At 45.2% G+C, this 230,686-nt stretch carries 199 protein-coding genes, 15 tRNA genes, 3 rRNA genes and 3 pseudogenes (1 of these 220 running past the window's edge); 39 read left to right on the forward strand and 181 right to left on the reverse strand.

What is annotated here, in order from left to right; translation table 11 throughout:
• The 12 genes from AB3489_RS09190 to AB3489_RS09245 all read right to left on the reverse strand — a co-directional run.
• A protein-coding gene (locus AB3489_RS09190; protein ID WP_019226689.1) for a TIGR00282 family metallophosphoesterase crosses the window boundary here: on the reverse strand, positions 1-326 show its start. Its footprint begins 445 nt before the window's first position; 326 of the gene's 771 nt are visible here — the first part of the coding sequence; its start codon is at positions 324-326; the stop codon falls past the left edge of the window.
• A gap of 33 nt (positions 327-359) precedes the next feature.
• Entirely contained in the window at positions 360-872 is a 513-nt protein-coding gene (locus AB3489_RS09195; RefSeq protein WP_368292651.1) for a hypothetical protein, read from the reverse strand.
• Between the two features lie 286 nt (positions 873-1,158).
• The gene (gene rny, locus AB3489_RS09200; RefSeq protein ID WP_193352143.1) at positions 1,159-2,727 is read right to left on the reverse strand and encodes a ribonuclease Y; all 1,569 of its coding nucleotides are present in this window, start codon (positions 2,725-2,727) and stop codon (positions 1,159-1,161) included.
• Positions 2,728-2,976: 249 nt separating this feature from the next.
• Positions 2,977-3,507: a regulatory protein RecX gene (locus tag AB3489_RS09205; protein WP_019226691.1), complete on the reverse strand. Its 531-nt coding sequence runs from the start codon at positions 3,505-3,507 to the stop codon at positions 2,977-2,979.
• The gene (gene recA, locus AB3489_RS09210) at positions 3,497-4,537 is read right to left on the reverse strand and encodes a recombinase RecA (RefSeq protein ID WP_368292652.1); all 1,041 of its coding nucleotides are present in this window, start codon (positions 4,535-4,537) and stop codon (positions 3,497-3,499) included. The genes AB3489_RS09205 and recA overlap by 11 nt, the downstream gene beginning before the upstream one ends.
• A gap of 133 nt (positions 4,538-4,670) precedes the next feature.
• Complete coding sequence (locus AB3489_RS09215) at positions 4,671-5,915, reverse strand: competence/damage-inducible protein A (protein WP_368292653.1); 1,245 nt, start codon at positions 5,913-5,915, stop codon at positions 4,671-4,673.
• Between the two features lie 195 nt (positions 5,916-6,110).
• Positions 6,111-6,674 carry a CDP-diacylglycerol--glycerol-3-phosphate 3-phosphatidyltransferase gene (gene pgsA, locus AB3489_RS09220; protein ID WP_368292654.1) on the reverse strand — a complete coding sequence of 188 codons (564 nt, stop codon included), beginning with the start codon at positions 6,672-6,674 and terminating at the stop codon, positions 6,111-6,113.
• Positions 6,671-7,996 carry a 30S ribosomal protein S12 methylthiotransferase RimO gene (gene rimO, locus AB3489_RS09225; RefSeq protein WP_368292655.1) on the reverse strand — a complete coding sequence of 442 codons (1,326 nt, stop codon included), beginning with the start codon at positions 7,994-7,996 and terminating at the stop codon, positions 6,671-6,673. Before rimO ends, pgsA begins: the two co-directional genes overlap by 4 nt.
• Positions 7,997-8,056: 60 nt before the next feature.
• Positions 8,057-10,228, reverse strand: coding sequence for a YgiQ family radical SAM protein (locus AB3489_RS09230; RefSeq protein WP_368292656.1), 2,172 nt, complete (start codon positions 10,226-10,228; stop codon positions 8,057-8,059).
• 229 nt (positions 10,229-10,457) lie between these two features.
• Entirely contained in the window at positions 10,458-11,258 is an 801-nt protein-coding gene (locus tag AB3489_RS09235; protein WP_368292657.1) for a RodZ domain-containing protein, read from the reverse strand.
• Between the two features lie 32 nt (positions 11,259-11,290).
• A complete protein-coding gene (gene mnmH, locus AB3489_RS09240) occupies positions 11,291-12,334 on the reverse strand; it encodes a tRNA 2-selenouridine(34) synthase MnmH (protein ID WP_368292658.1) in 1,044 nt (347 codons plus the stop codon).
• Positions 12,335-12,421: 87 nt separating this feature from the next.
• Positions 12,422-14,839, reverse strand: coding sequence for a DNA translocase FtsK (locus AB3489_RS09245; RefSeq protein WP_368292659.1), 2,418 nt, complete (start codon positions 14,837-14,839; stop codon positions 12,422-12,424).
• 346 nt (positions 14,840-15,185) lie between these two features.
• Here AB3489_RS09245 and AB3489_RS09250 point away from each other — a divergent pair, with 346 nt between their 5' ends.
• The 10 genes from AB3489_RS09250 to AB3489_RS09295 all read left to right on the forward strand — a co-directional run bounded on the left by AB3489_RS09250 (position 15,186) and on the right by AB3489_RS09295 (position 23,681).
• The gene (locus tag AB3489_RS09250) at positions 15,186-15,371 is read left to right on the forward strand and encodes a Flp family type IVb pilin (RefSeq protein WP_019226767.1); all 186 of its coding nucleotides are present in this window, start codon (positions 15,186-15,188) and stop codon (positions 15,369-15,371) included.
• A 188-nt stretch (positions 15,372-15,559) separates the two neighbouring features.
• The gene (locus AB3489_RS09255; protein ID WP_019226768.1) at positions 15,560-15,955 is read left to right on the forward strand and encodes a TadE/TadG family type IV pilus assembly protein; all 396 of its coding nucleotides are present in this window, start codon (positions 15,560-15,562) and stop codon (positions 15,953-15,955) included.
• A 13-nt stretch (positions 15,956-15,968) separates the two neighbouring features.
• Positions 15,969-16,913, forward strand: a complete 945-nt coding sequence (locus AB3489_RS09260; protein WP_368292660.1) for a pilus assembly protein TadG-related protein — start codon at positions 15,969-15,971, stop codon at positions 16,911-16,913.
• 10 nt (positions 16,914-16,923) lie between these two features.
• Positions 16,924-17,670 carry a Flp pilus assembly protein CpaB gene (cpaB, locus tag AB3489_RS09265; protein ID WP_019226770.1) on the forward strand — a complete coding sequence of 249 codons (747 nt, stop codon included), beginning with the start codon at positions 16,924-16,926 and terminating at the stop codon, positions 17,668-17,670.
• A gap of 16 nt (positions 17,671-17,686) precedes the next feature.
• Positions 17,687-18,907, forward strand: coding sequence for a response regulator (locus AB3489_RS09270; RefSeq protein WP_019226771.1), 1,221 nt, complete (start codon positions 17,687-17,689; stop codon positions 18,905-18,907).
• A gap of 4 nt (positions 18,908-18,911) precedes the next feature.
• A complete protein-coding gene (locus AB3489_RS09275) occupies positions 18,912-20,282 on the forward strand; it encodes a CpaF family protein (protein WP_368292661.1) in 1,371 nt (456 codons plus the stop codon).
• A gap of 31 nt (positions 20,283-20,313) precedes the next feature.
• A complete protein-coding gene (locus AB3489_RS09280) occupies positions 20,314-21,261 on the forward strand; it encodes a type II secretion system F family protein (RefSeq protein WP_368292662.1) in 948 nt (315 codons plus the stop codon).
• Positions 21,262-21,272: 11 nt separating this feature from the next.
• Positions 21,273-22,214, forward strand: a complete 942-nt coding sequence (locus AB3489_RS09285; RefSeq protein ID WP_368292663.1) for a type II secretion system F family protein — start codon at positions 21,273-21,275, stop codon at positions 22,212-22,214.
• A 74-nt stretch (positions 22,215-22,288) separates the two neighbouring features.
• Positions 22,289-22,639, forward strand: a complete 351-nt coding sequence (locus tag AB3489_RS09290; RefSeq protein ID WP_019226774.1) for a DUF192 domain-containing protein — start codon at positions 22,289-22,291, stop codon at positions 22,637-22,639.
• Between the two features lie 277 nt (positions 22,640-22,916).
• The gene (locus tag AB3489_RS09295) at positions 22,917-23,681 is read left to right on the forward strand and encodes a hypothetical protein (RefSeq protein ID WP_368292664.1); all 765 of its coding nucleotides are present in this window, start codon (positions 22,917-22,919) and stop codon (positions 23,679-23,681) included.
• A 115-nt stretch (positions 23,682-23,796) separates the two neighbouring features.
• On the opposite strand, the gene AB3489_RS09300 is transcribed toward AB3489_RS09295, so the two are convergent.
• The 6 genes from AB3489_RS09300 to AB3489_RS09325 all read right to left on the reverse strand — a co-directional run bounded on the left by AB3489_RS09300 (position 23,797) and on the right by AB3489_RS09325 (position 31,946).
• The gene (locus AB3489_RS09300; RefSeq protein WP_368292665.1) at positions 23,797-25,086 is read right to left on the reverse strand and encodes a methyl-accepting chemotaxis protein; all 1,290 of its coding nucleotides are present in this window, start codon (positions 25,084-25,086) and stop codon (positions 23,797-23,799) included.
• A 329-nt stretch (positions 25,087-25,415) separates the two neighbouring features.
• A 5S ribosomal RNA gene (gene rrf / locus AB3489_RS09305) occupies positions 25,416-25,520 on the reverse strand.
• A gap of 153 nt (positions 25,521-25,673) precedes the next feature.
• A 23S ribosomal RNA gene (locus tag AB3489_RS09310) occupies positions 25,674-28,800 on the reverse strand.
• Between the two features lie 420 nt (positions 28,801-29,220).
• Positions 29,221-29,296 (reverse strand) — tRNA-Ala (locus AB3489_RS09315).
• A gap of 137 nt (positions 29,297-29,433) precedes the next feature.
• A 16S ribosomal RNA gene (locus AB3489_RS09320) occupies positions 29,434-30,999 on the reverse strand.
• Together the 16S, 23S and 5S rRNA genes with 1 tRNA gene alongside form the textbook arrangement of a ribosomal RNA operon.
• A 281-nt stretch (positions 31,000-31,280) precedes the next feature.
• Entirely contained in the window at positions 31,281-31,946 is a 666-nt protein-coding gene (locus AB3489_RS09325; protein ID WP_019226761.1) for an A24 family peptidase, read from the reverse strand.
• Positions 31,947-32,093: 147 nt separating this feature from the next.
• Here AB3489_RS09325 and AB3489_RS09330 point away from each other — a divergent pair.
• Together AB3489_RS09330 and AB3489_RS09335 are read left to right on the forward strand one after the other, a co-directional pair.
• Positions 32,094-33,534 (forward strand): annotated as a pseudogene (locus tag AB3489_RS09330) (GspE/PulE family protein).
• A 34-nt stretch (positions 33,535-33,568) separates the two neighbouring features.
• Positions 33,569-34,645 (forward strand): type IV pilus twitching motility protein PilT, encoded by a 1,077-nt coding sequence (locus tag AB3489_RS09335; RefSeq protein ID WP_368292666.1) that lies wholly within the window; start codon positions 33,569-33,571, stop codon positions 34,643-34,645.
• A gap of 231 nt (positions 34,646-34,876) precedes the next feature.
• On the opposite strand, the gene AB3489_RS09340 is transcribed toward AB3489_RS09335, so the two are convergent.
• The 24 genes from AB3489_RS09340 to AB3489_RS09455 all read right to left on the reverse strand — a co-directional run bounded on the left by AB3489_RS09340 (position 34,877) and on the right by AB3489_RS09455 (position 45,290).
• On the reverse strand, positions 34,877-35,116 hold the full coding sequence (locus AB3489_RS09340) for a hypothetical protein (protein ID WP_368292667.1): 240 nt from the start codon (positions 35,114-35,116) through the stop codon (positions 34,877-34,879).
• A 149-nt stretch (positions 35,117-35,265) separates the two neighbouring features.
• A tRNA-Gly gene (locus AB3489_RS09345) sits at positions 35,266-35,339 on the reverse strand.
• 5 nt (positions 35,340-35,344) lie between these two features.
• A tRNA-Ile gene (locus AB3489_RS09350) sits at positions 35,345-35,421 on the reverse strand.
• A 1-nt stretch (position 35,422) separates the two neighbouring features.
• Positions 35,423-35,497 (reverse strand) — tRNA-Asn (locus AB3489_RS09355).
• A gap of 6 nt (positions 35,498-35,503) precedes the next feature.
• Positions 35,504-35,594: transfer RNA gene (locus AB3489_RS09360), tRNA-Ser, on the reverse strand.
• Between the two features lie 13 nt (positions 35,595-35,607).
• A tRNA-Leu gene (locus AB3489_RS09365) sits at positions 35,608-35,692 on the reverse strand.
• A gap of 7 nt (positions 35,693-35,699) precedes the next feature.
• A tRNA-Thr gene (locus AB3489_RS09370) sits at positions 35,700-35,775 on the reverse strand.
• Positions 35,776-35,793: 18 nt separating this feature from the next.
• A tRNA-Arg gene (locus AB3489_RS09375) sits at positions 35,794-35,870 on the reverse strand.
• 8 nt (positions 35,871-35,878) lie between these two features.
• Positions 35,879-35,953 (reverse strand) — tRNA-Gly (locus AB3489_RS09380).
• An 8-nt stretch (positions 35,954-35,961) separates the two neighbouring features.
• A tRNA-Lys gene (locus tag AB3489_RS09385) sits at positions 35,962-36,037 on the reverse strand.
• 19 nt (positions 36,038-36,056) lie between these two features.
• Positions 36,057-36,132: transfer RNA gene (locus AB3489_RS09390), tRNA-Lys, on the reverse strand.
• A 3-nt stretch (positions 36,133-36,135) separates the two neighbouring features.
• A tRNA-Gln gene (locus tag AB3489_RS09395) sits at positions 36,136-36,210 on the reverse strand.
• 35 nt (positions 36,211-36,245) lie between these two features.
• Positions 36,246-36,322, reverse strand: a tRNA-Asp gene (locus tag AB3489_RS09400).
• Positions 36,323-36,473: 151 nt separating this feature from the next.
• Positions 36,474-36,549: transfer RNA gene (locus tag AB3489_RS09405), tRNA-Val, on the reverse strand.
• Positions 36,550-36,592: 43 nt separating this feature from the next.
• Positions 36,593-36,668, reverse strand: a tRNA-Glu gene (locus AB3489_RS09410).
• A gap of 84 nt (positions 36,669-36,752) precedes the next feature.
• Positions 36,753-38,417 (reverse strand): ribonuclease J, encoded by a 1,665-nt coding sequence (locus tag AB3489_RS09415; protein WP_019226756.1) that lies wholly within the window; start codon positions 38,415-38,417, stop codon positions 36,753-36,755.
• Positions 38,418-38,795: 378 nt separating this feature from the next.
• Positions 38,796-39,680 carry a 4-hydroxy-tetrahydrodipicolinate synthase gene (gene dapA / locus AB3489_RS09420; protein ID WP_368292668.1) on the reverse strand — a complete coding sequence of 295 codons (885 nt, stop codon included), beginning with the start codon at positions 39,678-39,680 and terminating at the stop codon, positions 38,796-38,798.
• A gap of 36 nt (positions 39,681-39,716) precedes the next feature.
• Complete coding sequence (dapG, locus tag AB3489_RS09425; protein WP_019226754.1) at positions 39,717-40,943, reverse strand: aspartate kinase; 1,227 nt, start codon at positions 40,941-40,943, stop codon at positions 39,717-39,719.
• 111 nt (positions 40,944-41,054) lie between these two features.
• Positions 41,055-42,047: an aspartate-semialdehyde dehydrogenase gene (locus AB3489_RS09430; RefSeq protein WP_368292669.1), complete on the reverse strand. Its 993-nt coding sequence runs from the start codon at positions 42,045-42,047 to the stop codon at positions 41,055-41,057.
• A gap of 107 nt (positions 42,048-42,154) precedes the next feature.
• Entirely contained in the window at positions 42,155-42,751 is a 597-nt protein-coding gene (locus AB3489_RS09435) for a dipicolinate synthase subunit B (RefSeq protein ID WP_368292670.1), read from the reverse strand.
• Positions 42,741-43,688, reverse strand: coding sequence for a dipicolinate synthase subunit DpsA (dpsA, locus tag AB3489_RS09440; RefSeq protein ID WP_019226751.1), 948 nt, complete (start codon positions 43,686-43,688; stop codon positions 42,741-42,743). The genes AB3489_RS09435 and dpsA overlap by 11 nt, the downstream gene beginning before the upstream one ends.
• A gap of 77 nt (positions 43,689-43,765) precedes the next feature.
• Entirely contained in the window at positions 43,766-44,569 is an 804-nt protein-coding gene (gene dapB, locus AB3489_RS09445; protein ID WP_368292671.1) for a 4-hydroxy-tetrahydrodipicolinate reductase, read from the reverse strand.
• 153 nt (positions 44,570-44,722) lie between these two features.
• Positions 44,723-44,974 (reverse strand): YlmC/YmxH family sporulation protein, encoded by a 252-nt coding sequence (locus AB3489_RS09450; protein ID WP_019226749.1) that lies wholly within the window; start codon positions 44,972-44,974, stop codon positions 44,723-44,725.
• Between the two features lies 1 nt (position 44,975).
• Positions 44,976-45,290: a hypothetical protein gene (locus AB3489_RS09455; protein WP_368292672.1), complete on the reverse strand. Its 315-nt coding sequence runs from the start codon at positions 45,288-45,290 to the stop codon at positions 44,976-44,978.
• Positions 45,291-45,523: 233 nt separating this feature from the next.
• Between AB3489_RS09455 and AB3489_RS09460 the strand changes: the two genes are divergently transcribed.
• Positions 45,524-46,726, forward strand: a complete 1,203-nt coding sequence (locus AB3489_RS09460) for an OFA family MFS transporter (RefSeq protein ID WP_368294612.1) — start codon at positions 45,524-45,526, stop codon at positions 46,724-46,726.
• A gap of 390 nt (positions 46,727-47,116) precedes the next feature.
• Here the strand turns inward: AB3489_RS09460 and AB3489_RS09465 are convergent, their stop codons facing one another.
• The 44 genes from AB3489_RS09465 to AB3489_RS09680 form a co-directional block, all read right to left on the reverse strand.
• Complete coding sequence (locus AB3489_RS09465; protein ID WP_368292673.1) at positions 47,117-47,479, reverse strand: hypothetical protein; 363 nt, start codon at positions 47,477-47,479, stop codon at positions 47,117-47,119.
• A gap of 1 nt (position 47,480) precedes the next feature.
• The gene (locus AB3489_RS09470; protein WP_368292674.1) at positions 47,481-47,927 is read right to left on the reverse strand and encodes a hypothetical protein; all 447 of its coding nucleotides are present in this window, start codon (positions 47,925-47,927) and stop codon (positions 47,481-47,483) included.
• A 106-nt stretch (positions 47,928-48,033) separates the two neighbouring features.
• A complete protein-coding gene (locus AB3489_RS09475; protein ID WP_368292675.1) occupies positions 48,034-48,165 on the reverse strand; it encodes a cyclic lactone autoinducer peptide in 132 nt (43 codons plus the stop codon).
• Between the two features lie 118 nt (positions 48,166-48,283).
• Entirely contained in the window at positions 48,284-48,736 is a 453-nt protein-coding gene (locus tag AB3489_RS09480; RefSeq protein WP_368292676.1) for an accessory gene regulator B family protein, read from the reverse strand.
• A gap of 4 nt (positions 48,737-48,740) precedes the next feature.
• The gene (locus tag AB3489_RS09485) at positions 48,741-49,604 is read right to left on the reverse strand and encodes a sensor histidine kinase (protein WP_368292677.1); all 864 of its coding nucleotides are present in this window, start codon (positions 49,602-49,604) and stop codon (positions 48,741-48,743) included.
• Positions 49,585-50,085, reverse strand: coding sequence for a hypothetical protein (locus tag AB3489_RS09490; RefSeq protein WP_368292678.1), 501 nt, complete (start codon positions 50,083-50,085; stop codon positions 49,585-49,587). Before AB3489_RS09490 ends, AB3489_RS09485 begins: the two co-directional genes overlap by 20 nt.
• Positions 50,082-50,849, reverse strand: a complete 768-nt coding sequence (locus AB3489_RS09495; protein ID WP_368292679.1) for a LytR/AlgR family response regulator transcription factor — start codon at positions 50,847-50,849, stop codon at positions 50,082-50,084. Before AB3489_RS09495 ends, AB3489_RS09490 begins: the two co-directional genes overlap by 4 nt.
• 140 nt (positions 50,850-50,989) lie before the next feature.
• Positions 50,990-51,451: a dUTP diphosphatase gene (gene dut / locus AB3489_RS09500; protein ID WP_368292681.1), complete on the reverse strand. Its 462-nt coding sequence runs from the start codon at positions 51,449-51,451 to the stop codon at positions 50,990-50,992.
• Between the two features lie 77 nt (positions 51,452-51,528).
• Positions 51,529-52,791 (reverse strand): M16 family metallopeptidase, encoded by a 1,263-nt coding sequence (locus AB3489_RS09505; protein ID WP_368292682.1) that lies wholly within the window; start codon positions 52,789-52,791, stop codon positions 51,529-51,531.
• Positions 52,792-52,832: 41 nt separating this feature from the next.
• Positions 52,833-54,041, reverse strand: coding sequence for a D-alanyl-D-alanine carboxypeptidase family protein (locus tag AB3489_RS09510; protein ID WP_368292683.1), 1,209 nt, complete (start codon positions 54,039-54,041; stop codon positions 52,833-52,835).
• 13 nt (positions 54,042-54,054) lie between these two features.
• Positions 54,055-54,810 (reverse strand): polysaccharide deacetylase family protein, encoded by a 756-nt coding sequence (locus tag AB3489_RS09515; protein WP_368292684.1) that lies wholly within the window; start codon positions 54,808-54,810, stop codon positions 54,055-54,057.
• Positions 54,811-55,059: 249 nt separating this feature from the next.
• Positions 55,060-57,198, reverse strand: a complete 2,139-nt coding sequence (locus AB3489_RS09520; RefSeq protein WP_368292685.1) for a polyribonucleotide nucleotidyltransferase — start codon at positions 57,196-57,198, stop codon at positions 55,060-55,062.
• A 219-nt stretch (positions 57,199-57,417) separates the two neighbouring features.
• On the reverse strand, positions 57,418-57,684 hold the full coding sequence (rpsO, locus tag AB3489_RS09525) for a 30S ribosomal protein S15 (RefSeq protein ID WP_015044114.1): 267 nt from the start codon (positions 57,682-57,684) through the stop codon (positions 57,418-57,420).
• Between the two features lie 95 nt (positions 57,685-57,779).
• Positions 57,780-58,724, reverse strand: a complete 945-nt coding sequence (locus tag AB3489_RS09530) for a bifunctional riboflavin kinase/FAD synthetase (protein WP_368292686.1) — start codon at positions 58,722-58,724, stop codon at positions 57,780-57,782.
• A gap of 34 nt (positions 58,725-58,758) precedes the next feature.
• Positions 58,759-59,643: a tRNA pseudouridine(55) synthase TruB gene (truB, locus tag AB3489_RS09535; protein ID WP_368292687.1), complete on the reverse strand. Its 885-nt coding sequence runs from the start codon at positions 59,641-59,643 to the stop codon at positions 58,759-58,761.
• The gene (locus AB3489_RS09540; RefSeq protein WP_368292688.1) at positions 59,627-60,622 is read right to left on the reverse strand and encodes a bifunctional oligoribonuclease/PAP phosphatase NrnA; all 996 of its coding nucleotides are present in this window, start codon (positions 60,620-60,622) and stop codon (positions 59,627-59,629) included. Before AB3489_RS09540 ends, truB begins: the two co-directional genes overlap by 17 nt.
• Complete coding sequence (gene rbfA / locus AB3489_RS09545) at positions 60,603-60,977, reverse strand: 30S ribosome-binding factor RbfA (RefSeq protein ID WP_015044118.1); 375 nt, start codon at positions 60,975-60,977, stop codon at positions 60,603-60,605. Before rbfA ends, AB3489_RS09540 begins: the two co-directional genes overlap by 20 nt.
• Positions 60,978-60,999: 22 nt before the next feature.
• Positions 61,000-64,107 carry a translation initiation factor IF-2 gene (infB, locus tag AB3489_RS09550; RefSeq protein ID WP_368292689.1) on the reverse strand — a complete coding sequence of 1,036 codons (3,108 nt, stop codon included), beginning with the start codon at positions 64,105-64,107 and terminating at the stop codon, positions 61,000-61,002.
• Positions 64,108-64,182: 75 nt separating this feature from the next.
• Positions 64,183-64,500 (reverse strand): L7Ae/L30e/S12e/Gadd45 family ribosomal protein, encoded by a 318-nt coding sequence (locus AB3489_RS09555; protein WP_368292690.1) that lies wholly within the window; start codon positions 64,498-64,500, stop codon positions 64,183-64,185.
• Positions 64,497-64,763, reverse strand: a complete 267-nt coding sequence (locus AB3489_RS09560; RefSeq protein ID WP_015044123.1) for an RNase P modulator RnpM — start codon at positions 64,761-64,763, stop codon at positions 64,497-64,499. Before AB3489_RS09560 ends, AB3489_RS09555 begins: the two co-directional genes overlap by 4 nt.
• A gap of 38 nt (positions 64,764-64,801) precedes the next feature.
• On the reverse strand, positions 64,802-66,274 hold the full coding sequence (nusA, locus tag AB3489_RS09565) for a transcription termination factor NusA (RefSeq protein WP_368292691.1): 1,473 nt from the start codon (positions 66,272-66,274) through the stop codon (positions 64,802-64,804).
• A gap of 27 nt (positions 66,275-66,301) precedes the next feature.
• The gene (rimP, locus tag AB3489_RS09570; protein ID WP_025205410.1) at positions 66,302-66,760 is read right to left on the reverse strand and encodes a ribosome maturation factor RimP; all 459 of its coding nucleotides are present in this window, start codon (positions 66,758-66,760) and stop codon (positions 66,302-66,304) included.
• 158 nt (positions 66,761-66,918) lie between these two features.
• A complete protein-coding gene (locus AB3489_RS09575; RefSeq protein WP_368292692.1) occupies positions 66,919-70,632 on the reverse strand; it encodes a PolC-type DNA polymerase III in 3,714 nt (1,237 codons plus the stop codon).
• 648 nt (positions 70,633-71,280) lie between these two features.
• Positions 71,281-73,005, reverse strand: coding sequence for a proline--tRNA ligase (locus AB3489_RS09580; protein ID WP_368292693.1), 1,725 nt, complete (start codon positions 73,003-73,005; stop codon positions 71,281-71,283).
• A 128-nt stretch (positions 73,006-73,133) separates the two neighbouring features.
• Positions 73,134-74,243: a flavodoxin-dependent (E)-4-hydroxy-3-methylbut-2-enyl-diphosphate synthase gene (gene ispG, locus AB3489_RS09585; protein WP_368294613.1), complete on the reverse strand. Its 1,110-nt coding sequence runs from the start codon at positions 74,241-74,243 to the stop codon at positions 73,134-73,136.
• A 655-nt stretch (positions 74,244-74,898) separates the two neighbouring features.
• Complete coding sequence (gene rseP, locus AB3489_RS09590; RefSeq protein WP_368292694.1) at positions 74,899-75,978, reverse strand: RIP metalloprotease RseP; 1,080 nt, start codon at positions 75,976-75,978, stop codon at positions 74,899-74,901.
• A 1-nt stretch (position 75,979) separates the two neighbouring features.
• The gene (locus tag AB3489_RS09595; protein WP_368292695.1) at positions 75,980-77,128 is read right to left on the reverse strand and encodes a 1-deoxy-D-xylulose-5-phosphate reductoisomerase; all 1,149 of its coding nucleotides are present in this window, start codon (positions 77,126-77,128) and stop codon (positions 75,980-75,982) included.
• A gap of 115 nt (positions 77,129-77,243) precedes the next feature.
• Entirely contained in the window at positions 77,244-78,347 is a 1,104-nt protein-coding gene (gene ytvI, locus AB3489_RS09600; protein ID WP_368292697.1) for a sporulation integral membrane protein YtvI, read from the reverse strand.
• A gap of 2 nt (positions 78,348-78,349) precedes the next feature.
• The gene (locus AB3489_RS09605; RefSeq protein WP_025205402.1) at positions 78,350-79,132 is read right to left on the reverse strand and encodes a phosphatidate cytidylyltransferase; all 783 of its coding nucleotides are present in this window, start codon (positions 79,130-79,132) and stop codon (positions 78,350-78,352) included.
• 10 nt (positions 79,133-79,142) lie between these two features.
• Positions 79,143-79,904, reverse strand: a complete 762-nt coding sequence (locus AB3489_RS09610; protein WP_368292698.1) for an isoprenyl transferase — start codon at positions 79,902-79,904, stop codon at positions 79,143-79,145.
• Between the two features lie 305 nt (positions 79,905-80,209).
• Positions 80,210-80,767 (reverse strand): ribosome recycling factor, encoded by a 558-nt coding sequence (gene frr / locus AB3489_RS09615; protein ID WP_368292699.1) that lies wholly within the window; start codon positions 80,765-80,767, stop codon positions 80,210-80,212.
• Positions 80,768-80,773: 6 nt separating this feature from the next.
• On the reverse strand, positions 80,774-81,490 hold the full coding sequence (gene pyrH, locus AB3489_RS09620) for a UMP kinase (RefSeq protein ID WP_025205397.1): 717 nt from the start codon (positions 81,488-81,490) through the stop codon (positions 80,774-80,776).
• Positions 81,491-81,619: 129 nt separating this feature from the next.
• The gene (gene tsf, locus AB3489_RS09625; RefSeq protein ID WP_025205395.1) at positions 81,620-82,273 is read right to left on the reverse strand and encodes a translation elongation factor Ts; all 654 of its coding nucleotides are present in this window, start codon (positions 82,271-82,273) and stop codon (positions 81,620-81,622) included.
• A gap of 92 nt (positions 82,274-82,365) precedes the next feature.
• Positions 82,366-83,103, reverse strand: coding sequence for a 30S ribosomal protein S2 (rpsB, locus tag AB3489_RS09630; RefSeq protein WP_015044137.1), 738 nt, complete (start codon positions 83,101-83,103; stop codon positions 82,366-82,368).
• A gap of 159 nt (positions 83,104-83,262) precedes the next feature.
• Positions 83,263-83,727 carry a hypothetical protein gene (locus AB3489_RS09635; RefSeq protein WP_368292700.1) on the reverse strand — a complete coding sequence of 155 codons (465 nt, stop codon included), beginning with the start codon at positions 83,725-83,727 and terminating at the stop codon, positions 83,263-83,265.
• A 12-nt stretch (positions 83,728-83,739) separates the two neighbouring features.
• A complete protein-coding gene (gene codY, locus AB3489_RS09640) occupies positions 83,740-84,531 on the reverse strand; it encodes a GTP-sensing pleiotropic transcriptional regulator CodY (RefSeq protein ID WP_368292701.1) in 792 nt (263 codons plus the stop codon).
• Positions 84,532-84,608: 77 nt separating this feature from the next.
• A complete protein-coding gene (gene hslU, locus AB3489_RS09645) occupies positions 84,609-85,991 on the reverse strand; it encodes an ATP-dependent protease ATPase subunit HslU (protein WP_368292702.1) in 1,383 nt (460 codons plus the stop codon).
• Complete coding sequence (gene hslV / locus AB3489_RS09650) at positions 85,991-86,533, reverse strand: ATP-dependent protease subunit HslV (RefSeq protein ID WP_368292703.1); 543 nt, start codon at positions 86,531-86,533, stop codon at positions 85,991-85,993. The genes hslU and hslV overlap by 1 nt, the downstream gene beginning before the upstream one ends.
• 102 nt (positions 86,534-86,635) lie before the next feature.
• The gene (xerA, locus tag AB3489_RS09655; protein WP_368292704.1) at positions 86,636-87,526 is read right to left on the reverse strand and encodes a site-specific tyrosine recombinase/integron integrase; all 891 of its coding nucleotides are present in this window, start codon (positions 87,524-87,526) and stop codon (positions 86,636-86,638) included.
• A gap of 253 nt (positions 87,527-87,779) precedes the next feature.
• On the reverse strand, positions 87,780-89,090 hold the full coding sequence (trmFO, locus tag AB3489_RS09660) for a methylenetetrahydrofolate--tRNA-(uracil(54)-C(5))-methyltransferase (FADH(2)-oxidizing) TrmFO (protein WP_368292705.1): 1,311 nt from the start codon (positions 89,088-89,090) through the stop codon (positions 87,780-87,782).
• A gap of 44 nt (positions 89,091-89,134) precedes the next feature.
• Positions 89,135-91,228 carry a type I DNA topoisomerase gene (gene topA, locus AB3489_RS09665; protein WP_368292706.1) on the reverse strand — a complete coding sequence of 698 codons (2,094 nt, stop codon included), beginning with the start codon at positions 91,226-91,228 and terminating at the stop codon, positions 89,135-89,137.
• 199 nt (positions 91,229-91,427) lie between these two features.
• Entirely contained in the window at positions 91,428-92,555 is a 1,128-nt protein-coding gene (dprA, locus tag AB3489_RS09670) for a DNA-processing protein DprA (RefSeq protein WP_368292707.1), read from the reverse strand.
• Between the two features lie 215 nt (positions 92,556-92,770).
• Complete coding sequence (locus AB3489_RS09675) at positions 92,771-93,019, reverse strand: DUF2922 domain-containing protein (RefSeq protein ID WP_019225613.1); 249 nt, start codon at positions 93,017-93,019, stop codon at positions 92,771-92,773.
• Positions 93,020-93,097: 78 nt separating this feature from the next.
• Positions 93,098-93,322 carry a DUF1659 domain-containing protein gene (locus AB3489_RS09680; protein ID WP_368292708.1) on the reverse strand — a complete coding sequence of 75 codons (225 nt, stop codon included), beginning with the start codon at positions 93,320-93,322 and terminating at the stop codon, positions 93,098-93,100.
• A 207-nt stretch (positions 93,323-93,529) separates the two neighbouring features.
• On the opposite strand from AB3489_RS09680, the gene AB3489_RS09685 reads away from it, so the two are divergent.
• Positions 93,530-94,435, forward strand: a complete 906-nt coding sequence (locus tag AB3489_RS09685; protein WP_368292709.1) for a DUF3102 domain-containing protein — start codon at positions 93,530-93,532, stop codon at positions 94,433-94,435.
• A 10-nt stretch (positions 94,436-94,445) separates the two neighbouring features.
• Entirely contained in the window at positions 94,446-94,913 is a 468-nt protein-coding gene (locus AB3489_RS09690; protein WP_368292710.1) for a type II toxin-antitoxin system HicB family antitoxin, read from the forward strand.
• A gap of 131 nt (positions 94,914-95,044) precedes the next feature.
• Here AB3489_RS09690 and AB3489_RS09695 read toward each other — a convergent pair whose 3' ends face one another.
• Together AB3489_RS09695 and AB3489_RS09700 are read right to left on the reverse strand one after the other, a co-directional pair.
• Positions 95,045-95,521 carry a DUF6773 family protein gene (locus AB3489_RS09695; protein WP_368292711.1) on the reverse strand — a complete coding sequence of 159 codons (477 nt, stop codon included), beginning with the start codon at positions 95,519-95,521 and terminating at the stop codon, positions 95,045-95,047.
• Positions 95,514-95,723, reverse strand: coding sequence for a helix-turn-helix transcriptional regulator (locus AB3489_RS09700; protein WP_019225618.1), 210 nt, complete (start codon positions 95,721-95,723; stop codon positions 95,514-95,516). Before AB3489_RS09700 ends, AB3489_RS09695 begins: the two co-directional genes overlap by 8 nt.
• A gap of 411 nt (positions 95,724-96,134) precedes the next feature.
• Here AB3489_RS09700 and AB3489_RS09705 point away from each other — a divergent pair, with 411 nt between their 5' ends.
• Complete coding sequence (locus AB3489_RS09705; protein ID WP_368292712.1) at positions 96,135-96,509, forward strand: HNH/ENDO VII family nuclease; 375 nt, start codon at positions 96,135-96,137, stop codon at positions 96,507-96,509.
• 186 nt (positions 96,510-96,695) lie between these two features.
• On the opposite strand, the gene AB3489_RS09710 is transcribed toward AB3489_RS09705, so the two are convergent.
• The 3 genes from AB3489_RS09710 to AB3489_RS09720 all read right to left on the reverse strand — a co-directional run bounded on the left by AB3489_RS09710 (position 96,696) and on the right by AB3489_RS09720 (position 98,209).
• Positions 96,696-97,043 carry a DUF2185 domain-containing protein gene (locus AB3489_RS09710; protein WP_368292713.1) on the reverse strand — a complete coding sequence of 116 codons (348 nt, stop codon included), beginning with the start codon at positions 97,041-97,043 and terminating at the stop codon, positions 96,696-96,698.
• Positions 97,030-97,548, reverse strand: coding sequence for an HNH/ENDO VII family nuclease (locus AB3489_RS09715; RefSeq protein WP_368292714.1), 519 nt, complete (start codon positions 97,546-97,548; stop codon positions 97,030-97,032). Before AB3489_RS09715 ends, AB3489_RS09710 begins: the two co-directional genes overlap by 14 nt.
• A 169-nt stretch (positions 97,549-97,717) precedes the next feature.
• Positions 97,718-98,209: a GRAM domain-containing protein gene (locus AB3489_RS09720; RefSeq protein WP_368292715.1), complete on the reverse strand. Its 492-nt coding sequence runs from the start codon at positions 98,207-98,209 to the stop codon at positions 97,718-97,720.
• A 258-nt stretch (positions 98,210-98,467) separates the two neighbouring features.
• On the opposite strand from AB3489_RS09720, the gene tnpB reads away from it, so the two are divergent.
• Both tnpB and AB3489_RS09730 read left to right on the forward strand, forming a co-directional pair.
• Positions 98,468-98,824, forward strand: coding sequence for an IS66 family insertion sequence element accessory protein TnpB (gene tnpB, locus AB3489_RS09725; RefSeq protein ID WP_368292716.1), 357 nt, complete (start codon positions 98,468-98,470; stop codon positions 98,822-98,824).
• A gap of 60 nt (positions 98,825-98,884) precedes the next feature.
• Positions 98,885-100,480 (forward strand): IS66 family transposase, encoded by a 1,596-nt coding sequence (locus AB3489_RS09730; RefSeq protein WP_368292717.1) that lies wholly within the window; start codon positions 98,885-98,887, stop codon positions 100,478-100,480.
• Positions 100,481-100,665: 185 nt separating this feature from the next.
• Here AB3489_RS09730 and AB3489_RS09735 read toward each other — a convergent pair whose 3' ends face one another.
• The 6 genes from AB3489_RS09735 to AB3489_RS09760 all read right to left on the reverse strand — a co-directional run bounded on the left by AB3489_RS09735 (position 100,666) and on the right by AB3489_RS09760 (position 120,398).
• A complete protein-coding gene (locus tag AB3489_RS09735) occupies positions 100,666-101,316 on the reverse strand; it encodes a hypothetical protein (RefSeq protein WP_368292718.1) in 651 nt (216 codons plus the stop codon).
• Between the two features lie 39 nt (positions 101,317-101,355).
• A complete protein-coding gene (locus AB3489_RS09740) occupies positions 101,356-115,965 on the reverse strand; it encodes a kelch repeat-containing protein (protein WP_368292719.1) in 14,610 nt (4,869 codons plus the stop codon).
• Between the two features lie 434 nt (positions 115,966-116,399).
• A complete protein-coding gene (locus tag AB3489_RS09745; protein WP_368292721.1) occupies positions 116,400-116,960 on the reverse strand; it encodes a recombinase family protein in 561 nt (186 codons plus the stop codon).
• A gap of 153 nt (positions 116,961-117,113) precedes the next feature.
• A complete protein-coding gene (locus AB3489_RS09750) occupies positions 117,114-117,947 on the reverse strand; it encodes a TIM barrel protein (RefSeq protein ID WP_368292722.1) in 834 nt (277 codons plus the stop codon).
• A gap of 12 nt (positions 117,948-117,959) precedes the next feature.
• Positions 117,960-119,552, reverse strand: coding sequence for a phosphoglycerate dehydrogenase (serA, locus tag AB3489_RS09755; RefSeq protein ID WP_019225622.1), 1,593 nt, complete (start codon positions 119,550-119,552; stop codon positions 117,960-117,962).
• A gap of 183 nt (positions 119,553-119,735) precedes the next feature.
• Positions 119,736-120,398, reverse strand: coding sequence for a C40 family peptidase (locus AB3489_RS09760; RefSeq protein WP_019225623.1), 663 nt, complete (start codon positions 120,396-120,398; stop codon positions 119,736-119,738).
• Positions 120,399-120,726: 328 nt separating this feature from the next.
• Between AB3489_RS09760 and AB3489_RS09765 the strand changes: the two genes are divergently transcribed.
• Positions 120,727-120,993 (forward strand): alpha/beta-type small acid-soluble spore protein, encoded by a 267-nt coding sequence (locus tag AB3489_RS09765; protein ID WP_368292723.1) that lies wholly within the window; start codon positions 120,727-120,729, stop codon positions 120,991-120,993.
• A gap of 41 nt (positions 120,994-121,034) precedes the next feature.
• Here AB3489_RS09765 and AB3489_RS09770 read toward each other — a convergent pair whose 3' ends face one another.
• Positions 121,035-121,988 (reverse strand): nitronate monooxygenase family protein, encoded by a 954-nt coding sequence (locus tag AB3489_RS09770; protein ID WP_019225626.1) that lies wholly within the window; start codon positions 121,986-121,988, stop codon positions 121,035-121,037.
• Between the two features lie 283 nt (positions 121,989-122,271).
• On the opposite strand from AB3489_RS09770, the gene AB3489_RS09775 reads away from it, so the two are divergent.
• From AB3489_RS09775 to ligD (AB3489_RS09785), 3 genes are all read left to right on the forward strand, one after another.
• Positions 122,272-123,129 carry a Ku protein gene (locus AB3489_RS09775; RefSeq protein ID WP_019225627.1) on the forward strand — a complete coding sequence of 286 codons (858 nt, stop codon included), beginning with the start codon at positions 122,272-122,274 and terminating at the stop codon, positions 123,127-123,129.
• A gap of 72 nt (positions 123,130-123,201) precedes the next feature.
• On the forward strand, positions 123,202-124,143 hold the full coding sequence (gene ligD, locus AB3489_RS09780) for a non-homologous end-joining DNA ligase (protein ID WP_368292724.1): 942 nt from the start codon (positions 123,202-123,204) through the stop codon (positions 124,141-124,143).
• On the forward strand, positions 124,140-125,030 hold the full coding sequence (gene ligD, locus AB3489_RS09785) for a non-homologous end-joining DNA ligase (RefSeq protein WP_368292725.1): 891 nt from the start codon (positions 124,140-124,142) through the stop codon (positions 125,028-125,030). The genes ligD (AB3489_RS09780) and ligD (AB3489_RS09785) overlap by 4 nt, the downstream gene beginning before the upstream one ends.
• 147 nt (positions 125,031-125,177) lie before the next feature.
• On the opposite strand, the gene AB3489_RS09790 is transcribed toward ligD (AB3489_RS09785), so the two are convergent.
• The 6 genes from AB3489_RS09790 to AB3489_RS09815 all read right to left on the reverse strand — a co-directional run bounded on the left by AB3489_RS09790 (position 125,178) and on the right by AB3489_RS09815 (position 132,654).
• Positions 125,178-126,764, reverse strand: coding sequence for a peptide chain release factor 3 (locus AB3489_RS09790; protein ID WP_368292726.1), 1,587 nt, complete (start codon positions 126,762-126,764; stop codon positions 125,178-125,180).
• 36 nt (positions 126,765-126,800) lie between these two features.
• Positions 126,801-129,050, reverse strand: a complete 2,250-nt coding sequence (locus AB3489_RS09795; protein WP_368292727.1) for a heavy metal translocating P-type ATPase — start codon at positions 129,048-129,050, stop codon at positions 126,801-126,803.
• 2 nt (positions 129,051-129,052) lie between these two features.
• Positions 129,053-129,418 (reverse strand): ArsR/SmtB family transcription factor, encoded by a 366-nt coding sequence (locus tag AB3489_RS09800; protein WP_368294614.1) that lies wholly within the window; start codon positions 129,416-129,418, stop codon positions 129,053-129,055.
• 200 nt (positions 129,419-129,618) lie between these two features.
• The gene (locus AB3489_RS09805) at positions 129,619-130,191 is read right to left on the reverse strand and encodes a cytochrome b/b6 domain-containing protein (protein WP_368292728.1); all 573 of its coding nucleotides are present in this window, start codon (positions 130,189-130,191) and stop codon (positions 129,619-129,621) included.
• Positions 130,188-131,591 carry a nickel-dependent hydrogenase large subunit gene (locus AB3489_RS09810; RefSeq protein WP_368292729.1) on the reverse strand — a complete coding sequence of 468 codons (1,404 nt, stop codon included), beginning with the start codon at positions 131,589-131,591 and terminating at the stop codon, positions 130,188-130,190. Before AB3489_RS09810 ends, AB3489_RS09805 begins: the two co-directional genes overlap by 4 nt.
• Before the next feature lie 121 nt (positions 131,592-131,712).
• Positions 131,713-132,654, reverse strand: a complete 942-nt coding sequence (locus AB3489_RS09815; protein ID WP_368292730.1) for a hydrogenase small subunit — start codon at positions 132,652-132,654, stop codon at positions 131,713-131,715.
• A gap of 186 nt (positions 132,655-132,840) precedes the next feature.
• On the opposite strand from AB3489_RS09815, the gene AB3489_RS09820 reads away from it, so the two are divergent.
• The 3 genes from AB3489_RS09820 (at position 132,841) to AB3489_RS09830 (ending at position 136,010) form a co-directional block, all read left to right on the forward strand.
• The gene (locus AB3489_RS09820; RefSeq protein ID WP_368292731.1) at positions 132,841-133,791 is read left to right on the forward strand and encodes a M15 family metallopeptidase; all 951 of its coding nucleotides are present in this window, start codon (positions 132,841-132,843) and stop codon (positions 133,789-133,791) included.
• Positions 133,792-134,000: 209 nt separating this feature from the next.
• The gene (locus tag AB3489_RS09825) at positions 134,001-134,354 is read left to right on the forward strand and encodes a YraN family protein (protein WP_368292732.1); all 354 of its coding nucleotides are present in this window, start codon (positions 134,001-134,003) and stop codon (positions 134,352-134,354) included.
• A gap of 132 nt (positions 134,355-134,486) precedes the next feature.
• On the forward strand, positions 134,487-136,010 hold the full coding sequence (locus AB3489_RS09830; RefSeq protein ID WP_368294615.1) for a YifB family Mg chelatase-like AAA ATPase: 1,524 nt from the start codon (positions 134,487-134,489) through the stop codon (positions 136,008-136,010).
• 233 nt (positions 136,011-136,243) lie between these two features.
• Here AB3489_RS09830 and AB3489_RS09835 read toward each other — a convergent pair.
• The 5 genes and pseudogenes from AB3489_RS09835 to AB3489_RS09855 form a co-directional block, all read right to left on the reverse strand.
• Positions 136,244-136,437, reverse strand: a pseudogene (locus AB3489_RS09835) (transposase); the annotation flags it as partial.
• 180 nt (positions 136,438-136,617) lie between these two features.
• Entirely contained in the window at positions 136,618-136,737 is a 120-nt protein-coding gene (locus AB3489_RS09840; RefSeq protein ID WP_368292733.1) for a helix-turn-helix domain-containing protein, read from the reverse strand.
• A gap of 323 nt (positions 136,738-137,060) precedes the next feature.
• A complete protein-coding gene (locus AB3489_RS09845; RefSeq protein WP_368292734.1) occupies positions 137,061-137,786 on the reverse strand; it encodes a hypothetical protein in 726 nt (241 codons plus the stop codon).
• 636 nt (positions 137,787-138,422) lie between these two features.
• Positions 138,423-139,031 (reverse strand): hypothetical protein, encoded by a 609-nt coding sequence (locus AB3489_RS09850; RefSeq protein WP_368292735.1) that lies wholly within the window; start codon positions 139,029-139,031, stop codon positions 138,423-138,425.
• A 15-nt stretch (positions 139,032-139,046) separates the two neighbouring features.
• On the reverse strand, positions 139,047-140,102 hold the full coding sequence (locus tag AB3489_RS09855) for a hypothetical protein (RefSeq protein WP_368292736.1): 1,056 nt from the start codon (positions 140,100-140,102) through the stop codon (positions 139,047-139,049).
• 439 nt (positions 140,103-140,541) lie between these two features.
• Here AB3489_RS09855 and AB3489_RS09860 point away from each other — a divergent pair.
• Together AB3489_RS09860 and AB3489_RS09865 are read left to right on the forward strand one after the other, a co-directional pair.
• Positions 140,542-140,801 (forward strand): annotated as a pseudogene (locus tag AB3489_RS09860) (hypothetical protein).
• Between the two features lie 124 nt (positions 140,802-140,925).
• Positions 140,926-141,081 carry a LysM domain-containing protein gene (locus AB3489_RS09865; protein ID WP_256364967.1) on the forward strand — a complete coding sequence of 52 codons (156 nt, stop codon included), beginning with the start codon at positions 140,926-140,928 and terminating at the stop codon, positions 141,079-141,081.
• 155 nt (positions 141,082-141,236) lie between these two features.
• Here AB3489_RS09865 and AB3489_RS09870 read toward each other — a convergent pair whose 3' ends face one another.
• The 11 genes from AB3489_RS09870 to ylxM all read right to left on the reverse strand — a co-directional run bounded on the left by AB3489_RS09870 (position 141,237) and on the right by ylxM (position 149,418).
• Positions 141,237-141,884 carry a ribonuclease HII gene (locus tag AB3489_RS09870; RefSeq protein WP_368292737.1) on the reverse strand — a complete coding sequence of 216 codons (648 nt, stop codon included), beginning with the start codon at positions 141,882-141,884 and terminating at the stop codon, positions 141,237-141,239.
• A gap of 79 nt (positions 141,885-141,963) precedes the next feature.
• Positions 141,964-142,785 carry a ribosome biogenesis GTPase YlqF gene (gene ylqF / locus AB3489_RS09875; protein ID WP_368292738.1) on the reverse strand — a complete coding sequence of 274 codons (822 nt, stop codon included), beginning with the start codon at positions 142,783-142,785 and terminating at the stop codon, positions 141,964-141,966.
• Positions 142,786-142,845: 60 nt separating this feature from the next.
• Positions 142,846-143,187, reverse strand: a complete 342-nt coding sequence (gene rplS / locus AB3489_RS09880) for a 50S ribosomal protein L19 (protein ID WP_015044180.1) — start codon at positions 143,185-143,187, stop codon at positions 142,846-142,848.
• Positions 143,188-143,571: 384 nt separating this feature from the next.
• Positions 143,572-144,567, reverse strand: coding sequence for an NAD(P)/FAD-dependent oxidoreductase (locus AB3489_RS09885; RefSeq protein ID WP_368292739.1), 996 nt, complete (start codon positions 144,565-144,567; stop codon positions 143,572-143,574).
• A 75-nt stretch (positions 144,568-144,642) separates the two neighbouring features.
• Positions 144,643-145,203 carry an RNA methyltransferase gene (locus AB3489_RS09890; protein ID WP_019225642.1) on the reverse strand — a complete coding sequence of 187 codons (561 nt, stop codon included), beginning with the start codon at positions 145,201-145,203 and terminating at the stop codon, positions 144,643-144,645.
• 305 nt (positions 145,204-145,508) lie between these two features.
• On the reverse strand, positions 145,509-146,312 hold the full coding sequence (gene trmD / locus AB3489_RS09895) for a tRNA (guanosine(37)-N1)-methyltransferase TrmD (RefSeq protein ID WP_368292740.1): 804 nt from the start codon (positions 146,310-146,312) through the stop codon (positions 145,509-145,511).
• Positions 146,313-146,330: 18 nt separating this feature from the next.
• Positions 146,331-146,840 (reverse strand): ribosome maturation factor RimM, encoded by a 510-nt coding sequence (gene rimM, locus AB3489_RS09900; RefSeq protein ID WP_019225644.1) that lies wholly within the window; start codon positions 146,838-146,840, stop codon positions 146,331-146,333.
• A 157-nt stretch (positions 146,841-146,997) separates the two neighbouring features.
• Positions 146,998-147,228 (reverse strand): KH domain-containing protein, encoded by a 231-nt coding sequence (locus AB3489_RS09905; protein ID WP_015044186.1) that lies wholly within the window; start codon positions 147,226-147,228, stop codon positions 146,998-147,000.
• Between the two features lie 17 nt (positions 147,229-147,245).
• Positions 147,246-147,509 (reverse strand): 30S ribosomal protein S16, encoded by a 264-nt coding sequence (rpsP, locus tag AB3489_RS09910; protein WP_015044187.1) that lies wholly within the window; start codon positions 147,507-147,509, stop codon positions 147,246-147,248.
• A gap of 117 nt (positions 147,510-147,626) precedes the next feature.
• Positions 147,627-149,009 carry a signal recognition particle protein gene (gene ffh / locus AB3489_RS09915; RefSeq protein WP_368294616.1) on the reverse strand — a complete coding sequence of 461 codons (1,383 nt, stop codon included), beginning with the start codon at positions 149,007-149,009 and terminating at the stop codon, positions 147,627-147,629.
• 43 nt (positions 149,010-149,052) lie between these two features.
• Positions 149,053-149,418, reverse strand: coding sequence for a YlxM family DNA-binding protein (gene ylxM, locus AB3489_RS09920; RefSeq protein ID WP_368292742.1), 366 nt, complete (start codon positions 149,416-149,418; stop codon positions 149,053-149,055).
• A 368-nt stretch (positions 149,419-149,786) separates the two neighbouring features.
• Here ylxM and AB3489_RS09925 point away from each other — a divergent pair, with 368 nt between their 5' ends.
• A complete protein-coding gene (locus AB3489_RS09925; RefSeq protein ID WP_368292743.1) occupies positions 149,787-152,198 on the forward strand; it encodes an EAL domain-containing protein in 2,412 nt (803 codons plus the stop codon).
• A 51-nt stretch (positions 152,199-152,249) separates the two neighbouring features.
• On the opposite strand, the gene AB3489_RS09930 is transcribed toward AB3489_RS09925, so the two are convergent.
• The 11 genes from AB3489_RS09930 to AB3489_RS09980 form a co-directional block, all read right to left on the reverse strand.
• A complete protein-coding gene (locus AB3489_RS09930; RefSeq protein ID WP_019225648.1) occupies positions 152,250-153,548 on the reverse strand; it encodes an amidohydrolase in 1,299 nt (432 codons plus the stop codon).
• Positions 153,549-153,662: 114 nt separating this feature from the next.
• Complete coding sequence (gene mtnA, locus AB3489_RS09935) at positions 153,663-154,697, reverse strand: S-methyl-5-thioribose-1-phosphate isomerase (protein ID WP_368292744.1); 1,035 nt, start codon at positions 154,695-154,697, stop codon at positions 153,663-153,665.
• A 43-nt stretch (positions 154,698-154,740) separates the two neighbouring features.
• Complete coding sequence (gene mtnP / locus AB3489_RS09940; RefSeq protein ID WP_368292745.1) at positions 154,741-155,523, reverse strand: S-methyl-5'-thioadenosine phosphorylase; 783 nt, start codon at positions 155,521-155,523, stop codon at positions 154,741-154,743.
• Positions 155,524-155,525: 2 nt separating this feature from the next.
• On the reverse strand, positions 155,526-156,452 hold the full coding sequence (gene ftsY / locus AB3489_RS09945; protein ID WP_368292746.1) for a signal recognition particle-docking protein FtsY: 927 nt from the start codon (positions 156,450-156,452) through the stop codon (positions 155,526-155,528).
• A gap of 539 nt (positions 156,453-156,991) precedes the next feature.
• Positions 156,992-160,585 (reverse strand): chromosome segregation protein SMC, encoded by a 3,594-nt coding sequence (gene smc / locus AB3489_RS09950; RefSeq protein WP_368294617.1) that lies wholly within the window; start codon positions 160,583-160,585, stop codon positions 156,992-156,994.
• Positions 160,586-160,589: 4 nt separating this feature from the next.
• Positions 160,590-161,336: a ribonuclease III gene (rnc, locus tag AB3489_RS09955; RefSeq protein WP_015044196.1), complete on the reverse strand. Its 747-nt coding sequence runs from the start codon at positions 161,334-161,336 to the stop codon at positions 160,590-160,592.
• Between the two features lie 71 nt (positions 161,337-161,407).
• On the reverse strand, positions 161,408-161,635 hold the full coding sequence (acpP, locus tag AB3489_RS09960) for an acyl carrier protein (RefSeq protein WP_015044197.1): 228 nt from the start codon (positions 161,633-161,635) through the stop codon (positions 161,408-161,410).
• Positions 161,636-161,755: 120 nt separating this feature from the next.
• Positions 161,756-162,751 carry a phosphate acyltransferase PlsX gene (gene plsX, locus AB3489_RS09965; protein ID WP_368292747.1) on the reverse strand — a complete coding sequence of 332 codons (996 nt, stop codon included), beginning with the start codon at positions 162,749-162,751 and terminating at the stop codon, positions 161,756-161,758.
• Positions 162,752-162,838: 87 nt separating this feature from the next.
• Positions 162,839-163,018, reverse strand: a complete 180-nt coding sequence (gene rpmF, locus AB3489_RS09970) for a 50S ribosomal protein L32 (RefSeq protein WP_015044199.1) — start codon at positions 163,016-163,018, stop codon at positions 162,839-162,841.
• 5 nt (positions 163,019-163,023) lie between these two features.
• Positions 163,024-163,536: a DUF177 domain-containing protein gene (locus tag AB3489_RS09975; RefSeq protein WP_368292748.1), complete on the reverse strand. Its 513-nt coding sequence runs from the start codon at positions 163,534-163,536 to the stop codon at positions 163,024-163,026.
• Between the two features lie 66 nt (positions 163,537-163,602).
• On the reverse strand, positions 163,603-164,805 hold the full coding sequence (locus AB3489_RS09980) for an acetate/propionate family kinase (protein ID WP_368292749.1): 1,203 nt from the start codon (positions 164,803-164,805) through the stop codon (positions 163,603-163,605).
• 229 nt (positions 164,806-165,034) lie between these two features.
• On the opposite strand from AB3489_RS09980, the gene ylbJ reads away from it, so the two are divergent.
• Complete coding sequence (gene ylbJ / locus AB3489_RS09985) at positions 165,035-166,213, forward strand: sporulation integral membrane protein YlbJ (protein ID WP_019225656.1); 1,179 nt, start codon at positions 165,035-165,037, stop codon at positions 166,211-166,213.
• A gap of 11 nt (positions 166,214-166,224) precedes the next feature.
• Here ylbJ and AB3489_RS09990 read toward each other — a convergent pair whose 3' ends face one another.
• Both AB3489_RS09990 and rsmD read right to left on the reverse strand, forming a co-directional pair.
• Positions 166,225-166,713, reverse strand: a complete 489-nt coding sequence (locus tag AB3489_RS09990) for an ATPase (RefSeq protein ID WP_015044203.1) — start codon at positions 166,711-166,713, stop codon at positions 166,225-166,227.
• A 5-nt stretch (positions 166,714-166,718) separates the two neighbouring features.
• Entirely contained in the window at positions 166,719-167,282 is a 564-nt protein-coding gene (gene rsmD, locus AB3489_RS09995; protein ID WP_019225657.1) for a 16S rRNA (guanine(966)-N(2))-methyltransferase RsmD, read from the reverse strand.
• Between the two features lie 308 nt (positions 167,283-167,590).
• Here rsmD and gpr point away from each other — a divergent pair, with 308 nt between their 5' ends.
• Complete coding sequence (gpr, locus tag AB3489_RS10000; protein WP_368292750.1) at positions 167,591-168,586, forward strand: GPR endopeptidase; 996 nt, start codon at positions 167,591-167,593, stop codon at positions 168,584-168,586.
• 193 nt (positions 168,587-168,779) lie between these two features.
• Here gpr and AB3489_RS10005 read toward each other — a convergent pair whose 3' ends face one another.
• The 6 genes from AB3489_RS10005 to AB3489_RS10030 all read right to left on the reverse strand — a co-directional run bounded on the left by AB3489_RS10005 (position 168,780) and on the right by AB3489_RS10030 (position 175,395).
• Complete coding sequence (locus AB3489_RS10005; protein WP_368292751.1) at positions 168,780-168,896, reverse strand: small, acid-soluble spore protein, alpha/beta type; 117 nt, start codon at positions 168,894-168,896, stop codon at positions 168,780-168,782.
• Positions 168,897-169,033: 137 nt separating this feature from the next.
• Positions 169,034-171,415, reverse strand: a complete 2,382-nt coding sequence (recG, locus tag AB3489_RS10010) for an ATP-dependent DNA helicase RecG (RefSeq protein ID WP_368294618.1) — start codon at positions 171,413-171,415, stop codon at positions 169,034-169,036.
• A 4-nt stretch (positions 171,416-171,419) separates the two neighbouring features.
• A complete protein-coding gene (gene sdaAA / locus AB3489_RS10015; RefSeq protein WP_019225661.1) occupies positions 171,420-172,286 on the reverse strand; it encodes an L-serine ammonia-lyase, iron-sulfur-dependent, subunit alpha in 867 nt (288 codons plus the stop codon).
• A 16-nt stretch (positions 172,287-172,302) separates the two neighbouring features.
• A complete protein-coding gene (gene sdaAB / locus AB3489_RS10020) occupies positions 172,303-172,980 on the reverse strand; it encodes an L-serine ammonia-lyase, iron-sulfur-dependent subunit beta (RefSeq protein WP_368294619.1) in 678 nt (225 codons plus the stop codon).
• Positions 172,981-173,267: 287 nt separating this feature from the next.
• Positions 173,268-174,935, reverse strand: a complete 1,668-nt coding sequence (locus tag AB3489_RS10025) for a DAK2 domain-containing protein (protein ID WP_368294620.1) — start codon at positions 174,933-174,935, stop codon at positions 173,268-173,270.
• 103 nt (positions 174,936-175,038) lie between these two features.
• Positions 175,039-175,395 (reverse strand): Asp23/Gls24 family envelope stress response protein, encoded by a 357-nt coding sequence (locus tag AB3489_RS10030; protein ID WP_025205365.1) that lies wholly within the window; start codon positions 175,393-175,395, stop codon positions 175,039-175,041.
• 342 nt (positions 175,396-175,737) lie between these two features.
• Here AB3489_RS10030 and rpmB point away from each other — a divergent pair, with 342 nt between their 5' ends.
• The gene (rpmB, locus tag AB3489_RS10035; RefSeq protein ID WP_015044215.1) at positions 175,738-175,929 is read left to right on the forward strand and encodes a 50S ribosomal protein L28; all 192 of its coding nucleotides are present in this window, start codon (positions 175,738-175,740) and stop codon (positions 175,927-175,929) included.
• Positions 175,930-176,025: 96 nt separating this feature from the next.
• Here rpmB and AB3489_RS10040 read toward each other — a convergent pair whose 3' ends face one another.
• The 29 genes from AB3489_RS10040 to AB3489_RS10180 form a co-directional block, all read right to left on the reverse strand.
• Entirely contained in the window at positions 176,026-176,685 is a 660-nt protein-coding gene (locus AB3489_RS10040; RefSeq protein ID WP_019226421.1) for a thiamine diphosphokinase, read from the reverse strand.
• Entirely contained in the window at positions 176,682-177,386 is a 705-nt protein-coding gene (gene rpe, locus AB3489_RS10045) for a ribulose-phosphate 3-epimerase (protein ID WP_368292752.1), read from the reverse strand. Before rpe ends, AB3489_RS10040 begins: the two co-directional genes overlap by 4 nt.
• 150 nt (positions 177,387-177,536) lie before the next feature.
• On the reverse strand, positions 177,537-178,406 hold the full coding sequence (rsgA, locus tag AB3489_RS10050) for a ribosome small subunit-dependent GTPase A (RefSeq protein ID WP_019226419.1): 870 nt from the start codon (positions 178,404-178,406) through the stop codon (positions 177,537-177,539).
• Between the two features lie 90 nt (positions 178,407-178,496).
• Entirely contained in the window at positions 178,497-180,173 is a 1,677-nt protein-coding gene (pknB, locus tag AB3489_RS10055) for a Stk1 family PASTA domain-containing Ser/Thr kinase (RefSeq protein ID WP_368292753.1), read from the reverse strand.
• Positions 180,173-181,588 (reverse strand): peptidoglycan D,D-transpeptidase FtsI family protein, encoded by a 1,416-nt coding sequence (locus AB3489_RS10060; protein ID WP_368292754.1) that lies wholly within the window; start codon positions 181,586-181,588, stop codon positions 180,173-180,175. The genes pknB and AB3489_RS10060 overlap by 1 nt, the downstream gene beginning before the upstream one ends.
• The gene (locus tag AB3489_RS10065; protein WP_368292755.1) at positions 181,585-182,871 is read right to left on the reverse strand and encodes an FtsW/RodA/SpoVE family cell cycle protein; all 1,287 of its coding nucleotides are present in this window, start codon (positions 182,869-182,871) and stop codon (positions 181,585-181,587) included. Before AB3489_RS10065 ends, AB3489_RS10060 begins: the two co-directional genes overlap by 4 nt.
• Positions 182,872-182,875: 4 nt before the next feature.
• Positions 182,876-183,598 (reverse strand): Stp1/IreP family PP2C-type Ser/Thr phosphatase, encoded by a 723-nt coding sequence (locus AB3489_RS10070; protein WP_368292756.1) that lies wholly within the window; start codon positions 183,596-183,598, stop codon positions 182,876-182,878.
• Positions 183,585-184,028: an FHA domain-containing protein gene (locus tag AB3489_RS10075; protein ID WP_019226414.1), complete on the reverse strand. Its 444-nt coding sequence runs from the start codon at positions 184,026-184,028 to the stop codon at positions 183,585-183,587. Before AB3489_RS10075 ends, AB3489_RS10070 begins: the two co-directional genes overlap by 14 nt.
• Before the next feature lie 13 nt (positions 184,029-184,041).
• Positions 184,042-184,827 (reverse strand): FhaA domain-containing protein, encoded by a 786-nt coding sequence (locus AB3489_RS10080; protein ID WP_368292757.1) that lies wholly within the window; start codon positions 184,825-184,827, stop codon positions 184,042-184,044.
• Entirely contained in the window at positions 184,805-185,896 is a 1,092-nt protein-coding gene (rlmN, locus tag AB3489_RS10085) for a 23S rRNA (adenine(2503)-C(2))-methyltransferase RlmN (RefSeq protein WP_368294621.1), read from the reverse strand. Before rlmN ends, AB3489_RS10080 begins: the two co-directional genes overlap by 23 nt.
• Positions 185,897-186,019: 123 nt before the next feature.
• The gene (gene rsmB, locus AB3489_RS10090) at positions 186,020-187,435 is read right to left on the reverse strand and encodes a 16S rRNA (cytosine(967)-C(5))-methyltransferase RsmB (protein ID WP_368292758.1); all 1,416 of its coding nucleotides are present in this window, start codon (positions 187,433-187,435) and stop codon (positions 186,020-186,022) included.
• Positions 187,436-187,473: 38 nt separating this feature from the next.
• Entirely contained in the window at positions 187,474-188,163 is a 690-nt protein-coding gene (locus tag AB3489_RS10095) for a zinc metallopeptidase (RefSeq protein WP_368292759.1), read from the reverse strand.
• 158 nt (positions 188,164-188,321) lie between these two features.
• Entirely contained in the window at positions 188,322-189,269 is a 948-nt protein-coding gene (fmt, locus tag AB3489_RS10100; protein ID WP_368292760.1) for a methionyl-tRNA formyltransferase, read from the reverse strand.
• 47 nt (positions 189,270-189,316) lie between these two features.
• Complete coding sequence (gene def, locus AB3489_RS10105) at positions 189,317-189,769, reverse strand: peptide deformylase (protein WP_368292761.1); 453 nt, start codon at positions 189,767-189,769, stop codon at positions 189,317-189,319.
• Between the two features lie 182 nt (positions 189,770-189,951).
• Complete coding sequence (priA, locus tag AB3489_RS10110; RefSeq protein ID WP_368292762.1) at positions 189,952-192,273, reverse strand: primosomal protein N'; 2,322 nt, start codon at positions 192,271-192,273, stop codon at positions 189,952-189,954.
• 70 nt (positions 192,274-192,343) lie between these two features.
• Positions 192,344-194,311, reverse strand: a complete 1,968-nt coding sequence (locus AB3489_RS10115; protein ID WP_368292763.1) for a TaqI-like C-terminal specificity domain-containing protein — start codon at positions 194,309-194,311, stop codon at positions 192,344-192,346.
• Between the two features lie 23 nt (positions 194,312-194,334).
• Entirely contained in the window at positions 194,335-195,243 is a 909-nt protein-coding gene (gene metF, locus AB3489_RS10120; protein WP_019226405.1) for a methylenetetrahydrofolate reductase [NAD(P)H], read from the reverse strand.
• Positions 195,244-195,319: 76 nt separating this feature from the next.
• A complete protein-coding gene (gene purD / locus AB3489_RS10125) occupies positions 195,320-196,606 on the reverse strand; it encodes a phosphoribosylamine--glycine ligase (RefSeq protein ID WP_019226404.1) in 1,287 nt (428 codons plus the stop codon).
• Positions 196,607-196,638: 32 nt separating this feature from the next.
• A complete protein-coding gene (gene purH, locus AB3489_RS10130; RefSeq protein ID WP_368294622.1) occupies positions 196,639-198,180 on the reverse strand; it encodes a bifunctional phosphoribosylaminoimidazolecarboxamide formyltransferase/IMP cyclohydrolase in 1,542 nt (513 codons plus the stop codon).
• Positions 198,181-198,374: 194 nt separating this feature from the next.
• Positions 198,375-198,983: a phosphoribosylglycinamide formyltransferase gene (gene purN / locus AB3489_RS10135; RefSeq protein ID WP_368292764.1), complete on the reverse strand. Its 609-nt coding sequence runs from the start codon at positions 198,981-198,983 to the stop codon at positions 198,375-198,377.
• Complete coding sequence (gene purM, locus AB3489_RS10140) at positions 198,980-199,996, reverse strand: phosphoribosylformylglycinamidine cyclo-ligase (RefSeq protein ID WP_368292765.1); 1,017 nt, start codon at positions 199,994-199,996, stop codon at positions 198,980-198,982. Before purM ends, purN begins: the two co-directional genes overlap by 4 nt.
• 23 nt (positions 199,997-200,019) lie before the next feature.
• The gene (gene purF, locus AB3489_RS10145; RefSeq protein ID WP_368292766.1) at positions 200,020-201,420 is read right to left on the reverse strand and encodes an amidophosphoribosyltransferase; all 1,401 of its coding nucleotides are present in this window, start codon (positions 201,418-201,420) and stop codon (positions 200,020-200,022) included.
• Positions 201,421-201,505: 85 nt separating this feature from the next.
• Positions 201,506-202,225: a phosphoribosylaminoimidazolesuccinocarboxamide synthase gene (gene purC, locus AB3489_RS10150; RefSeq protein ID WP_368292767.1), complete on the reverse strand. Its 720-nt coding sequence runs from the start codon at positions 202,223-202,225 to the stop codon at positions 201,506-201,508.
• Between the two features lie 138 nt (positions 202,226-202,363).
• Positions 202,364-203,662: an adenylosuccinate lyase gene (purB, locus tag AB3489_RS10155; RefSeq protein WP_368292768.1), complete on the reverse strand. Its 1,299-nt coding sequence runs from the start codon at positions 203,660-203,662 to the stop codon at positions 202,364-202,366.
• 27 nt (positions 203,663-203,689) lie between these two features.
• A complete protein-coding gene (gene purE, locus AB3489_RS10160; RefSeq protein WP_019226397.1) occupies positions 203,690-204,184 on the reverse strand; it encodes a 5-(carboxyamino)imidazole ribonucleotide mutase in 495 nt (164 codons plus the stop codon).
• A gap of 294 nt (positions 204,185-204,478) precedes the next feature.
• Positions 204,479-205,546 (reverse strand): HD-GYP domain-containing protein, encoded by a 1,068-nt coding sequence (locus AB3489_RS10165; RefSeq protein ID WP_287896379.1) that lies wholly within the window; start codon positions 205,544-205,546, stop codon positions 204,479-204,481.
• A 296-nt stretch (positions 205,547-205,842) separates the two neighbouring features.
• A complete protein-coding gene (locus AB3489_RS10170) occupies positions 205,843-206,628 on the reverse strand; it encodes an ABC transporter ATP-binding protein (protein ID WP_368292769.1) in 786 nt (261 codons plus the stop codon).
• A complete protein-coding gene (locus AB3489_RS10175) occupies positions 206,621-207,319 on the reverse strand; it encodes an ABC transporter ATP-binding protein (protein ID WP_368292770.1) in 699 nt (232 codons plus the stop codon). The genes AB3489_RS10170 and AB3489_RS10175 overlap by 8 nt, the downstream gene beginning before the upstream one ends.
• Positions 207,316-207,684, reverse strand: coding sequence for a GntR family transcriptional regulator (locus AB3489_RS10180; protein WP_015044245.1), 369 nt, complete (start codon positions 207,682-207,684; stop codon positions 207,316-207,318). Before AB3489_RS10180 ends, AB3489_RS10175 begins: the two co-directional genes overlap by 4 nt.
• Positions 207,685-208,061: 377 nt before the next feature.
• On the opposite strand from AB3489_RS10180, the gene AB3489_RS10185 reads away from it, so the two are divergent.
• The 4 genes from AB3489_RS10185 to AB3489_RS10200 all read left to right on the forward strand — a co-directional run bounded on the left by AB3489_RS10185 (position 208,062) and on the right by AB3489_RS10200 (position 212,221).
• On the forward strand, positions 208,062-208,754 hold the full coding sequence (locus AB3489_RS10185) for a Crp/Fnr family transcriptional regulator (RefSeq protein ID WP_368292771.1): 693 nt from the start codon (positions 208,062-208,064) through the stop codon (positions 208,752-208,754).
• 145 nt (positions 208,755-208,899) lie between these two features.
• Positions 208,900-209,208 (forward strand): hypothetical protein, encoded by a 309-nt coding sequence (locus AB3489_RS10190; protein WP_019226391.1) that lies wholly within the window; start codon positions 208,900-208,902, stop codon positions 209,206-209,208.
• Between the two features lie 14 nt (positions 209,209-209,222).
• A complete protein-coding gene (locus AB3489_RS10195) occupies positions 209,223-210,605 on the forward strand; it encodes a reductive dehalogenase (RefSeq protein WP_368292772.1) in 1,383 nt (460 codons plus the stop codon).
• 215 nt (positions 210,606-210,820) lie between these two features.
• On the forward strand, positions 210,821-212,221 hold the full coding sequence (locus tag AB3489_RS10200; RefSeq protein ID WP_368292773.1) for a Sapep family Mn(2+)-dependent dipeptidase: 1,401 nt from the start codon (positions 210,821-210,823) through the stop codon (positions 212,219-212,221).
• 34 nt (positions 212,222-212,255) lie between these two features.
• Here AB3489_RS10200 and AB3489_RS10205 read toward each other — a convergent pair whose 3' ends face one another.
• Together AB3489_RS10205 and AB3489_RS10210 are read right to left on the reverse strand one after the other, a co-directional pair.
• Positions 212,256-212,966, reverse strand: a complete 711-nt coding sequence (locus AB3489_RS10205) for an ATP-binding protein (RefSeq protein ID WP_368292774.1) — start codon at positions 212,964-212,966, stop codon at positions 212,256-212,258.
• A gap of 142 nt (positions 212,967-213,108) precedes the next feature.
• Entirely contained in the window at positions 213,109-213,537 is a 429-nt protein-coding gene (locus tag AB3489_RS10210) for an acyl-CoA thioesterase (RefSeq protein ID WP_368292775.1), read from the reverse strand.
• A 295-nt stretch (positions 213,538-213,832) separates the two neighbouring features.
• Between AB3489_RS10210 and AB3489_RS10215 the strand changes: the two genes are divergently transcribed.
• Positions 213,833-215,992, forward strand: a complete 2,160-nt coding sequence (locus AB3489_RS10215; RefSeq protein WP_368292776.1) for a PepSY domain-containing protein — start codon at positions 213,833-213,835, stop codon at positions 215,990-215,992.
• A 53-nt stretch (positions 215,993-216,045) separates the two neighbouring features.
• Here the strand turns inward: AB3489_RS10215 and AB3489_RS10220 are convergent, their stop codons facing one another.
• Complete coding sequence (locus tag AB3489_RS10220) at positions 216,046-216,318, reverse strand: hypothetical protein (RefSeq protein ID WP_368292777.1); 273 nt, start codon at positions 216,316-216,318, stop codon at positions 216,046-216,048.
• A gap of 244 nt (positions 216,319-216,562) precedes the next feature.
• On the opposite strand from AB3489_RS10220, the gene AB3489_RS10225 reads away from it, so the two are divergent.
• On the forward strand, positions 216,563-217,381 hold the full coding sequence (locus AB3489_RS10225) for a lytic transglycosylase domain-containing protein (RefSeq protein ID WP_368292778.1): 819 nt from the start codon (positions 216,563-216,565) through the stop codon (positions 217,379-217,381).
• A gap of 273 nt (positions 217,382-217,654) precedes the next feature.
• Here the strand turns inward: AB3489_RS10225 and AB3489_RS10230 are convergent, their stop codons facing one another.
• The 6 genes from AB3489_RS10230 to aroF all read right to left on the reverse strand — a co-directional run bounded on the left by AB3489_RS10230 (position 217,655) and on the right by aroF (position 223,615).
• Positions 217,655-218,002, reverse strand: a complete 348-nt coding sequence (locus tag AB3489_RS10230; protein ID WP_368292779.1) for a cupin domain-containing protein — start codon at positions 218,000-218,002, stop codon at positions 217,655-217,657.
• 150 nt (positions 218,003-218,152) lie between these two features.
• Complete coding sequence (pheA, locus tag AB3489_RS10235) at positions 218,153-219,340, reverse strand: prephenate dehydratase (RefSeq protein WP_368292780.1); 1,188 nt, start codon at positions 219,338-219,340, stop codon at positions 218,153-218,155.
• A complete protein-coding gene (gene aroC / locus AB3489_RS10240; protein WP_368292782.1) occupies positions 219,328-220,428 on the reverse strand; it encodes a chorismate synthase in 1,101 nt (366 codons plus the stop codon). Before aroC ends, pheA begins: the two co-directional genes overlap by 13 nt.
• Positions 220,409-221,704, reverse strand: coding sequence for a 3-phosphoshikimate 1-carboxyvinyltransferase (gene aroA / locus AB3489_RS10245; RefSeq protein WP_368292783.1), 1,296 nt, complete (start codon positions 221,702-221,704; stop codon positions 220,409-220,411). Before aroA ends, aroC begins: the two co-directional genes overlap by 20 nt.
• A gap of 12 nt (positions 221,705-221,716) precedes the next feature.
• Positions 221,717-222,580: a prephenate dehydrogenase gene (locus AB3489_RS10250; protein WP_368292784.1), complete on the reverse strand. Its 864-nt coding sequence runs from the start codon at positions 222,578-222,580 to the stop codon at positions 221,717-221,719.
• Between the two features lie 21 nt (positions 222,581-222,601).
• Positions 222,602-223,615 (reverse strand): 3-deoxy-7-phosphoheptulonate synthase, encoded by a 1,014-nt coding sequence (gene aroF / locus AB3489_RS10255; RefSeq protein WP_368292785.1) that lies wholly within the window; start codon positions 223,613-223,615, stop codon positions 222,602-222,604.
• Between the two features lie 652 nt (positions 223,616-224,267).
• Here aroF and AB3489_RS10260 point away from each other — a divergent pair.
• Together AB3489_RS10260 and AB3489_RS10265 are read left to right on the forward strand one after the other, a co-directional pair.
• A complete protein-coding gene (locus AB3489_RS10260; RefSeq protein WP_368292786.1) occupies positions 224,268-224,462 on the forward strand; it encodes a hypothetical protein in 195 nt (64 codons plus the stop codon).
• A 124-nt stretch (positions 224,463-224,586) separates the two neighbouring features.
• On the forward strand, positions 224,587-226,971 hold the full coding sequence (locus AB3489_RS10265) for a sensor histidine kinase (protein ID WP_368294623.1): 2,385 nt from the start codon (positions 224,587-224,589) through the stop codon (positions 226,969-226,971).
• A gap of 28 nt (positions 226,972-226,999) precedes the next feature.
• On the opposite strand, the gene AB3489_RS10270 is transcribed toward AB3489_RS10265, so the two are convergent.
• The 4 genes from AB3489_RS10270 to AB3489_RS10285 form a co-directional block, all read right to left on the reverse strand.
• The gene (locus AB3489_RS10270) at positions 227,000-227,611 is read right to left on the reverse strand and encodes an FmdE family protein (RefSeq protein ID WP_368292787.1); all 612 of its coding nucleotides are present in this window, start codon (positions 227,609-227,611) and stop codon (positions 227,000-227,002) included.
• A gap of 366 nt (positions 227,612-227,977) precedes the next feature.
• Complete coding sequence (locus AB3489_RS10275; RefSeq protein WP_019225500.1) at positions 227,978-228,820, reverse strand: metal ABC transporter permease; 843 nt, start codon at positions 228,818-228,820, stop codon at positions 227,978-227,980.
• Entirely contained in the window at positions 228,801-229,628 is an 828-nt protein-coding gene (locus tag AB3489_RS10280) for a metal ABC transporter ATP-binding protein (RefSeq protein ID WP_368292788.1), read from the reverse strand. The genes AB3489_RS10275 and AB3489_RS10280 overlap by 20 nt, the downstream gene beginning before the upstream one ends.
• Positions 229,625-230,530 carry a metal ABC transporter substrate-binding protein gene (locus AB3489_RS10285; protein WP_368292789.1) on the reverse strand — a complete coding sequence of 302 codons (906 nt, stop codon included), beginning with the start codon at positions 230,528-230,530 and terminating at the stop codon, positions 229,625-229,627. The genes AB3489_RS10280 and AB3489_RS10285 overlap by 4 nt, the downstream gene beginning before the upstream one ends.
• Between the last annotated feature and the right edge of the window lie 156 nt (positions 230,531-230,686).

Here is a 230,686-nt window from a genome sequence, read left to right on the forward strand (position 1 = left end):
TTTATTCCGTTGCGAATAACAAAACCATAGCCTTTTCCCGGTGCCCCTTTCGGGTAATTGGCAGGCCGGATCAGCTTGGTTTCATCATCGATAAATTTTATAATTTCCTTTTGGTCCCAGACATGGTTGCCCATCGTCAAAAAGTGGATTCCGTAATCATATAACTCATAGGCGACTTCTTTGGTAAGTCCCCGCCCGCCTGAGGCATTTTCAGCATTGGCAATCACCAGATCAAGTTTATGCTCTTTCTGGAGTTCGGGAAGAAAAGCAGCCACCGCTTCTCTTCCCGGTCTGCCGACGATATCACCGATAAAAAGAATCTGCATAAGGTACTCCTTTACTTGCACTAACCCCTTGGTTCAACCATTGAAAACAAGTACTCTGCCGTCTTCCCGTACCGCTGTAATGTTTTTTTCTGTTCCGTTAGAACGTACAGCTGCCATCATATGATTAATGATTTCTTCCTGCAGTATGATCTCTTCTTCAGGCAGGCTGCAATCATCAGTAATCAGCTTAGCGCCAAGCTCGCTTTTCATGATTTCTACTATGAGGTTGATTTCGGTGTGGGTAATACTGCTTAAATCTCTGCTGATCACAATCAGGTTCAGTTCCTGTTCAAATTTTTCAATACTTAAAAGCTGAATTTTCCGACCTTCAATCTGATGAAACAATTCCAAGGCCTGCCGAAGTTTATTCTGAAGCGCTTCAAAGCCGCACTCCTTGACGACCAGGAATTTAAGTATCATGGTCTGCTTCTCCTGATTGCAGCTGATCGTTACAACTTCCGGATAGCACAGCAAAATAGAAACAAGTAATCCCGTACTGTAATTCAGATAATTTGATTCAGCAGTTATGACTTCTGAAGCGGCCATCTTGATAATCCTTTCCCGAATGTGAAATAGTAGAGCTTTCTCCAAAACATATAGTAATTCTTCAAGGAGACGCAAAGTCCTTCCCGGGGTGCCCTAGCAATTATAACCTATTTTGTCCCAACATACCAATATAAAGAAAACTTGGCTGGTTCAGAAAGTACTTAACTTTCTGATACATAAACAAAGCAGGCCTAACACCTGCTTTGTTATACGTAACGTATCAAAATCTTAACATCATCATCATCTTATACGCATGGTATCTCTGTGGCACCGACGTTGCGACAGATTACTTCGCGTAATCTACTGCGCGGGTCTCCCGCATTACGACAACCTTGATCTGTCCGGGGTATTCCAGTTCTTCTTCAATTCTCTTTGCAATATCATGCGCGAACCTTGGTGCAAGTGCATCATCAATCTTCTCCGGATTCACAATAATGCGAATCTCTCTGCCGGCCTGAATCGCGTAGGATTTTTCAACGCCTTCAAATGTCTCGGCAATTTCCTCAAGCTTCTGAAGCCTTTTAATGTAGGATTCCAAAGTTTCGCGTCTGGCACCAGGTCTGGCAGCTGATACCGCATCTGCAGCGGCAACAAGTACTGCGACAATTGTCTTGGGTTCAGTGTCTCCGTGATGGGCCTCAATCGCGTGAATGATATCCCATGATTCCTTGTACTTTTTGCAGAGATCAACGCCAATCTCGACATGCGTGCCTTCGGTATCATGGTCAACGGCTTTGCCGATGTCATGCAAAAGTCCGGCGCGTTTTGCGGTCTGGACATCAACACCAAGTTCGGAAGCCATTAATCCGGCCAGATGGGATACCTCGATAGAGTGTCTCAAAACATTTTGTCCGTAACTGGTTCTGAAACGCAGCCGACCAAGCAGTCTAATCAGTTCTGGATGTATACCGTGAACCCCGGTTTCGAAGGTTGCCTGTTCCCCTTCTTCCCTGATTTTCTGGTCAACTTCCTTCTGCGCCTTTTCAACCATTTCTTCAATTCTGGCCGGATGAATACGTCCGTCCAAAATCAGTTTTTCCAGAGCGACTCTGGCAACTTCTCTTCTGATCGGATCAAATCCTGACAGAATAACGGCCTCAGGCGTATCGTCAATAATCAAATCAATGCCCGTTAAAGTCTCAAGAGCTCTGATATTCCGGCCCTCTCGGCCAATGATACGGCCTTTCATTTCATCGTTCGGCAGGGCAACCACTGAAACTGTGCTTTCAACGACATGGTCTGCCGCACAACGATGTATAGCCAAAGAAATAATATCTTTAGCGCGTTTTTCAGCTTCTTCTTTTGTCCGGGTCTCATATTCCTTAATCATGATTGCCGATTCGTAACGTACTTCTTCCTCGACACTTTTTAGCAGCAATTGTTTGGCTTCTTCAGGAGTCAGACCGGAAAGCCTCTCCAGCTCAGCTACCTGTTTAGCCAGGAGTTCATTTAAATCAAGTTTTTGTTTTTCAACGTCTGATTCTCTGCGATGTAAATTTTCTTCCTTACGTTCCAGAGCTTCGGTTTTTCTTTCAAGGGTTTCTTCCTTCTGAAGATTGCGTCTTTCCATACGTTGGATCTCGCTACGTCTTTCTCTGGTCTCTTTTTCAATATCATTGCGAAGCTGCATAACCTCTTCTTTAGCTGCAACGATTTTTTCCCTCTTTTTGGCTTCAGCCTCTGCCTCAGCATTCTTTAAAAGCCTTTTTGCTTCTATTTCAGCAGATCCAATCATTTTTTCCGCAGATGATTTGCGTATGAACCAGCCGATCAGACTGCCAATCGCCAATCCGGCGAGTACAATAACAACTGCAATTAAGCCTGATATTTCCAAAGCTTCACCTCCTTCAATTATAGTATTAAATATTTCGTAAAAATAACAAAAAACTGGTCAGACCAGTTCCGTAAAATCTATAACCCTCGTTCGATTATTTTTCCCTTAAATATAGCTACACCGATACCCGGTGCAGCTGAGATGTTCAGTTTAATATAAGAGAAAACCTTGAAAGGTTAAAAATTTACTAGAAACAGATCCATTTAATATTAGTTTAATGAAATGTGCAAATAATGTCAAGTTGGTGGGATAACAAAGTATACTAAATACTTACAGATTATCGAAAATAATAATCTCTCCAAGTACTTTTTTGACGATATCCAATTGATAGCCCTTCGCTAAAAGCTTGTCCCCGACCTTTTTCCTTAAGTATAACTCTTTTGGAGGGATACTTCTGTTTTGATCGTTTAGGGATTTTTTCTGGTATTTCCTATACTCCTGCTCAAACATTTTACGGCCAAGCAGCAGGCAGTTTTCAACCTCCTGCTGCTCGGGAAAGTATTCATCCATGACGCAAGAGATCATCCGATCGTCCAGACCAGCTTTTTGCAGTTCAATACATATTCTGGTCCGGGAAAACCTTGTTTCCTTACTTTTAATATAAGACAAGGCATATTGCCGGTCATCAATATATTTCCATTCTTCTAGCTTTCGGAGAGCTTCAGCATTTTCCTCTGCGGAATAGCCTTTAGCCTCCAGTCTGCCGGCAAGCTGGCTGGCAGACAGCCGCCTGCGGCTCAAGAAATCCAGCGCAGCACCTAGCACACTTTTTTTCGATGAGGCCTGCTTTCTACTCATCATTCATGCTGTCGTCCTGAGCGCCCTTTGTCTTGTCTTTCGAGACCAGAACCAGATTGCGCACTTTGCTCTCAATCTCTGCAGCAATATCTGGATGCTGACGCAGAAAGTCCTTGACATTCTCTCTTCCCTGTCCAAGCCTTTCGCCATTGTAGGAATACCAGGCGCCCGATTTCATAAGGACACCTGTTTCCGATCCCATATCGACAATACTGCCTTCCCTGGATATCCCTTCGCCATAAACCAGGTCGAAATCAGCAAAGTTAAACGGCGGTGCAACCTTGTTTTTGACGACCTTTACGCGGGTCCGGTTGCCGATGATTTCCTGCCCCTGCTTGATGACATCCTGCTTTTTGACTTCCAGCCGGACTGAAGCATAAAATTTCAGCGCTCGTCCCCCGGTCGTCGTCTCCGGGTTGCCGAACATCACGCCGACTTTCTCCCTGATCTGATTAATAAAGATGACACAGGTATGGCTTTTACTGATGCACCCGGTAAGTTTGCGCAATGCCTGGGACATCAGACGGGCATGCAGCCCCATATGGGAATCGCCCATCTCCCCTTCGATTTCAGCCCGTGGCACGAGTGCCGCCACCGAGTCAATAACAACGACATCAACCGCGCCGCTGCGGACAAGGGCTTCACAGATTTCCAGCGCCTGCTCGCCGGTGTCGGGCTGAGAAACCAGCAGATCGTCGACATTCACACCCAGCGCACGGGCATATACTGGGTCAAGGGCATGCTCTGCATCGATAAAAGCTGCAACGCCGCCTGTTTTTTGTGCTTCAGCAATAATATGCAGCGTTACGGTGGTTTTCCCCGAAGACTCCGGTCCATATACCTCTATTACCCGGCCTCTGGGAACTCCGCCAACGCCTAAAGCCAAATCCAGTGCCAATGAACCTGTTGAAATCGTCTCAACAGCCATTCTGTCCGAAGCTTCGCCGAGTTTCATAATCGCTCCCTTGCCAAACTGCTTTTCAATTTGGCTCAGCGCAATATCCAATGCTTTTAGTTTATCTGGAGTAGCCATTTTTTCGTGCCTCCTCTTGATTATACAAAACATATGTTCGGTTTCTATTATACTTTTTCTGACTGTCTATTGTCAATCCGTTTAAAAGTAAAATTTTTACATAGCGGTTAGTCTTGTCTCGTTTGGCAAGCATCTACTGCTTACATTTCCTAAGCAAATACAGCCGCAGCATATTCAAGGCAGTTTCTACGATCATATTTCTGACGGATTCCCTGCTCCCGACAAACTGGTTTTTAGTGATCTCGATACCTTCCGGATGAGCCAGGGCGATATAGACCAGACCGACGGGTTTTTCCGCAGTTCCGCCTCCGGGTCCTGCAACTCCGGTCGTCGCAATCCCAAGATCTGCGCCGAGAGCCTTCCTCGTCCCTTCGGCCATTTCCCCGGCTACAAGTTCACTGACTGCGCCTTCCTGCAGCAGACTGCTGCTTTTCACCCCGAGCAAAGTCTCTTTGGCTGAATTCGCATAACTCACAACGCCGCCAAGATAATACGCCGAGCTTCCGGCTTCGGCGGTGATTCTTCCGCCCAGAAGACCGCCGGTACAGGATTCAGCTGTTGCCAGCGTCAGGTTGTTTTTCAGAAGCAGTTTTCCAACAATACCGCCCTGGGTATCCGTACCGCTTCCGAATACCCCGTCCCCAAGCCTGCTGCGGATCTCTGCTTCCGTCTGATCCAGGAGCCGGACAGCCTGACTGACATCCCCGCTTCGGACCGTAAGCCTGACATCCATGTAGGTATGCCTGTCCAGCAAAGTGAGAGACGGGGATTTACGCTGCATCAGAACGGTTAGTTCCCGTTCCAGTTCCGGTTCCCCGAGTCCAAATATTTTTAGAATACGCACCTGCATCCGTCCGGAATCCTGAAGGATGATCTGCTCCAGTTTGGGCAGCAAATACTTTTGGAACATAACCTCCATTTCGGAAGGAGGTCCGGGAAGGATCGCGCAAAACTGGCCATTTTTGCAGATAAGGGCCCCCTGTGCAGTTCCTTTATCGTTCGGCAGCAGGATCGAACCTTCCGGAAAATAAGCCTGTTTTTCCGTACTTGGTGGCATCCGGTCATTGATATAAAACTGCGTCAGCGACTGCATGCTTTCAGGATCATAGCTCATTTTCAGGCCTAAGACTTCAGCAGCAATTTCTTTGGATAGGTCATCTACCGTCGGTCCAAGTCCTCCGCTGACAAGCACAAGCCCGGAACGCTGCAGCGCATTCTTTAGTGTTTCGGTCAGCCGTTCTTTGTTGTCTCCTACCGTCGTATGGTAGAGGACTTCTATCCCAAGATCCGAAAGTTGTCCTGTAAGATAATGGGCACTCGTATTCAGCGTTTTTCCGAGCAGTAATTCTGTTCCCGTGGAAATAATTTCGGCCTTCATTTTTTTCACACTCCCTCAGTCATTATCTCACCGCGGGCAGATTTATATCCCGGTACCGGTATCTTGTCACGCTAAAATTGATAAAGAAAACATGGCTGGCGCCAAGCCTTTGGCGGTCGCTTCAATTACTTATACTTCCTGATATACAGATAAAAAGATTTCCCCCTGAGTAAAAGGAAAATCCTTGAAGTCGTTTTATTTAGAATGCACAAACAGCTGTTTTGATTTCATGATATAATCCACGCCGGAGATGATGGTCATGATCAGCGCAAGATAGATCATAGGCTGGGCAATATGTATGTTAAGGGTTGATAATGGCCAATCTCTCAGAATCAACAGTGCTATGGCAATGATCTGAGTGACCGTCTTCAGTTTTCCAAGCTTGCTGGCACTGATCACTACGCCTTCGGCGGCAGCAATCGCTCTTAACCCTGTGACCGCAAACTCCCGGGCCAGGATAATCCAGACAATCCAGGCTGAAACGAGATTTAACTCAACCAGGGCAATCAGCGCGGCTGAAACCAGAAGCTTGTCGGCAAGCGGATCCAGAAATTTACCGAGATTGGTCACTTGTTTCAGCTTGCGTGCGAAATAACCGTCCAAACCGTCTGTCGCAGACGCCAGGATAAATATCCCCGCGGCTACAAAGTCCTGATAAGGAAAATAAGCAGTACCGTCAGGCATTTTTACCAATAAAAAGGCCATAAACAAAGGTATCATGGCAATTCGAATCAGAGTCAGCGTGTTAGGCAGATTCACTCGAGCTCCTCCCCTCCCATATCATAGCTGTCCGCTTCTGTAATTCTGATCTGTATGATTTCACCAGCCAAATGTTTCTTCTGAACCTTGAGGTAAATCTGACCGTCAATCTCCGGGGCATCCCCTTCGCTCCGTCCGACCCATTCATCGGGGGCAGTCTGTTCTTCGAGAATGACTCGGATGATTTGCCCGACCCTTTGCTGCTGGATCTGATCTGCAATTTCCGTTTGGGTTGCCATGACAGCATTTTTGCGGGCTTCTCGGATCTCAGGCCGCACCTGGTTCGCCATGTTCGCAGCAGGTGTATTTTCCTCCTGAGAATAAGCAAAAACCCCAATGCGGTCTAATTTCATTTTATTAACAAATAACAGTAAATGCTCGAACTGTTCTTCGGTTTCCCCAGGGAACCCGGTAATGAACGTTGAACGGATAAAAATACCCGGTACAGCCTCGCGGAGCTTTCCGATCAGCGTTTCTGCTTCTTCGGCTGTATTTCTGCGGTTCATTTTCGAAAGTATGGCGTTATCGGCATGCTGAAGGGGCAAATCGATATAATTGCATATCTTGGGTTCCGTCGCAATCAGGCCAATCAGTTCATCAGATACTGCCTCAGGGTAACAATACATCAGCCGAATCCATTGTATACCGTCTATTTCCACTAGTTCCCGCAGAAGATCCGACAGCCGGTAAGCGTGATACAGATCAATGCCGTAACGGGTTGTATCCTGGGCTACCAGTGCAATTTCCTTCACACCCTCGCTGGCGAGCTTCCTTACTTCTTGTACGATTGACTCCATTGTCCTGCTACGGTAGCTGCCTTTGATCTGCGGAATGACACAATAGCTGCAGCGGTTATCACAGCCTTCGGCTATTTTGACATAGGCAAAAAAAGAAGGGCTGAAACGGACTCTCGGTATCTCATTGTCATAAAGATAGTCCTGCTTTTCTTTTTTCCTGTATACTCTCTCGCTGCCGGAGCTTTCCAGGACCTCGGGGATTTTATCCAGATCCCCGTCCCCGAGCACACCATCAAGCTCAGGAAGTTCTTTAAACAGCTCTTCACCATAACGCTGAGCCAGACATCCCACAGCATAGACCTTCTTCTGAGCACCGCTATTTTTCAAATTGATCATTTCACAAAGGGTGTCAATCGATTCTGCTTTGGCATCTTCAATAAAACCGCAGGTATTTACAACAATCATATCGGCTTCAGACGGTTCGGCTGTTATCTCGAAGCCTTTCGCCAGCATGCCGGTTATTACTTCACTGTCAACCTGGTTCTTCGGGCACCCAAGGTTAATCACTGCAACTTTTTTCTTCAATTTCCAACCCTCTGAAATCGTTTTTTATCACTTTAGTATATATCAGGTTCCGACCTGCTGTCAAAACGAATGCTTTCCCTTTACCTTCCCTGATGGCTTCCCCGGAGACATCCTTTTGACTTTCCCTGTCACCTTGCCTGACGCCTCTGTGCGACTTCCCTGGTGCTTTTCTTTTTGATTTTCTTTGAGATTTCTTTTCTTATTCCCCAGGCTTCTTTGTTGTCTTTCTTTTTCCATCTTTTCGTTTTTTACGGTTCCCCGAGATTTTCCGCTGTCCTCTGTAATCTTTTTTTTATGTTCCTTATTTATTCGTGCCTTAGATAAAAGGTCTTTATTTACTTGATCTTTATTGAGCTTGCCTTTAACAATATTTTTCTGTTTATTTTGGTTATAACCGGAATCTTGTTCCTTGTTCTGATCGGAATAGGCGGTTTTGCCTTTGGGCCTGATCAGACATTTGGGACCGAACCCTATCAAATCCGTCCTATCTGCTTCAACAAGGGCAGCGTGGACCAGTGCATATTTTTTTGGTTCTCTGAATTGCAGCAACGCTCTCTGCATTGCTTTTTCCGTTTTGCTTTTTGGAACATAAACCTTCTGCATAGTCAGCGGATCGAGCCCTGTATAAAACATTGCCGTAGACAGCGTTCCCGGAGTCGGATAAAAGTCCTGGACCTGTTCCGGCTGATAATGAATGTCCCGCAAGTATTCGGCCAGTTCAACGGCTGCTTCCAGCGTACTCCCTGGGTGGCTGGACATAAAGTAAGGAACAATAAACTGCTTCTTGCCAAGACGCTCGTTAATTTTAAAGAATTTTTCCCTAAACTGTTCAAAGGTTTTCCCGGCCGGTTTACGCATATCGTGCAGGACCTTAGGTGAGATATGCTCCGGAGCTACCTTTAGTTGACCGCTGACATGGTGTTCGAGCAATTCTTTAAGAAAATGCTCGCTTTTATCCGCCATGATATAGTCATAGCGAATCCCCGAGCGCACAAATACTTTCTTGACTTTGGGCAGTTTTCTGAGTTTCCGTAAAATCCCGAGGTATTCCTGATGGTCAATATGCAGGCTTTTGCATGGCGAGGGATGCAGGCATTGTTTTTCCTTACATGCGCCAGTTTTCAATTGCTTAAGACAGGCTGGCTGACGAAAGTTTGCTGTCGGTCCGCCAACGTCATGAATATATCCTTTGAAGTCTTCCAAATTGGTGATTCCCACAGCTTCGTGTAAGATCGATTCCTCGCTCCTGCTCTGAACGATTCTGCCCTGATGAAAGGTCAGCGAGCAGAAAGCACAGCTTCCAAAACATCCCCGGGAGCTGACAATACTGAATTTAACTTCCTCCAGCGCGGGTATTCCCCTGTCTCTATCATACATTGGATGTGCGTTTTTCAGATAGGAAAGACCATAGACTTTATCCAGCTCCGCCTGAGACAAAGGCATCTCCGGTTTATTCTGCACCAGATATTTTATGCCGTGCTGCTGGACGATGGTTTTCCCTCTGACCGGGTCCTGCTCCTGATATTGGATCTTGAAAGCTTCCGCATACTTTGTTTTGTCTTCTGCCGTCTTTTTGAAGGAAGGTATCTCAATATAGCCGTTGCTTACCTCTTCCAGAGAATCCGCCATATAGCAGGTTCCGGGGATATGGCGGATATATTTCACTTCCAAACCGTCATTCAGATACGCGGCAATCTCCACAATCTGCTTTTCCGCCATGCCATAGACCAACAAGTCCGCACTGCTGTCAATCAGAATTGATTTTCTGACGGTATCGCTCCAATAGTCATAATGGGCAAATCTCCGCAAACTGGCTTCTACACCGCCAATGATGATCGGAACGTTCTTATAGGCTTCCCGGATTTTATTGCAATAGACAATCGTCGCCCGGTCCGGCCGTAAACCCATTTTGCAGCCGGGTGAATAGGAGTCTTTTTCGCGTATTTTTTTATTGACTGAATAATGATTGACCATAGAATCCATATTGCCTGCTGACACCAAAAATCCGAGCCGGGGACGCCCAAGTCTCTGAAAATCTTCTGTCTTTTTCCAGTCCGGCTGAGGAATAATTCCAACCTTGTATCCTGCGTCTTCAAGGACCCTGGAAATGATAGCCGGACCGAAACTGGGATGATCGACATAGGCATCCCCGCTGACCAGGACGAAGTCCACCTGGTCCCATCCCCGGCATTCCATATCTTCTCTGTTCACTGGCAGATAATTTACAGGCACTTGATTTTGCTCCTAACTATATCAGCATTAGCTTACTGCCATGCAGTTATCTAATATCAAACTGATTATTCAAATATTCTTTTGTCCTTCATTTAATCTATTGGATTCTAATCTTTGCAGCCGTATTTATTCTAAATCGATTTGACGTGATTCGCAAACATAGGAAGAGGGTATCCTGGTCTTCCGGTATACCCTCTTAACAATCTTATCTTATCAGCTTGGTGCAAAACTAACTTCCTGCAAGCTCTTTCACTTTATTCTCATCAATAATGTAGTTTTGAAGGACATCACCGGTCTTCCCGAGCGGCGGAATGGTATGTCCGTTCACTTTGAGTGACAGTCCACCGGCGTTGCCAATCGATACAAATTCAATTTGCTTGTCAGCCTGCAGCGTTTGCATTTTTCCTGAAGGGATTGTCCCGCTCAAAGCCTGCTTGCCGTCTACATTGACCACGACCCAGCAATCAGCGGTAAACGTAAGCTCAACGACAATACCCTCGTATTGTTCAGTTTGCGGCTGAGACGGCTGCCCGGCATTTTGTTCCTGCCCGACGGTGTTCGTATCCTGCCCCATACCGGAATCGGCAGTATTTTGATCGCTCGCCTTCGGTGCAGCCGGCAAAGGGGTGGGTGTATAATGAAAAGTACCGGATTTGTTGCCCAAGTTTGACACAAAGATAATCCCGACGACAATGATCACAGCCAGGATGGCCATTCCTGCAAGGACGACAGGTCTGAACCATACCTGATTGCTTGGAATCGGACTTAAGCGTGGCTCAATGTCAGGCTCAGCTTCTTTGACCAAAGAAGCATTATAGCTATCTATAATCTCCTGCGGATTAATGCCAAGATGTTTAGCATACGTCCGTAAAAAGCCTCTGGTATAGGTGGTTCCGGGTAGCACGCCATAGTTCTCATTCTCCAGAGCTTCCAGATACCTCACTCTAATCTTAATGCTGTCTTCAACCTCCTGATAACTTAAACCTTTTTCTTCTCTGGCCTTCTTAAGAACGGCCCCTTCACCAGCCATTTCTACACCACCCTATTAATATTTAATTTAAATCAATTACCATAAGCAAACCGGTCATTCAAAAATTGTTTCAGTATTTTCAGTGATAATAACATAGATTCCTGAGAAATACATAAGGCATAGTCTTCAGATTCCTGATTGGGATAACCATACAGCTGGTCATAGTATTCCATAATAAGATACCGGGCAAAGTCTTCGTAAGCCTGTTTCTGCAGAGAATTATAAAGCTGATCAATTTTCTTTCGTCCCAGTCTTTTCGTCAGTCTGTCCAGAGCCGTTTTAAGTTCTTCAGTTATTCCCGGGTTATCCGTATACTCGAGCATCAACCGTTTGGCTCTGTTGTCCAGCGAATCATAAACAAGAACGGAAGTTCCCTGCTGCATGGCCTTAAAAACTGCGTCAGGGAGTGTGATTTTGCCGATTCGCCGGCTTTCGCATTCCATCACCAAATACAGATCGTGATTATAGCGATGAATTTCCTCGTAAAGCAAAGATTCAAACGTTTTTTGAGTAGGCTGAGCACCAAGACCAATGCAGCCAAAAACTGAACCGCGGTTATTGGATAGCCCCTCAAGATCAATGACCGGATAACCCTCTTCCTTGAGTTTTTTCAGCAACTCTGTTTTTCCGGTTCCGGTATTCCCTTTCAGGACGACAACCTGATGATGAAATCCAGTCTCAAAAAAGGAAACAATCGAATGCCTATAGGCCTTGTATCCGCCAATCAGCCGAAATACCGGCAACCCCATCAGGTCGAGTACTGCAGCCAAAGACTTGCTTCTCATTCCTCCGCGCCAGCAAAAGAGCAGAATCGGTCTTTTCCCGGCAGCTTCTTCAACTTGCTTATATAAATCCGGCAGTTTTCGGCTGACAATCTCTAATCCGATATCTCTGGCTTTTTGGGGAGACTCTTTGGTATATATCGTTCCAATGACGGCTCTCTCTTCATTATTGAAGATTGGTATGTTTACCGCTCCGGGAATCGTTCCTTCCTCAAATTCATTTTCTGACCTCACATCTATATATAATGCATCTGATAGCTCAGAACATTCATCGATGGAAATTTCACGCAGCATAATCTTCCCCAATCTTTTTTATTCTACAGTATTTTAACTAATCCTTCCTGAAATTAACCAAAAAGCGCAAATATTTGGTAATCATGGCTAAGAATTTAAGTTTTTCCCGAATTTTTGTTCAAATTGGCCTTTGGTCATCAAAACTTCCCTGGGTTTCGAGCCTTCATGCTGGCCGACGACCCCTTTTTCCTCAAGCATATCAACGATTCTAGCCGCCCTGGAATAGCCAATCTTTAGTCTGCGCTGAAGCAGGGACACGGATGCCGTATTGCTCTCCATAAAGATATTTGCAGCCTTGTAGAAAAGTTCATCTTCCGGTTCCTCAGAATTTCCGGAACTCAAGCTCACCTCCGGAATTTCAAAATACTCCGGCTTGGCCTGTTCCAGCAGATAATCCACAATATTTTTGACTTCCTTGTCTGACAGGAAACAACCCTGGACCCGAATCGGCTTGCTGATCCCGATTGGATGATAGAGCATGTCCCCGCGGCCGAGCAGTTTTTCTGCACCGCCCATATCCAAAATAGTTCTGGAATCGATCTGGGAAGAAACCGCAAAAGCGATTCTGGAAGGAATATTGGCTTTGATCAGACCGGTGATGACATCAACCGAGGGTCTCTGCGTCGCAACAATCAGATGAATACCTGCTGCCCTGGCCATCTGGGCCAGCCGGCAGATAGACTCTTCAACCTCTCCCGGAGCAACCATCATCAAATCGGCTAACTCGTCGATGATGACGACAACATACGGCAGCGGCTTCGATTCAGTATCCTTTTTTTCACTAACCAGGAAATTATATCTGACGATATCGCGAACTCCGGAAGCTGCAAAAAGTTCATATCTTGTCTCCATTTCGGTAACAATCCACTTCAAAGCTCCGGCGGCTCTCTGTGGCTCTGTTACCACAGGAGAGATCAGATGCGGAATTCCATTGTAATTGGCCAGTTCAACAACTTTGGGATCAATCAGCAGCAGTTTTACTTCATCCGGTTTTGCTTTATAAACGATGCTTCCAATAATCGTATTGATGCAAACCGATTTTCCTGCTCCGGTCGCTCCGGCAATCAGCAGGTGCGGCATTTTCGTCAGATCACCGATGATCGGTGTGCCGGTAATATCCTTGCCGAGCGCCAAACTAAGCTTGCTTGGTGAGTCCTGAAAATCTTCCGTTTCCAGCACTTCCCGGAAATGAACAATGGCAATCTCCTTATTCGGGACCTCTATCCCAACTGCAGACTTTCCCGGAATTGGCGCTTCCATCCGCACATCGGAGGCTGCCAGACTCAGTGCAATATCATCTGAGAGGCTGGTAATTTTACTGACTTTGACACCAGGTGCAGGCTGAACCTCATAGCGGGTAATCGTCGGCCCCTGTGTGACTCTTGTGACTTTGACCCTGACCCCGAAACTGGCCAGCGTATCTTCCAGCAGACGGACATTATCGGCAATGTCCTTGCCGCTTTTTTGGCCTTTTTTCATTGATTTATGGACAAGATTCAAAGGTGGCAGCCTGTAATGTTCGTTCTTCTCGGTCTGTCTGGAAATAGGCGTCCCGGTAAGCTTGCCCGGCGGTGCCGCTGCAGTCTCCATGCCTCCTGCATAATCTCCTATATTTCCAGCCTTTCTTTCGGCTAAATCGTCCATCCTTGTGTTAATCAGGTAATGATCCGTTTCCGACTGCGGAACCTGCTTGTTTTTTTTATTCCGTTCTTCTCCTCGATTCCGTTCTTCCCCAAAAATTTCGATCACCGGGCTACTCTGCTTTGAATCGAAATAATCACCCGGGGTTGGGGACTTTACAGGCTCACCTTTCTTTGCTGCGGCAAACATGCTGTTCCGGTCATCCTCTTTGCGCTTCTGTCTTTCTTGGCGTCCGTCCGCCAGTACTTGCAGAAAATCCCTGATGTGACGATCGACCATCTGTGCGAAACTTGCTGTGAGGGACAACAGGTCTTTGATCGTCCCGACCAGAGAGCGGTTCATTACCAGGATGGCGCCGATCAAGGCCAGCACTGCCAGAATCACATAACCACCTGTCACGCCGACCAGCATGACCAGCATGATACTGATCACCGCGCCAAGAAGGCCACCTCCTAATCCTGCTTTGCCAAGCTCAAGCAGCCCTGCAGTATCATACGCAGCAGATGACCCGAGATGCAGGAATCCTTCCGCTACGAGCCATAATAAAACCGCACCGATTATCCTGGATTTCATACTTCTCCGGTTGTTGCTCATCAGGCTGATCCCGATAACTCCGAGGATGATAAAAATCCCGACACTGCCATCGCCTGCCGCAATCCTGAGTGCTTTAATCATCAGCGTGACAATAGCACCCTTACTGTTGGAATAGAGCATGACGAATCCCAGACAGGCCAAGCCCATCACCAGGATTCCAATAATCTCATTTCGAATCGTATCATGAACGGACTGTCTTTTTTTACGTGACCCCCGTCGGTTCTTTTTTGTCGTCTTCGTCGCCAACGTTCCAAACCCCCAGCTTTTCATTACAACAGTAATATTTCCACAATTCTAAGCTAATTCCTTTAATTATTCAACATATAAGGCCTTTGAATAATTCCTTGTTGAGTCCTCGATATCATTTTTACCTATATATGATGGTTATATGATGGTATATATAATGTAAAGTATTTATCACCCAAAAACAAGAAATTCTCAGGACAATCAACCATTATTTGATAAGATTCTTAAAAAGCACAGGATATTAATAAGTCTTTAGTCCTATCACATCGTGACTTACGGTGAATTGTTTCAATTGTCAAACTGTTGTAAATTTGTAATACAAACCAGAACACTAAAAAACGAAAATATATTATTAAAGGGAGAGATTATCATGATGTTATACCTTGTTCAATTCCTTCAAAGATTCCAGAAAGATGAAAAGGGTCAGGCACTTACAGAGTACGGTCTTATTATCGCTTTAATTGCAATTGTTGTAATTGGCGCGGTCACCGTTATCGGTACAAACTTGGATAGTATTTTGGATTCAATTGGCACTGCTCTCAAACCAGCATCATAATCTTTTGGGTTCTCAGAGAAAGCTCTACTGTCAGAGAACAGTAGGGCTTTCTTAAACTAAGAAAGGTTACCTCTCTTATCAGGTATTCAAACAGTCTTTGAATTGTTAATTTTCCCATATCTGCTCAGTGATATTTGGGTTGATGGGGCGAACGTTTATTAGAATCTGCATTGGGAGGGTATTGAAAAATGCTAAAAAAATTAATAAAATCCTCCAATGGCCAGTCTCTTGTCGAATTTGCGCTGGTCCTGCCCATCTTTCTGCTCCTTGTCTTTGGCGTGGTTGAGTTTGGGCGGCTCGGCTATTCCTACGTGACTCTCAATAACGCTGTCCGAAGCGGTGCCCGGACAGCCAGCTTAAGCGGATTGGATAGCGCTATCCAGGCTTCAGTGGCTGATTCCGCCCCCTTGTTAGACCGCAACCTGCTGACCATTCAGATCACTCCAATTGAGTCCAGCAGACACTCCGGCTCAAATGTTACCGTATCTGCCTCTTATCCTGTGTCTCTTACGACCCCGGTATTAAATCATATTCTTCCGGATCCGGTTGTGATCCATGCGAGCCTGTCCATGCGCATTGAATAGGAGTGCATTCATTATGAAAAATAACCCACTAAAAAATGAAAAAGGCAGTATTGCCGTTCTTACGGCAGTACTTTTAGTCGTTCTTTTGGGCTTTGGTGCCCTATGTACAGATATGGCCGTTCTCTACGTGGAAAAAGCAAAGTTACAGAATGCGGTAGATGCAGCAGCTTTAGCGGGTGCTCAAGAATTACCGGACAGTCCACAGGACGCTTATCTAACTGCTGCAGAATATGCTGCCAATAATCATGTCTCCCTCCCCTCAATTTCGATATCCAATAATAACCGGGAAATTGAGGTATCTGCTTCTGAAGAACATTCCATGTTTTTGGCCAAAGTACTTGGCATTACCAAAGGAAAAGTCAGTGCACGTTCCAAGGCAGGTGTTCACCCTGTTCGCAGTATCGCCGGCGCCGCTCCTTTAAGTGTTACGATACAGAACTTTGTCTATGGCCAGGAATATACGTTGAAGAATGCTCCGCCGGAAGGTCAAACCGGCTGGTATGGTCCTGTCAGGTTGGATGGATCAGGTGCTAGCACCTACGAAAATGCGCTCGCCTATGGGAATAACACCCCGCTAGCCGTCGGCCAGACCCTGCAGATAGAAACCGGTAATATGAGCGGTCCGACACGAAAAGGTCTTGATACCCGGCTTGCTTCCGATACGCGTGTCCCTGGGAATACTTTTACTGATCATGACAGCAATGCTCCCGAGATTGTCTTTATCCCTATCGTAGAAGTCCTCACTCGATCAGGTGAATCCATCCAGGAAGTCAAGATTCTTGGATTTGCAGCCTTTTTTATTGAAAATGTGACCCGAAATGGCAATGACTGTTTTATCACGGGGCGTTTTTTAAAGACCTGTTCCACACTCGGCAAAGAAACAAGTTCAATTATTGATGACGGAAATAACCCCGTACAGGATTACGGTTTATATTCTATAAAACTGCTAATGAATTGAGGGATGACTAGTGAAAAGAAAATTCTATGTTTTTATGGCGATTATCTCAGGACTGATTTTTAGCTTGGCTGTCTTTTTCTACCTAAACTATGGTTCGGGAGCATCAAGCCAAGACTTAAAACCACTGGTTGTTGCAGCAGCTGATATTTCCTCCCGAAGTATCCTAAAGGCTGATCAGCTCCAAATCAAACAAGTTCCGCTTTCAGCCTATCCTCAGGGGGGGGCCTCTACCGTGAAAGAATTGACAGGCCGGGTACTCCTGGTTGACGTCAGTCAGGGTGATGTACTGCTGAGTCCTATGCTTGGAGATCCGTACCAAACCGGCAGCAGTTCAGGTGCCTCAGCCGACAGCTTTTCACTGACTGTTCCTTCAGGTAAAAGAGCCGTTGCTATTCCTGTCGATCTGGTGGGCAGTGTCAGCTATAAGGTAAAGCCCGGTGACCATGTGGATATCCTGATTACCATGGATATTAAGGATAGCCAGGGAAATCAAAGAACAATTACTTCTTTAGCTGCCCAGGATGTTTTGGTCTTAAACACGGGTGATACCATTCTCAAAGAAGGAGAAACTGCCGAAAATCCTGGCTCTTATGTCCTTGCTATGAGTGTTTCCCAGTCTATGGCCGTAACACTGGGCAGTGAAAAAGGTTCCATCCGCTTACTGCTGAGAAACCCCGCCAATAAAGAAACTTACACCGAAGCACCCATTGATCCTAATGTCTATACAAACGCCGATTATTTCAGTCATTATAAATAAAAAGGAGGTATAGCGCATGCAAGGTATACGGATTCTCATTGTTGATGATATCAGAAATACCCGCGAAAACATTCGCCGGATCCTTGCTCTTGATTCCGGCTTTGAAGTCATCGGCGAAGCAGGCTGCGGTTCTGAAGCAATCCGTCTGGCAGAATTGTTGAAACCGGAAATTATTTTAATGGATATCAGCATGCCCGACATTGACGGGATAAAAACAACAGAACTGCTTTCTTTCCGCATTCCAAATACCTCCATTATTATGATGTCCGTTGAAAACGACCCCGACCATATGACCAAAGCCATGATGGCCGGAGCCAAATCTTATATCGTCAAACCGTTTACCGGCAAAGAACTTACCAGTACAATCCTGAACGTGTATCACAAGGAAAGCCGCAAAAGAGAAATGATCAATTCCCCTCTGTCCCCCGATTCCGCTGTAAAAACATCCGACACTGCAGCAAAAGTAATCAGTATTTTCAGCGCCAAGGGAGGGGTAGGCAAAACGACGACCGCTGTGAACCTCGGTGTTGAATTGGCGAAGTCATCCAAAGTCCTTTTATTAGACTTGAGCCTGCAATTTGGGGACATCGCCTCCTTCTTAAATCTTGTTCCGAAAAGAACCATTACCGATCTGGTCCAGGCCGGTTCGATCAAAGAAGAAGATATCCGGCTTCATACCCTTAGCCATTCTTCCGGACTGGAAATCCTGGCGGCTACGAATCGCCCTGAATATGCAGAAAAAGTAACCACAGAACATATTGAGCAAATCCTGGAAGAAATTAAACCCCATTATGATTTTGTAATTCTTGACAATACCAGCCGTTTTGATGATATCAGCCTTGCCGGCTTAGAGGCCGCAGACGAGATCTGGGTTGTGGCCGGCATGGACATTCCGTCAATCAAAAATACCAAGCTGGCGCTGGAAATCATGCACACGCTTGAGTATTCCCCAAAAATCAAGTTAATTCTAAATAAATTTGAAAAGAAAATCGGTATCAGCATGAAGGATATTGAAAGCAGTCTCGGCCTCAATGTAACCTATCTTATTCCTTATGAAGAGCAGCTCACATCTGTGCTTAATAAAGGTGTACCGTTTGTTGAGGCTTTAGCCCGTTCGGCTCCCGCTCTGGAAATTAAAAAAATGGTGAGTACGCTAGGTGTTAATTCGGAAATTACTAAAAAAGGTCAGGACAGCAAAGAAACCAGCCGTCTTTCCTTTTTAAGATTTGGAGGTTGATCGCATGTCGCTCCTTAGCCGTTTAGAACAGGAAAGAGGTAAAGAACGCGAAAGAACCGGATCAGAGAAACAAAGCCTGATTGAAATCAGACAAGCCTTTACCTCTTCTCCTTCCTCTCAGCCCGTTGATCCCTGGAGGGAGCTCAAAAGCATTATCCATAAGGAAACCATCAAAAATATTCAACTCAATGATGTTGATCCTCAAGAAGTCGAGCCGATCGTTCAAAAAGTCATAGACCAGTATGTTGAAGCCAACGGTGCCCTTCTGCCCCGGAATGAAAGGCAAAGAATCGTTCAGGAAGTGGTAGATGAGATCCTTGGTTTTGGCCCCATTTCCCCGCTATTAAATGACGACAGTATTTCAGAGATTATGGTCAACGGACCAAGTCAGGTCTACGTAGAACGTCATGGGATTGTCGAACTATCCAATGTAACTTTTAATGATGACCAGCATGTTCAGCATATTATTGAAAAAATTGTCGCGCCGATTGGCCGAAGAATTGATGAAAGTCAGCCAATGGTAGATGCCCGTCTGCCGGATGGTTCCAGGGTAAATGCAATTATCCCGCCTTTGGCTCTTAAAGGGCCCACCATCACGATCCGAAAATTTTCACGTGACCCCTATCGTGTCGAAGATCTGATTAATTTTGGCACAATGACCAGAGATATGGCACTTGTCTTGGAAGCCTGCGTCAAGGCCAGACTGAATATTGTCGTTTCCGGCGGTACCGGGTCAGGTAAGACCACAACCTTAAACGTCCTATCTTCCTTTATTCCGGACCACGAGCGGATCATTACCATTGAAGATGCTGCTGAACTGCAGCTTGATCAAAGCCACTTGGTAACGCTTGAAACCCGGTCGCCAAACATAGAAGGAAAAGGTGCCATCACCATTCGTGACTTGGTCAGAAACACGCTGCGTATGAGGCCTGACCGGATCATCGTCGGTGAAGTCCGCGGCGGAGAAGCCTTGGATATGTTGCAGGCCATGAATACTGGACACGATGGTTCCCTGACCACAGGTCATGCTAACACCCCGAGGGACATGCTCTCCCGTCTCGAAACCATGGTTTTAATGGCAGGCATGGATTTGCCGATCCGGGCCATCCGTGAGCAAATTTCCAGTGCGATTGACTTAGTTGTTCAGCAAAGCCGGCTCAGGGACGGCACCCGGAAAATTACTCATATCACTGAGGTCCTTGGTATGGAAGGAGACACCATTGTCACCCAGGATATCTACAAATTTGAACAAAAAGGTGTTGATTCCAATGTCCACGTCCTCGGTGGCTTTAAGGCTACCGGTGTCCGCCCCCGCTTTATGGATACGCTGGCTGCCACGGGCCAAATCCTGCCGGACAATATTTTTGTTAGTTGATTAGCCATCTATGGCCGTCGGAGGTATTTATATGACAAAGGTCATCGTCGTGGCCTCGATTATGGGATTTATCCTAATATACTCACTGATCATGGCCCTGAAACCAAAAAATGAAAGCGTTGAAGATAAAGTTAAGCGACTGGTGGCAGAAAAAGAAGATACCCCGGTTAAAGCCAAAAAGGCTGCTTCCTGGAAAGAGTATCTGACTTCCCTGTCCAAATATACACCTCGGAAATGGGGCAAACAACTTGATAAAGATCTTTACAGCGGTGACATTGGGTTAACTGGCAGAGAATTCATCGTAATGCAAATTTTCTTGTTCATTCTTACTTTCCTTATCGCCTTAATTCTCCTGCCTTTGAGTGCTGTTTTTATTGTTCTGCCACTGTTAAGTTTGATCTTTCCCAGGCTGTATATCAGCAGTGCTAAAAATAAAAAAATTAAAAAATTCAATAACCAGCTGCCGGATATACTTCTGACCCTTGCCAATTCCTTAAAAGCCGGTTTTAGTTTATTTCAGGCCATGGAAATGGCCGCCCAGGAAATGCCAGACCCGCTCTCCTCCGAAATCAAAATGACCCTGAAAGAAATGGCCTATGGGGAATCTACCGAAAATGCTTTGTTAAATCTCTCGCAGCGGGTTGAAAGCAAAGACCTGGAATTAATGGTAACTGCCATCCTGATTCAACGGCAAATTGGTGGTAATCTAGCCGAAATTTTAATCAATATTCACGATACGATTCAGGAACGTTTACAGATTCAAGGCGAGATCAAAACACTTACTGCTCAAGGCAGATTGTCGGGATATATTATTGGTGCTTTGCCTATCTTAATTGGCCTGGTTATCACGATGATGCAACCTTCATTTATGATGCCGCTGTTCCAGGATCCACTCGGAATTGTGTTATTATGCTGTGGAGCTGTTCTGGAAATCATCGGTTTTATCGCCATCAGAAAGATTGTTAATATTAAATTCTAGGGGAGATTGTCATGGAGTCAATCTTGATTTTCAGTGGTTTTTGTCTTATTTTCTTCTTAGTTCTGGCGATTCTGTCTATGAAACAGCCTTCTCTTTCCCAGAGCAGGATTATGCGTTCCCTTGGAAGATCTTCAGTGCTAACAGAAAATGAAGAAAATCAAAAAGAAAAATCCAAAAAAGACAAAAGCAAGCAAGATAAAAACAAGCAAGAAAAATCCGAGAACGGTTTTTTTCGCAGATTAATTACTGCCTTCTCAAAGAATAACAAAGAAACGGATCAGAACGACCAGGAATTAATTGCAGCCGGATTAAAAGGGTGGTCATCAGCTGAATGGAAAGCGCTTAGGTTCATCCTTGGTCTATGCTTTGCAATAATAGCTGCTGCTTTAAGCTTTATATTAAGCTTTCCAATCCTGACAAAAATTGAATTTCCATTATTTTGTTTTATTATTGGAAATATTGCTCCCAATTTCTGGCTTAAATCAAAGATCAAACAACGTAAAAGTGAGATTCTTCGCACGCTTCCTGACATTCTCGATCTCGTTATGGTCAGTGTCGAAGCCGGACTTGGCTTTGATGCAGCCATGATGAAAGTCGTAGAGAAACAAAAAGGCATTCTTGCTGAAGAGTTCAACCTGGTTCTCCAGGAAATCAAAATCGGCAAACCACGCCGGGAAGCTTTGAGAGACATGGCCAAAAAAAATGACGTAGAAGATTTAAGCAATGTAATTGCCTCATTGGTTCAAGCTGACCAGCTCGGTATCTCTATGGGAAATGTCCTCAGGAATCAGTCGGCACAAATCCGTCTGAGAAGAAAACAACGCATACAAGAAGCTGCGCAAAAAGCCCCCGTAAAGATGATGGTTCCACTTGTTTTCTTTGTTTTTCCAAGCCTTTTCATCGTGATACTTGGCCCGGCAATCATTAATATCATGGATATTTTGGGTAAATAATTTTTTGTCTGTGGACGAAGAATATTCAAAGAATAATCTAAGATTCTCTCTAAGAAAAACGAGGAAATCGACTAATGAAAGAGTTAACTGTTATCAACCAAAGAACACAAAAGAATCTTGGGACGGTTCTAGTGGCTGACACCTTTTTCACCAGACTGAGAGGTCTGCTGGGAACCAGGCAATTGGATGATTTTCATGGTATGTTGATTAATCCCTGCAACCAGGTCCACATGATCGGGATGCGCTATCCCCTCTCTGTCTGGTTTGTCAGCAAGGATCTGAAAATTGTCAAAATCATTGATGATCTCTCTCCGAAAAAGGTCTCCCCATGCATCAAGAATGCCGCTTTTGTGTTAGAGTTCCCACATAACTGGGCAGATTCCACTGGAAGCATGGAAGGTGACAAGCTTGAAATGCAGTTTTAATTCTCTCGTATTTCTCTCTTGTCTTATTGTCTTTAGGAATATATCGCTTTATCAAAAGAAATAAGTGTCTGCAAAAGTGTTATTAGTGTTATTAATGATAGCTCGTATTCAGAGCTTTTCCAGTTTCACTTGCCTTGCCGCAAAAGGACAGAGCAGCGTAATGCTCTGTCCTAACTATATGCAATTACAATTTATTCACTTGTTATTTCGCTCCAAAATCAATTTTACTATATAATAGAATTAATAAAAGCAATTCTTGGTACTAAAGGAGCTCTCAATGAAAAATACGATAATTTTAGCCTGCCTTTTCCTACTTTTATTATCTGGTTGTTCTAAAAACGCGCCGACAACAACTGCTCAACAGACTGATTCTTCAGCAGTGGCCAGTAGTTCCAGCTTATCTTCAAAAACTCAGCCATCAACGCCCAATAATGAAAACAGCCAGCAGCTGATATTATCAGCTAATCTCAAAGATATCTCAGCATCTGCAGACTTTCAGTACTTAAATTCTAAAAATCAAAGAAAAGTGAACATATCTGTTTCCAACTCTTCAGAGTATATATTCTCCGGAAAAGTGTATGTTACGTACCGGGACAGCGGCAACAAAATTCAAGGTACAGATACCCTTTTAATAAAAAGCTTATTACCGAGATCCAGTACCAGCTTGACATCATTGGCCATGTCCAATGCAAATCGTGCAGATTTTACGATTGACGGGGACTTTACAGTAAACTCTTCTGCAAAGCTTACTTACACTATCCTGTATACGCAGTCTGAAACGAACTCTCAGGTCTTATATATCCAGCCACCTTCTATTGATGAAAATGTTCTGACCGGTATTATTAGAGAACAGCGGGATCAGCTTTCAAACAGCAATCTTCGCAAGTTTAAAATTTTTTTCTACGATCCTTCGTATAAAGGACAGCAAGGTGCTCAGCCTGCGGAAACCGACAGTGTCAAAGCCAAAGCGGATATCAGTTATATCGATGGTATTTCCGAACTTTACTTTATTGATTCCGGTAAAGTCGTACTTATACAATAGGACTTCTCATTTTCTTCAAACAACAAGCTCACGATAATATAATCATAGGCGTACATGTACGCCTATGATTAGTTGGAACAGAGTATTTCTCTATAAATTTAGTAGAACTTACCAATTATTTGCGAAAGCGGGTAATTGCAGTTGTCAAAATTTCTGACTGTATTCTTAAATTATCTACAAGGGTTTCAACCTGATCGACGATTTCCGCCTGTTGCTTTGTAGCAATAGCAAGTTCCATTGCACTTTCTGAAGTTTTTTCTGCAATCTGGGCTACTTCGCGAGACTGATGTGCGCTTTTGTCAATGCCCTCCATTTGATGATCGACAAGTTTTGATATTTGTTCAACGCTACGTGCCACTTCAAGAATTGTTTTTGTCATTTTTTCTATTACTTCATTCGTCCTGGATCCTTTATGCGCTTCCATATCTGCATTCTGAACTTGTATTGTAATTTGATTCACAACATTTATCACTTCAGCCTGGATATTCTCAATAAGACTTGAAATTCCTTGAACGGCATTTGCGCTTTCATCGGCTAATTTTCGTACCTCTTCGGCAACGACCGCAAATCCTCTGCCATGTTGTCCTGCTCGAGCAGCTTCAATGGAAGCATTCAATGCAAGTAAATTTGTTTGTTCCCCAATGTCTCCTACTAACTGGATGATCTGACCAACTTTCTTAGCATTATCTTCGAGACTTTTAACAATTTCAAGTGATTGCTGGTTTCCTTTGGCTAGATTATTAATTCCCTCAACTAAAGAACGAATTACTTCTTTACTTTCTGTTAGTTCCATTAACATTTCTGCCGAGACTTTTTCAGAAGACTTGGCATAATTTTGTACTTCTTTGGCAATAAGAGTGACCTTTTCAACTGATTCTGCAGTTGATTGAATCGCAATCGAGGAAGTTTCTGCACCTGCAGATATTTCTGTGATGGTATGTACAATAGAGTCGGCTTGGTGAGAAGCAGCCGATGACGCTTTTAAAATTTCAAACATATTCTCATTGGTCTTCGCACAATTTGTTTCAATACTCTGGACAATTTCCCTAAGATTATAAAGCATATTGTTAAAAGCTATTCCTAATGAACGAATCTCATCATCAGTGTTTGATACTTCAACATCACAACCGATATCCCCTTCAGATGCCTGATTTGCAGCTTTTTCTAACTTCTGCAAAGGTTTAATGATAAAACTTGCCATAAAGAAGGAAAGTAAACCCGACCAGAAAACCCCTAGTACTAAAGTCGCAATCGTAAATATAACCTCATTAATATTCGGAACAAAATTGGGTTGAACAAAATAGATAAAAAATGCACTTGTAGAATAAGTAACAATTGCCAGAATAATAACAAATAAGGAAATCTTCTTTCTAATGCTAAATTGATGGTTCTTTGATTTTTTCATTAATCTGCGCTCCTCTTAAGCAAAAATCTTTGTCGCCAAAACTAGAAAATCTTGCTGCTTTTATTGTTATTTCGCAACAATCTCAATGAGCAGGCGATAGTTATATTTTCTATCAATTACATTATAATGTAAATATTACTTTTTTTGAAGTAATGTTTTGAATTAATTATGAAGAGACTACAATTATAGGATGTAGTCTCTAGTTTACCGTCGCAACGTCTTATCTTCCCTTGCAGCATCGTCGCCCCAGGAGGATACTCAAACTTCCTAATTGAACACCCTTTGCAAATAAGAAACAGAGCACCAAAATAGATGCTCTGTTCTTAATTACCTGGCAACGTGCTATTTTCCCTTGCAGTATCGTCGCCCCAGGAGGTCTTAACTTCCGTGTTCGGGATGGGAACGGGTGGTACCCCTCCGGTATAGTCACCAGATCTTTTCGAGGCTCGAGGTTCGAAGCTCAAGGTTCGATCTAGTTGGAATCGGCTTACCGATTCCTTCTTTAATCTTTCCGTGCTTCTAGCTCGTTCTCTCAAAACTGCACAACAAATCAGCTTCATGCATTCAATCATCAATCTAGGAATCTAAAGGTCAAGACCTCGACCTATTAGTACCGGTCCGCTCCACATGTCACCATGCTTCCACTCCCGGCCTATCAACCTGATCATCTTTCAGGGGTCTTACCAGATTAACTCTGTGGGAAATCTCATCTTGAAGCTGGTTTCGCACTTAGATGCTTTCAGCGCTTATCCATTCCGGATATAGCTACCCAGCTATGCCTCTGGCGAGACAACTGGTACACCAGTGATCCGTCCAACCCGGTCCTCTCGTACTAGGGTCAGATCTCCTCAAATTTCCTGCGCCTGCGACGGATAGGGACCGAACTGTCTCACGACGTTCTGAACCCAGCTCACGTACCGCTTTAATGGGCGAACAGCCCAACCCTTGGGACCTACTACAGCCCCAGGATGCGATGAGCCGACATCGAGGTGCCAAACCTCCCCGTCGATGTGAACTCTTGGGGGAGATAAGCCTGTTATCCCCAGGGTAGCTTTTATCCGTTGAGCGATGGCCCTTCCACTCGGAACCACCGGATCACTAAGCCCTACTTTCGTACCAGGTCGACTTGTTTGTCTCTCTGTTAAGCTCCCTTTTGCCTTTACACTCTTCGCGCGATTTCCATCCGCGCTGAGGGAACCTTTGGGCGCCTCCGTTACTCTTTAGGAGGCGACCGCCCCAGTCAAACCGCCCGCCTGACACTGTCCCCAACCCCGATTCAGGGGCCTAGGTTAGAACTTCAGTACAAAAAGAGTGGTATCCCACCGGCGGCTCCACCAATACTGGCGTACTGGCTTCCAAGCCTCCCACCTATCCTGTACATTTTATACCAAAATCCAATGTCAAGCTGCAGTAAAGCTCCATGGGGTCTTTCTGTCCTGTCGCAGGTAACCCGCATCTTCACGGGTATTACAATTTCGCCGAGTCCCTCGTTGAGACAGTGTCCAGATCGTTACGCCTTTCGTGCGGGTCGGAACTTACCCGACAAGGAATTTCGCTACCTTAGGACCGTTATAGTTACGGCCGCCGTTTACTGGGGCTTCAATTCAATGCTTCGATTGCTCTAACATCTCCTCTTAACCTTCCAGCACCGGGCAGGCGTCAGCCCCTATACTTCTCCTTACGGATTTGCAGGGACCTGTGTTTTTGTTAAACAGTCGCCTGGACTATTTCTCTGCGGCTCTGTTGCCAGAGCACCCCTTCTCCCGAAGTTACGGGGTCATTTTGCCGAGTTCCTTAACGAGGGTTTTCTCGCGCGCCTTAGGATTCTCTCCTCATCTACCTGTGTCGGTTTGCGGTACGGGCACCACATTTCTCACTAGAGGCTTTTCTTGACAGTATGAACTATCCCGCTTCGCTACTTATTTTCGCTCCCCATCACATCTCACGGTTTAGCGCTGCGGATTTGCCTACAGCACCCACTTGATGTTTGGACGTGCATAACCAACAGCACGCTCAGGTCATCCTCCTGTGTCACCCCATCGCTCAAACGATTTATGGTGGTATTGGAATTTCAACCAATTGTCCATCGCCTACGCCTTTCGGCCTCAGCTTAGGTCCCGACTTACCCTGGGCGGACGAGCCTTCCCCAGGAAACCTTAGATTTTCGGCGGGAAGGATTCTCACCTTCCTTTTCGCATACTCATACCGGCATTCTCTCTTGTCACCACTCCAGTAAACCTTACAGTTATCCTTCTACGCTGTGACAATGCTCCCCTACCCAACGATCTGATTCATTAAACCTTCAACCCTATCGCTTTGCGATAGTCTTGGCTAAGCTTCGCTTAGCTCTCAGCCCTTTGATACGTTTGTCTTACTCTAAGATTCCTTATTGTAAGCTTTTGTGCTACGTTTTAGCTGAAGTAATTTGGAAATTTTGTTTATATGCAGTCATCCTGATTGTAAACAAAATTTCTAAAATGTCTCTCGTTTGAAAATTTAATGAATCAGATCGATGCCGCGGCTTCGGTGCTACGCTTGAGCCCCGTTACATTTTCGGCGCAGAACCACTCGACCAGTGAGCTATTACGCACTCTTTAAATGGTGGCTGCTTCTAAGCCAACATCCTGGTTGTCCCTGCGGTTCCACATCCTTTTCCACTTAGCGTAGTCTCTGGGACCTTAGCCGTCGGTCTGGGCTGTTTCCCTCTCGACTATGAAGCTTATCCCCCACAGTCTGACTCCCAACTTCTAAAAATACGGTATTCGTAGTTTGATAGGGTTCAGTAACTTTTAAGCCCCTAGCCCATTCAGTGCTCTACCCCCGTATTTCATCCATTGAGGCTAGCCCTAAAGCTATTTCGGGGAGTACCAGCTATCTCCGTGTTCGATTGGCATTTCACCCCTACCCACAGTTCATCCCCTGCCTTTTCAACGACAGTGAGTTCGAGCCTCCAATGAGTTTTACCTCACCTTCACTCTGACCATGGGTAGATCACACGGTTTCGGGTCTGCAACATGCAACTAGTCGCCCTATTTAGACTCGCTTTCGCTTCGGCTCCGTATCTTAAATACTTAACCTCGCTGCATATCACAACTCGCCGGTTCATTCTACAAAAGGCACGCCATCACGCCTAAACGCTTTGACTGCTTGTAAGCATACGGTTTCAGGTTCTATTTCACTCCCCTCCCGGGGTGCTTTTCACCTTTCCCTCACGGTACTTGTTCACTATCGGTCGCCAAGTAGTATTTAGCCTTGGGGAGTGGTCTCCCCTGCTTCCCACGGGGTTTCTCGTGTCCCGCGGTACTCAGGATACTCTCTAAGTCAGTCTTCTTTTCGCTTACAGGGGTTTTACCTCCTATGCCGGAACTTTCCAGTTCGCTTCAGCTAAAAACACTGACCCGTTTTGAGAGTCCTACAACCCCGGCCTCCGAAGAGACCGGTTTGGGCTAGTCCCGTTTCGCTCGCCGCTACTCTGGGAATCGATTATTCTTTCTTTTCCTCCGGGTACTTAGATGTTTCAGTTCCCCGACTTGCCTTCGCTGTACCTATTTATTCAGTACAGGATATCCAAATATGACTCTGGATGGGTTGCCCCATTCGGACATCCACGGATCTATGCCTGCTTACGACTCCCCGTGGCATTTCGCTGTTAACCGCGTCCTTCTTCGGCTCTTGGCGCCAAGGCATCCACCGTATGCCCTTTATATCTTGACCTTCTGGTTCTTCCTCGACTTGTTATAGATGATTTGAATGTCTCCTATGCGCTTAGTAATTCTTACCTGACGGAGCATAGATGCTCCTAAGTTCAAATTTGCCACGCGCGAAAACCTTAAGTTTTTGCGCTTTAGAATTTGAACGCCATTTCGTTGTCTTTACTTTCGCATTTCGCATTCTGCTTTTCTCGTTGTGCAGTTTTCAAAGAACAAGGATGTTCAAGTGTCGCGATGCCATGGATGGCAAAGAGCGACAAAGAGCGACAAAGAACGTCTGCAGACTTTCTCTGCAGCAGGATCGTCAGTTTAACATTTCTGTTTCTACTTTGCAATCCTTATTTTTTTCCATACTTACCGTATTATAACGTTAAATATAGTCAAAAAAATTTTGAGTCACCTTTATCACTGAATGAAGCTTTAATGGTGGAGGTAGTCGGGATCGAACCGGCGACCTCTTGAATGCCATTCAAGCGCTCTCCCAGCTGAGCTATACCCCCAGGGTCACTCAAAACTAAACAACAAGAAATAAATTGCTAAACTCACCTTACTTGAGAGTCAGTCCAGTTTGCACTGCTTTACTCTAAGTACCGACCTTGGAGTAGATTGAAGTCTAGCTTCAATCGGTTCTCCTTAGAAAGGAGGTGATCCAGCCGCACCTTCCGATACGGCTACCTTGTTACGACTTCACCCCAATCATCTACCCCACCTTCGACGGCTGGCTCCTTACGGTTACCCCACCGGCTTCGGGTGTTGCAAACTTTCGTGGTGTGACGGGCGGTGTGTACAAGGCCCGGGAACGTATTCACCGCAGTGTGCTGACCTGCGATTACTAGCGATTCCGACTTCATGCAGGCGAGTTGCAGCCTGCAATCCGAACTGAGAACGGCTTTCTCGGATTTGCTTCACCTCGCGGCTTCGCTTCCGTCTGTACCGTCCATTGTAGCACGTGTGTAGCCCAAGACATAAGGGGCATGATGATTTGACGTCATCCCCACCTTCCTCCGGTTTGTCACCGGCAGTCTATCTAGAGTTCTCAGCTTTACCTGTTAGCAACTAAATATAGGGGTTGCGCTCGTTGCGGGACTTAACCCAACATCTCACGACACGAGCTGACGACAACCATGCACCACCTGTCTCAACTTTCCCCGAAGGGCACTCCCATATCTCTACGGGATTAGTTGGATGTCAAGCCTTGGTAAGGTTCTTCGCGTTGCGTCGAATTAAACCACATGCTCCACCGCTTGTGCGGGCCCCCGTCAATTCCTTTGAGTTTCAACCTTGCGGCCGTACTCCCCAGGCGGAATGCTTATTGTGTTAACTGCGGCACAGAAGGGGTCGATACCCTCTACACCTAGCATTCATCGTTTACGGCGTGGACTACCAGGGTATCTAATCCTGTTCGCTCCCCACGCTTTCGCGCCTCAGCGTCAGTTACAGTCCAGAAAGTCGCCTTCGCCACTGGTGTTCCTCCACATCTCTACGCATTTCACCGCTACACGTGGAATTCCACTTTCCTCTCCTGTCCTCAAGCCATACAGTTTCCAATGCTTTACGGAGTTAAGCTCCGCACTTTCACATCAGACTTATATAGCCGCCTACGCGCCCTTTACGCCCAATGATTCCGGACAACGCTTGCCCCCTACGTATTACCGCGGCTGCTGGCACGTAGTTAGCCGGGGCTTCCTCGTTAGGTACCGTCAATCACCTGCATTATTTACACAGATGCCGTTCTTCCCTAACAACAGTATTTTACAACCCGAAGGCCTTCTTCATACACGCGGCGTTGCTCCGTCAGACTTTCGTCCATTGCGGAAGATTCCCCACTGCTGCCTCCCGTAGGAGTCTGGGCCGTGTCTCAGTCCCAGTGTGGCCGTTTACCCTCTCAGGCCGGCTACTGATCGTCGCCTTGGTAGGCTTTTACCCCACCAACTAGCTAATCAGACGCGGGTCCATCCCTAAGCGCTAGCATTTTCAGAGGCCAGCTTTCTTCTCCAAGAGATGCCTCTCGGACAATACATCCGGTATTAGCAGCCGTTTCCAGCTGTTGTCCCGGTCTTAAGGGCAGGTTACCCACGCGTTACTCACCCGTTCGCCACTAAGATAGCTAAATCGCAAGCTTCATTAACTATCTCCGTTCGACTTGCATGTGTTAGGCACGCCGCCAGCGTTCGTCCTGAGCCAGGATCAAACTCTCCATAAAAACTATTTACGGAGCTTGATTCAGCTCGTTTGTTTACCAAAATTCATTGACGAGTCTAGCTTTTAATTCATTCTTGTTGTTCAGTTTTCAATGACCTTTGCGCTTCTTTCAGGCGTTCCCGCCCCGAGACGCTTTATTATAATATCACGCTGTTTTGACACTGTCAACAGCAAATCACATGATTCTTTCAAAAGAATTTATTGCCAGTTATTTTACGCATTTTCTTATTATTTGCGGCAAAAATACAACAATACATCTAATGTAAAAAATAATAAAACAATTTAGCGTATTAATAAACTCCAATACCACGAAATCATTTCGTTGCCAAAAAGAATGCTTCCTATGATACCTATCACTAAAAACGGTCCATATGGGATTGCAGTCTTTAATTGTCCTTTGCCGCTGACCAGGATAATCACCCCAAAGACTCCGCCGATGATTGAACCGACAAGCATTGCCCAAAACGTTAGTTTCCAGCCTAGGAAAAAGCCTGCTGCGGCCATCAGCTTGATATCTCCGCCGCCTATGCCGCCTCTCGAGAATATATAGATCAGCAGCAAACCCAATCCAGCTCCAAAGAAGCCAATCAGCCTCTCCAGCCAGGAGACATCCTGATTGAAGAAAGCAAACAAAATACCCAGAACCAGAATCAGGAGAACGCTCCAGTTTGGGATCAGCATGGTCTTAAAATCAATGAACGCAATGAGTAAAAGGATCGAGCCAAAAATCAGAAAACTCAATGTTTCTAGAGAAAAACCGTATTTCCAGAATAAAGCACAGTACAGCAGCGCATTCAGGATTTCCACGACCGGTTTGGATGGGAAATCTCTGTGCTCTTCTTCCATGTTTCTTCTAATTAATATTTTCAAAAATTTTCCGGCAGCAAGCCCGACAATAAATAATCCCAAATAGACCAGCCAAACATGTTCCATAAAAAACGTTTCCATCTCAAACACTCCTTTAATCTTTCTTCCCTTAGGGTATCTAAATTCGCAGGATTTGTAAATATTAGCAATTTTTCTTTATTTTTGATTTACACTATAATACAATAAATTAAAATAGACAAAATATAAACAGTTAATTGGAGAAAAAAAATGCCGGAAACGATGCGAAAACTGGGACAGCCTTTAGTTGAATCAGAGGTGATTACTGCCAAGCAGTTCGAAGATGCTTTGGAAATGTAGTCCAAAACTTCTAAAAAACTGGGCGAGATCCTGATTAAAATGAAATCCATTACGGAAAAACAGCTACTCAAAGTGCTGGAATTTCAATATCAACATTCCATACTATGACTTGGGAGAAACTCCGATTGACCCTCTTGCTACAGGACTGATTACGGAAGGAATGGTCAGAAAGCATTTCTTGATACCGATCAAGAAGGAAAATAATGTACTGATTGTTGCTATGGTCGATCCGCTGGACTTTTAAACTGGCCACCCGCCTTGACATCAAGCCAGCCATGGCTACCGCGTCAGATATCATGAATGCGATTGAGCGCTATTATGGCAAGGAAAGCGCCGAAAAAGCGATTGAAGAACTGAAACAAACCTATGAACCTGTTTCCGGAATTGACGATCAGTTTGGCGATGAGGTAACGAATGCCCCTGTCGTAAGACTGGTTAATTCCGTGATTCAGCATGCCATCAAGACAAATGCCAGTGACATCCATATTGAACCGTCTGACAATGAAATGCGGATCCGCTACCGGATAGACGGAGAACTTCAGGAAGCCATGAAAACATCTAAAGCGGCCCACCAGGCCATCGTCACCAGAATTAAGATCATGGGGCAAATGGGATCATTCTTGTTTCGGGCCCCACCGGTTCCGGAAAAACCACGACACTTTATGCAGTCATGCGGGAGTTGAATAAACCCACTGTCAATATCATCACCGTAGAAGATCCTGTTGAATAGCAGATGAATGGGATCAACCAGGTCCAGGTCAATACCAAAGCTGGCCTGACTTTTGCTTCGGGACTGCGGTCCATTTTGCGTCAGGACCTGGACATTATCATGATCGGAGAGATCCGGGACTCCGAAACAGCCCAGATTGCAATTCGTTCTGCCATCACTGGCCATCTGGTCTTAAGCACCATTCATACCAACGACGCAGCTTCCTCGATCCTCCGACTTGTCGTTATGGGAATTGAATCCTATCTCGTCTCTTCCGCGGTTGTCGGCCTGATGGCACAGAGACTTGTCCGTAAAATATGCACGAAATGCAAAACTTTATACCGGCCGGAATATGCCGAACTGATGCTGCTGAAACTGCGAGAACCCCAGCCGCTATACAAAGGGACAGGATGTCCTGCCTGTAATTACACAGGCTATCACGGCAGAACTGCCATCCATGAAATCATTCCGACCAATAAGGATATCTGCGAGATGGTTAATCGGGGAGTAACTCCTGATCAAATAAGACATATTGCTGGCCGTTTCGGCTATATTTCTCTGCGTGATACCTGTACCCGTCTGGTTCTGGACGGAACCACCACCACGGAGGAATTATTAAAAGTAACCTATAGTATTGAATAGACAGATCAAATCTACTTTGTTAAGGAGTGTTTGTATGAATCTAAATATCAGGGACTTACTTTTAATGTCATTGGAACTGAAAGCTTCTGACCTCCACATCACAACCGGTCTTCCCCCAATGTTCAGAATCAATGGTATCTTGACTCCGATGGCAAACGCCAAGTATTTGTCTCCGTTGGACACCAAAGAGCTTGTTGATGAACTGATGGATGAACCCGTGAAAAACCGTTTGCAGCAAAAGGGAGAAGTCGACTTTTCCTATACGATCCCTGGTATCAGCCGTTTCAGGGTTAACGTCTACAGCCAGCGAAAAAGCCTGGCGGCCGCGATCAGGGTCATTGTTCCGGATATTCCAAGCATTAACGAGCTGGGACTGCCAGATATCCTGAAAGACCTCGCAATGAAACCCAGAGGTCTGATCCTGGTCACGGGTCCGACCGGTTCCGGTAAATCCACTACCCTTGCTGCCATGGTGTGCCATATGAATACGCACCGCAACAGTCACGTCATTACCATCGAAGACCCGATCGAATATTTGCATGCCCATAATCAATGTATGATAAACCAGCGTGATATTGGCGACGATACCCATACCTTTGCAGATGCTTTACGGTCTGCACTGCGTGAAGACCCCGATGTTATCCTGGTCGGTGAAATGCGCGACCTTGAGACGATCAACACGGCCTTGATGGCTTCAGAAACAGGCCACCTGGTCTTGTCCACCCTCCATACTTCATCCGCAGCGACTACCATTGACCGGATTATCGATGTCTTTCCGCCGAATCAGCTGCAGCAAATTAAAGTTCAGTTGGCATCTGTTCTTCAGGGCATTATCTGCCAGCAGCTGCTGCCTACTATGGATGGTACTGGACGTGTTGCAGCGATGGAAGCTCTCATCGTCAATGACGCTGTCCGGAATATGATTCGCGAAGGCAAGACCCACCAGATTGATACGGTCATCCAGACTGGCATCAAAGCGGGTATGGCCCCGATGGATTATTCTCTGGCGAATCTGGTTAAGCGGAAGATGGTAACCCTTGAGGAAGCAAAATCGAGATGCGTGAATCCAGAACTGTTCTCGAAGTATCTTGATCAGCCGTATATTTTCTAAGTTAAAATAGGGGCTTACGGCATGGTGCTATCCGCTCTTCGACTGTTGCGCCATCCATAGCGCAAACAGTCGCGTTTCGCATCGTGCTTCACTTGGCCGCGAATAGCACCATTACCGTTAGTATTTTGTTATAAAGCAATAAAATAAAGCGCCCTGTTCGGAGTATAAGAAATATTCCGGGCAGGGCGTTTCTTTCACAATTAAGTATATCATCTATGGGGAGATCACCTATTAATAGATCTTTTCCCGAAAGTGGGATATCGCATACTTGAACTTGACCGGCCAGATCTCTTCGCCCCTGCGGAGCAGTTCCCCCATTAGCTCCACAACATATAGCTTACCGACTCCTGTAAGATTTAAAACCAGAATATCTGAACTTTTTTCTTCAGTGATAACGTCTCTGGCCTCGATATCTGTCTTCCTGTGAATCAAGCGAAGTTCTTCCCCTTTCTGCAGGGTTTCAAGCTCCATTTCCAGTGTTGGTTTTCCATCAACCAGGAATATTCGGCCATCTCTTTCAGATTTAAGATGCCGAATTGTCCAAAATCAAGAACCATGATTGCCTATTTGATCCGCTCCATAAAAAAATCCTGCGCGGTCGCGCAGGATTTTATTTTCTTTGGAGCGGGTGATGGGAATCGAACCCACGTAACCAGCTTGGAAGGCTGGCACTCTACCATTGAGTTACACCCGCATGTTTGGTAGCAGGGGGGGGATTTGAACCCTCGGATGAGCGGGTATGAACCGCTTGCCTTAGACCACTTGGCTACCCTGCCATGGCTCCCCGAGCTGGATTCGAACCAGCAACCTATCGGTTAACAGCCGATTGCTCTACCGTTGAGCTATCGAGGAATATGCTGGCGGAGAAGGAGGGATTTGAACCCTCGCAGCAGTTACCCACTCTAACGGTTTAGCAAACCGTCCTCTTCAGCCACTTGAGTACTTCTCCGTAAACTACTGATTGGTGCGGAAGGCGGGACTTGAACCCGCACGGTGTTAACCACACGCCCCTCAAACGTGCGCGTCTGCCAATTCCGCCACTCCCGCATAAAACTGGAGCCGTTAACCGGGATTGAACCGGTGACCTTATCCTTACCAAGGATACGCTCTACCTACTGAGCTATAACGGCGAATGCCTTCTGGAACAATGGTGCGCTCGGAGGGATTCGAACCCCCGGCCTTCTGATTCGTAGTCAGACGCTCTATCCAGCTGAGCTACGAGCGCATATTTTTTGGAGCGGGTGACGAGATTCGAACTCGCGACTTTCACCTTGGCAAGGTGACACTCTACCACTGAGTTACACCCGCATGATAGATGGTGAGCCATCCGCGACTCGAACGCGGGACACCCTGATTAAAAGTCAGATGCTCTACCGACTGAGCTAATGGCTCGGAAATAATATTGTTTTGATGGTGGGCCATCAGGGGCTCGAACCCTGGACACCCTGATTAAGAGTCAGGTGCTCTACCAGCTGAGCTAATGACCCGTCTGGCTGGGGTGGCTGGATTCGAACCAACGTATGCCAGAGTCAAAGTCTGGTGCCTTACCGCTTGGCGACACCCCATCGGTTTCAGGATGGATTCGTAATTTGATAAATTATGGCGACCCCGATCGGATTTGAACCGACGATCTCCTGCGTGACAGGCAGGCGCTTTAAACCACTAAGCTACGGGGCCAATTCGATATTTGAGGCACGACGTTCGATATTCGAACCTTCGTATTCCTCAGCAGTAAGTTTCCCGATGTTCAGTCCGTACCTTCCGCTCTTCAAGCAATATCTTAATATGCTTTTTCAAACTTCGCGCCTCGAACTTCGAACTTCGAGTTTGGTGGGCGATGACAGGATCGAACTGCCGACATCCTGCTTGTAAGGCAGGCGCTCTCCCAGCTGAGCTAATCGCCCTTATCTGATGTTCGGGGAAAAACCTCGAACGTCGGATTTTAAATGGTGACCCGTACGGGATTCGAACCCGTGTTACCGCCGTGAAAGGGCGGTGTCTTAGGCCGCTTGACCAACGGGCCAAAATTGCGAGAACATTTGATAGTATAGCTAAATGCGAAAACATTGTCAACCCGTTTAGGAAAAAATGTTCGAACTTGTTGAACTTATTTCACTTCCTGAATGATTGGCAGGATGACCGGTTTTCTTTTCGTTTTTTCATACAGATGCTTGCCTAGAACGTCTTTAATCTGATTTTTGAGTGTGACCCATTCAATAATACCGTTCTCGATGCAGCGTTCGGTGGTCTGTCTGATTTTCTCTTTGGCCTCATCCAGCATTGTCTCGGATTCTCTGACATAGACGAATCCCCTGGTCACAATATCAGGCCCGGCAACAATTTCATTGGTGGAACGGCTCAGCGCAATAACTACGATTAAAATACCGTCCTGAGACAGCTGTTTGCGGTCGCGCAGCACAATATTGCCGACGTCCCCTACACCAAGCCCGTCCACTAAAATTCTGCCGGATGGCACTTTCCCGGCGATACCTGCTCCATTTCTGGTGAACTCAATGACACTTCCATTTTCGGCAATAAAAATATTTTTATGCGAAATGCCAAGCTGTTCGGCAATCTGACCATGCTTAATCAGCATGCGGTACTCACCGTGCACAGGCACAAAATACTGCGGTCTTACCATATTCAGCATCATCTTTAATTCTTCCTGACTGCCATGACCGGAAACATGGACGCCTGATGCTTGTTCGTGGATCACATTGGCGCCGAGTTTAAACAACTGATCGATGGTTCGGGCCACCGATTTCTCATTTCCCGGAATCGGACTCGCGGAGATAATCACCGTATCACCGGGCAGGATCTCGACCTGTTTATGGTCGCTGGAAGCCATGCGGGAAAGTGCCGACATCGGTTCCCCCTGGCTCCCTGTTGTAATAATACAGACCTGATTCGGTGGCAGCTGGAGAACCTCTTCTACATCGACCAGCGTTCCTTCTGGAATGATCAGATAGCCATATTCAGCAGCAATTGAGGCGTAATTCTGCATGCTCCTGCCGACAATGGCAACCTTCCTGTTCGTTTTGAAAGCAGCGGTGATGACCTGCTGCACGCGATGGATATTCGAAGCAAAGCTGGCTAAAATGATCCTTTCCTTGGCGGTGCGGAATACATCGTCGAACATCTGTCCGACCACTCTCTCCGACATCGTAAAACCAGGCCTTTCTACATTCGTGCTGTCGGACATTAAGCAGAGTACGCCTTTTTCACCCAATTCGGAGAATTTATAAATATCTAGGATCTCCGAGGTAACGGGGGTATGATCCAGTTTAAAATCTCCGGTATGGACGATCACACCGAGGGGGGTATGGATAGCCAGACTCACAGAATCAGGTATGCTGTGGTTGACCCGGATAAAATCAATTTTAAAAACGCCAAGCTTGATACTCTCTCCAGGATTGACGACAGTCGATTTAAACCGGTTGACATTGCACTCCTTTAATTTGGCCTGGATCAGTCCCAAGGTAAGTTTTGGCGCAAATACAGGCGCGTCTATGTCCTTCAGAAGATAGGGGAATGTGCCGATATGATCTTCATGACCATGGGTCACCATAATCCCGAGCAGCATGTCCTTGTTTTCGATGACATAGGAATAGTCAGGGATGACCAGATCAATTCCAGGCATGTCATCTTCAGGGAAAGCCATACCGGCATCAATCATGATCATCTGGTTGTCATACTTTATCAGCGTCATGTTTTTCCCGATCTCACCCAACCCGCCTAAAGGGATAATTTGCAGTTTGTGTTCTTTTGGCAAAGGCAATACCTCCATCAATTTATATATATTTTACTTTATTAATTTCAATTTCAATCCTATTAATTTGTCAGCATAAGGAAACAATGAGATACCCCGAAGTATCTGAGCAGGATAAAAAAAGACTACAACAAAAAAACACAAACAAAAATAGAAACAGGTAAAAATACCTCTTGGTTTCTTTGATTCCGTTATTCGGTTAGCCGTACAACACCATTAGATTTATTATAGTACCTGAATATCAGATATGCAAGCTGGGTGAACAGCTTCCAACATTATTGTTGCCCATTCGCGAATAAAACTAAAACTTCGGCATAACCAAAGTTTTAATTTTTTGCTTTTACTTTTAGTTTTAGTTTTATCTGAAAGTAATTTCTAAGGTCAGACCTCTTCAGGCAGATTTCGGATATTCGTGAGCAATTCTTTTAAGAAAGCCTGTTCCGTCTGGGTCGGGCCAACGATAGGCAACCGGTAGCCCCCGGCTTTGATGCCGACTTCATTCAGCAGATACTTCACAGGCACTGGATTTGTTGCCACGAACATCCCTTTAAAGATTGGGAACAACAGCAGATGCCATTTTAAAGCTTTCTCCATATCGCCGGCCTTAAACGCAGCAACCATTTTTTGCATCTGGGTACCGATCAGATGAGAAGCGACACTTACGATCCCTGCCCCGCCTAGAGACAGCATCGGCAAGGTCAATGAATCATCGCCCGAATAAATCGCAAAGGTCGAAGGCAGTTCCTTTTTCAGTTCACTGACCTGGTCCATCGATCCTGCTGCTTCTTTAATGCAGACAATATTTGGGATTCCAGCTAGTTTGGCGACTGTAGAAGGAAGAAGGTTGATGACTGTCCTTCCTGGTATGTTATAAAGCATCACAGGCCGGTCTGTGGCCGCTGCGATGGCTTTAAAATGCTCATAAAGACCTTCCTGGGAAGGTTTGCTGTAATACGGAACCACTGCCATAATGCCATCGAGCTGGTTTGAGACTTTTTCGGCAAGTTCAACGCTTTCACGCGTGGAATAGGTACCCACGCCTGCAATGACTTTACACGTATCTCCAACTGCTTCTTTCACCGTCGTAAAAAGGTTAAGCTTTTCTTCACCGGTCAGATTAGGGCTCTCACCGGTTGTTCCGGCTACGACGATCCCTTCTGTGCCGTTTTCAACCAAATATCTGGCCAGTATTGCGGCCGCAGGATAATCGATCTCCAGCTTATCGTTAAATGGTGTCACCATAGCGGTTAAAACGCTGCCAAACATTTCTCTTTCCTCCATAAACTATTTTATGCCTGGCTGTCAAATACCAAGCTCAAATTTTTTGTGCAAAGACTGCACAGCCGGAACCATATGTTCTTTTTTGACAAGTACCCAGATCGTGGTATGAGAGTCAGCGGACTGAAGAATCTCAATGCCGCTCTCAGCAAGTGCTTCTGCCATATTGGCCATGACACCGGGCACATCGGCAATTCCCCCGCCGACGAGCGCAATTTTGGCGCATCCTGGCGCGGATTCAGGGTTGAAACCCAGATTCTTCAAAATATTGACGGCTTTCTTTGCCAGCTCATCACGAACTGTATACAGGACAGTTTCTGGCTGAACGCTGATGAAATCGACACTAATATCCGCTAAAGCCATCCCCTTGAATATTTTGGTGATCGCTTTGGGTTTATTTTCTTCTTCTTGAACGTGGATCTTGATCTGGGTGACATTCGGGGTATGTGCAATCCCTGTAATAATCCTGTCGCCGATCATGTCCGAACCCTCCGCGAGGTCGGGCTGAACATTGGTGACCAGCGTTCCTGGAGCATCGGAAAACGTACATTTTACCCGCAATGGGATATTCTTCTGCATCGCGATTTCCACGGCGCGCGGATGGATGACTTTGGCTCCCTGATGCGCCAGATGGCAGATATCATTATAGGTGATCACGTCAAGGATTTTGGCGTCCTGAACGATCCGGGGGTCTGCGGTCATAATACCTTCGACGTCCGTATAAATATCAATTGCTTCAGCATTTAGTGCGACACCAATCGAACAAGCCGTTGTGTCGCTTCCGCCTCTGCCCAGGGTTGTAATTTGTCCGTTTTCGGTCATACCTTGGAAGCCCGTAATGACGACAACCTTGCCTTCTTTCAGCTGCTCCAGGATATTTTCCGGTTCGATTCTGACAATTCTTGCATCGCCAAAACTGCTGTTGGTGATAATGCCGGCCTGTCCACCCGTTAAAAGAACAGCTTCCAACCCCAGACCCTGCAGCGTGCTAACCATAATGCTGCCGGAAATGATTTCCCCGCAACTTAAGAGTAAATCCATTTCTCTTTTGGGCACTTCGGAATAAATGCTTGAAACCATCTTAATCAGCGTATCGGTCGCATAGGGATCTCCCGAACGCCCGATTGCAGAAACAACAACCACAGGCGAAAACCCTTGATTAATAGCCTCGGAAACCTTAGCAGCGACCTGCGCTCTTCTTTCCGGATTGGCCAGGGAAGTTCCGCCAAATTTTTGAACCAATATACGCAAGGTAATTTCTCCTTCCTCTAATTTTCTTAACTTGTCTTGAATTTTGCTTTCCTTATTATTATAACGTCTATGTTTTCTTATCTTTTAATCTTATCCGTTATTTCCTATCTATTATAACAGCAATTCTGCAATCTGGACTGCATTTGTCGCTGCACCTTTGCGAATCTGATCACCTGCGATCCAGAGATTAATCCCCTGATCGATGGTTTGATCTTCCCGGATTCTTCCGACCAGAACTTCATCCCTGTTCGAGCTGTCGAGCGGCATCGGATAAATATCTTTCGCCGAATCGTCTTTTAAGATTACGCCGGGAGCCTGGGCAAGCGCAGCCTTGACCTGATCGATCGTGAGTTTTTTCTCAGTCTCAATATTGATGGATTCACAGTGAGAACGAAAGACCGGAACACGGACACAGGTAGCCGTAACACGCAAATCATCCCTATGGAAGATTTTTTGGGTTTCCTTGACCATTTTCCATTCTTCCTTTGTATAGTCACCCTCCTGGAATACATCAATTCTGGGTATCAGGTTAAAGGCGATCTGATATGGGAAAGTATCGATATCCGTGATCTTTTCCCCGTTGCTCCACGACTTCACCTGTTCCTCCAGTTCAATAATCCCTTCTTTGCCCGCGCCGGAAACTGCCTGATATGTGGATACCACAATACGTTTAATTCGCGAAAGCGCTTCGAGCGGTTTTAGTGCCACGACCATGATAATCGTGGAACAGTTCGGATTGGCAATAATCCCTTTATGCCATTTGACATCTTCGGGGTTGACTTCAGGCACAACTAGAGGAACATCCGGATTTAGCCGAAAAGCACTGCTGTTGTCAATGACGACTGCCCCACTCCGGACTGCGGCCGGCGCATACTCCGTACTGGCGGAACCGCCCGCAAATAAGGCGATATCAATGCCTTGAAAGCTCTGATTCGTTGTTTCTTGTACTTCTATTTCTTTTCCCTGCCAGCAAATCCGTGACCCGCTTGATCTTTTCGTCGCAAGCAAGCGAAGCTCATCCACCGGGAACTTCCGTTCAGCAAGAATTTTCAGAAATTCCTGACCAACGACACCCGTTGCCCCGACAATTGCAATATTCGGCATTGAGATCCTCCTTAAACATATTCAATAATTCTAACAATTCACTTTCAACAACTAAGTATTAATATAGTATAAATCATTATTCTCTCATAGGATACTAAATATTTTGGCTACTCAGAAGAAGTAATTTCTACCAGGAGCGGTTCAATTTGTTTTCCCTGGCAGGCCAGCAAGATTGTGTCCGGTATTTTATCCATCTGGGCAACGAGAGAATTGGTTTTTTTGAGTGGGCTGTCCTGACCAAAAGGCACCAGATAGATATTCTTAGCTGAGAGTAAAGCTCCAATATTTTTAGCGTTAACCCCTAACCCGTCATTTGTAGATATAGCAATTACCACGGGGCCTAAGTTGCGCAAGTGTGCTTTAGTAGCCATTAAGACGGGTGTATCAGTGATGCCGTTAGCGAGTTTGGCAAGTGTATTCCCGGTACAGGGCGCAATAACCATACAATCAAAAAGCTTGCCCGGACCGATCGGTTCTGCCTCCGGGATAGTTCCGATCGGGTCTTTTCCTGTAATCTCTTTCAGTCTAGCTTTCCAGTACGCTGCTTCCCCGAATCTCGTATCCACTGTATTAACGGACTCCGAAACAACCGGCGTTATATCTGCTCCTTCTTCGACAAGTTGTCTGATCACCCCCATGACCCGGCCAAGGGTACAATGGGAACCGGTCAGCGCAAAACCGATGTGCAGCTTTTCAAATCTCATTTTTGGGCACCCCCTTCCGGACTGCAGCAGCAGTGGCTGCATCTGCAGCAGGTACAAGGTGCTCAAGAATCAGAGGCGGATAAAGCTTCGCCAGCATTTTTCCGGCGGTCTTTGGCGCGACAATACCGGGCAGGCCAGGGGCAAGCTGAGCCTTAATCCCAAGCATCTGGGCATATTCAAAGTCAATACCTCCCGGAATAGAGGCAATATCAATAATGACGGTTTCCCGGGACATTTTGTTCAGCAGATCTCTGCCGAGAATCAGAGCTGGTACGGTATTGAAAACGATTTCCGCCCTGTTGATTTCCTTTTCAAGATCAGAAAAACCGATAGCACGCACACCCATCTCTACAGCCCGGGCCAGGTCTGAGGGCTTACGTGCAACACACGTAACCTTTGCTCCCATTCCCTTCAGTAGATTCACCAGTGTCATGCCGCAGCGGCCAAGACCCAAAACAAAGCTTTCACTGCTGTGAATGGTGATCGTGGTAGCCTCCATTGCCATCTGAACCGCCCCCTCGGCTGAAGGTATCGAATTCAAGATGACAATTTCATTACGGTTTGCTATTTCCACGAGGTCTATGTTCATCTTTTGGGCTGCGCTGATCAGGGCAGGACGGGCCCAGCCTATAAAAAGTGGAACACCGGGCGGAATCAATTCCAGAACTTCATTATTTAAGATGATCGGAGAATTAGAATACTTTGCTTTGATCAGGCCCCGCGCATCTGTGCCAAACATAGGTAAGATAAGCGCATCTGCTTTAGCGATAATCTCGGTAAAAGATTTGGCATGCTCAATGCTGTCTCCAAGCGGAGACTTTTCCAGACCGAGCCCGATGATCTTCGCACCACACTTTTGCAGCTCAGGGACAAGAAATATTTCTCTATCATCCCCGCCGATTACTGCCAGGCGAACTCCTTCAAGTACCGCATTCATGTTTATGCCTCCTTACTGGATAGTGTCCAGTTAACTACTATCCAGTATATGAGCAGCCGAGAAACGCGGTGCTTAACCTAATCCAGGAAATTCTCCAGTCCGACAACAAGTCCGGTCAGCTTATATGCTTTGTGAATGGCCAGTATCACCCCGGGCATGTAGGTTTCCCGTGTATACGCGTCATGACGGATCGTAAGCGTCTGTCCTGACCCTCCGAAAATGACTTCCTGATGGGCGATCAGTCCCGGTAAACGGATGGAATGGATGTGAATGCCATTCAGGTCTCCGCCCCGAGCACCGGGTATTTTCTCATATTCGTTCGGATGTCCCTGGATGATCGGTTCCCGGATCTCAGAGATCATATCCGCGGTTTTCAAAGCAGTGCCGGAAGGTGCATCCAGCTTCTGATCATGATGATATTCAATGATATCGACATGATGAAAGTATTTCGCGGTTTCTTTCGCAAACTTCATCATCAGGATTGCGCCAAGCGCAAAATTCGGTGCAATAAAAACCCCTGTGCCAGTCGCTTTGGACAAATCCTCCAATTCACTGATTTCGTGACCGTCCAACCCAGTCGCTCCAATAACAGGAACAACCCCCGCTTTAATTGCAGTTTTGGCATTGGAAAATACTGATTGGGGATTCGTAAAATCAACGAGAATATCTACTTGCAGTTCTTTTAATTTTTCTATTTCCATCTGGCCGGAAATCTGTAGGTCGAATGGCTGCTGTCCAAGGACTAATCCAATATCCTTTCCTTGATTCTGAATATCTGATACCCCTGCAAGCTCCATATCGTTCTGCAGACGTATTGTCCTGACTGTTTCCATGCCTACTTTGCCACATGCTCCGGCAACAAATACGCGTATTTTGTCCAAATATACCCCTCCTGAATACGATAACGTAAAACCCCGCGCCAGAAGCCTTTCGGGGTTTAATACACTTCTTATTCTATTATATCAATAGAAACCTGTCAAACGATGGCCACGGATGGCCTAATGCCGCGATGCCACGGACGGCAAGGAGTGGTCCTACATATCGATATCTACGATGATCACTTCACTGCCTACTTTTTTAATGGCTTTCCAGGGGACGACCACATACCCGCCTTCTTTTTCACTGTTCTTATTAAAGAATCTTCCGTATCCCGCTCTTGAATCGATGATGATTGCCTCGATTTTTCCTTCGGGGCTAATTTTAATATCACTCTCGCCAATTGAACCGAGCTTAGCGCCATCATGAAGATTAATAATTTCTTTTCCTGACAGTTCACTTAAAAGCATATTACACACTCCTGCCCTGGACCGTTTCCCATATTTTTTGACCATAGGGCTGCAGTATCGCAATGATTAGCGAAAAAACAGCCAGTGGCTTTATAAAATAAACCGATGAGGGATTCCAGATGTTTTCTGGTATTCCTAGAAAGGTCAGTAGCAGTTCCAAAGAAATATAAATTCCACCCGCAGTCCCGACCAGCTGGGTAATGGCTTTGGCCAAACGATTAGGTGCCTCAGGAGACCTCCACATCATGACTTTTACTCTGGTTCTCAATGATACAGCAATCCCGAGCGCCAGCAGAACACTATATAGAATACTCATAAACGCTTCAGGGCTTTCATTAGGAATCCCCCCTAAGCATATCTATGAGGGAGCAAACGGCATTATTCTTCCGTAAACGGGTTACGCTTTATTATCTTCCGTTGACGTGCGGAATACTGCTTTTGCAGTCAGAATCACAAACCTTCGATCTCTTTTCTGATAAGATACGTAAAAAGATAACGCTGGCCGGATTCTATCAGGATCGACGGACAGATAAAGAAAGGAAGATAATGATGAACAGAGCGAAACAAGGTTGGACAGTTACTTTGGCCGGAACCGGCATTAATTTGGCTCTTGGCGTTCTGTATACCTGGAGCGTTTTTGCAGCTGCCCTGATTGAGCAGGCTCACTGGACTAAAACTGCGGCTTCTGTTCCGTATATGGTCGCTTGCGCAGTGTTTGCCTTGATGATGGTTCCCGGCGGATATCTTCAAGACCGGTACGGCCCCCGCTGGATTGCTGCCTTTGGCGGAATCATGGCAGGCAGTGGTTTAATCCTGAGCAGCTTTACGCACTCACTGACCATGCTGATCGTTACTTTCGGTTTAATTGCCGGGATGGGGATCGGTCTCGGATACTCGGCTGCGACACCTGCCGCAGTCAAATGGTTTCCCCCAGAGAAAAAAGGTCTGATCTCGGGTGTCGTTGTTGCCGGCTTTGGTTTGGCTTCTCTTTATATCGCACCGTTAACCAATGCTTTGCTGAGAAAGTTTGGCATAGAGAGCACCTTCCGTATTGAAGGGATCCTGTTCTTACTAATTATTGTTTTGCTTGCCCAGGTACTGACTGTCCCTTCCACTCTAAGCGGCCAATCTCAGAGCAGTACGGCTTCCCCTTCAGCGGCTACTGCCTCGACAGGAGGCCTAAACTGGCAGCAAATGCTTATAAGACGGGAATTCTATCTGCTTTGGGTGATGTATGCGGCAGGAGCCAGCGCCGGACTGATGATCATCAGCCAGCTTTCTTCAATTGCCAAAACGCAGGCCGGTATTTCCTGGGGGTACGCGATGGTCGCTTTGCTGGCCGTTTTTAATGCCTCCGGCAGGGTTATTGCCGGCTGGCTCTCCGATAAAATCGGGCGTTCTTGGTCGATGCGTATTTTCTTCCTGATCCAGGCGCTCAACATGCTTGCTTTCAGCACTTACAATACTCCGGCATTAATTGCGTTGGGTGCAGCGATTGCAGGATTAGGCTACGGTTCTTTGCTTTCACTCTTCCCATCAGCAACCTATGACTATTTTGGTACAAAACATGCCGGAGTAAATTATGGTTTTGTCTTTACTGCCTGGGGTGTCGGGGGTGTCTTGGGCCCCCTGATGGCAGCCCGAATCGCCGATGCCACAAAAAGCTATTCACTTGCGTTTACCATTTCGTGTATCCTATGTTTGTTAGCAGTCTTTTTGACTTTCTTTTTGAAAAAGCCGAAAAAGGCTTAAGCAATAATTAACTTAACTTTCCCACGAGAATGTTTAGCGAAAAAACATTCTCGTGGGAAATCGGTTGACATCATGTGGTCTTCGTTTTATACGCTCAGGTTTGTCCCAAAGACGACGACGTCGAAAAATGCATATGCTTTCCTCCCAGATATGAAAAATATTGAAAGAATGAATTGAACTGGATACATAAGAAACAGCCTACTGCCTTAACCATTATCAGGCGTAAGCAGTAGACTAAAAGTAGTCATATAATTATTTTTTATCAGCTCCGAAATCTATACTTCTGTACTAGTTAAAAATATTAAAATTTTCTATAATGTTATTTTCCCTGTAATACAGCTTCAACTGTATCATATGTTTTCGTTTGAATGGTGTATTTCGTGGTATTCTCTACCAATTCTTAGTCGCATATGAATATTTAATTAATTCAGTGCCGTCATCAAGGCCTATTCCATGTTCCCCATAGCATTCCCAAACTTGAGTTCCTGGAATATTAAGTGCATTACATGAAGTAGATACAGACGTTCCAGTTAAATTACTATTGTCACTGCTATTCCGAAGTATGCCATCTTGATAAAAATCGTTCAAAACCCATTTCGCCCACGATTCACTTGTAGTGGTAGTTGATGTGCAGGTCATATTAATATATCCAGTTTGAATTGAAGAGCTACCTGACATTGTTACAGCGTAAGCTGCTACTGAAGAACATAAGATAATAGTTAAAGTTAATAAAGGAATTAGCTTCTTTTTCATCTTATTTCGCTGCCTCCTTTACCTTTTTATCGGTTTTTTCAGGTTTATCTTTCGATATGTCAAATTCGGTAAGAGTAATGCTATCATTCGGATGCAATACCCCTATAAATACTTTTTCTTTTCCGTCCAGGTAAAATATGGGCTTAAAGTCTCCTTGGGCAATCTCATTTTCTTGACGTAGTATTTCATAACATGAAATAAGCTTTGATCTAACTTCATCACTTTCTGTTGCAATGCTATCATCAAATAGATCTCTTAAATAAATTGGCTTTAGGCCTTGATTGTCCAAGTCAAAAGAGCTTTGAATTGATTCTTTGACGGAGTATTCTTTATCTAAATACTTGCTATTGCTATCGGAAAAAGCGCTTCCCGAATACCCCACAATCATTACGAGAGCTAATGCTCCAACACATAATCCAATCCTTAAAACTAGTTTCTTTTTATTCATGTTTACCACCTCTTTCCATTATTCAAAAACAGGATCTACTATTCAGATACTTTCTCCATAAATTGAACAAAACTTCTTTTGTATCAAGCGCCCTAGATTGTAGTGTTTACCTTAACTCTTTGGGTCTCTTCGGTTCATAGAACCATCCTAGGCAATTGGGCGTTATGATCCCGATAGCCCCGATAAACGCCAATACGGGTAAAATAATTGAAAATCTGAATTTCTTCGTAGTCCCCATACCTTTCAACTCCTTTGTATATTTTTGGATGCTGTAGTCATAGTTTATATGAAATATACAATGGATGGTTGATTTTGGAATGAAATTATCATTTGATGGAATGAAATGACATCTCAGATTAAATCTTCATTCTTTGCATGCCCCTATCACTGGCTGTTACAAACTTTTTACCGATGCCAGTCAACATAAATCCCTGAACGGCTATGCCGATAATCGCAGGGAATAAGAACATTTCAATTATTCCATTGAAAGGAGTATTGGCTGCAATTATTTTGGCAATTAATGATAAACCGACAAAAATTAGTATTGTAAACACAAGACAACGCCGGTAACTGGAGCAATGGGACCCGCCGGTAAACACCCTTAAAACTAAAGCTGAAAGCATTATTACGAGTGTATAAACAGTTGACCCAAAAAAAGCGGATATACCTACCGTCAAAACAAATTCGATCATCACGCCAAGTGTCAAGGATAATCCGTATTCTATTTTCGCTTTTTGAGCAGTATCCATCGTGCTGTCTTTAGTCATATTTGCAGTCAGATGATGAGCGATCTCCTCTAAACTGAACAATCTCTCACCCTTCCTCCAGGTTATGTTTTGGAATTTCTACCATGATTCTAAATTGATGATTGGCAGTGTCAATGTTTATACTGCCATCCAATCGCTCAACAAGCTTACTTACGATCGCTAAACCTTGTCCCCTGTCTTCTCCTTTGGTACTAAAACCTTCTTTTACAAAAAGTCTATCAGAGTTGGCGTTTGTCGCAGACATTGGATTAATGAATTGGAATGTGTATTCTAAGGGATCTTGGTAAAAAACAATACTGATTTTTCTGGAAGAAAAATCCAATTCCTGAACAGCTTCTATCCCATTGTTGAATAGATTTCCTAATATCCCTACAAGATCTAAAACATGCCTTTTACTACATGTGATTTTCGTTTTTAGGACTAAATTGACTTCAATATTTTTATGCTTTGCTTCTTGAATTTTAGAAGTAAGAAGGACATCCATTTCATCAACGCCTGTATCGACCTTCAATAAAACATCGTTTATAGAGTGAATGTAAGAATCCAGATATTCACTTAATTCAGTGTATTTTTCAAGACTCAGCAAGCCATGAATGACGGTGAGATGGTTTTTCAAATCATGATGATGCTGACGGTAAATACGATTTTGTTCAATCAAGTTGGCATATTTTATTTCCGTTGACTTCAGTTTCTCTTCCTCCAGCCCTTTCTCGTACAAAGATTTAACAACAACTACGGCAGCTAAGTTTAATAAAATAATGATGAAGCCAAAAATCAATTCCAGTAATTCTGCATGCACAGGCTGAAGGAAAGAATAACTCTTCATATAACTATTGTTCAGCAGAACCACTGTGAATAGAGCCTGTATAACGAAAACAAAAATAGATATTTTATAAATATTGATCTTCATGCCTGAATTCCTTTGACCTTTTTCGTTTTATCGTTCTTTTATTTCGGGTAAAATGCCCGATGAGCAACTGGAGTCCCAACATCACAAGGATTTGGGGGATGAACCAGACAACTTTAAGAAGTAAATCTTCTTCGATCAAATTTGGGCTGACACCTGAAAAAATCTGCCAGGTCTTCACATTGACAAATTCGATCGATAAATAGGATGAAATAGCTAATAAACCGCCGGCTGCCGCTTCAAAAACTGGGATTGAGGCCAAGGTCTTTAGAAGAAAAATAATCATTAACGCGGATATTACAATATTTAAGATAAAACTTCCCGTTATCCAACGTGAGATATACACAGCAACCCCGAGTACGGATCCCATTTCTATCATTTTAAGCATGTTAATTTTCTCACCCAATATACTAAAAGCTAAATAAAGGATCACAATAGATTCAGGAATCGAAAAAATAATAATCTCTATTAAACGCTGCGTCATTGACTCTGTCCACCTTCTCCTAAAAATAGTTTCAAACGTTCCCGGAATTCCGGATAGCGTTTCTTTTGAAGATAAGCGCTTTCTTTTATACCTTGAAAAGTAATTTGAAAAGTTGTTCTGGAGGTTGGTCTGACCGCATCAATCCATCGCAGATTGACTAAATAGGAGCGATTGCTTCTAAAGAACTGTCTTTTATCCAAACGTTCCTCTAATTCCCGTATCAGATGAAGACAGGTGAGGGTTTTTTTCATGGTATAAATGATACTCTTTTTCGCCATTGCTTCCACAAAACAAATCTCCTCCTGCCTTAATATCTCCACTGAATCAGTCGTTTTTAATTCAATCAATAAGCCTGGAATCAATGACTTTTTCATAATTCTGCTCATCGTTTGGTTCAGTCTTGCAATATCCAGTGGTTTGGTGATGAAGTCGGAGGCATAAAGGCGTACAGCCTCTTGGAGATAATGTTCATCCGCTGTGATCAGGATGATCTCCATGTACGGATAATCCTCCCTTACTGATTCTGCTACCTGTATTCCGGAGATTCCTGGCAAACCAATATCCAAAAACAGAATATCGGGATGCATTTTGTTGATTTGCATCAAGAACTCTTCCCCGCTGGAAAATGTGCAAACGACTTCTATATCTAATGTAGAGGAAATCACCGTTGCGAGTTCCTGCCGAAAAAATGTATCATCTTCTACAATAACGACTTTATACAACAAAATCACCTTTCCAATACCATAATTGTAAATTTTATACAACCTAGTTACATTCTACGCCAAAATGGCATATCCTTCTTGGTGACCTCTTATATCTCAGAAAACAAAAAAAACAACCCTCATACCACGAGGGTCGTTACCTAATCAATTTTTATTAAAGCTTCGTCTTGTTCACATAATTTTTAGATTCCCGTCGACCCAAAACCCCCTTCACCTCTGGCTGTATCCCCAAGGTCTTCTACTTCGTAAAAAGCAGCCCTGCAGACGGGTATAAATGCGATCTGGGCAATTCGATCGCCGTTGCTGATCGTAACGTCTTCCTGCCCGAGATTGACCATTAATACTTTGATTTCGCCCCGGAAATCAGAATCAATAACACCGACACCGTTACTCAAGGTAAGCCCTTTTTTATCCGCTAGGCCGCTGCGGGCAAATACAAAAGCTGCGATTTGCGGACCTGGCAGCTCTATAGCGATACCGGTCGGGACTCTCACTCTTTCCCCTGGTCGCACCACCATTTTCTGGTCCAGACAGGCATATAGATCTGCGCCGGCAGCCCCCGCGGTTGCATACAATGGTATTTCAGGCTTTTGGGTATCCCCGGCCGAAATTCGTTTAAATCTAACTTTAACCGTTTCTTCCATCCTAATTTTTCCTCTTCTTTATTCCTTTATCTGTTTTTATCTCTTTTATTTCTTCATTCTGTCTTTTCACCTAGTAATTAGGCAAAGGCTTCATCAACTAGTTTTTCAATATCCGAATGATAATCCTTCTGACCCAGCGTCAGAACACTGATTTTGTCTTTCTGCCAGAGACGCTCCATCACTCTCGTGACATCGCCCGTGGTGACCTTTTCCAGTTTTTCAACTGCCTCTTCCGGTGTTTTTACTTCGCCGAAAGACAGCTCTGTTTTGCCGAGTCTGCTCATTCTACTACTGACAGATTCCAGCCCCAAATAAAGGTTGCCCTTGATCTGGGCTTTCGTTTTCATGAGTTCCTCTTCAGTTAGTCCTTCTCTTTTTAATTTATTCAATTCATCGAGGATGCATTTGATGACTTCATCCGTATTCCCGGGGCTCGTGCCTGCATACACCGCAAACAGACCGGTGTCGACATAGGTGGAGTGATAGGAATAGACAGAATAAGCCAGACCTCTCTGTTCCCTGATTTCCTGAAAAAGGCGTGAACTAAGCCCTCCACCTAAGATGCTGTTGATCACATGCATCACATAGATATCCTCATGATCCTGCCCAAGACCCGGAACCCCGACAATCAGGTGCATCTGCTCGGTATCTTTGCCCATTGTTTTTAGGAAGGTCGTCCCCTGAGGGTCTACCTTGATGGAATCTGTTCTTTGTCTCTGAAAATCACCGAACATGGCTAGCTGGCGGATGATATCCTCATGCTTGATTTTTCCGGCTACCGCAATGACGACCTGATCAGGTGTATAGTGCGTCTCTAGATAATGCCTAACCTTCTCACTGCTTAAATCATGAATGGTTTCTTCAATACCGAGGATCGGTTTGCCCAGCGGGTCTTTATGCCAGACATACTGGGAAAAGAGATCATGGATCAGCTCATCCGGAGAATCCTGATACATTTTGATTTCTTCAATGACAACATTTTTCTCTTTATCCATCTCCTTCGGATCAAAGAGAGAGTTAAAAAACATATCACTTAAGACATCAATCGCCAGTGAGATGTCCTCATCGAGCACTTTGGCATAATAACAGGTAAGCTCCTTGGTCGTAAACGCATTAATCTGGCCGCCGACTGCTTCCAGAGATTCTGCAAGCTGACGTGCACTTCGTTTTACGGTTCCTTTGAAAAACATATGTTCAATGAAATGAGAAATACCTTCATACCCTTCCGTTTCATTGCGGGATCCTGTTCCGACCCAGATCCCAATCGCCACGGAACGGACATAATCAATCTCTTCGGTGATGATTCGGACCCCGTTAGGCAATACGTGTTTTCGATGCAATGATCTTCCTCCTTAAGCACTTTGATAACGCTCTATTTAGTTTATCCTTTCTTAGAAAAGAAATCCAGTAAATCGTCCACAAAGATTCGGACTTTTCCGGGAAGATTACCTGGGTTTTCCCCATCATGCTGTGCCAGGAGCGGTACTTCTTTAAGAAGCTTATCCTCTGCATAAATTTGATAATGACCCAAAATGTCTCCCTCTTTAATTGGATAGTCAATTTCCGTCCTTAGGTTTGTCTGCATTTTAAGGCCTTTGATCGTGTCTTTTTCAAGACAGAGCCGGATATCTTCGCTTAGAACCAGCGGAATTTCCGTATCTGAAATCGGAAAGTTGCCTGCAACGTCCCCTTTTTTCCCTATTTCAATGATTCCGGTATAATCAAATCCCCATTGCAGAAGTCTTTGGGCATCTCCGAAACGATCCGGGGCATTCAGTACAACGCAGATCAGTCTCCGCCCGTCTTTACTGGCTGACGCGACCAGGCATTTCCCGGCTGCATTGGTCGTTCCCGTTTTTACACCATCCGCCAAAGGGTAATTCCACAGAAGTTTATTGGTGTTTTTGGCATTTTGAGACTTACGGGGCTCCTCAAAGTTAATGACTGAGTATTTTTGGCTTACAATTTCGGCAAATTGAGGGGCATTCATCGCATATCTGGTGATGAGGGCCAGGTCAAACGCCGTGGAATAATGATTTGGATCGGGCAGACCGTTCGGATTGACAAAATTTGTGCGATAAGCGCCCAGTGAGGCTGCTTTCTGATTCATCAACCGGATGAACTCATCCTGGCTTCCCGCGGTCTTTTCAGCGAGCGCGACACACGCATCATTGCCGGAGCTTAAGAGCGCCCCTTCCAGCAACTCTCCAATCTTAATCTTGTCCCCCTTGTCCAGATAGATAGAAGATTCCCCAACACCGCCTGCTTTCTCACTGACCGTGGTTATCTCCTCAGGCTCTGTCAGCTCCAGAGCCAGGATTGCGGTCATAATCTTGGTGGTGCTGGCGGGTGGCCGTTGGACATTCCCGTCTCTGTCATATAGTAGCTCTCCTGTTTCCGCGTCAAGCAGCACTGCCGAATGCGCTGTTACATATGGAAGCGTCCATTTTCCGCTGGATAAACTGGACGTCTCGATCGTCATTTCTCCGGACAACCTGGTATTTTGGGCATATAGAGGACTGCCTGCTGTCAGCATCATGGTCAGCAAACTCAGAATTATGCCCAAGAATCTTTTTTTCAATTGTACCACCCCTTCATTTTGCTCAAGGAGTAGTATTTCCTGTTAATCCAGTTGTTATTAATTTTTCTATCGTTACGAAACTAAAACCTTCATTTTTTAAACCGGCTAAGATATCGGGCAACGCCTTGACGGTATTTTCCTTGGGATGCATCAGGACAATGGCACCTTTCTTCTCCGGTTTTACGCCATATCGTATTTTAGGATCCAGAATTCTCTGGGCTATCAGTTCCGGCGTGCTCTCCAGCTTCCAGTCAATCGTGTCCAGCGTCCAGAGGATGGTCGTATAGCCCAGTTCATCTGCTGCCTGAAGTCCGTTTTTCCCTTTTTCCCCATACGGAGGGGCATAGTATATTGTTTTGCACCCGGTTGCTTCTTTAATTATATTTTCCGTCTTGCTTAACTCTTCTTTATTTTGAACCACAGTCAGGTTGTCCGGATGCGGATGGGAATAGCTGTGATTGCCGAGCAAATGGCCTTTTGCTGCAATCTGCTGAATGAGTTCGGGATGTTTGGCGGCCCATTTCCCCGTCACAAAAAAAGTTGCCTTGGCCTGATAACGGTCGAGGATATCCAGTATTTCCGGGATATACGATTCCCCCCAGTCGACATTGATTGTCAGCGCAATGATTTTATTATCTGTCTGAACTTGATCGATCGGAACAGGCAAATTCTGGTTGCTGACTCCAACGACCCGGCTTTGCATCAAGGTAAGACCGATAAACACAACCAGCAGGGTAATTGCTTTAAATTTGATCTTAGTCAGAGGAAAAAATGACATCTGCATCCCCTCCCCTACATTAATATGACGATGAGAAGTAATACAGACGTCATTCTATATTGACTATTAAATACTTATTTGAGGCGGGTGCTCCGCTTGACGCTGGTTATGCATTACGGAGACACTAATTTCAGTACCATAACGCCCAGATAGAAAAAAGACGCCTCAATTATATGAGACGCCTTCTGTAAGCTGAAGTTAGTCAGCTTCGTTAATTAATGATTGCAGGCCTAAGCTCGCAAAAATTCCTTATTCTTTCTGGCCCTGGCTCTGTCCGAGAGCGTCTTTACGGGACAGGTTCAATCTGCCCTGCTTGTCGATGCCGGTAGCCTTGACGATGATCTCGTCGCCAAGTTTGACGACATCTTCTACTTTGTTCACGCGGTTCACATCGAGCTGGGAGATATGCACGAGACCGTCTTTTCCCGGAAGTCCAAGCACGCCTGGAATGACTTCGACAAAGGCGCCAAAATCCATGATCCGGACAACTTTGCCTTTGTAGATCTTCCCGACTTCAATGTCCTGCGTCAAAGAGCGAATAATCTCAGCTGCCTTGTCTCCGGCTTCACCGTCAACCGCAGCAATAAATACCTGTCCGTCATCTTCGATATCGATCTTGACCTTGGTTTCTTCTACGATCTTCTTAATGATCTTGCCGCCTGGTCCGATGACATCTCTGATTTTGTCAGGATGAATGGTAAAGGTAATAATTCGCGGTGCAAATGGCGAGAGATTCGGTCTGGGCTGCGGCAGGACCTGCAGCATTTTATCCAGGATGAACATCCTGCCGGCCTTGGCCTGAGCCAGAGCCTGAGCGAGGATTTCACGGTTGACACCTTTGATCTTGATATCCATCTGCAGTGCTGTAATGCCCTCGGCAGTACCGGCTACTTTAAAGTCCATATCACCGTCGTGGTCTTCTAAACCCTGAATATCGGTAAGAATCGCAAAATGGTCTTCTTCTTTGATCAATCCCATCGCAATCCCAGCTACCGGAGCCTTAATCGGAACCCCAGCATCCATTAGAGCGAGTGTGCTGCCGCAGACGGAAGCCATGGAGCTCGATCCGTTGGATTCTAATACTTCGGAAACCAGACGCAGCGTATACGGGAATTCACTTTCCGGAGGAATCATCGGCAGCAGGGCACGTTCAGCCAAAGCGCCGTGACCAATCTCACGTCTGCCCGGTCCCCTGTTCGGACGGACTTCGCCGACACTGAAGGCCGGGAAATTATAATGATGCATATAACGTTTGGAATCTTCCAATCCCAAACCGTCGATGATCTGCTCATCACCGGCAGCTCCTAATGTCGCAACCGTGAGTACCTGTGTCTGTCCGCGCGTAAACAGACCGGTGCCGTGTGTTCTCGGCAGACGTCCGACTTCAATCGTAATCGGTCTGATCTCATCCAAAGCACGGCCATCAGGTCTGATATGTTCGTGGGTAATCAGCTTGCGGATAATTTTATGGGTCAGGTCATCCAATATTCTCGTAACTAATTTTAAGTCCTCAGGAAATTCCTCGGCGAAAACTTCGAGCGCGTCTGCTTTGACCTTTTCAACAGCTTCCTGGCGGGCCAGTTTTTCTTCAATACGGATAGCCTGATCGAGCTTGTCATGACCCCACGCCAGGATCTTTTCGGATATTTCCGCAGGGATCTCGACCGGAGTGACTTCTCTTTTAGCCTTGGCAAGTCCTACTTCCAGGGCTGCCTCCCTGTATCTCTCAATGAATTCTGCTATCTTTTTAATTTCTTCGTGCGCAAACATGATCGCTTCGAGCATCTGATCCTCGGGAACTTCCTTGGCACCAGCCTCTACCATCATAATCGCATCTTTGGTTCCAGCAACAGTCAGCTGCATTTTGCTGATTTCCGCTTGGGCTACCGTCGGGTTAACGACAAACTCGCCGTCGACAAGCCCGACAACCACGGCGGCAATAGGACCCAGAAAAGGAATATCGGAAATCGTGAGCGCAGCCGAAACTGCGTTGATAGCCGTTACGTCCGGTGCACAGTCCTGATCGACGGACATGACCATCGCACTGATCTGTACATCGTTGCGGTAACCGTCCGGGAAAAGCGGACGGACCGGTCTGTCTATCAGTCTTGACGACAATATGGACCTCTCACTAGGTCTGCCTTCTCTTTTGATGAATCCACCGGGAATCTTTCCTACGGCATAAAAACGTTCTTCCAAATCAACAGTCAAAGGGAAAAAGTCGATCCCTTCTCGTGGTTTAGAACTGGTCGTTGCAAATGCAGATATGACTGTGTCTCCATATCTGGCATAAATTGCCCCACCGGCTTGACGACCTATGATACCGGTTTCAAACGACAGGTTTCTGCCTCCAACCTGTAGCGAGCGTTCCAAGACTTCTTGAGTCACTTTGGAAACCTCCTTAAATACGCTTCTTTTATTCACAATTTTTTATATCCGGAATGTGTTCGACATATTATTTATTATTTCCTGCACCCGAACAAAAAAAACAATCCGGACAATTTTTCTTAAGGATAAATACCCTAATACATAAATACAAAGAGCGCTGAACACGCTCCTGTAAATATCAACATATAAATTGAATGACCAAAATATTTTCGATGGCTTTTAGTGACGTAAGCCGAGTTCTGTGACTACTGTGCGGTAACGGTTAAAATCGGATTTCTTGAGGTAGTTCAGCATTGCACGGCGTTGTCCAATCAATTTAAAAAGACCCCGGCGGGAATGATGATCTTTCTTATGGGTCTTGAAGTGTTCTGTCAACTCACTGATTCTTGTAGTGAGAAGAGCGATCTGAACCTCGGGTGAACCTGTGTCTCCTTCATGCTGCTGAAACTTCGCAATGATATCCTTCTTTTTCTCCGGTGTAAGCATTGGTTCTGCACCTCCATATTTTTTAAGCGCCTGCTGCCAAGTAAGACGGTGGAGATTCGTCGAACCCAGTCAGCGGTTACCTTTGTCATTTTAACTTATTCCATAAATTTTGTAAAGTTTTGTTTTTGCAGCTTTTGTTTTGCCGCTTCCATGTCTTTGCCGAGTTGCTCTGTGATTTCCCTGACTCCGCTGAATTTCTTTTCAGCGCGCAGTCTGGCCTGAATATCTATAAATAAGTCCTTCCGATATAAATCTCCGTGAAAATCAAAAAAATGGATTTCAATGATCTTCTCCTGGCCGGTTTTAAAAGTCGGTACAATCCCGATATTCATCATCCCGCCGTAGATCCTGCCGTCAATTTCTGCAGTAACGGCATACACACCATTTTTCGGGATTAGCAAGTCCTCATGCGTCTCTATGTTGGCTGTCGGAAATCCAATATCTCTGCCCCGCCCGTCACCGTGAACCACCGTTCCGATAATCGTAGGTGCGCGTCCCATCATCGCCTTGGCCAGATCGATATCCCCATTCAGAAGCGCACGTCTGATTTCGGTCGAAGAAATCACTCTGTCGTCAAGCATCTGGGCTTGGACAACACTTACCCCAAAATTGTAAGCTTCACCAAACTTTTCGAGGTCACCGGGTTTTCCTTTGCCATGACAGCCGAAGGAGTAGTTGAAACCAACGGTAACATGAACGACCCCGATTTTCAGCAGAATATTTTCAACAAATTCCTGCGGCGTTGTCTCGGCAAATTCCGGAGAGAAAGGCAATAAGAACACTTTGTCTACGCCAAATTTCTCAAATAGCATAATTTTCTCATCCTTGCCGGTAATCAATTCCAGTTTTCTATCTGGATGAAGTACCTTCAGCGGATGGGGATCAAAAAGTAAAACTGAAAACAATGTCTTCAGTGAACGTGCTTTCTCCAAGCCGTCCTTCAACAGCTCCTGGTGTCCTAGGTGTATACCGTCAAAATTCCCCAGAGCAAGCACAGTCGGCTCAAATTTTTGTCCCGGAATCAAAGTGCAAACTTCCAAAAACCTTTACCCCCTAGTACCTTGTTAACCTTTGCTAACCCATGACCTTATTGGGGCATAAACATCCGTTTTCCCAATTCCCTACGCCAATAAAACGTCCCTCACAAAATACCTGAACAGGAAGCTGTTCCCCGTACACTTCAGCATTAACAAGATCCCCTCCGGTAGAAAGCCCGTTTCGGAAAGCGGCAAGCCGATAGGCCGGTATACTTGCCTTTGGCAGTGTGAGTCCCCATTCCGGAGCCAGGAGCATGTGTTCATCGCCGTCGGCAAGCGCCTGGTCAATCTCTTCCAGTGTGTAGGTGGAATCCAGCGTAAACTTGCCTGCGCTTAATCTGAGCAAAAAGGACATATGTGCACCGCAACCCAGGGCAGCGCCAATATCGTGACATAAAGTGCGTATATACGTTCCTTTGGAGCATTCCACATCGAATAGAACTCTTGGAAACTTCTCTTCATGCCATTCCACCAGATCCAGCCGCTTGATCTCAACCTGTCTTTTTTCTCTTGCAACATCGATCCCCTGGCGGGCATATTCGTACAGACGCCTGCCATTTTTTCTGACAGCGGAATACATCGGTGGTTCTTGTTCAATGACACCAAGAAAATTCTCCAGTGTATTTACAAATTGCTCTCGCGATACTATAGGCACAATCCTCGATAGTTCCTGTCCGAAAGCATCCTGCGTATCTGTCGTGATTCCGAGTGTAATCTCTGCTCTATAACTTTTTCCCTGGCCGCTGTGGTATTCTGCCAGCCGCGTTGCCTTGCCAAGGCAAATCGGAAGCACCCCGGCAGCTCCGGGATCCAGCGTCCCAATATGGCCTGCCTTGCCGGCTTTTGTTTTTCGAAGCAGCCACCTAACAACGTCTGTGGAGGTCATGCCAACAGGTTTTAAAACATTAATGATCCCGTCCAACGTTCAGGGCCTCCTCAAGTGCGGATACAATCATTTTCCTGGCTTGACCCATTGTTCCATTAATAGAACAGCCTGATGCCCGCCGGTGTCCGCCTCCGCCGAACCGGCTCGCAACTTGATTTACATCAAGCCAGGTATTGGATCGGAAACTGACTTTGATTTCATCCGGGGCAATTTCTTTTAACAGCGCAGCAGCTTCCACCTTTTCGATATTGCGTGCATAGTTCACCAAGCCTTCACTCAAGCTCTCATCTGCACCTGTTTCTTCAAAGTCTTCTCTGGTCAGAACAATGACAGCCATCGTTCCCTGCTGATGAAGTTCCAGGTTCGTCAGCGCTTTTTGCAGCAGTCTGGTCTGAGCCAAGCTTTTCTGTTCAAACAGTATATTGTTGATCTGAACAAGATCAAGGCCTGTTTTGAGCAATTCCGCAGCAATCCTGAAGCTTTCGACTGTGGTATTGCTGTAGCTGAACCTGCCTGTATCCGTGATAATCGCAGTATAGAGATTCTCTGCAATTTCTTTGGTCATGGAAACTCCCATTTCGCCCAGCAGGTGAAAAATCATTTCACCTGTGGCGGCTGCGCCGGCGTCAATCCAATTAACCGTACCAAAACCGTTATTGGAAATATGATGATCGATATTAATCACCGTTTTCCCCTGAAGAAACTCCGGGCAAAGACCGCTGTACGCCCTTTCCGCTTCAGCGCAGTCAATAAAAATAAGGGTTTCTGGAAACTCTTCCGGAGGCAGAACAGAACATATCTTGTCCACACCCGGAAGAAACTTCAAATTCACCGGCAGAAACCCAGGATTATAATAACATATTTTTTTGTTCAGACCTTCTAAGGCAATCCCCAAAGCAAGCATTGAACCAATGCAGTCCCCATCCGGGGATATATGCGTAAGCAGTGCAGCCTCGGAGATTGTATCCAATTTTTTAGCCAGTTCTGAGATCACCTTATTCGTCGTCTTGTCCATCGCTGGATTCACCTTTCGCGCCAACCTCACGAAGCAGCTTGGAAATATGGGCGCCATGTTCGATAGACTGATCATACTTGAAAGTGATCTCGGGAAAATAGCGCAGGCTGATGATTTTACCCAGTTCGCTGCGCAGATATCCGGATGCTTTATTTAAAACATCTAAACTACTTTTCATTTCTTCTTCTGTTCCCAATACGCTGACGAATATTTTGGCATGCCGTAAATCGTCAGCTACCTCCACATCCGTGACGGTCACGAATCCAAGCCGCGGGTCTTTGATATCCTCCCGGATCATTTGTGCCACTTCTGCTTTGATCGATTCTGCCAGGCGAAAAGCCCTGTGTTTAGCCATTCAGAAAACCTCCAATGTTGGTCTAGAGCTCTCTTTTAACTTCCTCCATCGTAAAGGCTTCCAAGATATCTCCTTCTTTAAGATCATTGAAGTTCTTTAAGCCAATCCCGCATTCGTATCCTTCCGCAACTTCCTTGGCATCATCCTTGAAACGTCTCAGAGATTCCAGGTCTCCCTCGTGAACGACTACTCCATCTCTGATTACCCTGATCTTATCCGACCGATGAATCTTGCCGTCGGTTATATAGCTTCCAGCGACAGTTCCAGCCTTTGGCACCTTGAAAATCTGACGGACTTCCGCTTTACCCTGTATGACTTCCTTGAAGGTAGGTTCGAGCAGGCCCTCCATCGCTGCCTTAATGTCATCAATCGCATCATAGATGACTCTGTACATCCTGATGTCCACACCCTGGAGTTCTGCTGTCGATTTTGTGTTGGAATCATGTCTGACATTAAAGCCAATAATGATCGCATTGGAAGCAGCAGCGAGCATCACGTCGGATTCACTGATCGCACCGACTCCGCCGTGAATGATGTTTACGCGTACTTCTGAGGTCGTCAGCTTGGCCAGAGACTGCTTAATAGCTTCGACAGAGCCCTGAACGTCAGCTTTAATAATGATATTCAAATCTTTGACTTCGCCTTCTTTGATCTTATCGAAAAGATCATCAAGGCTAATCCTGGATTTTTGTTTGACTTCTTCCGCTTTTTTCTCATCCATTCTGGCTTCGGTAACGCTGCGGGCGAGTTTCTCATCGTTAACAACGTTGAAGATTTCTCCCGCCGGCGGAACTTCAGACAATCCCTGAACCTCCACAGGCATGGAAGGTCCCGCTTTTTTTACTCTGCGGCCTTTGTCGTCAACCATCCCCCTGATTCGGCCAAAGGAATGCCCGGCAACAATAATATCACCGATATTCAGCGTACCTTTGGATACCAGGACAGTTGCTACAGGCCCCTTGCCTTTATCGAGCTTCGCTTCAATAACGGTTCCGGTTGCCTTCCGGTTCGGATTAGCTTTCAGATCTTTCATCTCTGCAACCAGCAGGACCATTTCCAGCAGAGTGTCAATGTTGAGTCTAGCTTTGGCTGAGACCGGTACCGTGATCGTATCCCCGCCCCATTCTTCAACAACTAAGCCGTACTCGGTCAGTTCCTGTTTGACACGGTCCGGATTGGCATTTTCTTTATCAATTTTATTGATAGCAACAATGATGGGTACATTGGCCGCTTTGGCATGGTTGATCGCTTCCACAGTCTGGGGCATGACACCATCATCCGCAGCAACAACCAGTATGGCAATATCTGTGACCTGGGCCCCTCTCGCTCTCATGGCTGTAAAAGCCTCGTGACCAGGAGTATCCAGGAAAGTAATTTTTTGATTTTTAATTTCTACCTGATAAGCACCGATATGCTGCGTAATCCCACCAGCTTCGGATTCGGTGACATTGGCGGAACGAATCGCATCGAGCAAAGATGTTTTTCCGTGGTCGACGTGGCCCATGACCGTGACAACCGGAGGACGGAATTTGAGCGTGGACGCATCATCTTCTACTTCCTCAATGACTGCCATGGATTTTTCGGCTCTAACCTCAAGCGTCATGCCCATTTCAGTAGCGACAATCGTTGCTGTATCAGCATCAATTTCCTGATTGATGGTCGCCATAACACCAAGCTTCATTAATTCCTTGATGACTTCACCGGCTTTGCGGCTCATTCTGAGCGCCAGTTCCTGAACTGACAAGGACTCAGGAATAATAATATGCTTGGGAACCACTTCTTTAACCATCTTATTGGGTTGGTTCCGATTTGGTTGATTCCGGTCATTTTTTCTTAAGATGGAAGAAAAATCTTTTTCATCATTGCGCCGTTTATCAAATAAAAACTCTTTATTCTCATGGGCTTTCTTTTTCTCCGGTGGCTGGCGTTTTACCGGCTGCTCGGCGACAGTAAGCTCAACGGATTTTCCTTCAATCTTGATCCTCTGAGTTTGAGGGGCTTTTTTATCTGCTCCCGGACGCTGTCCCTGGGAAGGTCTTCTTCCTGTGTCGGAGAACGGACGTCCGCCGCCCTGCGGTCTCCGGTCATCACCTGCAGGACGCTGTGATGGACGGAAATCACCCTGCGGTCTCGGCGCATACGGCCGGTCACCGCTCATCGGCGGTCTTTGACCTTGCGGTCTGAATTCACCCGGCGGTCTTTGACCCTGCGGTCTGAATTCACCCGGCGGTCTTTGACCCTGCGGTCTAAATTCACCTGGTGGTCTTTGGCCCTGCGGTCTGAATTCACCCGGCGGTCTTTGACCTTGCGGTCTGAATTCACCTGGCGGTCTTTGACCCTGCGGTCTGAATTCACCTGGTGGTCTTTGGCCCTGCGGTCTGAATTCACCTGGCGGTCTTTGGCCCTGCGGTCTGAATTCACCTGGCGGTCTTTGACCCTGCGGTCTGAATTCACCTGGTGGTCTTTGGCCCTGCGGTCTGAATTCACCTGGTGGTCTTTGACCCTGCGGTCTCATCTCACCTGGCGGTCTTTGGCCCTGCGGTCTCATCTCGCCTGGCGGTCTTTGACCCTGCGGTCTCATCTCACCTGGCGGTCTTTGACCCTGCGGTCTCATCTCACCTGGCGGTCTTTGACCCTGCGGTCTCATCTCACCTGGCGGTCTTTGACCCTGCGGTCTCATCTCACCTGGCGGTCTTTGACCCTGCGGTCTCATCTCGCCTGGCGGTCTTTGACCCTGTGGTCTCATCTCACCTGGCGGTCTTTGACCCTGCGGTCTCATCTCGCCTGGCGGTCTTTGACCCTGTGGTCTCATCTCACCTGGCGGTCTTTGACCCTGACTTCTTTTGTGACCTTCTGCATCTCTGAAGCTTTCCGGGGGAATATCTTCTTCGGTCCTTTTTCTGGCAGGGACTTTTTCCTCAGCCCCGGCAGCCTTAACCGGCTTGCTTACTTCTTTTTGCTGTGATTCGCCTGTCTTGGTCAGCGCTTTTTTAACTTTTTCAACTTCCTCCGTGGATACCGCACTTAAGTGGTTTTTCACTGGTACCCCAATATCATTAAACTTTTCCATTAAAGCCTTGCTGGATATATTCAATTCTTTAGCCAGTTCGTGAACTCGAATATTGGTCACATTGTCACCCCCCAAAAACGAAAATAGAAATATAACCTTTCAACTCCTTATCTCTTACTGGGGACATTAAAACTTTTAATCCCGCTCATTTTCAGGTGTGTCCCCCAACCTGATGATTGCTTTGGCGAAACCGTCATCCATAATCAGTATAAGTGCTCTTGGTGATAATCCGACAGCCGTCCCGAGTTCTTGTTTCGTGCTGCAGATCATAACCGGAATATGAATATCATCGGCCCATTGCGTGTACTTGGTGATAGAGCCCGGTGAATCTTCTGCAATAATCAATAACGAGCCCTTTTGTTTTTTTAAGAATGCTTCAACCTGTGATTCTCCGGAAGAAATTTTCCCGGCTCTCCTTGCCATTCCAAGCAATGATAATATTTTTGGTGTCAAGAAGAATTCATCTGCCTTTCAATTTCGGCCAGCATCTCTTTGGTCGGTTTGATGCCAAAAGTTTTTTCAAAACGGTTTTGTTTCAGAGCTTTTATCAGACAATCTGGACACTGGCAAAGGTAAGCTCCACGCCCATTTTTCTTGGAAGAAGGATCAAATTCCAATACTCCCTCAGGTGTTTTCACGATTCTCAATAATTCTTTTTTTGGTTTCATTTCCTGGCAGCCAAGACACATGCGCAGAGGGATTTTTCGTACCTTCATTTTCTCACCTTTCAGGAATTACTTTTGGTCACTGAAGCCTATTTTTTCTTGCTTGAAGACTTGGCCTTTTTCTTGGGTTTCTCTGCTTCCTGCTGTTCATCTACTTGGGAAGCTTCATTAGCAGGTGATTCTAATTCTGAATATGACACATCAGCATCACTGTTTTCATTTGGGGCATTTTCATCGCCGTCATATTCTGCAGATTCATCGTATTCATCGTAGTATTGGCTATCCTCGTCCTCCTGATAACTCCCGTCACCATATTCATCGTATCCTTCTTCTGTGTAGTCCTGATAGCCTTCATCATATTCCTGATATTCTTCTTCAGATTCTTCATACTCGCCTTCTACATAATCGCCGTAGGGTTCGTCTTCATAATCTGTATATTCTCCTTCTTCATAGGGTTCATACGCCTGTTCATAGTACTCACTCTCATATTCTTCATCCTGATAGCTGTCTTCCGGGATCAAATTCTGAGCGAGCGCCTGCGTTTCGTTCTTAATATCGATTTTCCAGCCGGTTAGCTTTGCAGCCAGTCTGGCGTTCTGTCCTTCTTTCCCGATAGCGAGGGATAATTGATAGTCCGGCACGACCACCAACGTTACCTTGTCTTCATACCGCGGATAAACACCCAGGACTCTGGCCGGGGAAAGCGCATTGGAGACAAAATCAATCGGATCAGCCGACCAGTTGATGATGTCCATTTTTTCGCCTTTCAGTTCATTCACAATATTCTGTACCCTGCTGCCCTTTGGTCCAACACACGCTCCAACCGGATCAACGTTTTTGTCTTTCGAGTAAACGGCAATTTTGGAGCGTGCACCTGCTTCCCTTGCAACTGCTTTGATTTCTACAATTCCATCGTGAATCTCCGGAACTTCCAGCTCAAACAATCGTTTGATCAGTCCTGGATGGGTGCGGGAAAGTAAAATTTGGGGGCCTTTGGTTGTTTTCTTCACTTCAACAACATAGGCCTTGATTCTTTCAAAAGGCTGGTAGTTTACTCCGGGATTCTGCTCTGAGGCAGGCAGTACGGCCTCCACCTTGCCAAGATCCACAATGACGTTACGCTGTTCATAGCGTTGGACAATACCGGTGACAATATCTCCCTCGCGATTAATATATTCATCGTATATTAATCCACGTTCAGCCTCACGTATTCTTTGGACAACAACCTGCTTAGCAGTCTGCGCTGCGATGCGGCCAAAGTCACGCGGGGTGACTTCAAATTCAACAATATCTTCAGTTGAATAGTTCGGGTCCATTTTTTTAGCTTCTTCTAATGATATTTGGGTGCGAGGATCATCCGCAATTTCCACAACGTTTTTGCGGGCATATACTTTAATTTCTCCATTCAAGCGGTCTATATGGATCCTTACATTCTGTAAAGAGGAAAAGTTCTTTTTATATGCCGATATCAGAGCAGCCTCAATCGCTTCAAACAATATCTCTGTCGAAATACCTTTTTCTTTTTCTAATTCGTGAATTGCCTCAATGAACTCCATGTTCATCTGTCTGAATCCCTCCTCAAAATCATTTTAAAAATCAAAAGTAAGATGGGCCTTTTCAATTAGCGACAAAGGAATGGCAATCTTCCGCCCCTCATATTCTAGGATAACCTGGTCATCAGCCAGTCCTTTTAAATTTCCGGTAAAGCGGCTGTATCCCTCAAACACTTCTGTCGTATTAATACTGACAAGCTTTCCTGTATATTTAATATAATCTTCTCTCTTTTTAAGCGGTCTCTCAATTCCGGGAGAAGAGACTTCCAGCATATAGGCCTGAGGAATCGGGTTTTCTTTATCCAGAACCTCATTAATTTGATGGCTTACCTCGGCACAGTCGTCAATCTCTACTCCGCCTTCCTTATCAATATATAATCGCAGATACCAGTAAGCACCTTCCTTAACATACTCGACATCGACGAATTCCAGTCCCAGCTCCATTACGAGTGGCTCTGCCAAACTTCTAACTTTGTTTAGAATAGAATTGCTCATCGTGTACTCCTTTTAGAGTTAAGCATTTTTTATTTTTTCATCATACCAAATGAAAGAGTGGGTAATCCCCACTCTGAACCAAAAATCTGCTTAGAATAAAATTCCTGCTTTTACTATATCATATACTGTTTCCGTCTGCAATATTCCTAATGTCCAGTTTAAAACAAACTCAGCTGATTTTTATCGGGCAGCCCTTCCAGACACCCGTGCTGCTGAAGCGTTTCAATGACGGTTTTGCTGATCTTTCCGTTGGATCGGGCCTGGATATCTTCGACAGATTTGATCGTTCCATGTTCCCTGAGTTTGACCAAACTCGCCGCAGCCGTTTCACCGACTCCCTGCAGGGATGACAGTGGCGGCAGGAGACCATCAGGTGTTACCTGAAAACGTACCGCATCTGATTCCCACAGATTAACCTTGCGCAGCTTAATCTTCCGGCAGTACATTTCCACCACAATCTCAAGGATCGTCTGCAGGTTCTTGTCCTTAGCCGTTGCATTGTTGCCTTTGGCGGCAATTTCTTTGATAGCCTCCCTGCACTTTTTCACACCGCTGCAGATCAGTTCCGCATCAAACTCATCTGCCCTGACGGTAAAAAATGTGGCATAAAACGCTTCAGGATAATTGATCTTAAACCAAGCGATCCTGAAAGCCATTGTCACATAAGCTACAGCATGGGCCTTCGGAAACATATAGCTGATCTTCTGACAAGAGTCAATATACCAATCCGGAACATTTTGTTTTTTCATAGCCTCAATATCTTCATCTTTGAGTCCTTTACCCTTGCGGACCGACTCCATAATTTTAAAGGCATGGCTGGAATTAAGTCCCATCTGAATCAAATAGATCATAATGTCATCACGACAGGCAATAATGTTGGAGATGTCAGCTGTACCGTTTAAGACAAGGTCCTGGGCATTGCCAACCCAGACATTCGTACCATGGGAAAGTCCGGATATTCTGACCAAATGAGAAAAGCTTGAAGGTTTGGTGTCTTCCAGCATCTGTCTTACAAATTTTGTACCGAATTCCGGGATACCGAGTGTTCCGGTCGTGGACCCGATTTCCTCCGCAGTCACGTCAAGCGCATCCGTACTCGAAAAAAGTGAGAGGGTTTGCGTGTCATCGAGTCGGATTTTCTTGGCATCAAGCCCTGTCAGGTCCTCCAGCATTTTAATCGACGTCGGATCGTCATGACCGAGCAGGTCCAGTTTGGTTAAACGCCCGGAGATGGAATGGTAGTCGAAGTGGGTCGTAATAATATCTGAGGAGGTGTCGTTAGCTGGCCTTTGCAGCGGGGTAAAATCAAAGACATCGCATTCTTTCGGGATAACCATTAATCCTCCCGGGTGCTGTCCTGTTGTTCTTTTTACGCCCGTACAGCCGTTAACCAGCCGGTTCAGTTCTGTCTGGTTATATTTGACCTTTCTTTCTTCAAGGTAATTTTTCACAAAACCATAGGCAGTTTTTTCAGCAATCGTGGAGATCGTTCCGGCCCGGAAAACATTTTCCTTGCCAAATATCTCCTCGGTGTATTTCATAGCTCTGGGCTGATATTCTCCCGAAAAATTTAGATCGATATCAGGAACCTTGTCTCCTTTAAAGCCCAGGAAGGTTTCAAACGGGATGTCATGTCCGTCTTTGACCAGTTCCCTGCCGCACTGCGGACATATTTTATCCGGCAGATCCACACCTGCTCCGGCGATTCCGTCCGTCACAAACTCTGAATAAAGACACTCCGGGTTAGCACAACGATAGTGTGGCGGAAGCGGATTGACCTCCGTGATGCCGGTAAAAGTTGCGACGAGCGATGAACCGACGGAACCCCTTGATCCGACCAGATAACCATCCTCGTTCGATCTTTTTACGAGCAGATGCGCAATCAGGTACAACACAGCAAAACCGTTGCCGATGATGGAATCCAGTTCCTTATTTAAGGTTTTCTGAACCATTTCCGGCAAAGGATTGCCGTACAGCTCATACGCTCTGGTCATCGTCATATCCCGGATTTTATCGGCAGCGCCTTCAATCTTCGGTTCGAAAAAGTCGTCCGGGAACGGTTTGATTTCAGCGACCTGTTCAGCAATCATTCTCGGTGTTGCAACTACCGCCCGATAGGCATCCTCTTCATCAAGATAAGCAAATTCCTTGAGCATTTCATCCGTTGACCTGAAATACAGCGGAGCCTGCTCATCGGCATCGGCAAAGCCTTTCCCGGCCATCAAAATTCTTCGGTAAACTTCATCTTCCTTATCAAGAAAATGGACGTCACAGGTAGCCGCGACAGGAATACCAAGTTCCTTGCTAAGAGAGACAATGCGCCGGTTAATATCGATCAATTCTTGTTCACTGGAAACCTCACCGTTTTTCAGCATAAACTGATTGTTCCCCAGCGGCTGGATTTCCAGATAATCGTAATACAAAGCAATTTTTTTGATTTCTGCCGCATCTTTTTTTTGCAAGATTGCCCGCATCAGTTCTCCTGATTCGCAGGCTGAACCAAGGATCAAACCTTCCCTGTGGGCATCAAGCAGTGAACGCGGAATGCGGGGACGTCTGTAAAAATACTCCATATGGGAAGCGGTAACAAGTTTATACAGATTTTTTAAGCCGATATAATCCTTAGCCAGAATAATAATATGAAAAGAACGGCTGCGGCTCAACTCGACCGGATTGGTTCCGGCATCCTCGACCAAATAGCCTTCCATGCCATAGATGATTTTGACACCGTACTTTTTTCCGGCTTCAGCTGCATCCGGGAAAGCCTGGACGATCCCGTGGTCTGTTACAGCAATCGCGGTATGTCCCCATTCGCCGGCTCGCTTCACCATGTTTTGGATCGATGAAACACCATCCATTTCCGAATGCTTGGTGTGCAGATGCAGTTCAACCCGTTTCTCTTCCGCAAGATCCGGCTTGGACGTCTTCGAAACAGTCATCATATCCCTTGGCATCAACGTCAGCTCGGTCGTATAACGATCGAACTGCACGGCCCCTTTCACTCTGAGCCAGTCACCTTTGTTGATTTCCAGAGGTTTTTTCCCTTCGTCAAAGAACAGTTTGCAGCCTATTGAGTTTGTCTTGTCTGTCAAACCGAACGACAATAATTGACGTCCGCTTTTTAATCGTCTGATTTCTGTTTCGCAGACCTCACCCTCTACAATGACCTGTTTCTCCTCATCATGAATATCGGCTAACGGAGTCGGCGTACCCTTTATCTCTCTGCCAAGCAAAACAGCATTCTGCTCTTTCTTCTCTTTTTTCTCTTCAGACTTTTGGGACAGGATTTCCTCTACATACTTTTGCTCTTCTTTTTCCGCGTCAAAATAGATTTCTTCTTCAGCGGCAGTCTCTTCAATTTCCCAGAAAATCCTTGCCTCCATACCATATTTCTGCTGAAAGAAGCTTTCCAGACTATCCTGTTTCAACTGACAATATTCCATCGCCATCATGCTCGGAACGAAGAAGGTCAGTCTGTTTTTAACAACCTCGTATTTTACGGAAGCATTCAGCCAGACCTTAAGGGAAGGCACCTTCTCGTGAATATCCTGGATGATTTGCAGCCAATGTTCTTGACAAAGCATCTCTAGGGTAAAATCGGGAGACATTTTTGTTTTTATCTCAATCGTGATTCCGTTATTTTCGTTTCCACTATTTAATCTTTTCTTTAAGGATTCAGTTAAGAGGCCCAGAATTTCTTCCTGGACCGGACAGGATAAAGAAAGATGGAGTATCCACTTTCTTTGTTCAGGAACAATCTCCACCCTCTCCAGCAGTATGTAATTTAGAAAAGTATCCAGCCTCATGCTGACATCACTTGGTAGTTCCTGATAAAACGGTGTTGCTTCCAGTTTGACTGCCGCATTTAACACCAATGAATGCCTCCTCTGTATCCAAACGCAATTTACATCACTGCATATTACTATGTAACTTACTATGTAACTTACTATGTAACTTACTATGTAACTTACTATGTAACTTATTTGGGGTTGGTCTGTATGCCACAAATCCGCTTTCGGCCGTTGTGTCATCCATGACACAAAAGGCCGCGCTTCGCACTCCATGCTCCGCTTGACGCTGGAATTGTGGCACACAGACTGAATCTTTGGATAATCTTTGGATAATCTTTGGATAATCTTTGGATAATCTTTGGATAATCTTTGGATAATAAGATTATAATGTTTGCTTAAATTAAGCATGTAACTTTGAGAAGTATAACGAGTACACTGTTCTTTTCTTTTAATAAATTCTCAAGAATAATCTACATTCTGACATGCAGACTTGCTTGAATAACCCTAAGATCAGTCTGGGGGCCACAGTTCCCGCGCCTGGATGGCGAAGCACGGCCTTTTGACGGCCATGGATGGCCTAATGTCGCGATGCCATGGATGGCAAGGAGCGACGCGTCAAGGAAGACGCAACGGCCGAAAAGCGGTATTGTGGCCCCCAGACCTGCCATACATAACGGTTTTTTAATACTCAATAATCAACAATTTGTGTAAGATTTTGAAAACGTGGCTCTAGGCACGACAGGCTTCTTTGATAATTTCTGTTACAAGACTGCAAACGCGGTCCACCTCAACCAGCTCGACTTGCCGGGTGCTTCTGTTGTACAGTTCAACTTTGCCTTCAGCGAGTGCTTTAGCGCCGATGGTCAGTCTTAGAGGATATCCGACGAGATCCGCATCCTTGAATTTTACGCCGGGACGTTCGTCCCTGTCATCGTATACTGTCTCGATTCCGAGGGCTTTTAATTCTTCATAAAGCCGTTCAGCAGTGGCAACGACATTTTCGTCCTTTAAGGAAACCGAGACGATAATACAATGATACGGGGCAATCGGCATCGGCCAGATAATTCCGTTCTCATCATAATTCTGCTCAATGGCGGCAGCCATTGTTCTGCTGACGCCTATCCCATAGCAGCCCATATAGCAGACCTTTTCCTTACCAGTATCGTCGAGGTAGGTTGCCTGAAGGGCCTGACTGTATTTCGTGCCAAGGTTGAAGACTTGTCCGACTTCAATCCCACGGGCTTCCTGGAGCGGTCCCCGGCATTTCGGGCAGGGTTCACCCGGCGTTACCATTCTGAGGTCTGCTATTTTGGCAGGAATAAAATCCTTTCCGCAAGCAACACCGAGCAGATGATAATCTTTTTTATTGGCTCCGCAGACTCCCTGTTTCATCTCAGCTACTTCAAGGTCTGCGGCAACATAGACATCCTTAAGTCCAACCGGTCCGATGAACCCGTGCTCGCAGTTGAAAACCTCTCGGACTTCCTCCGGGTCAGCCATTCTGAGGTTCAGGAACGGTCCGAGCATATTATTGACCTTGATTTCATTGACTTCCCGGTCTCCCCTAACCAGGACAAGTATAAAACGGTCGTCGCCTTTATACAAAAGCGTTTTTATCAGAGAAGACTTGTTGATTTTTAAGAAATCAGCCAGCTGGTCAATCGTTTTAATATTGGGGGTATGAACCTCACCTGTCCGGCCTGCCAGAATATCCTGATCAGTGTCTGGATGCGGCAGACATTCAGCTTTCTCGACATTGGCGGCATAATCGCAATCTGGACAGAATACCACCGCAGCCTCTCCGGATTCGGCCAGCACCATAAATTCATGGGTTCCACCTGTTCCGCCAATCGCACCGGCATCTGCCTCGACAGCACGGAAAGTCAGCCCACAGCGCGTAAAAATCCGTTCATAAGCCTCATACATCTTGCGGTAGCTTTCCCTGGAACCTTCAGGATCCCTGTCAAAAGAATATAAGTCCTTCATGATAAATTCTCTGCCGCGCATCAGTCCGAAACGTGGTCTTCTTTCATCACGGTATTTATTTTGAATCTGGTACAGAAGGAGCGGCAGCTGTTTGTAGGAACGGACTTCACTTCTGACCAAGTCGGTGATGACTTCTTCATGCGTGGGTCCGAGACAGAATTCCCGGTCATGCCTGTCTTTTAATCGGAACATCTCCGGACCATAGACATCCCAGCGTCCGGTTTCTTTCCACAGCTCAGCCGGCTGGACAATCGGCAGCATGACTTCCTGCCCGCCTTTGGCATCCATCTCTTCGCGCACGATTTGCTCGATCTTTTTAATTACTCTGAGTCCCAGAGGAAGATATGTATAAATCCCGGCTGCAGCTTTGCGGATAAATCCGGCTCTCAGCATGAGCTGGTGACTGATCACTTCGGCTTCTGCAGGCACTTCCCGCAAGGTCGGATTCAATAATTGGCTAACTTTCATTGTTTATTTCTTCCTTTCAACAAGTGCTTGCTCTTAAAAAGTTCTTGCTCTTCAATATTACCATTTTCACACAGGATTAAACAACCGGAAAACCACTGATTTATTTTTAAAGATCTATCAGAAAATGTTTAGCGTTTTTCTGATAGACTTAAATCCGCTTCGATTTTCTCCATCAAAGCCGGCACTAATTCATCTTCAGGCAGCTGTGCGATGACCTCACCCCGTGCAAAAAGCAGCCCCCTGCCTTTTCCTCCTGCAATGCCAAAATCGGCTTCCCGGGCTTCCCCAGGGCCATTGACCACACAGCCCATCACGGCTATGGATACGCTCTTGGATGGTGCCGGTAAAGCTTCAAGTCTCTGTTCTACTTCCTCTGCCAGATGAACTAAATCCACCTGAGTCCTGCCGCAGGTCGGACAACTGATTAATTCGAATCCGCCTTTCTTGAGATCCAGTACCCGCAGAATCTGCTGGGCAACCGGAATCTCTGCTGCAGGATCGCCTGTCAGTGAGACTCTGATCGTATCGCCGATGCCTTCAGCCAGAAGCGTTCCTATGCCGATTGCAGACTTTACCACCCCGGATCTGACCGTACCGGCTTCGGTTACCCCGACATGCAGCGGATAGTCCACCCGATCGGCAATCATGCGGTAAGCGTCAATCATCAACGGAACATGGGACGATTTCAGGGAGATCTTAATATGATGATAGTTTTCCTGTTCCAGGATGCCGACATGGCCCAAAGCGCTTTCGACCATCCCTTCCGCGGTCGGTCCGCCGTGTTTCTCAAGGATTTCCTTTTCCAGAGATCCGGTATTGACTCCGATCCGGATCGGGATGTTTCTTTCGCGGACCGCGTTGATAACCTCTTGTACTTTCCAGCGCTCACCAATATTTCCCGGATTGATCCGGAGTCCATGAACCCCATTTGCAACAGCTTTAAGTGCAAGCCGGTAGTCAAAGTGAATATCCGCAACTACCGGAATCGGGCTAAGGCTGCAGATGTCTTTCAAGGCAAGCGCAGCCCGCTCATTTAGGACAGCCGTCCGGATAACCTCACAGCCAATGCCAGCCAAGTGCCTGATCTGATTGAGGGTGGCTTGAACATCCCGGGTATCCGTATTGGTCATCGACTGAATCACGATCGGGTTATTTCCGCCAATTGCCACCGATCCGATTTTCACTTCTCGCGTAATCCTACGTTTCAATCGATTAACCCTCCTATTTTGACGTAGTATATCTTGGGCTAGTCTGTGGGCCACAATGCCGCTTCTCGGCTGTTGTGCCCTCCGTGGCACAAAAAGCCGCGCTCCGCATCGTGCTCCGCTGACAGCGGAACTGTGGCCCCCAGACTAATCTTAAGTTTAATTTGCAAGCTAGATCAAAGAGCCAGAAAGTATCTCTATGAAGAAGAAGCCTGCCAAGCTCCTTCAAGCGCTCTGATATCATCGATTGGATGCATTCAGATGATGATTGACCTAGCTAACGTCATTCGTTTGCATAGCGTTGGGAACTTAAAGGCTAAAGAATAATCCGTTCTTAAATCAAATCAGATAAACACGCTTTTTTATTCGTAATTAAAATCTAGTATGAATTCCCAGCAAGAGAACTATAATTGTATTCTCTACATAGAAGAACTGCAACTTCCATATAAGTCATGCCAATTACCCTAAAAATCAGGCTACGGGCCACAGTTTCGCTGTGAGCGGAGCAAGGAGTGCGTAGCGCGGCCTTTTGATGGCCATGGATGGCAAGGAGCGACGGGCCACGGAGGACACAACGGCCGAAAGGCGGTATTGTGGCCCGCAGCCTTGCCCAAACAATAGGGTTTCAAATAACATTCATAATTCAAACGCTATAGAGACATATCCGCTATTCTTAAACCAAAAAAGTTTACTTCGTAACAATCCTCAGTATATCCTGATACGTCACCGCAATCATCAGCGCAATGAGCAGCGCAAAGCCTGTCAGCTGAATCCAGCCTTTCTTTTCGATACTTAAAGGCTTACGCCGGATTCCTTCAAAAGTCATCACGGCCAGCTGACCGCCATCGAGCGCCGGCAGCGGCAGAATATTTAATACACCAAAGTTGATGCTGAGCACAGCAGCCAGGGTAAATAGCGATGACATGCCCTGTTTTACGCCTTCCCCGATGACCTGGGCAACACCAATCGGACCCGAAAGTTCAACCGGCGCCTTACCGGTAATCATATGGATCAGATAAAGGACGAGTTGTCTAGTAAACTCTACCGTCTGCAGAAAACCATATTGAATGGATTTCAGGACGGATACTTTCTGCATGGTATAAGAAGGCGCAATCCCGATCAATCCTTTTCCAAGCTCCTGATCATAGGCCGGGGTAATCTCAATCGTGACAATTTGTTTCGTATCCGCTTTTTCTACGGTAAACGACATCTTTTCTCCGGGGTTGGTGTGAATTTGCTGCGTTACAGAATTCCAGTCTGGAGTCTCTGTGCCATTGATCGCAATAATTCTGTCCCCGGCGGCGAGTCCCGCCGTGGCTGCAGGTTTACCCAGTGACACCTCACCGATTAAGTTCTGGTTATCGGCTACGGCTACGCCAAAAAAGGCAAAAGCAACCACAAAAAGCACCGCACCGAGGATGAAGTTCATGAGCGGTCCGGCCACAATGACGGCCATTCTCTTCCAGATTGATTTGCTTTCAAAACTTCGGGCCAACAGTTCCTCCCTGCTGACCTGATCGCTTTCTTCGACTTCTTCAGCACTTAAGAATCTGCAAAACCCTCCCAGAGGCAGTATCCTGACGGAGTAAAGCGTTTCCTTACCCTGGAACCCAAAAAGCTTTGGCCCAATGCCAAAAGCAAATTCCAGCACTTTGATCCCCGATCTCTTGGCTATGATAAAATGCCCAAATTCATGCACAAATACCAAAACGCCAAATATTACGATAAAAGCAATTACCGTTTTCAATATTTCAAACAAACCATTCACCTCAACCCAAATTTATTTGTGATGCAGCATAATCCCTAGCCCATCTGTCCGCAGCCAGTACGGTATCCAGGTCCTTTATCTCCAGAACCTGATGGGCCTGACAAGTGCGTTCCACAAGTTCGTGCATCTCAAGATATTTTATGCGTCCTGCCAGGAAAGCATGTACACAGATTTCGTTGGCAGCATTCATGACAGCAGGAAGTGTCCCTCCCGTCTGACCACAGGAACAAGCGAATTTCAAAAATGGGAAAGCAGCCAAATCGGGCTTCTCAAACGTTAAGCTCTTTCCGGCAAGCGAAAGTTCCGGCAAACGGTTTTCCCAGCGTTCGGGATAGGTCAGCGCATACTGAATCGGAATGCGCATATCCGGTATGCCAAGCTGGGCAAGAACAGTGCCGTCACGGAATTCGACCATCGAGTGAACAATGCTCTGAGGATGAACCAAGACATCAATTTGGTCATAATCTACGCCGAAAAGAAATTTTGCCTCAATAACTTCCAAACCTTTGTTCATCATGGTTGCCGAATCAATGGTGATCTTGGCGCCCATATTCCAGTTCGGATGTTTCAGCGCCATTACCGGTGTTACCTCAGCCAGCCTTTCCCTGCTCCATCCTCTGAAAGGGCCGCCTGAAGCAGTCAGAATGATTTTCTTAACTGCATTTTCGTTGCCGCTGAGACACTGGAACACAGCAGAGTGTTCACTGTCAACAGGAATGATGGAACAGCCGTTCCGTTCTGCTGTCTGCATTACAAGTTCCCCTGCGGCAACGAGCGTTTCTTTGTTGGCCAGCGCAATATTTTTTCCTGCGTTCAGTGCAGCCAGTGTAGGTTCAAGACCAATACTGCCGCTGACTGCGGTCACAACCGTGTCAACCTCTGCTGCAGTCGCTGCCTCAAGCAGTCCCTCCATACCTACCAGCACCTTAACAGGCAGGTCAACAACCTGTTGTTTCAGGTAAAGTGCTTTTTCTTCCTGCATCATTACGGCAATCCTCGGCCTGAACTCGCGGATCTGCTGTTCAAAAAGGTCGGCCCGAGAATTGGCCGACAAAGCATAGACAGCTAATTTTCCTTCCGAATTTCTGACCACATCCAGTGTCTGCGTGCCAATTGAACCGGTGGAACCTAAGACCGAAATTATTTTCACTTTGATATCTCCAATTCAAATTTCAATCTAGCTTAATTCATCATGCTTAAGTTTTACTTAAAAATAGCGATGGTCTACCTAGTACATAATCTATCTAGGTTAGAGAATAGCTTTGCTATTCTCCCTTAAAAAAGCCGGCTTTCCTGACGGCTTCATACATGACGACCAGAGCGGGGCCGATGATCAGTCCTACTGCTCCGAAAAGATTCAATCCAATATACATGGACATCAGGGTGGCTAGCGGATGCAGCCCGATATTTTGAGACAAAATCTTTGGTTCCAGGACCTGCCGGATCACTGTAGCGGCAAGGTAGATGACCAAGAGTTTGACTGCTGAGGCAATGCTGCCGGTAAAAAGCAGTACCAGGATCCACGGGATAAATATAAGGGCCGGTCCGATAACCGGTATCAGATCGAGCAGGCCGGCCAGAATGCCAAGCGTAAAGGCATAGCTATTACCGATGATCAACAGTCCAATTGTGATCACAGCGAATGTGATGCAGACAAGAAAGGTCTGAGCTCTTAAGAATCCTACCAGTGCTGAACCAAGGTCTGCAGCAATTTGTCTGGTTTTGCCAAGATATTTCCCTTTTACCCTGCCAAACAGCCATTCCTTAACGGCCGGAAAACTCATGCTCGTCAGCAGTGTTGCTACAGTTGTAATCACAATCACAAACATCAAGCCCGGCAGCGCACCCAGAAAATTCAGCAAGCCAAGACTGCCGTTTTTAAGAATGACCTGGAGTGCCGCGAGTATTTTTTCCATATTGGACTGAATCGCACTGTTGATCTCAGGATTCAGCTGAATAAACTGCTGAATTAAGCCGATCTTTTCTGTCAGCATTGCCAAGGTCTGTTGATAAATCATCGGAAAAGCGGTATATAGTTCGGCTAACTCGCGGTATATCCGGCTCCCGAACAAAACCAGCAGCAGCACAAATATAATTAAGACCAGGACAACTACAACCAAAGATGCGTAGGTTCTCTTGATTTTGAGCACATTAATCAGTTTTAATATAAGCGGTTCCAGCAGAAAAGAAATGATAAATGCCAAAATAAAGGGCAGCAGAGCCGAGACCACTGTTCCAAGCGTTGAGCCAAAGACAGGGAAAAACTCGACGATCGTATAGGTAAAAAGTTTCAGGCCGAGTAATGCAGCTGCAATCATAACCAACCTGTTCAGATTCACCCTTAGGGAGTTCTTGGTCGTATCGTTCATGCTTATCCCACCAATCCTAGGTTAATAGAAAAAAACACCAATGGCAGCGCAAACAAAAAGCTGTCAAAGCGATCCAGGATACCGCCATGGCCTGGGATCAGCCTGCCGGAATCCTTCACCCCGGCAGTCCGTTTCAGTGCGGATTCAAAAAGATCACCGATCTGGGAGGCAATGCCGGTCAAGAGTGACAGGACAAGGATAGCCGGGAGCGTTGCTTGCTTGGTAATCAACCAGAAAACAAAACCGCAGGCTAAAGCCATCACTAGGCCACCAACAGCCCCTTCGACTGTCTTGTTCGGGCTGACTTTCGGGGCAAGCTTTCTTTTGCCAAACGTATTGCCGACAAAAAAAGCTCCGGTATCTGTGAGCCAGACCAGTAAGAAAACAAGAAAACACCAAGAAACGCCAAATTCTCTTAAGGAGTAGAGATAGGTAAACAGAAAGACCGGATAAATCAGCGCCAGAAAATAATACGTTGAAGACGCTAAAGACTGATTTGGATAGCGCAGCGCATAACTTCCAAATGTCAGCATGAACCATATGATCGCCAGCGGCAGCATCCATTCCGTGCGGCCAAGAAGAAAAATAGCCAGCCACAAGATGCTGTACACGACCGCTGGCCATAACTTGTTTACTAAACCGGCTTTTTGTCCAATCTGCAAAAACTCTTTAAGTCCAAGTAAAGCGAGAATCACAACAGCAATGGACAAATACCATCCTCCGAGCCAAGTTAAAACCAATAAAAGGGGGGCTCCGATCAGAGCACTCAAGATTCTCTTAACCATTTTCTATCCCTCAACCTTCTTTTACGCCGCCAAACCTGCGTTCCCGGTTTTGAAAAATCCGAATCGTTTCAAATAATGATGCTCTGTTAAAATCCGGCCAGCATTCATTCACAATCACGATTTCTGAATAGGCGGCCTGCCAGAGCAGATAATTGCTTAAGCGCATTTCACCTGAAGTCCTGACGAGAAGCTCCGGATCAGGACAATCTTTCGTATACAAATGCTTTTCAAATATTTCCTCGGTAATTTGCTGAACATTCAACGCTCCGCTTTGGACCTCCTGCGCAACTTCCTTGACTGCTTTGAGGATTTCGATCCTGCTTCCGTAATTCAGAGCTACATTCAGCACTAATCCGGTATTGTTCTTTGTTTTTTCACAAGCCCCGTTATAAGCCTTCAGGACATCCTTCGGTATATCTTCTTCCTGCCCGAAAATGCATATCTTAACATTGTTCGCATGCAGCTCAGCAAGCTCTTTGCGGATATACTCCTTCAAGAGCGACATAAGAATCCCGATCTCCGACTGCGGCCTTTTCCAGTTCTCGGTCGAAAAAGCATATACGGTCAGATATTTGATTCCAAGCTCATCACTGCCCCTGACGACCTCCCGCAGTGCTTCTACTCCGGCCCGGTGACCGACAGAACGAGGCAATCCTTTCTGCTGGGCCCATCTTCCGTTTCCGTCCATAATGATTGCCAGATGCCGAGGGATTCTTTTCATATCAATGTTTTTCAGCTGAACATCTCCACTGTCTTTTTTCCAGATTATCACAAGCATTCCTCTTTATATCTGTACTTAGTACCATGTCATGCATTTTAGAGCTGACAAGATACTGGAACGGCTGCGGAAAGACCCCCTGTTCCGTAGGGGGCCAAATAAAAAACTACCTTATAAATCTATCATGGATTAGAATAAATTTCAAATAACCATTGGTACAACTTATTCTGGCCACACGTAAATCTCCACAGGGAACAGCCTTTCCTACAGGGCTGGTTATCTCATAACAGAAATTCGCGCTTTCTTGTGTCAATTCCCCTTCAACGTCGTCCCACTTTTTTCCGAGCCAGCGCAACACGCTACACTTCCATAATTTCTTTTTCTTTTTTCTCGAGGATCTCGTCAATATCCTTCACAGTTTTATCGGTAAGTTTCTGCGCTTTTTCCTGTCCTTTTTTAGAATCGTCCTCAGAGACAGTTTTGTCCTTCTCGAGCTGTTTTATCTCATCAATAAGCTCCCGTCTGATATTCCGGACAGCAACCTTAGCATCTTCCGCTTTCTTCTTAACCGTCTTGACAATCTCTGCACGGCGTTCCGCTGTCAATTGCGGAATATTTAGCCTGATGACCATGCCATCATTCGAAGGCGTAAGTCCAAGATCGGATTTAAGAATCGCCTTCTCAATATCCTTAATCGAAGATTTATCCCAGGGCTGAATGGTGATCATCCGTGGGTCAGGAACTGAGACATTGGCCAGCTGGTTAATCGGGGTAGGAGTCCCGTAATAATCAACAGAAACTTTGTCCAGAACTGCCGGATTCGCCCTTCCTGCCCTGACAGATGCGAGGTCCTTCTTGAGTACCTCCTCTGTTTTATGCATTTTTTCTTCAGCGTCATTCAGAAAATCATTGAGCATTTTTCGTTACCTCCCTACATAGGTACCTATCGGTTCTCCCTTAAGTGCTTTAATAATATTGCCATTTTCTTTCAAGTTAAAAACAATGATTGGAATGTCATTGTCCATACACAACGAAGTTGCTGTCGAGTCCATCACACCCAGCCCTTTGCTGAGCACATCAAGATAGGTCAGTCTTTCAAATTTTTTGGCATCAGGATTCTTCATCGGATCACTGTCAAATACGCCGTCAACCTGTTTGGCCATTAAAATAACGTCTGCTTCAATCTCCGCAGCCCGCAAAGCCGCCGTCGTATCTGTCGAAAAATAGGGATTGCCTGTCCCTGCTGCAAAAATGATAATACGGCCCTTTTCCATATGGCGGATCGCTCTTCTTCTGATATAAGGTTCTGCTACCTGCCTCATCTCAATCGCCGACAATACTCTCGTGACAATATTGTGTTGTTCCAGAACATCCTGCAGCGCTAGGGCATTCATTACAGTAGCGAGCATTCCCATATAATCAGCAGTTGTCCGGTCTATTCCCTGAGAACTCCCGGCGATTCCCCGCCAAATATTTCCTCCGCCAACGACCAGTGCCATTTCCACACCAAGCTTCTGAACTTCAGAAATCTGTCTGGCAACAGACTCCAGCATGCTGTGCGCAATTCCAAAACCCTGCTCCCCGGCAAGTGCTTCTCCGCTTAGTTTCAACACTATGCGGCGGTAACGTGCATCTGTCATAAACGAACCTCCGTACTTAGTTTATTTCTACACCAAAGATAAAAATCCTCTTGTCCGCTGCACTTAGATATAATAGAAAGCAATGAACCTTTCTGATCCCCCTAAAAAAGAGAACACCGAAGTGTTCTCTTATCGATTTATTTCTTTCATGACTTCATCGGCAAAATTATCCTGGCGCTTTTCAATTCCTTCACCCAACTCATAGCGGGTAAATCTGCGAATAGCTATTTTCTCACCGATCTTGGCAATCTTAGCCATGATCAGGTCTTTGACTAAAACATCGGGGTCCTTGATAAAAGGCTGTTCTACAAGACAAACTTCCTTATAGAACTTCTCTATGCGACCGTCAACCATCTTGTCGACGATTTTTTCCGGTTTCCCTTCATTCAATGCCTGAGCCCTAAATATTTCTTTTTCATGGGCAACAACGTCAGCCGGAACATCTTCTTTATTGACATAAAGCGGTTTAGCTGCGGCGATCTGCATCGCAATATCCTTAGTCAGCTGCTTAAATTCATCTCCACGGGACACAAAGTCGGTTTCGCAGTTTAATTCGAGCAAAACACCAATTCTACCGCCCCCATGAATGTAGGCTTCTACAGTCCCTTCGGCAGCAATTCGTCCTTCTTTTTTCGCAGCAGCAGCCAGCCCTTTTTCTCTTAAGAAATCTATCGCTTTGTCCATATCGGCATTACATTCGGTCAATGCCTTTTTGCAGTCCATCATTCCGGCTCCGGTTCTTTCCCTGAGTTCTTTCACCTGAGAAGAAGTAACTTCAGCCATACGGTAACCCTCCTTTATTGAATACTTCACGACACATATAAAAACAGGGTAAGTCATGAAGAACATACCCCAATCTCACCCTGTTTTATTAACTATTCTTCGTCTTCGGTTTGATTGCTCTCTTCAACTTCTTCGGTATTGTCAAGACTTCCCTGTTGTCCTTCGATGATGGCATCAGCCATTTTCGCGGTGAGCAGTTTTACAGCCCGGATCGCGTCATCATTGGCAGGAATCACAACATCGATCTCGTCAGGATCACAGTTGGTATCGACAATTCCTACGATCGGAATATTTAATCTTCTTGCCTCAGCAACGGCAATTCTTTCTTTGCGCGGATCAACGATGAATAAAACATCAGGAAGTTTTTTCATGTTTTTGATGCCGCCAAGGAATCTTTCCAGCTTACCCATTTCATGGCGCAGCGCAGCGACTTCCTTCTTAGGAAGAACTTCAAAAACGCCTTCTGCTTCCATTCTTTCGAGCTGATGCAGTCTCTGAACTCTCTTTTGAATCGTCTGGAAGTTCGTCAGCATTCCGCCGAGCCAGCGCTCGTTAACGAAATACATGCCGCAACGTTCAGCTTCTTCTTTCACAGATTCCTGAGCCTGCTTTTTTGTACCTACAAACAGCACAGTTCCGCCGTTTACTGCGGCATCCCGGATAAAATTGAAGGCCTCGTCAACTTTTTTAACGGTTTTCTGAAGGTCAATGATATAGATACCATTTCTCTCCGTAAAAATGTAACGAGCCATTTTAGGATTCCAGCGGCGGGTCTGGTGCCCGAAGTGTACACCGGCTTCTAAGAGTTGCTTCATAGAAATTACAGCCATTGTGTTACACCTCCTCTCTTCATTTGTTTTTTTCCTCCGCAGGTTCATTCCTGGTACCCTTTGCTTACGCAAAGAACCTGTACGCTAAGTCCCACTGCGTGTGTACTCCAAAAAATCACACTGCGAATAGAATATCATACCCTACTCCCGAATGCAACTTTAATTAATCCCGTAATGGGCGGCCAGATTGGACCGGATATTATGAGAGATGATAAACTCCTCTAAATCTGTAAGCAGTTCATTATAGGGGAAATAAAGATCAGTAAGGTAATATACTTTATTATTCCCGGCTTTAAGCATCACAATTTCTTCATTATTTTTGGTCCAAAAGAATGAGGCTTTGCGGATATCTTTCGGTTCAAATGCCTTTTTCCGGAATAAGGACCGGAAGATGATCGCACGATCATCAATAACAATCCGTTTCGTTTTCGCCGTCAACCAGATCAACAGGATCAAGAGAATCGTAACAGCATAAATTCCGGAAAGGACCAGCAAATAAAGCGTCGGCAAAGCATAGAAAAAGAGTATCCCTCCAATCAGCAGCGGATACAGGATGATATATAGCACTCCCGGAATTACCAAAGGTTTCATGCGGTAACCATATTCTTGCGCATCCATAATCATTTACCCTTCTCTTTAACGATGCCGTTTAATGTACTTATCCAGCTCGTCCAGCAGATAGTCATTCAGAACCTTGATATACGTGCCTTTCATTCCGAGAGACTTTGATTCAATCACGCCTGCTGATTCAAACTTGCGCAGCGCGTTGACAATTACCGAACGGGTAATGCCAACCCTGTCGGCAATTTTGCTGGCTACCAGCAGCCCCTCGCCGCCGCCCAGTTCAGCAAAAATATGCTCAACGGCCTCGAGTTCCGAGTAAGACAGTGTTCCCACCGCAATTTGGACTGCGGCTTTCTTGCGGGCTTCTTCCTCCGCTTGTTCAGCCTTGACGCGCAGGATCTCCATACCAATCACCGTAGCGCCATATTCAGCAAGGATCAGATCCTCCGACCGAAACTGCTTGCCAAATTTGGCCAGAACGAGCGTCCCGACCCTGTCTCCGCCTCCGAGAATCGGCACAATTGTTGTCATCTTATTGCCGAAAACACACTCATGATGTTTGCTGAATACACAAGCATTCGCAACTTGCGTTGTGTTTGCTTTTGTTTCGGTTGTTTTTAGCAGACCTTCATTGTAGCTTTCCGGAAATCTTTCCGTATGAAGAACGATTTGTTCCATTTCCCCGCAGTGAAAATCGTCCATGAAGCTGTAGCCGAGGATTTTTCCCCTGCGTCCGACAATATAACAGTTGGCAGCAATCTCCTGACTTAGTACTTTGGCCATCTCGTCAAAATCCACAGGTTTTCCGGCAGCACGCTGAATGAGTCCGCTAATTTTTCTGGTCTTTTCTAGTAAAATTTCCACAGATTACCCCCCTATTCTTGGTACTCAGAACTCAAAAACTTGAACTATATGGTAATAATTTTGAAACAAATACGAATTTAAAGAATGTAATTTGACAGGTCCTGATTCTTCGCAACATCGCCGACCCGTTTCTGGATATACTCCCGGTTAATGGTGATGGAATAATCCTCCGGCAGTTCTGAAGCTTCAAACGAAAGCTCTTCCAAAACTTTTTCGACGATGGTATGCAGTCTCCGTGCCCCGATATTTTCCGTGTAAGCGTTGACATTGTAAGCGATCTGGGCTATTTCTTCAATCGCATTCTCGGAAAAAATGACGTCTATGCCCTCTGTAGAGAGCAGCGCGCCATACTGTTTAATCAGTGAAGCCTGCGGTTCAATCAGAATCCGTTTAAAATCTGCAACACTCAACGATTCCAGCTCGACACGGATCGGCAATCTTCCCTGGAGTTCCGGTATCAGATCGGAAGGTTTCGCTACGTGGAAAGCGCCTGCAGCAATAAACAGAATATGATCCGTACGGACAGGACCGTACTTGGTCATTACGGTGGATCCTTCAATCAGCGGCAGAATATCTCGCTGAACCCCTCCGCGGGAAACATCAGGACCGCCTGAAGATTCCTTGCCGGCAATCTTATCAATTTCGTCGATAAAAACAATGCCTTCCTGCTCTGTCCGACGAATGGCTTCCTGCACCGCCTCATCTTGGTCAATCAGATTCTGGGCCTCTTCCTGAGCCAGAATTCTGCGGGCTTCTTTGACTGTTACTTTGCGTTTTTTGCGTTTCTTCGGAAACATTCCGGCCATCATGTCCTGAATGTTGACGCCGAGCTCCATGCCTGAAGCACCAAGCATATCCGTATATTGAGAACTTTCTTCAACTTCGATCTCAAGGGTATGCTCCTCGAGCTCTCCTTTTTGAAGCTTTTCTCTGAGGAATTCCCTGTCTTTTTCTACTTCCGGAGAAGCAGGGCTTTCTTTTTCCGGTTCATTATCCTGGTTGAATAAATACTGAAATGGATTAATATTGGATGATTCTTTCTTTTTGCCCGGGACAAGTATTGTTAGAAGACGTTTCTCCGCGTTCACCTCAGCCTGAGCTTCAACTTCTTGCATTTTTTCGCTTTTGACCATGCGTAAAGCGATCTCGGTCAAATCCCGGATGATTGATTCAACGTCCCTGCCGACATAGCCGACTTCGGTAAACTTCGTGGCTTCCACTTTGGTAAACGGAGCCTTGACGAGCTTAGCCAGGCGCCGGGCAATCTCTGTCTTGCCTACCCCCGTAGGCCCGATCATTAAAATATTCTTCGGAAGAACATCCTCCTGCAGGGCTGCAGGTAGAAGCGAGCGGCGGTATCTGTTGCGCAGAGCAATGGCTACGGCTCTTTTGGCCTGTTTTTGCCCAACGATATATTTATCCAGTTCGGCGACGATTTCCTTTGGTGTAAGCTGTTCCATCAGTCCACGTCCTCCAGTTCTTCCACGACAATATTTTCATTGGTATAAACACAAATAGAGGCAGCCACTTTCATGGCTTCCCTGACAAGCTCTCCCGCGTTAAGATCCGTATGTGTATTCAGGGCGCGCGCCGCGGCCAGCGCGTAATTCCCGCCTGATCCAATCGCGGCAATACCGTCGTCAGGCTCAATGACTTCCCCTGAGCCGGAAATCAGCAAAATCGTATTTTTATCGGCCACGATCAGCAATGCCTCAAGGTTTCTGAGCATCCTGTCCGTCCGCCATTCTTTGGCCAACTCTACAGACGCTCTCTGCAAATTGCCGTGATATTCCTCGAGCTTTCCTTCAAATTTTTCGAAAAGCGTAAAAGCATCGGCCACAGAACCAGCAAATCCCGCCAGGACTTTTCCTTGATACAAACGGCGAATCTTACGGGCCGTATGCTTCATCACTGTCGCTTGTCCCATGGTAACCTGGCCGTCACCTGCAATAGCCACTTTTGATCCCTTTTTGATTGCGATAATCGTCGTTGCATGAAACATGAATATGTTCCCCCTCAATTTGCAGTGTACTTATTATTTTCTGAAGAGTCAAGGGTAATTTTCAAAAATGCAGTAGCTTTTATGAATATTCTAAATATTACTTCATTTTGCTCTCGGATGAGCTTTCAGGTAGACGCTCCGAAGTTTTTCCCTGGACAGGTGCGTGTAAATCTGGGTTGAAGACAATTTTTTATGCCCCAGCAGCTCCTGAACACTTCTTAAATCCGCGCCGCCCTCCAGCAGGTGCGTTGCAAATGTATGACGGAGCATATGCGGATGAACATGCTGGTTAAGCTTAGCGGTTTTCTCCAGTTTGTCCAGGATCCGGCGCACTGAGCGCGAACTTAGCCGCATATCTTTGTAGTTTAAAATCAGCGCTTCCTGTCGATCATCCCGCTGCAGCAGGTATCTTTTGACCGCCTCTTCCGCCGGTTCCGTCAAAGGAACAATCCGCTCCTTTTTCCCTTTCCCGAACACCCTGATCAGGCTGCCATCAAGATCCACATCTGATTTATTCAAGCTGACAAGCTCGCTTACTCTAAGTCCTGAACCATAAAGCAGTTCGACAATCACCTGGTCGCGCAGTCCGTTCTTTTCATCCTGATTTGAAGCTTCCAAAAGCTTTTCCATATGCTCCTGGAAAAGAAAACGCGGGAGATTTTTGCCGACTTTGGGCGTTGCAATTTTCTGTACAGGGTTCTGGCTGACAATTTCTTCACGGCAGAGAAATTTAAAAAAAGAACGCATTGCAGCGATTTTTCGGGCAATGCTTTTTCTTTTCAGTTCCCTTTCCGTCATCTGACCAATGTAACTGCGGACAATATATTTATCAATCTGGTTAACTTCAAGACTTTCGGTTTCAATTCCGAGTTCATGGGCAGAGAATTCCATGAACTGAATGATATCACTCTGATAAGCGGAAATCGTCAGTTCGGAGGAATTTCTGGTTTTAAGGTAAGCGGAGAACAAATCAAGGGCCTTATCTGCCAGCACCTGTTTCACCACCCATATTTATAATGTAGTAGACCGTTTTATAATGTAGTAGACCGTAAAGCCTATGGTTCGGGTTAGTCTCCGTAATGGATGACCGCTTTCGGCTGTTGTGCCACAGTTCCAGCGTAAGCGGAGCATGGATGCGGAGCGCGGCAGTTAGCGCCATGGAGGGCGCTATCTGCCGAGAGCGGAATGTGGCGCGCAGACCAGACCCAAATAAATATATTTGTCAAATTATTAAAAGATCAATGTACTAGAGTTGTTTTTCTTCGATGAATCTTTCCAGTTCGTGCAGCGCCCTTGCTGATAACCTTGCATTTTTTTCGCGTTTTCCTTTGATTCGTTCTCCAAGAGGAGTGATTAGACCAAAGTTCATATTCATCGGCTGAAAATGAACACTGGGCGAGCCTTCTAAATGGCGGGCGAGTCCGCCAAGTGCTGTTTCAGGCGGGAAGACAAGCGTATCCTGCCCGTTCAGCAGGCGGGCCATATTCAATCCGGCTAAAAGCCCGCTGGCTGCTGATTCGACATAGCCTTCCACGCCGGTAATCTGACCGGCAAAAAACAGATCCGGCTTCACCCGGCAGCTAAAATCAGCATTTAGGACTTCAGGCGCATTCAGGAACGAATTCCTGTGCATGACGCCGTAACGTACGAACTCAGCGTGTTCTAAGCCTGGTATCAGTCTGAACACGCGTTTTTGTTCGCTCCACTTTAAATGCGTCTGGAAGCCAACTAAATTCAAAAGGCTTCCCTGGATATTTTCTTTCCGCAGCTGAACAACAGCAAACGGTTGTTTACCGGTATGCGGGTTCATGATCCCGACAGGTTTTAACGGCCCGAACGCCATCGTCATGGGCCCGCGCTGGGCCATGACCTCGATCGGCATACAGCCTTCAAACACCAGATTTTTTTCAAAACCCTGAACCTCGGCAGCTTCGGCTTGAATCAGGTCCTCATAAAAAGTTTCATACTCTTCTTTGCTGAGCGGGCAATTCAGATAATCCGCCTCGCCTTTGTCATAGCGGGATGCCCAAAAAGCTTTGGACAGATCAACGGTCTCAAGATCGACAATCGGTGCCGCCGCATCAAAGAAAGACAACGCCTCTTTCCCGGTCAGTCGCAGAATATCCGCAGCAAGTTCATCCGTTGTCAGCGGCCCTGTGGCAATGATCACTTTTTCGTCCGCCGGAATCGTTTTCACTTCCTCGCGGATGATATTAATATTCGGATGACCGGAGATCTTATCGGTAACCATTTGCGCAAAAAGATTCCTGTCAACAGCTAAAGCCCCTCCGGCCGGTACAGAAGTCTGGTCTGCTGCCGCCATGATCAGCGAATTCAGACGCCTCATTTCTTCCTTGAGCAGCCCGACAGCATTTTCAAGGCCGGCAGCCCTCAGCGAATTGCTGCAGACCAGCTCGGCAAATTGTTCCGTTTGATGAACCGGTGTGTTTTTCAGTGGACGCATTTCATAAAGATCGACGTCAATCCCGCGCTGGGCCATCTGCCAGGCAGCTTCGGGCCCCGCAAGGCCCGCGCCAATGATTGTCGCTTTTGCCATAGTACCCATCCTAGTCGTGTAGTATCGTTCTTAGATTCTCATTTTTATTCTGTTTCTTTGATTTCTTCGGTAAACCTGCAGTCATGATTGGTGCAGACATATTTCTTGTTTTTTCTGGTACTTTTCTCGGTCATTACCCCGCCGCACTCCGGACAAGGGTGAGGTGCCGGTTTCTCCCAGGAAATAAAATCACAGTCCGGGTATTTGCTGCAGCCGTAAAACTTACGTCCTTTTTTCGATCTCCTGACGACAAGTTTTTCTCCGCATTTCGGGCAGTTCACGCCGATTTCCTCGAGTAAAGGTCGCGCATTCCGGCAGTCAGGAAAACCAGGGCAAGCCAAAAACTTTCCGAACCGTCCCATCTTGATGACCATATTCCTGCCGCAAAGTTCACAGACCTCATCTGAAACTTCATCCTCAACTTTGATTTTGCCGATCTTCTGCTCAGCTTTATCAAGTGTCTCGGCAAACGGGCCGTAAAATTCTCCGACAATTTTCTTCCAATCCGATTTTCCGTCTTCGATATCGTCAAGTTTCTCCTCCATGTTGGCTGTAAACTCCTGGTCGACAATATCCGGAAAATGCTCTTTCAGCAAGTTAATCACAATTTCACCTAGTTCGGTTGGAACAAGTTTCTTGTCTTCCTTTGCTACATAGCCCCTCGTTTGAATCGTTTCAATCGTCGGCGCATACGTACTCGGACGCCCGATCCCCTCTTCCTCCATTTTTCGGACCAAGGTTGCCTCAGTAAAACGCGCCGGGGGTTCGGTGAAATGCTGCTTCTCCTGAAGCTGCCTTAACTGCAGCTTCTGCCCGATGGCGAGATCTCCTTTCAAGCAGTTTTCCTCATTATCCAGTTTTTCCGGTTCATCGGTGCTTTCTTCATAGACAGTGAGATATCCCGGAAACTTCACGGCTGAAGCATTGGCTCTTAAAAGGTAATCACCGGCCAGAACGTCTACGGTAATCGTATCATAAACCGCCGCACTCATCTGACTGGCGACAAAACGGTCCCAGATCAGCCGGTAAAGCTTGAACTGCTCTCGTCCGAGAAAGCCTTTGACGGATTCAGGCGTTCTGAGAGCGGATGTCGGTCTGATTGCCTCGTGCGCTTCCTGGGTCCGGCCTTTGCTGGCAAATTTCCTCGGCTCCTCGGGATAATAGGTTTCGCCGTAAGTCTCGATGATAAAACCTTTGGCCTCTTCCTGTGCAGTGTCGGCGATCCGGACAGAGTCCGTACGCATATACGAAATTAATCCGACCGTACCGGTCTTCCCGAGATCAAGTCCTTCATAGAGCTGCTGGGCCAGCATCATCGTCTTTTTAGGTGTAAAGTTTAATTTGCGGTAGGCCTCCTGCTGAAGACTGCTGGTCGTAAAAGGAGGTGCCGGCTGTTTTCGTTTTTCCTTCGTTTTCACCTCTCCGACCGTGAATGCGGCCGCCCGGAGTTCCTGCAATACTTCATCCATCTGCTCGCGGCTCGAAATTGTCATCTTTTTTCCCTGCTTATGAAGCAGTTTGGCAACAAAACTGCCGCCCCGACACAAAAAATCCGCATCCAGAGTCCAGTACTCTTCCGGTTCAAAGTTGCGGATTTCTTCTTCTCTGTCACAGATCATTCTGACCGCAACAGATTGAACACGTCCGGCACTTAAACCTTTTTTAACTTTCCGCCACAGAAGCGGGCTTAATTTGTAGCCCACCAGTCTGTCCAAAACCCTGCGTGCCTGCTGGGCATCTACGAGATGTATATCCAGTTTACGGGGATTCTTTACGGCATTTTGAATCGTTGGTTTTGTTATTTCATGAAATTCGATCCTGCTTAGCTCTTCGGGATTCAGACCGAGCAAGTGCGTCAAGTGCCAGGCAATCGCTTCACCTTCCCTGTCGGGGTCGGACGCCAGCAAGACACGATCGGCAGTTTTAGCTGCAGCTTTAAGCTCTTTGACCAAATCGCCGCGTCCTCTGATTGCAATGTATTTCGGCTCAAAATTATGATCGACATCAACCCCGATCTGGCTCTTTGGCAAATCCCGCAAATGCCCCATGGAAGCTTTGACCGTATAATTCTTAGACAAGAATTTGCTGATAGATTTTGCCTTGGCCGGGGATTCAACGATAACCAAAGTTTTCGACATGCTTCACCTCATGATTTCTCTCAATGTAATTCTATTGTATCAATATTGTTTAAAATTTGATTAATATTACGAATTTATCTTCCTTAATCCTATGCATCGTTTCTGATTTAACCCTTAAAAAAAATAGCAACACAAATTATACCATTTATTTTCAAAACCACAATGGTAAAACAAAATATTATAAAAATGAATAGCATTTTTAACGTTGAAGGACATAATGCTGGCCTGGCAGCTGCAAAATCTCTCCGGCAAGCTGGAGCTCCAGCAGTCCCAGTGCAATGTCCTGAGCCGGAAGCCGGCATAAGACAGCCAACCGGTCAATATGCAGCGGGACATCGCTTAAGCACCCCAGGATTTCAGCCCATTTCGATTCTGTTTGCATCATTCCCTTAGACCTTACCCGAGTCATTCCTTCTAGACATGCCGGAACTTCTGCTAGCCTGCTTTCGGGTGTGAACGGAGCCAGTTCGCTCAGTACATCCCTCATGTCCTCCGTTACTTTTGCGCCCATCCGCAGCAGCTGATGTGTTCCCCGGCTTAGCTCGCTGAAGATCGGACCTGGAACAGCGTACACCTCCCGTCCCTGTTCCAGGGCACAGTCAGCTGTAATCAGCGCGCCACTTTTTTCAGCTGCTTCGACCACAATGACGCCGCGGGACGAACCGCTGATCAGCCTGTTCCTGGCCGGAAACTGTCCTGGCTCGGGCGGAATACCCGGTGGATACTCACTTAATAGTGCGCCTTTTTCAATGATGGAATTTGCGAGCTTCGTATTTTCGTGTGGATAGATCGTATCGAGTCCTCCGGCCATAAAGGCCCACGTGATTCCACCGGCTTCAAGCGCCCCTTGATGCGCCGCCGTGTCAATGCCTCGGGCCAGACCACTGACCACAGCATAACCTTCTCCGGCAATCCCGCCGGCTAAAAAAGATGCCGCCGCTTTGCCATAGGGTGAAGCCTTTCTCGCACCCACTACCGCTATTCCCTCCTGCTGAGCCTGAAGCACACCTTTGTAAAACAACACGGCAGGTGCATCCGGACACTCGGCCAGTAAATATGGGTACGCTGACTCTCCCGGCATAACCAAAGATATACCTTCCCTCCGAAGTCTTTCCTGAAACGCTCCAGGATCAAGTTCTGCCCTGTGCTGCAGAAATTCTTGCACCCAAACGAGGTGGACTAACTCGGAAAAAGCACCGGCAGGCGCTTCCAGAGCTTCAGCAGCACTCCCAAAATAGGCTATCAGCTGACGCAGTCTTTGACTACCGATCCCTGAAATGGTCAAAATACTTGCTCGAAAGATTTTTTCCTGAATTATCCTCATCATGATCCCTCCAACAACAGCGATTCTACATATTCCATATTTTTCCTGCCTAAAGCATTCATTTTGTATCATTTTGTCCATCCAGGATGCCAACGAGGGTAAGTTGGCCGCTCATGTTTTATCTGGGATGTTTGGGAATGAAGAGAACGAAGAAAGAGGCAGCGCCTTAAGAACTGGGTACAGTTCAAAAGGCGCCTCCTTTTCTATGGGTAAATTGCTTACGCTACCGGTGGATCGTATAGATCGTTAGTAGTCATGTCAATCACCCGTATATCCCGTATCGCGGCCAGTTCACCGCTGGAGCTGTTAATTATATTTTTAGCTATAACCGTTTCCATCACGGTTTGGGCCTCAGCCAGCGTCAGGTTCTCCCTCGGCTGGGGGACGGAAATAATGAAGGATTTGCCGCCGGTGGTAAGAAACGTTAGCTTTAACACCTTGCTTGTAATAATCGCGATTTCAATCACCTCCTAAAGATTTGCCTTGACAATCGCCTTGGCATTCACACTTTAGCTAGCTAGTCTTTCAGATAGATTTCCCGCTGCTTATTCATTCGTAAGCTCCCAGTTTTTGCTGAGCACAACATTCAGCAGTGGATACTGGCTCAGACTGGATAGAGCCGCTGCAACATCATAGATGTCTTGACTCGTGGCAGTAGGCTTCACATAATTCAGGCTTTTCTTCTGGGTCACCGGGCCGCCTGCCGGCGAAGTCCCGGTTTGGTATTTTGCTGACACGATCGAATCCAACGTTATTTCTGTCACTGCCATGGTTCATCCCTCCCTTCAACAGTTGACAAGCCGGGCTTGTTCGTTCCCGACCTTATATCCTATGAGAAAGATTGTCCGTTGTTAAAGATTTGGGGAAATAAAAAAGGTACTTCCCTAAAATAAAAAGCCTGACGACTGAGCTTGTCACACTTTTAAGCCTGGCCACGTATCCTATGAGTGAAATCAGCCCCAAGGAGTGTGGATATCATGACTGATCCAGTAATTGATATCATCAGCGGACGCACGCCGCATGTCATCGCGGCTGAAATTAACATGATCAAATACCAGACGGAGAGGATCTACCTTGCCGCCGCTGTCGAAATTGGAAGGCGTCTGACGGAGGCCAAGGCCCTGCTTAAGCATGGAGAATGGGGCAAGTGGCTGGAGGAGTCGGTCAGTTACTCTCAGAGTACGGCCGACAGACTTATGAAGGTCTTCAGAGAGTACGGGAGCAAACTGCCCGAGGCTTCTGCCGGCAGCTCAAATTACGCACCAGTGCGCAATTTGACATACTCCCAGGCGGTGATCCTCTTAGGAGTCCCGGAAGAAGGACGAGAACAATTCATCATCGATATGGATATTGAGGGCATGACGAATCAGGAACTCAGGAAAGCGGTCAAGGAACGGACGCAGGCCCGGCAAGAAAAAGACCAGGCCTTACAGGAAAAAGACCTAGCCCTGCAGGAGAACACAGATCTCCAGAAAGCATTGGAAGACCAAAGCGGTATCATCACCGGGCTGACAGCGGAACTCGCCAATCTAAAGGTCCAATTGGAGAACGTCAAGACGTCCAAAGAAGAACTCAATGAAATGGCCAGGCAGCTGAAGGATTCGCTGGAATCGCTCCAAAAAAGCTCAGCCGCCAAGGGCTACGAGCGGATGAAAACAAACTTCATTAATACTTCGCTCAAAGTCAGGGCCAACCATATCGCCTTCCTCTGTGAAAACATGGATCAAACCATCAAGGAAGTAAAGCATAAGCTGCTCCAGATTGCCCCTAATGACAAGGAGACGTATATCATTTATAAGAATAAAGTTTACGATCTTCTGGATGTATGGCTTAAAGACGAGACGTGGAGCAGGCAAACTCGCCCCATCAGAGATACGCAGTAAGAAGTGATGGATGATGAAGAGCAAATATGTTTTCCCAGCCATTATTGAGCGGGATAAAATAAGCGGCAAATATACGGTTATTTTCCCGGACCTGCCCGGCTGCGCCTACGAAGCAGAGGATTTTATCCAGGCATATTACTGGGCCGGTCCCAGGCTGGAGTATCATTTATATAGGATGGACAAAGCGTATGAGCACATCCCCGAAGCTTCAGATACTTCAGGCTGGGAAATCGCGGCGGACGCTGTCGTTGTTCAGGTAGCGGCCGGTCTGCCGGAGTACCGGAGAATGTTCGGCCCAAAATTCGCCAGAAAAGTCATCGGGTTTCCCAGCTGGCTTTTCCAATTAGGGAAAAAAGACGAGCCGATGTCTGTGCAGAACATGCGGGAGGTATTGAGGGAAAAGCTGGGGATTGACATGCTGCCTGAAAACGCTCATGATTTATCTGAAGTGTTCGGGAATGAAGACGGGTCGTTTTAATTTACAATCTATCTACGGGCTGTAAATATTTAAGCCAGAAAAAGGTTTGTCGAAATAAAGACTAACCTTTTCTGGCTTATTTGTTGCGACGTAATGAGAAAAATCAAACTTTCGCGCAGCAAAAATCAATTTCATCGATCATTTTTCTCTATTTCGCAGTTATCCTCCAAGCAATTTCTTCTTTTCTTATAAATGCGGCTGGTCAGCCACAAGGCGATAAAGCATAAAATAAAGGGTTGAACAGCTATAATGACAAATATCCCCAACGTTAGAAATAGGTTTTCGCGACAAGCCTCATATCTGATATATTTCATGACTGTCACTACCGAGCTGAACACGATCGCCGTAATCGTGCTGATGATCAGGTTCGTTTTGAGCGTGGGCCGCAAATGACGGTCCCATATCCCCGCTTTCAGGCAGCTAACCAGCAGATACACAGCAAGGATCGTGAAAATGATCATCTCCCCAGCATATTGGACAAACGGCAAACCCAACAATTGTTGAACAATGATTGCCACCCCCAGCGCCCAAAAGCAAAACCATACACCGTAATGCTCTATTTTCAGTAATTTTTGTTCCTGCATTTCATCCAGAAGATTTTTAGGCATTTTCATTCTCCTCTCCAAACAGTTCATCCAGGCTTTTCCCCAGCGCTTTGCAGATGGCGCGGCACAGCTTGATCGTCGGATTATATTCGCCCTGTTCGATGGCGTTCATCGTTTGCCTTGATATTCCAACTTGCTCTGCCAGAGCCTTTTGTGTCATATCCAGCTCCGCGCGGGCAACCTTGATTTTAATGTTTCTACCCATGTCATCTCCTCCAAGATAATGATAACATATACATTAATAATTGTAAAATATATATTACAATTATTAATGTATTCTATGACATTGGCTGTATTAAAACTTTTGTAACCCACTTGCAGTTTGATTTATTCGTTATTCTGACGTATTCTGATAAAAATGGGTACGCCGAATGGAGATCGACTCCCTCTCGATTTTTTGTACTCGGAGAATCCATCCCTGTTTTAGGATGAGCATTGCTGGTGTTGGCGGCGCAGTTTTATTGTTTATCTTTTGAGAAGAGCGGATCTTAACAGGATTTAATCTTTGATATTGGGCAGCACTTGAAGCATACTCTTTCCCCTTAAGCTTCTATGTGGAGGGGCGACAGATGCCAGGAAATTCTGGAATACATCTACAGAGTTTGATGGCGTTAAAGTGTACCAAAGAAATGATATAATAGACCCGAACCTTGTAGATGCTCGTGGCAGAACGAATCTACAGAGAATGGATAAAGGTCTTGCCCCTATTGGGAGCGACGGGAATCCGGTAAATTTACATCATATGCTTCAGACTAATGATGGCTCAATTGCAGAGGTCACTCAATCCTATAATGTGTCTTTAATCTTGGCAACGTTCAAAGTGACCAGCATCTTAAAATATTTAGGGCGCATTGTCTTTACTGGATGGCCTGGGGATTTGAAAAATTTCAAATCCCCAGGCCATCCAGTAAAGACAATTTCTTACCGAACTCTGACCATGGCGCTTTTCGGGTGCCATAAGCAGATTAAGCCGGAGGCCGGTTTGGTCTGAGTGAGGAACGTTTCCAAAACCTATTTCTTTTCGAAGCGGGGAAAAGCGGTGAATTTTAAACAAGTTGAATGATTGTCATAGATATTTTTCTGATGGTTCATTATGGATGTCTATACAAAGAAAAACAGGTTAACGACAGTTTTTTGCTGTTAACCTGTTTTCTTTTATATACTCTGTTTGGTAAGTTTAATTATATTCTTTAGATTCTAAGTCATAGTCTTTGGAGGGCACAAAATTTTCCTTAGTATCTTGCCTTTCAAAAGCTACACCATAATTACTCTCTAAGAATTCTTCAACATCGGGGTCAATCTTAATTATAGTATTTACATCATATATAGCTATGTTATTTGGATTATCTACATATTCTTGGTCTTCATCACCTGAGAAAAACCGCCATCCACTATCTTGTAAATTATCAGGTTCTTCTCGGTACATAAATCTGATTTTTCTTTTTTCTTCTACAACTACTTTAGGGGCCAATACATACCCGAAATTTTGCTTCATAGAACCACCTCTTTTTTTATTTCCGCTCATATTTATGACTCCTATTTATGGACGGGTCCTCAACTTGGTACAGATCAGGATTATTCATTTTGTCATTAAATTCTTTCTGAGTCAATCCTTCTTCCTGGGCATTCTTAACCTCTACCCGGTGTTCGTTTCCATGTTGATGTCCTAAATCATATTTGCCATCTATTGGTGTCTTTTCATTAGCATCCAAAAACCTTCCATCATCTGCTTTTTCGGCTCTATTTTCAACTTCCTGCCTAACTCCTTTTCTAATATAAGGCCTTCGTAGCTCGTTACTGCCATTTGAAGCATTCACAAACAAATCCTTGGCATCTTGCCCAAAACTATATGCACTTTTTCCGGCCACTCCGCCGCCATAAACAATGGCTGCCGCACTCGCAACGTTTATTGGTACTCCTGCCAATGCTCCGACACCAGTTGCATCAAGAGCAACTCCGCCAATTTCTCCGCCAACGCCTCCTGTGACTATTCCGGCCCCCGCCAGCATGCTTCCAGTATCACCAACCAATTTTCCAACATAATAGGCAGTAGAATTTGGCAGCTGCACATCGCTTATTAATGCTTCACTTGTTCCTAAGCTAAGGTTACTGGCAACCGATTCTGAAACACCTGTTATAAAGTCTTTGACAACTGCATAGTCTTAAACTTAATTTAATTAGTTCAAAATTACTTTTTATTTATTGCTCACTAATCGCTTCATTTATTTTGTTAACCCATGATTTTCTGTTGTTAACTACAAATTTATCTGTGGTAGTATTTGTGAAAATCTGCATACCATTTGGAATAAAGCCAAACGTTAACGAAGTCTTTACTCCTGTAATTCTATTTAATGGAATTACAGTTTCATGTTTTTGGATGTTTAAATTATGTGATTTAAAAATAATCTCATTCTTTGTTAAACAAAGCCATCCTCCAACACTTTCTACTCCTTTAAAATGATTAGCAGCACCTTCCATAATAATATTATTAGAAGTATCTATAGGATTTTTTTGCGTATTTCTTTTATTTTGAATTAATACATAAGCAGCAATAATTAGCCCAAATAATATGCCAATAACAATTCCTGACATTATTCCTGCAATAAGATTATTTGTAATTCCCAAAAAGAGTCCCATGACAATCCCAAATGGAATTCCTGCCAAGAAAAATGTTTTAATACTATTCTTCATTCTGAGCTTCCTCCAAGAAAAATATAAAGAGCGTATTTTATTTTTATTTAATCTATTTAATATAACTGTAAGCACTTTCTTTTGCTCTATCCTTTATGGACATGCCTCCTGGTTGCCATACTTTGCCAGAGTTCCTGTAGAACGTCAGAATAGCAGCCAGGACGTAGCGGTAACTGTACGCATAGGAAATGCACAAGCCGACATCTACACCGGTGCTGATGCAGGAACCATTGAGGCGGTCTGTCGCGCGCTGAAGACATGCTAAATGATTTTACCGGAGCTGACGCCATCTATATTGCCTGCGGGTACACCGATCTCCGATGTGGGATTGACGGTCTTGCCAGCATCGTCCAGCAAAAGTTCCGGCTGGATCCGTTTTCGAGCATCCTGTTTCTGTTTTGTGGCCGCCGGTGTGACCGGATAAAAGCCCTGTATTGGGAAGGCAATGGGTTTGTTCTCCTGTATAAGCGGCTAGAAAACGGCAGGTTCCAGTGGCCTAGGAGTGGTGACGAAGCGAAGGCGCTTACTCCTCAGCAGTATCGGTGGCTCATGGAAGGCTTAAATGTGAAACAGCCCAAAGCGCATCGGCTGGCAGCAGGCTTAAGCATGGTCTAAAAAAGCCTGAAAGCATTGAAAACACTGGAGAATCGGCATGTTTTATGGTATAATTTAACCATGAAAAATGCGCCGAGAGATGAAATAAATAACGCTGAAATGATCACCATTTCACGTTCAGAATATGAAGCCCTTAAGGAGCAGATGGCAGAGCAAAGCCGACAGATTGAGTGGCTTATGCAGCAGATACGCCTGGGCCAGAAAAAACGCTTTGGATCTTCTTCTGAGAAAATACATGAAGAAGTCATGGACCAATTAAGCCTTCTTTTTAACGAGGCGGAGGCGTATACCAAAGTTGAGCCACCGGAGAAAACAGCGGTTGCCGCCCATACCCGCAAAAAGCGATCGGGCAGCCTTGAGGAAATCCTGCCAGATGATGTTCCCGTTGAAGTGGTCGAGCATCGTCTGCCGGAGGATAAGCGGATTTGTTCCGCCTGTGACACGGTCATGCAGGAAATTGGCAAGGAAGTCCGCCGCAGCCTGGCGATTGTTCCGGCACAAGTAAAAATCCGTGAGGATTGGTATTTCAGCTATGCCTGCCAGACCTGTAAAGTAGAGGCTTTGGAAACACCTGTGTTAAAAACGCAGAAAGATAAACCTGTCATCTCCGGAAGCTTTGCATCACCCGAAGCGATATCCCACATCATGACCCAGAAATTCGTGATGGGCTCTCCTCTTTACCGGCAGGAACAAGAACTGAACCGAAGCGGCGTGATGCTGTCCCGCCAGACCATGTCCAGTTGGATCTTAAGAGCATCCGAAGATTGGTTAAAGCCTGTGTATGAGGAACTGCACCGACTGCTTCTACAACATCATGTTATTCATGCGGACGAAACCACCTTGCAGGTATTGCATGAACCCGGCAAGACGGCACAGGCTAAAAGCTACATGTGGTTGTACAGAACCGGCGGGGATACAGAGCAACCGATTGTATTGTATGAATACAGACCGGATCGGAAAGCTGAAAACCCCAAAAGATTTTTAGAAGGTTTCTCCGGATATTTGCATGCGGACGGCTACCAATCCTATTACACACTGCCGGAAAACATAACGGTAGTTGGCTGCTGGGCCCATGCGCGGCGCAAATTTGACGAGGCAGTCAATTCCTTGCCGAAATCCGAGCAAAAAGAATCTTCTGCAATAATTGGGCAGAGATATTGCAGCGAGCTATTTGCAATTGAGAAAAAGCTAAAAGCTCTTTCTCCGGAAGAACGCTATACCAAGCGGCTGGAGCTGGCCAAACCGGTTCTGGATGCTTTTTTGGCATGGGCACAGACGAAAAATGCGGCCCCAAAGTCCGCTCTGGGAAAAGCTTTGCATTATCTGCAGGAACAGTGGCCACATCTTATCCAGTATCTGAAGGACGGTCGATTGGAACTCTCCAACAATCGGGCAGAACGAAGCATAAAACCGTTTGTTATAAGCCGCAAAAACTTTCTGTTTGCAAATACGCCCAGCGGTGCACAAGGCAGTGCGGTGATGTACAGTATGATTGAAACAGCCAAGGAGAAACAACTTGAATCCGTATCGGTATTTGGTCTATGTCTTAACCACTGCACCCAACCTGGATCGGACACAACCAGACTGGGTAACTCAGCTGTTGCCGGCAAATGCTCCGGAGATGTGCCGAGTACCGCGTTTGCAATGCAAAAGTAACGAATGATTTTTATATGACGCGGGCCTTCTGGTTTACAGTGGGCTCCTTTTTACGCTGCTAGAGTTTACGCTTACCTATTTCCAAGTACATTTATAAATGAAAGGCTGATATTTAAGGGTTCAGCCGTTCAAACAGTTGAAACATGATCAACAGGTTCCTCATTAACGTTAAGTTACAATTTTTGTCATAAAGTTACTTGAATTACATCATTATCATAAATCATAGCAATTTCGGTCTCCTCTGACGAGGTACCCAATCGAAATACTATATCCCCTTTTGGACAAAGATATAAAGATAGCAAATAATAGTTTATTTCTAAATTTTTAGAGTCATTTAATATATTAGTACTATCAAATATTTCTTTTATCCGGGCTTCTGTTAGCGTATCTTTATTACAACTGGCAAAAATAGCGAACTTTTTCGGGGACATTGAAACTAGTTCTACTGATTTTGAAATGTTCTCTGTTTTAAATGAAGCTATACTTGTATAAAAGCAATTGTCATTTTTATTTACTTCTATCTCAGGTCCAAATTTGAATCCTTCTAGATTCCACTCAGTTTGTAATGCTTTCCAAACTTTGCGATATTTCTCTATTTTGGAATTATTATTCTTCACTTCTAAATTAGCCATTAGGTATAAAGTATAATTCTTGAGCGGCTCTTTTAAAAATAATTTATTTATTTCATTGCTACTTGATTCTATAAAAAGTTTTTTATCCCCTTGAGTAAACATCATGGTGCCATTAAAACTTAAAATACTTAGATTAGGTACATATCCTAATATTTCCACTGATTGATTTTTATTAAACCAATTGAAGTATCCATATGCTTCCATTTCGTGTTCGATATAGAATCTCATTTTCTTATCACCCTATCATTTATTATAGTCATAATGATTTCCATATATATCATTAAAATGTGGGCCTCTATTCTGGGTCGGATCATCTGGGAATTCATGTCCTTCTGAATGATCTCTTATTACTTTCCCATTGCCAAAATCATAATCTTTCCCAGGTATTTGGTTGCCTCTTTTATCGACCGCAGGTTTAACAGTTTCAGGCTGCTGGCTCACTGAAATATCGCTATTTCTTTTTGCTTCTCTAAAAGCACCATTTCTACCAGCGCCTTCAGGAGTTTGACTCTGAGGTCTATTGCTTGAAGCATTAACAAACAAATCACTGGCATCTTGCCCGAAACTATAGGCACTTTTTCCAACTACTCCGCCGCCATAAACAATGGCTGCCGCACTCGCAACGTTTATTGGTACTCCTGCCAATGCTCCGACACCAGTTGCATCAAGGGCAACTCCACCAATTTCTCCGCCAACGCCTCCTGTGACTATTCCGGCCCCCGCCAGCATGCTTCCAGTATCGCCAACCAATTTTCCAACATAATAGGCAGTAGAATTTGGCAGCTGTACATTGCTTATTAACGATTCACTGGCTCCAAAGCTTAAGTTATTGGCTACTGATTCTGAAACACCAGTTATAAAGTCTTTGACAACTGTTTTCACTTGACTAACCGTTGAGGAAGAGTTTCTGGAACTACTTCTTGATGAGGACGATGAAGAGTAGGAATAGGAAGATGAAACGGTTGAAGCAATAGAACTTGCTGCACTTTTTACCGCCGAGGCTGCCGAACTTATGGCACTGCTGGCAATTGCGGCTGTAGATTTAGCTACACTAGTTACTGTAGATACTGCCGTACTGACCGCTTTACTAGCCGTGGATACAGCTGTACTGGCGGCCTTACTGACCGTCGATGCCACTGTGGTTGCCGCTTTGCTTACCGTGGATACGGCCGTTGTCGCAGCCTTCGAGACTGTTGAGACAACCGTACTTGCCGCCTTTGTAACCGTAGAGACAACTTTGGTGGCAGCTTTAGTTACGGTGGATACAGCTGAAGTTGCTGCGGATTTTACGGTACTTACAGCACTGGTTAGTGCTCCCCACAAGGACCAGTGACCAGTAGGATCGCTGTACATGATGGGCTCATTATGACAATACGTGTAAAGGTTCAAACTCAACGGGTCATTCGGATCGCCATAATACGTATCTTCACTTAAGAACCTGGCAGTAACCGGGTCATAGTACCTTGAGTTTAGATAGTACAGTCCCGATTCATCATCGTACTGGTAACCTGCGTAAGTGAATGGGTTATCCACAGTCCCAGTCTGTTCTAGAATATTCCCAAAAGCATCGTAGTAGTAGGTGGCCTGTACCGTTCCAGTGGCATCGATCAGGGCAGTTACATCGGCGTGCCCGTTATACATATAGTAGAGGGTCATCCCATCTACTTCCCTTGCAATCAGGCTGGTACCTTGAATATTCCTAGCAACTTGATTATTTGATCCGTCCAGTTCCAAAACAACCTTGTCCCCAACGTAGACATATTTTGTGGTTGTACTGTTTACCTGTTTTGCTACTCTTAATCCTTCACCGTTATATGTGCTCGTTAAGTTAGTACCATCAGGTAAACTTGTTGTAATAAGCTGGTTGAATTTGTCATACGTATATTGGGTTACCTGGGCTGACTGCGGTATCCCATTCACATACGGTACTTTTGTAACTGTAAGCTGGTTGCCGTTATTATCATAAGTGTAGGCTACTGTCTCAGTCGTTACATTATCTTGCCCAGTCTGCGTATTTGTCAGCCTGTTCTGGTCGTTATAGGTATAGGTGGTAATAATACTTGTTGTTCCTATAGATTCGGTCTGAGTGAGTCGATTTCCTGCCTCATCAAAAGTATAAGTTGTAACTTTCGTACTGGGTTCAGTAATTGTCTCCAGTCGGTTAAGTTCGTCATAGGTATAAGTGGTTGTGCCCTTGGCATCAACTTTGGAAGTCAAATTATGAGCTGCATCATAGGTATAGGTGTAAGAATCGATTATAGTCTGATCAGGTTTTGTGTTGACCAGGGTATGGAGAGAGTTATCGTCACAATAGGTATATGTTTCGCTGCTGCCGTCCGGATAAAGTACAGTGTGTTTGCTGCCGTTATCGTAATACGTATAGTTGGTTGTATTACCTTGGGCAGTGACACTAATCATTCTGCCGGCTTGGTCATAAACATAAGTGGTAGTATTCCCTTTCGGGTCCGTATCAGTTTCTGCAGCTTGACCTGCCGGTAAGTCTGTCGTGATGTCATAGAGGAAAGTCAGGGTACCAATATTTGGTACTTCCTTAGTCTTAGTCCTGTTCAGCTGGTCATAGGTCCGAGTGGTTGTCCCGGCGCTGTCTGTCATAATAAGCTGGTTATTATTCCCGTCATAAGTAAACGAGATTGTTAAGGTACCGGTTGTTTGAGACAGCATTCTATTATGGATATCATAAGTGTAAGTAGTGGTATCAGCATTACGGTCTACTTTGGTTAGAAGGTTACCGTAAGCATCATAGGTATAGCTCTCTATTTTCGTAGGATCATAGGTATAGTTACCGGGTGTTCCGGTCCTTCCGCCATGATCGATCTTCCTTGTTACTTTATTGGCAATGTTATATTCAAAGGTTATAGTGTGATTAGCCCCATCAGTCTGTGTAAGCTTATTACCGTTTAAGTCATAGGTATAACTTGTTGTTTCATTTTTAGTATTTACTACAGATATCAAACGGTTAAACTCATCGTAATTATATGTTGTTACATTGCCGAGTCCGTCGGTCTTAGTATGAATGTTGCTAACATTGTCATAAGTCTGACTTGTAGCGTGATTTAAAGGATCTATTTTTGAGAGCAGCCTGTTATTACGGTCATAGGTAAATTCCGTTAGTTTGTTTAAAGCATCATAGGATTTTATCTGGATACTGTTATGATTGTATTCCAGTCTTTCAATTGTTTTGTTTAAAGGGTCTTTCTTTTCAATCAGCCGGCCTAAAGGATCATAAATATTTGTATAGATGTTTCCAAGCCAATCTGTCTTAGAAGTCTGATTTCCATCTGCATCGTAGCCGTAACCTGTAGTGTGCAGTTGGTCTGTTCCGTTAGCATCTGTTACTGTAATTTTACTTTGAATAATACGGTTATTCTCATCATATATGTTTTCCGTGGTGATGCCGTTACCATCTACCGCAAAACGAAGGTTTCCGGCTTTGTCATAGTGGCTTGAAATGGTAATGCTTTGTGTCCCGTCACTTTTTTCTTTGGTTTGGGATAGCTCCCTTCCCTGATTATCATAGGTATAAAGCTCAACGTCTCCGTGATCACTGAATTTTTTCTTGAGGTTACCATTTTTATAATACTGATAACTGTAGGTTATTGCTGGTATCGTACTGTCTCCAGAATAAATTGCCTGCTTCAATTTATTAAACGCGTTATAGGTATAAGTAACTGTATTACCATTTCCATCCGTCTGCGTTAAGAGGTTATCTGCCAAATCGTAGGTATTCGTTTGGATGGTTTGGTTGTCTATTTGTGTTGTTAGAAGGTTCCCTGCATCGTCATAAGTGTAGGATGTAATGACCCCGTTGGCATTGGTTTCAGCTACTTTCCGGCCTGCTCCGTCATAACTGTACAGGGTGCTGTAAGTAAGGCTACGCTGTTTGCTGACTGGGTCAAGGACTGTAAGTACCCGATTAGCTGGATCATAGGTATATTCTGTACCATAACCAGACGCTATTTTTTCTTCAACTGTTGATCCTGTGCCTGCTTCATATCCTAAAGCATCCAGCTCTTTAATAACATTTCCGTTTGCATCATACTGGTATGCTTTAGCTACATAGGTAACCCATTGGCTGGTGACAGGATCAAGGTACGTATAGCTTTTGGTTTTAACTCTGTCCATATTATCGTAAGTATATTCGGTCCGGCTCATTTCGGATAAGGTCTTGGCAGGATCATAATTCTGTGGTGATATTTCAGCAGTTAAACGACCTGCCCTGTCGTAATAATAGGCTGCACTGTGCCCTTGAGCATCCGTAACCTTGATTAACCGTTCCCGTTTATCAAAGGTATTGGTAACCGTATGATTGTTTGCATCTGTTTGGGTCAGGACTTTATCTGCCCAATCATACGTGGTTGATGTTGTAATAGTAACTGTATCGTTATTCTCATCTACACCAGGCATACTGGTACTGATCATTCTGTCTAGGTTATCGTAAGTATAAGTGATAGTTACGTTGTCCGGTCTGGTCTGCGTCAAGATATTGCCATTCTTATCATAGGTATAGGAAGTGATAAGTGTGGTATCCGTATCACTGTTAAATGCATTACTATACAGGTCACCCTGTCTTACATGGCATTTTTCTTGGACAGGTTTCCCCAAATAGTTATTTACATACTCTGTTGTATTTTTAGCGGTTGTACTTGTGTAATTATCTACTTTACTTACGTTACTGTCATCATCATACTGGTATTCGTTCTTGTGTCCGGCACTGTCTGTCTCGGATTTTAGATTATTGTTATTATAATATTCTTTGGTAAGCGTGATATAATCTCCAGAGGCAGGTACTTGATATAAGTCTACGGTTGTTTTCCCGGTTTTTTCTGTAACGATATTACCCGCTTTATCATAGGTAAAGCTTTTATACGTATACAGTGTATTTCCGCTTTCCAGCTTTACTGGAATCCACTGTTCTGTATTTTGGTTAAGTCCATCGTATCGGTAATAAGTGGAATACCCTCGGACATCCATTGAGGATGCTATAGTTCCGTTAAGGTTATAAGTTATGGTGGTATATGTCCCATCCGGATTATCCTGTCTGACTAACCTGTTTTTGTAATCGTAGGTATATTGGGTGACGGCAGTTTCTGTATCGTCTAAGTATCTAATTTCTGTCTTTTGGGTTTTGCCGTCAGTTAAAATAAGGTAACTGTAACTGCTTAATATAATTGAGGCTGCTGTAGAATTCTCTTTGAATTTTACGGCACTCAGACGATTTAAGTTGTCATGGTAATACTCAATAATTGAGCCGTTTGGTTTGGTTTCGGTCTGGATATTACCATAAAGATCATAGGTATAAGTCGTTATATTTCCTTCAGGATCAGTCTCCGATTCGACCTTTCCGCTTGGGTAATAGGTATATCGGTACCCTTGATCCCCGCTGTAGGTATGATTTTCAAGGTTGTCCAAAGCTGGATTATACTGATTGGGATTGACTTCTTTAGTCTTACGACCCACGTTGTCGTAAGTTGTGCGAGTAATGCTGGTATCTTCCCCCTGCAAGGTTTCTTTTTCCAGGTTGCCGTTTTGATCATATACATAGCTGGTGACATTTCCTTTGGCCGATGTTTCACTCATTTTCCAGCCGATGTTGTTATTTGAATATGTTGTAGTTTTTCCTTCTCCGTCTGTTACGGTATGAATGAACCCATTACTATCATAGGTATAGGTTGTGATATGCCCGTTTGGATCTGTAACGGTTTGTAATAACCCGGCAATGTTGCAGCCAAATTGAGACTGGGCCTGAGCAGCTGTGTAGTAGGCATAATTGGTAACCGCAAAATCGGCGTCATTTGTACCCGGAATATATTGCTCCGGCGTTGAGCTATCGGCTAAGCGTTGGGCTTTTTTGAGAAGATTGATATTATTCGAATCATAAATATAATAGGTATATTTGCCGGTTGTATTAACTTGATCTCCTTCATCCTTTTCCCAGATCTTATTACTTTTACTGTCATAACCATAGGTCTTACTACTTGAATCTGGGTTATACTGAACCGTTATATTCCCATTCGAATCTCTAGTATATTCTGTCTTATTGCCATTACGGTCGGTAACGGATTGTATTTCGCCGTATTTGTTTACTCCGTTGGTATCCAAGTTATATAAAGTAGTGCTTCTCCGTCCATCTGGGTCTTGGGTTTGGATCGGATAAAGGCAACTGTCGTACCAGATTATCTTTTCCTGCCCGTTGGTATCTGTAACTGTGACTTTACGTTCGTCTGTATCGTACATATAGGTGCCGGTATTGCCGTAAGCATCAGTTAACCTTGCTATCCTGATGTTGGATTTACCGGCAGAGTTATCATAGACAACAGATTCTATAAGATTGTTGTCATTGTCATGAACTTCAGACAACAGGCCATCGGAATTATATACATAATTCTTATTTTTTCCTGCCGGATCGGTAACCTTAATTAGCTGATTATTGCTGTCATAATAATAGTGAACTGTACGCCCTGCAGGATCTGTTATTAAATCAATATATCCATTTGAGTTATAGTGGATAGTGGTCTGCCTGTTAATCTGATCTTTTATCAGGGTTACATTACCATTGGTGCTATTTACGGTTAAGGTGATAGTATTGCCATTGCGGTCTTTCATCCAGTTAAGCCAGCCAATTGAAGTGAAACCGTAGGTGTACTGGTCTTTGGTCGTCAGAATGTAGCTTCCGTCCCCCTGTTTGATAAGTGTTGAGCGGGAATCGTTAGCCGTATAAGTGCTGCCATTCACAGTAAAAGTCATGGCGCTGCCATTAGGCAGGCGGGCTATGACTTGGTTCGTTTGGTAATTCATCAGGCTGCCTTGGAAGCCAAAGTTCCAACCGGTACCTAATTGACTGCCAGTCCGGGTATCCCTGGAATTGTAGGTACGAGATAAATCTATACTGAAACCGGCAGTTTTCTCAGTCATATCCGTATAAGTCCGAGCAAAGTTACCGGATGGATTTACGTTTTCTTCGCCCATATGAATAAGTTCGGATACTGAGTCAACAGATTGTTGATCATCGAAACTTCCCATCAATACTTTTTGTAAGTCTGGATTTCCACCGAAAACATAGATCTTTTTATCTGAAGATGTGATACCGAAACCATTCATTTTTATCGGTAAATTTGCGTCCTCATGCCAGGTATTTGTTGAAGGATCATATACTTCAACATTATCTAAACTTTTACCATCCGTATCTTCACCGCCCACAGCATAGATCTTCCCATTGATAGTAACTGCTCCCAGGTCAGATCTTGAAGTGGGTATATTTGCTTGTGCTGTCCAAGTGTCTATCAAGGGATCATAAACTTCAACAGTATTAATAACAATATTATTAGATGGATCGTATCCGCCCATGATATAGATTTTCCCATTTGCTGTGGTAACTCCAAAATTGTATCTCATTGAAGACAGACTCGCCTTGGTACTCCAGCTGTCGGTGGTCGGATCATAAGCTTCCACAGAATTGTATTGCCAATTGCCGCTATTTCCAGCTATTGCATATATAATACCATTGTCTACTGTTACCCCAAGATTTGCTCTTGCTGTGGGCATATTAGCTTTATATGTCCAGGTATCTGTTACCGGGTCGTACATTTCGACCGTATTGCTAAAACCTGAATAATCAAAACCACCTATAGCATAGATTTTCCCGTTTACTACAGCCGTTCCGAATGCAAATCTTGGTGACAGCATAGGCGCTTTACTGCTCCAGGTATCCGCATCCGGATCATATACATCCATACTGTTTAAAATATTTTCAGTTGTACCAAGTCCGCCAATAACGTAAATATTTCCGTTTAATTCCACAACTGAGGGTTCAAACCTGGAGTTCGGCATTTGCGAACGTTCTGTCCAGGTTATAGTGCCAGGGTAATACTCTTCATTTGCGTTAAGCAAACCGGAACTGTTGCAGCCTCCGATAAGGAAGATGTAATCTCCGTATGCTTCTGCCCCAAAATAAGCTCTGGGGTTTATAGATGATCTCTTTACAGTCCAAGTATTATTAACCGGGTTGTATTCCTCAGCTATACTTAGATAATTGCTGCCGTCATACCCACCGATGGCGTAGATATTGCCGCCATATACGGCTAATCCTAAACCGCACCTGGCTGTAGGCATGTTTGTTATACTTGCCCAAGTGTTAGAGATAGGATCATATTTTTCTGCAGTATTAAGGATTACACTATTTTGGCCGCCAATAGCATAAATAAACCCGTTTACATTCGTAAGACCTATTGCATGTCTTGCAATAGGCATATTAGCCTTGGTAATCCATGTATCTGTGTCCGGATTGTATTCTTCAACAGTATTTAGAGAAGTCCCGTTATACCCACCTATAACATAAATTTTACCGCTTACAACGGTTATGCCAAATTTGCTGCGGGCAGTAGGCATTGCGGTTTTAGTACTCCAGGTTCCAGTCTGAGTATCATATTGTTCAACCGTACTTAAGTATGAAGTACCATTATTACCACCAATAGCGTAAAGCTTGCCGTTTACGGCAGCTAATCCTAAATCCTTTCTGGCAGTCGGCATTGAGACTAAAGAAGACCATTGATTATTATTACCATAAACCTCGCTTGTACTTAAAACATTACTGCCATCAAAACCGCCGACGGCATATATTCTTCCGTCTAACTCCGCTACCCCCAGACTGCTTCTTGGTACGGAATTACTTACACTGACTTTGTAACTATCCAGGTTAGGATCGTAAACTTCTACTGTGTTTAATACCGTGGTGCTTCCGGAGTACCTCACTCCTCCAATGGCATATAATTTGTTATTAATACTAACTATTCCAAGATTGCCTCTTGCCGTAGGCATACTACTGACAACAGACCATCCATTACTTGCAGGATCATACACTTCATTTGTATCAAGATAAATATTGTTCCATTTAAATCCGCCAATAACATGGATTTTGCCATTGACTGTCCCAGCGTTCATATAACTACGCAAGGTGGGCATATTGGTTATGGTACTCCATGTATCTGTCGCCGGGTCATATACTTCAACTGTATTTACAGTTACATAGCTGCTGGTATAACCGCCCATAACGTAGATTTTATTATTAACAACTGTTACTGTCATCCCGTATCTGGCTGCCGGCATGTTTGCTTTATTAGTCCAAGTATTTGTTGACGGATCATATACTTCAACTGTATTTAAAACATTACTGCCATTATAACCGCCGATAGCATATATCTTGCCGTTTACGGCAGCTGTACCAAAATATGTTCTGGCAGCATTCATGTTTGCTGCACTGCTCCAGGTATTAGCTATGGGGTCATAGACTTGCGCTGTTTTCAGATAGCTGCCATTATAGCCTCCTATAGCATATATCTTATTGTTAACGTCAACTAAGCCAAGACCGTCCCTTGCCGTAGGCATATTAGCAATTGAACTCCATGTATCTGTATCAGAATTATATTTCTCACCTAAAGATAAGTAACCACTTCCACTATTCCCGCCAATACAATAAATTGTATTGTTATCTTCGGTAATCCCGAAATCTTTTCTAGCTGTAATCATACTTGACTTTGTTTGCCAGGGAATCATGCCTAAATCATACACCTGAACAGCATTAAGACAATTTGATATCTCAACATTATTTCCACCGAAAGCATAAAGTTTTCCGTTTACTTCGGCAATACCCAGCCCGGAACTGGCAATAGGCATATTTTCTTTAGTAATCCAACTGTCTGAGGAAGGATCATATTCCTCAAAGCTATTAAGGCTATACCCGTAATAACCCTCGCCCATGGCATAAGTTTTTCCATAATCGCCGCCTAAGGCATAAATTTTTCCGTTTGCTGTGGTACAACCAAAGTTTTCACTTGCGGCAGGCATATCTGCGACTTGATTCCATGAATCAGTTACAGGATCATATTTTTCTACCGTAGGGCAAATATTTTGGTTATAATCTTTTCCGCCAATAGCGTATATTTTCCCATTTACTGAGCTTGCAGATAAGTATGCCCTGGATATCCACATACCGGTTTTTTGAGTCCAGGTATCAGTTGCAGGATCATACTGATAAAGCTCATTAATATATCCTTGCTCATCCCTTAAATAACCGCCCATTGTATAGATCTCGCCGCTTAGGGATGTTACAGCAAAACCTTCCGCTAAGAATGGCATGTTTGCTTTTGTACTCCAGGTATCAGCAACAGTATCATACACCTCTACTGTTGCTGTTGGGGTATTGCCGGAATCCAAACCACCAAAAACATAAATCTTTCCTGCTAAGGCTGCTATGCCAAACTGGCTTCTGGCTGCAGGCATATTGGTTTTGGCAGTCCATAAACCGCTGACAGGGTCATATACTTCCACAGTCTGGCAGGTACTTGAATTTTCGTCTGAACCTCCAATGGCATATATTTTGCCGTTGACGGCAACTACACCAAGATTTTGTCTTTTAACTGGCATACTGGGAAGAGTTTTCCAGGAGCTGGTGGTCACATTATAGCTCTCGGATGTTTTAATGTATGAACCATTATATCCGCCGATAACATATATTTTTCCGTCTAAAGAGGTCATGCCAAACCTTTCACGGCTATTAAACATGTTTTCTTTTGAGAGAGCTGTCCAATTGTTTGTACTCGGATCAAATTGTTCGACAATATTTAGATATGATCCGTTATATCCGCCTATGGCATATATTATGCCACTGACAGATTCCACCCCGAGTCCTCTCCTAGCTGTAATCATGGCATTCTTACTTGTCCAGGTATTGGCAAAAGGATCAAATACTTGTACTGTATTTAAATATGTTGAGCCGTTATACCCCCCAATAGCATAAACTTTACCATTAACTGAGGTTAATCCCAGGTACCCTCTGGCTGTAGTCATATTAGCCTTAGTCGTCCAGGTATTGGCTACAGGATCATATTCTTCAACTGTATTTATATAAGACGTTCCGTTATATCCACCTATAGCATAAAGCTTGCCATTTACTACAGTTAGCCCTAAGTAAGCCCTGGCTGTGGACATACTCGCTTTTGTTATCCAAGTATTGGTGATGGGGTTAAATACTTCTAAAGTTTTAAGGTAACTGCTACCGTTATATCCTCCTACCGCATAGATAAGACCATTATATGACGTTACTCCCAGACCTTTTCTCACTGTGGACATTGAGGCCATTGTGCTCCAAGAATTAGTTGTTTGGTCATATTGTTCAACCGTACTGAGATATGTGCTCCCATCGTACCCACCAATGGCGTAGACCTTCCCATTTACTGCCGCTGCTCCAAGGTCAGATCTTGCTGTTGTCATATTATTTAATACAGTCCATTTGCTTGACGGTAGACCGTATTCTTCAACAGTATTTAAATAACCACTGTAATAACCGCCAAATGCGTATATTTTTTCGTTAACAGCCGCTGCAGCTAAGCCATATTTACCTGCGGACAAATTTGCCCTTGCTCCCCAGGTATCAGCATTTGGATCATATTGATATGTGCTATTTAAGTAACTTCCGTTATATCCACCCATGACATAAATGCTGCCGCTTATTGCTGCAATACCAAAGTAACGGCAGGCTACAGGTAAACTTGCTTTTGTTGTCCAAGTGTTGGTAACAGGATCGTATACTTCCACAGTATTTACATAGGTACTGTTGTATCCGCCTATCGCATATATTTTCCCGTTATAGGCAACTACTCCAAGCCCATATCTAGCTGTCGGCATACTGGCTTTGGTTGTCCAGGTGTTAGTGGATGGGTCATATGCTTCAACCGTAGATAATGCCGAACCATTTAATCCGCCAATAACATATATTATGCCATTGACAGTGGCCGCTCCTAAGTAATCTCTGGCCGTCGGCATGTTGGCTACATAGCTCCATATGTTTGTGGTAGTATCATAAACTTCAGCCTTATTTGTATATCCGCCGCTATAGTATCCGCCAATAGCATAGATTTTACTGTCCGTGGCGGCTACGGCGAGCCCGTATCTTGCGGTATTTAAACTTCCTGCCGTTGTACTCAAATTAGCTGCCGGATCATAGACTTCAGTACTATTCAGGTAACTTCCGTTATACCCGCCGACACAGTAAACTTTATTATTAAATGAAACTGTACCGAGGTCCCTTCTTGCCGTTGATAAACTGCCATTAGTATTCCATTCATTTACCGAATACAGATTGTACCCCCCATTATCCGAGGAGCCTGTTCCCTGATCCGAGGTTGTATCTTCCTGTACCTGAATTACTGTATCACTGGGTACGATCGGATCAGCTAAAGCTGCTGCACAGTCAATAATTCCGCCACTTGCAACTTTGCCTGTTAAGGAAGACAGCTGATCACAGGAAGATATTATCCTTTGTTTTATATCGCTGTTATTTGTATTGGGATACTTGCTTAAAATAAGGGCTGCTTCACCGGTGACAAAGGCCGCAGCCTGGGATGTCCCGCTGCTTTGCCCATAGGTATTTCCCGACAAAGTGCTATAGATGTTTTCACCGGGTGCGGCAACATCTACTGAGCTGTTGCCGTAGTTGGAGAAATGGGAAAGGTTGCCGCTTTGGTTCAAGGATGCAACAGAAATGACATTGTCTAAATTGTATGCTGCCGGGTATACCGGGCTGCTGTCAATGTTTTGGTTACTATTTCCCGCAGCGCAGACAAAGAGCAAACCTGAATTTTCAATGGCTTCTTTTAAGGCTGTATTGTCGCTGGTGGTTCCCCAGCTGCAGTTAACTATTTGTGCTCCGTTGTTTTTGACGTAGTCTATGGCATTGATGATGTCGCTGGTATAGGCTGTGCCGTTTTTAAATACTTGCAAAGGCATTATTTTTACTTTGGGTGCTACTCCGGCGATTCCCAGTTTGTTGCCCATTTCAGCTGCAATTATGCCGGCCATATGGGTACCATGCCAGTCATCGGGTGCTTCGGCTGAGCTATATACACTGTTTGTGTTGTCAACGAAGTTCCAGCCGTGGATATCGTCTATATAACCGTTATTGTCGTCATCAGTACTGTTGCCTGCTACTTCCTTGGTGTTGGCCCAGATGTTGTGTTTTAAGTCGGAATGGGTGATATCGATCCCGGTATCGATGACGGCGACTGTTACACCGTCGCCCTGAGACTGGCTCCAGGCTTTAACGACATTGGCACCTATGGATTTAACCAGGTTGGTTACTGTGTCAATGATGTTGGAGAGTAAACCCCATTCCTGGTTAAAGAATGTGTCGTTGACATCCATAACGGTCTGATTATCTACGGTAAACCCACTAATGGCATCTGCCTTATTACCTTCAGTATCCTGAAGGGGGTTGGTACCGGGAGTATAACTTATTTGCACCTGATCTTCCATTACGACAGACTTATTTAAAACTAGGGTGACTTTCTCCCCGTTAATAGCTAAGGATTTGAAAGGGTTTGTTATGATATTATTGTTTACAGTCAGGCTGAAATCTCCCTTTGCCAGGTTTGAATCAGCTTTAAGTTCTTTACTGAAGTCTAATTCCAGTTGATCTGCTATTATTGTTGCTTCCTGCAATTGCGGCAGGGCAATTGCTGTCTGGTTGGTTACGTTTTCATCGCTAAATCCGGAAATAGGATTACCGGCCTGATCTTTTAAAGGGTTATTCCAAGAGGTATAATTTAACTGAACGGTTTGACCCGCAAGCAGATTTTTGGCCAGGGTTAAGGTTACTGTCTGAGAGTCTATGTCGATACTCTTGATACTGTTGGTAACAGGGTTACCTTTTTCATTCTGGATGGCAACGGCAAAGTCTGAAACTGCCGGAACGGATGTGGTATCTAAGGTATTGCTGAATTGTAAGGTTATTTTATTATCTGCAGCTTGGGCCGATACGAGTACAGTTGCTGTTTGAGCCAGACTGGATGTTACCTGCTGCCCGCTAAAATTTTGTGCAGGGTTGCCGGTTGTGTCCTGGATGGGTTTTGTTCCGGGGGTGTAGCTGAGCAGGATGTTTTCTCCGGCTGCCTGGGGTGATGATAAAGTTATTACTACGGTGTTATCTGCAATGGCAATTGTACTTATGGCTATGTTAGTCCCGTCTGTGGTTGTTGCTGTAAAATCCTGAACGGAAGGAATTGAGCTGTTGCTTAAGGTTTCACTGTAAGTAAGGGTAATTTTCAAACCGTCACAAGATAGGTTAGATAAAGTTGGGGCCTGGGAAGTGGTATCGCTGGTTTGGCCACTATTTCCACTCTGGCCGCTCTGATCGGTTCCACCACTCTGGGATGAGTCTTCAGAAGCGACAGTCAATTGGTAGTCAGGTTGGATGTATTCGATGTTGGAATCCACTTGCTTTTGTTTTAAGAGCGATACCATATTTTCTTTTTTCATTTTTTCGGTTGTTATGTAGACATCAAACTTTTTGTTTTTGGTAAGCTTTCTTTGTTTAAGGCTTCCTTTAATCTTGTTGTAGGTATTTTCCTTCTGTTTTTCGTCTTTATATTTAACGATAAACCGATCATATTGTTGGTTATCCGGCTGAAGGTCATCCGGTACCTGCTGATTGGTTGCGGGTTTACTAAGTTGAACTGTATTGTTTTGAGATTTATTGCTTTGATAGTTAAAATGAGCATTTACTATTTTATCTATTTCCGCTTGGGTTAAGCCGTTATTGCTGCTTATGCCCGCTGAAGAACCGGCAGCAGCGGAAGCAATTGTTTTATTGTTAATTGGACTCCCAAGTGTTAAAGGTGTTTGTTGAAAGGCAAAGGCCTCTGGTGTTGTTGATACTTTCTGCCCGTCAATCTGGGCGACAGCATAAGATACATTTATTGGCAAATTGGAGCCAATAAATAAAACCGCTATAAAGACAGCGGTAATCCTGGAAAATATTTTTCTTTTTCTTAAATTAAACATAATAACTTAAATCTCCCCCTGATATGATCGGTTTATTTCTTTTTCATTAAATAAAGCCTTTGAGAATTCTATTTTACCAGTTAAATTCCTTTAATCTTGTTTCCAAAGGTTCCTACACGTTTTGCTATATTTCCCCTTTATTCGAGCTGTAAATATTTCTATCCTATCGATTCTTGTTTCTTTATGGTATTTGTTGGCGGTATTTCCCGATAAGTTTTTATTATTTTCTAAGTTAAGATTAAGTATTTTTGATTGGAAGTTGAATTTCTAAAATTAGGCAAAAAACATCTGGCCGACTGAGTGCCCTTTAATTCAGTCGGCCAGAACATTTTTGTTATGTTACCTATACTCTATCTCCGCCCCATCCAGTAAGCTTACTGTAAAATTCAAAGCTTTATAAACCGTTATTTTTTCTACAGTCATATAGAAAAGGTTTATATCAAATACTTCTGGACTGCCATTTCTTTAAAAAGTATTCCTTGTTTTCTATAACTTTGTATAGCCTGAGTAAAAACTCGTCTGAGAACCTTTTCATCAATGTGGTCGTTTTCGCAGTTAATGACGCCTTTAGCTATGTACTTATTGTTGCATTGCCAGATTTTTCTCTTCAGTCCTTCGTTTGTGGAATTCCAAACCTTGCGGCCATAGACATGACCGTATTTCCCGCAGATAACTTTACCGGTAAAAGCTAACTCATCTGAAACATAATCCAGCGTTTTAATCCGGTGTTTCATAAAAACCTTCCGTCTTACCGTTTCCAGTTGGACGGCTTCCCAAGTATCTTTATCTATAATTGCTGGATGGCTGTTTTCAATATAATATTGTGGAACATCGCTATCATTTACAACGTGTTTCTTAGAAAGGAAGTCTACCGTATACGTTTTTTGCAGCAGGGCTTCAGCCTTATATTTTTCATTGGATAATATTTTCCGGATGCTGCTTTCATACCACTTCACTTTTCCGTTCCAGTTTAGTATGCCTTGTTTTATCTGCAAATTTCCCACTTGCGCTAAAGCTGGGGATGCCGTAGTTTGTGTAAATCTTAATGAATTACTGGAAAAATAGCAAATGCGGGCTCAAAGAGCCCGCGAACACTGTATCATTATCGGTCGGAACCGTCGATGAATGTAAGAACTGCCAAAACTGCCTCAAGAATTTAGCTCCTGATAGGTCTTTTGCAGGATCAGAGCATCCTCCTCAAGCTTCGGACTTTCACAAATCACGGTTCCCTGGATGCCAAAGCTCAGGCAGGCTTTAAGGATTTCCCGGTATTTCAGGTCAGCTTCCTGCAAAACGAGATGTCTCTTTTCGCCTTTCGGACCATATTCAATCCCGGAAATATGGAAATGCGCATTGCTTGTCCACTTCTCACCAAGCCCTTCGGCTGTCTGCTCAAGAATCGCGCAGAACTCGTCATAGCTATTGAATTGACCATTGGCTCTGGCATGCAGATGGCTGAAATCAATACAGGGCAATACACCCGGAACCTCCTGCGCTATTTTGATCGTTTCACCGAGATCGCCAAACTGGGAGGGTTTGCCTGTCGTTTCAGGCCTCAGGATGACTTGATTGCCTTCCTGATCAAGTTCCTGCCGGACATCGCTGAGTTCTTTGACTACTCTGGCTAAGACGGTAGCCGAAGTATCCCCGGAATAAAATGCCGGATGAAAGACGATGCTTCCGGCCCCAAGTATCCTGCCAATCCTGGCAGTATGAATAATCCTTGTTTTGCTTGCCTCAATTTTTTCCGTTTCACTGGAGTTCAGGTTGATATAGTAAGGCGCATGACAAGACAGGGATACGCGTTCTTTTTTCGCAGTTCCCCCGGTCTTTAACGCTTTATCTTCCTTCATTCTGACCCCGTGAACGAACTCGACTTCCATCGCATCCATTCCAAGTTCCCTGATTCTTAGGATTCCGGCCTCGGTGGATGTTTCCTTGGAAGACAAAGGTACTCCGGCCGTGCCAAACTTGATGCTCATGCCGATCTCCCCTTAGGACAGATATTTATTGAAGAAAATCTCTTCAACATTTTCGGTTCCCTTAATCTCTTTCAATTTGCCGATGACTTCCGAATCGGCTTCGGTTTGAATACCGACAATCATAATGTTTCTGCTCATGGAACTGATTTTGCCAACCTGCATACTGGTAATGTTGATGTTATGCTCACCCAATACAGTCCCGACTTTGCCGATCATTCCCGGATAATCCTCATGTGAGATAAGCAGGAACCATCCCGAAGGGTCTATTTCAACCCTGAAATCGTCGATCTCCACAATCCGCTGTTCACTTTTGCCGAAAAGCGTACTTGCTACCTTATGCTCAGTCAAATCAGTTTTAACGGTAATGCTGATCAGATCAACAAAGCTTTGCGCCTCTTTGCTTTTGATCTCCTTGACGGTTATGCCGCGTTCTTTCGCAACTTCAGGCGCGTTGACAATATTGACCTCTTCCTGAAGGATTGGATTTAAGACCTCTTTTATGGCTGCCAGCGTCAGCATTTTGGTATCCGCAGTGCTGATATCTCCATTATAGCGGACTTCAATGTTTTTTATTCTTCCTTCAGTCAGTTTGACAGCCAGAACACACATTTTTTGCATCAAGTGAAGGTAAGGCTTGATCATATTCATGACATCTCTTGATACAGGCGGAATATTCAGTGAAGTTGAAACCGGTTCGGATCTCAGCGCAGCGAGCACGCCGCGGGCTGCGCAAACCGCAACCTCGTTTTCAGCCTCCTGCGTCCGGGAGGCAATCCTGGGAGTGCAGACCACATTCTCCATCTTCACCAGCGGATGATCTGGCTGAAGAGGTTCTTCAGCAAACGCATCCAAAGCTGCTCCGGACACAATCTCTTCCTGCAGTGCCCAGATCAAAGCTTCCTCATCAATGATTCCGCCTCTGGCACAGTTAATAATCTTGATGCCCTTTTTCATTTTGGAAAACGCATCTTTATTCAGCAGATTGCGCGTGTCAACTGTCGCCGGAATATGCAGCGTCAGGTAATCTGCTTTACTTAAGATCTCATCCAGATCCACCAGCTCAATCCCCAGCTCTCTGCCTTTATCATCACTTAAAAATGGGTCATAGGCAATCACTTTCATATCGAACGCTTTGGCCCGCTTGGCCACGCCCATGCCGACCCGCCCCAGGCCGATGATGCCCAAGACCTTTTCTTTCAGCTCCATTCCCAGGAACTTCTGTCTTTGCCACTCTCCGCGCTTGACAGAGGAATAAGCCTGAGGAATCCTTCTGGCCAGAGCCAGGATCATCCCGATGGTATATTCAATGGAAGAAGCACTGTTGCCCTGAGGGGCATTCAGGACAACAATCCCCTGCTTTGTGGCTGCCTGAATATCGATATGCTCAACTTCCAGACCAGCCCTTCCGATTACTTTCAAATTCCTGCCGGCTTCAATGACTTCACTGCTGACAATCGTATCGCCTCTGATGACCAGAGCATCATATTTCGGAATCATTTTGATCAGTTCTTCCTGAGATAATGTACAATATGTATCCACGTCATGTTCTTCACGCAGCAGTTGAATTCCAGCCTCTGCCACTTTGTTATTCACCAAAATCTTCATCCGACTCTACCCCCAGTATCTGAAATAAACTAAACCTCCCATCCCCATGGAGACGAGAGGTAATACCTTCCCTTGCAGCGATTTGCCTAAATTTTAGGTTATTTTGATTATAGAGTTTATTGATTCTTCTGTCAAGAATCCGTCTTTTGAATCAACATACTTGGCAGATGACTGTCCTCAGTGTCATGCGATCACTCTTCTGCTGCCCCGGTAATGCTCCGCCCAGTAACGTTCATCCAGTGAAGAAACCTGAACGCAATGCTTGGCCGCAGAAATAAACTTGTTATCACCGAGATAGATTCCAACATGACTTGCTCCGGCTCCGTTGGTATGAAAAAAGATCAGATCACCAGGTTCTAATCTTGTTTTGGGTATTCCGACCCCCTCTCTGAATTGTTCATACGATGTCCTTGGAAGTTGAATTCCATTCTCAAGAAATACTCTTTGAACCAGCCCTGAACAGTCGACACCGGATCTCGACCGGCCGCCCCATTTATAGGCAGTCCCATTCCAGTTTAGTACCGAAGCTACGATACCGGCCTGAATTTCTGCTTTTTCTTTGCTTGCTTCTATGAGGGAAAGGGTACTGACATTTACACAAGAAAAGCTGCTCTCGCCAGCTTTTTCCTCCATGATTCTAATATTGTCGGTCTGCATAGGGCTTTCGTCAACCGTTTTAGCAGGAGCTGCCGTAATCTTAGTACGCAAGGAGGCAATTTCCTGCAGGGCATAAGGATTTGAGGGGACTACGGCAGTTCCGGCCAGTAGAAGTGCTGTTAGGCCAATCACCTGTTTTGGAACGAAGGTGGGCTGATTGGATTCTGCCAAAGGGAGCGCAACTTGCATGATTCGAAACTCCTTTCCAAATAAAATCCAGACAGTCTATATCATTTTTTTATGCAGTAAGGAGATGGATTATGCTTTTTATCCGGCCAGGCAAAGAAAAAGGTTGTCTGCACATTCATATCATTCTTATATTTTTTGCATTTTTTTCCTTTGTTTTATCTTCTTCATTGTTTTATCTTCTTCTGTAATTCTTCCTCATAAAAAGGTTTGTCATTTTTTTGCCTGAATAGCAAAACATTTCATCGTATTTGTGTTGTAGAATTGAACAAACTAAAATAAGAAAAATATAAAGAGGTGATTTAGTTTGGGGAGAAAATCAAATTCTGATTTGAATCAACTAAAATATGAAGTTTCCAAGGAGTTGGGTATCATGAACAGCGGACCGCAGGAATATGCGCAGTATCTGGACAACGCCAAATATGAAGTAGCCAATGAATTGGGCATCCAGTTAAACAAAGGATATAACGGAGACATCACATCAAGGGATGCCGGCCGGATTGGCGGTCAAATTGGCGGAAAAATCGGTGGAAATATGGTTAAAAAGATGATTGAATTTGCCGAAAGTAACATGGTGAACAACGGTGGAAGACTCTAGTACTGATCAAGAGGATGGTTTCCATCCTCTTTTTTAAATGATCACATTTCCTCAATTTCCTCATATTCTTTAACCAAATCACTGATCATTTTCCCTGCAGGTAGGATTTCAGTTATCTTTTCAATATATTGTCCTGAAAAAATCAGCCCTTGATCCAAATTACCCTGTTGGGCATTAATCAAGGCCTCCTTTATGCAAAAAGTTGCTGTGCATTTTTTCAGACAGCCTTCACATATTTGTGGGGATTTTACTTTCCCCGAAAGGATTTCATCTGTAAATTTATTTCGGATTGCTCTCCCGGGCAGCCCGACGGGACTTTGAATGATGACAATATCTTCTGCCGTTGCTCTCAGATAAGCTTCTTTGAGGGCCGGTGCTCCGTTCGCCTCTTCACTGGCTGCAAAACGGATCCCCATTTGCACGCCGTCAGCACCAAGGCTAAACGCCTCCTGTAAATCTCCCGTATCCACAATGCCTCCTGCCGCAATGACCGGGATAGAAATAGCCGCCTTGACCTCAGGAACAAGAATTCTCATGGACTGATCTGTTCCGAGATGTCCTCCCGCTTCTTTCCCTTCTACTACGACCGCTGCCGCTCCCAAGCTTTCAGAAATCCTGGCAAGCTTGGCCGTCGATACAATCGGGACTAAAGGGGTTTTTGCCTCAGCGCACCAGCGAAAAATATCCCTGGAAAAACCGGCTCCCTGGATAATCAGGTCAATGCCTTCTTCCAACGCAGCGCAGACAAGTTCTTTGAAACGCGTTGCTGCAAACATAATATTTATTCCGATGATTCCTTTGGATTTCTCCCTGGCCTTTCTGATTTCACCTTTTAACTCAGTTTCATCCAAAGACGTCGCAGCAATAATCCCTATTCCACCAGCGTTGGCCACAGCCGCAGCCAGCTGAAAAGTGGAAATTCTAATAGCCATCCCGCCCTGGATGATCGGATACTTCGGGATCAGACCTCCTACTCTTAACACAGGTAACTTCAAAATACAGCCCTCCAATAATTTCTTCAACAATTTCTTGAATAATTTTTGCAAACATTAATTCTTTCTAACAGTTTTCTTCATTAATTAATTTTCAAATTTCAAATTATTTTGATATTCAAAGTAATTTTCTCTTTGATTCTACCTCTTTTTGAGCCACTATTCAAGTTCATTACTCAGCGCTATACATACTCTTTCTGTCTGTTCCACCAACATCAGGCTTTTTCATATTTTTACCGCGTAATGTTCATACTACCTATATCTGAAAAATGGAGGGCTGAACAGGATGCATACAATGTGGAAAGGTTCCATAAGTTTTGGTTTGGTCAATATTCCCATCAAAATGTTTGCTGCTACCGAAGAGAAGGACATCCATTTCAGATACATCCATAAGGAGTGCAGTACCCCTCTTAAGTATGAAAAGCATTGTCCGACATGTAACAAAGAAGTAAAAGAAGAGGAAATCGTTCGTGGGTACGAATATGAAACCGGTCATTTTATTATTATCAATGAGACAGATCTTATTGCCTTAAAATCTGAAGTGGAAGAGAAGTCAATTGAAATCCTTGATTTTATTAATCTTGCAGAAATTGATCCGATTTATTACGACAAATCCTATTACCTAGCACCGCAGGATACCGGCGGCAAAGCCTATCATCTCCTGCGACAGTCCATGAATGATACCGGCAAAATTGCCCTGGCTAAAATGACTATCCGCAATAAACAGACGCTGGCTGCCTTAAGGGTTTACAATAAGGTCCTGGTCCTGGAAACCATTTTCTATCCAGATGAAATAAGACCCGTCAGCGAGGTACCGGGAATCAGCGAGCAGCAGGGTGTCAACGAAAAAGAGCTTGATATCGCGACCCAGCTGATTACCAACTTAACTGCACCATTCGAGCCGGAAAAATATAAGGATAATTACCGGGAAGCACTGAGAGAGCTGATCAACAAAAAGATTGAAGGCAGGGAAATAGAAGTCGCACCTGAAGCGCCCCACCGTAATGTCATTGACTTGATGGAAGCCCTTCAGGCCAGTTTAAAAGAAACCAAGAAGAAACCTTCCAGGGGCAAAACAAAGACTGCAGAAAAAACCAACCCGGATACTGATGCCCAGGAAGAGAAAAAGACAACCGCAAGCTAGTACCTTGTCAACTCTAAAATAAACATATTAATCTATCCATAGACGTCAAACTTAATGTGCCTGGAGATTTTTATGAAACTGCTGGAAGTAATGGAGCCTGTCCTGTCATCTGAAATCAGGACAGGTGATGCGTGGATCCACCAGATTAAATGGGATGGTATCAGAGGGTTATCCTATATTGAAGACGGCAGAGTCCGGATCTATACCAAAAGTGGCAGGGAGCGGACTTCTTTTTATCCTGAAATCCAGATAGCTCCAAAGCTGCTGAACGGCCATCAGGCCGTACTGGATGGTGAACTGGTTGTTTTCAATACCGGGAACAGACCATCCTTTCATCTGATCATGAATCGGGAACGTCTCAGAAACAGTTCTAATCTGCCAGTCTATCAGCAAAAATACCCGGTCTGCTACATCTTGTTTGATCTTTTGTTCTTTAATGGCACAGACTTGCGTAGCCGTCCTCTAGAAGAGAGACAAGATCTTCTTCGGACCAAGGTGTCATCTTCTTCCAACATCACGGTTACCGATGATTTTACGGACGGTTCAGCTCTGTTTAAGCTAATGAAAGAAAGAAATTACGAGGGAATCGTTAGCAAGAGAAAGAACAGCCGTTACCAAGCTGGCAAAAAACATAATGACTGGTTCAAAACCAAAATCAGCAAAAAAATCCTGGCCATTGTCGGCGGATTATCCTGGAAAGAGCAATTCCCGAACTCACTACTGCTTGGTATCTTCCAGGGAGACCAGTACCTCTACATCGGGAATGCGAGTCTTGGACTGTCCCAGAAAGACTTCCAGCTTCTCAAGGCTTACGCTTCGGATTATGCCCAGGAAAGCAGCCCGTTCGACAACCTTAAAAAAATGAAGGATACGACCTGGCTCAAACCGGTCTTGACCTGCTGGGTAAGTTTTCTGGAATGGACAGACAGCAGGAGTCTCCGCCACCCTAAAATTATTGGTTTCAGCAAAGATCCTGCCTCTGAAGCCCAAGGAAAGGAATTCATCACGGAATGAACCTGGAAGTTGACGGCAAAACGCTCACTATAACCAACCCTGAAAAATTATTATGGCCTGACCTCGGTATCCGCAAGCTTGATTATTTGAAAATCCTGCTGGAATTAGCCCCGTACCTTCTGCCTCACGTCAAAGACCGTCTACTGACGACGATCCGTTATCCTGATGGTTTCCAGGGCAAGTCCTTCTTTCAGAAAAACATCCCTGATTATGCCCCTGGGTGGATTCCGACGATCGAATGGCGGGATAATCAGTATATCATTTTAGCATCAGAAGCAATCCTCATTTGGCTCGGAAACCAGGCGTGTCTGGAATTCCACATTCCATTTAACCCCTATGACAGGGATCAGTATCCTTCTGCACTGGTTTTCGACCTGGACCCTTCCCAAGGCCAGACCTTTGAGGATGTCACGGAAGCGGCCCTGCTGATTTTTGAAGAGCTTCAAGCGCTTCAGATTACAAGCTATATCAAAACTTCCGGGGCAAGCGGACTTCAGATCCATATTCCGACAGGCGGGAAGTATGATTACGATACCGCCAGAAAAATCAACGAATTTTTTGCGGTTTATTTCAGCCAGAAATACCCCCGGCAAATTACCCTGGAGCGCAGTGTCGCCAAAAGAGGCCATAAGCTCTATTTTGACTATCTGCAGATGTGGCAGGGTAAAACCATCATCAGTCCTTATTCTCCAAGGGCAACGGCCTACGCCTCCGTTGCCGCTCCGCTGGAATGGGGGGAGCTGCGGCACGGGGTCAAACCCCAGGATTTTAATCTGCTGAATATCAGCAGCAGGCTGAAAGATAAAGGAGATCTCTTTGCTCCGCTGAAAAATGGACAGAACAGCAGGAGCTGCCAAGATCTCGACTTTATCCTTGAAAAAATTTAATCATTTACCTATTTCGCAGATTATAAAAATTTGGATGTATCATGACAGACAGCCGCGCTCCGCATTCATGCTCCGCTTACGCTGGAACTGTGGCACACAGACCCAGCTATGAAGGTTTAAATGTCTGGTTATTTAGAGAACGGTATACTAGTCGTTAGAGGATGTATGGAACGTGATCTCCGGGTACTTATCCTTCAGTCTGTCCAGGTAGTATTCGTCCTCAAGAAGAACGACCATCTGGTCATCCTGATCTTTGACGCACAGATTACGGAGTCCGCGCAAATTGGCCGGATCAACAGGTTTGTCGCTTCTGACCCAGCGGGCCATATGATGCAGAAGATGATGAAGCTGAATTCTTGTTCCATATTCATTTTCGAGGCGGTATTCCAGGACTTCAAACTGAAGCTTTCCCACAACGCCGACAATCAGTTCCTCCGGCCCATCCATAAAGGTCCGGAAGACCTGCACTGTCCCTTCTTCCGTCAGCTGCTTGATTCCCTTCTGAAACTGTTTGTACTTGGAAAAATCCAGATTGATAATCTTGGCAAAATACTCCGGCGCAAACTGCGGCAGCTTTTCGAATTCAAAGGTCCCTTCCTCACTCAAGGTATCGCCGATCCGAAAAATGCCCGGATCAAACAAACCCACCACATCTCCGGGATATGCCTCTTCCAGGATATCGCGTTCCTGTGCCAAGAACTGCTGTGGTTGTGGAAGCTTGATCTTCTTGCCGCTTCGAACATGATTGGCTGCCATTCCGCGTTCGAACCTGCCCGAACAGACCCGCATAAACGCAATCCGGTCCCTGTGGGCCGGGTTCATATTGGCCTGAATCTTAAAAATGAAACCTGAAAATTGGGGATCGGTCGGCTGAATGTCGCCAACCGAACTTTTTTGCGGTCTTGGCTCAGGCGCCATTTCCAGGAACTGCTCCAGAAAAGTTTGGACGCCAATACTGCTCAGCGCACTGCCGAAGAAGACCGGAGACAGCATCCCCTGCTGAATCATTTCCTCGTCAAATGGATCCCCCGCAATATCCAATAATTCCAGATCTTCGCGAAGCTTATCGTATAAGGCAGGTTCGAGACAGTCTTTCAGAGCGGGATCTTCAAGTCCGCGTTCGCCCGCCTCAATCCGTTTTCGTTCGCCGTCCCGGTAAAGCTCCAGACATTGATGCCGCCGGTCGTAGATTGCACTGAAATCTTTTCCCATTCCGACCGGCCAATTCAAAGGAACCGTATTAATGTCTAAAACATCCTCAATCTCTTGAAGGACATCCAGCGGGTCTTTGCCAAAACGGTCCAGCTTGTTGATAAACGTAAAAATCGGTATGCCTCTCATCCGGCAGACTTTAAACAGCTTGATGGTCTGGGCTTCGACACCTTTGACCAGATCGATTAGCATGACGGCGCTGTCGGCTGCCATCAGCGTGCGATAGGTGTCTTCACTAAAATCTTCGTGCCCGGGTGTATCTAAAATATTGATATGGATTCCGTTATATGAAAACTGCATGGCGCTCGAAGTTACGGAAATGCCACGTTCTTTTTCAATCTGCATCCAGTCGGAAGTTGCATACTTGGCTGCTTTTCTTCCTTTTACCGTACCAGCCAGCCGGATAGCCCCACCAAAAAACAGCAGTTTTTCTGTTAAGGTCGTTTTCCCAGCATCCGGGTGAGAAATAATTGCAAATGTCCTTCTGGGTTTAATCTGATTCTGGTTCGTCGTCTTTTCCATCAAGTTCCCTTTCCTTTTTTACGTGCGTGTTTTTGCCTATATTACTATATCATATTCCTTAACTTTTTTCTTCTTTAACACCCGCATTGCATTCAGGATCGCAATCACAGCCACGCCTACATCAGCAAATACAGCTTCCCACATTGTCGCGGCACCCATCGCTCCAAGGATGAGGACACCTATCTTTATTCCGAGCGCAAAACCAATATTTTGCCAGACAATTCCTTTCGTTTTCCGGGCAATCTGGATTGCCTCGAGCAGTTTGGCAGGTTCGTCCGTCATCAGGACAATATCCGCGGCCTCAATCGCTGCATCCGACCCGAGTCCGCCCATGGCAACCCCGATATCGGCCCTGGCCAGGACCGGCGCATCATTGACCCCATCTCCGACAAAAACGAGTTTACTGCCGTTTTCCTTCTGCTCCTCCAGTTCTTCCAGAACAGCAACCTTTTGATCGGGAAGCAATTCAGCGTAAACTTGGTCAAACCCCAACTGCTGTCCAACCTGTTCACTGATCGCCTTCGTGTCTCCGGTCAGCATAACCAATTTCTTGACCCCTGCCTGTCTCAAGCCCCGCAAAGCCTCATGAACATCTTTTTTGACTCTGTCCGTAATCAGGATATAGCCGGCATATTGACGGTCAATCGCGATATAGGCAATCGTTCCAACCTCGGGTATTTGCGTCAGGGAGATTCCTTCCTCAGTCAGGAGCCTAGCGCTGCCGGCCATGACTTCTTTTCCCTGATATACTGTTTTTACGCCATAACCTGGTATTTCTTGGTACTGATGGATATCCTTCTGATCAATGCCCTTCGTGTTCAGTTTTTTTGTATCATCTTCGGTGTATCGTTTCAAAATCGAGGCCGCAATGGGATGACCTGAAAAATATTCAGCCGCAGCAGCATATTCCAGCAAAGTATCTTCATCAAACCCCTGAGCAGCTTGTATTCCGGTAACTTCAAACACACCTTCGGTTAGCGTGCCGGTCTTATCGAAGACAACTGTACGCACTTGATTCAGGCCTTCCAGGTAGTTGCTTCCCTTGATCAGGATGCCGTTTCGGGAAGCGCCTCCGATACCCCCAAAAAAGCTTAACGGGATGGAGATCACCAGTGCGCAGGGACATGACACCACTAGAAAGACCAAAGCCCGGTTCAGCCATTCGCTGAACGTGGCCCCCTCAATAAACAACGGGGGTAGAAAAGCTAAAAGTGCAGCTCCGAGCACAATAACCGGTGTATAGACACGCGCAAATGTTGTCATGAAATTTTCTGTCTTAGCTTTTTTAGAGGCGGCCTTTTCCACCAGATCCAGAACCCGTGCAACCGTGCTCTGCTCATAAACCTTCGTAACTTTTACGGTCAAGACCCCGGTCTTATTAATAAAACCAGCTAGAATGCTGCTGCCGGCTTCGACCTCCCTCGGGATAAATTCTCCGGTGAGCGCCGAGGTATCCAAAACAGACCTGCCCACAAGCACTGTGCCATCGAGGGGAACTTTCTCTCCTGGTTTGATCAGAATCATCTGGCCTTCCCTGACTTCCTCCGGCGGCACTTTGCTTATGGAATCTCCCTTCATTAAATTCGCATAGTCCGGACGAATATCCATCAGTTCGCTGATCGAGCGGCGGGAACGGTTCACAGCACTGTCCTGGAAAAATTCACCGACCCGGTAGAACAGCATCACTGCTACAGCCTCGGGATATTCCTGAATAGCCAGCGCCCCAACTGTAGCAATAAACATCAGAAAGTTTTCATCAAGAAACTTGCCACGGATAATATTTTGGAGTGCCGCCCAGACAATCTTGCCGCCAATCAACAAATAGCTGACCAGAAACAGTACGATTTCAATGGCAGGTTTCAATTTTAGCAGAAACGCAGCAGTAAAAATGACGGCTCCAATGATAAAGCAAACCAGCCCGGCATTAACTTTTTGTTCTTTCTGTTCTTTCTGTTCTTTCTGTTCTTTCTGTTTTTCTTGTTCCGTGGTTTTTTCTTCTTTACTGGCTACACCCATATCTTTGGACCGGATCCCAGTAATGCTTATCCCGGCTTCAATCCGGGAAGCAATTTTTTCAATTTTGAGGGCGATATCTGTGATCTTTTCAGAATCATTTACCTCTAGATAGAGTTTACTGCCAGCAAAATCAATATTTGCAGTTTTTATGCCATCAAGCTTCCTTACTTCCTGTTCGATTTTAGCCGAACAGTTTGCACAGCCAAGACCGGCAAGCAGGATGACTGCTTCCTGACTCTTTATAGCCATATCTTTTTTCTCCTCACGCATCTTTATCCTTCTTTGACATGGAGCATTCCCTGGTTGAAAATGCCTTTGATATGCTCGTCATCCAGCGCATAGAATACAATCTTTCCTTCTTTTCTGTTCTTTACCAGCCTGCATTGCTTAAGAACTCGCAGCTGATGGGAAATTGCCGACTGGGTCATATTCAACAGAAAGGCCAGGTCGCAGACACACATTTCCGCTTCGGAAAGCGCCCAGAGTATTTTTATCCTTGTCGTATCACCAAATACTTTAAACAACTCGGCAAGATCGTACAGATTTTCTTCCTGCGGCATCAATTCTTTAACCTTACCGACAATTTCTTCATGAATAACCAGACAGTCACACCGCAAATTCTCCGCTTTTCCCTCTATCAAAACAAATCGCTCCTTTGTATTTGCTCTATCAATTGAATACTTGAATAACTGTTCATATATTATACTATTACATATTTCTTTTATGGTCAATTCATTTTTCTATTTTTCTAATTTATTTTCCTTGTACGATTCTCTGCATTATTCTTTTTTAGCTTTTTCTGCCTTGGGTTCAAACGCTATGCTCTTTTAACCGGAATCTACGCATAGCCTGTAAATATTGATTTAAGTTTTTTAAGGCTATTTGTCAGGGTAAAATAAAGATGGACGGATACGGATGAGGCCATCATTAATGCTGCCAGATAATGCAGCCAGCGTACAGGGTTTAATCCTCCTGCCGGTTTGACCGCTCTCTGCAGGGGCTTAAAGTAGAGGGCCATCCCGGTAATCATCTGGACCAGGGTTAATCCTGCGAGCGAGGTGATCAATATTTTCTGACCTGGGTTGTATTTGGGATACTCCTTCTTTTTTTCGGATAGGAAGAATTCGTATTTTAAAAATCCGGGCATTGCCTTTAAGGTCTTGCGGTTCGGAATGATCTCTTTATAGTTTTTGTCTTTCATCCCGTAGCAAATCCGTGCCAGATACGAATTCAACAGTAAAAACTGGGCGACGGCGTGTGTCTTCCGGGCTGAGTCCATCCGTTTGAAACCAAAAGCGCGCGATGGGCTGTGAATGTAAAGCCCGCTAAGAATTAAAGCCAATACAGCTGGCGCATAAACCCAGTGAAGCAGTCTGGCTGTTCCTGAATGACGTTGCTTTTTCCAGTTCATATCATGATCTCCCCGATCGATGTTCTGGTGGTTATTAAATGCGTTGAACAAGAGGAGCAGATGTCAAACGCCCTGATCACCCGGCCGATTTCAATGGGCTGTTTTTCATCCGCAATTGGAATTCCGATCAGCGCTTCCTCGACCGGTCCTCTGCAATTCTGATTATCCCGAGGCGAAAAATTCCAGGCACTGGGTGTAATGATCTGGTATTGGGCAATCCTGCCGTTTTCAATCCGCAGCCAGTGTCCGAGCGGACCGCGCATTGCTCCGGTGAGGCCAATACCCTCGGCATTTTTCGGCACTTCAAAGGGTACGAATATGCGTCCCTCCGGCTCAAGCTCATCGAGCCAGGATTCCATCAAGGCCCCTACTTTTTGGGCCTCGAGCGCCCTGGCGATCATCCGGTCCATTGTCGATATGCCCTTTCGGTAATCTCCTTTGATCCAGAGCCTGGCCAGCGGTCCCCCTTCCACCGGCATACCGGAATAACGGGGCGCCTTTATCCAAGAGTAGGCGTCTTCTTTTTCCCGTTCAGGGACTGTCCGGCCTCCAGATGGGTTTCGCGGTCCGGACTCTGCTGCATACCAGGACCTTGCCGTATGTTCTTTAATCAGCGACAGATCAAGCTTCTGGATTTGGCCGTTCAGCACTGCTCCACCGGGAAAATATCTCTCCTGATCTTGCTCTGTGCATGGAAACAGTCCGTACTCAAGCATATTTGGGGTTCTTTGGCCGAGTTCAAAGTAATCACTGTAAGCGTCTGCAAGGATGTATACATCGGGTACCATCTGATCCTGGATAAACTGATTTACTTTTTGGAGCTTCGACCGGAAATTCATGACCACATCGGCAGAAGGCGGGACTGTAGCCCCTCCAGCCAATATCCCATGAGGAAACGGGGCTTTTCCGCCTAGCAGGGCCACCATTTCGTGAGCCAAGCGGCTTATTTCCAGTGCTAAATACATATTCTGCACCATCGTATCGTTTTTCTTTTTTTCTAGCCGCTTATCTTTGGTATAACCTGGAACAAATGGGGCTCTCTCTGGCAGGATCAAATAATCCACCAGGGAAAACAAATACAGATGGCGGATATGATTCTGAAGCATATCTGCCCCAATGATCAGGTTTCGCAAAATGTTGGCATTACGGGGCGGCTTGATCCCGGCAGCGTCTTCCAAGGCATAGGAGGCGGCCGCTCCATGCAGCGATGAGCAGATCCCGCAGATTCTTTCCGTAAGGTACGCGGCGTCCCGCGGGTCTTTTCCCTGCAGTATCAGTTCAAACCCTCTGAAAAAGATCCCGCTGCAGCGGGCATCTATCACTTTTTTGTCTTCAACTGTGACCTCTACGGCGCAGGAGTTGTTAGCCCTGGTAAGCGGCCCTATGACAATCTTTTTCATGAAGTCAGTCCTTTTCCTTTATTCTCGTCTTCATACAATCTTTTACCTGCCGTTTTCTTACTTATGACCTTTTTTAAGTGAGCCTTGGTTTTTGGCTTGCTTCCGCCTGGAAGATCCTTTTTCAGTGTTTCCGCAATCTGCCGGTCAGGATGCTTCCCATCAGATGAGCGCCAATACCAAGCACGGTCACAGCCCCTGTCAATAGTCCCACCCTATTTGCCGTTACTTTGATCCCAGGAAGCTTTACATCTGGTAAGTGTTCAAAGAATGGAACGTCCCCATCGGGAAACTCCGGGCTGGCACAGCCGATACAAGGGGTATTGGCTTTTACCGGCCAGCTTAGATGCTCTCCGTTCCACTGGCGGACAGGGCAATCTGCATAGGTGACCGGCCCTTTACAGCCAATCTTATACATGCACCACGGTTCTCCCGGCTTAACGGCAAAGATGCTGTTGTCAAAATAATCCCGCCGCTGGCAAAGGTTATGGATTGTTTCTCCATAGAAAAGTTTGGGCCGGCTATAATCATCAAGTGCTGGCTCACCGTACTGAATTAAATGGTTCAAAGTGCCCATCATCCATTCGGGGTTGATTGGGCATCCAGGCACATTGATAACTTTTCTGTCTAGAACAGCCTGTAACGATACACATTTAGAAGGGTTCGGAGCTGCAGCATAGATCCCTCCGAACGCTGCGCAGGTACCGGCAGCAACCACGTAACGAGCTTCAGCACCCAGTTCCCGCACTGCCTGCAAAGCCGTCCAAGCCTTGCCGTTCCGATAACCGATCACAGAATACAGGCCATTGGATCTCGTTGGGATGCTCCCTTCAACCACCAGGATGTATGCCGCTTTATGATTTTTCTGGAGATCATCAAGAACATTGATGGCATCACTGCCTTCGGACGCGCCCAAAAGATAATCAAAACGAAGCTCTGCAATGCTGCTGATCAACTCCTGGTAGCCCGGATCCTTGGCATTAAGAAGGGAAAGCATGTCGCCGGCACAGGTATTCGTCCCGAGCCAGATAATGAGAGGTTTTGCTGGAACATCTTTATTCACCATACCCTTACATCCCTTCTGCGGTCTTTCGTACCCTGTTATCTTATACTTTGCGATTTTTTCAGTTCAAAGAATATTATTACCGCATGCTATTGCACTATACGAGATTTGCAGGTCTATCCTGTTTTGTTCAGGCATAAATAATTATGATTAGCCTTTCTCAAGGTTCCCCGGAAGGATGAACGAGCCATGAACTTTAAACGATTTATCTTAAGTCTGATTGTGATTGTCTTGTTAATTACAGGCTGCAAAATCATCTGGAATAGACATTTAATAACCGTAAACGCAGCCGCAGTATCCCCAGTTTCCGATTGGGAATATGAGGCCGTAATGAAAAGGGATATTCTATGTCTGATGCTGGCCTATCCCGAAACCATTACCGGTGTGGATAAAGTATCCGGAAATGAGGTCTATGTCCTTTTAAAATCCGGAAAAAAAATCTTATATGATGATAGAAAAGAAAAAAACGCCTGGCAGAAATCGGGAAACCCTGATCTCCAGGATATGATGGATCAGCTCTACCCATTGTCCAAGATTACCGAAGTTTTGCCTAATTACTACAACCCTGGCTGTGCAAGAGTTTATCCGCTTCTGAAAGAAGTCTACGGAATGAGCAAAAAAGCAATCCTGTCCAATCTGATCAAAGTCAGCATTGGCTACAAGTATGTAGAGTTTAACGGAAACAATAAAGCTGCAGAATCCTTAAAGGCGGTTATGAAAGAACTGCTTCCGTTGTCCCGCCAAAGCCATAAGGTGTACGCTGCTTCTTTTCCGAGCAGCGGGGCTTTCAATTACCGGCTGATCGGCGGTACAAACAGGCTGAGCTCCCATGCCTACGGTATCGCAATCGATCTTAACAGTAATAAATACGATTATTGGCGCTGGTCCACCCGTGAAGAAGGTCAGAAAAGGCTTAATGCTTATCCCCAGGAGGTCTCTGCTATCTTTGAAAAATATGGTTTTATTTGGGGCGGCAAATGGGGAAATTTCGATATCATGCATTACGAATACCGTCCGGAAATCATTCTGAAAGCGCGTCATTTTTCCGAAAGACCCGTCTCGGGGATTCCATGGTATGACGGCTTGCAAAGCAACCAGGAAGCCTGGGAATATATCTGGCTGATTGAAGAAAGCCTGTAGCTTTATATGCTTATCGTTCAGTCAACCTGAATTGCGAACAACACTGAATCGTGAACATCCTGGCGGTATTTTTTCTTTCATGATACAATTATTCACAAATAATACATTACTATTTCATTCCATTTTTGGTAATATTAATCATTATATACAAGTTGATCTGTTACGTTGAATATGTACGGGAGTTTTTACTCTTAGGAGGTCCTGAACCATTGAATAAAAGACAGTTGGGGCAGCGGGGCGAAGATATGGCTTTGGAACATATTAAGGAAGCCGGATTGAACATTATCCAGCGCAATTATCGCTGTCCCAAGGGAGAGATCGACATTATCGCCAGGGATGGGAAAACAATTGTATTTATCGAAGTCAGACTGAGGAGCTCCAATATTCGGGGATCCGCAGAAGAAAGCATCGGCCTCTGGAAAATCCAAAGGCTTAAAAGTATTGCCTCGTATTATCTTCTGGAACAACGCTATCATCAATGGCCGCAAATCAGGTTTGATGTTTTCGCCATCAACATGGCTGAAGGCGTTCCCGAATTCAACTGGATCCAAGGGGCACTATAAATGGCTTATTTTCTTTCCGTTTCTGTCTAATTCCATGAAGCTCGCCAAAATTCAACTATATTAATCCATTAATGTAACTTTATAGAAGGATATTTGCTGTCAGAAGCGAATTTTGTTTTCGAGGTGAAAAAAATGTTTGCTTCTGTCAGCGGAATGTCTGTCGACAATCTCTCAGCCCAGCCGGTCAGTGTCGAAGTAGATATTGCCAATGGTCTTCCCTGTCTGGAAATCGTAGGTCTTGCGGCCACTGCAGTGAAAGAGGCCAGAGACAGAGTCCGGTCAGCGTTGAAAAACTCAGGGTTCGACTTCCCTTTGAAAAGAATTACAGTTAATCTTGCTCCTGCAGACCTGCGCAAAGAAGGTTCCGGTCTGGATTTGCCGATCGCATTGGGTATATTGGCTGCCATGGAAGAACTGAATAACTCCGTATTGAACCGCTATGTTTTTGCCGGTGAACTTTCCCTGGAAGGCCTTTTACGTCCGATACCAGGTGTTCTGACCATGGCGCTGGCTTTAAAAAGCGGACCGGAAAAACAAGTCCTGATTATACCGCCTGCGAATCTGGCCGAAGCAAGGCTTGTAACCGAAATAGAAAGTGCAAGCGTAATCAGTCTTGCTGAGTTAGTGGGGATTCTGAACGGAGAAGATCATTTTTCCGTTATTCCTTCCCCGCCCTCTGCTGAAATCTTTGAAAAGGTATCTGTGGACTGGTCGGATATTCACGGGCAGATGCAGGTCAAACGCGGACTGGAAATTGCCGCCTGCGGGGGGCACAACCTGTTGATGGTTGGTCCACCCGGCTCTGGGAAAACGCTGCTGGCCAGAGCATTTGCCGGGATTCTGCCTCCGCTCACGGTTGAGGAGAGTCTTGATGTGACTCAGCTTCACAGCCTGACTGGTATTATCCGGGGAAATGGGCAGCTGATTACGCAAAGGCCTTTCCGCAGCCCTCACCATACGGCTACAGTTGCCGGAATCATCGGTGGGGGACAGAAAATTAAGCCCGGGGAACTCGCCCTGGCCAATCATGGTGTTCTCTTTCTGGATGAACTGCCTGAGTTTTCCCGGGAAGTCCTCGAAGCACTCCGTCAGCCGCTCGAGGACCGGAAACTGACGTTAATCCGTCTGAGAGGCAGAATGGAGTTTCCGACACGCATTTGTGTCATCGCTTCAATGAATCCATGCCCGTGCGGCTATTTTGGGGAGAATGGCAGAGAATGTTCTTGCACGCCACTTCAAATCAACCACTACCGTGGGAAGGTTTCCGGACCCCTGCTGGACCGCTTTGATCTTCAGCTGGAAGTCCCCCGTTTAAGCTATGGCGAGCTAAAACACGGTGACAACCGGGAAACCTCCGTTATGGTTCAGGAACGGGTGATCAAAGTCAGAGAAATCCAGCAGAAAAGATTAAAAGGAAGTCGGACAAATTCCGAGATGACCGGTCGCGAAACAAAAGGGCTGTGCCAATTGGACAGCGCCGGTGAATCCCTTCTGCAAAAAGTATTTGATAAAAACCTCTTCAGTGCCCGGGCCCATGACCGTATCCTGCGTGTAGCCAGAACGATCGCCGATATGGCCGGATCTGATAATATACAGGCGGAACATCTGGCCGAATCATTGCAGTACAGGGCTTTGGACAGAACGAAGACGGATTAATAAGTAGGGTTTGCTTAACGAGTAGTACTCTCTCTCAAAAAGACCAATTTAAGCTGTAATAGTTACCAGAACGGGCCACCAAAAATTTGAGCCAAAGAAGCCGAAGCCTCTTTTCTAGTTCATCACCAGAAGATTCAAAATAATTGCTGATTCACTTGTCTCTTGAGCTTTGTCATAATTAGATCTAGGTGGACTTTCTTTTTTCAATCCCGAATTTTCCTTCTACTTCATTTGACTTCATTTAAAATTTCGGGACTGAACCGTTTCCTAAAGTGGTGATGAGTGATGATGCAAACGGTAGGTCTTCTCTATACTCCGGATATCCCCAAAAATACTGAAGATAATGATTCTCGGCAATTTGATGTACGGTTTATTCATCGGATATTCCCAGTTTTGTTTTAATGATTAGCGTCCCTAACGCTACCCTTACTGAGAAAGCTTTTTCACCTTTGTTACTGGACTTAAAATGTTTCTTGTATGTTTTTTGTATTTTTCTTCAAATTCCCACCAGGGGATAATGGACTGAAATCTTGATGTCTAGCAAAGCTTAAGAATTTGTCGTTCCACTTATTTGCACCGGTTTCATGGCAGTGTCTGACCACGGGTTTCATGTTGTCATAGGCTTGCTGCTGTTCTTACGGTATCGGTTTTCCCAGCCATATACTGTGTTCTCATGAAGACCTACTTCACAAACGACTGCCGCCACTGATTCTTTGTTCTCTACCATTCTTTTACAGATTTCTAGCTTAATAGGCTTGATCAAAGTTTTTTGCCATTTACAAACACCTCTTATTTTTATTGTACTGGGTGTTTAGGGTGTCTGTAAAACGGGGTATGGGTCAACAACTCCATTTTTACCTCGTCATACCCAGCAATTCTTCAAGAACACAAATATCAAATCTAGAAAACTGGTTATCCCTTCCTTTATGGATGCTAATTCTTATGTTTATCTGCTACCTAATCATGGTATATCTTGGGTAATATTTCTCTATTTTTACACTATACTTAATTCCGATGAAATTTTTCAAAGCCACAGAGAAAGTTATTATATTACTTTGAATTATTCAACTTGTCTTCCTTTAAGTTCTCGATAATTTTCTTTTCCTCTTCACTGATCGTTTTCATTATTTTAGTATTTTTTTCTAGACTTTCATATGATAATCCAGAATTATTGACGACTATTTCGTAAACTCCATTTATATCTATGTAAATAATATGAACAGAAATTATTCTATAGTTTTCCCCCAACTCGTCAATAATTTTTTTTGTAATCTCAGCAGGTTTTTTTATACTATCTTCGTATTTTATGTAAACATCCGAATTGACAATTCCTGTTATATGTAGACTTTGCCTAAAATGAAGATTTTTGATACTTGTTAAAAAATTACCTTTAGCATATATATCAGTAGTGATACTACCAGAAGGTATCTTAATATCTTCAGAAAAACCTTCTGCTATTTTGGATAGATCCATGTTTAATTTATTAAACATACTCCAGTTTAAGTTCTCATCGCTTAATACATTATCATAAATATTATACCTTATTCCGTTAACTTTCCTACCGTTTTTATCATAGACTTCAGCATAGTAATTATTAGTAATGCAATTATACGAAACGTCTGATATTCGAAAATCTTCGTATATAACACTTTGATACTTTTGGACTTTATTTTTTGCTATTGTATTCCCAAAAGGAGGACCGTAAAAAAACGTATAACCTGTTAGTAGAATAATTAAACTAATTATTATTATAAGAAACCTACGCAAAATACTCAAAGTTTTCTCCTTCGATAATCATTCAATGTATGGAACTGCATCAGTCTTTCTATATCCGTTCTAATGGTGAATGGTGATGTTAAATGCATATAATATTTTTAATAATTATATACCATTACGTGTTCAATTTATAATCACGTTTTTTCATAGTATTCTAAGTATATTGTTTTGGCTACCGTATAATAGACCAACAGTTGATTATGTTATTTAACCAGGATTTGATAAATAAGATGTCAGTCTGTCAGTCATGACGCTTGCGCTTTTCAAAAATGCGGCATTTTATCAGCGTTGTAAGGGAAAGGAACGTCACCCATTAGCGTTTTAAGGAGCATAGATCCTCACGGCAAGTCGAGCGTCAATGTCCAAGGTATAGCGAAACGGCAAAACAGAGCAGAAAGGCTATTTTTAGCCAGAAAACATGCAAATTTAGACATTTTGAACCATCACAATGTTTGGTTGGTATCGCTTAAATTCAACATGTGGTCATGTATGACATCAAATTACAGACATCCTACACCCTCATCCTTTTGACAGAATGAAAAGCTTAGCACTACAGTGTATAAAAAGAGAGTAAAGCAAAATAACTTGAGAAATGGTTTTACCTTACTCTCTTACTTTTAGATACTTACTTGAAAATCAATAAGGAATACTACTTGTAACCAAAGTCATATAGTTTTGTGCTTGAGATTGTGGCGTAACCGCAGTACCTGAATGGGCATTCCAATACAAGATTCCACTTCTAGTAATATCCCAATAAGAATCGCTTCCAAAAATTCTATACCCATACCATTCGTAGCAGTATTCTACCACACCATCACAACGTATAGAAGTCAACTCGCTGGACTCAACCCATGTCCCATTCATATAATAGTCGATTTGACAAAGTGGTGTATATCCTAAACCTTCTGTTGTTAATACTCTTCCCATTCCGATTACGCTATCCCGTCCAGTAGAAGTTATTCCAGAATTAGGTCTATATACTCCTTTAAAAGTGTCATCTAGAATAAAGTTGTCCCATGTATCTTGTACCACAGGACCATTTATATTAGTAATATGAACAACGGGCGAGGCATATGGTATAATTTTAGGGGTGTTCATTAACCCAGCGTGCCAATTTAATCCTCCTATTGCACCGTCCCTATGAATAGCATATCCTTCATATCCGCTTGCAGCAAAAGCAGAACTTACAGACGATATTAGAAGTATTGTTGTAAAAAAAATAGTAGCAAATAACTTTTTAAACATTTTTTTACCTCCCTATTAATCTAGCCATTTTTCATTTACCGGGTTCGCTTCTTGCTCAACTAGCTTACTGAAGTTATTTTTGGAATCAGATTTGTCAATTGCCTCTTTTAAAGGCGAAAGCAAATCCTTAATCGGGTAAATATTCATGGCTTGTATAACAGTTTCTATATTTTTATCCGTTGGATTATTTTTGATCATTCTTAATAATGTTGAATAATTCTGATCTATACAATACGCTTTAACTGGTCTATCAATTTTTTCATTTCTAACAATATTAGTTATTGCAGCTTCATCTTTAAGCTCTGAAACAGCAAAAATTACAGTATCTTTCATAATTTGATCATCAGATGTATTGAAAATATCAAAACACATTTGTGTAAATTGATTTTTTTCTTTACTAATTTCTTTAATCTCATTACTAAATTGCTTTGCTTTAACTTTGATTGCTGCTCTAACTTTTTCTGTTTGTTGATTATGATAATCGGCTAGTATATCATTGGACAAATCAATTGCTAAATTAGGCTTTATTAGATTCAATTTCCTAATTGCTTGAAAAGCCAAAACTCCATCGTTCTCTTGTTTTGATATTTCTGTTAATACTTCTACAGTTAAAGGGTCATCATCTGGCAACGCCCATATAGCATTTTGTTTAACTGCAAATTCTTCCTTATTATCTTTTAGAAGATCAATAAGAATTTTCTTACCTTCATTACTTGAAAAAGATTTTTTATGTTTACCAAGTTGGAGCATTGTAACCCTTAAATTTTGACTATTTTTATTATCTTTTATTATAGATACTAATGTATCATCGGGAATTTCATTAGCTCGCTTTGCTAAAACTGAAGCTTGAATAGTAATGTCAGATAAATCAGCACCGTTAGAACTTATCGTATTAATTTCATCGGTAATATCAGAAATCGGTTTCATACATAGTTCTGATATTACCTCTTTCTCTGTTTTGTTCGAATAATCTCTTTTTAATGATTCTAATGGATTTGCTGTAAAAGCAGTTAATACAGCTAGAATTAGACAACCAATAATGATTAAGGCTAATCGTTTGTGCATTCTCATAAAATAATACAACTCCTTACCTATCTTATTTACTTTACTTACCCTAGAACCTAAAAACTGTCACATGTTTTTTTATCGCCCCCTTTTTTTCCATTAATCTACATTATATGTATAATTTACCAACTCACATAAATTAAGTAAAGGGGAATTTCAGAAGATTATGTCTAAATATGTTAAGAATCCAAGTTTTCTATTTCGGTTATTTTTTGTGTTAACGAGGGATTGCTAAAAAACGGTTAAAATCCAGTAATTACATGAATCTTGCGGCTCTTTTGGCGAGTTTTAGTGTAAATAGTATTAAATTGACCCTTTCTCAATAAAACAGACACTACTCCATAGTTAGGTTTTCTGCCCCTACCCCGATTTGATAGACACACCGAATGGCTGGTAAAATAAAACCAGCGGAGGTGCAAGAAATGTCAAGATTGTCCGCAACCGGGTGATCAGAGCCAGAGAAATTCAGTATAAAAGATTGAATGCGAGCAGGACAAACTCAGAAATGACCGGACGCGAAACAAAAGTGCTGTGCCAATTGGACAGCGCCGGTGAATCCCTCCTGCAAAAAGTTTTTGACAAAAACCTCTTCAGTGCCCGGGCCTCAGAACAATTGCTGATATGGCAGAATCAGAAAATATCCGGGCAGAACATCTGGCCGAGTCATTGCAGTACAGGGCTTTGGACAGGACGAAGACGAATTAAATAATCAAATAAGTACAGTCAAATTATAAATTTATAAATATGATGAACAAAAAAATAATCCATATGTACATACACGAACAATCTAGGTCACTCCATAATATGGATATATAGTTCAGTTAAAGGAGTGATCCGTTTGCATCATCAGGTTCACAAGGGAGACAATTTATCTAAGATTGCACGCCAGCACGGCGTGACTGTCATCATCTTATTAAATTTGAATCCCCATTTAAGAAAGCGCAGACACCGTATTTATGTTGGTGAAAGAATCAGAGTAAAATAGTTAGGAATATAGGATACGTCATTGGATAAAAATCAAAAAGGAATAGCCGGGTACAATCAAGCTATTCCTTATCTATTGCTGAAATAAATTCTATTGTAATCACAAATCTCGTTCTTTATGTACACATGTTCTGTATGTCGCCACAATCTCAAATATTACCCGAGCTGATACTGTGCCCCGGCGATTATCTCTTTGATCGGGGAGAAACTCTGCCGGTGGATTGGGCAAGGACCAAAGCGGTTTATTACCTCCATGTGCAGCTTGGTTCCATAACCCTTGTGTTGATCAAAATGATATTCCGGATAAATCTGATGCATCTCATCCATCAGCGCATCCCTGGTAACCTTGGCCAGAATTGAAGCTGCGGCAATACTCGCACTAAGACCGTCTCCACCAATAATGGCTTTCTGAGCCGTATCAATATTCAGCATGTCCCTGCCGTCAATAATGACGTAATCAGGGTTGATTTTCAGGTTTTCCAGGGCTCTTATCATCGCCAGCTTTGTGGCCCTTAATATGTTTAACAGGTCAATTTCGCCGGGCGTCGCACTTCCCAGTGCAAAAGCAACAGCCTGCTTTTTGATTTCTTCAGCTAAGTTCCTTCTTTTCTTTTCCGATAATTTCTTCGAGTCATTCAGGCCGGGAAGCTCAAACTCCCTTGGCAAGATACAAGCAGCGGCAATGACAGGACCGGCAAGCGGACCTCTTCCTGCTTCATCTATACCGGCAATCCGTGAATATCCTTCAGCAAACAAACCTTTTTCTATCTCCAGGAGTTTCCCTATCCTTTCGATTTCATCCATTCCTTCATCTCCCCAGCTGAATAAAATGTGGCACATACTCTAGAGACCAGTCTACGTAATGTATAGAAGCGTCAAATTTTTAGTCCATAGTCACTTTGGCAATCTTACCGCTGCGGAATTCACGAAGAAAGATCTGGGCGGCTTTGAAGGTATCAATTCTGCCACCGCTGACTAGACAGCCCCTTCTGCGGCCAATCCCTTCAAGATCGGTCTCGTTTTCCTCAAGTTTGTAAAAGCTTTGCAGTTCCAGAGGATAATTCTGTTTAAGCCAGGCGAGCAGCCACTGAGCAAGTTCTTCCTGATCGAACACTTCATCTCTTACCGCACCGGTCACAGCGAGTTTCCTGCCTACTTCAGGATCATCAAATTTGGGCCAAAGCATACCCGGCGTATCAAGCAGCTCGACTTTATCATGTATCCTGATCCACTGGTTGCCGCGCGTAACACCTGGTTTGTTGCCCGTCTTGGCTTGTGAACCGCCGGTCAGCTGATTAATCAGCGTAGACTTGCCAATATTGGGTATACCAACAACCATGACGCGAATAGGTCTTCCCCGCACTCCCCTGGCGGCCAGCCGTTCTCTTTTATCCGTCATCAGTTCCTCGAGCAGCGGGACAATTTTTTTGACGCCAACATTGGTCATGGAACTAATCGCTAAAACAGGTCCTTCTTTGCCAAGTTCAGCTAACCACTGATCGGTCCTCTTTTTGTCGGCCAAGTCAGATTTGTTCAACAAAAGCAAGCGGAGCTTGTTCCCAAGCAGCTGCTTCAGTAGAGGATTCCTGCTGCTCAGTGGCAAACGAGCGTCTCCCAGTTCCATGACAATATCAACCCAAGCCAGTTGTTCTTCGAGCTTTCTTTTCGCTCTGGTCATATGACCAGGATACCATTGAATGTTCATAATCCTCCATAGAAAACAAAAGAGCTGAATTTCTCCAGCTCTTTTCCATCTTCTCTGTTATTAGCGGCGTTCTCTGATTCTGGCCGATTTGCCGTAACGGTCACGCAGATAGTAAAGTTTCGCTCTGCGGACAATACCTTTACGTACAACTTCAATCTTGTCAATACGTGGAGAATGAAGGGGGAATGTTCTTTCTACACCTACTCCGTTGGAAACACGGCGCACGGTGAAAGTCTCCCTTAAGCCATCGCCCTTCCTTTTAATCACAAGCCCTTCAAAGACCTGAATACGCTCACGAGTACCCTCGATAATACGTACATGTACTTTGACTGTATCTCCAGGACGGAATGAAGGAATATTATCTTTAAGCTGCTGCTCTTCAATCATACGAATATAATCCATAATAAATTACCCCCTTCCTTGCCTAGATGTTCTTAACTTCTTACATCAAGCCAGAGGACCATCCGTTTTTTACACTGTATCATATTACCACACACACCAAAAATGCGCAATATACTATATTTTTTTTACTAAATCTCTAGTTAATTTCTTAAAGTTTTCGATACAGCGTCAATTTTTGCTTGTCCTTCATATCTGCTTTTCATTTCTGTTTTTCTGATCTCTCTGATTCCGGGATTATATAAAACGGCCAAACCAGTATTTTTCAAATCCAAGTTTTGCCAAATAGGCTGTCCGTGTTGGTTTCCATAGAGAGATTGATGGGCTTGGTTCTTTATAATACTGAACCGATGAATATCGGGCTCGACCGAACCCGGTATTCATGATTCAGGTTCCCTTTCCTTTATAGGTATATTCCGGCTTTGCCCCCCTGGACAGAAGATAGATATTTCTTGCCACAACATCCGCCTGGTAATGCGCAAACGCACCGGCTTTCGGTGCGTAGGCCCCAATTACCGGAAGCTTTACCGCTGCAGCATCACCAATGGCATAGATTGTCGGGTAATTTGTTTCCAAAGTGTGAAGGTCTACTTGAACAAATCCACTGCTATCCACCAAATTTGACTTTCGTAATACCTCCGGGGTCCAGTGAGGCGCAATACCTAACAAAAGATCCGCAGCAATTTTCGTGTCATGATCCAGTATCAAAGCTTTTTCCTCAATCCTGAGCACTTTCGCTTCCGTGATCAATTTTATCCCTTTTTCAGCAAGCATTTTCCTTACACTTTGCCCAACCTTGGGCTTGGCTAATGGCTCCGGGGAGTAATCTGGCGTCACCAAGGTAAGCTCAATTTTATTTCGAATTCCCCTTTTCCGAAAAAACTGGTCCAAAAGAAACATTATTTCATAAGGAGCAGGTGGACATTTGTATGGCAAGCTGGATATAAAAAAAACAATTCGTCCGGAGGAGAAATTGTTTAATTGCTGATTTATCTTTCTTGCCCCATCAAAATCATAAGCATTTAAAGCATATTCTGTGAATCCGGGTACGGTCTCCGTATGATACTCCACTCCCAAAGAAATAATTAAATAGTCAAAAGGCAAGACTCCCTGATTTGTTGAGACCTGATGTCCGGTTAAATCAATTTTCTGTACTTCCTGATGCAAAACATGAATATTCTTCTTTTTTAAATTGGTTAACTTCCTTGTTATATCCGCTGGTTGTCGCTGACCGATCATCAGAAGTGGATAAGAGGCTGCAAAGTGATGATTGAGTTCCCGGTCCACGACCGTTACCTGCATGGAATCCCCCGCCGCATTTTTAAGAATATTGGAGGCAACAATACCGCCGATTCCCCCACCCAGAATTAAAGTGTTTTTCATAAGCTCACCCCAGCACTATTTTCTCCGAAAAAAAACACTTTATTCTTGTGCCTTGTCAATTCAAAAAATAACCAATTAATGGCCTCTGAGCCTGTCTAAAATAATTGCCGCAGCTGAACGGACAGACAGATGATTATAGTCTCCGAAACCGTAAACCGGCTTCAGAATATAATCTGCTTTTTCCATTTCTTCCTTTATGATGCCCCAACCTGTTCCGAAAAGCAGCAGAAAGTCCTCATCAGTTTCCTCGAGCTTCCGGCGCAGGTCTGAATATTCAATCGTATTCCGGTACAGTCTCGCATCCGTTGCAACCGTGAATAATTTCTTGCCGGGATTCTTGATTTTGATTTCCTGGACAGCTTCTTCCAGCGTCGAGGCAAGCTTCACTTTCTCAAAAGCTTCATATCTATTGGGATTGTATTCAGCGCCATACCCTTCCCGCCAAAAGCCCATGATCCGCCGGGCTAGATCCTGCTGAGCCGGACCGGGATGGACAACATAATAGGTATTCACTCCATAAGTAGTTGAGCTTCGGGCAATATCGTGCAAATCAAGGTTGGTTATCGACGTTGCGATCTGCTCCATATTTTTGTTGTAGACAGGTGCGTGAATAAGGGCTACATATAGTTCTCCCATTATTTCCTCCAGATCTTATTAAATAGTAATCTAGGGTTAGTCTGTGGGTCACAATACCGCTTTTCGGCCGTTGTGTCATCCTTGACACAAAAGGCCGCGCTACGCAATCCTGCTCCGCTCACAGCGGAACTGTGGCCCCCAGACTGATCGTAGGATTATTTACGCAGATCTGCATGCCAGAATGCAGATCTTTCTTCAGACGCATAAGCATTCACTTCGTAAGACGGCACTAGAAACGCCACGGAGGGCACAATAGCCGATAGCGGTAGTTTTGGCAAGCAGACCTGCCACAATAGGTCTTTATACTACTCGCTCTTAATTCGTCGTCTCCGCTTCAGAGCAGGCTTTAAATGCTCCCATTTCTCGCGGTAAATCTTAATCTCCGGATGATCGAGTGTAAGTTCCTCTAAAAGCGGATAATCTGTTTGCTGAAACTCTATCTGCGGGATTAAATCACTTCTTTTCAGGAGAGTCCTTCTCAGAGACTCTTTTCTACGCCAGCGCTCAATGTTGGCGTGGTGTCCTGAAAGCAGAACCTCGGGCACCTGCATTCCTTCAAAGTCGGGAGGACGTGTATACTGAGGATACTCGAGCAGACCCTGACTGTGGGAATCATCCTCCTGAGAAACACTGTTCCCGAGAACGCCCGGCAAGAGCCTTGCCACCGAATCAATCATCACCATCGCAGCAAGTTCTCCTCCCGTTAAAACATAATCTCCGATGGACATCTCCTCATCGACCAGGACGCGTATTCTCTCGTCAAATCCTTCATAATGGCCGCACAAAAGAACTAACTCATCATATCCAGCCAGTCTCAAAGCTTCCCGCTGCTCAAATTTTTTTCCCTGAGGCGAGAGCAAAATAATTCGGCGGCTTCCTGCAGGCTCCGGCAAATTCCGGACAGCCTTGAACAGAGGCTCCGGCTTTAGAACCATTCCCGAGCCTCCACCATACGGGATATCATCCACATTTTTATGTTTGCTCTCGGCATAATCGCGGAAATTAACAAGCGCTATCTCAAGCAGGCCCGCTTCCTGAGCCCTTTTCAGAATGCTTTCTTTTAATGGCGCAAACATTTCCGGAAAAATCGTCAGTACCGTAAACTTCATACGCAGCCTCTCTTTATGCTAAGACTCATCATCGAGTAACCCCGGAGGCAAAATGACATCCATTCTTTTCGCCGGGACATCCACCTTTTTGACAACGGTTTTTAAGGCTGGAACACAGAATTCGGTTTTTTCGCCGCGGACAATATAGATATCGTTCGAACCAGTTTCCTGAACTCTTATCAAAGTCCCCAGCAGAATATCATTCTCGTAAACCTGCATTCCCTCAAGCTCAAAGTAATACCAGCGGTCTTGCAGTGGAGGAATCTCCGATCGGTCTAGTCTGACCTCAAATCCACGGATCTTTTCAGCATCCTCCCTAGTAGCAATGCCTTCCAAAGTCAAGAACACGATACCTTTCGGATCAATCCTTACCCCCTGGACATGAAATTTTTTTTCAGTCCTTCCATCAGACAGATAAATTTCTTTCAGATCCCTGAACCGCTCCGTATTATCCGTAATCGGATATACCTTGATTTCTCCTTTGACACCCTGCGGTTTTAGGACCTCTCCAATTAATACACTTTCCAAGGCGTTACGCCCTTTCCTTTATAGAGTTCCGCGATCCATCATCCCATTTAAAGAAAACTTGGCCGTCGCCAGTCTTAGCTGCCCTTAGATGGTTCAGAAAGCACTTAGCGTTTTTCTAAACCAGTAAAGTCAAAAAGGGCCTGAGCCCTTTCCAACCTTACTGGTCAATATCAACAATAACCCTGCGTCCGTCTTTCACGGCCGCAGCCTTGACAATTGTCCGGATAGCGTTAGCGATCTTGCCCTGTTTACCGATCACTTTGCCCATATCTTCCTGAGCAACTGTCAATTGAAGGTGCACAGTTCTCTCTGTAGCATTCTGAACCACAATAACTTCTTCAGGATGATCCACCAATGCCTTAGCTAGTACCTCTACGACTTCTTTCACAGGAGTCACCTCCATGCTTACTTGGATTTATGAAATTTCTCCATAATTCCGGCCTGACTGAGCAGAGATTTTGCGGTATCCGAAGGTTGAGCTCCCTGAGTCAGCCATTCCAGCGCTTTGATCTCATCTATCTTGATTTCATGAGGATTTTTGGTAGGATCATAATAACCAATTTCCTCAATTGCCCTGCCATCACGGCGGGATGCTGAGTCGCATACTACAAGACGGTAGAAAGGATTTTTCTTTGCACCCATGCGGCGCAAACGAATCGTTGTTGCCATAATTTCACCTCCTCCAACAAACTCTAAACCCATATATTCAACAACATCAATGATATTTGGGAGTCCGCAATGATTTAAAAGGAATATCTGATTGTTTAAATTGTGTTTAAATCGGCACTATATCTGGAAAGGGAATTTTGGGAAAGATTTCTTGCCCTGTTTTTTCCCTTTTTTCCCTTTCTTCGTACCGCCTTTGACGGCTCCTCCCATCCCTGGGAGTCCGGAAAGCTGTTTCATCATTTTCTTGGTTTGTTCATATTGCTTAAGAAGCCTTCCAACATCGACAACCGTTGTTCCGCTCCCTTTCGCTATCCTTTTTTTACGGGAGTCCTTGATCAGGATCGGTTTTCTTCTTTCATCCGCTGTCATCGAACAGATGATGGCTTCCGCCTTGTAGAACTCTTTCTCATCGATCTCGACGCCTTTCAGCTGCTTGCCGATTCCAGGCAGCATTTCCAGCACAGACGACAAAGGACCCATCGAGCGCAGCTGTTTGATCTGATCAAGATAGTCATCCAGCGTAAGCTCTTGTTTACGGATTTTCTCTTCCAGTTCCCTGGCTTTTTTCTCGTCAACATTCTGCTGGGCTCTCTCGATCAAAGTCAGCACATCGCCCATACCTAAAATCCTGGACGCGATCCGGTCAGGGTGAAAAACTTCCAAAGCATCCATTTTTTCGCCGGTTCCGGCAAATTTGATCGGGCAGCCGGTCACTGCTTTGACGGAAAGCGCCGCACCGCCGCGGGTATCCCCGTCAAGCTTGGAAAGAATGACACCGTCAAGTCCGAGCTGTTGGTGGAAAGCATCGGCAGCATTCACTGCATCCTGACCTGTCATGGCATCGACAACCAACAATATTTCATGCGGTTTGACATTTCCTTTGATTCTGGACAGTTCATCCATGAGTTCTTCATTAATATGCAGCCGTCCGGCAGTATCGATGATGACGACATCATTGCCATTTTTTCTCGAAAATACCAGACTCTCGGAAGCAATCTTCACAGGATTTTCCTGACCAAGAGAAAAAACCGGAACCTTGATCTGTTCCCCCAAAACTTCCAGCTGTTTAATTGCAGCAGGACGATAGATGTCACAGGCGACCAGCAGCGGGTGCTTCCCTTGCTTTTTCAGCATATTGGCGAGCTTGGCGCCATGGGTGGTTTTTCCGGCTCCCTGCAATCCCACCAGCATAATAATTGTTGGTGGTTTGGAGGAAATCGATATTTTGCTTTCACTCCCACCCATCAGATGGATAATCTCTTCGTGGACAATTTTTATCACATGCTGCCCGGGAGTAAGGGATTCCAGTACTTCCTGACCTACAGATCTCTCCTTGATCCGGGCAATCAGTTCTTTGACGACCTTGAAATTGACATCTGCTTCAAGCAGCGCAATTCTAACTTCACGCAGGGCCTCTGTAACATCGGCTTCGGTTAATTTACCTTTTCCTCTAAGTCTTTTGAAAGTAGCCTGGAGTTTTTCGCTTAGACCCTCAAACATTGCCATCCCGGCGTCCCTTCTTTCCCCTTCGTATTTTTATTCGCTATTCGAGTGTATCTGCGATAATCTCTTTGATCCGCATATTTATATCCAACTGACGTTTCCAGGCAGATCCGCTGGAGAAATCTTCTTGTTTTGCTTCTTCCAGCAAAGACTCTATGCGGTGGAATTTATCTCTTTCCTGGATAAATCGGAAAATGAGTCCAAGCTTGTGCTCATATCCCTCCAGAATCTTTTCAGTTCTTTTGAGTAAATCATAAACTGCCTGGCGGCTGATGCCTTCTTCGGCAGCAATCTCAGACAGTGAGTAATCCTGCTGATAGTGCAAATCCCATATTTTTCCTTGCTTTTCTGTCAGCAAAGGGCCATAAAAATCAAATAACAAGGCTTTTTCAGCGATTTCTTTCATTTTGATATTCCGGCCTCACTGTAAAGTATTTTTGCTTTACACCATTTGTATCTTATCCAAAAATACCTTCGTTGTCAAGTTTTTTACTTGCGTGTGTTTTTCACTTACTGTTGGATTGGGATTAGCAAGTCAAAATAATAAGAAATTTGCAAATCATTGTCTGGTTTTAGCATTTTTAGAGCTAGTTCACTTTATTTATTATCTTTTATTATTTATGCTTATAATTGACTTTATTGACTTTATGATCAATGTATTTACATTTTTATGTATAAATTGCTATTTTTTTGTGGTAATATATTACATATATTTCAGAAAATCAAAGAAAATTCCGATAATATGATTGATAAATACTGTACGGAGAAATAAATATGAAAGTAACAAAGAATAAGACACTGATTTTTGTTTTCATTGCTGTTTATTATCTTTTTTACCTTACTGCGACCATTAGCCAATCCGATTTTTGGGGAAATATTCTCTCGCCGGTTGGTGCACTGATTTCATTTTTTCTGCTTTTGCAGGCCTATTATAAATCAAGCCAGCCAAAGTATGTTCGTACCATCTGGCTGTTTTTTTCTTTTGCTTCCCTTTCTTGGGCAGTCGGTGACTTCATGTGGGACTATTCTATTTGGATACTTGGAATTGATCCAATAGATGATTTGTTTGTTGCAGCCCTGTATTTTGGCACCAATCTTTTTCTTTCGATCGGTTCTGTCATCTTTGCCCTAAACCGTTTCAGAAGATGGAATGTCCTGCAGCTACTGATTGACAGTCTGGCGATGTCTGTTTCCATTCTGCTGCTGATTTGGATCATTTACTTTGATGCGAACTACGAGAACCTTTATCTCGTTTCCAAAGGCGGCTGGACTTCAGCTATGAGCATTCTTCTTGATATTGGCATGATGACCGGTATAGCCATCTGGTTCTTCTCAATCCGGGCCGGTAATATCGCAGCCTCCGTCCGGCTTGCAACAGGTGCCGTTTTGGCCTTTGCTTTGATCGATCTGGTCTATTATTATCTCTATCTGCATGATCTTTATATTCCGAATTCAGTGATTGATTCGGTTTATATGGCGACATTGCTAGGCATTGCGCTCAGTGCGCTTATAACACCCGAGGATATAAAAGCAGGGGCTGATGATCCTGAGCTTTATGGGGATTATTCCAACGAAGGTTACCGGAATCAGGGGCTGCTCTTATTGGTAGGTCCAATTATCATCCTGTTTTTCGTTGGATTCGATATTCAGAGCTTATTGATTTATCTCATCATTATCTTTCTTCATGGAATACTGAGCAATCATATTCAGAATTCCATCAGAGACCAGCATCTCTTAAGAAGAGAAAAGGAGCTGAACGCTGAACTTGAAAAGCGTATTGATGAACGCACACGGGAGCTTTCGGAAAAAGCCAGGGAACTCGAGAAGAAAAACCGCCAGCTGCATTATCTTTCCAGTCAAGATATCGTAACCAAGCTTTATAACCGCCGCTTCTTTCTGGAAGCTGTGCAGGAAAAAATCAAAAGCTGCCAGGACGATCATATTCTCGTCCTGTTATTTCTCGATATTGACCGGTTTAAAACAATTAATGATGTTTATGGCCATATTATCGGAGATAAACTGATCATTGCACTTTCCAAGCGTCTCCAGAAATTTATCGATCCTGAACATGACCTGCTGGCCCGCTTCGGCGGTGATGAATTTGTGCTGGCGTTCCATGGCAAATATCACAACGGAGATATTGAGAACCTGGCTCAAAGTATCATCTCCATCTGTGCAGAACCAATCCAGCTCAGTAAATATACATTCCACATAACGATCAGTGTCGGGATCTCCATTTACCCGCATGATGCTTCAAGTCTTGACGCCCTGATCCAGAATTCCGATATAGCAATGTATGAGGCCAAAAAAATAGGGTTCAATAAATACGTCTTTTTCAATGAGCAAATCAATGCGATCCTCCAAAGGAATCTAAAGCTTGAAATTTTATTGCGAAAAGCGATCTATGATAAAGAATTTTCACTTCATTACCAGCCCCAGTTCAGCATACCGGATAACAGTCTTATCGGGATTGAAGCACTGCTCCGCTGGAATAGTCCAGCTGAAGGTTCAATTCCTCCGAGCGAATTCATTTCGATTGCAGAAGAGACAGACCTGATTATTCCGCTTGGAAAATGGGTGATAAACAGGGCGATCCGCCAAATTGCCGAATGGAACAACCGTTATCAGACCACTTTGAAAATGGGCATCAACGTTTCGATCAAACAGCTAAATCATAAAGAATTTGGGGAAATGATCAAATCAGCAATCAAGTTCTATGCTGTTCCTCCGGAATGGATTGATATGGAGATCACTGAAAGCATAGCAATCGAAGATGCCTACGATATTCACGAGATTACCAAAACGATCAGGGATATCGGAATCTCTGTCTCAATTGATGACTTTGGGACTGGTTATTCCTCTTTAAATCATTTGAAGATGTTCCCATTCGACCGCATAAAATTTTCCAAACTCTCAATTGATCATATTGTCAATGATGAGTTTGACAAAGAAATTGTGCGTTCGATTATTGTGCTGGCGAATTTTATGAAAATTAAAACCATCGCCGAAGGCGTTGAAACTGCAGCCCAATACGACGTGCTCAAAGAATTGGGTTGTGATCAGATTCAAGGCTACTATCTGGCCAAGCCTATGCCGGCTAAAGAGTTCGAAAAAGCATTTTTCAGCCTGCCCCAGCAACTTATTTTAGAAAATTCTTCAGTAAATTCTTCAATCATTTCTTTATGAAATTTTACAGGATTTCCCTTGTTTTACTGAGTCGGCAGGATAGCGAAAAGCTCAGACTTCAGACGCTATTCTCCTGGCTCTTTTTTCTGCTTCGCGGCAGATTTTCTGCTCATCAAGTGTCAGCAGTCTCCCGTCTTCCATCAGGATCTTTCCGTCGACGATCACCGTTCTGACATCCCCGCCCCTGGCACAGTAAACCAGATGCGAAGGTATTGAGAACCTCGGATAGAAATGCGGCTGATCAAAGTCAATCGAAATCATATCCGCTTTATAGCCGGGCTGAAGTTTGCCTAGATCCTTCAATCCTGCCACGGTTGCCCCTCCGTCCGTCGCCATTTTCAGAACTTCATAGGCTTTGAGGTCTTCAGGGGAGCCAAGCAGTTTTTGCTGGAAGGAAGCCGAACGCATTTCCCCAAACATATCAAGATCATTATTGCTGGAAGCACCATCTGTTCCGAGTCCGACAGCAATCCCCCGCTTAAGCATTTCCGGAATCCGCGCTGTTCCACTGCTCAGCTTCATGTTGCTTTCCGGGTTATGGGCAACCCCTACGTTATACCTTTTAAGGATATCAAGTTCGGCATCATTCAGGTAAACACAATGGGCAGCAATAATCTGTCCTCCCAGTATACCCTGTTGTTCCAGCCAGCAGAGCGGCGTTGTTCCATATCTCTCCCTGATTGTAGCGATTTCGGATTCTGTCTCCGCGAGATGGATATGGATACCGGCTCCTAACTTATCGGCCTCCTGTTTTACAGTCAGCAGAAATTCTCCGGAACAAGTATACGGGGCATGCGGGCCAAACATAATCTTAATTCGTCCGTCCCCGGCATTATGATATTTCCGGAATAATTCAATATTTTCCTGCAGCGATCTGTTGCCGGCTTCTTTATTATGATCAATCATGCCGCGGGACAGCAGTGCTCTGGTCCCTGATTCCAAAACTGCCCTGGCCGTTTCTTCTTCACTGATATACATATCCGTCATGGTCGTCGTACCGGAACGGAGCATCTCACAAAGAGCAAGCGAACTCCCCCAGTAGATATCTTCCGGTGTCATTTTATCTTCAAAAGGCCAGACCTTTTCCTGCAGCCAAGGCATAAGCGGCATATCATCGGCATAGCCGCGCAGCAGTGTCATTGCAGCATGCGTGTGCGTGTTAATAAGTCCGGGCATCACGACATGGTTGGTTAAATCCAGGACTCTGTCCGGATTAAAACCCGCCGGGGCTGTTCCTCTCTCCCCGACAGAAACAATCCGGTCCCCGTCTATCGCAATTTCTCCCTGCGGGTAGAAATCCTGCGCATCGGTCATCGGCAAAATCATCGCTCTGATTAGATACCTGGACATTGTTTGTTACCTTCTTTCTCTTCTATATTATTTGACCCCTGTTTGCAGAAAAAAACGGCTTAAATGAACCTGTACAGAAATCCATTTGAGCCGAATGTTTTTTTCTATTTTGTATTATCTTACCAGCATCTTCACCATATTTACAGAGTAGGGCGGGGATATGATCCCTTTTTCCGTAATAATCCCGGTAATATATTTTGCCGACGTAATATCAAAAGCAGGATTGTACACACTGACTTCATCGGGAACAATCCGTACATCCATGATTTTTCGAACTTCCTGATCGTCCCGCTCTTCCACAGGGATCTCGTCCCCTCCAGATATTTTCAAATCAATGGTCGTTGTCGGTGCCGCCACATAAAACGGAATTTGATGAGCAGCAGCCAGCACGGCCAGCGAATAGGTTCCGATCTTGTTGGCCGTATCGCCGTTGGCGGCGATACGGTCCGCCCCTACGATAACCATATCGACTTTCCCCTGCTGCATCAGATAGCCGGCCATATTATCCGTAATCAACGTCAACGGGATCTGATCCTGAAGGAGCTCCCAGGCCGTTAATCTAGCTCCCTGTAAAAGGGGTCTCGTTTCGCCTGCAAAGACATGAATTTTTTTCCCGGATTCATGTGCAGTCCTAATAATCCCCAGAGCTGTCCCAAATTCAACCGTAGCAAGACTGCCTGTATTGCAGTGCGTCAGGATATTTGCTTTTTCCGGAATCAGCGTGTTGCCATATTCCCCAATACGTTTATTCATTCTGCGGTCATCTTCGGCAATTTCATTCGCTTCATTGATTAAAGCTGCCCGAATATTTCCGATATCATTCATATTCAGAAATTCTCTGAATTTATCTTCCATTTTTCTAAGTGCCCAAAAAAGGTTTACAGCAGTTGGACGTGTTCCTTCCAAAACGGCTCGAACCTCATCCATATAATCTTTAAAGTCTTCACCGCTTCCGCGGTATTCGGCAGCCCCCAGCGCAAAGCCGTAGGCTGCAGCCGCCCCGATTGCCGGAGCTCCGCGAACTTCCATATTTTTTATTGCCTCTGCCATTTCTTTGTAAGAATGTATTTCGCGGTATTGTTCGACAAACGGCAATTTCGTCTGATCGAGTATCAACAAATGATCTCCCTGCCATTGAAGCGCTTTCACACGATTTCCGCCTTTCTTAAGAAAACTTGGCTGGTGTCAACCTTTAAAATAAGCCTGCTTCTTTGCTTCCGGTAGTACAGTAACACCGCTGGTCATGATCCATGATCTTACAGGTGCTTTCCACCAATGCTGCCACAGTTTTGCTCAACAAGTCCATAGTAGCGATTACTTTGGCATGTGTCAATGGGTCTTTTTTAATGCCCGCAGCCTGATTGGTTACGAGGGCCATGGTCGCATAGCACATTCCAAGTTCCCTGGCCAATACCACTTCCGGAACTCCGGTCATTCCTACCAGGTGCCCGCCCAGCATCCGGAACATGTTTATTTCCGCCGGAGTTTCAAAACGGGGACCTTCGGTACAGACATAGACCCCGCCGTTTTTCACGTTTAGGCCAGATCTTGCTGCACCTTCTATGATATGATTACGCACATCGGGACAGTAAGGTTCCGAAACATCGACATGCAAAACCCCCTGTTCCCCATCCTCAAAAAAAGTCGCCGCGCGGCTTTTCGTAAAATCGAGGAACTGGTCCGGCAAGACAATATCACCGATTCGATAAGCTTCAGACAGGGAGCCTACTGCACCTGTCGACAGAATCTTTTTCACGCCTATTTTTTTGAGCGCCCAGATATTGGCTCGGTAATTAATCAGGTGAGGCGGGCAGGTATGCTTTGCACCATGTCTTTTTAAAAACACCATTCCAATCCCGCCGATGAACCCTTCAGCCAGCTGAACAAAACCATACGGCGTTTCAACTGTCTTCTCGGTCCTATCGTCAAGCGTCAGATTTTCAACTCCGGTACCGCCAATCAGTGCAAAATCCAAGACTATTCCTCCTCAGAACGGTCAAACAGTGCCTGGGCAAATTCCCTCGGTTCAAAAGGCCTTAAATCCTCTGCCCCTTCACCGATTCCAATCAATTTTACCGGGATATCCGCTTCATTGCGGATCCCCAGGATTACACCGCCTTTAGCTGTACCGTCCAACTTGGTGAGTATGATCCCTGTCACATCGACTGCTTCCTTGAACAGTTTCACCTGCTGAATGGCGTTCTGTCCGGTCGTCGCATCGAGTACCAGCAGCACCTCGTGCGGGGCATCCGGAACTTCGCGCTCGACCACCTTTTTGATCTTGGTCAATTCTTTCATCAGATTCACTTTATTGTGCAGTCTTCCGGCAGTATCGATCAATAGGACATCTGTATTCCGGGATCTTGCCGCATGAAGCGCATCGAAAGCCACCGCAGCAGGATCAGCCCCCTCCGACTGTTTGATGACCTCTGTCCCGGACCGTTCTCCCCATACTTCCAATTGCTCGATCGCTGCTGCTCGGAAAGTATCCCCTGCCGCCAGCAAAACATTTTTACCCTGGCCCTGCAGATTTTTGGCGAGCTTGCCGATCGTGGTCGTTTTTCCTACACCGTTGACACCAACGATCAGATAGACGGTGGGCTTGGAATCTGCAAAAGACAAGGGAATCTCTTCACCCAATAGCGCAGTAATATGTTCCTGCAGTACATCCCTCAGCTCGGAGCGGTCGTTAATTTTTTGTTCTTTGACGGATGCACGCAGCATTCCAACCAATTTCAGCGTTGTATTGACACCTACATCTGATTGAAGTAGAATCTCTTCCAATTCTTCATAAAGATCTTCATCAATTTTGCCTGAGCCGGTAAAGAGCTGTTCAACTTTGCCGACAAAACCTTCTCTGGTTTTGGTCAGGCGCTCTTTAAGTCTGGAAAATATTCCCGCCACTTCATCTTCTCCTATCAAAGCAATATTGGCACAACTGAAATTTTAGCACACTCGGTTAATTCTAACAACTCGGTCCATTCGACCAACCCTGAGGCTGGAACATACATTCTGAAATTTATTTACAAACTATTAAATTAATCTTGGGTAAGTCTGGTGGCCACAATACCGCTTTCCGGCCGTTGTGCCATCCATGGCACAAAAGGCCGCGCTTCGCTATCCTGCTCCGCTCACAGCGGAACTGTGGCCCCCAGACTGATCATAGGCTTATTCAAGCATGTCTGCATGCCAGAATTTAGGACGTTTTACTAGTTCAGCGACTCCAAAGCACATTAGCTTCAAAAGAATCACTAACTCCAAATTAGGTCTCCGTAATAGATGACCAGCGTCAAGCGGAGCATGGAGTGCGCAGCGCGGCCTTTTGACGGCCATGGATGGCCTAATGTCGCGATGCCATGGATGGCAAGGAGCGACGCGTCAAGGAGGACGCAACGGCCGAAAGCGGCCATCCATTATGGAGACTAACCCAAGCAAAAATACTTTTAAATTGCCGGAGCCTCTATTCTGTCTTCAAGCTCAACAGTCAAAAGCTTCGATACGCCGGATTCTTCCATGGTGATTCCATACAGCCTGTCCGCGGATTCCATGGTTCCCCTGCGGTGCGAGATAATAATAAACTGCGTATGTTTGGATAGTTTGCGCAGATACTGCACAAATCTTTTGACGTTGACTTCATCCAGTGCCGCCTCAATCTCATCCAGGAGGCAAAACGGACTCGGTTTGACTTTCAGGAACGCAAACAGCAAGGCAATTGCCGTAAATGACCTCTCCCCGCCTGACAGAAGCGACAGGAGCTGTGCCCTTTTGCCCGGGGGCTGGGCCATGATCCTGACTCCGGTCTCCAGAAGATTGTCCGGATCATCCAGTAACAGTTCAGCTTGTCCGCCGTTGAAAAGCTGTTTAAATACTTCTTTGAACGCTTCATTGACGGCCGTAAAGCCTTCCTGAAAACGTTCGATCATGCTCTTGTCTAGTTCCCCGATCAGCTCCTGAAGTGTCCTTCCGGCCTCATCTAGATCATTTTTCTGGGTGGACAGGAATTCAAATCGTTTCAGCGTTTCCGGGTATTCCTCAAGAGCTGTATAATTTACGGGTCCAAGTTCTTCGATTTTTTGTTTGTAAAAAGCAATCTTCTCCTGTAAAGAGTCTTTCTTTTCAGGCGAAAGATAGCCTAACGCGTCTTTCCAAGCCAAGTGGTATTCTTCCTGAAGGCGGTCATTTCCGGATTCCCATTCACCCTGCCAGCGGGCAATTCGGAGCTCATTCTGATGAATCTGCTGTTCCATGTCCCTGGCCTGACTCCGCAGCATCTGAATATCCTGTTCCTGCTTGAGATTATTCGCTGAGAAAGATTCTTTTTCCCTGCGCAATTCGATAAGCTTGAATTTCTGAGCATCAATTTGGGCCGTGTATTCCTGAACACTATTTTCTTGTTGTTCCTTGCCGGAATACAGTTCCTGCTCAGCCTGTTGAAGCCCGACGATCTCCTTGTTCTTCTCTGCGATCAGGTCTTTATTAACTAGAATTCGCTCATTTTCCTCAGTGATCTGCTGAATGATCTGGTTAAACTCCTGCTCCGATCTGGCAGCCTCAACTTTGGCCGCAGTAATCTTTTCCGAGATTTCCTGCGCCTCTGAAGTTTTTTCTTTCAGCAGTTGTTCCTGCTCGGTCTGCTCTGACTGCAGAGCCAGAATCTTCTGTTCTGTTTCGTTCAGTAAGTGTCTGGTTTCTTCATATTTGACAGCAAATGCTGTCAGTTCACTGCAGACTTCATCCAGTTCATACCGGATAACCCGGAAATCCTGTTCCAGCCGGTTCATTCTTTCCTCGTGGTGTTTGCTGTCCACATCGATGATATCTTTAGCCCCATTAATTTTCAGCAATTCCATATCAATGGTTTCTTTCGCTTCCTCGAGGCCTTCCATTTCTTTCTTTATGGCAGTGTATCGCTGCTTCTTTTCTTCCAGTTCGGCCTGCATGTCCTTAGTCTTCAGAGACAGTTCTTCAATTTCTCTTGCTCTGCTTAAGAGGCCGCTGCTTTGAGATCTTGTGCTTCCGCCGGTAAGCGAACCGCCGATGTTGACCTGGTCACCCAAGAGCGTCACTACCCTAACCCGGTATTGGTTAGCTTTAGCCAGCTCAATCGCAGAATCCAGATTGTCTGCAACCAGAATTCTTCCAAGCAGCGACTCCATAATATCTTTAAAACGTGGCTCAAACTTGACCAGATCAACCGCCAACCCCTGAAAACCGTGATGCCGTCTCGTTTTGTCGTCAAGGGACTGCCTCGTTCCGCGGATTGCATCCAAAGGCAGGAAAGTGGCGCGGCCGCTGTTCGTCTTTTTCAAGTACTCAATACACTTTTTCCCGTCCTCGGTTTTTTCCACAATAATGTTCTGCAAAGAACTCCCCAAAGCGGTTTCCACTGCAAGCTCATATTTGGCTTCTACTTCGATATTGTCGGCCACTGTACCGAATATAGTCTCACAGGTAATTTGGCCTTTCCGGTAAGCCAGAACCGTCTCCTTGACACCCCTGTTATACCCCTCCAGACTGTCCTGGAGTGTATGGAGGGCATGAAGTCTCGCCCCAGCCTGGTCAATTTTACGTTGAAGCTCCGAGCACGCAGTCTCGGCATTTTGTTCTTCCAGCCTGTTGTTTTGGATCGTCTTCCTGATATTTTCTATTTTTCTCAGAAGTTCGATCTCTCTGGCTTCCAGTTTTTGTTTTTCCTCAATTTGGGCAGTAATCTCCTGAAGCACAGATTCCTTCTCTGCTTCTTTGGCTTTGATATTTCGGGTATATTGTTTCTCTTGTTGAAGAAGAGCTTCTTTTTTTTGATTAATTTCAGCAATTTCACTAGCCAGTTTGCTCTTGTTGGAGAGTTCTTCAAAGATTTCCGTTTTCAGCTCTTCCAGACGTGCTTCCCCGCTTAATTTCCGAAGCTCTTCCAGCTGTTGTTCTTTCTCTTTTATATCCCTAGCTGCATTTTGGAGGATCTCCTGCAGAAGTGTTTGCTTTGCAGTAAGGTTTTTCTTTTTCTCAACGGATGCGACCATCGTTTCCTGTGCGACCGCCAGTTCTTTTTGCAGGCGCCCAAATTGTTCCTGGATATAGCCGCTTCTCTCGGAAAGCAGGGATAATTCGTGCTCTGCTTCGTTCATTTTATTTTCGAGAGCGTATATTTCCCCCTGCAGGTCCTGAACGCGTTGTTCCAATTGATTCAGTTCGTACCTGCCGCGTACGCTCAGGTTTTCTTCTTCATTGACCCTCGTTGTCAGTGCCGTAAATTCCTGACGCAGCGTCTCTTCAGAGGTCTGGGCATTGGTCAGCTTACTGTGTATATCAGAAAGTTCATTAACGATTAAATTAATCTCGAGCTTTTCCAGACCTGAGATTAATTCCTTGCTTGTCCTGGCTGTTTCGGCTTGTTCGGCTAACGGCTCGATTCTGGCTTCGACTTCGGCGATGATATCGCTGAGACGATCGACATTTTGCCGGGTATCCTCAAGTTTTCTCAAAGCTTCTCTCTTGCGCAGGCGGAACTTACTGATGCCGGCGACCTCTTCAATCAGGAGACGCCTTTCATCAGATTTCAGATTTAGAATCTCCTCAATCCTGCCCTGTCCGATAATTGAAAATCCTTCTTTTCCCGAGCCGGTATCAAGAAAAAGTTCCTGAATATCTTTTAACCTGCAAGGCGTCCGGTTGATAAAATACTGCCCTTCTCCATCCCGGTAAACCCGGCGGGTAATAACAACTTCCTCATAATCCAGCGGAAAAAGACCTGAAGCATTATCAAAGAGCAGAGATACTTCCGCCATCCCTACAGGCCTGCGGGACGAGCTTCCGGAAAAAATGACATCTTCCATTTTGCTTCCGCGGAGACTCTTGGCACTTTGTTCACCAAGCACCCAGCGTACAGCATCAGCGACGTTGCTCTTGCCGCTGCCGTTTGGTCCGATAATGACGCTCATGCCCGGCTGCAGGTCAATTTTTGTTTTATCTGCAAAAGACTTAAATCCCTGAATATGAATCGATTTGAGAAATAATTCCGCGTCCATTCCAGGTATCACCAATTTATACCTCCCATGCTTTCAGCGCAAAATGGGCTGCCTGCTGCTCTGCTTCTTTTTTGGTCTTACCGATTCCTTTTCCCTGCAGTTCACCATGAAGATAGACCCCTGCAGTAAACCGCTTATCGTGGTCGGGCCCTGTCTCTTCAATGATCCTGTAGCAAACCTCATATTCCTTCTTTTGCGCTTTTTCCTGAAGCATGGTTTTGAAATCTCCATAATTTCCTTCGTTAAGTTCCAGAATCTCCGGAACAAGCATGTCGAGTATGAATTTACGAACTTTTTCAAAGCCATACTGCAAATAAATCGCTCCAATGACTGCCTCCAGCGCATCGGCAATGATGGACGGCCTGTCCCTGCCGCCAGAGGATTGTTCCCCTTTACCCAGAAAGAGCGCCTGGCCCAAGTTAATACTGCGGGCTTTTCTAGCCAGCGTCGTTTCATTGACAACTGCAGCCCTCATTTTGGTAAGTTCACCTTCAGGCTTATCCGGATAGTTCTGATAGAGATACTCGCCAATGATAAAATCCAAAACGGCATCGCCTAAAAACTCCAGCCGCTGATTATTCTCCAACCCGCTGTTGGGATTTTCAAAAGTAAAAGAAGGATGCGTCAGCGCAGTAAAAATCAGTTCGCTTTGCAGGTTTTCCAGCCCTAACTGGCTGATAAAGGATTCAACTTCTCCCGTTTGTTCAAGGTATTTATTCCGGGAACTCTTATGGAAATACGCGCGGCGGTTTCTTTTGGCCATGTATTGCTCCTTTCATCCTGAATGAGTTAAAAGCCCCGTAGTAGCCTAACTACGGGGCCTCGAAACTAGGCTTATTGGTTCTCTTGCACATACTTCACAACATCAGCAATGGACTGAATATTTTCCACCTCTTCATCGGCAATATCAAGGTTGAATTCCTCTTCAAGTGCCATGACAAGCTCAACAATGTCCAGAGAATCTGCGTTTAAAGCTTGGAACGTCGTGGTAGGAGTAATTTCATCTTCGCCTACTCCCAGTTGATCAATAACGATTGCTTTTACCTTTTCGTATACATCCATTTATGCCACCCCCTCTCAGATAGTTTATTTCTTACCCTATTATTCTGAGCAGTAAAGTCTTTTATTCAGAATTGTACCAGTATTTATCAATAATGCAAGCAACTTTTTCATGGCAGCAGTCTATTTTTGCGTACTTTTTTCTAAACCATCGACGATTTTTTCAATAATCTGTCCTTCGATACATTCTTTGGCTACACGAACAGCATTAAAAATAGCATTTTCTTTGGAACTTCCGTGACAGATAATACTCGTACCGTCCACTCCGAGAAGCGGGGCTCCACCGTACTCAGAATAATCCAGCATGTGTGCAATTTCTTTCAATCCGGGTTTAACCAGTATTGCTCCTATTTTCCTGATAGTGCTAGCTGTAATTTTTTGTTTAATCAGCTGGAAAAGCGATGATGACATTCCTTCAATGGTTTTTAGTACAATGTTGCCGACAAAAGCATCACAGACAATGACATCTGCAGTCCCATAGGGAATGTCCCTGCCTTCAATATTTCCGGCAAAATTCAGGGAAGATTGTTTTAGCAGGTCATAAGCAGCCTGAACAAGTTCGTTCCCTTTACCCTCTTCACTGCCGATATTCAGCAAGGCGACCTTGGGACTTTTAAGCCCCAGAATCTTTTCGGCGTAGATACTTCCCATCATCGCATACTGCAGAAGGTTTTCCGGTTTGGCATCCGGATTGGCACCGACATCGAGCAGCAGCTTTCCACCTTGAAGCGTCGGTAGGACCGTGCAGATTGCAGGCCGGTTAATTCCTTTAATTCTGCCTAAGCCCAGCAAAGCTGAAGCCATCTGTGCTCCGGTGCTGCCTGCTGACACCAGAGCATCCGCATATCCTTCCTTCACGAGTCTCGTGGCGACAACAATAGAGGCATCTTTTTTCTTCTTAATCGCAGCGGCCGGATGTTCATCCATCTCAATGACTTCGGAACATTCATAAATCTCAATCGTGCTTTTTAAGTCTTCAGGTATATGTAAGTCTATCTTGTCTTTCTGTCCGACAAGGATGATCTGGATATCCGGAAGAATCTTGGCCGCTTTTAAGGCGCCTTTGACAATCTCTCCGGGCGCATGATCTCCGCCCATGGCATCAACGGCGATTTTCATCCACGACATACCCCCTTTCTCTCATTATATACAGAAAACTTGGCTGACGCCAAGCTTTGATCTGTTTTTTTCGAGTACTCTAACTTATTATTCACCCATAGAGATGACTTCTTTGCCATTGTAATAGCCGCAGTTCGCACAAATATGATGCTGAAGCTTCTGTTGATGGCACTGGGGGCATTCCACAAGATTAGGAACGGACAGCTTATCCATTGCTCTGCGCCTGCGGACTCTAGATTTGGATTGTTTATTTTGATGAACACCCATTGATATTACACCCCCTTATTCCATTTGGATAATATTTCTAAGCGAGGATCAATATCCTCAGTGGAGCACGAACAAGGATTCACATTGCGGTCAGCTCCGCATTTCAGACAGAGCCCCCTGCAGTCTTCAGAACATAAGAACTTTAAAGGAAGCTGCAGCAGCATATGCTCTACAATCCTGTCGTCAATCGGGAATTCGTCCTTTTCAAAAACCAGTATGCTGTCGTCTCCGGCTTCAGAAGCAAATTCTGCCGGGACCCATTCGTCTTCAAAAACAATCTTCAGATTATACGGAAATTCTTTCAGACATCTGGAACAACTAACAGCAATCACAGAGGATATTTTCCCATTCACCAAGAGTGATTTGCCAACATTTTCAGCTTTTAATTCCACTTCAAGCGGGGTTAAGAAACGATAAGACTCATTTCCGAGCTGCAAAGGTGGAAAATTTTCTTCATTAAAACTAAAAGTTTTTGACCCACCCTCGGCCCGCCTTAATTGAAAAACATTGACGATCACCAGCAATCACCTCGATATGCAACAACTGTAATTATAGTTATCACTTTTTTCTTTGTCAAGAAAGGATTACATCTTCTGGATGATTTCCTCAGTATCCAAGGCAATCATAAGTTCTTCGTTTGTCGGGATAACCATAACCTTGCATCTGGCTCCCCACTTGGAAATGTCCACTTCTTGCCCTACGGCCGCTTCATTTTTCTCATCGTCAATACTGACACCGATGCAGCCCAGCGTATCACAGATTGACCGGCGAATTAAAGGAGAGTTTTCTCCCAGTCCGGCTGTAAATATGATCCCGTCGACGCCGTCTAGAATTGCAGCATAGGCACCAATGTATTTTTTAACGTCATGAACAAAAACATCCAGGGCAAGCTGGGCACGGTAATTGCCTTCGTCAGCAGCCTTCTGTAAATCGCGAAAATCACTGCTGACTCCCGAAAGGCCAAGTACGCCACTTTTCTTGTTTAACAGCGCATTGACTGCGTCCCCGGAGATCCTTTCTTTTTTCATGATAAACGGAACAATGGCCGGATCAAGATCCCCCGACCGGGTGCCCATCATCAGCCCCTCCAGCGGGGTGAACCCCATGGAATTTTCGATCGATTTCCCATATTTTACGGCCGTAAGCGAGGATCCGTTACCTAGATGGCAGCTGATCAGCTTTAACTTTTCCAGTGGTTTGTCCATGACCACCGCGGCCCGCTGGCTAACATACTTATGTGAGGTCCCATGGAAACCGTATCTGCGAATCTTGTACTTTTCATACAGCTCGTAAGGTATCCCGTAGATATAAGCCTCCGGAGGCATCGTTTGATGGAATGCCGTATCAAACACGGCAACCTGTGGTGTCTCGGGCATCATCTGTTCGCAAGCAATAATTCCTGCCAGATTGGCGGGATTATGAAGCGGTCCAAGTTCAAAACACTCTTCAATCGCCCGTTTGACCTCTTCATTCACAAGCACGGAGCCGGACACTTTTTCTCCGCCATGAAGAACTCTGTGCCCTACTGCATCAATTTCTTCCAGTGACGTTAAAACACCAAAATTCGGATCGATCACAGCCTGTAAAACCAACTTGATCGCAGCTGTATGATCCGGCAAATCAGCAACAATGACCTCTTTTTCTCCACCTTTCGGACGATGCGTAAGCATCGCTCCGGGAAGCCCGATTCTTTCCACCAGGCCTTTTGCCATCGCACTCTTCGTTTCCATATCCATCATCTGGTATTTGAGCGATGAGCTGCCGCAATTTAGCACGAGAATCTTCACAAATTACACTCCTTTACTCTCTTCCACCAATCAAGATACATTGCCTATATAATATTGTATTTTTTTCTCTTTCTTATCTTTGTATACTCCGGTTATATAAATCACATATAGGAATACCCTAAATATGAGTGAAATAAAGTAAACAATATATGAGCTGATTATAAAGAGTCTATCATATCTTTGTGCCCTGTCAACCCCTTTTGGTGTTCCGTTCTAAATACGCTAAAGGATGGTGACGACTGCCTTGCCATTCCTGAGAATCCTGCTCTTTTTAATACTTGCCGCCTGTATGTTCATTTATCCTCAGGAAGTATTGAGTTCTGCCGCCAAAGGCTTAACGCTTTGGGTAAATTATATCTTGCCGGCCTTATTTCCATTCTTCATTGTCTCTGAACTTCTTCTGCAGCTTGGCCTAGTCAACTTTCTGGGAGTCTTGCTCGAACCACTGATGCGTCCTGTTTTCCGCCTGCCGGGCAAAGCCTCTTTTGTTTTGGCCATGACACATACTTCGGGGATTCCGATCGGAGCGATACTGACATGCAAACTAAGGAAAAACGGAGATATTACACGGATCGAAGGGGAAAGACTTCTTGCTTTTACTAGCAATCCCAGTCCAGGTTTTATGTTCGGGGCAGTGGCGTCGGGGATGCTTGGAAACCCTGCCCTGGGCATTATTATTGCAGGATCTGTTTATCTGGCCAACCTGCTGGTCGGTTTGATTTTTCGTAATTATGGTGTTTCATCCGAAAAGGCTATTCCAAGAACGAATTCTTCCTGGAGAAAGGCTTTGCGTGAATTAAAAAACCTCCAACAAAACAATAAAACCATTGGCGCATTATTGGCTGATGCAGTCAGGGAAAGTACGTCAACGATTATCCTGGTTGGAGGATATATCATTTTTTTCTCTGTAATAACCCATCTTCTAACAGTAACGCATCTAAGCTCCGTTCTAGCCGACACATTCCATTTCCTCTCGGCCGGGTCCATTTCTATTCTGGAAGCAAATGCCATCATCCAGGGATTCTTGGAAACCACCTTGGGCTGTAATGCCGCCGTCCAGGCCTTTTCATCCCTGAACAGCAAGATTGGGGTCCTTGCCTTGCTGCTTGGATGGGGGGGGATTTCTGTTTTTGCACAGGTATCCAGCTTTACGGCGTCGACAGATCTTCGGCTCCTTCCATTTATAGCCGGTAGAACTATCCATTCCTTTTTGGCGCTTCTGATCAGTCAGCTACTGCTAAAATTCAGCCATATTCCAACCTCCGGCCTCCCTGTACAGCCAACTGGGGGTGATGCTTCCTGGCTGTTGTCCTTAAGATGGAGCAGCCTGTATTTTTGCCTATGCAGCTTGGCCCTGCTTTTCATTGTCTTCATGATTGGAATATGGAAAAAAGTGCACCGCCATTAAGATAAATTTGTTTATTCCTGCTCCATGGTCTGAACCCGTTCATCCCAACGGGCCATAGCATTTAATTCTTCCCGGCTGGCTTTGATGGATTGAAAAGCCTCTCCCATTTTTGATTCAATATCCTGAAGCAGATCATCGGAATATTTCAAAGCGCCTAATTTTACCTCGCGGGAATACTGCTGCGCCTTTAAGACAATTTCTTCGGCATAGGCCCGGGATTGAGCAACGATCTCATTTTCCTGAAGCAGCTGGTCAGCCTGCTTTTGCGCCCGGTCTACAATTCTCTGCCCATCGCTGCGGGCTTCTTCCATATAGCGGTCTCTTTCAGCCAAAACATAATTCGCCTGTTTAATTTCCTCGGGCAGAACGGAACGGATTCCATCCAATATTTCTAATACTGTTTCTTCATCAACCATGATCTTGCCGGTTAAAGGCACCTTGGTTCCATGGTCAAGCACTTCTTCCAACTGTTCAATGAGATCAATCAAATGATTTTCCAAAGGAATTATCCCTCCTCATGCTCTTCTTTGTTCTGAATAAACCATAACCTGGTATCTCCATATTCTCTTGTTAACCTTATCTCCAGAGGATCTATCGCATCATCAATGGTTTCGTCTGAAGAAGTTTCAATGATAATGACTCCACTGGGATTTAAGACAGTGTGCGTCTGCAAATAGGCAAGGGCCATGTCGGCCAGTCCCCGCCGATAAGGCGGATCAAGAAAAATTAAGTCAAAGCGTTCCTGAACTGCTTGTTTAAAAAAATTCATTGCGTCCATCCGGAGTATGCTGGTCCTTGGTGCTGCCCCGAGAATTTCGGCATTCTTTCTGATTGTCTCCAGGGCTGAAGTATCTTTCTCAACCAGAACAGCATGACGGGCCCCCCTGGACAAAGCTTCAAAGGAAAGGTTTCCGGTTCCCGCAAAAAGATCCAGGACTCTGGCGTTCATTACCTTGCCGGCAAGAATATTGAAAATCGCCCCTTTGACTTTATCGGAAGTCGGACGGGTATCCATGCCTTTAACAGTTTTTAAATTGCGGCCTTTCCATTGCCCAGAAATAATTCGCACGATGTTTTAGTCCTCTGGATATGATGTCTTCACTTTATCCTTTTATTATACAGTGATCTAACCTGATTTAAATATTTTTTTACAGGATACTCCCATTTTTTAAGTATATCATATCTGATTCCAAACGAAAAACATATTATTCCATTCCAGTATCTAATGAATCTCCGACTTGAATCCCAATTAATATTTCATTTGATACACAATCTGAATTTGCCACTTTATTTTTTACTCATCAATCTTCCTTATTTGAATATCTGTGTTAGAAATCCAACATACTAAAACAGATTTAAAAAGGAGCTGCTGCCGATATGAAATTATCGAACAAATCAAGCTTTCTAAAAAAAATGAATATTTCTCTCGACCTGGCGGTGGAAGCCCATGACTTGCTGCGGGGAGAAAGCGGCCAGGAGATAGCGGGCGTCATCATGAAAAAAGAAGAACTTCAAGAGGCAACTGTCACCGCAATTCAAATCATAAATGCCAAAGGCGAAAAAGAATTGGGCAGGCCTAAAGGAAATTATATTACAATTGATGCTCCGGATATCAAAGAAAACAACTACCAGCAGCACAATAAAATCGTTGCAGTATTAGCAAGGCATCTCGCCGGATTGTTTAATTTTAAGGAAGATACCAGTTTTTTGATCGTTGGTCTTGGCAACTGGCAGGCAACTCCAGACGCGCTTGGGCCCAAAGTTGTCGAGAAAATCATGGTCACCCGTCACCTTTTTCATTATACCCCCGAAGAAATTGAGGGGAAAATGCGCCAAGTGTCAGCGATATCACCTGGTGTGCTTGGCCTGACCGGAATCGAGACGGCGGAGGTAATCCGCGGACTGGTTGAACATGTCCGCCCGGATTATGTGATCGCGATCGATGCCCTGGCCGCAGGTGCACTGGATAGAATCGGCACAACCATTCAATTAGCGGATACCGGGATCAATCCTGGTTCCGGAATTGGTAATCACCGCAAAGGGCTCAATGAAGAAACCCTTGGCTGCAAAGTCATTGCTATCGGCGTTCCGACTGTTGTCAATGCTGCAATCATCGCGCATAAGACCATCGAAGAGCTTTTTGAACAAATGGAATCTGAACCTTCTCTGGCCAAAATCTATCAACAGGAAAATGAACAGGTTTTGATGAATGTCATGCAGAAAGCCTTGTCGCCTTACGAGGGCAGCCTGATGGTTACACCCAAGGAAGTCGATGAATTAATTGAAAGAAGCGCTAAGATTATTGCTGCAGCAATCAACCAGAGCATTCATCCCGGAATTGACAGCCATAATTTTGAGACCTACCTTCATTAAACAATCTACTTTTTACATTGACCCGAATAACTATAATGATTATAAGAGAAAGCATATCCTTTAACCGTAACTAAAAAACCTTTTGTTGCAGCATATCAATCAATGCTTCAACAGAAGGTTTTTTATTCCGTATCTCGTCATTCGTAATTCGTAATTCGTTATTCGCCATTCTTTATTCTTTATTCGTTATTCGTTACGTCTTCTCTGTTTTTTTTCTTTTTGTTTTTTTCTGGGGAAGACCCATCTCTTGCGCAACTTCATATTTAAGATTTTCCAATTCACTTGCCGTATCTTTTTTCGCCTCTGTCATGCCCTCTGCCTCCTTGAAAGTTCTGCATCAATCCGTGACTGGAATGTGCCGACAAGGAATAGTATGAGCCTGTGCAAAAAAATCATACGTACTGAGACTTGTTTATTAGTATAAAATTGTTCTCAGCTTTCTCAGCACTAATTCACTCCAATTTTTTCTTTGGGATAAAGGCGGCTGACTTCCTGATAGGCTTTTTCGTATTTTTGAGGATCTTTCAGAACCTTTTGAAGCAGTCGATAGGCTTTTTCAACCAGTCTTCCGTCAGTTCCCAGGTCTGTAAGCTTTAACTCCGGTACGCCATGCTGGCGAAGCCCAAGCAGCTCTCCCGGGCCCCGGATCTTCAAATCCTCCTCGGCAATCCGGAAGCCGTCCTCTGTCTCACAAAGAACATTCAGCCGGGCACTGTCCCGGGTATTGCTGATCAGAAGACAATACGACTGTTCTTGTCCGCGTCCGACTCTTCCGCGAAGTTGGTGAAGCTGGGCAAGCCCGAATCTTTCAGCATCCTCGATCACCATCACAGACGCATTCGGTACATTGACTCCGACTTCGACGACAGTTGTCGTAACCAGGATATCAATCTCCCCGCGTCGGAAGCGCTGCATGATCTCCTCTTTCTCCTGTCCTTTCATTCTTCCGTGCAGAAGCGCAACACTGCTTCCTTCAAAAATGCGGCTTAATTCATCAGCCTTTTGGGTTGCTGAAACAAAATCCGATTTTTCTGTTTCCTCGACAAGCGGACAAACGACATAGATCTGCCGACCCGCAGCGACATGCTGCTTCAGAAATTTTTCCATGCTAGAGCGGCTGCGGTCTGAAATTTTCCTGGTGATAATCGGCTTCCTGCCAGCAGGTAGCTCGTCTAGCACCGAAAGCCGAAGATCGCCGTATAAAGTCAGCGCAAGCGTCCTCGGGATCGGGGTAGCGGTCATCACCAGGACATGCGGATTCTCGCCTTTGTCCTGCAATAGAGTCCGCTGTCTGACGCCAAACCGGTGCTGTTCATCGGTAATGGCAAGACCGAGGGCGTTGAACCGGACGGATTCCTGAATGAGGGTCTGGGTTCCGACGACAACCTGCGCTTTTCCGCTCAAAATCTGCCCTAAGATTTGTTCCCTTTCAGGCTTACTCTGGTTCCCGACAAGGAATACAACTTTTACCCCTAAAGGTTCAAATGCGGCCTGCAGCGATTCATAGTGCTGCTGGGCAAGCACCTCAGTCGGCGCCATCATAGCGGCCTGAAAACCCGAGCCCACAGCCTGCAGCAGGGCAGCCATCGCTACCACGGTTTTACCTGATCCAACATCGCCCTGAAGCAAACGGGCCATCGGATTTTCGATGCTCCCCATATCTCGGAATATTTCCCGGATGACTCTTTGCTGGGCACCGGTCAGCCGAAAAGGAAGCCCGGAAGCAAATTTTTGAACCAAAGCTCCACCCTGGTTTAAAACGAGACCTGCTTTCTGAGGCCCGGGGGAACGAAGCCTAGCCAACGCCAGCTGAAGCAGAAGGATTTCCTCAACGACCAGTCTTTCACGTGCCTTTTTCAGGGTTTCTGCGGAGTGCGGAAAATGAATTTCTTTGATGGCTTGTCGCCGTTCCATCAAATTATTTTCCTCATACGGAAAGAACTCGTCAAAGATTCGGTCAGCCTGCGGCAAAATAACCTGGATGATCTCCCGGATAGTTTTCGAATTGAGACGGGCTGTTTCCGAATATACTGGAACCATTTTCTGAGCAGGACCCTCGTAAAGTCCTTTCCTGATTTCGGACGCAAGCAATTCCGGGATCCTGGTGCGCCATTGTGCTTTTCCTGTCACAGTGACCTTTGTTCCGTCCGGATATTGTTTTGGAATATGTATTTGATTGAACCAGACGGCATGAATGCTTCTGCCGTCCTGTTCAATATTTAATTTGACGACCTTGACTTTGCCTTTGGTAACCTGGCTTCCAGTTACAATCCCGTCAATCGTAACATACTCCCCGTCCTGAATATCCTGAACCCGCCGTTTCGATCGGATTTCGTATTTGCGCGGATAATACCGCAGAAGATCCTCAGCCGTATAAATCCCCATATTTTCGAACTGTTTGGCTCTTTGCGGTCCGACACCTTTGATATACTGCAGATTTTGGGGATGACAGATGCTTCCTGTCTGAACTTCAAGGCTAGTTAAGACTTTCTCTGTGGTACGAAAGGTTCCTGATGCTTCTTCCGATGTTGTTCCGCAGATTGCTCCAGAAGCTAGTCCAGGAGCATCTGAAGATGTTGTTTTATCCAGTAGTTCCTGGAGTTCACGCCATAAAGCCCGTCGTTTATACGGGCTGACTTCATGATACTCTTCTGCTATTCGTTGCATTGAGGCGAGGTTTTCCGCGGAAAAAACACCGTCCAGTTCAGCAAGCAAGTCCAGTAAAAAGCTGCTGAAGCCGCCGACTGCGCCTGTATTAATAAATCCCTGTTTTTCCTCGGCTTTCATCGCCCTATTCACGCTGTTTCGCCAATGATCTGATTGCAGCACATTCTCACCTTGCCAAATGATCTTTATATTTCTGAGCCGCAGGAGTGACGGCGAGTCCCCCCCGGGACGTTTCCTTAAGGCTGCAGGACATCTCCCTGCCGATTGAAGCCATTGCATCAATGACCTCATCCAATGGGATCGCACTTTTGATTCCAGCTAAAGCCATTTCGGCTGCGGTTAATGCTATAACTGCTGCCATGGCATTCCTTTTTACACAGGGCACCTCGACCAGCCCGGCTACAGGGTCACAGACCAAACCAAGAAAACTTTTCAAAGCCAATGCTGCTGCCTGCGCTGTTTGATCGGGCGATCCGCCGCACAATTCCACTGCTGCCGCTGCAGCCATGGCAGCCGCTGAACCTATCTCAGCCTGACACCCGCCTTCTGCACCTGAGACACTAGCTCTTTCCGCAATGACCATCCCAAGGCCGGCAGATGTAAAAAGAGTCTGAACGGCATCTTCTTCCGTTGCATCCGACATTTCCTGAACTGTCAGCAGTACAGCGGGCAACACGCCGCACGATCCTGCTGTCGGTGCTGCAACGATCCTGCCCATACCGGCGTTTACCTCAGCTACGGCCATTGCTCTGGCTGCTGCCTTGTTCACCAGATTACCCAGAATCGACTTGCCGCTTTCTCTATATTTCTCCAAAAGAGCAGCTTCTCCTCCTACAAGTCCTGACAATGATTTCCATTCGCCGGTCATTCCACTTTCAACTGATTCCCGCATCACGGCATAATGGTTCTTCATTTTTTTTAACAGCTGTTCAGCCGGTATACCTGTCCTCAGACATTCCTCCTGAAGAACCATATCACTGATTTTTTTATTAAGCTTTTCGGTTTTTTCCACTAATTCACCATAAGAACGCATCTGTCAACCCCCCGCGTCAAATGTCTATGATGGGTTCAATAAACATTACCTGCTCGATCATCGGCATCTTTTTCATTTCGCTGCTAAGAATATCCGTGATCGGCTCATCCGTCTCAATAACCGCCAGCGCATTTTGCCCTTTGCCTTCTCTGGATACTTTCATCTGGGCAATATTGATTCCTTTGCCCGCAAGCAGTTTGGTTATTTCAGCTATCATTCCCGGGTAATCCATATAGATTGCAATTAAGGCAGGATATTCCCCGGTAAACTCCACGTTAAAGTCATTAACCGCAGTAATCAGAATTTTCCCGCCGCCCAGCGATGAACCATTGATTTCAGCTTTTTCCCCGCCCCAGCCGGTTAGCAGGAAACGAACCGAATTCGGGTGTACATCACCCAGATTGACATTTTCAAATACCGTTTCCATCCCAGCCTCTAGTGCAATCCTCGAAGCCTCCCTGATCCGGCTATCATCCGGCTTCATCCCGAGCAGCCCTGCTGTCAAGGCAAGATGAGTTCCATGTCCCTTCCCCGTCTCAGCGAAAGAACCGTGCAGCTGGATACGGGCCTGCTTCACTTTGGCGCCAAGTATTTTAGCAGCCATCAGACCAAGCCTGACCGCTCCCGCCGTATGGGAACTTGATGGCCCAACCATTACCGGCCCCAGCAAATCAAAAACACTCCCAACCTTCACCCGCTCACCTTCCTTCAGTAATAACTTGGGGTAATCCGTTCTCTTCCATTCATACATTTACGATAGCTTAGTTACTTACAAAACCATTATGCTAGGGTAAGTCTGGATGGCGTAGTGTGGCTTTTTGCGTCAAGGAAGACGCAATAGTCGAAAACGGTATTGTGGCATGCAGACTTACCCTAGCAGATTGGCTTAGGAGATCTGCCCTAACAAGATGCTTTCGAAGACCTACATCGAGAAACCGGCTTGGATAAAAAAAACTTCGGCCGAAGCCGAAGTTTTTTTGTTTATTCAACCCCGAGAATATAATAATATAATGGCTGTTTCCCTGAATAAACCTCGACTTCAATCTCCGGTTTTTCCTCGCTAAGCCAGTCCGTAAGCAGGCTTACATCTTCTTCAGCCATGTCTTTACCGTAAAAAATGGTGACAAGATCCTTTTCGCGCCAATTCATTTCCTCCAGAACATTTTTGGCAACGTCGAGAATATCTCTGCCTGTCGTCTTTATTGTTCCCTCAATCAGGCCAAGAATATCCCCTTCGGCAATCTCCAGCTCGCCATACTGCGAATTTCTGACTGCATAAGTTACTTCTCCCGAACTTACCTGTCTGAATGCTGTTGTCATATTTTGAACGTTTTCCTCCGGAAGGCTGTCGGAATTGAAAGCAAGTAAAGAAGCGATCGCCTGCGGTATTGTCTTAGTCGGAATAACGTAGATTTCCTTGTCTTCAATCAGTTCGTTGACCTGACCGGCCGCCATGATGATGTTACTGTTGTTCGGCAGAAGGAAAATATGGCGGGCGGGAACTTTCCTAATCGCTTCGGCAAGATCACTGGTACTCGGATTCATCGTCTGACCGCCGAAAACAACCTCATCGACACCCAGACTGGTGAAGATTTGGGCAATACCTTCTCCCATGGCGACGGCAACGATCCCATAGTCCTTGACCTCTGTTGTCCCGGCCGAAGCCGCCTGGTCTGCAGGAGCCCCTGATGAAGCATCCTCAAGCCCGCCGGTATAAGCAGCTTCACTGCTTTCAGGCACATTTTTGGCCTGATGGGCAGCCAGCTCATTCTGGGCAAGCATATTGTGAATCTGAACTTCATGCAGAGAACCATATTTGATGGCATAATCCAAAATAAGTCCGGGGTTCCGGGTGTGAATATGAATCTTGACCACATCCTCCGTGCCCACGACCAACAAGCAGTCACCTTTGTCCAGGAGTGCCTGTCTTATAATATCGGGATCAAGGCCATTTCCTTTCACCAGAAACTCAGTACAATATGGAAATTCCAGGCTTCCAACGGCAATAATACCTGAAACCGCAGGAATCTGGACCTCCTCCTGCTGTACCTCAGCATAACCAATTTCCTTGCCTTCCAAAGCCAAGATCCAGCCGTATAGAATAGTCAGGAAGCCCTGACCGCCGGCATCAACCACACCTGCCTGTTTCAGAACAGGCAGCATCTCAGGCGTCCTGGCCAGCGCCTCTTCACCTTTTTCACAACCAGCCCTCAAAACTTCCAGAATATCAGTCGTTCCGCTTTTTGCTTTAAGATATGCACCCCGGGCAGTCTCCCTGGATACAGTAAGAATTGTTCCTTCGACCGGTTTCATTACTGCCTTGTACGCGCTTTCAACACCGGTTTGCAGCGCATGAGCCATCTGGAGAGCATTTGCTTCGTTAAGACCTTCCAAGCCCCTGGCAATCCCTCTCATGATCTGAGACAAAATAACACCTGAATTCCCCCTAGCACCCATCAGGGAACCTGTAGAAGCGGCACTTGCGACTTCATGCACAGAATTGCCCGTTACCTTGTCTGCTGCTAATGATGCTGCTTTGAATGTCAAATTCATATTTGTACCCGTATCCCCGTCCGGGACCGGAAATACATTCAAAGCATCAATTTCCTTCTTCCTTTGCTCCAGCAGACGAGACCCCGACCTTATCATATCTTTTAATACGTTTCCGTCAATTTTTTGAGCTATAGCGTCCGACACGGCTTTCAAAATTTATCCTCCTACTCATCCTAAGATCATCTGAGTGTATTCTCAACTATTCTAAAAATCTTACCCCTTGAACATTTACGTTTACTTCAGCCACTTTTAGACCTGTCATTGTCTCGACAGTGTAGCGGACCCGGTCCATTACATTGGAGGCAACCTCCGATATTTTAATTCCGTATCCCACAATGATGTTAAGGTCTATGATCAAGTCCTCTTCCTGAAGGGTGACGCTCACCCCTTTGGATAAGTTTTCCCTTTTAAGCAAACCTGAAACGCCGTCCGAAATCTTTCTTGAAGCCATACCCACCAATCCATAGCACTCGATTGCCGCCGCACCTGAGATCGTAGCTATAACATCTTCTGATATTTCTACATTTCCCAGTTTTGTTTCCATCAGCTTTGCCATCTTTTCAACCTCGCTTTCCCAATAATCCGGCATCAATTTAATCTTTTGCATGATAAAATTCCATTTTGAAAGATTCACCGTTTCCTTTAATATAATTAGGATAATATACGCGGTAGCTTTCGTCAAATACTATGTGAATACCTCAGGGAACAACTCCTTATTTTTTCTTATCAGTACCCGGTAAATGTAGTATAATATATGAATAAAATATTTGCATTTGCAGGATTGTATAAGACCTATATAAACCTCGTCAGATAATAAAAACCTGCTCTTGCCAATTCTTTTAAGTTCTGCTAAACTGTAATAGTGTCATTTTTGGGTGAAAAGGAGGTAGAAGAAATCATGGCTAGTATTTGTGATGTTTGCGGAAAAGGAGTTTCTTCCGGGATGAGTGTCAGTCACTCCCATATTCGCTCCAAGCGTACCTGGAAACCAAACCTCCAGCGTGTCCGTGCTGTAGTGAACGGTACTCCCACCCATGTCAAAGTCTGCACAAGATGCCTTCGTTCAGGTAAAGTGAAACGAGCAATCTAACTTCATCGTGAAACGACTGTGATTGGATTAAAACAACCCCGACTTTAAAGCCGGGGTTTTTGCTTTTCAACCCATTTTAAGGAGTAAGTTTTAAGATTAACAAGGCATCTGAACATAGATCAGAACTTTGCCTTCATGAATTTCAATCGAAATATCTTTATCCGTAAACACATTGCTGATTCCACGCGGAGAATTATGCGCAAGATTTAGCATATCCAGCTGATAGTACAGCCCTTCGGCAGATACCCGCGCATCATCGGATAAGGCGACGATCGACAACTGCTGACCAATGCTGCCCTTGATGTTCTCTTTACCCTGAAGCATCACCCAAGCATCAGATTTTGGGTCTTTCATCTTCAGCCGTCTGCCTTTCTCAGCATACGCAATCATGATTGAGATATTCCCCATCAGGTGATCCAGCCTTTTACCGCCGGCGGCATAAAGGACTATTTCGTCCTGGAAACATCCCTGAGAATCTAAATATGTATCTGCATAGGCCACAGCGAGCTCTAAATCCGTCTCATTTTTTTCGCAAGGATATTGTTTGACGGTTGTTTTGGCCGCTATACATTTTTCCAGATTTTCTTTTGTAATGGAATCGAGGTCCCCGATCAATACATCAGGGATTCTGTCCGAAGCGATGGCCTTGTTGCCGCCTCCGTCCGCGCAGATCAACATCTCGATATGATTCCCGGCGAGTTCGCCGCGGCCCCACGCAGCATCCCATTCTCCGTTTGCCACGACTGCAACCTTCATTGCTTGATCCCCCGGAATCTTTTATTTTTGTTGTCACGCTGTTCCTCTTTGGCTGCTTCAAGGATATCGTAAATCGCCTGCTGCGGATCCGGAGAACTAAATACAGCTGCACCAGCTACTAATATCTCGGCCCCGGCTTTGCTTACCAGACGGGCTGTCTCAACATTAATTCCGCCATCCACCTCAATACGGCAAAGCGGGTTTACTTCCTTCAATATCCCCGACAGTGCTACGATTTTCGGCAAGACTTCCTGAATAAACTTTTGGCCGCCAAAACCAGGGTTCACAGTCATCAGCAGCACAACATCAAGTTCCTGCAAAACATATGTCAGCATTTCCAGCGGGGTTGCAGGGTTCAGTGCAACGCCCACATTCGCCCCCAGAGATTTGATCAGCTGGATGACCCGGTGAAGGTGCCTGGTCGCCTCAGCATGAATTGTGATCGAGTCGGCACCTGCCTTCACAAAATCTTCAACATACTTTTCAGGATGTTCAATCATCAGATGAACATCAAACTCCAGCGCGGAGACCTTGCGGAGCGATCCAACAACGGCAGGCCCTATCGAGATATTCGGAACAAAATGTCCATCCATAATATCTATATGCAGCATATCAATCCCCGCATTTTCAACAAGACTGACGTCCTCTTCCAATCTGGCAAAATTGGCAGACAGTATCGATGGGGCAATCGTCAAAGCCATAAAGATCCTCCTTCCAAACCTATGGTGCTGTTTCTTTGGCTGCGTGCAGTTTCTTATCATTATTGTACGGTTTTCTGTAATTATTCTTCGTTCAGCCCTGAAACCCTTTATTGGGGTATCAAAAAGATTCTAAGTTACCTTCTGATACATCTAATATTTTTTTTCATGTTCGATGACTTCTTTTAAAAACTGCAGATAGTGCTCATATCTGGAAGAACTAATAAGGCTCTCGCTCAGGGCTTCTTTTACAGCACAGTCAGGTTCCTTGTCATGAAGGCAGCTTGAAAAGCGGCATTCCTGTTTAATCCGGACAAACTCAGGAAAGTAGGACTGCAGTTCCTCTCTCTTCATTTCGGGCAGGTACAGGGATGAAAATCCCGGCGTATCTGCAACAAGTCCTCCTGCTACGGAAAGAAGCTCGACATGCCTGGTTGTATGCCTTCCCCGGCCGATTTTGTCGCTGACGTTACCTGTTTTAAGTGCCTTCCCGGGATTCAGAGCATTGATCAGGCTGGATTTTCCAGATCCGGAAGGTCCTGCTAACACAGACACATTGCCCTTGAGCCTTTCAGCAATTTCATCAATTCCTGTCAGCGTCCGATTCGACACCTGGACGACTTCATAGCCGATCCTGCGGTAATCGACAGACGGGGTTTTATTTCCAACATCCAGATCTTCCTTGGTGAATACGATCAAAATGCTGATTCCTGCTTCTCCGGCCTGAATGAGCAGCCTGTCCAGCAAATTGTAATCCGGATCAGGGGTCTTCAGGGAGAAGACCAAGAGAACCTGATCCACATTTGCAATATACGGCCTGACCAGAGAATTTTGACGTTCGAGTACCTTTTCAATCGTGGCCTTATCCCCTGTTCCTGGAAGAACCATCACCTTGTCGCCGGGGATAAATTCCTGCTTTTTTACACGAAAACGACCGCGCAGGGAGCATTCCCATACCCGGTCATCGGCGTATACGTAATAAAAGCCGGCATATCCTTTCATCAATGTTCCCTGAATCAGCATATATCCTGTTCTTTCCTCCGCTCTAATTCAAATTACTCCTGTACCTCTTATCATGTCAAAAAAATGATAGCATCAGATATTTGGGTCATTTTAGGCCGGGGGCCCCGGTCCCTGAGACACAACAATGGTCACTTCCGAACCCTGCTGGATTGGTTTGCCCGGTTTGGGTTCAGTGGTAATCACGGCTTTCTCCGGAAATAAATCTGATTCTTCCATGATCGGCATTACTTTCATATCGTATTTTTCTAGGTAATCCGTGGTAAACTCCAGTGACATGCCTGTAAAATCAGGCATAGCGGTAATCGTTGGTTGAATTCCTTCGCTGACAAACAGTTCGATCTCTCCGTTCTTTGTCCAGGTCGAACCGGGCGCAACCGATTGTCCGAAAACATGTCCTTTCGAAACGGAAGCGCTCAGCATTGTTTTCACCGTAATATTCGTAAAACCGGCTTCCTTAAGCGTACTCTCAGCGTTTTCCTGAAGCGGATACCCGGTTGTTACATTCGGTACTTTAATGTATTCTACCCCTTTGCTGATCTCAATGTCCACTAACCTTCCAGCCTTAACTTCACTCTTCGGCTTAATGCTTTGAGAAACAATCCCACCCTGCTTAATTTTATCGCTGTAGGTTTCGGTCCGGTTGCCGAGAGCCAGACGGGCTTTGGTCAATTCGATTGTAGCTTCTTCTACAGTCTTACCGGTAAGATCCGGAACGTTAACCACCTGTGTATGGGTGAAAACCCAAATTCCTGAGGATGTCCCGACAACTACAATCAGTGCGACAATAGCAATCATAACCAGCATCGGAATTTTTTTCTTGCGCTTTTTGGTACGCAGAAGCGCATCATTCTTGGCCTCATTCGGGATTACTTTATCCTTCAAGCCCCTATGAACCTGGGTCTGCATGGTATCTTCATAGTCTCTGACCTGTCTTTTTTCCCAAACAATGGTCTCTCCGGCTTCGATCCTGTCGAGATCCTCAAGAAATTCCGCTGCACTTTTATAGCGGTCTTGAAGTGATTTGGCCAGTGCTTTCATGATCACGGTTTCCAGTTCCGGGCTGACTCCGGCAACAAGCTTCCCGGGCAGCTCGACTTCCTCCTGGATATGCTTCAAGGCAATGGTAATCGCGGTATCTCCGTCATACGGAAGCCTTCCCGCAATCAGTTCATAAAGGATGATTCCAAGCGAATAGATATCGGACTGTTCCGTGGTTTGGGAACCCCTGGCCTGTTCCGGTGACAGGTAATGCACTGAGCCGACGATATCCCCGGTATGGGTGACGGTTGCTGAAGAGGCGGCTCTGGCTATCCCAAAATCAGTAACTTTGGCCCTTCCATCCGATGCAATTAAAATATTCTGCGGTTTGATATCCCGATGAATAATATTGTTGGCATGTGCATGAACCAGTGCTTCAGCAATCTGACGGATAATATGAATCGCCTTATCCTGGGAAAGAGGCGCTTGCGTACGGATAATATCCTTTAACGTCTGGCCTTTGACATACTCCATGACAATATAATCTTCATTCCCGTCTCTGCCCACATCATAGATCGAAACGATGTTCTGGTGAGATAGGCTGGCTGCTGACTGCGCTTCCCGGCGAAAACGACGGATAAAACCCTCATCGGAAGCGTACTGTTCCCGCAGGACCTTGATAGCAACGGTTCTGTTCAGCAATGTATCCTTGGCCCGGTAGACGATTGCCATCCCTCCGGCCCCAATCTTTTCTTCTATTTCATATCTTCCTCCGAACATCTTTTCCATTAGTTTTCACCTTCTTTCAATTCAAGTGCTTTCTCTATGACTGCTTTAGCGATCGGCGCTGCCGCTCCGCCGCCGGTTCCGCCATGTTCCACCAGGACCGCTACAGCTATTTCCGGATTCTCCGCAGGAGCGAAAGCAATATACCAGGCGTGGGTATCCCCGTCTCCACCCGGTTCAGCCGAGCCGGTTTTTGCTGCTATCTGGGCCCCAGATATGGCTCCGGGAGATGCTGTTCCTTTATTGACAGCCAAAACCATGCCGCTTGTTATTTTTTCTGCTTCTTCCTTACTGAGAGGCGTCAGCCAAACTTCAGGTGTCCTTCGATAGATACTATTTTGCTTGGAATCGAGCACACTGTCAATCAAATGTGGAACCATTATTTTGCCGTCATTGGCAACTCCGGCTGTGATCAAGGCCATATGGAAAGGACTAACCATTACCTGACCCTGACCGAAGGTACTCTCGGCAAACAAATTGAGGCTTAAGTTCTCCGGCAAAGGATCATCTCTGGTAATTGAACTGATCGGAACATACTGATCAAACGGGATATCCCTGCCAAATCCGAAATTGGACACAGCCTCCAAAAAATGATTCACACCAGCTTTGATCCCATACTGAGCAAAATAAGTATTGCAGGAGTAGGCCAAAGCAAGATCATAATTGACCCAGCCATGCGCTTTATCATTTTGTTCCTGGATCGTCTGCCCGTTAATCACAGTAGAACCTTCACAATCATAAAGTTCTGTCGTGTCGAGTCCTGCCTGAAAAATGGCTGCTGAAGTAACAACTTTCATAATTGATCCTGGAGGAAACAACGAGAAAGCGTGGTTCACCAGTGGACTGTCCTCCTCGGCAATAATTTCGTCCCAGTCCTGTTCAATTGCTCCAGCATCATAGCTTGGCTGACTGACCAGCGCCAGAACATCCCCGTTTTGCGGATCGATTGCCACCACTGCTCCGGTCTTGCCCTGCAAACTCTGATAAGCAGTCTCCTGTAGACGGGAATCAAGTGTCAGTATCAGGTCATTACCTGTTCTCTGCAATTCAAATGCATTCTGAATCCGTCTGAGAATGGAAGGATTCTTCATTCCGAGAAGTGTTTCCGCCTCCGTTGCTTCAAGGCCGGCAGAACCGTATTTTACTGTGGCATATCCCAGTAAAGGCTCAAACATCTCACCCTGCGGATACGTTCTGACTTTTCCGCCAGCGGTTTGCTCCGTCTTTGCCAGAACAACGCCGTTGCGGTCAAAAATGCCGCCCCGGGTAATTCTTTCCTCTAAATAAATCGCGCGCCGGTTAGCTGGATTATCCAGCATCTCATCGGCCTTAACCACTTGCCAGTATACCAGACCCAGGCTTAGAAAAACAAAGCTAAAAACCATGATCAGTGCAATTTTGCGGATTCCATTGTTCATAAGGCATCTGCCTGCTTTCCAATTGGTATCTGACTCACGGAGAAAGCTGAGCTATGAGAAATGCCGGCCAGAATCCCAAGGAGTAAAAAGTGTCCGACCATAGAACTTCCCCCGCGGCTCATCCAAGGCAAAGGCAGACCTGTAAGCGGAAGCATTTTGGTCACCCCAGCCAGGATGATCAGCGCTTCCACACCGATCAGAATGCCTATTCCCGCCGCCAGGATCTGGCCAAACCGATCCACAGCTCTGGTGCTGACGCAGAAACAGCGCATTACGACAATAATAAACAGACTGATGACTGCCATTGCGCCAATGAAACCGATTTCCTCAGCAACCACCGAAAAGATAAAATCAGTGTCCGCATTCGGAATCTGGTAAGCACCTATCCCATTTCCGAGACCTGTCCCGAGAAGCCTTCCCCCGCTTATGGCGAAGATTGACTGGGAGATCTGATAAGCCCCGCCGCTGGCATCCAGCCACGGATTAATCCAAGTAGCAACCCTTACACGGACATGATCAAACAGGAAATAACCAGCTGCCCCGGTAGCTATGACCAGCGGAACGGAAACCACGAGATAAAGCAGTCTTTCGGTTGCGACATACAAGATAAACACCATGAGAAGGAAGAATACCAGCGCCGTTCCAAGGCTTTTCTGGGCACCCAGCAATCCGAGAACAAACACGCCGATAAAAACAAACGGGCCCATTGTTTTGGCATCAGGCAGAGAAAATTTCCCAACCTGAATCGTTCCAAAACGTAAAAGCTCTTTATTATCACTTAAATAGGATGCCAGGAAAAGAAGCAGGGCCACTTTGACGAGCTCCTCGGGCTGGAAACCCATCCCGGCAAACCTAAACCAGCTTGTCGCACCATTGATGGTGGTCCCAAATATCAGCGTCAGCAGAAGCATAAGCAAGGCCAGCATTCCCCAGAGATACTGATACTCACCAAGCTTGCGGTAATCTCGTAAAATAAAAAAGACAGCATAGTAAATGATCAAGCCCAGATTCGCCCAGATAAATTGGTCCGCCGCCAGGGCAGGATTGATCCTTGCTAGAAAAACCAAGCCAATCGCGAGGATGGTCTGAACTACTGGCAGGAGATACGGATCTCCCTGATAGCAAAAAAATATCTCAAACAAGGCACCTGCTAGGATCAAAAAAGAAAATACAGCTCCTTGCAGGAAAAAACCGCTTTCAGTCATATCATCCAGTTTCAGTACACCGAGTCCCATCCATAGAATTACTAAAGTCAGAACTCTCAAAGATAGACGATGTAGCATGTTCTCACCGCTCCACAATACAGCATATTGCCGTAAAGTTATCCGGAGCCCCCCGTTCGATCACAACATTCTTCAAAGTTTCGAGATGGTCATCCCATGATTTAGCCTCGGAAAACTCCGCAGCAATCTCCTGATCACTGATTTCATTCGAAAAGCCATCCGTGCACAGAAGAAAAACATCTCCGTCCTGTACTTTAAGTTGGAAACAATCTACATCAATGTTGAGCTCCACACCCAGCGCTCTGGACAAAATATGCTTGTGCGGATGATTTTTGGCTTTCTCCTCCGTCAGCTCTCCGAGGCGGACAAGCTCGTTAACCATCGAATGATCCTCCGACAGGAGCGTGAGGGTCTGATTTCGCCATAAATAAATCCTGCTGTCGCCCACATGGCCAACAACGGCTTTATTGTCATAGATCATCAAAGCAGTCAGAGTTGTTCCCATGCCTTCCGTCCCTTCAGTCCGAAGCGATACTTCGTATACTTCACGGTTGGCCTGATTCACAGCCTGAACGATCCAGTCCTGCATATCCTGAATATCCGAAGATTTTAATTCAGCTGCTTTTTCCTCTAATTGTTCGACCGCGATCCTCGAAGCTATTTCCCCGGCATTATGTCCGCCCATTCCATCGGCCACCGCAAAAAATGACTCCTCCGGCAATATAAGAAAATAATCTTCATTGTTTTTTCTAACACAACCGGTCTCATAAATCCTAACTGCTTTCATTTCCCCACCTCGAATATAGAAAAGTAATGCTGCCTATCTTGATGAAGTCACCGGAAACAAGCTGGACCTGGGAGTTGATCCGTTCTCCGTTCACCCAGGTACCATTCGTGCTCCCAACATCCTCCAGCGTTGTCATCCCTCTGTTATGCTTGAATTCAGCATGATCCAGCGAACAATAATGGTCCGGAACGACGATATCGTTGTGCTTTCCTCTTCCGATGGAAAGCCCTCGGGAATCAATCTTGATCTTGCGTCCTTTGGGCAGCTTTTCAGCTCCGCTTAAGACCTCGATACAGCCAAGATCAGATTCGGTTTTGCTCATGATTCCCTTCGACCTTAAATCGGCCAGCATAACCGTCAATATCCTTAAGAGAAAGAGATAGATAAAACCAACAAATACAATCCTTCCAACTACCGTAAGCATTTGCATTCAATCACCGACTTTACTTATCTACCTGAAATTGAAAATGTGTTTGTCCGGCCTTTATCCTGTCTCCAGGATTTACCATATAGCGGTCAACCCTTAATTTGTTCAGATAGGTACCGTTGGTACTGCCTAGATCCTGAACAAACCACCTTCTATTCTCTGTATAAAGCTTCAAATGGTGACGGGAGATCTCCAGGTCTCTGACTTCAATATCACAATCTTCCTGGCGTCCGACGATATACTCGTCCTTATTAAGATCGTAAATCTCACCTTCATTTGTCCCTTTTATAACTTCGAGATAAGGATGAGTTTTCCTGCCGACTGTTTTGGATGATGCCATGATTAATCTTGCAGCATCCGCCAGAACTGTTGTTTTTTCTATTTCTTCATCTTCCGCAGGCTGTTTTTCTTCGTTAATCCGCCAATTGGCGACAACAGAATCTTTAAACTCAATCTGGGTTTTAATTAAGCCCGCATCCATCTTCTCCGAAGGCTGCATCCGCACAACCGGAAGCGCCAGAAAAGTGTAGCCCTGCCTGGTCCCTTCGTCATAGAGATGTTTGGCCAGCTCCACCAGCAGTGTCTCTCCAAAACTTTCCAATACCGCATAATCCTCTGGGTTTAAACTTACGGTGTAAACATTCGGGACATAGACATGGGATATGCTGACCTGTTTATTTTTCAGCATGATTTTATTTAGTTCCCTGGCAACCTGAACAGGCTGAATCGTACCTACCGACTTGCTGAACAAAAATGTAGCCATCTGTTCGGCGATCGATTCAACTTTGTTTAAGAGACGCATACTCCTCACACTCCAAACGCTGTCTAAGCTGACCACAGGCTGCGTCAATGTCCAGGCCTTTTTCTTCTCTGATCGAAACAGGAATCTTGCCCGCTTCGAGAACCCTTTTGAACATCGTTAACCGCTCTTTGCCCGCTTTTTGAACGTCGCTGCCGATTACCGGATTAATGGGGATCAAATTGACATGGGCCAGCATGCCCTTAAGGAGAACGACCAGTTTTTCTGCTTCCTCTTTGGAGACATTCTGTTGGTGTAAAGCAAACTCAAATGTAACTCTTCTGTTCGTCTGATCGGAATAATACCGGCAGGCTTCCAGCAGTTCCTGCAATGGATATCTCCTGTTGATAGGAACCAGCGTATCCCTGACTTCATTTCTGACTGAATGAAGCGATACAGCCAAACCGACTTGCGGGTTGTCCTGTGCCAGTTGAATAATCTTGGGGGCAACACCGCTCGTCGAGATGGTCATTCTCCGCATGCCGATATTCTGACCGTTCTCGCTGTTCAGGATTCGAATCGCTTTCATCACCGCATCATAATTAAGAAAAGGTTCGCCCATCCCCATGAAAACAATATTGGTTACCGTGAATTTCGGGTCTTCCTGCTGAAGCAGCCGACTGATTTCGAGCACCTGGCCGGTGATCTCTCCTGCAGTCAAGTTTCGGCGGAACCCATCCATTCCGGTTGCACAGAAAGGGCATCCCACAGGGCATCCTACCTGAGTCGAGACACATAGCGTGTGTCTGTCCCGGCTTGTCAGATGATCATAGTCCATCAGAACCGTTTCAATGCTTTCTCCATCAGCCAGGCGAAATAAAAACTTCCGGGTCCCATCGGCAGAACGCTGCGCTTTTAAAACAGTCAGCGGCTGGATAAAGAAAACCCTGTCAAGCCGTTCGCTGTCCTGTTTCCCGATATTCTTCATTTCATCCCAATGATGAACTCCTCTGGCATTAACCCAGTTAAAAACCTGATTGGCCCTAAACTTTTTTAAGCCGTTTCCGAGGCATGCTGCACGCATCTCTCCTTCAAGACAACCGCGGCAATCCAACTTTTCCATAATTAGTATTATTCTCCCAATTTCATGATCTTAAACATGTTTTTCCGCCAGACGTAAAGCTTTGTCAATTAGAGTACATAGACTTGCTATAAAATCTTCTTGCCGCTCCTTGCTATCCGTAGCATCGCGTCACTAGGCCATCCATGGCCTTCGAAACTTAGCGATAAAGAATCCATCCATATTGTGATGATGAGGCAGGATCTGCCATACCCCTTTCCGGAGTTGTTTCAGATCTCTCTCCTCTGCTGCAAAAGGCAAACTTCCCGACAAGTCGACGGAAACAAACTCGGGCTTAAGCTGCCGGAAAGCTTTAACCACTTCAAAGTTTTCTTCCGGCTCCGTGGTACAGGTCGAATAAACAAGCTCTCCGCCTTCCCGCACATGATCGGCAGCTTTCAGCAGGATTGCCAGCTGGAGTTCTGGCAGTTTGCTGATCTCGTCTTCTCTCTTCTGCCAGCGCAGATCAGCTCTTTTTCTAAGCACACCCAAGCCCGAACAGGGCGCATCAACCAGGACCCGGTCAAACTTCTCTCCGATTCCTTCCAAAATCCGGGCGTCGCCCTCAACAGTTTTTATCATTGTAATTCCGAGCCGCTCGGCTGATTCCTTGATCAAATCAAGCTTTTGGGGATACATATCTACAGCAACAATGGTTCCCTTGTTTTTCATCAATTGCGCCAGATGGGTTGTCTTCCCTCCCGGGGCACTGCAGACATCCAATACGCTGTCCCCTTCCCGCGCTCCCAATAGATGAGCAGCCAACTGAGAACTCTGATCCTGAACCGCGAAATATCCGTTTTGGAATTCCCAAAGTTGGTCCAATCCGCCAAAATCTTTCAGAATTAAACTTTCCGGTGTGTATTCTCCGTCCACGACCTCAATTTCCTGACTTTCCAATAAGGTTTTTAGTTCCTGCCTTGTTGTCTTTAGGGTGTTTACACGGATAGAAGTAAGGGAAGGTTCGTTGTTGGCTTTGAGCAAAGCTTCTGTTTCTTCCTGCCCCCACCTTGCCAGCCAGCGCTTGATCATCCATTCAGGATGGGAATATCTGACCGAAAGATAGCGGACCGTTTCCTTCTTTTGGTCTGGCCATTCAAAATTCCAGCCTGTTTCAGCCGCCTTGCGCAGGACACTGTTGACAAGGGGGGAATAGGTTCGGTTCAGTTGGTTCATCAGGTCAACACTCTCATTGACCGCGGCGGGCACCGGCACTCTGTCCATGAGTAGTATCTGAAAAACACCGGTCCTTAAAACAGCCCTGACTTCCTGCGGCAATGCGGACATCGGCTTATTCAGATGTTTTCTCAACGCATAATCCAGCGTCAATTTGTTTTTTAATACCCCGTTGACCAAAGCAGTAGCCAGATTCCTGTCCCGGCTCTGGGTCAGTCCTGAAAGCTGGGAACGTAAAAGAAGATTGGCATAGGCCCCTTCTTTTTCGACCCGCGTAAGAATACGCACGGCTATCAGCCGTGCGTTTTGATCGTTTATGCGTTTCCGCGTACGTTTGGTTTTTTCTTCAGTAATAGGGTTATTCTTCTCCGTCATTTTTCTATCCCAATCTTTTTTATTCTCTTGATTCGGTATTAATCATCCCGGCCTTGTGCAATCCACACAAAGCGCAGCAAAGTCAGGATCGCAGTCAGTGCTGCGGCGACATAGGTCAGGGCTGCCGCACTGAGCATCTTTCTTGCACCTGTCATCTCTTCTGTATCTTTAATAATGCCGCTGTCTCCCAGAAAAGCTAAGGCTCTGTTACTGGCATTGTATTCAACAGGAAGCGTAACGATTTGGAACAAAACTGCAAACGCAAAAACATAAATCCCAATATCCAACAAGAAGGATATCGTCGGCAGGAACAGTCCAACAAGGATCAAGATGGGTCCTGCCTGACTGCCGAATGAAGCCACTGGCACAAACGCCGACCTGAGTTTCAACGGAACATAGCTGTCAGCATGCTGCACAGCGTGACCTGTTTCGTGAGCCGCGACAGCCAGCGCTGCAATGGACGTACTGTTATATACACCGCTGCTGAGCCTCACAACATGAGTCCTCGGGTCGTAGTGGTCCGTAAGGTTTCCGGCAACCTGCTCTACCTGAACATCATAAAGGCCATTCTCATTCAGCAGCGCTCTGGCCACGTCTGCGCCCGTCGCTCCCGAACTGCTCCTCATTTTGGAATATCTGCCGTAAGCACCACTGATCTTAGCCTGAGCATAGACAGTAAGAATAATCGCTGGAATTAGCAGTATAATTGTGTAATCAAATAAAAACATAATCTTCCTCCTTAAAAAGCCAGACCTGCTCAAATAGCATAGGAGTCATGCTTCTTATGTATAATTCAAGGCACTAAAACAATCATTGTTTAACTATTAGAAGTATATCCATTTATTCTTAGATTTTGCTTAAAAGAAGGAAAGACGAGTGCGATCGTTTACTCAAAACGATCATTTGCTTTAAGTCTGTATCCGTTATAAAAGTCCTGGGCACGCATTTTCTTTTTCCCAGCAGGCTGAAGCTCTGAAATTTTTAAAATACCTTCCCCGGTCTGAACCAGCAGCCCTCCCTTAGCAAGGGACAAAATGCTTCCCGGCAAAGCGTTTTGCGCAGTCTGTCCGGATAAGGCAGGTTTTCCGGACAGCTCACTTAGCCATATTTTAACCTGTTCTCCCCGGAAAAGCGTAAAAGCACCGGGCCAGGGATTCAGTCCGCGAATCCTGTTATGGATTTTGGCTACGTCCCAGGACCAGTCCACCTGCTCATGTTCTCTTTTCAGAAGCGGTGCATACGAAAATATTTTAGGCTGCGGTACCGGCCGAACGGTCTCATTCTGCAATCCTTCGAGTGTATTAATCAACACCTTTGCGCCGATTTGGGCCAGCGCATCGTAAACTTCACCCGTTGTGGCCTCCGGTACGATTGCATATTCTTTGCTGATAAGCATTGCGCCCGTATCCAGACCTTCATCCATCAGCATGGTTGTAACACCGGTTTTAGACTCTCCGTTCATCACGGCCCAGTGGACCGGAGCTGCTCCGCGATAAGCCGGAAGCAGTGAGGCATGCACGTTAATGCATCCAAAAGGTGGTATTTCCAGAATCTCTTTGGACAGGATTTGTCCGAAAGCGACCACCACAATGCAGTCCGGCTGCAAATCCCTGATCTGGTCGACCGCTTCGGGTGCTTTAATCCTGGCAGGCTGAAATACAGCAAGTCCATACTTTTCAGCCAGTACTTTGACCGGACTCGCTTTCAATTTGTTCCCTCTTCCCGCAGGTTTGTCGGGCTGGGTAAAAACGCCGCCGATTTGATGTCCTGATGCATAGAGCGCCTCCAGGACAGGCACCGCAAAATCCGGTGTTCCCATAAAAACAAGCCGCATCTGACACTGTCACTTCCCATTTCATATTTCGATTGCGAAAAAATATCTTAGACGTTGTAAATCTTGTCCGCGATATCAACAAACAGTATCCCGTCAAGATGATCTGTTTCATGTTGCATCGCTCTGGCCAGGAAACCATCGGCATGATATTCCTTTATTTCTCCATTGCGGTCCATGGCCTGAAGCACCACTTCGGCCGCCCGTTTCACCCGGCCAGTCTTATTTGGGACACTTAAACATCCTTCCTCATCTACTTCCGAACCGGTTTTTTTGATAACCATCGGATTGATCAGTTCCAAAAGACCGTCTCCCACGTCGATCACCACAACTCTTTTGGATACGCCGACCTGAGGAGCTGCCAGCCCTACCCCTTTCGCCTCATACATGGTCTCAGCCATATTATCGAGCAATTTAATGATATTCGGGGTAATTTTCTTGACTTCTATTGCTTTTTCCCGCAGGATGTCTTCTCCAATTTTTACTATCTGGTAAACGGCCATTACTGGATCCGCTCCCTTCTCACGCAATTTCTAAAATAATATCCCATAATAAAACCATATAATAGAATTATACATTTCTGAAAGCCTGAAAGCAATTAAACACCTTAAGAGCACGTGTCAGGGATGACACAATGGCCGAAAGCGCTACTGTGGCACGCTGACCTACCTCAAATATGTTGTATTTAAGATAGCGGATTCACCTCAATACTGATATTGATCCCTGAGCTGGCCGTTCCAAGATAGAAAGCCCGGACTCCTTGATGGACGATCCTGCGGAGGACCGCCGGGTTCTTTCCTTTGACCGATACCTGCCAGCGAAATTCATTCTTCAGCCTGGTCAAAACAGCCGGTGCCGGGCCCAGAATCACATATTCCTGATTCAGATCAGCAAGCACCAGACGGATACTGTTGGCCAGGTCCTGAGCCGCTTTGATTACCCGATCTTCTTTTTCATGAAAAATCATGATCCTGATGATATGAGCAAACGGCGGATAACTTTGCTGTTTGCGGTAAGTGATCTCTTCCCAAAAAAAGGCTGCATAATCCTGTTTGGCTGCCCGCTGGATCGATCTTTCTTCAGGTGAATAGGTCTGGATCACCACTTCGCCGCCTTTAGCCCCACGTCCTGCCCTGCCAGCAACCTGAGTCAGCAGCTGGAAAGCTCGTTCTCTGGATCGAAAGTCGGGCATATTGAAAAGCTGGTCGGCAGAGATTACACCGACAAGGGTAACGTTCGGGAAATCCAGCCCTTTAGCCAGCATTTGGGTCCCGACAAGAATCGGAACCTCTCCGCTGCGAAACCGTTCTAGAATTCTATGGTACTCCCGGGAACCGGAGGTCGTATCGGTATCCAGCCGTAAGACTTCAACTCCTGGGAACAAAGCGGAAACCTCTTCTTCAACTTTTTGAGTTCCCTGGCCGAAGAAACGGATAAATCGGCTGTTGCATTCCGGGCAGCGGTGAAAAACATCCTGTTGATAATTGCAGTAGTGACAACACAGCTGCTGATTATGACTGTGATATGTCAGGGAAACATCACAATGTGGGCAGCGTGCGACATACCCGCATTCACGGCAAAATACAAAAGTGGAATAACCTCTGCGGTTCAGAAAAAGGATACTTTGTTCTCCGTTGTCGATTCTCTCCTGAAGCTTGTTTCTGAGTACCATGGAAAACATTGTTTTATTGCCGCTGGCCAGTTCCTGTTTCATATCCACAATATCGACAGCGGGTAAAGCCCGTTGATTGAAGCGTTCTTCCAGTGACACAAGACCAATCTTATCCCTTTGGGCCGCCGCATACGCTTCCAGGGATGGGGTAGCGCTGCCCAGAAGTACAAGCCCGCCTCTGTCTTCCATCCTTTTCCGTGCGACGTCCCGCGCATGATATTTTGGGTTTTCATCCTGTTTATAAGCGTTATCGTGTTCCTCATCCAGTATGATCAGTTTAAGGTTTGACAGAGGCGCAAAAACAGCGGAGCGCGCTCCGATAATCACGCGCTTATTCCGTTGCAGAATTTGCTCCCAAATTGCTAGTTTATCGCCGGAGCTGATGCCTGAATGAATAATTCCGACAATATCTCCGAACTGTTCCAGAAATATTCTAGAGATCTGAGAAGTAAGTGAAATCTCAGGTACAAGCAGAATAACATCGCCGCCTTCAGCCAGTACCTTTGCCACCAGCTCTTTATAAATCTCTGTCTTGCCACTGCCGGTTATCCCATGGATCAAAACCGTCCCGCCATCATTTTTATTGCGAAACGCCAGAATATCCTGGAAAGCTTTTTCCTGGGCAGGACTTAATGCGCCTGTAATGTGCCAAACGGAACCAGCTGTTATCTGCTCAATATTGTTTCTTGTATCGGCGTCTATGTCTTTATCTGTGTCTATATCAATTTTATTCTCTATGTTATTTTTTTTTCTTTCATTCATGTCGGGACTGCCTGCTTTTCCGGAAAACCGGATTTCTTTTTTGATCCATCCCTGCTTAAGCATATCCTCAAGCAGTTCTTTCTTCGCTCCGCTTCTTTTTAGCAGGACATTTTCCGGCAGACCTCCCCGGCGCGACCTGTTAAGGGTTTTTAAGACCTGAAATGTATCCGGATCGAGAAGCTCCAAAACTTTAACGTCCTCATCGTCCATGCTGGCCATGGAAGTCATCCAGGTTTCTCCCTTTCCCTTTAAAAAAGGCCACACTGAATGAAGGGCTTGCGCTTTTGGGCAGATCGTCGTCTCCGAAAGCCAGCAGGCCAATTCTATGAGCTCCAGTGGAATTAGATAGTTTTCCTCCAAGACCGCTTCTATGCTGCGGAATTTGGGCTCACCGTCGAGTTCAGGCGGGTCGGAACTGATACTGACAACGAGGCCCCGGACTTTTCTGTACTTAAGCGGGACAACCACCATCATCCCCACATGAATTACGAGATTGTCCGGAATGTAATAATGAAAACTCTGATCAAGACGCCTGTTGGCGACATCGATCAGCACCTCTGCGTATCCGCTCAATTTCAAGGCTCCTCCCTGCTGATGTCAAAAAATTGAATGTATCAATTATAGCAGATAACCCGTCATCTGTTCATGCGGAAAAATCTCTGATATGACGGCGTTCCTCGGGCGTCAGCCTAAACTGTTCCATAATGAATTCATCTAGGATTTCAAACTGATCTTCCCCAACGATGATTTGGTCTGTTAATTGCAGGATATGGTCAATCACTGCCTGTTCCCATAAGGGCAGTGGAAGTAGTTCCAGATCTCCCCGGAGCACTTTCAGGGTATGAAATTTCTTGCGGAAAAGGAATTGATAAAGGCTGCTGTTAAATAAAGCAAGAATTAATTTCACCGGATAGTTTCCTGGTTCGGGGATCAGGATATTGGCACTGTTCAGGGTAAGACTGCCCTGATCATCATAGGCAAAAACAAGTCTTTCAGAAATGAAACGGTAAATCAGTTTCTCCGCCACCCTATATTTTTGCTCCGGTGCTGTTTGCTGGAACTTGTCCGGCTGGAACCGTAAAAAAGAAGACGGCTTCTTCAGAACGAACCTGTCCACATCCGAGCCCTTGTAGACCGGCTCAGCACCCGGCCCGTTCATCTGAAGCAGGTATCTCCGATTATCTCCGGTGACGATTCCCAAGGCCCAGCCGGCCTTATCTTTCAGGTAAGTATGTCTGGTCGAATAGACCTTGCCGAAAATAACTTCCTCCTGGCTGCTCAGGTAAATATCAAAAATGTGCCAGTCATTACTCCGAAACCTTTCCTGAGAAACCAGATATTCCTGTTCCGGAAATTTCACCAGAACTTGGTCCTGCTCCGATGGCAAGGCTTTTCTGAGATCGAGGCGGACCACGGCTGAGAAGACATTTTTAAATCTCCTGCCCAGATATTCGATCCTGATGATCTGGCAATTCTCAAGCAAATATCCTCTGATATCGGCATGAGCACGGATGTTCAGAATGGATTCTGGCAGAATAAACGAGATAACCCCTCCGTCTTTCAGCAGATCAAGACTCGCCCTGAGAAAATAAGAAAAGGACTCCCCAGAAGTTATTTCCGGAAACTCCACAGCCATTTTCTGGCGGACACCCAGATCAATCTCCGCTCCCCACGGAGGGTTCGTGGCGACAAAATCAAATTTCCCGAAAGCGGAAGATTCCCGTCGCATATCGGTTAAAGTATTGCAGTGAATAACGTTAGGCTGAAAATCCCGGGAACATGTCAACAGAAGATTGAGTCTGGCAATCCTTACCGATGTCAGATCGAGGTCCATCCCGTAGATGTTTTCGGGTTCGTCCATATTCCGGGCAAAGGATAAAAGATACTGTCCCGTGCCGCAGCAAGGATCAAGCACCTTCTGTCCGCTGCAGATATAAGCCCGGACAGCGTCATACGCAATGCCTGGTGGGGTAAAGTAAGAACCAATGCGAGCTTTATTTCCCTCCATGGTCAGTGATTGATAGATGACACCGAGTATATCTTCTTCTAAAGAAAAACGGATGTTAAAAAGATATTCAAGGTGCTGCGAATCCGGCCTGCCGTACGAAAACTTCAAAGAAGATTCTAAAGAAGATTTTTTAGATGTCCTGAGTATATCCTGATAAAAATTCTTCAGCTCTATGCGGACATGCTGTCGCTGGAAAATAGCTTCCGGGAAATCAATAATTTGTTTCAGGTCGTCGGACAATATGTCTCCCGATCTCCGAAAAAGATTCAAAGCCAGAATGAAGACTGCCCATCCCCGGTCTATGTTGTGCCGGAGCAGATAAGCCAATAGATCCATGATCTGCTTACGTGTTCTTTCGTTTGGGATGTATTCTGTCGGGACAAATCGTTTATCAGCACCGGCTTTGTTTGCTCTTTTTCTTAAGCGGTCAAGCTCTCCCTGCGCAATCCGTTCCCGAAGTAGGAGCACCTCATCAAGATCAAAGACCTTTCCGTCAGGATCAGAAGGATGGAGATAGCCATGCCGGACCCAGTTGCGGATACTTGGCACAGATACCCCCAGAATTTCAGCGATTAACTTTGAATCAATTCGATGATTATCCATTTCTGCAGTCCTGTCGCTTTAGATTAATCCAGGTTGCCTACCTTCCTGGTTTCCTGGCTGTTCACCGCATAGAAAAGAGAATCGAGGTTGCGGACTAAGTCCTTCGCAATCTGCGGTTTGTTCATTGTATAGATATGGACACCGTCAATATCATTCGCAAGCAATTCCACAATTTGTTTGGTCGCGTAAGCAATGCCGGCATCTTTTAGGGCTTCCATATTATGCTCAAATTTGTCAAGTATTTTAATTAGTTTCTGCGGCATCCGTGCATTCGACAGTGCTAATATTCTTTCAATCTGAACCCGATTAGTGATTGGCATGATCCCTGCCAGAATCGGAACATTAATATTCAGCTTAGCAACTTTTTCCTGAAAACGAAAAAAGGCGTCATTGTCATAGAACAACTGTGTAACAAGAAACCCGACTCCGGCATCCACTTTCCGCCGAAGATTTTCAATATCCTGGTCTTTATCGGGGCACTCGGGATGGCCTTCCGGATAACAAGCGCCGCCCAGGCAGAAAGAATGTTTGTTCTGGATATACGCGACAAGATCGGAAGCATATTGAAAATCCCTTACCCTGCCGGTCTCTTCCGAACCCTTTGGAATATCTCCCCGTAACGCGAGAATATTGGAGACATTGCTGTCTGCCAGCTGCGTCAGTGTTCCCTCAATTTGTTCTTTGGAAGAGGTAATACAGGTCAGATGGGCCAAAGAATTAATGTTGTATTTATTCTCAACAATGGATGCAATTTCTGCGGTCGTTTTGCTGGTACTTCCTCCTGCACCGTAGGTAACACTGATAAAATCAGGACGGAGCGGTGCCAGAGCATCAATCGTATCGTAAATGACCTCTATAGATGAAGTAAGCTTTGGTGGGAAAATCTCAAAAGATACGACCTTTTTCTGTTGGAACAATTCGCTGATAAACATTCTAAAACCTCCTTCATCTTTAATACAATCCCAAACTCATTCAATTCCGGTTGGAATAAGCTCCGGAATTGAATCATCACATGTTGAGTCCTTTAATCCCTATGTCGGTGCGGAAATGGGCATCAGGAAAATCGATGCTGTCCACTAGTGCATAGACATTCTCCCTGGCTGCCGCGATGGATGCATCACGGACGGTAACTCCAAGTACCCGGCCGCCTGAGCTGACCAGTTTTCCGTCTTCCATCTCCGTGCCGGCATGGAAAACTACCTGGTTTTCTTGGGTCACCGTAAGACTGATCGGAATCCCCTTCCTGTATTCACCCGGATAACCTGGAGCTGCCATGACCACACACAGCGCGGTGCCATCGTGCCATTCGACTTTGACTTCGGACAGTTTCCCGTCGATACATGCTTCGAAGATTGGGATCAAGTCCGACTTGAGCAGGGTCATCACAACCTGTGTCTCAGGATCACCGAACCGGACATTGTATTCCAGGAGTTTTGGGCCTTTGGCCGTAATCATTAAGCCTAAAAACAGTACGCCGGTAAATGGGGTTCCTCTTTGGCGCATAACAGAAAGCGTCGGCTGAGCGATCGTATCGATAACTTCCTGTTCCAATGCTTTGGTCCAGAAAGGAGGCGGAGAATAAGTCCCCATTCCGCCTGTATTTAACCCCATATCCCCGTCGAGTGCTCTCTTGTGATCCTGAACGGGGGTCATCGGGAGAGCCTTTTCACCGTCGCAAAAGCACAGCAGACTGACCTCCTGCCCCTCCAGAAATTCTTCTACCACGACCTTGTCTCCGGCAGCACCAAAGGCCCCACCCATAATGGTCTCGATACCTTCAAACGCCTCTTCCAGTGTAGCTGCCACAATAACCCCTTTACCTGCTGCCAGACCATCCGCTTTAATGACAATCGGAGCGCCGGTTTGTCTGATGTATCTTTCTGCTTCGCTCTTCTCGGTAAAAGTCCGGTAGTCTGCTGTCGGGACCTTCGCCTGTACCATAATTTCCTTGGCAAAAGCTTTGCTGCTTTCAAGTGTCGCCGCCGCTCCGGACGGGCCAAATACTCTGAGACCTGCAGCCTGAAAAGCGTTGACAATTCCCAGACTAAGCGGTTCCTCAGGACCAACAACCGTAAGATCAATCCCTTCATCCTTGGCAAAGTCAACCAAAGCGTCAAGTTCATTGGCCTTGATCGGGACATTCCATTGCTCTGTTCCTGCGTTACCCGGAGCTACAAAGAGTTTCTGACAAGAAGTGCTCTGATTGATTTTCCAGGCAAGAGCATGCTCCCTTCCTCCTGAGCCTACAATCAAAATTTTCTTCCCGTCTTTTTGACAACCAGACAAGTCAGCCATCGTTTTCCCACCTCAATAAGTAATATTTATTCTTAGTGCTCAAAATGCCTTCTTCCGGTATGGAGAATAATCATCCCAAGCCTGTTGGCTGTTTCAATCACTTCTTTGTCCCGGATAGAACCACCGGGATGAACAATGGCTTTGATCCCATGGGAATGGGCCAGTTCGACCGTATCCGGGAACGGGAGGTAAGCATCCGAAGCCATATAGGCACCCTGTGCTTTTTCTGCAGCCTGCTCAAGCGCAATTTTCGCCGAGCCGACTCTGTTCATCTGGCCGGCTCCAACACCGATGACCTGTCTCTTCGCCGAAATGACGATCGCATTGGATTTGACATGCTTGCAGGCTTTCCAGGCAAACTCCAGTTCCGCCAAATCATCTTCAGTCGGCTTGGCTTCTGTAACGACTTCCCATTCGACAGACGGTGTCGTCCCTTCATCCTCGTCCTGAACCAGAAAACCGCCGTTTACTGTACGGATTTTCCAACCCCGGGTCTTACCGCACGCTTCCCTGCCAACTGCGAACAGACGAAGGTTAACTTTCACAGCCAAAATTTCCTTCGCCCGCGGGCTGAAATCCGGAGCAATGACCACTTCGTAGAATTTCTCTTTAATCGCTTCAGCTGTGGCCTCATCTACCACGCGGTTAAGTGCAATAATTCCGCCGTACGCCGAGACCGGATCCGCTTCCAGCGCTCTTTGATAAGCTTCCAGCAGTGAGTTCCCAAGCGCAACACCACATGGATTGGTATGTTTAATGATTACACAGACTGTCTTGTCATATTCCATAGCGATTTTCCAGGCCGCGTCCATGTCCATCCAGTTATTATAGGACAGCTCCTTGCCCTGGAGCTGCTGGCCATAAGCAAGTGTCCCTTTTCCGGCCTCCGGGTCCGCATAAAAGGCCGCCAGCTGCCCGGGATTTTCTCCATAGCGAAGATCCTGCACCTTTGCCGCCACGAGACGAAGATGCTGGGGAAAAGAGGCTTTTGTATCGATTTGACCTTCCAGATATCCAGCAATCAGACGGTCATATTCCGCCGTATGCGCAAACGCTTCGGCTGCAAGTTCCTTCCGCAAGGCCAATGGGATTAGACCGTTCTCCCTGAGGCTCTCAATCACCCTGCCGTAGTTTTCCGGATTGACGATAATGGTTACTCTATTGTGATTTTTCGCAGCTGAACGGACCATGGTCGGTCCGCCGATATCAATATTCTCGATCGCTTCTTCGAAGGTAACCCCTTCTTTGGCAATCGTTTCTCTGAAAGGGTAAAGATTTACGCAAACCAAATCGATAAAATCAATTCCGTTTTCCGCGCACTGCGCCCGGTGTTTCTCAGTATCCATTGCAAGGATTCCGCCGTGAATCTTCGGATGCAAGGTTTTTACCCTGCCATCAAGAATTTCCGGAAACCCTGTAATTTCACTGACATAACGAACAGGAATATCCGCTTCTTTCAATGTCTTATACGTACCGCCTGTTGAAATCAGTTCAAACCCCTCGGCAACAAGGCCTTCGGCAAATTCCACAATACCCGTTTTGTCCGAAACACTGATCACTGCCTTTTTCGCCATCATGTCCAACCCCCTATCATCATTTCTCAAAGTAACTCCTCAGAACAATACTCAGAATTATCCTATAGAATAATATCCCGGAATAATCCTTGATATCGCCAATACATTAGTGCCATGTCAGCCCTAAATCTTATATATCCTAACGGCATATTTTTCCTAATACTGCGTTCGTTATATGATAATTTTACGCGCGATTATGAGTCTCTGAGGACGATCACTCTTCTTCCCTCTCGTTTTATCTTCCCATTCGCAATCAGTCTGACTGCCTCTGGATATATCGTGTGCTCAACTTTCAGAATTCTTGCAGCCAGCTGGTCGGCATCATCCTCAGCAAAAACCGGCACCGTCTCCTGCAGGATAATCGGTCCGGAATCCATTCCCTCGTCCACAAAATGCACCGTGCAGCCGCTGACTTTAACACCATATTCCACTGCCTGTTTTTGGGGATGTAAGCCCGGAAAAGACGGCAGCAGCGAAGGATGAATGTTCAGAATCGGATATTCGGCCCTGCGGATAAAATCCGAGCTTAACACCTGCATGTAACCGGCCAGAATCAGCAGTTCCGTACCGATGACTTCAAGCCAGTTTAAGATATCCGTTTCCTGAGAGCTATTGTCTGCATAGCTTTCCCTCGGAAAAGTCCGGACCTGAATACCGAATCTTTCTGCCCTAGCCAGAGCCTCTGCGTCTATTTTATTCGAACCTACGCCGACAAATTCTACAGGGAGCTGGCCATCCTGCCATTCGTCCAGCAAGGCTTGCAGGTTGCTGCCACGCCCTGAAGCGAGTACGGCTGCTTTCATCGATAGCTCACTCCTTGACCGGAAATCACACTGCCTATCCTGATCGGCTCTTCGCCGTTTGCAGCCAGAATATCCATGGCCTGCTTTTCATCTTCAGGATGAATGATCAGAACAAACCCGATTCCCATATTAAACGTCCTTAACATTTCCTCATCTTCAACATTGCCAAGCTTCTGCATTAATTCAAATACCGGCGGAACTTGCCACGTGGAAGTGACGATCTCCGTTCCGAGTCCGGACGACAGAACCCTTGGAATATTTTCAGTCAGACCGCCACCGGTAATATGTACCATACCCGGAACAGCAATCTTGTCCAGAAGCGCCAGCACTGACTTTACATAGATTCTGGTCGGGGTGATCAATACTTCCCCGAGCGGTCTCCCGAGTTCCGGGAATACCTTGTCAAGGGAGTATTCCGCAAAAATCTTACGAACCAAAGAAAAGCCGTTGCTGTGCAGTCCGCTGGACTTCAATCCCAGAAGGATATCCCCTTCGCGGATGTCCGAGCCGTCAATCAGCTTGTCCCTGTTCACCGCACCGACAGCGAAGCCAGCAATATCATATTCTTCTTCAGCGTAGAAACCGGGCATCTCAGCAGTCTCTCCGCCAATCAGTGCACAGCCTGCCAGACGGCAGCCTTCGGCCACGCCGCCTACAATGGAAGCAATTCTTTCCGGAACCAGTTTCCCTACCGCAAGATAATCCAGAAAAAACAATGGCTCGGCGCCCTGGACCAGAACATCATTCACGCACATCGCAACAGCGTCCTGGCCGATGGTATCATGCTTATCTAACTGAAAAGCCAGCCGCAATTTTGTTCCGACACCATCCGTACCGGAAACCAGCACGGGATCAGAATATTTTTGCAGATCCAGACTGAACAATCCGCCGAATCCGCCGAGTCCCCCTAAAACTCCGGGCCGCCAGGTTGCAGCTACCGCAGGCTTAATTTTCTCTACAGCTTCATTTCCGGCCTGGATATCCACACCGGCATCTTTATAGGTAATTCCCATGATTACTCCTCCTAACGGCTAGTTTAACACTCCATGTCTTCTTTGGAAAACTTCTTCGGGACAGTGGTCGGATAATCACCGTTAAAACAGGCCAGGCAAACTGAATCACTACCCAAAGCCTTTTTCAGCCCTTCCTCCGACAGATAGTACAGGGTGTCCGCCCCGACAAACCTGCGAATTTCATCGATGTTCATTTGATTAGCAATCAATTTTTCCCTTTCGGCCGTATCGATGCCATAATAGCAGGAATACTTCACCGGAGGTGAGCTGATCAGAAGATGAACCTCCTTGGCGCCGCATCCTTTGACCATCTCGACAAGCTTGGAGCTCGTTGTCCCCCTGACAATCGAATCATCGATCATCACAACCCTGCGTCCACGGATGACCTGCTTGTTGGCATTCAGCTTAATCCGGACAGCAACTTCTCTTAACTCCTGCGTGGGCTGAATGAACGTCCGTCCAACATACCTGTTTTTGAGCAGCCCCTCCTCAAAAGGGATACCCAGCGTTTGGGCATAGCCCAGGGCGGCCGGTGTCCCGGAGTCCGGAACCGGAATAATCACATCAGCCTCAATCGGGCATTCTTTCGCCAGCTGAACACCCATTTGCCTCCTGCTTTCCCAGACATTCAGATTATCCAGTGTACTGTCAGGCCGCGCGAAATAAATATATTCAAAAGAGCAGGAGGCAATCCGTTCCTGCGGCGTACCGAAACGGGTATGAAGCCCTGCTTCGTCGATCGTCACGACTTCTCCTGGTTTAACGTCCCTGACAAATTCCGCACCGATCGTATCGAGCGCACAGCTTTCCGAAGCGAAACAGTACCGCTCTCCCAGCCGTCCGATGCACAAGGGCCTCAGGCCATGGGGATCTCTCGCCCCGACAATTTTGTCTTCAGCCATGATCAGCAGTGCGTAGGCTCCCTTGATATCAATCATCGTTTTGATAATCGCATCTTCTAGGCTATGCCTGCGGTAACGCGCAATCATATTTAGAATCACTTCGCTGTCAATGGTTGTCTGAAAGACTGTTCCCTGACTGCCAAGCTCCTGTCTGATTTCTACGGCGTTCGTCAGATTTCCGTTATGCGCCAGCGCCATCATTCCGTTCTGGAAATGAACAACCAGCGGCTGTGCATTCGATAACAGGCTCGAACCCGTCGTTGAATACCGGACATGTCCAATCGCCATCTTCCCTTGCAGTCCTGCGAGTAAATCAGGCGAGAATACCTCAGATACCAAGCCCATTCCTTTTTCTACAACGATTTTTCTTCCATCGGAAACAGCAATCCCCGCACTTTCCTGTCCCCTGTGCTGCAACGCATAAAGGCCATAATAAGTCAGACGGGCAATTTCCTTTTCAGGAGCAAAGATTCCGAAGAGACCACACTCTTCTTTGGGCTTGTCATCCCAGAGCAAATCCACAGTCAAGGACTCCTTTCATCTACTGTATATACTGTCTCTGTCCTCTAGCAGTTATGTTTCCAGCATCGTATTTTTAGCAATCGCTTTAAGCATTTTCTACAGCGTCCTTCAGACGGGTATAGACTTCGGCATACGCTTCTTCAATCTTGCCAAGATCCCGGCGGAAACGGTCCTTGTCCAGCTTTTCTCCGGTATCTTTGTCCCAGAAGCGGCAAGTGTCCGGAGAAATCTCATCTCCGAGCATGACTTTGCCGTCAATCAGACCGAACTCCAGCTTATAGTCAACCAGGTCAATCCCGGCCTTGGCAACAATTTTGGTCATGAGCTCATTGACCTTCAAAGCAATTTCCTTCATTTTGTTGATTTGTTCGATCGTTGCCCATCCCATCGCAAGCGCATGGGTTTCATTGACCATCGGATCACCGAGCGCGTCGTCCTTATAATAAAGCTCAAGCACAGGCGAAGCCAGAGCATAGCCCTCTTCTTTGCCAACCTTCTTTACGAGACTGCCGGCAACAATATTGCGGACAACAATTTCCAGCGGAACCATCTGCAGGCGCCGGACAATTTGTTCCCTGTCACTTAAAAGCTCAACAAAATGTGTATCGACGCCATTCTTTTGAAGATAGGAAAACATCATCGCGGACATCTTGTTGTTGATAATCCCTTTGTCAACAATGGTACCCTTTTTTATCCCGTTAAAGGCAGTTGCATCATCTTTGTACTCGACCCAGAAAACATTTTTGTCATTCGTATCATAGATTTTTTTGGCTTTGCCTTCATACAGCATTGCGAGCTTTTCCATATCATAACCCTCCAGTAATAATGTCTAAATTTACATCCATATTCAATTTTCATCGTTTAATAAACCGTTCGTGTTTAAGGCTACTTATAACAATGTGATTTAAATAGGTAATTTCCAAAAAGTTGATATTATGTTTATTTATTTCAGTAGGCCGACTCTGCAGAAAATATAGTCAATGTTTTTCGTATGATACTCATAATCAAACAGCGCATCAACTTCTTCTTTGGTTAGGAACTGCATGATCTCAGCATCCTGAAGCACATAATCCTTAAACGGCACTTTGGTATCCCAGGCTCTCATTGCATTTTTCTGTACCAGCGCGTAGGATGTTTCCCTGCTCATGCCCTTATCGACCAGCGACAGCATAACCCTTTGGGAGAAGATCAGACCATAGACCTTTTCAATATTTGTCATCATCTGTTCCGGGGACACTCTTAATCCTTCCAAAGTCTGAATCATCTTATGCAGCATATAATCCAGCGCAATGGTGCTGTCAGGAAGGATCACGCGTTCAGCTGAGGAATGGGATATATCTCTTTCATGCCAGAGTGCGACATTTTCAAAAGCGACCTGGGCATTCCCGCGGATTAGGCGGGCCATTCCGCAAATTCTTTCCGAAATAACCGGATTTTTCTTATGCGGCATCGCTGAAGAGCCTTTTTGTCCCTTACCAAAAGGTTCTTCGACCTCATGGACGTCCGTCCGCTGCAGATTACGAATTTCCGTGGCAATCTTATCAAGTGAAGAAGCGATTCCGGCCAACACGCCTACATAGAATGCATGCCTGTCCCGCTGGATAATCTGGGTTGACACTGGAGCCGGCTTTAAGCCCAGGCTCTCACAGACCCATTCTTCCACGGCAGGATCAACGTTCGCAAACGTGCCGACTGCACCCGAAATCTGGCCTACCCGAATCTCTTCGCGCGCATATTTCAGCCGCTCCCTCTGCCGTTTCATTTCGTCATACCAGAGTGCGAATTTCAGGCCGAATGTAATCGGTTCGGCATGAATCCCGTGCGATCTTCCCATTTGCAGCGTATCTTTGTATTCGAGGGCTTTTCTGCCCAAAACATCAATCAGCTTATCCATCTTCTCGAGCAGAATATCGGAAGCCTCAACCAGCTGCAGCGAGAGCGATGTATCCAGTACATCGGAAGAGGTCAGTCCGAGATGTATATATTTGGCTTCATCGCCGACGTTCTCAGCGACATTGGTCAAAAAGGCCAATACGTCGTGCTGGGTGACTTCTTCAATTTCCTTGACCCTGTCCCAGGAAAAAGCGGCCTTCTGACGGATTACTTCGACAGCCTCTTGCGGGATCTTTCCTTTTTTCGCCCATCCTTCGCAGGCTGCAATTTCTATCTTCAGCCAGAGCGTTAGACGGTATTCATCTTGCCATAGTCTCCCCATAGCGGGAAGCGTGTACCTTTCTATCACAGAAATTCTCCTTTATTTAAATATTTTCTAAGCTTTCAGTTTATCCTGAAGTGCACTGTCCTTGGCTTCAACATCTGCCGCCATTTTTTGTCTAAAAGCTTTCAGCTGGTTCTGCAGTTCCAGATCAGCGATCGCCAGCATTTCTACAGCCAAGAGCGCTGCGTTGCGGGCACCGTTGATCCCGACCGTGGCGACCGGGATACCGGGAGGCATTTGCACAATCGCATAAAGCGCATCTACACCCTCCAAAGCACCACTCTTGATCGGGATACCAATAACAGGGAGCGTCGTGGCTCCGGCGATCACACCTGGAAGATGCGCAGCCATACCGGCCCCGGCGATGATCACTTTTCCTCCCTGTTTCTCAAAACTTTCCACCCATTCCACGGTTCTTTTCAGCGTACGGTGAGCAGAAGATATTTTCATTTCAAAGGGTACTGAGAATTGCTGCAGGATTTTTGCTGCTTCTTCCATGATGGAAAAATCAGAATCACTACCCATGATTACACCAACAGAGATCATTCGTTATTTCCTCCTTTAAATGCTTTTCCTTATTTGTGAGCAGAAATAATCACAAATTCACCATATTATCTGCAATAAATTCTAAACATATTTTACCCGACAACAAATACAGGGTCAATCAGAATCCGAACATTATTTTGTTTTTTTGTTCTAATGTTCGGAATATGACCAATAATAAGGAGACCTCCCACAGCAAAGCTACGAAAGGTCTCCTTATCGGTTCATACATTTAGGCCTTGGATATCCATATTCTTGCCGCCTTCGTTCCAATTTTCGTAGAGGAATAATACTTCATCAATGATCCACAATGCTGGTGATCATCGTAGATAAATGCTTGGATAAATCCAGGTCGTCCGGATTGTCCAGGGCTTGATTGCCTTGAGTGATTACCCTGACCACCGGTCTTGTTGGCAAAATAGGGTTTTGTTTGATAACAACACCGCGCAAACCATTGCTAAGCTCTATACCTGTTCCTGTCGGATACGGCGCCACAGACTGAGCAAAAATGCGGACAATTTCAGGGTCAAACTGCAGCCCTGAATGAACAATGATATATTCGTATGCCAGATAAGGCGGCATTGCATCGCGATAAGGGCGCTTGCTGGTCAAGGCCTCATACACGTCGGCGACAGAGGCGATCCTAGCGTATTCATGAATTTCATTCTCTCTTAGTTCCCTGGGGTAGCCCCCGCCCTTCCATTTCTCATGATGCTGTAGCGCAACATGGGCAGACAGGATGCTGAAATCGCGATTGCCGCGGATATATTCATAACCATGCAACGGATGGGTCTTAATCTGCTCAAATTCTTCTTTTTCCAATTTGCCTTTTTTGTTTAGAATTTCTTTCGATATTTTTGTTTTTCCGATGTCATGCATCAGAACTCCCATCCCAAGCTCCAAAAGCTGGTTTTGGGTAAAACCTTTGCCGATTCCGAGCATCAAAGCCAGGACTGTGGTGTTGATCGAATGATGATACGTATATTCGTCGTAGCCGTTAATATCAGTCAGATTACTAAGGATATCAAAACTGTGCAACAAATCTTGAACTAGATTTAGAACCGCAAAACGGACTGAATCCGCATCTATCTCTGCCTCCGGATGTTTCTCCAGTTCATCGGTAACTCCCCGAACCGCATTATATGCAATCTCTTTGGTCTTGTCCATAATGGCATAACCGATTTCAACATCTTGAAACCGTTCATCTTGAATGAATACCATATCGTAGCCGATATCTTTAAGCTTTGCTAAATAGTTCTTATTGAGCTCGACTCCTTTACCGAGAAGTATCCTGCCGTAGGAGTTTCTTATCGGTCTGGCCAGCACAGATCCTTCCTGAACGTATTTGATATTGACTAACCTCATGTGAACTCCTTGTTATCAAGATTAAAGGTACTTTGACTGGTGTAATTATACCATTAAAATGCCATAATTTATATTGTATTTAAGCGGTTTATAACGATTTTTATCATTTTATAAAGAAATATAAGACACTGATGTCCTCAGACTCTTCTGATCTGAATTGTTCTTTAATTGTTGCGTCCCCTCCGGAAGTAGTATCGGCACTTGCCAAAGAAATGCCTATACCTAGAAAAAAGCTGCTGCAGACATCGGATCTTTGTCTGTAGCAGCTTTTTTCGTTACTCAGATATTTCTTCAGATCACATATCCATTTTATTCTCAAGCAAATAGGCGGAGACACAGAAGAAAACGGCACCCAGCACCACCTGAATCAAAATTTGAATCAAAAGAAACGTATAGCTTGGCACCCCTGGACTGATCATTGAATTGGCACTAAAGATATCCGTTGTCAGCGTATTTGTTATGGCACTGTCAGCCCAGGCTAACAGCATAAAGATGATAAAGCTGATCAAACCGCCGAATCTTTTCTCAGCAAGAATACTTTTGCGAATGGATATGGCGGCATAGATCATTAAAAACAAGCCCACAATCGATACAAACAACATCAACAGACTCACTGTAAAATAGGAAATCAAATTAACCCCTTCCAGATGAACCTGATTGACGATCATTGAAAACAGATCACTTCCGACCAAAGCCCGGAGAGGTTCCCCGTAAAATCCCACAAAACTGACCGCAAGCAGCAGCAAGTAGACCAGCAGAAACAGCAATCCTTCCAATATTGCAGTAATAACCTTGCTCCCAAGGATTTTGTAGCCACTGTTCGGTGTCAGCATAAACATATATCCTGTCTTATGATCAAGATCGCGGCTGTACATCATAATCACATCAATAATATACAGCACAAAAAAGATGCCAAGTATTCCCGAAAAAAATGCCCCCAGCATAATCATCTGTTCTTCAGGCGTATGCGTACCAATTTGTAGCTTCACCAAAACAAATGCATTCAGGATCAGGACAATGGCCGTAAAAATGCCCAGCACCCTCCATTTCCGGATAAATTCATATTTAATCAGATTAGCCATGGTAAACCTCCTTATACAGTGCCTCAATCGAGCAGGATTTCTCCAGTCTGAATTTTTCCGCATCACCAGCCAGGACGACCGTTCCGCGATCCAGGAAAATTACTTCATCCAGAATCGTTTCCAATTCACTGACCAGATGGCTCGAAATAATCACTGCACAGTCATCGCGGAAAGCACCCATAATCATCTTTACAATTTTTTCCCTGGAAATCGGGTCAATCCCATTCAGCGGTTCGTCCAGAAGATAAAGCCTGGCCTTCCGGGCCATCGTTACGGCCAGTTTGAGCCTGGCTTTCATGCCCGTGGACAAACTGCTGACTTTCATATTTTCCTGTAATTCCATGAACGTTAAATATTCCAGTGCTTTATTTCGATCAAAGTCCTCATACATGTCTGTGTAAAAACTGAGGATCCCGTCAATTTTCATCCAGCCGAACAGAAAATCATCCGTTGGCATAAAAGCCGTGAGTTTTTTGGTTTCTGCCCCGATGGGATAATCCATAACCGTCATTCTGCCGGAAGTCGGCTTAAAAAGGCCTGCGGCAATCTTAAAAAATGTAGTTTTTCCACTGCCGTTAGGACCAAGCAGTCCGTATACTTTGCCCTCTTCAATCTTCAGATCCAGGTCGTGCAGTGCCTTGTTTCGGAAAAATCCTTTGCTGACGTTTTCAGCAATCAATACAGATGTCATTGAACAGCCTCCTTATCCAACCTGCTTTTTATCAGCTCGATCATGTCGTTAAAATTAAATCCCAATTCCATCATTCCTTCAATAAAGTTTCTGACGATATCCTCTGCCATTTCTTTCTTCATAATCTCCACCTTCTCCTCCGATTCTGTAATAAAAGTTCCTACTCCTCGTTTGGTAAAGGTCACTCCTTCCCGTTCCAGTTCATTGAAGACCCTTACCATGGTATTGGGATTCACCTTCAGGTTTTGGGCATACTCCCTTGATGACAGCAGTTTTTCGCCTAAATTCATTTTTCCTAGAATTATGTCTTTCTTAATCAAATTCATAATCTGAATGTAAATCGGCGCAGTATTATCAAAATTCATTATGTCACCCCTTCAACATTGTACTAGTTCACTATATAAATAGTACACTAGTACAATGTTGAAGTCAAGTAATAATAAACAAGAACTGGAAAATAATTTTTCCAGTCCCAACAATCTTCTAAATCAGATTTATCCTTTCCAAAGCAAAGTTTTTGCCCAAACCAGAACCTCCTCAGAACTTCTAGCGACCCATACACGATGGGAACAGGGTAGACTTTGCCGGTTACAGCCAGGAGGCATTTAAGCTAAACACAGGAGGAATTAGTAAATACTATAATATATTTCTTGCCCTCGATCCAAAATAAGTCTAGGATAATAATAAATAGTTGCTATCTTATTAAAATCTTATTGGAAGACTCTTTCAGGAGGAGATAAACATGGGAAAAATGATGAATGATCATTATATTTTGCCCCAAAATTTTTATCCGATGTTGAAATTGCGTGATTACCTTCATTTGGGAATCATCCGTCATTATCGCAAAGGGGAATCCATCGTCTTCCTTGGAGAAACCATTGATAGTATCATCTTAGTACTTTCGGGAAAATTGGGTATCAGCTTCATGCATGAGAATGGAAAGCAAAAATTTATGTATCATGCGGATCCGTACACTTTCATAGATGAAGCCCTTGGCATATTTACAAGCTCTTATGTTCATGTTGTTTCGGAGGAAGATAGCAGCGTCTGTTTTTTTGAAAAATTTCAATTTCTTATGATCCTTCATGAGAACAAAGAATTGCTTTTAGAATATATTACGTGTTTTTCATCCAAACGTTGTTATTTCATGCATGAGGCTAGTGAGGCGGTTCTTTATAAGCCATCCGTCAGGATTTTACGATTCTTTTATTTACTCTGCAATACACAAGGGAAACTGGTTGATAATGTTTATGAAATCGATGTGAAAATATCTCAAAGGGCAATTTCCGAAATAACAGGGGTTCACTTTATAACGGTCAATAAAATCTTAAGATATCTAAAAAAAGAAAACATTTTAAATAAAACAAGGAATAAGATTATTATATATGACTTACCACAACTAAAAGCTTTGATTGAGGATTGGATGAATCATTAAATACCGCCGAAAGGCGGTTTATTTTTTTCTCATAAAAAAATGTTCCACCCAATACGCAATGTAATCCGGGACTTATAACCGATAATGTAATGACCAATACAATAATCTTATAAAACAGGCAGCAAAATTTAAGGAGGTGAGAATGATGAGTACATTCTTAATTTTTTTAGCGGGGATTCTTTTTTTGGCCGGTATTCTTTTTATCAAGCCGCGTGCCAAAAAAGAGAAAAATTGGCAGACCGCGCTGGTTTGGGCATTATATGTAATTTGGTTTTTAATCACATGCATGGGGATTTCATTTGTTTACATTAATGCCAGCGTAGGACATGTCAAGGCAACAAGCACAGCGATTTTCCTGTTCGGAGGAATCTCAGTGATATTGGCCGTTGTTTTGGCCCGCATATTAGGTTTCATCGGCGCAAAAAGCAAGGCAAAAGAGTCAATTCAGGCTTAAAAGGAGGGGAACTGATGTCGGAGATTTCAAAAAATGGGGAAAAAGAAACCAAGCCGCAATATCAAGTGAGCCGCCGCGGTTTTCTTAAAACGGGGGCAGCCGCTGCCGCGATGGGTGTGATGGGGGCAATCGCAGCTCCGTCCAAGGTGGCAAACGCAGCTATTCATGACCTAAACTATACACCTGCCAAAGGACAATGGTCGAAATTACGCCCTGTAAACAATTATGGCGGTGCCACGGTTCATTTTGTAGAAAATAACGACCAGTGGTTGGGAACAAGCAAAATTGTTGGGCCGATCAAAAAATCGGGAGAATTTAATTCGGGTTTTGGACTTGCTACCAGAGGTCTACTGGGTGATAAGGCGAGATTCGGACTCCTTAGCCAAGGCGAAAGAAGCCCTTTAACGGGTGGCATAATGCAGGCTCTTGGGATGATTAGTGGAGATGAGACTGTCATGGGCACGCCGAGAAAAGATAAACTTCCTATTCCCGATCCCGAACAAATGTCCCAGCATATCAAAGACCTCGCTTATTATCTCAGAGCAGATGATGTTGGTATAGGCCAAATGCCTTCATACGGTTATTACGGCACGAAGTGTATGCCTCCCATAACTTTATTAGCTGCCGGTATCCTTCCGCCACAAACGCCGATCGCAGAAGTACCTAATACAGAACCGGAATACCCCTATGTCATTACTGTCGCGGTTGAACAGCATTTGGAAACCTATTTGGCATCGACTGGGTATGACGGAATATCTGTATGCCAGTCAATGCGTTGTTATCATGCAACAGCTAATATTGCCGTCATTATGGCGCGATATATTCGGAATCTAGGCTATAATGCGAGAGCCCATCATTTTGGCAATTATGGTCTTACCGTTCCTCCGGCACTTATAGCTTCCGGACTGGGTGAACATACCCGTACCGGAGACTGTGTTGCACATCCCAGAATGGGATTCCGCAACAAATGTGCTGCGGTTACCACCGATTTGCCTTTGGTTGCCGATAAACCCATTGATTTTGGAATGTTGGATTTTTGCAGGGTTTGCATGAAATGTGCTGTTGAATGTCCTTCTAAAGCCATCAGCCTAGATAAAGATCCAGTGGAAATGAACGGCTACCTGCGGTGGAACAGCGACTACAAAAAATGCGCCACATTCCGTTGCGGTAATGAGGAAGGCGTCAACTGTGGAAGGTGTATTAAAGTCTGTCCATGGAATTCCAAAGAAAACTCCTGGTTCCATGAAGCAGGCCTGTGGATAGGCAGTAAAGGAGAAACTGCTTCAACAATGCTGAAAGCCATTGATGATATGTTCGGCTACGGGACTGAAATTGTTGATAAATACAAATGGTGGCTGGAATGGCCAGAGCTTCATAAAATTAATATACCAAGCTAGAAAGTATAGTTTAACTGCATAATAAAAATTATTGCGACGTATCCCTTCGTACGGCGCAATAATTTTTGTTTATTGACATATAGCTTGGCCAAAATAGTATTCTCTTGGAACATTTTCCATCAGAACCGAAAGCTCAGAATAAAAATCATATTTCAAAGTTCCAATAACAATACTAGTAATATCCACAGGCAATAATGCAAGCATACGGAGGTTTTATGAAGGGGTTAAAAGATGCCATAGATTCTTTCAAAGAAGATTTGATTCAGTCTGTGCAAGACTGCATTCGGATTAAAAGCGTCTCTAGCGATCGGGATGGTACCCAAAGAGCCTTGGAATATTACCTTGCCCTGGCTCATAGCATGGGATTCTCGGCACATAACGTAGAAAATCTGGGTGGAGTAATCGAATATGGAGAAGGGGAAAAAACCTACGGGATGATTGTTCATCTTGATACTGTCCCTGAAGGAAGCGGCTGGAAAGTTCCCCCTTTCGGAGGTCTGATTCAAGAAGGAAAAATTTATGGCCGGGGCGCAATCGATGACAAAGGGCCGGCGCTCTCAGCCCTCTATGCTTTAAAAGCCTTAAAGGATTCCGGATCAGGAATTAGCTCTGAATGTAAGGTTCAGATTATTATTGGGATTGATGAAGAGGGTATCTGGCATACAACGCCTAAATTATTGAAAAAAATTAAAGAACCTGATTTTTCTTTTGTTCCCGATTCGGAATTCCCAGTTGTTATTGCCGAGAAGGGCCTGGTCTGGCTGGAAATCAAGAAAACATTAAGTCAGGAATCCTCCGGCCATAGTGGGATTACGATTGAAACCATGCAGGGGGGAGGACAGTCCCTCAATATTGTTCCTGATTACTGCGAAGCTACACTTAGATTGAATGATGACCAAAAAACACAGACCAAAGAGGAACTCAAGCTATTCCAAGAACAAACAGGATATGATATCTCTCTTGAAAAAAATGCTTCTGTTTGCAAACTTATATCCAAGGGAAAATCCGCCCATGCCTTTATCTGCAATGAAGGACGAAATGCCATTTCCCAGCTCATTATGTTTTTAAGTCTGCTGGAGCTTGAAGGCGGGCAAAAGGAGTTCATCCAAGCCTATGCCCAAAGCATGGCAATGGAATATTATGGTGAATCCCTGGGCCTCAGTCTTGAAGATCAACTGACTGGTAAACTTACTGTTAACCCCGGGTATATCCTGATTGACGAGAAGAACATTATCCTGAAGGTGGATATTCGTTTCCCGGCCAAGGAGCGGCTTGACATAATCAAACCTAAAATTGAGAGAGCCTTTAGCGTTTTCCAAGGAAACCTTACAATTATCGATTCACTGGAATCTTTGAGTTTCCCGGAAGATGATCCCAATATCCGTACACTCATACGGGTCTATCAGGATTTTACTGGAGACACTGAAGCAAAACCTCTGGGAATGGGCGGAACCACTTTTTCCAAAGCTTTCAAACGCGCAGTTGCCTTTGGTCCGACTTTTCCCGGGATGCCTAAAGTTGAGCATCAGCCTGATGAATATATGGAGATTGAACATCTGATCAAGTGCACAGAGATCTACGCCCTAGCACTTCAATCACTTGTCAGAAACGAATAAGCGTTATCTTCTTATTCGTTGCCGTTAGCTCGATTTAACAGGATAGCGTTCCCCGATAATCGATGATGCCTTCACTGTACGGCACCGAAATGCCAGCCTGGACCATGGCTGTTTTTACAGCCCGTACAATCCCGGAACAACATGGTACATCCATTCGGACCACCTTGATACTCTGCGGATGATTGATTCTGATGATCTCCGCGATCTTTTCCGTGTAATAATCATTGTCATCGAGTTTTGGACAGCCGATCAGCGTGATTCTGTCCTTCATGAACTTCTCATGGAAAGAAGCATAGGCATAGGCGGTACAGTCCGCCGCAACCAGCAGATCGGCATTTTGCAGGTAAGAAGCCTGCGGGTTAATCAAATTCAGTTGAATCGGCCATTGCCTGAGTTCCGACGGGCGTTCAGCCCCGATATCTCCGGAATCCTGTCTTTCCCCTGCAGGCGTCTTTTTGATCATTGCGGCTATGGTACCCGGGCAAGAGCAGCCGGGTTTTTCTTTTTTCTGGGCGAGCTTGGCTTTGACCAGCTCTTCGTTATAGCCTGTGGCTTCTCTTTCGATAATCTGAATTGCACCTGTCGGACATCCCGGCAGGCAGTCACCAAGCCCGTCACAATATGCATCACTGACCAAAATGGCTTTGCCATTAATCAGCTGCAGCGCACCTTCATGACAGGCGTTTACACACAACCCGCAGCCGTTGCATTTTTTCTGATCGATTTCTATAATCTTTCTGATCATATTTATCACCTTTTCCTTGATCTTCGTCATTTCGATATCTCTACTATAGCGCAATGATCATGGAAAAATCGGTAACCTCCGTTACGACGCAATGGAACAAAATTGACAATACCAAACAAAAAATAAGCAATATGTTTTGTGTCTATTTTTTCTTGATTTCTTCGTAGCGGCGAAACCATTCAGGAAATGCTTTTTTGAATTGGACAGGCTTAAAATTGTCTTTCCGGACCAGAATATGTTTCGTGTGTCCTTCGGCGCAGACTTCACCGCTGTCATTAACAACCTTGTAGCCGTATACCGTCCATAAACCTTGATTTTCTTCGACCCAGGTTTTCACGAACACACGCTCACCGTAGTGTACCGCTTTTTTATAGGTTACTTCGACTTGATAGACCGGAGCATAATACCCGGCTTCTTCCATATCCAGATAATGATATCCGGCATCTTCGACCAGCTGGCATCTTCCGAGTTCAAACCATTTCAGATAATTGGCGTGGTAGATTACGCCCATCATATCGGTATCGGCATAACTTACCTGGATTTCTTTTGTCGAGATCAAATATGGTTCCATTTCTTACTCCTATTCTCAATTTTTCATATTTGACAGCTAATCATTAGCTATCTGTTATTTACTTTTCTTTTTAGCCTCCAGCATTTCAACCGCCTTGAATCCGATTCCTTTCTAGTTTCCACTTTCTTGGCATTGGTTTCTTGGCATTGGTGATCTCTAAAATTTTTGATTAATCAGTTTGCGGAAAAACAGGAAATATTTTCTTTCGGCTGCGTCATAATCACTGCCTTATTACAGTCTATTTTAGCAAGAAAACGCATACAGATCAAAATGTTGTGAAAGGATGGTTGGAAAAATGAAACGTCATCGCTGGTTTATACTTCCTCTGGTTTTTGTTTTGATCTTCCAGCTGCCGGTACCGCTTTTGGGCGCTGATACCGTAACGCCTCAGACAGGTTCGGCGGAAACAAAAATCTCCCTGGAACAAGCCCTGCAGATTGTCAAACAAAATTTTGAAATTTCCAAAGAGCTGACCGAGTTCACTTCAAGCTTCAGCAATTATCAGTCCCGTCAGGTTTGGTCGCTGGACTGGAACACTTCCGGCAGCTCCGGCGGTAATTTTTCAGCACAGGTCGACGCTGTCAGCGGAGAAATTTTGTCCATATATTCCTGGCAGTCCGTCCAGGGCGATCAGGCCTATACACTTCCGCGGATAACCTCGGAACAGGCCAGGCAAATTGCGGAAACTACTGTCCAAAAATTAACCGGGCCGAAATATGCCAAATTGAAATTCCTCGAGAATAAGGCGATTGTTCCGATCAATCTCTATGGCGAGACCGTTTACAGCTACAATTGGCAGCGGTTTGAAAACGGCATCCCGTTCCAGGGCAATCTGGTCAGTGTACAGGTGAGTGCTTCGAGCGGCAAGGTCACTGCTTATAACATCATCTGGAATGATCTTAAGATCCCTGAAGTGAATAATATCATCAATGCCGGGAAAGCAACTGAATACTTTAATACCGCTAAACTTCTGGAACTGCAATACTTTCTGGCACCGGCTTATAAGCCATTGACCACAGCACAAAATAGTGAGAAAGTCCAGCTGGTTTATACCCTGAAAAACGGTGGAACAATCGATGCATTCACCGGAAAACCCTTGGTCCTGAACTCCGGTCAATGGCTGTTTACAAATGACCGGGCGCTGGGTGGACTTGGCTCGGCTGAAAGCGCAGCCAAATCCGTTCCTTTAACGCCGCAGGAACAAAAGGAAATCGCCGAAAATGCGAAGCTTTTAACCAGGGAAAAAGCGATTGAGGCCGTCAAGCAGTGGGTGGAAATCCCTTCGAACGTTACGTTGAAAAGCATCAATCTTTACCAGGACTACAGTCTACGCGGCGGAAAGGTATGGTCCTTTGAATGGGGAACCCCAAGCGGGTCCGGAGCCCAGACGATTAATGCCAGGGTCAATGCAGCCAGCGGCGAATTAATCTCTTTCTCTGTTTACTCCTCTTCCGCAAACACCGACGGAAGCCTGAATGCGATTACAAGCGAACAGGCCCAGACCATTGCGCTGGATTTTATCAGAAAAATCCAGCCGGCCAAATCTCAGCAGGTTAAATTCAATACGGACAACACAGCTGATTCCGTCAAATCAGCAGAATTCACCAGCATCACGTTCAACTATGAACGGATCGTCAACGGCATTCTGTTCCCTTCCAATAACATCAGCATTACTGTTGATTTGCAGACGAAGAAAATCACTTCTTATTATCTGAATTGGTGGAATCTCGATTTCCCGCAATTGTCGGAAGCAATGTCTCCAGCCAAAGTCCAGGAAATACTCTTCCAGGCTAGACCTATGCAATTGACCTATGTTCTGTTGTACGACCAAGGAGAAGCCAAGGAAGTCCGGCTTGTCTATCAGCCCTCCTCAGAAAGCAGTCAAACCTCCGGCCTGATAGATGCCAGAACCGGATCATTTTTGGATTTCCAGGGAAATTCCTTAAAAGATCAGCCTCAGACTCATATCTTCACAGATATTGCCGAAAACACTGCGGAAAAAGAAATCACCGTGCTGGGGATGGCTGGATTATTCGGTGAATACGGAAGCCAGTTCCATCCGACCGAAAATGTCACTGCCAGTGCCTTCCTGCGGGCTCTTTACACAATAAAAAACGGCTCGGAGAACAATCTTTCCGATACCGATGTCATAAAAAAAGCTAAAGAAGAAGGATGGATTCAGGATAACCTGGCCCCGTCCCAAATCGTTACCAAAGAACTGTGCAGCGAAATCATCGTCCGCTTCCTCGGGCTCGAAAAGATTGCCGCGCTGAACCCAATGTTCCAGACTTCCTTCGATGATGTCCCGGTTGAAGAGCGCGGATACGCTTCACTCGCCACGGGTCTCGGCATTCTGAAAGCGGACAACAACAAATTTTATCCGCTTCAGCCTATGACCCGCGCTGATACAGCTTACGCCCTGATCAGAGCGTTTGAAACCGGGTTCAAATCTTAATTTCGTACAAAATTGTAAGGAAATCCCTACAAGGCCCACAGGCAAGACTAAGACTAATAATAAACAGTGAAAATGTAGCCGAGCGCTATCCCAAGGATGGCCAGTGTGAATCCACCAAATCTGAATCCTGTTTTAATTAGCGGGATTCTTTTTTGATTTCTCACTAAAAAATCTTCATTTTCTTTTTTCAGTACTTCCATCATTTTTTTCGGCTGCATAAAAGCAAAGAGGCCAAGGATGACATACGCGCCGAATCCCGCATAGACAAGGATGTCCAGATCCACATTGCAGCCAACTAAGAATGCTATCAAACTCAATATAACCAAAGTTAAGAAAACTTTCTCAAATAGGGTTGTCGATCTTTCAAAAAGAGGTTTCACCTTTATTATCCCACCTGCTGCAGTTGTATTGTATAAGTACTCATCTATTATAAAACAAGTCCGCGGGAAATTGTGCAGGTAAATAAAGACAATCCCATGCTTGCTTTCAGCGTCTGTTCATCGCATAATAATAGTTAAGACAAACAGTACGTTTCCATCTTTCTAAAAACAAGCTTACCGGGGTGATCGTATGAAAATTGATGCTCAAAATGAACTGCTGCAGCTGCAGCTTCAAAATATGGTCCAGGCCCTGGAAGGCACTTCTGAAAACTCCGAAGCTTTTCAGATGGTTTATAAAATGCTGTTGGAGACCATGCAGCAAGACAGCAATGTCACATCGGATCTGTCAAGTCAGATGGATCAAACGGATCCTTCCAACACGTCTGACCAGATGCAGATGCTCTATCTCTATAACCTTATCAATCTGCAGAATTCACTGCTCAACACAGGAGACGGAATCGAAAGCCTGACCAGAACCGGGGACTTCCTAGGAACAAATAACATGCCCTCATCCGGGCAGATATACAACAGTGCTTACAGTGCTTACAACATGAATAACCTGAACAACACGAATAATACAGACAGCTCTTTCGAAGCGTCTTCGATTGATGCTTCAATTAAAGCTGCAATTACGAAAGCTTCGGAAAAATACGGTGTGGAAAAATCTTTGATCTCAGCCGTCATTCGTCAGGAATCATCCTTTAACCCGAACGCGATCTCTTCAGCAGGCGCAATCGGACTCATGCAGCTGATGCCGGCAACCGCCTCAGGGCTGGGCGTAACCGACCCCTTTAATATTGAACAGAATGTTGACGGTGGAACGCGTTATTTACAGCAGCTGATCGACCGTTACGGATCTACGGAGATGGCTCTGGCTGCCTATAATGCTGGATCAGGAACAATCCGGGCCAGAGGCGTCCAGGGACCGGAGGATCTTGTGAAAATGCCTGCCGAAACAAGAAATTTTGTTCAAAACGTTATGAGTTACTACACAGGTAGAAGCGCCTAAGAGAAGCGGGACATCTCAGCTTTTTCTAATATCAGCAGGGTTTACCTTTGGTGGAATCAATTCCTGCCAAACTGTTCGGCTTCGAGGACCGTGGGGCATCGAACCCGGCGTCCGGGTAAGGTAACAATTATTTGAACAAAAAAACATACCAAAAGAACGTATTGAAAGAGGCTGCCACTTATTCTGGTAGCCTCTAAATCTTTATTCAAACAAATTGAAAAATGAAGCGGTCTTGACATTCTCAATTGATAGTATCCAAGGCAAAGATAAAGGTTACTTATCTCCTTCTTCGGGTACAATGCATAGGAATGAAAATTCTTTCCCGGAGTCATTCTGAAATTGATGGAGCGCACCTCCGGGAACATAGGCATACGCGCCTTCCTTCAGTACGTAATCCTGACCGTCTAAATGCAGTGTTCCTTCGCCTGAAACAATATAATTAATATGGGGCCAATCATGCGTATGTCTGGGTGTAAAGCCACCCGGTTCAAGCGTAAAGAGCCGCATCGTCCAGCCCTCCCAGCCTTCTTTGGGAGATACCAGCACTTTTTTGGTGGCGCCCTGTATTCCTGCTCCCTGCATAGGAATCCCTGCCAATTCGTTTACATGGCCAACAATCATCGTTTCGCCTCCGATCTCATTTCTCTGCTTTATTAACTGAATATCGAGTTTACTCCGGTGATCGACTTATCGGGTTAGTCTGGGGTAATTAAGAATTAATGGATCCCTGAAACAACTTGATATTCAGTTTTATTATTTATTTTATTATTTTTACCTGTCTTGTTTATCCGACGGATAGTTTCCGAGCATCTGGAAGTAAGCGCTTTCTTTCTCGATCCCCTCAACGGCTTTCTTGACCACACGATTATTCAGATTACCCTCGAAATCAATATAGAAGAGATATTCCCAGGTCTTATCCGTCATCGGACGAGATTCAATCTTCATCATATTCAGCCCATTGCGGGCAAAATGACTGAGAACCCTGTACAATGAACCGGGTTCATGGGAAATGGCGACAACGAGACTGATCTTGTTACACGCACTTCTAAGCTCAGGTTTTCTGCCGATAATGATAAACCGGGTGAAGTTCGCCGGATTATTGTTGATCTTTTCGGCCAGAATGTCCAGGCCATAGAGCTCCGCCGCTCGCCTGCTCGCAATGGATGCCAGGGCTTTCGAACCTGCATCGGCGACTTTCTTGGCACTTACCGCGGTATTGCTGCAGGTCGCCTGGCTCCATTCGGGATGTTTTCTTAAAAAAATACTGGACTGCTGAAAACCCTGGGTATGGGAGCATACTTCCCTGATATCTTCGAGTTTTGTTCCTTTAACCGCCAACAGGTTATGATCGATCTGGATACATTTTTCACCAACGATATAAAAGCCGAACCGGCAAAGCAGGTCGTAGACGTCGGCGATACCGCCGGTGAACGAATTTTCCAGCGGAAGAACCCCATAATCAATCTCTTCTGCAGCCAACGCCTGAAACACATCTTCAAAGTTCACATAATTCTTGGTATTCTTGCCTTCCCCGAAATATTCCTTAAGCGCCTGTTCACTATAGGAACCCGGAATTCCTTGAAACCCGATCACATTTCCGGAAACACATTTTCCCAGTTCTTCGATTTTCGACTCCTCTTCAATTTCCGGAATGACCTGCCAGGAACCTGTTTCTGGCCTGAAAAAGCGTTCGGCCTGAACACCTTTGCTAATACTCATGACGGCTTTGAGGAATTCTTCTGCCGTCTTAGCCAGATCCTTGTTTTTGACCTGCTCAATTTTTTGCAGGACTTTATTCTCCCTGGATTCATCCAAAATATTGATGCTGTTCAAAATCTTATATTCGGCTACCTCAATGACGGTCTCCATTCTTGCTTCAAAAAGGCGAAGCAGCTCGGTATCGATTTCATCTATCTTAGACCTGAGGTCCTGCAGTCTTCGATTTTTTAGTTCATCCACGTTACCCCATCCTTTTCTATCATCAAGTCCAATAAGGCCAGTGCAGCGGCGCTTTCTACCACAGGAACCGCCCGGGGGACGATGCAAGGGTCGTGTCTCCCCTGAACCGTAATTTGCGTCTCTTCCCTGGAGGCCATATTCACCGTCTGCTGCACTTTGCCAATCGAAGGTGTCGGTTTCACGGCAGCCCGGAATAGCAAAGGCATTCCATTCGTGATCCCTCCAAGAATTCCGCCATTGTGATTGGAAAGCGTCACTACTTTATCATCTGCGAGAGCATACGGATCATTGGCTTCGGATCCTTTCATCTGCGTAATTGCAAACCCAGTACCGAATTCGACTCCCTTCACCGCCGGAACAGCAAACAGCAGATGGGCAATTTTACTTTCAGCTGAGTCAAAGAATGGTGACCCCAAACCGGCGGGCAAACCGACTACGGCAGTTTCAATCACCCCGCCGACAGAGTCCTCTTTAGCTTTGGCCTGGAGAATCTCCTGTTTCATCCGGATACCTGCTTCTTCCGATAGAACCGGGAATTCCTGCTCTGTCAGTTTCCAAAGCAACCCTGAATCAATTCGGAGGCTATCAAAATGATCCTCCCCAATACCGCCAATATTTAAAATATGGCTGCCGATCATAATACCCTTCTTCTCCAGGACTTGCTTGGCAATCGCGCCAGCCAATACCAGCGGTGCAGTAAGTCTGCCTGAAAAATGCCCTCCGCCCCGGTAGTCGTTGAAGCCTCTGTGTTTTACCATCGCGGTATAGTCCGCATGGCCGGGCCGCACCGTGTCTTTCAATTCGCAATAATCCCCGGAGTGCTGATCCTTATTCCAGATCACACAGCAGAGCGGGGCTCCAGTCGTAGTTCCTTTAAAGAAACCACTCAGGATTTCAAATTCATCTTTTTCCTTTCGCGGGGTTGAAAGTGCGTTCTTCCCCGGTGCCCTTCTGGCCAGTTCCCGGCTGATGAAGGGCAAATCAAGCTTTAATCCCGCCGGCAGACCATCGAGTATGATCCCGATGCATTTTCCGTGTGATTCCCCAAACAGCGATAGTTTAAGGTATTCACCCCATGTTCCACTCATCAGCTCTACCTCCCAATTTGCAAAAATCCTGCCAGAAATGCGGATATGATTTTTTGACGGCTTCAGCTCCGGTTAGAAACACAGGTTCTGTACACCTGATGGAGGCCACAGCCATGGCCATCGCGATCCGGTGATCGTTCCAACTGTCGACTGTTCCGCCATGCAGGGTTTCTACCCCTTCGATGAGGAGCCCTTCCTGCAGCTCCTGAATCCTGGCCCCAAGTTTGTTCAGCTCTGATGCCGTTGCTTTGAGTCTGTCCGATTCTTTGATCCGGAGTCTTCCGGCATTAATGATTCTGGTTGTTCCTTTGCTTAAAGAAGCAAGGACTGCAAGTACAGGGACCAGATCCGGACACTGCCCGGCATCGATCACTGTTCCCACAGTCTGGGCGCTCAGGACTCCCAAACTATCATCCGTCCAAACAATTCGGGCACCCATCGCCAACATAATATCGAGGATCATCCTATCCCCCTGCAAGGATTGAGCGTTGATATCCAGACATTTCAGACCGGACCCCAGTGTCCCTGCCACCAGCCAGAACGCAGCCTGTGAGTAGTCTCCTTCAATGCGGCAATTAATTGCCTTATACCGCTGCTTTCCTGGAATAAAAAATTCCCGGTATGCGTTGTTTTGTACGGTTATTCCCGACTTTTCCAGCGCATCGATGGTCAGGTCAACGTAACCGCGGGATTCCAGTTCCGTTGTAATGACAATTCTCGAATCTCCGTTCAAGAGCGGCAGCAAAAACATAAGTCCTGTAATAAATTGAGAACTGACATTGCCTTTCAGTTTATACTCACCCGGTGAAAATCTCCCTTTGATCGTCAAGGGCAAATATCCGTCCCGGGTCTGATATTCGATTCCGTGCAGTTGAAACAGCTCATAATATGCGTCCAGCGGGCGCTCCACCAGCTTGCCGGCACCGGTAAAGGTCACCGGGCCTCCTGTCAGTGTGGCCAGCGGTATCAGAAATCTCAGCGTAGATCCGGATTCCCGGCAGTTGATTGTTTCCTGCGCGATTTGAAGCTTCGGGTTCCCTTCCAGCCAAAGCGCGCCTGGTTCACCAGGGTTCGCCGAGACTTCTCCGACGGTTGTACCCAGAGACACCAGCCCGTCCAAGGTTGCAGAAATATCTTCGGAGAAGACAAGATTGTCAATGCTGCTGATTCCTTCAGCCAGTGCGGCACAGATGACTGCCCGATGACTGATGCTTTTGGAAGGAGGTATCCTGATCTCCCCTGTTAAGGTTGAAGGTTGCAAGCGTAAGCACGTCAAGAAAATCTCTCCTTAAAACTTTTCTCTGCCCCGGCCGGCATTCTCAAGCATTTCTTTCAGCGAATCCCGGTCGTTTTCTGCGACCGCCGTTCGGATCATCCGGACGTTTTCGATGAACACGTCAATCTGTTCTAAAATATTGTCTTTATTCTCGAGTAAAAGTTCACTCCAGAGCTCGGCATTCATTCTCGCGACCCGTGTTGCATCGCGGAAGCTGCCTCCGACAAAGTTGCCGGTATCCCCGGAGCCGGAACTGTTCATCAGGGCGGCCGCAATGACATGCGGAAGCTGGCTTGTCAGCGCAATTATTTCGTCATGTTTATGCGGTTCCATCCGGATTGGCTGTCTGCAGCCGAGGCCAAGAATCAACCTTTCCACCAGTCTCAAGCTTTCATTCTTCGTGCCGTCGATTGGGGTAATCAGATAGTTGGCCCCCCGGAAAATCTCTTCAGAAGCGTAGGCAAATCCGCTGGATTCTTTGCCAGCCAGCGGATGTCCTCCGACGAAGCTCAAATCTTCCCTTAAGACTGAACTAATCTCCTGAACGACTTGTTCTTTGAGTCCTGCTGTATCCGTAATCAGGGCACCGTGTTTAAAATAGGCCAGGTTGTCTTTTACAAACTGAACGGCAAGCTCCGGATAGATGCAGATCACAACAATATCCGAGCTTTGCAGCGGAATGCTTGCCTCCGTGAATCCTTTGCTGATCACACCCATTTTTTCTGCCTGTTCCAGTACGCTGCTGTTAACATCGACTGCCCAGATTCTCTTTGGTTTTAGTTTATTCAAAGCCATGGCGAATGATCCGCCAATAAGTCCCAGACCTACCACCGTAATTTCCATGCTACCAAAGTCCGGTTCCTCCAAGAAATCCACCTCCAGGGATCATCTCATTAATTAAATAATCTTATTCTGTATAACCGCCAGCTGTCTCAACGAGTCCATTAAAGCCTGAAATTTCTCCGGTTTAATAGACTGCTGCCCGTCGCATTTGGCATTGGCCGGGTCGTTGTGCACTTCGATCATGACACCGTCAGCACCTACGACCATCGCTGCTTTGGCCATCGGCTCAACCAGCCACCAGAGCCCTGCCGCGTGGCTTGGATCAACAATGACCGGAAGGTGGCTCAGTTTCTTGATCACCGGCACAGCAGTCAGGTCAAGCGTATTCCGGGTGTAATTTTCGAAAGTCCGGATGCCTCTTTCACAGAAAATGACATTCTCGTTGCCATGCGCCAGAATATACTCCGCAGCGAGTAGTAATTCCTCAATTGTCGACGATAACCCTCTTTTCAGAATTACCGGTTTCTGAATTTTTCCGATTTCTTTTAAGAGTTCAAAGTTCTGCATATTGCGGGCACCGATCTGAATAACATCCACATCTTCAACGAATCTCTCCAGATATTCAGTCGACATTAATTCCGAGACGATTGGCAATCCTGTCTTTGCCCTGGCTATTTTCAAAAGTTCCAAGCCATCTTCTCTTAAACCCTGAAAGCTGTACGGTGAGGAACGTGGCTTAAAAGCGCCGCCTCTTAAAAAAGCAGCCCCGGATTTTTTGACCGCTTCGGCAATGCCGACAATTTGCGTTTCACTTTCTACCGAACATGGTCCGGCAATCACAGCAAAGGTGTCGCCGCCGATTTTTCTGTCCCCGACACTGATAACCGTATCTTCCGGGTGGAATAAACGGTTAACCTTTTTAAAAGGCTCCTGAACATGAATGACTTTTTCAACATAATCATTTGCATGCAGCGTGTCCGGGTCAATACTGCTGGTATTCCCGATCAATCCAAGAATATGGTAGTTCACGCCTAAAGACTCATGAACCTCACATCCCAGGTCCAATATCTTTTGTTTCATCTTTGCGATCTCCTCTGGCGGCGTCTTCGGCCTCATTACAATAATCATTTTTCCTACCTCCTTAAACTGTCCTACTTACTTATATGATACTACTCAAGCTTGAATATAAAAACAGAAGGCTCATTATTTCTAATGAGCCTTCTTTAACGGTATCGCAATTCGTATTCGGGTTCCTCTCAACCGGGATCAGGCCGCAAGGCATTTTTCCGGACGCTCATTAGTGAAGAGAGAAAGTATTCGATTGTAGAACAACCAAAAATAACCGGTGCTAAAATAAAAGTAATAATAGCACTGGCTAAAGCTTCTAAACGTAAAGCTATTGATTTGTTCTAGCATTCTCTTACCGTTAAGCATCTTCATTCTCCCAAAAGGTACTTCTGAGTTTTGTTCATTATACCGTACAAATTCTTCGGCTGTCAAACAAAAGTTATTGTATACCTTTCTTTTTCTGCATCAGCTTTACTGGTAAATAAGGACATTGAAAATAAGCCCGCCAAACTTGCTTTTTTATTTAGGGAGCCAGAAAATAACGGCATTTCGTAATTCATCCATTTCTTCAAATATATAACATGTTTTAGGAGGAAATATACATTTTGTGGCGAATTTTACATAAAATTGGTTAAGCTGAAAGTTTCCCATGGCAAAATATCTTAACAAAGAACACCGCAGATGACTTGTGTTTAAAAAGGGGGTTTTCTCGATGAACTACGACAGTATTGCTAATTTGGTTCATGAATGTGTTAAAAATCCCAAGATGTTGTTGGCACAAAACAGCAAACAAGGTAACACGGTTAAGTCAAATGAGTTCACTGCTGTACAAAAAGTTTTATCCGGTCACAGCGTTTCCGGAGGCGCTGCTCTTATCACTGCATCTCCAATGGAGAGTTGGATGTAAAATTTAAACTTATCACTTTCAGCTTAAATCAAATTGTCTTTCATATAAACATAGACTATACTGCCAGGCACGACCGTAAAGAAATGCCTGGTAGTATACATAATAAGGGAAGTGTTTCGTGAATATGAATATTTTATTTGGAAAGATTTATAAAAAAAAAGTTTATTATTTAGCCAGTGCAATATTTATTTTTATAGGGATAGTCTACTTCTTTTCCTGTTCACAGCGCCCTTTTATTGGTTTAGATATTAATAACTCTGACGGTCACTGGTATGTAGTTACTGCCAATCAAAATGGAGAAGGGTATAAATCGGGTATCCGGTTCGGTGATCAGATCTTTAAAATCAATTCGGAGGATGCAGGAAATTATCATATCTTAAGAAAATGGGGGCGGGCCGAAGGAGCTAACAGTATTAGTTTTTCTGCTCAAGAAAATACAACAGAACAGACTATTACTATAGAAAATCCACCTGCTTTACAAAGGATGTTAGCTATACTTCCATATTTCTTACTTGGGTTCATTTTCTGGTTCCTGGGATTTATAGCCTGGTTGAAACGTCCATCTTTAGTACAGGCCCGCGCTTTATTTTGGTTAAATTATTTCCTTGGTTTAGCAATACTTCTGGCTCAAGCTTCCAGCCGTGGTTTGTTTCTAGGTAAAGAATTGGAGTACATAACTTTTTTGCTAACCGCAGTGGCTTTAATTTATTTCTTCTCGATTTTCCCGTTAGATAAAGAAAATAAAATCAATAAAGTAAGCTGCCAAATCGTAACCGCTCTTGCCGCAGTATTTTTTATATTACTAATTATACATTCCATAGGCTTTTTCAGCCTCTCAAATTTGTTAGTTAAACTAGCATTATTTACGATGATTATTAGTATCTCATTTGCTGTGGTTAATCTGATAATATTAAAATTGTCAAAAGATCAAGCAGCGAAAAATGAAGCAAATATTATCCTCTTAGGGTTACTAATTGGCTTCTTGCCCTTTTTCCTTTTTATTGCGCTTCCTACTCTTTGTAATTCTAAACAATGGGTTTATACGTTTATGAATTCATTTTTTCCTGAGTTATTTATTGCAGTTGTACCCTTCTCTCTCTACTATGTAGTTGTTAATAAATATCTGCCGGATTACCGCCGAATCTACGAAGGGTTCATTTCTCAAATTCTCTCGTCAGTGTGTCTTAGCTTTATCTTGTTATTAGCCCTTTACTTATTAAAAATTGTGCCTTCTATTACATTTGAAGTATATATAGAATTGTTTTTCTCAATTTATATCTTGATTGCTTGTTACCATTATCTCCAAGTTATTTTAAGTAAACTGTTTAAAAAATTCGGTTTTCTTCAGGAAAAAAAGAGCTTCAAACGAAGGATCGAGGAATTAAACGAGAACCTGACCTCGCTTATTGCCGATGATCAAATACTCATAGAAATGGTCCAAAATCTTGAAATTGACGGGATTTTCCTTATTACTGATAATGTCCAGTTTAATAATCTCAATAAAGCTGTTGGCCGTTTCCAAGAAAATCTTGATGAACGTGAAATATTGGAAGAATATTTTAATAACCATAACAAACTTGATATGGAGACAAAAGTACTTCCGGATGACTTTCCCGCTGAAGTTTTTGTTCCTTTTTCGTCCTATAATTCAGCATGCGGCGTTTTTTTCGGCCACCGTTTTTCAAGAATTAAGTTCATACAGTCAGAATTATCCCTTCTCACGCTTCTTGCCGGTCAACTGGTTTATCAATTACTGATATTAATTGTGATCAATGGCCTTAATAAAGAATTAATAGTTTTAAATGAACGTATAAGCGATAGCAAAACAATAAGCGAAACAGAAATAGAAAATACTATTCCCCCAAATTTTGTCTATTCACTTTTTACTAATATGAATAATCAAGATCGTCTGATTCCTAAATTATTAACCGGTCCGTACCACTATGTTCTCGATCAATACAGTTGGCTGGACTACTTGCAAAGAAAGAATTTACCGGAAAGTATAAAGCAGCAAACCATGCTGAAAATTGGGGAAATCGACCGAGATATTAAGTTTGAGATTTTAGCAAAAATTGACAAGCGCAACCCGTCATTGTTAGATAAGTCAGGGCTATTACCAACTATTGAATTGTGGATTCAGGATTTCATGCGTGAGGAATTAGCTTTGATCATTCTCAATACTTTTGGAATAGACAATCCTAATCGTTTTGATAAGCAAATTGAAACTGTAGCCTTTCGTTTTATCGAAAAAGGAATCATTAACGCCCTGCGGTATTCAGAGTCCCATGTATTTAAAGTTGATATTATTCTCATAAAGAATATTTTAGAAATCATAATCAGCGATAATGGTAAAGGATTTGATGTAAATGAACTGGAAACTTGGCTTATTTCCGGTGCTCATTCGGGTTTGGCTGTCATGAAGGAACGTATTGAAATTGTTGGCGGACAATTGAAAATTACTTCACAAATAAATAAAGGGACAACACTAAAAGCACTTTTTCAAGTATGAGGACTGTTTATAATCAGAGCCGTCCCGGTTAACGCCATCCCCTGGTGTAAGTCTCGTTGCAGTCGGAACAGATAATTTTTCCTTCGACAAGATGTGCTTTGACTTCCGCAAATGGCTCCCCGCATTGGGAGCATACGACTGTCTGAAAAATTCTGGCCGGTTCAATCCGGGGCATAGCTACTTCGGTAACCGTAAATAATTCATCCGCGGGTGCGGCCAGGAATTTTTCAATTCTTTCCTTCTGCAGCGTCCCCCAGACTGTCTTTTCCTGATCACTGGCTGAACCGGCTGATATTTTCGCCTTCAGTTCAGTATATTGTTCATTATCGGGCTTGTTGCCGAGTTTTCTTAAGATTCTAACTGCTTTGCCGGATTTGCGGCTGGCCAGCGTGACCGCCTGTTTGCCGGCATCCTTATAAATCAGATTGCCTTTTCCAAGCGTACAACCGGTAAGTACCTGAATCGCATCAACGCCGCAGGCATCATTTTCGACGACCGCAAACAGTTCTTCATCTGCGGCTCTCGTTACGTCGAGCGCATCGAGTCCGATAAACGCCTGTCTGAAGCCAATTGCAAGTCCCATGCATTCGTGTCCATGAAATTCAACACATTTTTCCCAGGGTGTTTTTTCTCTGCACATGATTGGTCAGTCCTTTCTTAAATAACGTGGTAAGCTCATTCTATCGTCACTATTGTTTCAATCGGTAGTTCTAAAATTAGTATACCTATTATACATTATAATTCACTGGTACAACGTTCTCAAATTATTTTCACGTATTTATTAGGGCTAGTCTAGGGGCCACAATACCGCTTTTCGGCTATTGTGCCCTCCGTGGCACAAAAAGCCGCGCTTCGCATCCATGCTCCGCTCGCAGCGGAACTGTGGACCCCAGACTGATTATCAGCCTGTTTAAGTTCGTCTGCATGCCATAATTGGATCATTATTTGAATGCTGGATAGGTTTACTTATTTCCAAAGCGTTCTACTAGAATGGTCATCGTAGATCCTATCTTGTTGAAACTTTCCAGACAAATGTCCCGGCAAAGAATAGGGCAAGTACCAGAACAATGGTAGCGCCTGTTGCGGTTCCCCAAAAGTACGACAGGATAAGTCCTGCCAGACCGGAAATCAAGGCGATGATCACGGCAAGGACATGATACTGCCTCGTATTTGCCGCAATATTCCTGGAAGCAGCAGCTGGCAGAACAAGCAGGGAACTGATAATCAGAATGCCTACCCAACGAATCGCGAACGTTACCACAACGGCGACCACGATGGCAAATACAAATTCATAAAAGCGGACATGAATTCCCCGGCTTTTGGCCAGGGATTGATTGACACTTACCAACAGCAGCTTGTTGAACCAGCCTGCCCAAAACACCAGCACCAGCACAAAAATCAGGGCTAAAATTCCCAGCTCTGAAGGGGTTATGCTTAACAGATCCCCGATCAAATACCCGGAGTACTTGCTAAAGCCGCCATTGCGTGACAGGAGCACGATACCCAATGCAACTGCCGTTGAGGAAAATACGCCGATGATCGTATCCGTCGATGCCGTATTGGCATTTTTAACACTAATCACCGCAACCGCAAACAACACCGAAAAAACCAACAGAGCCCAAAAAGGGCTTTGGATCCCGAGTACAACTCCCGCCGCAACGCCTGTCAACGCCGAATGCCCCAACGCATCTGAGAAAAATGCCATCCGGTTATTCACGATCATTGTGCCGAGGATACCTAGAATGGGCGTCACCAAAAGAACAGCCAACAGGGCGTTCTTCATAAAATCATATTCCAGCCAGGCCAGAGGAAGCAAGGCATCCAGCAGTCTATACCATTGTTCGATCATTGGTTTGTTCTTCCTCTTTTCTTTTGGATTCAGCGTTTCCTTTGGCCCACCCCATACCAAATGTTTCAATCACTTTCTCGTTGGCGAAGACTTCAGCGGCGGTTCCACAGCATTCGATGGTCGCATGATTCAGCAGTATCACGCGGTCTGCATATTTGGCCACAAGATTCAGATCATGCGAAACAAGAATAATCGACAAGTCATAGTCCTGACGCAGCCTGGAGACAATATCATAGAACAGTTCCAACCCTTTCTGGTCGATACCCGACACCGGTTCATCAAGAAACAAGAGATTTGGGACGGGGTCAAGTGCCAGCGCGAGCAATACTCTTTGCAACTCCCCTCCGGATAGCGCACCCAGTCTTCTGTTAAGCAGATGTTCAGCCTGCACAAGCGTTAAATTCTTTTGAACGCGTTTTTTTGTTTTTTGAGAAGAACCGAGCCAGACGGGAAAACGGTTGTAAGTCGCAGTAAACAAGTCCAGCACAGTGACCGGCGAACTGTTGTCAAAATCAAGTTTCTGCGGGACATAACCGATGAGCGGACGGCCCTTTTGGTTATCTTTAGGGTCAAGAAATTCAATCGTTCCCGTGTGTGGAATTTCACCGAGGATAGCTTTAAACAAGGTTGTCTTACCAGCTCCGTTCGGTCCGATCACCGCAGTCAAATCGCCGCAGTATATTTCCAGATTGATATCCCGCAGTATTTCTTTGTTATTCAGCGTTACCCCGAGGTGGTTGATCCTCGTACGGCATAAGCCGCATCCGCATTCTTCATATAATTCATGATTGCAGCATTTGTTTTTCATCGGAGAGCCTCCTGCAGCGTCTGCAGATTTTTATCCATCAGATCAATGTAAGCATCCATTTCCAAAGGGCCTGTGACGATTGGGTCAAGGTAATAGACCCGGGCACCTGTTTCATTCGCAATTGTCTCTGCCGTATCCGCAGAATACTGAGGTTCGGCGAACAAAGCCTTAACTTTTAATACTTTGATTCTCTCGATCGTTTCAGCCAGTTCTATTGGGCTGGGTTCTGATCCGGGCTCCCGCTCAATCACAGCTGCCACATTCAAATGGAATTCTTCGGCAAAGTACGGGAATGCCTCATGAAAAGTCACGATATCCCGGTTCTTTACCCCATCCAGGGCCTGGTGCATTTTATTTTTTTCCTGTTCGAGCTTTGCAATATATTCTGCAGTATTTTCCTGATATTTTTCAGCATTTTGGGGATCAAGGACTGCCAGCTGATCGCCAATGTTTTGAACCTGTCTGATCGCTTTAGATATACTCAGCCACACATGCGGATTTCTCCCTGTTTCATCCTGAATCAGGGTAATCCCTTCACTGGCGTCGATGATCTTCAAATCCGGCATCTGCCCTGTAACCTTAGCGAGGAATGATTCCATTCCCGCGCCGTTGATCACCAGAACCTTGGCATCTTCCAGGCTTTTCAGATCTTCGGTCGTCAGTGCATAATCGTGGAGACAGCCGGTTGTCGGTTTGGTCATATTGACGACGGTCACATTCGAGATACCCTTCGTGATGTTTAAAGTGAATAGATAGATCGGATAAAACGAAGTCGCAATTTTCAGCGATCCTCGACTGTCATCCGTATTCACCGCGGCGCTCTCCTTCGCACCGCACCCGCTTAAGGTTACCATGATTGCCAGCAAAACCGCGCAAAAAGGTTTCGCCCACTTAAAAAACATTTTTGTCTTATTTCTCCTATTTTTTTTGCAAATGGTTTGCATTTGCATTTTAATATATAAATTGATTATACTACAAAAGTATGCATTTTATTCCCCTTGATTTAGAAATTATTCCAAATATTTTTTTGGCAAAATCATTAATGCTTTGTGAAGCTG

Origin of the sequence: Dehalobacter sp. TBBPA1 (assembly GCF_040931655.1) — a bacterium.
Taxonomy (GTDB): Bacteria; Bacillota; Desulfitobacteriia; order Desulfitobacteriales; family Syntrophobotulaceae; genus Dehalobacter; species Dehalobacter restrictus.

What these genes read in the sequence shown, in the direction of transcription:
- AB3489_RS09195 (WP_368292651.1), bottom strand. Translation starts at nt 872, where the DNA reads ATGGCCGCTTCAGAAGTCATAACTGCTGAATCAAATTATCTGAATTAC.
- AB3489_RS09205 (WP_019226691.1), bottom strand. Translation starts at nt 3,507, where the DNA reads ATGATGAGTAGAAAGCAGGCCTCATCGAAAAAAAGTGTGCTAGGTGCT.
- recA (WP_368292652.1), bottom strand. Translation starts at nt 4,537, where the DNA reads ATGGCTACTCCAGATAAACTAAAAGCATTGGATATTGCGCTGAGCCAA.
- AB3489_RS09215 (WP_368292653.1), bottom strand. Translation starts at nt 5,915, where the DNA reads ATGAAGGCCGAAATTATTTCCACGGGAACAGAATTACTGCTCGGAAAA.
- AB3489_RS09235 (WP_368292657.1), bottom strand. Translation starts at nt 11,258, where the DNA reads ATGGCTGGTGAAGGGGCCGTTCTTAAGAAGGCCAGAGAAGAAAAAGGT.
- mnmH (WP_368292658.1), bottom strand. Translation starts at nt 12,334, where the DNA reads ATGCTGCGTGAAATTTCCATCGATGAATGTTCTGAGCTATCAGATGCA.
- AB3489_RS09245 (WP_368292659.1), bottom strand. Translation starts at nt 14,839, where the DNA reads ATGAAAAGCTGGGGGTTTGGAACGTTGGCGACGAAGACGACAAAAAAG.
- AB3489_RS09250 (WP_019226767.1), top strand. Translation starts at nt 15,186, where the DNA reads ATGATGTTATACCTTGTTCAATTCCTTCAAAGATTCCAGAAAGATGAA.
- AB3489_RS09255 (WP_019226768.1), top strand. Translation starts at nt 15,560, where the DNA reads ATGCTAAAAAAATTAATAAAATCCTCCAATGGCCAGTCTCTTGTCGAA.
- AB3489_RS09260 (WP_368292660.1), top strand. Translation starts at nt 15,969, where the DNA reads ATGAAAAATAACCCACTAAAAAATGAAAAAGGCAGTATTGCCGTTCTT.
- AB3489_RS09270 (WP_019226771.1), top strand. Translation starts at nt 17,687, where the DNA reads ATGCAAGGTATACGGATTCTCATTGTTGATGATATCAGAAATACCCGC.
- AB3489_RS09275 (WP_368292661.1), top strand. Translation starts at nt 18,912, where the DNA reads ATGTCGCTCCTTAGCCGTTTAGAACAGGAAAGAGGTAAAGAACGCGAA.
- AB3489_RS09280 (WP_368292662.1), top strand. Translation starts at nt 20,314, where the DNA reads ATGACAAAGGTCATCGTCGTGGCCTCGATTATGGGATTTATCCTAATA.
- AB3489_RS09285 (WP_368292663.1), top strand. Translation starts at nt 21,273, where the DNA reads ATGGAGTCAATCTTGATTTTCAGTGGTTTTTGTCTTATTTTCTTCTTA.
- AB3489_RS09290 (WP_019226774.1), top strand. Translation starts at nt 22,289, where the DNA reads ATGAAAGAGTTAACTGTTATCAACCAAAGAACACAAAAGAATCTTGGG.
- AB3489_RS09295 (WP_368292664.1), top strand. Translation starts at nt 22,917, where the DNA reads ATGAAAAATACGATAATTTTAGCCTGCCTTTTCCTACTTTTATTATCT.
- AB3489_RS09300 (WP_368292665.1), bottom strand. Translation starts at nt 25,086, where the DNA reads ATGAAAAAATCAAAGAACCATCAATTTAGCATTAGAAAGAAGATTTCC.
- AB3489_RS09325 (WP_019226761.1), bottom strand. Translation starts at nt 31,946, where the DNA reads ATGGAAACGTTTTTTATGGAACATGTTTGGCTGGTCTATTTGGGATTA.
- AB3489_RS09335 (WP_368292666.1), top strand. Translation starts at nt 33,569, where the DNA reads ATGAATCTAAATATCAGGGACTTACTTTTAATGTCATTGGAACTGAAA.
- AB3489_RS09340 (WP_368292667.1), bottom strand. Translation starts at nt 35,116, where the DNA reads ATGGAGCTTGAAACCCTGCAGAAAGGGGAAGAACTTCGCTTGATTCAC.
- dapA (WP_368292668.1), bottom strand. Translation starts at nt 39,680, where the DNA reads ATGTTTGGCAGCGTTTTAACCGCTATGGTGACACCATTTAACGATAAG.
- AB3489_RS09430 (WP_368292669.1), bottom strand. Translation starts at nt 42,047, where the DNA reads ATGCCGAATATTGCAATTGTCGGGGCAACGGGTGTCGTTGGTCAGGAA.
- AB3489_RS09435 (WP_368292670.1), bottom strand. Translation starts at nt 42,751, where the DNA reads ATGAGATTTGAAAAGCTGCACATCGGTTTTGCGCTGACCGGTTCCCAT.
- dpsA (WP_019226751.1), bottom strand. Translation starts at nt 43,688, where the DNA reads ATGAATGCGGTACTTGAAGGAGTTCGCCTGGCAGTAATCGGCGGGGAT.
- AB3489_RS09450 (WP_019226749.1), bottom strand. Translation starts at nt 44,974, where the DNA reads ATGCTTTTAAGTGAACTGTCAGGAAAAGAAATTATTAATCTTCATGAT.
- AB3489_RS09455 (WP_368292672.1), bottom strand. Translation starts at nt 45,290, where the DNA reads ATGAGTATTCTATATAGTGTTCTGCTGGCGCTCGGGATTGCTGTATCA.
- AB3489_RS09460 (WP_368294612.1), top strand. Translation starts at nt 45,524, where the DNA reads ATGAACAGAGCGAAACAAGGTTGGACAGTTACTTTGGCCGGAACCGGC.
- AB3489_RS09465 (WP_368292673.1), bottom strand. Translation starts at nt 47,479, where the DNA reads ATGAAAAAGAAGCTAATTCCTTTATTAACTTTAACTATTATCTTATGT.
- AB3489_RS09470 (WP_368292674.1), bottom strand. Translation starts at nt 47,927, where the DNA reads ATGAATAAAAAGAAACTAGTTTTAAGGATTGGATTATGTGTTGGAGCA.
- AB3489_RS09475 (WP_368292675.1), bottom strand. Translation starts at nt 48,165, where the DNA reads ATGGGGACTACGAAGAAATTCAGATTTTCAATTATTTTACCCGTATTG.
- AB3489_RS09485 (WP_368292677.1), bottom strand. Translation starts at nt 49,604, where the DNA reads ATGAAGATCAATATTTATAAAATATCTATTTTTGTTTTCGTTATACAG.
- AB3489_RS09490 (WP_368292678.1), bottom strand. Translation starts at nt 50,085, where the DNA reads ATGACGCAGCGTTTAATAGAGATTATTATTTTTTCGATTCCTGAATCT.
- dut (WP_368292681.1), bottom strand. Translation starts at nt 51,451, where the DNA reads ATGGAAGAAACGGTTAAAGTTAGATTTAAACGAATTTCGGCCGGGGAT.
- AB3489_RS09515 (WP_368292684.1), bottom strand. Translation starts at nt 54,810, where the DNA reads ATGTCATTTTTTCCTCTGACTAAGATCAAATTTAAAGCAATTACCCTG.
- rpsO (WP_015044114.1), bottom strand. Translation starts at nt 57,684, where the DNA reads ATGCTTACACCGGAGAAAAAGAAGGATATCATTGCGAAGTTTCAGCAG.
- AB3489_RS09540 (WP_368292688.1), bottom strand. Translation starts at nt 60,622, where the DNA reads ATGGACAAGACGACGAATAAGGTGATCTCAGAACTGGCTAAAAAATTG.
- rbfA (WP_015044118.1), bottom strand. Translation starts at nt 60,977, where the DNA reads ATGGCTAAACACAGGGCTTTTCGCCTGGCAGAATCGATCAAAGCAGAA.
- AB3489_RS09560 (WP_015044123.1), bottom strand. Translation starts at nt 64,763, where the DNA reads ATGAAGGTACGAAAAATCCCTCTGCGCATGTGTCTTGGCTGCCAGGAA.
- nusA (WP_368292691.1), bottom strand. Translation starts at nt 66,274, where the DNA reads ATGAACATGGAGTTCATTGAGGCAATTCACGAATTAGAAAAAGAAAAA.
- rimP (WP_025205410.1), bottom strand. Translation starts at nt 66,760, where the DNA reads ATGAGCAATTCTATTCTAAACAAAGTTAGAAGTTTGGCAGAGCCACTC.
- AB3489_RS09580 (WP_368292693.1), bottom strand. Translation starts at nt 73,005, where the DNA reads ATGAAAGTTAGCCAATTATTGAATCCGACCTTGCGGGAAGTGCCTGCA.
- ytvI (WP_368292697.1), bottom strand. Translation starts at nt 78,347, where the DNA reads ATGAACGATACGACCAAGAACTCCCTAAGGGTGAATCTGAACAGGTTG.
- AB3489_RS09605 (WP_025205402.1), bottom strand. Translation starts at nt 79,132, where the DNA reads ATGGTTAAGAGAATCTTGAGTGCTCTGATCGGAGCCCCCCTTTTATTG.
- frr (WP_368292699.1), bottom strand. Translation starts at nt 80,767, where the DNA reads ATGCTCAATGATTTTCTGAATGACGCTGAAGAAAAAATGCATAAAACA.
- pyrH (WP_025205397.1), bottom strand. Translation starts at nt 81,490, where the DNA reads ATGACAGATGCACGTTACCGCCGCATAGTGTTGAAACTAAGCGGAGAA.
- tsf (WP_025205395.1), bottom strand. Translation starts at nt 82,273, where the DNA reads ATGGCTGAAGTTACTTCTTCTCAGGTGAAAGAACTCAGGGAAAGAACC.
- rpsB (WP_015044137.1), bottom strand. Translation starts at nt 83,103, where the DNA reads ATGGCTGTAATTTCTATGAAGCAACTCTTAGAAGCCGGTGTACACTTC.
- AB3489_RS09635 (WP_368292700.1), bottom strand. Translation starts at nt 83,727, where the DNA reads ATGATTATGGATGCGCAAGAATATGGTTACCGCATGAAACCTTTGGTA.
- hslU (WP_368292702.1), bottom strand. Translation starts at nt 85,991, where the DNA reads ATGGAACAGCTTACACCAAAGGAAATCGTCGCCGAACTGGATAAATAT.
- hslV (WP_368292703.1), bottom strand. Translation starts at nt 86,533, where the DNA reads ATGTTTCATGCAACGACGATTATCGCAATCAAAAAGGGATCAAAAGTG.
- trmFO (WP_368292705.1), bottom strand. Translation starts at nt 89,090, where the DNA reads ATGGCAAAAGCGACAATCATTGGCGCGGGCCTTGCGGGGCCCGAAGCT.
- topA (WP_368292706.1), bottom strand. Translation starts at nt 91,228, where the DNA reads ATGTCGAAAACTTTGGTTATCGTTGAATCCCCGGCCAAGGCAAAATCT.
- dprA (WP_368292707.1), bottom strand. Translation starts at nt 92,555, where the DNA reads ATGATGAGGATAATTCAGGAAAAAATCTTTCGAGCAAGTATTTTGACC.
- AB3489_RS09680 (WP_368292708.1), bottom strand. Translation starts at nt 93,322, where the DNA reads ATGGCAGTGACAGAAATAACGTTGGATTCGATCGTGTCAGCAAAATAC.
- AB3489_RS09685 (WP_368292709.1), top strand. Translation starts at nt 93,530, where the DNA reads ATGACTGATCCAGTAATTGATATCATCAGCGGACGCACGCCGCATGTC.
- AB3489_RS09690 (WP_368292710.1), top strand. Translation starts at nt 94,446, where the DNA reads ATGATGAAGAGCAAATATGTTTTCCCAGCCATTATTGAGCGGGATAAA.
- AB3489_RS09695 (WP_368292711.1), bottom strand. Translation starts at nt 95,521, where the DNA reads ATGCCTAAAAATCTTCTGGATGAAATGCAGGAACAAAAATTACTGAAA.
- AB3489_RS09700 (WP_019225618.1), bottom strand. Translation starts at nt 95,723, where the DNA reads ATGGGTAGAAACATTAAAATCAAGGTTGCCCGCGCGGAGCTGGATATG.
- AB3489_RS09710 (WP_368292713.1), bottom strand. Translation starts at nt 97,043, where the DNA reads ATGAGCGGAAATAAAAAAAGAGGTGGTTCTATGAAGCAAAATTTCGGG.
- AB3489_RS09720 (WP_368292715.1), bottom strand. Translation starts at nt 98,209, where the DNA reads ATGAAGAATAGTATTAAAACATTTTTCTTGGCAGGAATTCCATTTGGG.
- tnpB (WP_368292716.1), top strand. Translation starts at nt 98,468, where the DNA reads ATGCTAAATGATTTTACCGGAGCTGACGCCATCTATATTGCCTGCGGG.
- AB3489_RS09730 (WP_368292717.1), top strand. Translation starts at nt 98,885, where the DNA reads ATGAAAAATGCGCCGAGAGATGAAATAAATAACGCTGAAATGATCACC.
- AB3489_RS09735 (WP_368292718.1), bottom strand. Translation starts at nt 101,316, where the DNA reads ATGGAAGCATATGGATACTTCAATTGGTTTAATAAAAATCAATCAGTG.
- AB3489_RS09740 (WP_368292719.1), bottom strand. Translation starts at nt 115,965, where the DNA reads ATGTTTAATTTAAGAAAAAGAAAAATATTTTCCAGGATTACCGCTGTC.
- AB3489_RS09750 (WP_368292722.1), bottom strand. Translation starts at nt 117,947, where the DNA reads ATGAGCATCAAGTTTGGCACGGCCGGAGTACCTTTGTCTTCCAAGGAA.
- serA (WP_019225622.1), bottom strand. Translation starts at nt 119,552, where the DNA reads ATGAAGATTTTGGTGAATAACAAAGTGGCAGAGGCTGGAATTCAACTG.
- AB3489_RS09760 (WP_019225623.1), bottom strand. Translation starts at nt 120,398, where the DNA reads ATGCAAGTTGCGCTCCCTTTGGCAGAATCCAATCAGCCCACCTTCGTT.
- AB3489_RS09775 (WP_019225627.1), top strand. Translation starts at nt 122,272, where the DNA reads ATGCATACAATGTGGAAAGGTTCCATAAGTTTTGGTTTGGTCAATATT.
- ligD (WP_368292724.1), top strand. Translation starts at nt 123,202, where the DNA reads ATGAAACTGCTGGAAGTAATGGAGCCTGTCCTGTCATCTGAAATCAGG.
- ligD (WP_368292725.1), top strand. Translation starts at nt 124,140, where the DNA reads ATGAACCTGGAAGTTGACGGCAAAACGCTCACTATAACCAACCCTGAA.
- AB3489_RS09790 (WP_368292726.1), bottom strand. Translation starts at nt 126,764, where the DNA reads ATGGAAAAGACGACGAACCAGAATCAGATTAAACCCAGAAGGACATTT.
- AB3489_RS09795 (WP_368292727.1), bottom strand. Translation starts at nt 129,050, where the DNA reads ATGCGTGAGGAGAAAAAAGATATGGCTATAAAGAGTCAGGAAGCAGTC.
- AB3489_RS09805 (WP_368292728.1), bottom strand. Translation starts at nt 130,191, where the DNA reads ATGAACTGGAAAAAGCAACGTCATTCAGGAACAGCCAGACTGCTTCAC.
- AB3489_RS09810 (WP_368292729.1), bottom strand. Translation starts at nt 131,591, where the DNA reads ATGAAAAAGATTGTCATAGGGCCGCTTACCAGGGCTAACAACTCCTGC.
- AB3489_RS09815 (WP_368292730.1), bottom strand. Translation starts at nt 132,654, where the DNA reads ATGGTGAATAAAGATGTTCCAGCAAAACCTCTCATTATCTGGCTCGGG.
- AB3489_RS09820 (WP_368292731.1), top strand. Translation starts at nt 132,841, where the DNA reads ATGAACTTTAAACGATTTATCTTAAGTCTGATTGTGATTGTCTTGTTA.
- AB3489_RS09830 (WP_368294615.1), top strand. Translation starts at nt 134,487, where the DNA reads ATGTTTGCTTCTGTCAGCGGAATGTCTGTCGACAATCTCTCAGCCCAG.
- AB3489_RS09840 (WP_368292733.1), bottom strand. Translation starts at nt 136,737, where the DNA reads ATGGTAGAGAACAAAGAATCAGTGGCGGCAGTCGTTTGTGAAGTAGGT.
- AB3489_RS09850 (WP_368292735.1), bottom strand. Translation starts at nt 139,031, where the DNA reads ATGTTTAAAAAGTTATTTGCTACTATTTTTTTTACAACAATACTTCTA.
- AB3489_RS09855 (WP_368292736.1), bottom strand. Translation starts at nt 140,102, where the DNA reads ATGAGAATGCACAAACGATTAGCCTTAATCATTATTGGTTGTCTAATT.
- AB3489_RS09870 (WP_368292737.1), bottom strand. Translation starts at nt 141,884, where the DNA reads ATGGATGAAATCGAAAGGATAGGGAAACTCCTGGAGATAGAAAAAGGT.
- ylqF (WP_368292738.1), bottom strand. Translation starts at nt 142,785, where the DNA reads ATGAACATTCAATGGTATCCTGGTCATATGACCAGAGCGAAAAGAAAG.
- rplS (WP_015044180.1), bottom strand. Translation starts at nt 143,187, where the DNA reads ATGGATTATATTCGTATGATTGAAGAGCAGCAGCTTAAAGATAATATT.
- AB3489_RS09885 (WP_368292739.1), bottom strand. Translation starts at nt 144,567, where the DNA reads ATGAAAAACACTTTAATTCTGGGTGGGGGAATCGGCGGTATTGTTGCC.
- AB3489_RS09890 (WP_019225642.1), bottom strand. Translation starts at nt 145,203, where the DNA reads ATGGGAGAACTATATGTAGCCCTTATTCACGCACCTGTCTACAACAAA.
- trmD (WP_368292740.1), bottom strand. Translation starts at nt 146,312, where the DNA reads ATGAAGTTTACGGTACTGACGATTTTTCCGGAAATGTTTGCGCCATTA.
- rpsP (WP_015044187.1), bottom strand. Translation starts at nt 147,509, where the DNA reads ATGGCAACAACGATTCGTTTGCGCCGCATGGGTGCAAAGAAAAATCCT.
- ffh (WP_368294616.1), bottom strand. Translation starts at nt 149,009, where the DNA reads ATGTTTGAGGGTCTAAGCGAAAAACTCCAGGCTACTTTCAAAAGACTT.
- ylxM (WP_368292742.1), bottom strand. Translation starts at nt 149,418, where the DNA reads ATGAAAGAAATCGCTGAAAAAGCCTTGTTATTTGATTTTTATGGCCCT.
- AB3489_RS09925 (WP_368292743.1), top strand. Translation starts at nt 149,787, where the DNA reads ATGAAAGTAACAAAGAATAAGACACTGATTTTTGTTTTCATTGCTGTT.
- AB3489_RS09930 (WP_019225648.1), bottom strand. Translation starts at nt 153,548, where the DNA reads ATGTCCAGGTATCTAATCAGAGCGATGATTTTGCCGATGACCGATGCG.
- rnc (WP_015044196.1), bottom strand. Translation starts at nt 161,336, where the DNA reads ATGGCCAAAAGAAACCGCCGCGCGTATTTCCATAAGAGTTCCCGGAAT.
- acpP (WP_015044197.1), bottom strand. Translation starts at nt 161,635, where the DNA reads ATGGATGTATACGAAAAGGTAAAAGCAATCGTTATTGATCAACTGGGA.
- plsX (WP_368292747.1), bottom strand. Translation starts at nt 162,751, where the DNA reads ATGAAAATCGCCGTTGATGCCATGGGCGGAGATCATGCGCCCGGAGAG.
- rpmF (WP_015044199.1), bottom strand. Translation starts at nt 163,018, where the DNA reads ATGGGTGTTCATCAAAATAAACAATCCAAATCTAGAGTCCGCAGGCGC.
- ylbJ (WP_019225656.1), top strand. Translation starts at nt 165,035, where the DNA reads ATGGTGACGACTGCCTTGCCATTCCTGAGAATCCTGCTCTTTTTAATA.
- gpr (WP_368292750.1), top strand. Translation starts at nt 167,591, where the DNA reads ATGAAATTATCGAACAAATCAAGCTTTCTAAAAAAAATGAATATTTCT.
- AB3489_RS10005 (WP_368292751.1), bottom strand. Translation starts at nt 168,896, where the DNA reads ATGACAGAGGCGAAAAAAGATACGGCAAGTGAATTGGAAAATCTTAAA.
- sdaAA (WP_019225661.1), bottom strand. Translation starts at nt 172,286, where the DNA reads ATGCGTTCTTATGGTGAATTAGTGGAAAAAACCGAAAAGCTTAATAAA.
- AB3489_RS10025 (WP_368294620.1), bottom strand. Translation starts at nt 174,935, where the DNA reads ATGATAAGGTCGGGGTCTCGTCTGCTGGAGCAAAGGAAGAAGGAAATT.
- AB3489_RS10030 (WP_025205365.1), bottom strand. Translation starts at nt 175,395, where the DNA reads ATGGCAAAGCTGATGGAAACAAAACTGGGAAATGTAGAAATATCAGAA.
- rpmB (WP_015044215.1), top strand. Translation starts at nt 175,738, where the DNA reads ATGGCTAGTATTTGTGATGTTTGCGGAAAAGGAGTTTCTTCCGGGATG.
- AB3489_RS10040 (WP_019226421.1), bottom strand. Translation starts at nt 176,685, where the DNA reads ATGAAGGTTGCAGTCGTGGCAAACGGAGAATGGGATGCTGCGTGGGGC.
- rpe (WP_368292752.1), bottom strand. Translation starts at nt 177,386, where the DNA reads ATGGCTTTGACGATTGCCCCATCGATACTGTCTGCCAATTTTGCCAGA.
- rsgA (WP_019226419.1), bottom strand. Translation starts at nt 178,406, where the DNA reads ATGCTGATTCAGGGAACATTGATGAAAGGATATGCCGGCTTTTATTAC.
- pknB (WP_368292753.1), bottom strand. Translation starts at nt 180,173, where the DNA reads ATGGAAAAGATGTTCGGAGGAAGATATGAAATAGAAGAAAAGATTGGG.
- AB3489_RS10060 (WP_368292754.1), bottom strand. Translation starts at nt 181,588, where the DNA reads ATGAACAATGGAATCCGCAAAATTGCACTGATCATGGTTTTTAGCTTT.
- AB3489_RS10065 (WP_368292755.1), bottom strand. Translation starts at nt 182,871, where the DNA reads ATGCTACATCGTCTATCTTTGAGAGTTCTGACTTTAGTAATTCTATGG.
- AB3489_RS10070 (WP_368292756.1), bottom strand. Translation starts at nt 183,598, where the DNA reads ATGAAAGCAGTTAGGATTTATGAGACCGGTTGTGTTAGAAAAAACAAT.
- AB3489_RS10075 (WP_019226414.1), bottom strand. Translation starts at nt 184,028, where the DNA reads ATGCAAATGCTTACGGTAGTTGGAAGGATTGTATTTGTTGGTTTTATC.
- AB3489_RS10080 (WP_368292757.1), bottom strand. Translation starts at nt 184,827, where the DNA reads ATGCGTCTCTTAAACAAAGTTGAATCGATCGCCGAACAGATGGCTACA.
- rsmB (WP_368292758.1), bottom strand. Translation starts at nt 187,435, where the DNA reads ATGACGGAGAAGAATAACCCTATTACTGAAGAAAAAACCAAACGTACG.
- AB3489_RS10095 (WP_368292759.1), bottom strand. Translation starts at nt 188,163, where the DNA reads ATGTTTTTATTTGATTACACAATTATACTGCTAATTCCAGCGATTATT.
- fmt (WP_368292760.1), bottom strand. Translation starts at nt 189,269, where the DNA reads ATGCGGCTTGTTTTTATGGGAACACCGGATTTTGCGGTGCCTGTCCTG.
- def (WP_368292761.1), bottom strand. Translation starts at nt 189,769, where the DNA reads ATGGCCGTTTACCAGATAGTAAAAATTGGAGAAGACATCCTGCGGGAA.
- AB3489_RS10115 (WP_368292763.1), bottom strand. Translation starts at nt 194,311, where the DNA reads ATGGATAATCATCGAATTGATTCAAAGTTAATCGCTGAAATTCTGGGG.
- metF (WP_019226405.1), bottom strand. Translation starts at nt 195,243, where the DNA reads ATGTTTATCAGCGAATTGTTCCAACAGAAAAAGGTCGTATCTTTTGAG.
- purD (WP_019226404.1), bottom strand. Translation starts at nt 196,606, where the DNA reads ATGGCTGACTTGTCTGGTTGTCAAAAAGACGGGAAGAAAATTTTGATT.
- purH (WP_368294622.1), bottom strand. Translation starts at nt 198,180, where the DNA reads ATGGCGAAAAAGGCAGTGATCAGTGTTTCGGACAAAACGGGTATTGTG.
- purN (WP_368292764.1), bottom strand. Translation starts at nt 198,983, where the DNA reads ATGAAAGCAGCCGTACTCGCTTCAGGGCGTGGCAGCAACCTGCAAGCC.
- purM (WP_368292765.1), bottom strand. Translation starts at nt 199,996, where the DNA reads ATGGGAATTACCTATAAAGATGCCGGTGTGGATATCCAGGCCGGAAAT.
- purC (WP_368292767.1), bottom strand. Translation starts at nt 202,225, where the DNA reads ATGGAAAAGCTCGCAATGCTGTATGAAGGCAAAGCCAAAAAAATCTAT.
- purE (WP_019226397.1), bottom strand. Translation starts at nt 204,184, where the DNA reads ATGATCTCTGTTGGTGTAATCATGGGTAGTGATTCTGATTTTTCCATC.
- AB3489_RS10165 (WP_287896379.1), bottom strand. Translation starts at nt 205,546, where the DNA reads ATGAGGTTAGTCAATATCAAATACGTTCAGGAAGGATCTGTGCTGGCC.
- AB3489_RS10170 (WP_368292769.1), bottom strand. Translation starts at nt 206,628, where the DNA reads ATGGCTAATCTGATTAAATATGAATTTATCCGGAAATGGAGGGTGCTG.
- AB3489_RS10175 (WP_368292770.1), bottom strand. Translation starts at nt 207,319, where the DNA reads ATGACATCTGTATTGATTGCTGAAAACGTCAGCAAAGGATTTTTCCGA.
- AB3489_RS10180 (WP_015044245.1), bottom strand. Translation starts at nt 207,684, where the DNA reads ATGAATTTTGATAATACTGCGCCGATTTACATTCAGATTATGAATTTG.
- AB3489_RS10185 (WP_368292771.1), top strand. Translation starts at nt 208,062, where the DNA reads ATGGGAAAAATGATGAATGATCATTATATTTTGCCCCAAAATTTTTAT.
- AB3489_RS10190 (WP_019226391.1), top strand. Translation starts at nt 208,900, where the DNA reads ATGAGTACATTCTTAATTTTTTTAGCGGGGATTCTTTTTTTGGCCGGT.
- AB3489_RS10195 (WP_368292772.1), top strand. Translation starts at nt 209,223, where the DNA reads ATGTCGGAGATTTCAAAAAATGGGGAAAAAGAAACCAAGCCGCAATAT.
- AB3489_RS10200 (WP_368292773.1), top strand. Translation starts at nt 210,821, where the DNA reads ATGAAGGGGTTAAAAGATGCCATAGATTCTTTCAAAGAAGATTTGATT.
- AB3489_RS10205 (WP_368292774.1), bottom strand. Translation starts at nt 212,966, where the DNA reads ATGATCAGAAAGATTATAGAAATCGATCAGAAAAAATGCAACGGCTGC.
- AB3489_RS10210 (WP_368292775.1), bottom strand. Translation starts at nt 213,537, where the DNA reads ATGGAACCATATTTGATCTCGACAAAAGAAATCCAGGTAAGTTATGCC.
- AB3489_RS10215 (WP_368292776.1), top strand. Translation starts at nt 213,833, where the DNA reads ATGAAACGTCATCGCTGGTTTATACTTCCTCTGGTTTTTGTTTTGATC.
- AB3489_RS10225 (WP_368292778.1), top strand. Translation starts at nt 216,563, where the DNA reads ATGAAAATTGATGCTCAAAATGAACTGCTGCAGCTGCAGCTTCAAAAT.
- AB3489_RS10230 (WP_368292779.1), bottom strand. Translation starts at nt 218,002, where the DNA reads ATGATTGTTGGCCATGTAAACGAATTGGCAGGGATTCCTATGCAGGGA.
- aroC (WP_368292782.1), bottom strand. Translation starts at nt 220,428, where the DNA reads ATGAGTGGAACATGGGGTGAATACCTTAAACTATCGCTGTTTGGGGAA.
- aroF (WP_368292785.1), bottom strand. Translation starts at nt 223,615, where the DNA reads ATGATTATTGTAATGAGGCCGAAGACGCCGCCAGAGGAGATCGCAAAG.
- AB3489_RS10260 (WP_368292786.1), top strand. Translation starts at nt 224,268, where the DNA reads ATGAACTACGACAGTATTGCTAATTTGGTTCATGAATGTGTTAAAAAT.
- AB3489_RS10265 (WP_368294623.1), top strand. Translation starts at nt 224,587, where the DNA reads ATGAATATTTTATTTGGAAAGATTTATAAAAAAAAAGTTTATTATTTA.
- AB3489_RS10270 (WP_368292787.1), bottom strand. Translation starts at nt 227,611, where the DNA reads ATGTGCAGAGAAAAAACACCCTGGGAAAAATGTGTTGAATTTCATGGA.
- AB3489_RS10275 (WP_019225500.1), bottom strand. Translation starts at nt 228,820, where the DNA reads ATGATCGAACAATGGTATAGACTGCTGGATGCCTTGCTTCCTCTGGCC.
- AB3489_RS10280 (WP_368292788.1), bottom strand. Translation starts at nt 229,628, where the DNA reads ATGAAAAACAAATGCTGCAATCATGAATTATATGAAGAATGCGGATGC.
- AB3489_RS10285 (WP_368292789.1), bottom strand. Translation starts at nt 230,530, where the DNA reads ATGTTTTTTAAGTGGGCGAAACCTTTTTGCGCGGTTTTGCTGGCAATC.